At 36.4% G+C, this 230,686-nt stretch carries 218 protein-coding genes, 5 tRNA genes and 2 rRNA genes (2 of these 225 cut by a window edge); 94 read left to right on the plus strand and 131 right to left on the minus strand.

Going from position 1 to position 230,686, the window contains the following annotated elements:
* From FORMA_RS02765 to FORMA_RS02780, 4 genes are all read right to left on the minus strand, one after another.
* A 23S ribosomal RNA gene (locus tag FORMA_RS02765) occupies window positions 1-341 on the minus strand (it extends 2,481 nt beyond the left edge of the window).
* Window positions 342-526: 185 nt separating this feature from the next.
* Window positions 527-600, minus strand: a tRNA-Ala gene (locus tag FORMA_RS02770).
* A gap of 90 nt (window positions 601-690) precedes the next feature.
* A tRNA-Ile gene (locus tag FORMA_RS02775) sits at window positions 691-764 on the minus strand.
* A 94-nt stretch (window positions 765-858) separates the two neighbouring features.
* Window positions 859-2,383, minus strand: a 16S ribosomal RNA gene (locus FORMA_RS02780).
* The 16S and 23S rRNA genes sit together here with 2 tRNA genes alongside, the layout of an rRNA operon.
* Before the next feature lie 429 nt (window positions 2,384-2,812).
* On the opposite strand from FORMA_RS02780, the gene thrS reads away from it, so the two are divergent.
* From thrS to rplT, 4 genes are all read left to right on the plus strand, one after another.
* Complete coding sequence (gene thrS, locus FORMA_RS02785; RefSeq protein WP_069674220.1) at window positions 2,813-4,753, plus strand: threonine--tRNA ligase; 1,941 nt, start codon at window positions 2,813-2,815, stop codon at window positions 4,751-4,753.
* A gap of 54 nt (window positions 4,754-4,807) precedes the next feature.
* Window positions 4,808-5,329, plus strand: a complete 522-nt coding sequence (infC, locus tag FORMA_RS02790; protein WP_083236543.1) for a translation initiation factor IF-3 — start codon at window positions 4,808-4,810, stop codon at window positions 5,327-5,329.
* A gap of 35 nt (window positions 5,330-5,364) precedes the next feature.
* Window positions 5,365-5,562, plus strand: a complete 198-nt coding sequence (gene rpmI, locus FORMA_RS02795; protein ID WP_069674221.1) for a 50S ribosomal protein L35 — start codon at window positions 5,365-5,367, stop codon at window positions 5,560-5,562.
* 100 nt (window positions 5,563-5,662) lie between these two features.
* Window positions 5,663-6,007 carry a 50S ribosomal protein L20 gene (gene rplT, locus FORMA_RS02800; RefSeq protein WP_069674222.1) on the plus strand — a complete coding sequence of 115 codons (345 nt, stop codon included), beginning with the start codon at window positions 5,663-5,665 and terminating at the stop codon, window positions 6,005-6,007.
* A 193-nt stretch (window positions 6,008-6,200) separates the two neighbouring features.
* Here the strand turns inward: rplT and FORMA_RS02805 are convergent, their stop codons facing one another.
* The 6 genes from FORMA_RS02805 to tgt all read right to left on the minus strand — a co-directional run bounded on the left by FORMA_RS02805 (window position 6,201) and on the right by tgt (window position 13,268).
* Window positions 6,201-7,463 (minus strand): asparagine synthetase B, encoded by a 1,263-nt coding sequence (locus tag FORMA_RS02805; protein ID WP_197500775.1) that lies wholly within the window; start codon window positions 7,461-7,463, stop codon window positions 6,201-6,203.
* Window positions 7,464-7,483: 20 nt separating this feature from the next.
* Window positions 7,484-9,022: a replicative DNA helicase gene (gene dnaB / locus FORMA_RS02810; RefSeq protein ID WP_069674224.1), complete on the minus strand. Its 1,539-nt coding sequence runs from the start codon at window positions 9,020-9,022 to the stop codon at window positions 7,484-7,486.
* A gap of 147 nt (window positions 9,023-9,169) precedes the next feature.
* Entirely contained in the window at window positions 9,170-10,123 is a 954-nt protein-coding gene (locus FORMA_RS02815) for an acetyl-CoA carboxylase carboxyltransferase subunit alpha (protein WP_069674225.1), read from the minus strand.
* Window positions 10,124-10,183: 60 nt separating this feature from the next.
* Window positions 10,184-11,074: a DMT family transporter gene (locus FORMA_RS02820; protein ID WP_069674226.1), complete on the minus strand. Its 891-nt coding sequence runs from the start codon at window positions 11,072-11,074 to the stop codon at window positions 10,184-10,186.
* On the minus strand, window positions 11,061-12,134 hold the full coding sequence (locus FORMA_RS02825) for an LptF/LptG family permease (protein WP_069674227.1): 1,074 nt from the start codon (window positions 12,132-12,134) through the stop codon (window positions 11,061-11,063). Before FORMA_RS02825 ends, FORMA_RS02820 begins: the two co-directional genes overlap by 14 nt.
* Window positions 12,135-12,137: 3 nt before the next feature.
* Entirely contained in the window at window positions 12,138-13,268 is a 1,131-nt protein-coding gene (gene tgt, locus FORMA_RS02830; RefSeq protein ID WP_069674228.1) for a tRNA guanosine(34) transglycosylase Tgt, read from the minus strand.
* A gap of 244 nt (window positions 13,269-13,512) precedes the next feature.
* Here tgt and FORMA_RS02835 point away from each other — a divergent pair, with 244 nt between their 5' ends.
* Window positions 13,513-14,355 (plus strand): transketolase, encoded by an 843-nt coding sequence (locus tag FORMA_RS02835; RefSeq protein ID WP_069674229.1) that lies wholly within the window; start codon window positions 13,513-13,515, stop codon window positions 14,353-14,355.
* A gap of 18 nt (window positions 14,356-14,373) precedes the next feature.
* Window positions 14,374-15,327, plus strand: coding sequence for a transketolase family protein (locus FORMA_RS02840; protein WP_069674230.1), 954 nt, complete (start codon window positions 14,374-14,376; stop codon window positions 15,325-15,327).
* A gap of 62 nt (window positions 15,328-15,389) precedes the next feature.
* Here FORMA_RS02840 and FORMA_RS02845 read toward each other — a convergent pair whose 3' ends face one another.
* Window positions 15,390-16,409 carry an FKBP-type peptidyl-prolyl cis-trans isomerase gene (locus FORMA_RS02845; protein WP_069674231.1) on the minus strand — a complete coding sequence of 340 codons (1,020 nt, stop codon included), beginning with the start codon at window positions 16,407-16,409 and terminating at the stop codon, window positions 15,390-15,392.
* A 75-nt stretch (window positions 16,410-16,484) separates the two neighbouring features.
* Between FORMA_RS02845 and FORMA_RS02850 the strand changes: the two genes are divergently transcribed.
* Both FORMA_RS02850 and FORMA_RS02855 read left to right on the plus strand, forming a co-directional pair.
* Complete coding sequence (locus FORMA_RS02850) at window positions 16,485-16,859, plus strand: RNA-binding S4 domain-containing protein (RefSeq protein WP_069674232.1); 375 nt, start codon at window positions 16,485-16,487, stop codon at window positions 16,857-16,859.
* Between the two features lie 47 nt (window positions 16,860-16,906).
* Complete coding sequence (locus FORMA_RS02855; protein WP_069675422.1) at window positions 16,907-17,410, plus strand: phosphoribosyltransferase family protein; 504 nt, start codon at window positions 16,907-16,909, stop codon at window positions 17,408-17,410.
* Here FORMA_RS02855 and FORMA_RS02860 read toward each other — a convergent pair.
* Window positions 17,390-17,920 (minus strand): shikimate kinase, encoded by a 531-nt coding sequence (locus FORMA_RS02860; RefSeq protein ID WP_069674233.1) that lies wholly within the window; start codon window positions 17,918-17,920, stop codon window positions 17,390-17,392. The genes FORMA_RS02855 and FORMA_RS02860 overlap by 21 nt on opposite strands.
* 128 nt (window positions 17,921-18,048) lie before the next feature.
* Between FORMA_RS02860 and FORMA_RS02865 the strand changes: the two genes are divergently transcribed.
* The 7 genes from FORMA_RS02865 (at window position 18,049) to FORMA_RS02895 (ending at window position 22,770) form a co-directional block, all read left to right on the plus strand.
* Window positions 18,049-18,121 (plus strand) — tRNA-Lys (locus tag FORMA_RS02865).
* A 45-nt stretch (window positions 18,122-18,166) separates the two neighbouring features.
* Window positions 18,167-18,251, plus strand: a tRNA-Leu gene (locus FORMA_RS02870).
* Between the two features lie 68 nt (window positions 18,252-18,319).
* Window positions 18,320-19,219, plus strand: a complete 900-nt coding sequence (locus tag FORMA_RS02875) for a MerR family transcriptional regulator (protein WP_069674234.1) — start codon at window positions 18,320-18,322, stop codon at window positions 19,217-19,219.
* Window positions 19,220-19,273: 54 nt separating this feature from the next.
* Complete coding sequence (locus FORMA_RS02880) at window positions 19,274-20,734, plus strand: phytoene desaturase family protein (RefSeq protein WP_069674235.1); 1,461 nt, start codon at window positions 19,274-19,276, stop codon at window positions 20,732-20,734.
* A 34-nt stretch (window positions 20,735-20,768) separates the two neighbouring features.
* Window positions 20,769-21,608, plus strand: a complete 840-nt coding sequence (locus tag FORMA_RS02885) for a phytoene/squalene synthase family protein (protein WP_069674236.1) — start codon at window positions 20,769-20,771, stop codon at window positions 21,606-21,608.
* Between the two features lie 10 nt (window positions 21,609-21,618).
* Window positions 21,619-22,068, plus strand: a complete 450-nt coding sequence (locus tag FORMA_RS02890; protein WP_069674237.1) for a sterol desaturase family protein — start codon at window positions 21,619-21,621, stop codon at window positions 22,066-22,068.
* Between the two features lie 3 nt (window positions 22,069-22,071).
* The gene (locus tag FORMA_RS02895; protein ID WP_069674238.1) at window positions 22,072-22,770 is read left to right on the plus strand and encodes a lycopene cyclase domain-containing protein; all 699 of its coding nucleotides are present in this window, start codon (window positions 22,072-22,074) and stop codon (window positions 22,768-22,770) included.
* A 27-nt stretch (window positions 22,771-22,797) separates the two neighbouring features.
* Here the strand turns inward: FORMA_RS02895 and FORMA_RS02900 are convergent, their stop codons facing one another.
* From FORMA_RS02900 to guaB, 6 genes are all read right to left on the minus strand, one after another.
* On the minus strand, window positions 22,798-25,062 hold the full coding sequence (locus FORMA_RS02900) for an aconitate hydratase (protein ID WP_069674239.1): 2,265 nt from the start codon (window positions 25,060-25,062) through the stop codon (window positions 22,798-22,800).
* Between the two features lie 86 nt (window positions 25,063-25,148).
* Window positions 25,149-26,102 carry an AAA family ATPase gene (locus FORMA_RS02905; protein ID WP_069674240.1) on the minus strand — a complete coding sequence of 318 codons (954 nt, stop codon included), beginning with the start codon at window positions 26,100-26,102 and terminating at the stop codon, window positions 25,149-25,151.
* A 9-nt stretch (window positions 26,103-26,111) separates the two neighbouring features.
* Window positions 26,112-27,521, minus strand: coding sequence for a peptidylprolyl isomerase (locus tag FORMA_RS02910; protein ID WP_231925002.1), 1,410 nt, complete (start codon window positions 27,519-27,521; stop codon window positions 26,112-26,114).
* Complete coding sequence (locus FORMA_RS02915; protein WP_157506017.1) at window positions 27,514-28,323, minus strand: peptidyl-prolyl cis-trans isomerase; 810 nt, start codon at window positions 28,321-28,323, stop codon at window positions 27,514-27,516. Before FORMA_RS02915 ends, FORMA_RS02910 begins: the two co-directional genes overlap by 8 nt.
* 44 nt (window positions 28,324-28,367) lie before the next feature.
* Complete coding sequence (locus FORMA_RS02920) at window positions 28,368-30,296, minus strand: peptidylprolyl isomerase (protein ID WP_069674242.1); 1,929 nt, start codon at window positions 30,294-30,296, stop codon at window positions 28,368-28,370.
* Between the two features lie 55 nt (window positions 30,297-30,351).
* Window positions 30,352-31,824 carry an IMP dehydrogenase gene (gene guaB / locus FORMA_RS02925; RefSeq protein WP_069675424.1) on the minus strand — a complete coding sequence of 491 codons (1,473 nt, stop codon included), beginning with the start codon at window positions 31,822-31,824 and terminating at the stop codon, window positions 30,352-30,354.
* A 200-nt stretch (window positions 31,825-32,024) separates the two neighbouring features.
* Here guaB and FORMA_RS02930 point away from each other — a divergent pair, with 200 nt between their 5' ends.
* Window positions 32,025-34,247 (plus strand): TonB-dependent receptor family protein, encoded by a 2,223-nt coding sequence (locus tag FORMA_RS02930; protein WP_069674243.1) that lies wholly within the window; start codon window positions 32,025-32,027, stop codon window positions 34,245-34,247.
* Here FORMA_RS02930 and FORMA_RS02935 read toward each other — a convergent pair.
* The 5 genes from FORMA_RS02935 to FORMA_RS02955 form a co-directional block, all read right to left on the minus strand.
* Window positions 34,244-35,110, minus strand: coding sequence for a hydroxymethylglutaryl-CoA lyase (locus FORMA_RS02935; RefSeq protein ID WP_069674244.1), 867 nt, complete (start codon window positions 35,108-35,110; stop codon window positions 34,244-34,246). The two genes, FORMA_RS02930 and FORMA_RS02935, sit on opposite strands and share 4 nt — an antisense overlap.
* 37 nt (window positions 35,111-35,147) lie before the next feature.
* Window positions 35,148-36,116, minus strand: coding sequence for a PorP/SprF family type IX secretion system membrane protein (locus FORMA_RS02940; protein ID WP_069674245.1), 969 nt, complete (start codon window positions 36,114-36,116; stop codon window positions 35,148-35,150).
* Between the two features lie 5 nt (window positions 36,117-36,121).
* Window positions 36,122-46,642, minus strand: coding sequence for a PKD-like domain-containing protein (locus FORMA_RS02945; protein ID WP_069674246.1), 10,521 nt, complete (start codon window positions 46,640-46,642; stop codon window positions 36,122-36,124).
* An 81-nt stretch (window positions 46,643-46,723) separates the two neighbouring features.
* The gene (locus FORMA_RS02950) at window positions 46,724-47,065 is read right to left on the minus strand and encodes a DUF6150 family protein (RefSeq protein ID WP_069674247.1); all 342 of its coding nucleotides are present in this window, start codon (window positions 47,063-47,065) and stop codon (window positions 46,724-46,726) included.
* 70 nt (window positions 47,066-47,135) lie between these two features.
* The gene (locus FORMA_RS02955) at window positions 47,136-48,215 is read right to left on the minus strand and encodes an endonuclease (RefSeq protein WP_069674248.1); all 1,080 of its coding nucleotides are present in this window, start codon (window positions 48,213-48,215) and stop codon (window positions 47,136-47,138) included.
* A gap of 87 nt (window positions 48,216-48,302) precedes the next feature.
* Here FORMA_RS02955 and FORMA_RS02960 point away from each other — a divergent pair, with 87 nt between their 5' ends.
* Entirely contained in the window at window positions 48,303-49,193 is an 891-nt protein-coding gene (locus FORMA_RS02960; protein WP_069674249.1) for a nucleotidyltransferase family protein, read from the plus strand.
* Here FORMA_RS02960 and FORMA_RS02965 read toward each other — a convergent pair.
* From FORMA_RS02965 to FORMA_RS02980, 4 genes are read right to left on the minus strand one after another with little or no spacing between them, the layout of a single operon-like run.
* Window positions 49,190-49,585: a rhodanese-like domain-containing protein gene (locus tag FORMA_RS02965; protein WP_069674250.1), complete on the minus strand. Its 396-nt coding sequence runs from the start codon at window positions 49,583-49,585 to the stop codon at window positions 49,190-49,192. The genes FORMA_RS02960 and FORMA_RS02965 overlap by 4 nt on opposite strands.
* A gap of 12 nt (window positions 49,586-49,597) precedes the next feature.
* A complete protein-coding gene (locus FORMA_RS02970; protein ID WP_069674251.1) occupies window positions 49,598-49,909 on the minus strand; it encodes a rhodanese-like domain-containing protein in 312 nt (103 codons plus the stop codon).
* Window positions 49,910-49,965: 56 nt separating this feature from the next.
* The gene (locus FORMA_RS02975; RefSeq protein ID WP_069674252.1) at window positions 49,966-50,562 is read right to left on the minus strand and encodes a thioredoxin family protein; all 597 of its coding nucleotides are present in this window, start codon (window positions 50,560-50,562) and stop codon (window positions 49,966-49,968) included.
* Window positions 50,563-50,573: 11 nt separating this feature from the next.
* Complete coding sequence (locus tag FORMA_RS02980; RefSeq protein ID WP_069674253.1) at window positions 50,574-51,050, minus strand: TlpA family protein disulfide reductase; 477 nt, start codon at window positions 51,048-51,050, stop codon at window positions 50,574-50,576.
* A gap of 87 nt (window positions 51,051-51,137) precedes the next feature.
* Between FORMA_RS02980 and FORMA_RS02985 the strand changes: the two genes are divergently transcribed.
* The 9 genes from FORMA_RS02985 (at window position 51,138) to FORMA_RS03025 (ending at window position 58,609) form a co-directional block, all read left to right on the plus strand.
* Complete coding sequence (locus tag FORMA_RS02985) at window positions 51,138-51,701, plus strand: YceI family protein (protein ID WP_069674254.1); 564 nt, start codon at window positions 51,138-51,140, stop codon at window positions 51,699-51,701.
* A gap of 165 nt (window positions 51,702-51,866) precedes the next feature.
* Window positions 51,867-53,270, plus strand: coding sequence for an anthranilate synthase component I family protein (locus tag FORMA_RS02990; protein ID WP_069674255.1), 1,404 nt, complete (start codon window positions 51,867-51,869; stop codon window positions 53,268-53,270).
* A 1-nt stretch (window position 53,271) separates the two neighbouring features.
* A complete protein-coding gene (locus tag FORMA_RS02995) occupies window positions 53,272-53,838 on the plus strand; it encodes an anthranilate synthase component II (RefSeq protein ID WP_069675425.1) in 567 nt (188 codons plus the stop codon).
* 2 nt (window positions 53,839-53,840) lie between these two features.
* Window positions 53,841-54,827 (plus strand): anthranilate phosphoribosyltransferase, encoded by a 987-nt coding sequence (gene trpD, locus FORMA_RS03000; protein WP_069674256.1) that lies wholly within the window; start codon window positions 53,841-53,843, stop codon window positions 54,825-54,827.
* Window position 54,828: 1 nt separating this feature from the next.
* Complete coding sequence (gene trpC, locus FORMA_RS03005; protein WP_069674257.1) at window positions 54,829-55,614, plus strand: indole-3-glycerol phosphate synthase TrpC; 786 nt, start codon at window positions 54,829-54,831, stop codon at window positions 55,612-55,614.
* Window positions 55,611-56,225 carry a phosphoribosylanthranilate isomerase gene (locus FORMA_RS03010; RefSeq protein ID WP_069674258.1) on the plus strand — a complete coding sequence of 205 codons (615 nt, stop codon included), beginning with the start codon at window positions 55,611-55,613 and terminating at the stop codon, window positions 56,223-56,225. Before trpC ends, FORMA_RS03010 begins: the two co-directional genes overlap by 4 nt.
* Window positions 56,222-57,403 (plus strand): tryptophan synthase subunit beta, encoded by a 1,182-nt coding sequence (trpB, locus tag FORMA_RS03015; RefSeq protein ID WP_069674259.1) that lies wholly within the window; start codon window positions 56,222-56,224, stop codon window positions 57,401-57,403. Before FORMA_RS03010 ends, trpB begins: the two co-directional genes overlap by 4 nt.
* Window positions 57,404-57,408: 5 nt before the next feature.
* Complete coding sequence (gene trpA, locus FORMA_RS03020) at window positions 57,409-58,173, plus strand: tryptophan synthase subunit alpha (protein ID WP_069674260.1); 765 nt, start codon at window positions 57,409-57,411, stop codon at window positions 58,171-58,173.
* Window positions 58,174-58,210: 37 nt separating this feature from the next.
* Window positions 58,211-58,609 (plus strand): hypothetical protein, encoded by a 399-nt coding sequence (locus FORMA_RS03025; protein WP_069674261.1) that lies wholly within the window; start codon window positions 58,211-58,213, stop codon window positions 58,607-58,609.
* Here FORMA_RS03025 and yaaA read toward each other — a convergent pair.
* From yaaA to FORMA_RS03040, 3 genes are all read right to left on the minus strand, one after another.
* Window positions 58,606-59,364: a peroxide stress protein YaaA gene (gene yaaA, locus FORMA_RS03030; RefSeq protein WP_069674262.1), complete on the minus strand. Its 759-nt coding sequence runs from the start codon at window positions 59,362-59,364 to the stop codon at window positions 58,606-58,608. The two genes, FORMA_RS03025 and yaaA, sit on opposite strands and share 4 nt — an antisense overlap.
* A 101-nt stretch (window positions 59,365-59,465) precedes the next feature.
* A complete protein-coding gene (locus FORMA_RS03035; protein WP_069674263.1) occupies window positions 59,466-60,497 on the minus strand; it encodes an RluA family pseudouridine synthase in 1,032 nt (343 codons plus the stop codon).
* Window positions 60,497-61,057, minus strand: a complete 561-nt coding sequence (locus tag FORMA_RS03040) for a PASTA domain-containing protein (protein ID WP_069675426.1) — start codon at window positions 61,055-61,057, stop codon at window positions 60,497-60,499. Before FORMA_RS03040 ends, FORMA_RS03035 begins: the two co-directional genes overlap by 1 nt.
* Before the next feature lie 134 nt (window positions 61,058-61,191).
* Here FORMA_RS03040 and FORMA_RS03045 point away from each other — a divergent pair, with 134 nt between their 5' ends.
* Window positions 61,192-62,175: a D-alanine--D-alanine ligase gene (locus FORMA_RS03045; protein ID WP_069674264.1), complete on the plus strand. Its 984-nt coding sequence runs from the start codon at window positions 61,192-61,194 to the stop codon at window positions 62,173-62,175.
* Window positions 62,176-62,184: 9 nt separating this feature from the next.
* Window positions 62,185-62,640, plus strand: a complete 456-nt coding sequence (gene coaD / locus FORMA_RS03050; protein WP_069674265.1) for a pantetheine-phosphate adenylyltransferase — start codon at window positions 62,185-62,187, stop codon at window positions 62,638-62,640.
* 1 nt (window position 62,641) lies between these two features.
* Here coaD and FORMA_RS03055 read toward each other — a convergent pair whose 3' ends face one another.
* Together FORMA_RS03055 and FORMA_RS03060 are read right to left on the minus strand one after the other, a co-directional pair.
* On the minus strand, window positions 62,642-64,264 hold the full coding sequence (locus tag FORMA_RS03055) for a SulP family inorganic anion transporter (protein ID WP_069674266.1): 1,623 nt from the start codon (window positions 64,262-64,264) through the stop codon (window positions 62,642-62,644).
* A gap of 71 nt (window positions 64,265-64,335) precedes the next feature.
* A complete protein-coding gene (locus FORMA_RS03060; RefSeq protein ID WP_069674267.1) occupies window positions 64,336-64,917 on the minus strand; it encodes an NUDIX hydrolase in 582 nt (193 codons plus the stop codon).
* A gap of 59 nt (window positions 64,918-64,976) precedes the next feature.
* Here FORMA_RS03060 and pyrE point away from each other — a divergent pair, with 59 nt between their 5' ends.
* Both pyrE and FORMA_RS03070 read left to right on the plus strand, forming a co-directional pair.
* The gene (pyrE, locus tag FORMA_RS03065) at window positions 64,977-65,618 is read left to right on the plus strand and encodes an orotate phosphoribosyltransferase (protein WP_069674268.1); all 642 of its coding nucleotides are present in this window, start codon (window positions 64,977-64,979) and stop codon (window positions 65,616-65,618) included.
* Between the two features lie 9 nt (window positions 65,619-65,627).
* Window positions 65,628-66,023: an orotate phosphoribosyltransferase gene (locus tag FORMA_RS03070; RefSeq protein WP_069674269.1), complete on the plus strand. Its 396-nt coding sequence runs from the start codon at window positions 65,628-65,630 to the stop codon at window positions 66,021-66,023.
* Here the strand turns inward: FORMA_RS03070 and FORMA_RS03075 are convergent.
* On the minus strand, window positions 66,020-66,739 hold the full coding sequence (locus tag FORMA_RS03075; RefSeq protein ID WP_069674270.1) for a biotin--[acetyl-CoA-carboxylase] ligase: 720 nt from the start codon (window positions 66,737-66,739) through the stop codon (window positions 66,020-66,022). The two genes, FORMA_RS03070 and FORMA_RS03075, sit on opposite strands and share 4 nt — an antisense overlap.
* 92 nt (window positions 66,740-66,831) lie before the next feature.
* Here FORMA_RS03075 and rsfS point away from each other — a divergent pair, with 92 nt between their 5' ends.
* The 6 genes from rsfS to FORMA_RS03105 all read left to right on the plus strand — a co-directional run bounded on the left by rsfS (window position 66,832) and on the right by FORMA_RS03105 (window position 71,594).
* Complete coding sequence (gene rsfS / locus FORMA_RS03080; protein WP_069674271.1) at window positions 66,832-67,203, plus strand: ribosome silencing factor; 372 nt, start codon at window positions 66,832-66,834, stop codon at window positions 67,201-67,203.
* A 10-nt stretch (window positions 67,204-67,213) separates the two neighbouring features.
* On the plus strand, window positions 67,214-69,163 hold the full coding sequence (gene ftsH / locus FORMA_RS03085) for an ATP-dependent zinc metalloprotease FtsH (RefSeq protein ID WP_069674272.1): 1,950 nt from the start codon (window positions 67,214-67,216) through the stop codon (window positions 69,161-69,163).
* Between the two features lie 84 nt (window positions 69,164-69,247).
* A complete protein-coding gene (locus FORMA_RS03090) occupies window positions 69,248-69,856 on the plus strand; it encodes an LUD domain-containing protein (RefSeq protein WP_069674273.1) in 609 nt (202 codons plus the stop codon).
* A gap of 8 nt (window positions 69,857-69,864) precedes the next feature.
* Window positions 69,865-70,686 (plus strand): phosphatidate cytidylyltransferase, encoded by an 822-nt coding sequence (locus tag FORMA_RS03095; RefSeq protein ID WP_069674274.1) that lies wholly within the window; start codon window positions 69,865-69,867, stop codon window positions 70,684-70,686.
* The gene (locus FORMA_RS03100) at window positions 70,676-71,323 is read left to right on the plus strand and encodes a phosphatidylserine decarboxylase family protein (protein WP_069674275.1); all 648 of its coding nucleotides are present in this window, start codon (window positions 70,676-70,678) and stop codon (window positions 71,321-71,323) included. The genes FORMA_RS03095 and FORMA_RS03100 overlap by 11 nt, the downstream gene beginning before the upstream one ends.
* A 1-nt stretch (window position 71,324) precedes the next feature.
* Window positions 71,325-71,594 (plus strand): acyl-CoA-binding protein, encoded by a 270-nt coding sequence (locus FORMA_RS03105; protein ID WP_069674276.1) that lies wholly within the window; start codon window positions 71,325-71,327, stop codon window positions 71,592-71,594.
* Window positions 71,595-71,599: 5 nt separating this feature from the next.
* On the opposite strand, the gene FORMA_RS03110 is transcribed toward FORMA_RS03105, so the two are convergent.
* Window positions 71,600-74,230 (minus strand): valine--tRNA ligase, encoded by a 2,631-nt coding sequence (locus FORMA_RS03110; RefSeq protein ID WP_069674277.1) that lies wholly within the window; start codon window positions 74,228-74,230, stop codon window positions 71,600-71,602.
* Window positions 74,231-74,377: 147 nt separating this feature from the next.
* Between FORMA_RS03110 and FORMA_RS03115 the strand changes: the two genes are divergently transcribed.
* From FORMA_RS03115 to murB, 3 genes are all read left to right on the plus strand, one after another.
* Complete coding sequence (locus FORMA_RS03115; protein WP_069674278.1) at window positions 74,378-74,803, plus strand: DUF1573 domain-containing protein; 426 nt, start codon at window positions 74,378-74,380, stop codon at window positions 74,801-74,803.
* A 107-nt stretch (window positions 74,804-74,910) separates the two neighbouring features.
* Complete coding sequence (locus tag FORMA_RS03120; RefSeq protein WP_069674279.1) at window positions 74,911-76,107, plus strand: pyridoxal phosphate-dependent aminotransferase; 1,197 nt, start codon at window positions 74,911-74,913, stop codon at window positions 76,105-76,107.
* Window positions 76,104-77,111: a UDP-N-acetylmuramate dehydrogenase gene (gene murB, locus FORMA_RS03125; RefSeq protein WP_069674280.1), complete on the plus strand. Its 1,008-nt coding sequence runs from the start codon at window positions 76,104-76,106 to the stop codon at window positions 77,109-77,111. Before FORMA_RS03120 ends, murB begins: the two co-directional genes overlap by 4 nt.
* A gap of 31 nt (window positions 77,112-77,142) precedes the next feature.
* Here the strand turns inward: murB and aqpZ are convergent, their stop codons facing one another.
* Window positions 77,143-77,829, minus strand: a complete 687-nt coding sequence (gene aqpZ, locus FORMA_RS03130; RefSeq protein ID WP_069675427.1) for an aquaporin Z — start codon at window positions 77,827-77,829, stop codon at window positions 77,143-77,145.
* A 118-nt stretch (window positions 77,830-77,947) separates the two neighbouring features.
* Here aqpZ and FORMA_RS03135 point away from each other — a divergent pair, with 118 nt between their 5' ends.
* Genes FORMA_RS03135 through gap form a run of 6 tightly spaced genes read left to right on the plus strand, consistent with a single transcriptional unit; the run spans window position 77,948 to window position 82,921 of the window.
* Window positions 77,948-78,151, plus strand: coding sequence for a membrane or secreted protein (locus tag FORMA_RS03135; protein WP_069674281.1), 204 nt, complete (start codon window positions 77,948-77,950; stop codon window positions 78,149-78,151).
* 9 nt (window positions 78,152-78,160) lie between these two features.
* The gene (locus FORMA_RS03140; protein WP_083236544.1) at window positions 78,161-79,258 is read left to right on the plus strand and encodes a glycosyltransferase; all 1,098 of its coding nucleotides are present in this window, start codon (window positions 78,161-78,163) and stop codon (window positions 79,256-79,258) included.
* On the plus strand, window positions 79,249-79,803 hold the full coding sequence (locus tag FORMA_RS03145) for an RNA polymerase sigma factor (RefSeq protein WP_069674283.1): 555 nt from the start codon (window positions 79,249-79,251) through the stop codon (window positions 79,801-79,803). Before FORMA_RS03140 ends, FORMA_RS03145 begins: the two co-directional genes overlap by 10 nt.
* Window positions 79,796-81,010: an Nramp family divalent metal transporter gene (locus tag FORMA_RS03150; RefSeq protein ID WP_069674284.1), complete on the plus strand. Its 1,215-nt coding sequence runs from the start codon at window positions 79,796-79,798 to the stop codon at window positions 81,008-81,010. The genes FORMA_RS03145 and FORMA_RS03150 overlap by 8 nt, the downstream gene beginning before the upstream one ends.
* Window positions 81,011-81,055: 45 nt before the next feature.
* Entirely contained in the window at window positions 81,056-81,931 is an 876-nt protein-coding gene (gene lipA / locus FORMA_RS03155; RefSeq protein ID WP_069674285.1) for a lipoyl synthase, read from the plus strand.
* Window positions 81,932-82,921: a type I glyceraldehyde-3-phosphate dehydrogenase gene (gene gap / locus FORMA_RS03160; protein ID WP_069674286.1), complete on the plus strand. Its 990-nt coding sequence runs from the start codon at window positions 81,932-81,934 to the stop codon at window positions 82,919-82,921.
* Here the strand turns inward: gap and lpxK are convergent.
* A complete protein-coding gene (gene lpxK, locus FORMA_RS03165) occupies window positions 82,918-83,922 on the minus strand; it encodes a tetraacyldisaccharide 4'-kinase (RefSeq protein WP_069675428.1) in 1,005 nt (334 codons plus the stop codon). The two genes, gap and lpxK, sit on opposite strands and share 4 nt — an antisense overlap.
* A gap of 45 nt (window positions 83,923-83,967) precedes the next feature.
* Between lpxK and FORMA_RS03170 the strand changes: the two genes are divergently transcribed.
* The 12 genes from FORMA_RS03170 to FORMA_RS03230 all read left to right on the plus strand — a co-directional run bounded on the left by FORMA_RS03170 (window position 83,968) and on the right by FORMA_RS03230 (window position 95,281).
* Complete coding sequence (locus FORMA_RS03170; RefSeq protein ID WP_069674287.1) at window positions 83,968-85,062, plus strand: Nif3-like dinuclear metal center hexameric protein; 1,095 nt, start codon at window positions 83,968-83,970, stop codon at window positions 85,060-85,062.
* 2 nt (window positions 85,063-85,064) lie between these two features.
* The gene (locus FORMA_RS03175; RefSeq protein WP_069674288.1) at window positions 85,065-85,844 is read left to right on the plus strand and encodes a zinc ribbon domain-containing protein; all 780 of its coding nucleotides are present in this window, start codon (window positions 85,065-85,067) and stop codon (window positions 85,842-85,844) included.
* Between the two features lie 417 nt (window positions 85,845-86,261).
* A complete protein-coding gene (locus FORMA_RS03180; protein ID WP_083236600.1) occupies window positions 86,262-86,537 on the plus strand; it encodes a Bor family protein in 276 nt (91 codons plus the stop codon).
* Window positions 86,538-86,942: 405 nt separating this feature from the next.
* Window positions 86,943-87,605: a peptide-methionine (S)-S-oxide reductase MsrA gene (msrA, locus tag FORMA_RS03190; RefSeq protein WP_069674291.1), complete on the plus strand. Its 663-nt coding sequence runs from the start codon at window positions 86,943-86,945 to the stop codon at window positions 87,603-87,605.
* 47 nt (window positions 87,606-87,652) lie between these two features.
* Entirely contained in the window at window positions 87,653-88,945 is a 1,293-nt protein-coding gene (gene kynU, locus FORMA_RS03195) for a kynureninase (protein ID WP_442856322.1), read from the plus strand.
* Complete coding sequence (locus FORMA_RS03200; RefSeq protein WP_069674292.1) at window positions 88,942-90,345, plus strand: FAD-dependent oxidoreductase; 1,404 nt, start codon at window positions 88,942-88,944, stop codon at window positions 90,343-90,345. Before kynU ends, FORMA_RS03200 begins: the two co-directional genes overlap by 4 nt.
* A gap of 14 nt (window positions 90,346-90,359) precedes the next feature.
* Window positions 90,360-90,764, plus strand: a complete 405-nt coding sequence (locus FORMA_RS03205) for a RidA family protein (RefSeq protein ID WP_069674293.1) — start codon at window positions 90,360-90,362, stop codon at window positions 90,762-90,764.
* Complete coding sequence (locus FORMA_RS03210) at window positions 90,764-92,206, plus strand: aldehyde dehydrogenase (RefSeq protein ID WP_069674294.1); 1,443 nt, start codon at window positions 90,764-90,766, stop codon at window positions 92,204-92,206. Before FORMA_RS03205 ends, FORMA_RS03210 begins: the two co-directional genes overlap by 1 nt.
* 6 nt (window positions 92,207-92,212) lie before the next feature.
* Complete coding sequence (locus FORMA_RS03215; RefSeq protein ID WP_069674295.1) at window positions 92,213-92,995, plus strand: SDR family oxidoreductase; 783 nt, start codon at window positions 92,213-92,215, stop codon at window positions 92,993-92,995.
* A 28-nt stretch (window positions 92,996-93,023) separates the two neighbouring features.
* Window positions 93,024-93,548 carry a 3-hydroxyanthranilate 3,4-dioxygenase gene (locus FORMA_RS03220; protein ID WP_069674296.1) on the plus strand — a complete coding sequence of 175 codons (525 nt, stop codon included), beginning with the start codon at window positions 93,024-93,026 and terminating at the stop codon, window positions 93,546-93,548.
* A gap of 9 nt (window positions 93,549-93,557) precedes the next feature.
* Complete coding sequence (locus FORMA_RS03225; protein WP_069674297.1) at window positions 93,558-94,640, plus strand: amidohydrolase family protein; 1,083 nt, start codon at window positions 93,558-93,560, stop codon at window positions 94,638-94,640.
* Complete coding sequence (locus FORMA_RS03230) at window positions 94,640-95,281, plus strand: O-methyltransferase (protein ID WP_069674298.1); 642 nt, start codon at window positions 94,640-94,642, stop codon at window positions 95,279-95,281. Before FORMA_RS03225 ends, FORMA_RS03230 begins: the two co-directional genes overlap by 1 nt.
* A 1-nt stretch (window position 95,282) precedes the next feature.
* Here the strand turns inward: FORMA_RS03230 and FORMA_RS03235 are convergent, their stop codons facing one another.
* Together FORMA_RS03235 and FORMA_RS03240 are read right to left on the minus strand one after the other, a co-directional pair.
* Window positions 95,283-95,567, minus strand: a complete 285-nt coding sequence (locus FORMA_RS03235) for a Sec-independent protein translocase subunit TatA/TatB (RefSeq protein WP_069674299.1) — start codon at window positions 95,565-95,567, stop codon at window positions 95,283-95,285.
* Between the two features lie 24 nt (window positions 95,568-95,591).
* Window positions 95,592-96,386 (minus strand): hypothetical protein, encoded by a 795-nt coding sequence (locus FORMA_RS03240; RefSeq protein ID WP_069674300.1) that lies wholly within the window; start codon window positions 96,384-96,386, stop codon window positions 95,592-95,594.
* Between the two features lie 66 nt (window positions 96,387-96,452).
* Between FORMA_RS03240 and pepE the strand changes: the two genes are divergently transcribed.
* Window positions 96,453-97,160, plus strand: a complete 708-nt coding sequence (gene pepE / locus FORMA_RS03245; RefSeq protein WP_069674301.1) for a dipeptidase PepE — start codon at window positions 96,453-96,455, stop codon at window positions 97,158-97,160.
* Window positions 97,161-97,163: 3 nt separating this feature from the next.
* Here the strand turns inward: pepE and FORMA_RS03250 are convergent, their stop codons facing one another.
* Entirely contained in the window at window positions 97,164-97,583 is a 420-nt protein-coding gene (locus FORMA_RS03250; RefSeq protein ID WP_069674302.1) for a GNAT family N-acetyltransferase, read from the minus strand.
* Between the two features lie 131 nt (window positions 97,584-97,714).
* On the opposite strand from FORMA_RS03250, the gene gpmI reads away from it, so the two are divergent.
* Genes gpmI through FORMA_RS03265 form a run of 3 tightly spaced genes read left to right on the plus strand, consistent with a single transcriptional unit; the run spans window position 97,715 to window position 100,910 of the window.
* Complete coding sequence (gpmI, locus tag FORMA_RS03255; RefSeq protein WP_069674303.1) at window positions 97,715-99,232, plus strand: 2,3-bisphosphoglycerate-independent phosphoglycerate mutase; 1,518 nt, start codon at window positions 97,715-97,717, stop codon at window positions 99,230-99,232.
* 55 nt (window positions 99,233-99,287) lie between these two features.
* A complete protein-coding gene (gene map / locus FORMA_RS03260) occupies window positions 99,288-100,097 on the plus strand; it encodes a type I methionyl aminopeptidase (protein ID WP_069674304.1) in 810 nt (269 codons plus the stop codon).
* Window positions 100,098-100,115: 18 nt separating this feature from the next.
* Window positions 100,116-100,910 (plus strand): DUF3050 domain-containing protein, encoded by a 795-nt coding sequence (locus tag FORMA_RS03265; RefSeq protein ID WP_069674305.1) that lies wholly within the window; start codon window positions 100,116-100,118, stop codon window positions 100,908-100,910.
* Between the two features lie 2 nt (window positions 100,911-100,912).
* Here the strand turns inward: FORMA_RS03265 and FORMA_RS03270 are convergent, their stop codons facing one another.
* The 8 genes from FORMA_RS03270 to FORMA_RS03305 form a co-directional block, all read right to left on the minus strand.
* Window positions 100,913-101,875, minus strand: coding sequence for an FAD:protein FMN transferase (locus tag FORMA_RS03270; protein WP_069674306.1), 963 nt, complete (start codon window positions 101,873-101,875; stop codon window positions 100,913-100,915).
* Window positions 101,876-101,885: 10 nt separating this feature from the next.
* Entirely contained in the window at window positions 101,886-102,263 is a 378-nt protein-coding gene (locus tag FORMA_RS03275) for a Na(+)-translocating NADH-quinone reductase subunit F (RefSeq protein WP_069674307.1), read from the minus strand.
* A gap of 65 nt (window positions 102,264-102,328) precedes the next feature.
* The gene (nqrF, locus tag FORMA_RS03280; RefSeq protein ID WP_069675430.1) at window positions 102,329-103,636 is read right to left on the minus strand and encodes an NADH:ubiquinone reductase (Na(+)-transporting) subunit F; all 1,308 of its coding nucleotides are present in this window, start codon (window positions 103,634-103,636) and stop codon (window positions 102,329-102,331) included.
* A 4-nt stretch (window positions 103,637-103,640) separates the two neighbouring features.
* Entirely contained in the window at window positions 103,641-104,366 is a 726-nt protein-coding gene (gene nqrE, locus FORMA_RS03285; protein ID WP_069674308.1) for an NADH:ubiquinone reductase (Na(+)-transporting) subunit E, read from the minus strand.
* A gap of 28 nt (window positions 104,367-104,394) precedes the next feature.
* Window positions 104,395-105,039, minus strand: coding sequence for an NADH:ubiquinone reductase (Na(+)-transporting) subunit D (locus tag FORMA_RS03290; protein WP_069674309.1), 645 nt, complete (start codon window positions 105,037-105,039; stop codon window positions 104,395-104,397).
* A 3-nt stretch (window positions 105,040-105,042) separates the two neighbouring features.
* Complete coding sequence (locus FORMA_RS03295) at window positions 105,043-105,801, minus strand: Na(+)-translocating NADH-quinone reductase subunit C (RefSeq protein ID WP_069674310.1); 759 nt, start codon at window positions 105,799-105,801, stop codon at window positions 105,043-105,045.
* 2 nt (window positions 105,802-105,803) lie between these two features.
* Window positions 105,804-107,009, minus strand: coding sequence for an NADH:ubiquinone reductase (Na(+)-transporting) subunit B (locus tag FORMA_RS03300; protein ID WP_069674311.1), 1,206 nt, complete (start codon window positions 107,007-107,009; stop codon window positions 105,804-105,806).
* A 37-nt stretch (window positions 107,010-107,046) separates the two neighbouring features.
* Window positions 107,047-108,402: a Na(+)-translocating NADH-quinone reductase subunit A gene (locus FORMA_RS03305; RefSeq protein ID WP_069674312.1), complete on the minus strand. Its 1,356-nt coding sequence runs from the start codon at window positions 108,400-108,402 to the stop codon at window positions 107,047-107,049.
* 152 nt (window positions 108,403-108,554) lie between these two features.
* Here FORMA_RS03305 and FORMA_RS03310 point away from each other — a divergent pair, with 152 nt between their 5' ends.
* The 3 genes from FORMA_RS03310 (at window position 108,555) to pruA (ending at window position 111,908) form a co-directional block, all read left to right on the plus strand.
* Entirely contained in the window at window positions 108,555-109,808 is a 1,254-nt protein-coding gene (locus tag FORMA_RS03310; RefSeq protein ID WP_069675431.1) for a type IX secretion system plug protein, read from the plus strand.
* A gap of 14 nt (window positions 109,809-109,822) precedes the next feature.
* A complete protein-coding gene (gene apaG, locus FORMA_RS03315) occupies window positions 109,823-110,209 on the plus strand; it encodes a Co2+/Mg2+ efflux protein ApaG (RefSeq protein ID WP_069674313.1) in 387 nt (128 codons plus the stop codon).
* A gap of 73 nt (window positions 110,210-110,282) precedes the next feature.
* On the plus strand, window positions 110,283-111,908 hold the full coding sequence (gene pruA / locus FORMA_RS03320) for an L-glutamate gamma-semialdehyde dehydrogenase (RefSeq protein ID WP_069674314.1): 1,626 nt from the start codon (window positions 110,283-110,285) through the stop codon (window positions 111,906-111,908).
* 68 nt (window positions 111,909-111,976) lie between these two features.
* On the opposite strand, the gene FORMA_RS03325 is transcribed toward pruA, so the two are convergent.
* Complete coding sequence (locus tag FORMA_RS03325; RefSeq protein ID WP_069674315.1) at window positions 111,977-113,281, minus strand: Omp28-related outer membrane protein; 1,305 nt, start codon at window positions 113,279-113,281, stop codon at window positions 111,977-111,979.
* A gap of 79 nt (window positions 113,282-113,360) precedes the next feature.
* Here FORMA_RS03325 and FORMA_RS03330 point away from each other — a divergent pair, with 79 nt between their 5' ends.
* Window positions 113,361-113,837: a TlpA family protein disulfide reductase gene (locus tag FORMA_RS03330; protein ID WP_069674316.1), complete on the plus strand. Its 477-nt coding sequence runs from the start codon at window positions 113,361-113,363 to the stop codon at window positions 113,835-113,837.
* Between the two features lie 15 nt (window positions 113,838-113,852).
* On the plus strand, window positions 113,853-115,532 hold the full coding sequence (locus FORMA_RS03335; RefSeq protein ID WP_069674317.1) for a DUF6029 family protein: 1,680 nt from the start codon (window positions 113,853-113,855) through the stop codon (window positions 115,530-115,532).
* Between the two features lie 18 nt (window positions 115,533-115,550).
* Here the strand turns inward: FORMA_RS03335 and rsmG are convergent, their stop codons facing one another.
* Window positions 115,551-116,168 carry a 16S rRNA (guanine(527)-N(7))-methyltransferase RsmG gene (gene rsmG / locus FORMA_RS03340; protein WP_069674318.1) on the minus strand — a complete coding sequence of 206 codons (618 nt, stop codon included), beginning with the start codon at window positions 116,166-116,168 and terminating at the stop codon, window positions 115,551-115,553.
* 106 nt (window positions 116,169-116,274) lie between these two features.
* Between rsmG and FORMA_RS03345 the strand changes: the two genes are divergently transcribed.
* Window positions 116,275-117,375 (plus strand): fatty acid desaturase family protein, encoded by a 1,101-nt coding sequence (locus tag FORMA_RS03345; RefSeq protein WP_069674319.1) that lies wholly within the window; start codon window positions 116,275-116,277, stop codon window positions 117,373-117,375.
* Window positions 117,376-117,384: 9 nt separating this feature from the next.
* On the plus strand, window positions 117,385-118,575 hold the full coding sequence (locus FORMA_RS03350) for a pyridoxal phosphate-dependent aminotransferase (protein WP_069674320.1): 1,191 nt from the start codon (window positions 117,385-117,387) through the stop codon (window positions 118,573-118,575).
* Between the two features lie 16 nt (window positions 118,576-118,591).
* On the opposite strand, the gene FORMA_RS03355 is transcribed toward FORMA_RS03350, so the two are convergent.
* Together FORMA_RS03355 and trkA are read right to left on the minus strand one after the other, a co-directional pair.
* Window positions 118,592-120,088, minus strand: a complete 1,497-nt coding sequence (locus FORMA_RS03355) for a TrkH family potassium uptake protein (protein ID WP_069674321.1) — start codon at window positions 120,086-120,088, stop codon at window positions 118,592-118,594.
* Window positions 120,089-120,096: 8 nt separating this feature from the next.
* Window positions 120,097-121,446 (minus strand): Trk system potassium transporter TrkA, encoded by a 1,350-nt coding sequence (trkA, locus tag FORMA_RS03360; protein ID WP_069674322.1) that lies wholly within the window; start codon window positions 121,444-121,446, stop codon window positions 120,097-120,099.
* Between the two features lie 105 nt (window positions 121,447-121,551).
* On the opposite strand from trkA, the gene ubiE reads away from it, so the two are divergent.
* Together ubiE and porT are read left to right on the plus strand one after the other, a co-directional pair.
* Entirely contained in the window at window positions 121,552-122,283 is a 732-nt protein-coding gene (ubiE, locus tag FORMA_RS03365) for a bifunctional demethylmenaquinone methyltransferase/2-methoxy-6-polyprenyl-1,4-benzoquinol methylase UbiE (protein WP_069674323.1), read from the plus strand.
* A complete protein-coding gene (gene porT, locus FORMA_RS03370; protein ID WP_069674324.1) occupies window positions 122,280-122,999 on the plus strand; it encodes a type IX secretion/gliding motility protein PorT/SprT in 720 nt (239 codons plus the stop codon). The genes ubiE and porT overlap by 4 nt, the downstream gene beginning before the upstream one ends.
* Here the strand turns inward: porT and FORMA_RS03375 are convergent.
* Complete coding sequence (locus tag FORMA_RS03375; protein WP_069674325.1) at window positions 122,986-123,717, minus strand: TrmH family RNA methyltransferase; 732 nt, start codon at window positions 123,715-123,717, stop codon at window positions 122,986-122,988. The genes porT and FORMA_RS03375 overlap by 14 nt on opposite strands.
* Window positions 123,718-123,778: 61 nt before the next feature.
* Here FORMA_RS03375 and tamL point away from each other — a divergent pair, with 61 nt between their 5' ends.
* From tamL to rpe, 7 genes are all read left to right on the plus strand, one after another.
* Complete coding sequence (gene tamL, locus FORMA_RS03380) at window positions 123,779-126,337, plus strand: translocation and assembly module lipoprotein TamL (protein WP_335583343.1); 2,559 nt, start codon at window positions 123,779-123,781, stop codon at window positions 126,335-126,337.
* Between the two features lie 111 nt (window positions 126,338-126,448).
* Window positions 126,449-127,516, plus strand: coding sequence for a class II fructose-bisphosphate aldolase (fbaA, locus tag FORMA_RS03385; protein ID WP_069674327.1), 1,068 nt, complete (start codon window positions 126,449-126,451; stop codon window positions 127,514-127,516).
* Between the two features lie 47 nt (window positions 127,517-127,563).
* A complete protein-coding gene (gene accD, locus FORMA_RS03390; RefSeq protein WP_069674328.1) occupies window positions 127,564-128,421 on the plus strand; it encodes an acetyl-CoA carboxylase, carboxyltransferase subunit beta in 858 nt (285 codons plus the stop codon).
* Window positions 128,422-128,522: 101 nt separating this feature from the next.
* Window positions 128,523-128,792 carry a 30S ribosomal protein S15 gene (gene rpsO, locus FORMA_RS03395; RefSeq protein WP_069674329.1) on the plus strand — a complete coding sequence of 90 codons (270 nt, stop codon included), beginning with the start codon at window positions 128,523-128,525 and terminating at the stop codon, window positions 128,790-128,792.
* Window positions 128,793-128,935: 143 nt separating this feature from the next.
* Window positions 128,936-131,149, plus strand: a complete 2,214-nt coding sequence (locus tag FORMA_RS03400; protein WP_069674330.1) for a polyribonucleotide nucleotidyltransferase — start codon at window positions 128,936-128,938, stop codon at window positions 131,147-131,149.
* 129 nt (window positions 131,150-131,278) lie between these two features.
* Complete coding sequence (locus FORMA_RS03405) at window positions 131,279-132,142, plus strand: sigma-70 family RNA polymerase sigma factor (protein WP_069674331.1); 864 nt, start codon at window positions 131,279-131,281, stop codon at window positions 132,140-132,142.
* A gap of 68 nt (window positions 132,143-132,210) precedes the next feature.
* On the plus strand, window positions 132,211-132,870 hold the full coding sequence (rpe, locus tag FORMA_RS03410; RefSeq protein ID WP_069674332.1) for a ribulose-phosphate 3-epimerase: 660 nt from the start codon (window positions 132,211-132,213) through the stop codon (window positions 132,868-132,870).
* Window positions 132,871-133,015: 145 nt separating this feature from the next.
* Here the strand turns inward: rpe and FORMA_RS03415 are convergent, their stop codons facing one another.
* A complete protein-coding gene (locus FORMA_RS03415) occupies window positions 133,016-133,537 on the minus strand; it encodes a hypothetical protein (RefSeq protein WP_069674333.1) in 522 nt (173 codons plus the stop codon).
* Between the two features lie 127 nt (window positions 133,538-133,664).
* Between FORMA_RS03415 and FORMA_RS03420 the strand changes: the two genes are divergently transcribed.
* Window positions 133,665-134,399, plus strand: a complete 735-nt coding sequence (locus FORMA_RS03420) for a hypothetical protein (RefSeq protein ID WP_069674334.1) — start codon at window positions 133,665-133,667, stop codon at window positions 134,397-134,399.
* 151 nt (window positions 134,400-134,550) lie between these two features.
* Here the strand turns inward: FORMA_RS03420 and FORMA_RS03425 are convergent, their stop codons facing one another.
* From FORMA_RS03425 to FORMA_RS03495, 16 genes are all read right to left on the minus strand, one after another.
* A complete protein-coding gene (locus tag FORMA_RS03425) occupies window positions 134,551-135,615 on the minus strand; it encodes a formylglycine-generating enzyme family protein (protein WP_069674335.1) in 1,065 nt (354 codons plus the stop codon).
* 119 nt (window positions 135,616-135,734) lie between these two features.
* Entirely contained in the window at window positions 135,735-137,138 is a 1,404-nt protein-coding gene (locus FORMA_RS03430; RefSeq protein WP_069674336.1) for a sulfatase, read from the minus strand.
* A gap of 1 nt (window position 137,139) precedes the next feature.
* Window positions 137,140-139,497 carry a glycoside hydrolase family 3 N-terminal domain-containing protein gene (locus FORMA_RS03435; protein ID WP_197500776.1) on the minus strand — a complete coding sequence of 786 codons (2,358 nt, stop codon included), beginning with the start codon at window positions 139,495-139,497 and terminating at the stop codon, window positions 137,140-137,142.
* A 1-nt stretch (window position 139,498) separates the two neighbouring features.
* Window positions 139,499-141,382: a glycosyl hydrolase gene (locus tag FORMA_RS03440; protein ID WP_231925007.1), complete on the minus strand. Its 1,884-nt coding sequence runs from the start codon at window positions 141,380-141,382 to the stop codon at window positions 139,499-139,501.
* Window positions 141,383-141,630: 248 nt separating this feature from the next.
* The gene (locus FORMA_RS09390; protein WP_257784693.1) at window positions 141,631-141,765 is read right to left on the minus strand and encodes a hypothetical protein; all 135 of its coding nucleotides are present in this window, start codon (window positions 141,763-141,765) and stop codon (window positions 141,631-141,633) included.
* 1 nt (window position 141,766) lies between these two features.
* The gene (locus FORMA_RS03445) at window positions 141,767-143,338 is read right to left on the minus strand and encodes a sulfatase family protein (protein WP_231925005.1); all 1,572 of its coding nucleotides are present in this window, start codon (window positions 143,336-143,338) and stop codon (window positions 141,767-141,769) included.
* A gap of 86 nt (window positions 143,339-143,424) precedes the next feature.
* On the minus strand, window positions 143,425-144,405 hold the full coding sequence (locus tag FORMA_RS03450) for a T9SS type A sorting domain-containing protein (RefSeq protein ID WP_069674338.1): 981 nt from the start codon (window positions 144,403-144,405) through the stop codon (window positions 143,425-143,427).
* 11 nt (window positions 144,406-144,416) lie between these two features.
* Window positions 144,417-144,740, minus strand: a complete 324-nt coding sequence (locus FORMA_RS03455) for a hypothetical protein (RefSeq protein ID WP_069674339.1) — start codon at window positions 144,738-144,740, stop codon at window positions 144,417-144,419.
* 129 nt (window positions 144,741-144,869) lie between these two features.
* Complete coding sequence (locus FORMA_RS03460) at window positions 144,870-146,294, minus strand: sulfatase (protein ID WP_083236546.1); 1,425 nt, start codon at window positions 146,292-146,294, stop codon at window positions 144,870-144,872.
* Window positions 146,295-146,299: 5 nt separating this feature from the next.
* On the minus strand, window positions 146,300-147,901 hold the full coding sequence (locus tag FORMA_RS03465) for a RagB/SusD family nutrient uptake outer membrane protein (protein ID WP_069674341.1): 1,602 nt from the start codon (window positions 147,899-147,901) through the stop codon (window positions 146,300-146,302).
* Window positions 147,902-147,912: 11 nt separating this feature from the next.
* Window positions 147,913-151,125: a SusC/RagA family TonB-linked outer membrane protein gene (locus FORMA_RS03470; RefSeq protein WP_069674342.1), complete on the minus strand. Its 3,213-nt coding sequence runs from the start codon at window positions 151,123-151,125 to the stop codon at window positions 147,913-147,915.
* A 141-nt stretch (window positions 151,126-151,266) separates the two neighbouring features.
* On the minus strand, window positions 151,267-155,079 hold the full coding sequence (locus tag FORMA_RS03475; RefSeq protein ID WP_069674343.1) for a hybrid sensor histidine kinase/response regulator transcription factor: 3,813 nt from the start codon (window positions 155,077-155,079) through the stop codon (window positions 151,267-151,269).
* Window positions 155,080-155,175: 96 nt separating this feature from the next.
* A complete protein-coding gene (locus tag FORMA_RS03480; protein WP_069674344.1) occupies window positions 155,176-156,666 on the minus strand; it encodes a sulfatase family protein in 1,491 nt (496 codons plus the stop codon).
* A gap of 259 nt (window positions 156,667-156,925) precedes the next feature.
* On the minus strand, window positions 156,926-159,199 hold the full coding sequence (locus FORMA_RS03485) for a FecR domain-containing protein (RefSeq protein ID WP_069674345.1): 2,274 nt from the start codon (window positions 159,197-159,199) through the stop codon (window positions 156,926-156,928).
* Between the two features lie 29 nt (window positions 159,200-159,228).
* Window positions 159,229-160,152, minus strand: coding sequence for a FecR family protein (locus FORMA_RS03490; protein ID WP_083236548.1), 924 nt, complete (start codon window positions 160,150-160,152; stop codon window positions 159,229-159,231).
* A 56-nt stretch (window positions 160,153-160,208) separates the two neighbouring features.
* A complete protein-coding gene (locus FORMA_RS03495; protein ID WP_069674346.1) occupies window positions 160,209-160,721 on the minus strand; it encodes an RNA polymerase sigma factor in 513 nt (170 codons plus the stop codon).
* A gap of 127 nt (window positions 160,722-160,848) precedes the next feature.
* Between FORMA_RS03495 and FORMA_RS03500 the strand changes: the two genes are divergently transcribed.
* Window positions 160,849-162,327: a hypothetical protein gene (locus FORMA_RS03500; protein WP_157506018.1), complete on the plus strand. Its 1,479-nt coding sequence runs from the start codon at window positions 160,849-160,851 to the stop codon at window positions 162,325-162,327.
* Between the two features lie 303 nt (window positions 162,328-162,630).
* Window positions 162,631-164,139, plus strand: coding sequence for a sulfatase (locus FORMA_RS03505; protein ID WP_069674348.1), 1,509 nt, complete (start codon window positions 162,631-162,633; stop codon window positions 164,137-164,139).
* Window positions 164,140-164,342: 203 nt separating this feature from the next.
* Here FORMA_RS03505 and FORMA_RS03510 read toward each other — a convergent pair.
* From FORMA_RS03510 to mraZ, 15 genes are all read right to left on the minus strand, one after another.
* Window positions 164,343-164,416: transfer RNA gene (locus FORMA_RS03510), tRNA-Arg, on the minus strand.
* Between the two features lie 8 nt (window positions 164,417-164,424).
* Window positions 164,425-164,877: a GatB/YqeY domain-containing protein gene (locus FORMA_RS03515; protein WP_069674349.1), complete on the minus strand. Its 453-nt coding sequence runs from the start codon at window positions 164,875-164,877 to the stop codon at window positions 164,425-164,427.
* Window positions 164,878-164,947: 70 nt separating this feature from the next.
* Window positions 164,948-166,873 (minus strand): cell division protein FtsZ, encoded by a 1,926-nt coding sequence (gene ftsZ, locus FORMA_RS03520; protein ID WP_069674350.1) that lies wholly within the window; start codon window positions 166,871-166,873, stop codon window positions 164,948-164,950.
* A gap of 25 nt (window positions 166,874-166,898) precedes the next feature.
* Window positions 166,899-168,197 (minus strand): cell division protein FtsA, encoded by a 1,299-nt coding sequence (gene ftsA / locus FORMA_RS03525; RefSeq protein WP_069675435.1) that lies wholly within the window; start codon window positions 168,195-168,197, stop codon window positions 166,899-166,901.
* 4 nt (window positions 168,198-168,201) lie between these two features.
* Window positions 168,202-168,921 (minus strand): cell division protein FtsQ/DivIB, encoded by a 720-nt coding sequence (locus tag FORMA_RS03530; RefSeq protein ID WP_069674351.1) that lies wholly within the window; start codon window positions 168,919-168,921, stop codon window positions 168,202-168,204.
* On the minus strand, window positions 168,914-170,263 hold the full coding sequence (gene murC / locus FORMA_RS03535) for a UDP-N-acetylmuramate--L-alanine ligase (RefSeq protein ID WP_069674352.1): 1,350 nt from the start codon (window positions 170,261-170,263) through the stop codon (window positions 168,914-168,916). The genes FORMA_RS03530 and murC overlap by 8 nt, the downstream gene beginning before the upstream one ends.
* A complete protein-coding gene (gene murG, locus FORMA_RS03540) occupies window positions 170,260-171,354 on the minus strand; it encodes an undecaprenyldiphospho-muramoylpentapeptide beta-N-acetylglucosaminyltransferase (protein ID WP_069674353.1) in 1,095 nt (364 codons plus the stop codon). The genes murC and murG overlap by 4 nt, the downstream gene beginning before the upstream one ends.
* Complete coding sequence (locus FORMA_RS03545; RefSeq protein WP_069674354.1) at window positions 171,354-172,541, minus strand: FtsW/RodA/SpoVE family cell cycle protein; 1,188 nt, start codon at window positions 172,539-172,541, stop codon at window positions 171,354-171,356. The genes murG and FORMA_RS03545 overlap by 1 nt, the downstream gene beginning before the upstream one ends.
* Window positions 172,542-173,873: a UDP-N-acetylmuramoyl-L-alanine--D-glutamate ligase gene (gene murD / locus FORMA_RS03550; protein WP_069674355.1), complete on the minus strand. Its 1,332-nt coding sequence runs from the start codon at window positions 173,871-173,873 to the stop codon at window positions 172,542-172,544.
* A complete protein-coding gene (gene mraY / locus FORMA_RS03555) occupies window positions 173,874-175,106 on the minus strand; it encodes a phospho-N-acetylmuramoyl-pentapeptide-transferase (RefSeq protein ID WP_069674356.1) in 1,233 nt (410 codons plus the stop codon).
* 1 nt (window position 175,107) lies between these two features.
* Entirely contained in the window at window positions 175,108-176,571 is a 1,464-nt protein-coding gene (locus FORMA_RS03560; RefSeq protein ID WP_069674357.1) for a UDP-N-acetylmuramoyl-L-alanyl-D-glutamate--2,6-diaminopimelate ligase, read from the minus strand.
* On the minus strand, window positions 176,568-178,577 hold the full coding sequence (locus FORMA_RS03565) for a penicillin-binding protein (protein ID WP_069674358.1): 2,010 nt from the start codon (window positions 178,575-178,577) through the stop codon (window positions 176,568-176,570). Before FORMA_RS03565 ends, FORMA_RS03560 begins: the two co-directional genes overlap by 4 nt.
* Before the next feature lie 3 nt (window positions 178,578-178,580).
* A complete protein-coding gene (locus FORMA_RS03570) occupies window positions 178,581-178,901 on the minus strand; it encodes an FtsL-like putative cell division protein (RefSeq protein ID WP_069674359.1) in 321 nt (106 codons plus the stop codon).
* A gap of 9 nt (window positions 178,902-178,910) precedes the next feature.
* A complete protein-coding gene (gene rsmH, locus FORMA_RS03575) occupies window positions 178,911-179,807 on the minus strand; it encodes a 16S rRNA (cytosine(1402)-N(4))-methyltransferase RsmH (protein WP_069674360.1) in 897 nt (298 codons plus the stop codon).
* Entirely contained in the window at window positions 179,794-180,261 is a 468-nt protein-coding gene (mraZ, locus tag FORMA_RS03580; protein ID WP_083236549.1) for a division/cell wall cluster transcriptional repressor MraZ, read from the minus strand. The genes rsmH and mraZ overlap by 14 nt, the downstream gene beginning before the upstream one ends.
* 338 nt (window positions 180,262-180,599) lie before the next feature.
* Here mraZ and FORMA_RS03585 point away from each other — a divergent pair, with 338 nt between their 5' ends.
* Genes FORMA_RS03585 through FORMA_RS03600 form a run of 4 tightly spaced genes read left to right on the plus strand, consistent with a single transcriptional unit; the run spans window position 180,600 to window position 183,548 of the window.
* Window positions 180,600-181,364: an alpha/beta fold hydrolase gene (locus FORMA_RS03585; protein ID WP_069674361.1), complete on the plus strand. Its 765-nt coding sequence runs from the start codon at window positions 180,600-180,602 to the stop codon at window positions 181,362-181,364.
* A gap of 10 nt (window positions 181,365-181,374) precedes the next feature.
* On the plus strand, window positions 181,375-181,995 hold the full coding sequence (yihA, locus tag FORMA_RS03590; RefSeq protein ID WP_069674362.1) for a ribosome biogenesis GTP-binding protein YihA/YsxC: 621 nt from the start codon (window positions 181,375-181,377) through the stop codon (window positions 181,993-181,995).
* A gap of 54 nt (window positions 181,996-182,049) precedes the next feature.
* Window positions 182,050-182,787, plus strand: a complete 738-nt coding sequence (locus tag FORMA_RS03595) for an MlaE family ABC transporter permease (RefSeq protein ID WP_069674363.1) — start codon at window positions 182,050-182,052, stop codon at window positions 182,785-182,787.
* A complete protein-coding gene (locus FORMA_RS03600; RefSeq protein ID WP_069674364.1) occupies window positions 182,787-183,548 on the plus strand; it encodes an ABC transporter ATP-binding protein in 762 nt (253 codons plus the stop codon). Before FORMA_RS03595 ends, FORMA_RS03600 begins: the two co-directional genes overlap by 1 nt.
* Before the next feature lie 4 nt (window positions 183,549-183,552).
* On the opposite strand, the gene FORMA_RS03605 is transcribed toward FORMA_RS03600, so the two are convergent.
* The 40 genes from FORMA_RS03605 to rpsL form a co-directional block, all read right to left on the minus strand.
* The gene (locus FORMA_RS03605) at window positions 183,553-184,983 is read right to left on the minus strand and encodes a DUF389 domain-containing protein (RefSeq protein WP_069674365.1); all 1,431 of its coding nucleotides are present in this window, start codon (window positions 184,981-184,983) and stop codon (window positions 183,553-183,555) included.
* 172 nt (window positions 184,984-185,155) lie between these two features.
* Window positions 185,156-185,758, minus strand: coding sequence for a SprT-like domain-containing protein (locus FORMA_RS03610; protein ID WP_069674366.1), 603 nt, complete (start codon window positions 185,756-185,758; stop codon window positions 185,156-185,158).
* A gap of 11 nt (window positions 185,759-185,769) precedes the next feature.
* On the minus strand, window positions 185,770-187,545 hold the full coding sequence (gene argS / locus FORMA_RS03615; RefSeq protein ID WP_069674367.1) for an arginine--tRNA ligase: 1,776 nt from the start codon (window positions 187,543-187,545) through the stop codon (window positions 185,770-185,772).
* 44 nt (window positions 187,546-187,589) lie between these two features.
* A complete protein-coding gene (gene ctlX / locus FORMA_RS03620; protein WP_069674368.1) occupies window positions 187,590-188,534 on the minus strand; it encodes a citrulline utilization hydrolase CtlX in 945 nt (314 codons plus the stop codon).
* A complete protein-coding gene (locus FORMA_RS03625; protein WP_069674369.1) occupies window positions 188,535-189,449 on the minus strand; it encodes a dimethylarginine dimethylaminohydrolase family protein in 915 nt (304 codons plus the stop codon). It abuts the gene before it with no gap.
* A 15-nt stretch (window positions 189,450-189,464) separates the two neighbouring features.
* On the minus strand, window positions 189,465-190,748 hold the full coding sequence (locus FORMA_RS03630) for a citrate synthase (RefSeq protein ID WP_069674370.1): 1,284 nt from the start codon (window positions 190,746-190,748) through the stop codon (window positions 189,465-189,467).
* A gap of 143 nt (window positions 190,749-190,891) precedes the next feature.
* Window positions 190,892-192,181, minus strand: coding sequence for a phosphopyruvate hydratase (gene eno, locus FORMA_RS03635; RefSeq protein ID WP_069674371.1), 1,290 nt, complete (start codon window positions 192,179-192,181; stop codon window positions 190,892-190,894).
* Between the two features lie 144 nt (window positions 192,182-192,325).
* Window positions 192,326-193,423 (minus strand): glutamine-hydrolyzing carbamoyl-phosphate synthase small subunit, encoded by a 1,098-nt coding sequence (carA, locus tag FORMA_RS03640; RefSeq protein ID WP_069674372.1) that lies wholly within the window; start codon window positions 193,421-193,423, stop codon window positions 192,326-192,328.
* A 94-nt stretch (window positions 193,424-193,517) separates the two neighbouring features.
* The gene (gene rplQ / locus FORMA_RS03645; protein WP_069674373.1) at window positions 193,518-193,988 is read right to left on the minus strand and encodes a 50S ribosomal protein L17; all 471 of its coding nucleotides are present in this window, start codon (window positions 193,986-193,988) and stop codon (window positions 193,518-193,520) included.
* A 72-nt stretch (window positions 193,989-194,060) separates the two neighbouring features.
* The gene (locus tag FORMA_RS03650) at window positions 194,061-195,053 is read right to left on the minus strand and encodes a DNA-directed RNA polymerase subunit alpha (protein WP_069674374.1); all 993 of its coding nucleotides are present in this window, start codon (window positions 195,051-195,053) and stop codon (window positions 194,061-194,063) included.
* A gap of 21 nt (window positions 195,054-195,074) precedes the next feature.
* A complete protein-coding gene (gene rpsD / locus FORMA_RS03655; protein WP_069674375.1) occupies window positions 195,075-195,680 on the minus strand; it encodes a 30S ribosomal protein S4 in 606 nt (201 codons plus the stop codon).
* A gap of 93 nt (window positions 195,681-195,773) precedes the next feature.
* Window positions 195,774-196,157 (minus strand): 30S ribosomal protein S11, encoded by a 384-nt coding sequence (rpsK, locus tag FORMA_RS03660; protein ID WP_069674376.1) that lies wholly within the window; start codon window positions 196,155-196,157, stop codon window positions 195,774-195,776.
* Between the two features lie 11 nt (window positions 196,158-196,168).
* On the minus strand, window positions 196,169-196,543 hold the full coding sequence (rpsM, locus tag FORMA_RS03665) for a 30S ribosomal protein S13 (RefSeq protein ID WP_069674377.1): 375 nt from the start codon (window positions 196,541-196,543) through the stop codon (window positions 196,169-196,171).
* A 2-nt stretch (window positions 196,544-196,545) separates the two neighbouring features.
* Window positions 196,546-196,662 carry a type B 50S ribosomal protein L36 gene (gene ykgO / locus FORMA_RS09190; RefSeq protein WP_010519235.1) on the minus strand — a complete coding sequence of 39 codons (117 nt, stop codon included), beginning with the start codon at window positions 196,660-196,662 and terminating at the stop codon, window positions 196,546-196,548.
* An 11-nt stretch (window positions 196,663-196,673) separates the two neighbouring features.
* Complete coding sequence (gene infA / locus FORMA_RS03670; RefSeq protein WP_069674378.1) at window positions 196,674-196,889, minus strand: translation initiation factor IF-1; 216 nt, start codon at window positions 196,887-196,889, stop codon at window positions 196,674-196,676.
* A gap of 12 nt (window positions 196,890-196,901) precedes the next feature.
* Window positions 196,902-198,254, minus strand: a complete 1,353-nt coding sequence (gene secY, locus FORMA_RS03675) for a preprotein translocase subunit SecY (protein WP_069674379.1) — start codon at window positions 198,252-198,254, stop codon at window positions 196,902-196,904.
* A 10-nt stretch (window positions 198,255-198,264) separates the two neighbouring features.
* On the minus strand, window positions 198,265-198,717 hold the full coding sequence (rplO, locus tag FORMA_RS03680; RefSeq protein ID WP_069674380.1) for a 50S ribosomal protein L15: 453 nt from the start codon (window positions 198,715-198,717) through the stop codon (window positions 198,265-198,267).
* An 18-nt stretch (window positions 198,718-198,735) separates the two neighbouring features.
* Complete coding sequence (rpmD, locus tag FORMA_RS03685; protein WP_069674381.1) at window positions 198,736-198,915, minus strand: 50S ribosomal protein L30; 180 nt, start codon at window positions 198,913-198,915, stop codon at window positions 198,736-198,738.
* A 13-nt stretch (window positions 198,916-198,928) separates the two neighbouring features.
* On the minus strand, window positions 198,929-199,453 hold the full coding sequence (gene rpsE / locus FORMA_RS03690; protein WP_069674382.1) for a 30S ribosomal protein S5: 525 nt from the start codon (window positions 199,451-199,453) through the stop codon (window positions 198,929-198,931).
* Window positions 199,454-199,459: 6 nt separating this feature from the next.
* Window positions 199,460-199,816, minus strand: a complete 357-nt coding sequence (gene rplR / locus FORMA_RS03695) for a 50S ribosomal protein L18 (protein ID WP_069674383.1) — start codon at window positions 199,814-199,816, stop codon at window positions 199,460-199,462.
* 11 nt (window positions 199,817-199,827) lie between these two features.
* Entirely contained in the window at window positions 199,828-200,370 is a 543-nt protein-coding gene (gene rplF / locus FORMA_RS03700; RefSeq protein ID WP_069674384.1) for a 50S ribosomal protein L6, read from the minus strand.
* 17 nt (window positions 200,371-200,387) lie between these two features.
* Window positions 200,388-200,786, minus strand: coding sequence for a 30S ribosomal protein S8 (rpsH, locus tag FORMA_RS03705; RefSeq protein WP_069674385.1), 399 nt, complete (start codon window positions 200,784-200,786; stop codon window positions 200,388-200,390).
* Window positions 200,787-200,859: 73 nt separating this feature from the next.
* Window positions 200,860-201,129 (minus strand): 30S ribosomal protein S14, encoded by a 270-nt coding sequence (rpsN, locus tag FORMA_RS03710; RefSeq protein WP_069674386.1) that lies wholly within the window; start codon window positions 201,127-201,129, stop codon window positions 200,860-200,862.
* Between the two features lie 3 nt (window positions 201,130-201,132).
* Window positions 201,133-201,684: a 50S ribosomal protein L5 gene (rplE, locus tag FORMA_RS03715; protein WP_069674387.1), complete on the minus strand. Its 552-nt coding sequence runs from the start codon at window positions 201,682-201,684 to the stop codon at window positions 201,133-201,135.
* 5 nt (window positions 201,685-201,689) lie between these two features.
* Window positions 201,690-202,001 carry a 50S ribosomal protein L24 gene (rplX, locus tag FORMA_RS03720; protein WP_069674388.1) on the minus strand — a complete coding sequence of 104 codons (312 nt, stop codon included), beginning with the start codon at window positions 201,999-202,001 and terminating at the stop codon, window positions 201,690-201,692.
* 12 nt (window positions 202,002-202,013) lie between these two features.
* On the minus strand, window positions 202,014-202,382 hold the full coding sequence (rplN, locus tag FORMA_RS03725) for a 50S ribosomal protein L14 (RefSeq protein WP_069674389.1): 369 nt from the start codon (window positions 202,380-202,382) through the stop codon (window positions 202,014-202,016).
* 2 nt (window positions 202,383-202,384) lie between these two features.
* Complete coding sequence (gene rpsQ, locus FORMA_RS03730; protein ID WP_069674390.1) at window positions 202,385-202,642, minus strand: 30S ribosomal protein S17; 258 nt, start codon at window positions 202,640-202,642, stop codon at window positions 202,385-202,387.
* Window positions 202,643-202,658: 16 nt separating this feature from the next.
* Window positions 202,659-202,850, minus strand: a complete 192-nt coding sequence (gene rpmC, locus FORMA_RS03735; RefSeq protein WP_069674391.1) for a 50S ribosomal protein L29 — start codon at window positions 202,848-202,850, stop codon at window positions 202,659-202,661.
* A 12-nt stretch (window positions 202,851-202,862) separates the two neighbouring features.
* Window positions 202,863-203,282: a 50S ribosomal protein L16 gene (rplP, locus tag FORMA_RS03740; protein WP_069674392.1), complete on the minus strand. Its 420-nt coding sequence runs from the start codon at window positions 203,280-203,282 to the stop codon at window positions 202,863-202,865.
* Between the two features lie 18 nt (window positions 203,283-203,300).
* Window positions 203,301-204,011 (minus strand): 30S ribosomal protein S3, encoded by a 711-nt coding sequence (gene rpsC, locus FORMA_RS03745; protein ID WP_069674393.1) that lies wholly within the window; start codon window positions 204,009-204,011, stop codon window positions 203,301-203,303.
* A gap of 3 nt (window positions 204,012-204,014) precedes the next feature.
* The gene (gene rplV, locus FORMA_RS03750) at window positions 204,015-204,428 is read right to left on the minus strand and encodes a 50S ribosomal protein L22 (RefSeq protein WP_069674394.1); all 414 of its coding nucleotides are present in this window, start codon (window positions 204,426-204,428) and stop codon (window positions 204,015-204,017) included.
* Between the two features lie 5 nt (window positions 204,429-204,433).
* The gene (gene rpsS / locus FORMA_RS03755; protein ID WP_069674395.1) at window positions 204,434-204,712 is read right to left on the minus strand and encodes a 30S ribosomal protein S19; all 279 of its coding nucleotides are present in this window, start codon (window positions 204,710-204,712) and stop codon (window positions 204,434-204,436) included.
* 6 nt (window positions 204,713-204,718) lie between these two features.
* Window positions 204,719-205,546: a 50S ribosomal protein L2 gene (gene rplB / locus FORMA_RS03760; protein WP_069674396.1), complete on the minus strand. Its 828-nt coding sequence runs from the start codon at window positions 205,544-205,546 to the stop codon at window positions 204,719-204,721.
* A 6-nt stretch (window positions 205,547-205,552) separates the two neighbouring features.
* Window positions 205,553-205,843: a 50S ribosomal protein L23 gene (gene rplW / locus FORMA_RS03765; RefSeq protein WP_069674397.1), complete on the minus strand. Its 291-nt coding sequence runs from the start codon at window positions 205,841-205,843 to the stop codon at window positions 205,553-205,555.
* 7 nt (window positions 205,844-205,850) lie between these two features.
* Window positions 205,851-206,480 (minus strand): 50S ribosomal protein L4, encoded by a 630-nt coding sequence (gene rplD, locus FORMA_RS03770; protein ID WP_069674398.1) that lies wholly within the window; start codon window positions 206,478-206,480, stop codon window positions 205,851-205,853.
* Window positions 206,480-207,097: a 50S ribosomal protein L3 gene (rplC, locus tag FORMA_RS03775; protein ID WP_069674399.1), complete on the minus strand. Its 618-nt coding sequence runs from the start codon at window positions 207,095-207,097 to the stop codon at window positions 206,480-206,482. The genes rplD and rplC overlap by 1 nt, the downstream gene beginning before the upstream one ends.
* Window positions 207,098-207,244: 147 nt before the next feature.
* Window positions 207,245-207,550 carry a 30S ribosomal protein S10 gene (gene rpsJ, locus FORMA_RS03780; RefSeq protein ID WP_044626940.1) on the minus strand — a complete coding sequence of 102 codons (306 nt, stop codon included), beginning with the start codon at window positions 207,548-207,550 and terminating at the stop codon, window positions 207,245-207,247.
* An 11-nt stretch (window positions 207,551-207,561) separates the two neighbouring features.
* On the minus strand, window positions 207,562-209,688 hold the full coding sequence (fusA, locus tag FORMA_RS03785) for an elongation factor G (protein ID WP_069674400.1): 2,127 nt from the start codon (window positions 209,686-209,688) through the stop codon (window positions 207,562-207,564).
* Window positions 209,689-209,694: 6 nt separating this feature from the next.
* Entirely contained in the window at window positions 209,695-210,171 is a 477-nt protein-coding gene (gene rpsG / locus FORMA_RS03790) for a 30S ribosomal protein S7 (protein ID WP_069674401.1), read from the minus strand.
* Window positions 210,172-210,195: 24 nt separating this feature from the next.
* Window positions 210,196-210,570: a 30S ribosomal protein S12 gene (rpsL, locus tag FORMA_RS03795; RefSeq protein WP_069674402.1), complete on the minus strand. Its 375-nt coding sequence runs from the start codon at window positions 210,568-210,570 to the stop codon at window positions 210,196-210,198.
* Window positions 210,571-210,739: 169 nt separating this feature from the next.
* Between rpsL and FORMA_RS03800 the strand changes: the two genes are divergently transcribed.
* The 9 genes from FORMA_RS03800 (at window position 210,740) to rlmB (ending at window position 223,576) form a co-directional block, all read left to right on the plus strand.
* Window positions 210,740-212,428, plus strand: a complete 1,689-nt coding sequence (locus FORMA_RS03800) for a BamA/TamA family outer membrane protein (protein ID WP_083236550.1) — start codon at window positions 210,740-210,742, stop codon at window positions 212,426-212,428.
* Between the two features lie 84 nt (window positions 212,429-212,512).
* Window positions 212,513-213,727 (plus strand): hypothetical protein, encoded by a 1,215-nt coding sequence (locus FORMA_RS03805; protein WP_069674403.1) that lies wholly within the window; start codon window positions 212,513-212,515, stop codon window positions 213,725-213,727.
* On the plus strand, window positions 213,712-214,209 hold the full coding sequence (locus tag FORMA_RS03810; protein ID WP_157506019.1) for a hypothetical protein: 498 nt from the start codon (window positions 213,712-213,714) through the stop codon (window positions 214,207-214,209). Before FORMA_RS03805 ends, FORMA_RS03810 begins: the two co-directional genes overlap by 16 nt.
* A 279-nt stretch (window positions 214,210-214,488) precedes the next feature.
* Complete coding sequence (locus tag FORMA_RS03815) at window positions 214,489-217,551, plus strand: SusC/RagA family TonB-linked outer membrane protein (protein WP_069674405.1); 3,063 nt, start codon at window positions 214,489-214,491, stop codon at window positions 217,549-217,551.
* A gap of 10 nt (window positions 217,552-217,561) precedes the next feature.
* Entirely contained in the window at window positions 217,562-218,977 is a 1,416-nt protein-coding gene (locus tag FORMA_RS03820) for a RagB/SusD family nutrient uptake outer membrane protein (RefSeq protein ID WP_197500778.1), read from the plus strand.
* A 16-nt stretch (window positions 218,978-218,993) separates the two neighbouring features.
* The gene (locus FORMA_RS03825) at window positions 218,994-219,848 is read left to right on the plus strand and encodes a hypothetical protein (RefSeq protein WP_157506021.1); all 855 of its coding nucleotides are present in this window, start codon (window positions 218,994-218,996) and stop codon (window positions 219,846-219,848) included.
* Between the two features lie 11 nt (window positions 219,849-219,859).
* Complete coding sequence (locus FORMA_RS03830) at window positions 219,860-220,738, plus strand: hypothetical protein (RefSeq protein WP_069674408.1); 879 nt, start codon at window positions 219,860-219,862, stop codon at window positions 220,736-220,738.
* Window positions 220,739-220,807: 69 nt separating this feature from the next.
* Complete coding sequence (locus FORMA_RS03835) at window positions 220,808-222,739, plus strand: S8 family serine peptidase (RefSeq protein WP_069674409.1); 1,932 nt, start codon at window positions 220,808-220,810, stop codon at window positions 222,737-222,739.
* A gap of 84 nt (window positions 222,740-222,823) precedes the next feature.
* Window positions 222,824-223,576 carry a 23S rRNA (guanosine(2251)-2'-O)-methyltransferase RlmB gene (rlmB, locus tag FORMA_RS03840; protein ID WP_069674410.1) on the plus strand — a complete coding sequence of 251 codons (753 nt, stop codon included), beginning with the start codon at window positions 222,824-222,826 and terminating at the stop codon, window positions 223,574-223,576.
* On the opposite strand, the gene FORMA_RS03845 is transcribed toward rlmB, so the two are convergent.
* Complete coding sequence (locus FORMA_RS03845) at window positions 223,552-224,271, minus strand: rhomboid family intramembrane serine protease (protein WP_069674411.1); 720 nt, start codon at window positions 224,269-224,271, stop codon at window positions 223,552-223,554. The two genes, rlmB and FORMA_RS03845, sit on opposite strands and share 25 nt — an antisense overlap.
* A gap of 54 nt (window positions 224,272-224,325) precedes the next feature.
* Here FORMA_RS03845 and FORMA_RS03850 point away from each other — a divergent pair, with 54 nt between their 5' ends.
* Complete coding sequence (locus tag FORMA_RS03850; protein WP_069674412.1) at window positions 224,326-225,603, plus strand: replication-associated recombination protein A; 1,278 nt, start codon at window positions 224,326-224,328, stop codon at window positions 225,601-225,603.
* A gap of 8 nt (window positions 225,604-225,611) precedes the next feature.
* Here the strand turns inward: FORMA_RS03850 and FORMA_RS03855 are convergent, their stop codons facing one another.
* The 6 genes in view from FORMA_RS03855 to FORMA_RS03880 are tightly spaced (at most 42 nt apart) and all read right to left on the minus strand, a layout consistent with a single transcriptional unit that may run on beyond the window.
* Entirely contained in the window at window positions 225,612-226,457 is an 846-nt protein-coding gene (locus FORMA_RS03855) for a hypothetical protein (RefSeq protein WP_157506022.1), read from the minus strand.
* 40 nt (window positions 226,458-226,497) lie between these two features.
* A complete protein-coding gene (locus tag FORMA_RS03860; RefSeq protein ID WP_069674414.1) occupies window positions 226,498-227,184 on the minus strand; it encodes a YjjG family noncanonical pyrimidine nucleotidase in 687 nt (228 codons plus the stop codon).
* Entirely contained in the window at window positions 227,171-228,478 is a 1,308-nt protein-coding gene (locus FORMA_RS03865; RefSeq protein ID WP_069674415.1) for a polysaccharide deacetylase family protein, read from the minus strand. Before FORMA_RS03865 ends, FORMA_RS03860 begins: the two co-directional genes overlap by 14 nt.
* On the minus strand, window positions 228,478-229,170 hold the full coding sequence (radC, locus tag FORMA_RS03870) for a RadC family protein (RefSeq protein WP_069674416.1): 693 nt from the start codon (window positions 229,168-229,170) through the stop codon (window positions 228,478-228,480). Before radC ends, FORMA_RS03865 begins: the two co-directional genes overlap by 1 nt.
* A gap of 28 nt (window positions 229,171-229,198) precedes the next feature.
* Window positions 229,199-230,554 (minus strand): UDP-N-acetylmuramate--L-alanine ligase, encoded by a 1,356-nt coding sequence (locus tag FORMA_RS03875; RefSeq protein WP_069674417.1) that lies wholly within the window; start codon window positions 230,552-230,554, stop codon window positions 229,199-229,201.
* A gap of 42 nt (window positions 230,555-230,596) precedes the next feature.
* On the minus strand, window positions 230,597-230,686 hold the end of the coding sequence (locus tag FORMA_RS03880) for a tetratricopeptide repeat protein (protein WP_069674418.1). 831 nt of this gene lie beyond the right edge of the window; the window shows 90 of its 921 coding nt (coding positions 832-921); the start codon falls outside the window, past its right edge; its stop codon occupies window positions 230,597-230,599.

Consider the following 230,686-nt stretch of genomic DNA (forward strand, 5'->3'; position numbering starts at 1 on the left):
TTGGTCTGTCTTTCCAAACAGTTCTAATTCATGATTCATACAATGACGCAGTCCTACAACCCCAGTATTGCCGTAACAACACTGGTTTGGGCTATTCCGCGTTCGCTCGCCACTACTTACGGAATCACTTTTGTTTTCTTCTCCTCCAGGTACTTAGATGTTTCAGTTCCCTGGGTTTGCCTCCTTGCGGATACTATGTCTTCAACATAGTGGGTTGCCCCATTCGGATATTTGCGGATCAATTTGTATGTGCCAATCCCCGCAACTTTTCGCAGCTTATCACGTCCTTCATCGCCTCTGAGAGCCTAGGCATTCCCCATACGCTCTTATTTAGCTTATTGTACTTTTTGTCTTTTTAATGAGTTACTATTAAGCACCACAATAAAATCCTTAAAAGCTAATAAATTAACCCCTAAATATAATATCATGATACCTTATTATTGCTCGTTACAATAATTATTACTTTTATTAAATATTTCTATCTAATTTCATGTATCTTTTTTCAATATGTCAATGAACGTTTTTGTGGAGAATATCGGAGTCGAACCGATGACCTCCTGCGTGCAAGGCAGGCGCTCTAGCCAGCTGAGCTAATTCCCCATATACTAGTAGTTAGTACATAGTAGTTAGTAGTTAGTGACTCTTAACTACATCCTCAACTTCTAGAATTTCCAATTCAAAAAAAATTAGTAGTCTCAGGCAGACTCGAACTGCCGACCTCTACATTATCAGTGTAGCGCTCTAACCAGCTGAGCTATGAGACTCTACTTTTTTACTTGGTATCTTTTTTAATTAACAGCTGTGAGAATAAACGCACTCTTTTCCTTACTTAATTTACCTCTAGTCGTCTTTCTCTAGAAAGGAGGTGTTCCAGCCGCACCTTCCGGTACGGCTACCTTGTTACGACTTAGCCCTAGTTATCGATTTTACCCTAGGCCGCTCCTTGCGGTAACGGACTTCAGGCACTCCCAACTTCCATGGCTTGACGGGCGGTGTGTACAAGGCCCGGGAACGTATTCACCGGATCATGGCTGATATCCGATTACTAGCGATTCCAGCTTCACGGAGTCGAGTTGCAGACTCCGATCCGAACTGTGATCGGCTTTGAAGATTCGCTCCTACTCGCGTAGTGGCTGCTCTCTGTACCGACCATTGTAGCACGTGTGTAGCCCAGGACGTAAGGGCCGTGATGATTTGACGTCATCCCCACCTTCCTCACGGTTTGCACCGGCAGTCTTGTTAGAGTTCCCGACATGACTCGCTGGCAACTAACAACAGGGGTTGCGCTCGTTATAGGACTTAACCTGACACCTCACGGCACGAGCTGACGACAACCATGCAGCACCTTGTAAGTGGTCCGAAGAAATAGCTATCTCTAACTAATGCAACTTACATTTAAGCCCTGGTAAGGTTCCTCGCGTATCATCGAATTAAACCACATGCTCCACCGCTTGTGCGGGCCCCCGTCAATTCCTTTGAGTTTCATTCTTGCGAACGTACTCCCCAGGTGGGTTACTTATCACTTTCGCTTAGCCACTCAGACACAAGGTCCAAACAGCTAGTAACCATCGTTTACGGCGTGGACTACCAGGGTATCTAATCCTGTTCGCTACCCACGCTTTCGTCCATCAGTGTCAGTTGATTATTAGTAATCTGCCTTCGCAATTGGTATTCTATGTAATATCTATGCATTTCACCGCTACACTACATATTCTAACTACTTCATAATAACTCAAGATAACCAGTATCAAAGGCAATTTTACAGTTGAGCTGCAAGATTTCACCTCTGACTTAATTATCCACCTACGGACCCTTTAAACCCAATGATTCCGGATAACGCTTGGATCCTCCGTATTACCGCGGCTGCTGGCACGGAGTTAGCCGATCCTTATTCTTATAGTACCGTCAGCTACTTACACGTAAGTAGGTTTCTTCCTATATAAAAGCAGTTTACAACCCATAGGGCAGTCTTCCTGCACGCGGCATGGCTGGATCAGAGTTGCCTCCATTGTCCAATATTCCTCACTGCTGCCTCCCGTAGGAGTCTGGTCCGTGTCTCAGTACCAGTGTGGGGGATCCCCCTCTCAGGGCCCCTATCTATCGTAGCCTTGGTGAGCCGTTACCTCACCAACAAACTAATAGAACGCATACTCATCTTATACCGTAACCTTTACTCCTAAAATGATGCCACTCTAAGAGACTATGGGGGATTAATCTTCATTTCTAAAGGCTATACCCCAGTATAAGGCAGATTGTATACGCGTTACGCACCCGTGCGCCGGTCGTCAGCGGAAAAGCAAGCTTCTCCCTGTTACCCCTCGACTTGCATGTGTTAGGCCTGCCGCTAGCGTTCATCCTGAGCCAGGATCAAACTCTTCATCGTTATTTGTTAAGCTATATCTCAAGCTTGTTCTATATAACAACTAAAGGAAATTTAATTTTTCAGTACTCAAAATGGTCTATTCTCTGTCGAGATCAATCGTTTCCAATCAATCCCTACGCTGTCAATCAATATGTTTAATGAACGTGTCTTAAAATCAAAACTTTGCGCACTCAGACGCAAAGCGGGTGCAAATATAAAACCCTTTTTCCGTACACACAATAGTTTTTAAATTAATTTTGAAAAAAAATTAAAGGAAGTTTTTGTGAAATTACTCTGTTAGAACACAAAGTGTCTATAATATACTAAAAATGAGAACTTTAGAATACTTAATGATTTCAAAACTAGAAATAATTTACCGCTAAGTTATGATGTAAGTTATTGTTTAAGAAGAGATATAAACTTATATTTGCCCTCCATATTAATGATTTTATGATACACATTACTTTACCCGATGGAAGTATTCGCTCTTATGAAGAGCAATTAACGGTTATGGATGTTGCCAAGGACATCAGTGAAGGTTTTGCTAGAAATGTTATTTCAGCTAGCTTTAATAATCATGTAGTAGAAACATCAACGATTTTAAATACTGATGGGAAACTTGTTCTGTATACATGGAGAGATAGTGAAGGTAAAAAAGCATTTTGGCATTCTAGCTCACATGTTTTAGCACAAGCTTTAGAAGAATTATATCCTGGTGTAAAGTTATCGATTGGACCAGCTATTGAAAACGGGTTTTACTACGACGTCGATTTGGGTGATGATTCAATTTCTGATAAAGACTTTAAGAGAATCGAGGATAAAATGCTTGAAATTGCTCGAGATAAACACGATTTCACAATGAAATCAGTATCTAAAATGGAGGCTTTAAAAAAGTATAAAGACGAAGGAAACCAGTACAAAGTAGAACTCATCGAAAACCTTACGGATGGAGAAATCACTTTTTGTGATCATTCAACATTCTCGGATTTGTGCCGCGGAGGACATATACCAAACACAGGAATTATCAAAGCGGTTAAGATATTAAGCGTTGCTGGTGCGTATTGGCGAGGAGATGAAAACAACAAACAATTAACTAGAGTCTATGGAACTTCCTTCCCTAAACAAAAAGAACTTAAAGAATATTTAGCCTTGTTGGAAGAAGCTAAAAAGCGTGATCACCGAAAGCTCGGTAAGCAATTGGAGTTATTCACTTTTTCAAAAAAAGTCGGCCAGGGTCTTCCCTTGTGGCTGCCTAATGGTGCGGCGCTGCGTTCACGCTTAGAGGATTTTTTGAAAAAAGCACAAATAAAAGCTGGTTACGAGATGGTTGTTACTCCACACATTGGTCAAAAAGAATTGTATATTACCTCGGGCCATTATGAAAAATATGGCGAAGATAGTTTCCAAGCGATAAATACACCCAAAGAGGATGAAGAGTTTTTATTAAAACCAATGAATTGCCCACATCATTGTGAAATTTACAATGCAAAACCATACAGCTACAGGGAATTACCAAAACGCTATGCTGAATTTGGTACAGTTTACAGGTATGAACAAAGTGGAGAATTACATGGGTTAACACGAGTCAGGGGCTTTACTCAAGATGACGCGCATATTTTTTGCAGACCAAATCAATTAGATCAGGAGTTTAAAAATGTTATTGATCTTGTACTCTACGTTTTCAGATCACTAGGTTTTGAAAATTTTACAGCTCAAGTTTCAGTTCGAGATTCAAACACGCCAGAAAAGTACATAGGCACTATTGAGAACTGGGAAAAAGCGGAGCAAGCCATCATCAATGCTGCAGAATCTAAAGGCTTAGATTTTGTTGTGGAATCTGGAGAAGCTGCCTTTTATGGGCCAAAATTAGATTTTATGGTTAAAGATGCCTTGGGAAGAAGTTGGCAACTGGGAACCATACAAGTAGATTATAATCTACCGGAGCGTTTTGATTTGACCTACAAAGGATCAGACAATGAACTGCACAGACCGATTATGATCCACCGCGCTCCCTTTGGAAGTTTGGAACGATTTGTGGCAATTTTGCTTGAACATACAGGTGGAAATTTCCCACTTTGGCTAATGCCAGAACAAGCTGTAATACTCACCATCAGTGAAAAATATGAGAAATACGCCGAAAAAGTTTTAAATTTGTTAGAAAATAACGAAATTCGCGGCCTCATTGACAATAGAAATGAAACCATGGGTAAGAAAATTCGGGATGCCGAAATGAAAAAAATACCCTTCATGATCATTGTTGGCGAGCAAGAAGAACAAACCGAAACACTCTCTGTCCGCCAGCACGGTGGTGAAAATTTAGGAGCAATTAAAATTGATGAATTTTCAACAATCATAGAGCAAGAGATTAAAAAGACATTAAAAGAATTTTAAGTTTAACTAAAAAATAAAGTCATAGCAATACGTAGACGAAGAAGCAGAGGCCCAATGCGGGTCATAAGAGAAGACAAGCACCGCATCAACAGAAAAATAACTTCTGAAGAATTGCGCTTGGTTGGCGACAATGTTGAAATTGGAGTGTATAAACTCTCCGCAGCACTAGCTCTTGCCAATGAACAAGGATTGGATCTTGTAGAAATATCTCCGAAAGCTGTACCGCCAGTATGTAAAGTAATGGACTATAAAAAGTTTCTTTACGAACAAAAGAAACGCGAAAAAGTATTAAAATCCAAAGCCGCAAAAGTAGTGGTTAAGGAAATCCGTTTTGGACCAAACACTGATGACCATGATTACAACTTCAAGAAAAAACACGCTGAAAAGTTTTTGAAAGAAGGTGCTAAATTGAAAGCTTTTGTGTTTTTTAAGGGACGTTCTATTATTTTTAAAGAACAGGGTCAAATTTTGTTGTTGCGTCTAGCGCAGGACTTAGAAGATCTTGGTAAAGTAGAACAAATGCCAAAACTTGAGGGAAAACGTATGATTATGTTTATCGCCCCAATTAAAAAGTAAAAATAAAAGCGAATAACTAAATAAAAAAGCAGAACATGCCAAAAATGAAAACAAAATCTAGTGCCAAGAAACGCTTTAAGCTTACTGGCTCTGGAAAAATCAAAAGAAAGCATGCGTTTAAAAGTCACATTTTAACAAAGAAGTCCAAAAAACGCAAGCTAGCCCTGACTCACAGTACTTTAGTACACGAGAGTGATGAGGCAAACATCAAACAACAATTACGTTTAAAGTAATCGTAATTTAGGTAACATTAATTTTTAACCATGGAGTTTGGCCAAATTTAGAAAGATCCTGAAATATAACTAGGACGCCAACTACAAAAACAGAAACATTATGCCAAGATCAGTAAATTCAGTGGCCAAAAGAGCCCGCAGAAAAAAAGTCCTAAAACAAGCCAAAGGCTATTTTGGACGACGTAAAAACGTATGGACTGTTGCAAAAAATGCAGTGGATAAAGCCATGCTTTATGCGTATAGAGACCGTAGAAACAAGAAAAGAACTTTTCGTGCCCTTTGGATCATGCGTATTAACGCCGGTGCAAGACTACACGGAATGTCTTATTCTCAATTTATGGGAAAACTTAAAGCTAACAATATCGACCTCAACCGCAAGGTTCTAGCCGATTTAGCTATGAATGACCCTAAGGCTTTTGAAGCCATAGTACAGAAGATAAAATAGGCTACTGCCTGATTAATAACAAATTATTCGCTAAAAAAAACCTGCTTTATGAAAGCAGGTTTTTTTTTGATTTAATTATAACAGCAAATCACTAAAAATTTTTTGTTTTCAAGGACGAGTGGGCATACCAACGGCTGTATTATCGGAATATAATTCAATTGAACATACGTTAGCGAATTAATATCATTTGAAATTAAGTTTTTTGCTTTTTCTTTTTTGCAGCTGGAAAGAGTACATTATTTAGAATGAGTCGGTATCCAGGAGAAGTCGGGTGTAGTTCCAGCTCTGTTTTTGGATCCCCTACTCTATGGGTATAGTCTTCAGGGTCGTGACCTCCATAAAAAGTAAAAAAACCTTTTCCTTTTATTCCGTGAATATAGCGGGCTTCATTATTGAGTTTATTTTCGCCCAAAACCAAAATATCGGACTTAATTTGACTGCGATTGTAGGCTGTTGTTTGCCCCATGAACCCCTTAACAAGTGCTGTATGATTTTGATTAAGCATAGTTGGAACAGGGTCCCATTTAGCAGAGTATTCCATAAGTGAAAAGTAATCCGATTCTTTTGGAATTTGGCGCAGAGCTGTTTGATCAATAGAGGAAAACTCATAGACATTAGGATCACGTTCAATAACAAATTCTTTAAAGGCAAAAGTCGAATTGAAATCGAGCTGTAATTGGTAGTTAGGGGTAGTTCCATCCCCATCAAACATTGGTTCACAAATGTCGAGCTGTTGAGCCGCTAAAGCAATATCAAAACTATCCGTAGCACTACACATGGCAAACATAAACCCTCCACCCAATACATATGCTTTTATCTTTTGAGCTACAGCTAATTTAGCCTCAGATACTTTTTTAAACCCTAGATCATTCGCGAGAGCTTGGGCATTTTTCTGCTGTTCAATATACCAAGCAGCATTACGGTATGCTCTATAGAACTTACCGTATTGTCCAGTAAAATCTTCGTGATGTAAGTGTAACCAATCATACACAAGAAGAGCATCATTAAGCACTTCAGTATCGTAAATAACATCATAAGGAATTTCCGCATAAGTAAGTACTAAAGTCACTGCATCATCCCACGGCTGTTTCCCACTTGGAGAGTATACAGCGATTTTTGGTGCTTTCTCCAATAGTACAGCATCCATATTTTTACTTGGACTTCCAATGTCTTCTAAGATTTCTGCTGTTCGCGAGTCACTGATAAGTTCATAAGAAACGCCTCGAATAAGACACTCATTCTGAATCCGTTTTGAATCAGATACCAAAAATGCACCTCCACGGTAATTCAGCAACCATTTTACTTTTTGATTTTGCTCAAGCAGCCAGTATGTAATACCATAGGCTTTAAGATGGTTTTTCTGTGTTTTGGCATCCATCGGAATGAGGATGTAACTAGCAAATGAATTTGTGAAAAAACAAAGAAAAAAAACCAACAAAAGAGATCTACGCTGCATGGACAATTCCGTATTTAGAATTAGTATGGCGTATCGTCATCCGGGGGGCCAAATGCATCATTCGGATCCATTTGAATCGAGTTGTCTTCAGCAAAGGTATCGTCATTAGCAGCGGCATTCATTTTGGAATGGAACTCAGCATCAAAAGGAGAATCAAAATTATCTAAATTATCAAATTTACCAAGATGACCGATAAATTTTAACCTAATGTTATCGAGTCCTCCATTTCGGTGTTTCGCTATGATGAACTCCGCTTGACCTTCACAAGGCGTGTGTTCTTCGTCATCCCATTCTTCAATTTTATAATATTCTGGCCTGTAAATGAAGGATACAATATCGGCATCTTGCTCTATCGCACCAGATTCTCTCAAATCAGAGAGCAAAGGACGCTTACTTCCACCTCTTGTCTCAACAGCTCTAGAAAGCTGAGAAAGGGCTATAACAGGAACACTAAGTTCCTTAGCCAAAGCTTTTAGATTACGAGAAATCATAGAAATCTCTTGTTCTCGATTACCAGTTTTTTGGCTACCTCCCGCCGTCATTAGTTGGAGATAATCAACAATAATAAGTTTGATTCCATTTTGTGAGGCCAAACGTCTGGCTTTTGCACGTAAATCAAAAATAGATAATGATGGGGTATCGTCTATGTAAAGAGGTGCTTTCTCAAGAGATTTTACTTTTACATTGAGTTGTTCCCATTCGTGTTTTTCAAGTTTTCCAGTTCTCAATTTCTCTGAACTTAGCCCTGTTTCAGATGAAATCAAACGCGTGATCAACTGAACAGAAGACATCTCCAAAGAAAAGAATGCTACAGGAATATTTTGATTTACGGCAATATTACGTGCCATAGAAAGCGTAAGTGCTGTTTTACCCATACCAGGTCGAGCAGCCACAATTATAAGATCACTTTCTTGCCATCCAGACGTGAGTTTGTCTACTTTGTCAAATCCAGATGGTATACCGCTTAAACCCTCTTTATTGGATATTTCTTCAATTTTTCGTTTGGCTTGAAACACCAAATCTTGAGCCGTTTCAGTTGATTTTTTTATGTTGCCTTGCGTGACATCATACAGTTTTGACTCTGCTTTATCAAGCAGGTCAAAAACATCTTTGGTTTCGTCAAATGAATCTTCAATTATTTCATTAGAAATCTTAATTAGACTGCGCTGAATAAATTTTTGTAATATTATACGAGCATGAAACTCAATATGAGCAGAAGATGAAACCTTTTGAGTGAGTCCAATTAAGTAAAAATCACCACCAACAATGTCTAATTTTTGGTTCTTTCGAAGTTGAGAGGAAACCGTTAAAAGGTCAATGGGTTGGCTACTCTCAAAAAGCAAAAGTATTGCTTCAAAAATATGTTGGTGTGCTTGTTTGTAAAAAGATTCAATACTGAGAATGTCGATAACTTCATCCACTCCTTTTTTATCGATCATCATAGCGCCCAAGACAACTTCTTCAAGGTCAATGGCTTGTGGCGGTATTTTACCTTGCTCTAAACTGATAATTTTTGATCGATCAGTAGCAAAGTTTTTATAAGACTCTGGTTGTTTCATGCTTACGAATGTACATAAAAATTAGCAGTGGAGTTCGAATTTTAATCAACGAATACTCAACAAAAAAATTGTTAACAAGTCATAACTATTGTTAATAGCCAATAAAAACGAACTTTCCAAAAAATTTAATAGGGCAATAGTAGTTTATTAGTCTTTGTAAACCCCCATTTGCGCATATTTATCCATGCGTTGTTCTACTAGTTCATTTTGTGAAAGTACTTTGAGTTCATCGAAAGATTTCAAAATAGCATTTTCAATTGCTAAATATGTCTTTTGGGGATCTTTATGGGCTCCTCCTAGTGGTTCTTTGACAATTTGATCAACTAATTTCATTCGCTTCATGTCTTTGGCAGTTAATTTCAAAGCTTCTGCTGCTTGTTCTTTATATTCCCAACTTCTCCAAAGAATAGAAGAACATGACTCAGGAGAAATTACAGAGTACCATGTGTTTTCTAGCATAAGAACCTTATCTCCTACTCCAATACCTAAAGCACCACCACTAGCACCTTCGCCAATGATGGCAACAATGATGGGCACCTTTAGACGAGTCATTTCCAAAATATTTCGAGCAATAGCCTCGCCTTGACCACGCTCTTCAGCTTCAAGCCCAGGGTATGCCCCTGGCGTATCAATTAGCGAAACAACTGGAATACCAAATTTCTCGGCTGATTTCATCAATCGAAGGGCTTTTCTGTAGCCTTCCGGATTGGCCATACCAAAGTTTCGGTATTGACGCGTTTTGGTATTGAATCCTTTTTGTTGTCCAATAAACATAAAACTTTGATCTCCAATTTTACCAAGACCGCCTATCATCGCTTTGTCATCCTTAAAATTACGATCGCCGTGCAGTTCTAAAAAAGTCCCTTTTGTTAATGCATTAATATAGTCCAGTGTGTAGGGTCTATTCGGATGACGAGACAATTGGACACGCTGCCAAGGACTTAAATTCTTATAAATTTCTTTCTTGGCAAGCTCAAGTTTAGTTTGGATTTGCTGACATGTTTCAGTAACATCAACGTCGCTTTCTTTGCCGATAATTTCGCATTTCTGAAGTTGATCTTCCAGTTCCTTTATTGGTAATTCAAATTCTAAATATTCCATAAGAAATTGCTTTTGGTTAGCAAGACAACAAATATATGAACTTTATACTTTAGTCCTCAATTAAGATTTAATTTTGTTGCTTTTTTGTTTAAAAATAGCGTTTAAAACAACAGTACTAATGATCAACGATGCACCTAAGTAAAAAGAAGTACTCATGGTCTCAGACTCTGGAAATAGAAATAGCGCAAGTAGAATTCCATAAATTGGTTCCAAATTATAGGTTAACACTAAGGTGTAAGGTGTGAGGTATTTCATAACGTGGACAGAAGCAATAAAGGCATAAGCCGTACAAATTGAAGCCAAAATAAATATGAACCCCAAATCTGAGAGCGAAAGATTAAAAAATTCTCTATCGAATCCATCTGACGTGAAAAATAAGCAAATAGAAATAAACACAACTCCGCTAATAAATTCATAAAAAGAAATGGTACTGGCATTGTGTTCTGCAACAAATTTTCCATTAAGAACAGCAAATAGCGTAGAGAATAAAGCAGATGATATCCCTAAAAGTATACCTAACAGGAACTTCAACTCGGTTTGCATAATAAGAAAAATTCCAAGCGTTACAATTAAACCAAAAAAGAGTTCATACTTAATGATTTTCCTTTTGTAAAAGATAGGTTCAATGAGTGAAGCAAAAAAAGCACCAGTAGAAAACATAGCTAAGGCTATGGATATATTGGAGGCTTTTATGGATGCAAAAAAAGTAATCCAATGTAAAGCAATAATAATACCTGCTAAAGAAAATTGAACTAGGGCTTTTATTGATACTTTGAGGCTTATCTTTTTTATTTTGATGAAAAAAAACATCAGTAGACCTGCAATAACCATCCGATACCAAACAAGTGGTGTAGCATCAAGTGAAATTAATTCACCTAAAATTGCCGTAAATCCAGCAATAAAGACCAAAAAATGCAGGTGGATTTGATTCTTAAATTTATCGCTTAGCATTGAACAAAAGATAGATTGCTAGTATACCAAAAATAATATTTGGGAACCAAACAGCTACCAGAGGAGAAAAGTCTGACTGTTCAGCCATCACGCTGAAAACTTTATCAAAGAATACATAGGTCATAGCAATTACAATTCCAAAAGCCAAATTAACCCCCATACCACCTCTGCGCTTTATAGAAGATACAGCAACTGCAATAATAGTCAAAATAAAAACTGAAACAGGTAAACTCAATTTTTTGTATTGAACTACCCTGTACCTATTTATATTGGATGAACCCCGAGCTTCTTCTCGATCAATAAAATCGGACAACTCACTAGCAGTTAATGTTTCTGCTACATACATTGGCGGAGTTAGATCTTGAAGATCAAACCCCAAAAGAGTGTCTAAACGACGTTTAAATACTAATGAATCATCATCAATTCCTATTCGGCGTAAATTGTAGTTGGACAAACGGTATGTACTATCCTCTTCAATATAACGAATAGCATTGGCATGAATTTTATACTCTAATCTATTTCCGTCAAAATGTTCAAGAGTGAAATTGTTTCCACGCATCGATTTTGTGTCAAAATTACTTACATAGATATATTCATTTTCATTGATTTGTTGATAAATGTATTGTGTTTCTACAACCTTCTTATTCTTTAAGTACTTGTAAGTGAACTCATTAAACCCTTTACTGGCAACTGGAGCCCAATATAACCCCAAAAGAAGAGCCAAAACAGCAATAATGGTTGCTCCAATGAAATAAGGTCTAAGAAATCTTGAAAAAGAAATACCAGAACTCAAAAAGGCAACTATTTCAGTATTGTTGGCTAATTTTGAGGTAAACCAAATTACCGATAAAAATAAAAATAAAGGAAAAAGTAGGTTTGCAAAATATATAGTAAAATCAACATAATAGGCAACTACTTCTTCAAAGGGGACTTTATTTTCAAGTATTCGATCAATTTTTTCTGCCAAATTAACAGTTATTCCTATAGGGATAAACAGCAACAACATTAAGAAAAATGTAAGCAAGTATCGCTTCAGGATGTACCAATCGAAAATCTTCATAAACTACAAACGCTTATCCATTTGGGCTACCATTTTGGTTTTCCAAGTATCAAAATCTCCAGCTAAAATACGCTTTCTAGCCTCACGAACCAACCACAAATAAAATCCTAGATTATGAATTGTGGCAATTTGTTTGCCTAGCAATTCATTTACACTAAAGAGGTGTTTTAAATATGCTTTAGAATATTCAGTATCAACCCATGTGATGCCCATTTCATCAATCGGAGAAAAATCGTCAGCCCATTTCCTGTTTTTGATATTTATGGTACCGTGTGCAGTAAATAACATCCCATTGCGGGCATTCCTAGTCGGCATAACACAATCAAACATATCAATACCCAAAGCAATATTTTCTAGGATGTTTATTGGTGTACCCACTCCCATAAGGTAACGGGGCTTGTCTTCTGGTAAAACAGCGCAAACAACATCTGTCATGGCGTACATTTCTTCAGCTGGCTCACCAACCGATAATCCGCCAATGGCATTACCAACAGCATCTGCATTAGCAATATACTCTGCAGATTGTTTTCGTAGATCTTTATAAGTGCTTCCTTGAACAATCGGAAAGAACGCTTGACTGTATCCATATTTAAAAGGCAGATTATCAAGATGGTTTATACAACGGTCTAACCATCTGTGGGTCATGTGCATTGATCGTTTGGCATAGTTATAGTCGCATGGATAAGGAGTACATTCGTCAAAAGCCATAATTATATCAGCACCGATACTGCGCTGAATTTCCATAACATTTTCTGGAGTAAAGACATGGTAACTACCATCAATATGACTTCTAAATTTTACACCTTCCTCTTTAATCTTTCTGTTTGCAGACAACGAATAAACCTGATAACCTCCTGAATCAGTAAGAATGTTACGATCCCAATTCATAAACTTATGTAAACCGCCTGCTTTTTCTAAAATCTCAATTTGAGGCCTCAAGTATAGGTGGTATGTATTACCCAAAATAACATCTGGATTAATGTCGTTTTTTAGCTCTCTTTGGTGCACTCCTTTTACTGTGCCTACCGTGCCAACTGGCATAAAAATTGGGGTTTCAATAACCCCGTGATCCGTTGTAAGTGTAGCAGCTCTTGCCTTTGTGTTTTTATCCTTTTTTAATAAATCAAATTTCAAGTTTCAAAAATTGAATGGATTATTATTTATTTATTCAGAGTAAGTAATTCATCAATAAATAGGCTTTTGGCCCGTAAAACCAATAGACTTTTAAAGCTCAAATATACAAATATATGGCGAAGCCAAAACAGGAAATTAGATGTTTAATAAGTTGTTAGTTATTTGTCACAAATAATAAGGAAAAGTGCATTGCCAAATAAAAATTAAATTTAAATTTGGTCTAACTAATTTTAAGAAACCAAATATGTCAATCACACAGCTAAATGAGCTTACAACACAAGTCCGGCGCGACATTTTACGGATGGTCCATAAAGTCAATTCTGGCCACCCTGGAGGCTCTCTAGGATGTGCAGAATTTCTTGTTGCTCTATACAAGGAAATCATGGATAGAAAAGAAGGCTTTCACATGGACGGTCATGATGAAGATTTATTCTTTCTATCAAACGGACATATTTCTCCGGTAATTTACAGTGTACTTGCACGCAGTGGTTATTTTCCAATTGAAGAATTAAATACATTCAGACTTCTAGATTCAAGACTTCAAGGCCACCCTACAACACACGAGGGATTGCCTGGGATACGAATTGCATCGGGTTCACTGGGGCAAGGAATGTCTGTAGCAATTGGAGCTGCACAGGCCAAAAAACTAAACAATGATCCTCATTTAGTTTACACTCTTCATGGTGACGGAGAGCTTCAAGAAGGTCAAAATTGGGAAGCGATCATGTACGCCTCAGCGAAAAAAATTGATAACATTATTGCAACTGTTGACTTGAATGGAAAACAAATTGATGGAGCAACTGACGATGTTTTAAATATGGGGAGTTTAAAGGCTAAATTTGAAGCTTTTGATTGGACTGTTGTGGAAATTAAAGATGGAAATAATTTAGAAGCTATATTGAAAGGAATGGCTAATGCAAAATCGGAAACTGGTAAAGGCAAACCCGTATGTGTGCTTTTAGAAACTATGATGGGGAATGGTGTAGACTTTATGATGCACACCCACGCATGGCACGGAAAAGCTCCAAACGACGAACAACTGGCTTCTGCCCTTGAGCAAAATCCCGAAACACTAGGCGATTATTAATATTCAAAACCAACAACAATGAAAACATACTCATACACAGAAAAAAAAGATACAAGAAGTGGTTTTGGAGCTGGTCTAGCCGAGCTTGGTAGAACTAACCCAAATGTGGTTGCACTTTGTGCAGACCTGATAGGATCGCTCAAAATGGATGCTTTTAAAAATGAAAACCCTGACCGCTTTTTCCAAGTTGGAATAGCAGAAGCAAATATGATAGGTATTGCTGCAGGACTCACAATTGGAGGCAAAATTCCATTTACAGGAACATTTGCAAATTTTTCGACAGGTCGCGTTTACGATCAAATACGTCAATCAATCGCGTACTCTGGTAAAAATGTTAAAATTTGTGCTTCACACGCAGGCTTAACTTTAGGAGAAGATGGTGCAACACACCAAATTCTAGAAGATATAGGATTAATGAAAATGCTTCCAGGAATGGTGGTCATAAATCCATGTGATTACAACCAAACTAAGGCAGCAACTATAGCAATAGCCGAATACAATGGTCCAGTGTACCTAAGGTTTGGTCGCCCCTCTGTGCCAATTTTTACAGCTGAAGATCAAGTTTTTGAAATAGGAAAAGCCGTGCATTTACAAGAAGGTACAGATGTGACTATAGTCGCCACTGGACATCTTGTTTGGGAAGCACTTGAAGCTGCCAAAGAATTAAATGAAAAAGGGATTTCTGCTGATGTTCTCAACTACCACACCATCAAACCACTAGATGAGAAAGCACTTTTAGCATCTGTAGCTAAAACGGGATGCATTGTGACTGCCGAAGAACACAATCACTTGGGCGGGTTAGGTGAAAGTATTGCGCGTGTACTTGCACTCAACGCACCTACTCCTCAAGAATTTGTAGCTACCAACGACACCTTTGGTGAATCGGGAACACCTGCACAATTGATGAAAAAGTATGGTTTAGATTCATCTACAATTGTAGAAAAAGCAAAAAAAGTAATGGCAAGAAAGTAAAAAAATAGTGGCACAAAAAAACCCGCTGTTGCGGGTTTTTTTGTGTTTTATGTTTAAAGATACTAATTTAAAGTTGCTGCATCGTTTGGATCTAAATAATTTGGAATACCATTACCATTTGTATCTTCTAATGTAATTAGTTTTACAGAAAAGCTACCGTTATCGTCCTGATCAATAGCAGAAAAAATTTGATTAGAAGCTAGAGGTTCTTCTGCTAGCATTTGAGCTAGTAAACCTGCGCGAGAAGCTCCTGTTAGGGTAATATATGTGATCTCTCTGTATGTTTTATATCCATCACCGTCATCATCATTATCAGCGAAGTTACTGAATGAATCACTGTCCGTGTTATCATTAAAAATATCCCTATCCTCATCATCATCCTCCAAATAGCTTGGAATAAAATCATTGTCGTGATCCATAACTTTGTGCTGATATAATTCAAATTTAAAGATAAGACATGAATAGGAAGGAATTCCTGAGACTGCATTATTAAAGTATGCAAGACCTGAAGGCAAAAACATAAGTCCAATCCCGTAATTCTCAAAAGTTACAGTTCCATCATTGTTAGTTGCAAATGCACTAGCAGTATTAAACTGTGGCAACACTTTATTCCAACCAGTTATGGTATAAACTAGATCTAAGTCTGTAGGGCTTACTGAACGATCAAATTCATTACCATCAATTGTTGTCCCAATATAGTTCACACGAACTTGATCTGTAAAATGGGGTGATTCACCAAGTCCTTGTTCGATATTTAAAATGTAATATTCATAAGAAACATCGTTGTAAATTGTTGTTTTTTGCACAACAGCATTGGACAACATTGTTGTGTTTGGTGGTTGTAAGTCACCTTCTTCTAATTTGGAAATAACAATATTTTCTAAAGTAGGATAAGTAGTCAATGCATTCAATTCCCCTGAGTTGTAATAATGAGTGTTAAAATAATTTTGAAGTGTATCCAAATCACTCGCTTGCTGTTCAGCTCTATCCCTTGGAGGGATTGATGTTGTTTCATTTTCGTCTTCATTACAGTTGAAAACAAAAAGAGAAAAAATAAATAGGAAAAGAAAATTGTTTCTCATAATAACATTTTAGGAGCTGCAAGATACAATATTATGCTATTTTTGTGTAAAAGAAAATAGAGTTTTAAAAAAAATATGAGAATTGATAAGTTTTTGTGGTGTTTGCGTTATTTCAAAACAAGAACAATAGCTTCTAACGCAACAAAAAAAGGACAGGTTCGAGTTAATGAATCTATAGTCAAACCAAGTAGAGAAGTTTACCCTACTGATGAAATTAACGTTCGTATTAATCAGGTGAATTATCGAATGACTGTTCTTGACTTGCCAAAAAGTCGTGTTGGCGCAAAATTAGTAGACCAGTACAGGCAAGACACTACGCCAAAGTCTGAATTTGAAGCAAAAGAGCTTTTAAAACTCGCTAAAGAGCACTACCGTAAAAAAGGAGAAGGACGACCAACAAAAAAAGACCGTAGAGACATTGAAGGCTACTTAGATTTTGACAAAAATTAAGCAGTTAAGTTTAAATGTCTTTTTTATATTTGAAAAAAAAGAATTGTATGGCATTGACACAAAATTGCATTCTAAACAATAGAGAAATAAATCATAAAATTAGACGTATTGCGTATCAAATATATGAGACTAATGTTAATCAAAAAGAAGTAATTCTGGCAGGAATTCAGTCCAATGGTTATGTTTTAGCTGAAAAAATAAAAAAACAGCTTGAGGATATCTCTGAAATTAAAGTCCTATTGTGTGCCGTTAAAATCAACAAAAAAAAACCAACAGAGCAAATCAGTACTTCGATAGCAGCTGAAGACTATGCTGGTAAATCTTTGATTCTCATCGATGATGTTTTACATTCTGGCACTACGCTTATCTATGGCGTTAAACATTTTTTAGATAGCCCACTTGCACAATTTAAAACTGCAGTTCTTGTAAACAGAAACCATAAAAAATACCCTGTCAAGGCCGACTTCAAAGGAATCTCACTATCCACTTCCCTCAATGAGCATATTGATGTTATTTTTGAAAAAGACAACTCAAAAGTTGTACTCATCTAAATCATTAGCAATCTCTGCTACAATTTGATCAACGCTTTGATCGTCGGCTGAAATACTTAGCTTTGCTTGGTTGTAAAAGTTTGAACGCTCAAACAAATGTTTAGCTATAAACTCAGATAAGTCAGCGTCATTAACATTTGCAATGAGAGGACGCTTAGATTTTTCTAAGATTAAACGATTGGTTAAATTTTTTACTGACAGTTTTAGATATACAGTATTCACATTCGGATGTTGGTTTAGAAACTGCATGGTATTACCATAGCAAGGGGTACCACCCCCTAGACTAAGCACTAAATCAACGTAAATCCTACAAATATTTTGTACAGCTTTGGCTTCAATTTTTCTAAATTCAACATGACCCTTAGTTTGAAATAAATCGGTTACAGATTGTTTTTCTTGTTTTTCAATAAAATCATCCAAATCCAAAAAAGTACAAGCAAGTGTTGTTGCAAGCTCCTTACCCACAGTCGATTTACCTGAACCCATATAACCTAACAACGCAACTATCATAGTAATGACTTTTTAAAACGAAACACACAAAAGGTGATAACACAAAAAAACGAAAAAATATTGAGAAAAAAAGATTGTATTATTAATTAAACCCATTATCTTTGCAGCCGCATAAAGCAAGTCCAACCGACTTGGTAGCTCAGTTGGTAGAGCATCTCCCTTTTAAGGAGAGGGTCCTGGGTTCGAGCCCCAGCCAAGTCACAAAAAGTTAAGCAATGTCTTAACTTTTTTTTCTACAAAGTTTTTGCGCACGTGGCGGAATTGGTAGACGCGCTAGCTTGAGGGGCTAGTGGGAATTATTCCCGTGGAAGTTCGAGTCTTCTCGTGCGCACTTATTTTTCAAACATTTCTTTTATCATTTTTTTTTATTAGTTTAGTAGACCCTAAATCTAAATAATAATGAACTCTACTGAACACGTCTTTAGTATTAAAGACCTTGAAAACCTTTCTGGTGTAAAGGCGCATACCATCCGCATATGGGAAAAGCGTTACAACTTGCTTAAACCCAAGCGCAGCAAAACAAATATTAGGCATTACGACCTAAACAATCTTCAGAAGCTTCTCAATATTAGTTTTTTGAACAGCAATGGTTTTAAAATTTCTAAAATTGCCGCATTAGACGAGACGGAACTTGCACCAAAAACAAGAGAATTAGCATTCATGGGTAAAAACGATAGCCAAGCCATAGTTGCTTTTAAATTGGCAATGCTCAACTTTGATCAAATTCTATTTTACAACACATACAACAGCTTACTTGAAGAAAAAAGCTTCAGGACCATATTCTATGAGGTTTTCATTCCCTTACTTTTTGATTTGGGCATGCTTTGGCAAACAAATACTATCTCTCCATCACATGAACATTTTTTAACTGTTCATATTAAACAAAAGATTTTGGTACACATCGAGCGCCTGCAGAGTACAGACCCTCGGCCTAGCACCAAAACAGTTGTACTTTTCTTGCCTGAAAACGAAACGCATGATTTGGGTTTATTATTTATTAATTATGAGATTTTGAGTTTAGGATATCACACAATTTTTCTAGGCGAAAACATACCTTTGAATAACTTGAAATACATCAATAAACTTTATGATGATATAATATACATATCTTATTTTACAATTAAACCAAGTGACAATGAAATACACAATTACTTGAAAATATTTTCTGAAGAATACTTGAGTGTGAATAAAAATAGTGCGAAACTCATTGGACATAGAATTCGAAATTTAAATCCGGAAAACGTCCCGAAAAATATAATGTTGTATGATAAAATAGAGGATTTAGTTAAAGATTTGTAAAAAACACTTTTACAGTATGAGTCTGTATAGTCTTTTTACTACATTTATACACAAATGAAGAAGACAATACATATAATAGGCTCAGGCTTTTCGTCACTTGCTGCAGCATGCTACCTTGCCCAGGCAGGATACCAAGTGACCGTTTTTGAAAAAAACAAAACTATAGGTGGGCGTGCACGTCAGCTTAAAAAAGAAGGCTTCACTTTCGATATTGGACCCACATGGTACTGGATGCCTGATGTTTTTGAACGTTTTTTTGGTGATTTCCAAAAGCATCCCTCGGAGTATTACTCCCTAGAAAAGCTAAATCCTGCTTATAGTGTCTATTTTGGTAAAAATGATTTTATAAGCATAGAGGATAGTTTAGAAAAAATCTACGCTGCTTTTGAAAATGAGGAACCCGGTAGTTCAAAAAAACTTAAAGAATTTATCGATGTAGCAAAAAGCAATTACGACATTGCAATAAAAGACTTGGTATACAATCCTGGAGTTTCTCCTTTAGAATTGGTTACCCCAAAGACTGTAATGAAACTAAACCAATTTTTGAGTACTATTAAGCGGGATGTTAGAAAGCGGTTCAAAAACAATAGACTTGCACAAATTTTGGAATTTCCAGTATTGTTTTTAGGAGCAAAACCCAGTGATACTCCATCGTTTTACAGCTTCATGAATTACGCCGATTTTGGACTAGGTACCTTCCATCCAAAGCAAGGGATGTATCAGGTTATTTTAGCGATGGAACAGCTCGCAAAAGAATTGGGTGTTTGCATAGAAACTGATGCTAATGTAACTTCAATACTGGTGGATAACGGTAAAGCAAACGGAATCGAAATAGACGGGGAAAAAAACTACTGCGACCTAGTGCTAAGCGGTGCGGATTATCACCACACTGAAACCCTTTTAAAAAAGAAATACCGCCAATATTCTGAAAAATATTGGTCTAAAAAAACCTTTGCTCCATCGTCTTTGTTGTTTTATGTAGGGTTTGATAAAAAACTAAAAAATGTGAATCATCATACACTTTTCTTTGATGTTGACTTTGATGTTCATGCCGAAGCTATTTACGATAATCCTGCTTGGCCAGAAAAACCACTTTTTTACGCCAGTTTCCCTAGTATTACTGATGATTCCTGTGCTCCGAAAGGCAAAGAAGCAGGTATTTTCTTGATTCCCCTAGCACCAGGACTGGAAGATACAGAAGAGTTACGTTCTATCTACTTTGACAAGATTATCCAAAGATTTGAAACGGTTACTGAGCAAAATGTTAAAAATAATATTATCTTTAAAGAGTCGTTTTGTGTGAATGACTTTATAAAAGACTATAACTCATACAAAGGAAATGCTTATGGAATGGCTAACACGCTACTACAAACCGCATTTCTCCGACCAAAATTGAAAAGTAAAAAAGTTGAGAACTTATATTTTACGGGGCAATTAACTGTGCCTGGACCTGGTGTCCCCCCGTCCCTAATCTCCGGAAAGTTGACCGCAGAACTGATTCAAAAAGTTTTGTGATTAATTTTTGTATTGGTATTAAAAGTAAGAGTTTATGAAATCTATTTTCGACACTGTATCCAAAGACTGCAGTAAAATTGTCACCAAAACCTACAGCACATCTTTTTCGATGGCAACCAAAATGCTGGCCAACTCTATTCGTCAAGACATTTACAATATCTATGGATTTGTTCGATTGGCCGACGAAATTGTCGACTCATTTCACGAATACCCAAAGAAAGATCTCTTTATTAAGTTTGAAGCAGATTTAGAAGTTGCACTTAAAAACAAAATCAGCTTAAACCCTATCTTAAATGCATTTCAACACACCTACTACAAATGTAATATTGACAGAGAACTGGTTGAAGCGTTCATGAATTCCATGCGCTTAGATTTGCATAAATCTATTTACAAAACAGAAGAAGAATTCAAGAATTACATCTATGGCTCTGCTGATGTTGTAGGTTTGATGTGCCTAAAAGTGTTTGTAAACGGTGATCAGGAAAAGTACGACGCATTAAAAAAACCTGCAATGGCTTTAGGCTCTGCATTTCAAAAAGTTAATTTTTTGAGAGATTTAAAGGCAGATCACGACGAACTCAACAGAACGTATTTCCCCAACACAGACCTAAATAACCTTGATGAAATTGCCAAACAACATATTATCGATAATATTGAAAATGATTTTGCTGAAGGATTGAACGGAATAAAACTTTTACCAATAGAAGCAAAGTTTGGTGTGTTTATGGCTTATCGTTATTACAGTCAATTACTGAAAAAACTAAAGAAAACACCGGCCTTAGAAATCAAAAATACACGAATTCGCGTCCCTAATTATAAAAAAGTAGAACTGTTGACGCGCAGTTATGTTAAATATCAACTGAATCTATTATAAGCTTAAGATTATGAACGTACTCTTATGGATTGCTGTATTTCTAGCCACTTTTGGCATAATGGAATTCATGGCATGGTTTACACACAAATACATAATGCATGGCTTTTTATGGCACCTACATAGAGACCATCACCACAAGGACCATGACAGTTGGTTCGAACGCAATGATGCCTTTTTTATCTTCTATGCAGTGGTAAGCATGACTTGCTTTTACTTCTGGAGTTATGAAGGCTTTTGGGCTGGACTTCCTATTGGACTAGGGATAATGGCATACGGCGCTACTTATTTTATAGTGCATGACATTTTCATCCATCAACGATTCAAAATGTTTCGAAAAGCCAATAATTGGTATGCCAAGGGGGTGCGCCGGGCGCACAAAATCCACCATAAACATTTAGGAAAAGGCGATGGTGAATGCTTTGGTATGTTGGTGGTGCCCTTCAAATATTTTAAAAAATAAATTGTGAACACTTTATACTTGTGGCTAAATATTGGATCTATTTCGATTCCGTTTATCTACAGTTTTCATCCAAGACTTCAACTGTATAAAAAGTTTCATTGGTTATTCATTTCCCTGATGATAACTATGGCCGTTTTTATTCCGTGGGATGTGATTTTTACAATAAATGGAATTTGGGGTTTCAACCCTGATTACTTTCTAAATACCAAAATTCTAAGTCTCCCACTAGAAGAATGGCTTTTCTTTATATGCATTCCTTTTGCCTGTGTATTTACACACTATGCCCTCCTTTTGTATTTTCCTAAAATGAAACTTGGAGAGAACAGTTCAAAATCAATTGCTGTTGGTTTGATACTTACACTAGTATTCGTATTAATCTTCAACTATGACAAATGGTATACACTCGTTAATTTTAGTTTAGCAATCCCACTAACACTCATTGTTTTAAAATATAATCCAAAACTACTGCAACACTTCTTTCTGACTTTTTTGGTGATGTTAATTCCATTTTTTATTGTGAATGGTGTTCTTACAGGAAGTTGGATCGAAAATCAAGTCGTATGGTATAATAATGCTGAAAATTTAGGCATTCGAATGGGCACTATTCCTATAGAGGACAGTATATATGCTTACTCAATGATTTTGATGAGCTTATTCTTTTTCGAATTATTGTCTTCAAGGCATATAAGTGATCAAAACTGATTAAGGCTTAAAACGAAAAATTAAAATTTAAGCGTTTTGTTTCTTAATCAAGTTTAAAGCAGAGCCTTCGTTAAACCATTCAATCTGTGAATTATTGTAGGTGTGATTTACAGAAATTGTATCGCTTGTACCGTCTGTATGAACAACTTCAATGTTCAAGGGTTTACCAGGTGCAAACTTATCTAAGTCTAAGAAATTGAACGTATCGTCTTCTTGAATCAAATCATAGTCGGCTTCATTTGCAAAGGTAAGTCCTAACATCCCTTGTTTTTTCAGATTAGTTTCGTGGATACGCGCAAAAGATTTTACAATCACAGCAGCAACACCTAGATGACGTGGCTCCATAGCAGCATGTTCTCTTGAGGATCCTTCACCATAGTTGTGGTCACCAACAACAACTGTATAAATTCCAGCATCTTTGTAGGCACGTTGGGTTTTAGGAACGGCATCATACTCACCATTCAATTGACTTTTTACAAAATTTGTCTTCATATTGAACGCATTTACAGCGCCAATCAAACAATTATTCGAAATATTATCTAAATGACCTCTATAGCGTAACCAAGGCCCAGCCATAGAAATATGATCTGTAGTACACTTACCGTGAGCTTTGATCAGTAATTTAGCGCCAATAATACTGTTCCCAATCGGATCAAATGGGGTTAGTAATTCCAATCGCTCTGAATCCCCAGCAACAACTACCTCTACTCCACTACCGTCTTCGACTGGGGCAAGGTACCCTGCGTCTTCAACATCAAAACCATTTTCAGGCAATTCAAAACCAGTAGGTTCATCAAGTTTTACAACATCGCCATGATCATTAACTAAAGTATCGGTCAGCGGATTAAAATCTAATCGCCCAGAAATAGCGATAGCCGCTACAAGCTCTGGGGAAGCCACAAAAGCATGGGTATTTGGATTTCCATCAGCACGTTTTGCAAAGTTTCTATTGAACGAGTGCACAATACTATTTTTTGGAGCGTTTTTTGGGTCTTCGTAACGTGCCCATTGTCCGATACAAGGTCCACATGCATTGGTAAATATCTTTGCATCGAGTTGTTCAAAGACATTTAAAATACCATCACGGTCGGCTGTATAACGTACTTGTTCTGAACCAGGATTAATACCAAACTCTGCCTTAGTACTTAGACCTTTATCTAATGCTTGTTGCGCAATAGAGGCTGCACGAGATAAATCTTCATATGAAGAATTGGTACAAGAGCCAATTAAACCCCACTCTACCTTAAGAGGCCAGTCATTCTCTTTAGCTTTTGCAGTCATTGTACCAACAGGTGTTGCTAAATCTGGTGTGAAAGGACCGTTAAGATGAGGCATGAGTTCAGATAAATTGATTTCTATTAGCTCATCAAAATATTTTTCGGGATTTGCATAGACCTCGGGGTCAGCAGTCAAATAGTCTTTTACTTGGTTAGCGGCATCAGCTACATCACTACGATCAGTCGCGCGCAGATAACGTTCCATTGAAGCATCATATCCAAATGTAGATGTAGTTGCTCCAATTTCAGCACCCATGTTACAAATGGTTCCTTTTCCAGTACAAGACATTGATTCTGCTCCAGGGCCAAAATACTCAACTATAGCACCAGTTCCACCTTTGGCAGTTAAAATACCTGCAACTTTAAGAATTACATCCTTAGGAGCAGTCCAACCAGAAAGTTTCCCTGTAAGTTTAACTCCAATTAGTTTAGGAAATTTTAACTCCCATGGCATTCCTGCCATCACATCAACAGCATCTGCACCACCAACACCAATAGCAACCATTCCAAGACCACCCGCATTTACAGTATGGGAGTCTGTCCCTATCATCATCCCACCAGGAAACGCATAGTTTTCCAATACAACTTGATGAATTATTCCTGCACCTGGCTTCCAAAATCCAATACCATATTTGTTGGATACTGATTCTAAAAAATTAAAAACCTCATTACTGTTATTGAGTGCTGATTGTAAATCTTTTGTTGCGCCTACTTTGGCCTGGATTAGGTGATCGCAATGAACCGTTGTTGGTACAGCTACCTTTTTCTTTCCAGCCTGCATGAATTGTAACAATGCCATTTGTGCTGTAGCATCTTGACATGCGATACGGTCTGGTGCAAAATCTACATAATCTTTACCACGCTCAAATGCTTTTTTGAGATCTGAGTCCCAAAGGTGATTATAAAGTATTTTTTCTGAAAGGGTAAGAGGATGTCCAACTACCTCTCGTGCATTGTCAACTTTTGATGACATTTGCTGGTAAACTTTTTTTATGATATCTATGTCGAAAGCCATAACGGGATGAAATTTAAAATCGGGGATAAATGTACAAATTTATGTGTAATCTTAAGGCAATAAAAAATCAAAATATATCGAAAAATTTAGAACAAGCTTTCAATAATTTGCTCAATACTGACTCCCTCAGCTGCAGCCTTGTAGTTCTTGATGATTCTGTGGCGTAGTACACTTATGGCTACAGCCTGAACATCTTCAATATCTGGCGTGTATTTGCCTTTTAATACAGCGTGAGTTTTAGCGGCTAAAATTAAATTTTGGGATGCTCTTGGTCCTGCACCCCATTCCACAAATTGACCAACAAGTTCAGCAGTATATTTAGTGCCTGGTCTTGACCTGGATATTAGTTTAACGGCATATTCCACAACATTATCCGCCACAGGCGTTTTTCGAATAAGCTGTTGAAATTCAATGAGCTGGCTACTGTCAAATATAACATCTAAATTTGCTTGTTTTTCCGAAGTTGTTTGCTTTACAACTTCTACTTCTTCATCAAATGATGGGTACTCAAGGTTTATGGCAAACATAAAACGATCCAATTGAGCTTCAGGAAGTGGGTATGTTCCTTCCTGTTCAATGGGGTTTTGTGTAGCCAAAACAAAGTAGGGCTGGTCTAATTTATAATGTTGACCAGCAACAGTAACAGAACGTTCCTGCATAGCCTCTAAAAGTGCGGCTTGTGTTTTTGGAGGTGTTCTGTTTATTTCATCGGCCAAAACAATATTTGAAAATATAGGCCCTTTAATGAACTGAAATTTTCGCTCATTATTTAATATTTCACTCCCCAAAATATCACTGGGCATCAAGTCTGGTGTGAATTGAATCCGTTTAAAATCAAGACCAAGAGTTTTGGCAATAGTATCTACCATTAGCGTTTTGGCTAATCCAGGGACACCAATAAGCAGTACATGCCCTCCAGAAAATATTGATATTAAAATATGCTCAATTACTACATCTTGACCGACTATAACTTTGCCGATTTCTTTTTTGAGTTGCTCAAATTTTTTAAGGAAGTTATTTAATGTATTGACGTCCGACATGAAATGTACTTAATTTTTAAACCAGTTGCTCTTAAAATCACAAGCTCTCAATTCACCATTTATTTTTATGTAAGTATCCATAATTTTTTCTTCTTGCCAATCGGCGATTGCATTGAGCTGCTTTTCTTGTAATGCCAGTGCTTTGATTTTCAAATAATCTTTAGCAAAATCTGCCTCATGCTCATCTGTGCGTTGGGTGACTGTCAAAATTTTAAATTTTATAGGATTAATTCGGTCACCATCTTTATAAACAGGACTCACTTCATTATCTCCGATATTTTGAATTTGGGCGTATAATTCAGGATCCATTTTAGTCAGTTCAAAATTATAATCTTGAGTTTCAGGATTACGCAATTGACCACCGTCAAATTTGGTTTCTTTTTCATCACTTACTTCTTTGGCAGCGTCGGCAAAGGAAAGGTCTCCATCCACAATAGATTGACGAACATTTTCTAGCTTTTCTTTTGCAGCTAAGATTGCCTTATCGTTTAGTTTTGGACGGAGTAAAATATGCCTTACGTCGTATTCTTGTCCTCTAACTTTTTCCAGAAATATTATATGATATCCAAAATCTGTTTTAAAGGGTTCCGAAACATCGCCTTCTTGTAAAGAAAATGCAACCTCTCTAAACTCTTTCACCATCATAGGGCGTTTTTTGTTAAGGGTCATCTTTCCTCCAGAACGTTTCGATCCCGGATCTTCAGAATACAGAACGGCTTTGGTTGTAAAACTTGCACCATTATCAATAACATCGGCTCTAAACTCTCTTAGCCTTTTTACAACTTTATCTATTTCATCTTGAGTAGTCTGTGGAATGATAACAATCTGAGCAACACGCAACTCTGTTCCAAAAAGTGGTCGCTCTTCTACTGGAATTTTATTGAAAAATTGTCGAACTTCTTCTGGAGTCACTTCAATTTCATCTATAATTTGTTGCTGCATCATTGATGCCATTTTCCCATTCTTGTTTAACTCATACATCTCGTCTCTTAGTTCCTGTTCGGACGACTTGTTATAATAAGCTATGAGTTTATCCATAGAACCAATTTGCTGCGCAAAGCCTTCAAGCTGTTGATCAACATAAGAACGAATTTCTGCATCATTAACCTCTATACTATCAATTACTGCATGGTGCATGTATAATTTATCTTCAAGAAGTTTACCAAAAAGTTGGCATCTTGTAATCTCTTTAGTTGAAACACCACTGGCCTCAAGTTGAGCAAATTGTTTGTCAATATCTGAATCCAAGACGACAAAATCCCCAATAACCGCAGCAACGCCATCAATTTTTATGAGTTGCGTAGAATCAAGCTGAACTTCTCGAACTTCTTCTATTTTATCTTCAATTATTTCTTGTGCAGATAACTGACTGAAGACCATTAAACTGAGAATTGCTAAAATGGATAGGGACTTAGTCATAAATTTCAAATTTTTTATTATTGATGGCATCATTTACAATTTCTTTTTTCAACTGATTAATTAGTATCAGCTTACGTTTATTGATGATAATTTGACGTAATGTAGGTAATACATATTCCATTGGGGCTTGCATTCCTGGCGCAAGTACTTCATTTATTTTAATCAAATATAACTCTAAAGAGTCGTTGAGCTGAATAAAATTTGGTTTTTTTAGCAACAGCTTATTAAATCCTTTTTGTAGCGGTTTAATTTTCGAAATCACTTGATCAGCTTTAATCCAAATTGAGTCATTTAAAAAGAATGAATTAAATTGTATGGAAATAGTATCTAAAAGCGCTTTGTCTTCTGAACTGTAACGCTTGAAACGACGTTTAATTTCCTGACTATTGGACATATTTAATTCTATGTTGATGTAGCGAAGTTTAATTAAATCTTCCTTCAAAACAAACAGCTCTTTATTTTGATTATAAGTTGTCGTTAATTCTTCTTGGGTTAGGGTAGTATCTAAATTGCGTTTTACTAAGGCTTCTGTATACGCAGATGTATACAAATCAGTTTCGTACTGTTTTACAAGACTTCTGAAGTCTGTTTGCTGTTCTTCTCCAAGGTTTATTCTTGCTCCATCGATGAGCAATTGTTGTGTCGCCCAATTTCTAATGACCGTCTGAATATGGAGTAAGCTGTCTTCAGTTTTAATCCCTTGCATTTCAGAAAAATCAACATCGTCAAGCATCAAATACTCATCATTAACTCTTGCTAAAGGAAAGCCATTTTTAGATGAAGTGGATAATTCACAGGACAAAAAAAGAAAAATTAAAGAAAAAAAAGGAAGTGCATTTCTAAACATTATTGCGAAACTTTTGAAGATAATGCTTCTAGCATTTCATTGTTTACTGAAAAATTATATTTTTTTCTTAAGTTTTGAATCCATTGTTTTTCAAGCGTCTCTTGATAACTTGAGATAACAGCCCCCTTCGAGGCTTCAAAGGATAAGTTTTTTTCGGGAGCTAAAGCTGTAATATTTAAAAGGACATAACCGTCCTCAAGCGAATAAATAGAAGAAATACCAGTTGTAAATTGAGTTTGTTTTGGTAAAAGAGGATCGTCAATATTAAAAGATCCACTAGATAGAATAACTTTTTGCTCTTTAGCATTTAAAGCTGATGTGATGGCTTCGTTCGAACTACCATTTTCCCACAATTTTTTTGTTTTTTTCAGCGTGGCTTTTTTTGAGGATCGAGCAATACTAGCTGTCAATTGGGCTGGAGAACTAAACTTGTTTATATGCTCTTGGTAGTGGGCTAAAAGACCTGTAGAATCGTTTTTAGCACCATCCCATATTTTTTCTTGCATGATGTCAAAAAGAAGTAACCCCTCTTCATATTCTTTAAGAATTTGTGCATACTCTAAATTTTCAAAAGGAAGTTGTTCTTTTTTATATTCCAACAATTGATCTTCTAAGAAAATGCCATATTGTTCAGCTATAAAATTTGATTTCTGTATCCCGTTTAATTTTTTAGGAGATTTTTTATTTAAAAAAACTAAAAAATCGTCATAAGTAAAAATAAGATCTTCTATTTTAATAAACTGAGCTTGTTTCTTACTAGTATCTTTCAAAATCCATTCTTTCGATTCGTTGTCATAAACAAACAAATTAGAAATAGTGGGGAGATCTGCGGCATCAATTTGATATTGCTTTTTAAGAGATTCAATCATTTTTTTCTTAATAATTGAGGATCTACTGTCGCGTTTTACTTTTTGTTCCAAATCGTATTTTATATTTTCAAAATCTTCAACTGGGATTTGAGCATACAACTTTATGATGTGCCATCCAAACTGAGATTGGATCGGAGTTGAAATCTCACCCTCATTCAGATTGAATGCTGTATCGACAAAAATCTCAGAATTAATTTCACCAGAAGCAAAGGGTTTTAATTTTCCGCCATTTGCTGCTGAACTTTTATCATCTGAATACTGTTTAGCCAGGCTCTCAAAAGACTCTCCTTGCAACAATAAACGATGAAGTTCATTGATTCGTTGTTCAGGTGTTTGAGTAGTGTCTTTTGAATTGTTTGCAATCATGATGTGTGCAACCTCAGCCTTTCCTCTCGAGCGCCTTTTGTCAAGGACTTTAACCACATGATAACCAAACTGTGTTTTAAAAGGTTGAGAAATTTCTCCAACAGCTGTATTGTATGCTGCATTTTCAAAATCGTAAACCATTTTGAAGGCCGAAAAATACCCTAAATCTTCAACAAAAATAGATTGGCCGTCGTGTATCTCTTTTCGAAGTGTTTCAAAATCTTCATTTAAGAAACGGTTCCGTAAGGCTTGTATTTGGTTGAGCTTTGAGCGTGTGTCTTGTTGAGAATTAAAACGAACCAAAATATGCTGAGCCTTTACTTCTTCTAATTTTCGACTATACGCTTCTTGAAGTAATTCTTCTGTAATCTTTTTATCCGTAAGATAGTTTTTAATAAGTTGTTCTTTATAGCCTTTGTATTCACTCAAGTAGCTCTCTTTTTTATCGTAGCCCAGAGACCTTGCTTCAGCAAGCTTCAATTTATAGTTAATGTAAAGATCTAAATAATCTTTAATACTTTTTTGTTGTTTATCCTGAACTAGGTTGATGTTTTTCTCATAAACATTCATGAATTCATCAACTGTAATTTCCTCGCTGTCTATCGTCATTAAAACTTCTGAGTTAATTGGTAGATCTTGGCCAAAAATTGGGAATAATAACAGAAAATTTATGAGCAAAAAAAATGCACGCATAGTGAAATATTTTAAAAGAATTTAAAAGTAAAAAAATTGATTAATGTACGCAAGCTTATCGCGAATAGTTGGGTGCTTCTTTGGTAATCATAACATTATGAGGGTGACTTTCACTAATTCCAGAAGATGTAATTTTTACAAACTTACCGTTTTCTTTTAGCGTTTCTATGTCTTTTGCGCCGCAATATCCCATACCCGCGCGAATACCACCAACAAATTGATGAATACTTTCATAAAGGTCTCCTTTATAAGGGACGCGGCCTACAATACCTTCTGGAACTAACTTCTTAATATCATCTTCGACGTCTTGGAAATAACGATCCTTACTTCCTTCTTTCATGGCTTCTACAGAACCCATCCCTCTGTATGATTTAAACTTACGCCCTTCGTAAATAATGGTTTCTCCTGGGGATTCTTTGGTACCCGCCAGTAGTGAACCTAACATCACACAATCGGCTCCTGCGGCTAAGGCTTTTGGAATATCTCCTGTATAACGAATTCCACCATCGGCAATAACAGGAACGCCCGAGCCTTTTAGTGCAGCTGCAACTTCAAGCACAGCAGAGAATTGAGGAAAACCAACCCCTGCAACAACTCTTGTTGTACATATAGAACCGGGACCAATTCCAACTTTAACAGCATCGGCACCAGCGTTAACCAAATACTTGGCTGCCTCAGCTGTAGCGATATTCCCAACAACTACATCTAATTCCGGAAACTCCTTTTTAATGCTTTTAAGTACAGACACCACACCTTTGGTGTGTCCATGCGCAGTATCTATAACAATAGCATCCACACCAGATTGAACAAGTGCGGAAGTACGCTCTACTGCATCATGGGTAACGCCAATAGCCGCAGCTACGCGCAAACGACCATAATGATCTTTATTAGAAATAGGCTTCTGAGTAAGTTTGGTAATATCACGAAAAGTTATTAAGCCAATGAGCTTAAAATCTTTATCAACAACTGGAAGTTTTTCTATTTTGTTTTCCTGAAGAATAACTTCAGCTTGTTGAAGAGAAGTCCCTTCAGAAGTCGTAACTAAATCTTGAGCGGTCATCACCTCAGTGATGGGACGATTATTGTTTTTTTCAAATCTTAAATCTCTGTTGGTTACAATTCCTTTCAATAATCCATTTGAATCGACAATTGGAATCCCGCCAATACTGTGTTCTTGCATACTTTTCTTAGCATCACTCACAATAGCATCTAAATCTAGTGTAACTGGGTCAATGATCATTCCGCTTTCCGCACGTTTAACTTTTCGGACTTCAATAGCTTGTTGACTTATAGACATATTTTTATGCAATACACCAATACCTCCTTCACGCGCTATGGCAATAGCCATTGCACTTTCAGTAACGGTATCCATAGCTGCAGAAACTATAGGAACGTTTAGGCTTATGTTTCGTGTAAAGCTAGTCTTTATACTAACTTCTCGTGGTAATACCTCAGAATAAGCAGGAATTAGGAGTACGTCGTCGTAGGTAAGACCTTCGCCAACAATTTTTGAAAGGTGTGCTTGCATTGCAATTAGGTTTAATTGCATGCAAATTTAGGGCTTTTTTTGGTATTTATAACTACAACAAGAGATAATATCGAAGCTACCAACAGAGATTATTTATTTTATTTATAATTAATCTAAATAAATTTTGTTTAACTAAAAATGGTTTGTATATTTGTCGCAGAAAACTAATATTATTTTTAATAAGTCTAAATAAGAATTAAATGAAATACCGCATATTACTACTAGCTATAATGAGTATAGGAATTATAAATGCTCAACAAACCAAAACAGAATCAAATGATTCAATTCAGGAATTAGATCAAGTCTTTATTAGCACCAAAGTGATTTTTGGGAGTAAATATGAGGCTGAAAACAGATCCGGTTCTTCATACTACCTTTCTCCAAAAGAATTAGAAAAATTTGGATATACTGATATTAACCGTGTTTTGAGAACTGTTCCGGGTGTTTCAATTTACGAGGAAGATGGTTTTGGACTACGTCCAAATATTAGTTTACGAGGAACTTCTCCAGAAAGAAGTGCAAAAATTTCGGTTATGGAAGACGGTGTTTTGATAGCTCCTGCTCCTTACAGTGCACCTGCAGCATATTATTTTCCATCAATTGCGCGCATGCAAGCAGTAGAAATATTAAAAGGAAGTAGTCAAATTCAGTATGGTCCATTCACAACTGGAGGAGCTATTAATTTGGTGAGTAATCAAATTCCGAATGCATTTAAAGGAAGTCTTAAATCAAGTTACGGAAGTTTCAATACACACCAAACACATGTCAGGATTGGCGATTCCAAGTCACAATTTGGATATTCTTTAGAATACCTAAAAAACAACTCTAAAGGATTTAAAGACCTTTTAAATAATCGAAATACAGGATTTGACAAAAATGATGTAGTTGCTAAATTTAAAATCAAAAGTAAAGAGACAGCTAAATACAATCAAGCACTGACCTTTAAGTTTCAATATTCAGATGAAGTTTCAAACGAAACTTACTTAGGCCTTACCGAGTCTGATTTTAATGAATCTCCTTTTGCCCGTTATGCAGCCTCTCAAAAGGATAAAATGACAAATAAACACCAGCAATTTTTATTAACGCACGAGATAAACGTTTCTAACTTTTTAAAAATTACAACCAGTGGATATTACAACGGTTTTTCAAGAAATTGGTATAAATTAAATGATGTGGTTGTTGATGGAGATAAAGTAAAAATTGCATCAATAGTGAACAACCCAACTGCATACACCCCTTATATGGATATCATTAGAGGCACATCAAATTCTGCAGCGGATGCTTTATTAGTAAAAGCTAACAATAGAGCGTATATATCCAAGGGAATTCAAACGAAATTAGATTTTCACTGGAATGGCGAACAAGTATTTCACGATTTAGAGATTGGCCTCCGCTATCATTATGATGAAGAAGATCGTTTTCAATGGAAAGATGGATACAACATAATCAACCAACAGATGAATTTGACCACTGCCGCAGCACGTGGCTCGGATGCAAACCGAATTAGCAGCGCTAAAGCATTTGCAGCTTCGATTTTATATAAATTAAAATATAAAAATTTAACGGTCACTCCCGGTATCAGATACGAAGACATTAAGCTTCAAAGAGAAAACTTTGGTAGTGATGACCCAAATAGAAGCGGTAATGATCTTTCGACTAGAGATAATAATGTAGCGATTTTCATTCCTGGTATTGGAATAAACTATAAGTTAAATAATTTAACCTCAATTTTTGCTGGCATCCACAAAGGATTTTCACCACCAGGAAATCAATCGGGACAAAAGGCAGAAGAAAGTATTAATTACGAATTAGGAACACGATTTAACTATAGAGGAATTAGAGGTGAAGCCGTTGCATTTTACAACGATTACAGCAATCTTTTGGGCAGCGATTTAGCGGCTAGCGGCGGAACAGGCTCATTAGATCAATTTAATGCAGGTGAGGTAAGTGTCAAAGGACTTGAACTTCTATTGAATTATGATTTGATGGAAAAAAACTCAAACTTTTCGATGCCGCTCACATTTGGCTATACACTAACTGATGCAACATTTCAAAATAATTTCGGAAGTGATGAAGACTTGTGGGGGGAAGTGGAATCTGGGGATGAATTGCCTTACATTGCAAAACATCAATTCAACACTTCAATCTCGTTAGAGCACAACAAATTCGAACTCCATCTCAATGGGCGACAAAACGGGGCTTTTAGAACATCTGCTGGAACAGAGTCAATTAACAGAAATAATGGTATCACTTCTAATTTTATAGTTGATTTCTCTGGTAAATACCACATTAAAAACAACTTGAGCATAACCGGAATGGTGATTAATGTTTTTGACAACACATATGCTGTTTCAAAAGTTCCTGCTGGATTTAGACCCGGTCATCCTTTCGGAATTTATGCAGGCATTGAATTTCAATTTTAGGAGTATTTAGAAAACAATTTAGATGCCTCATTGTGCGCGCTTTCATAGGCGAGTACATCGAGGCTGTTTTCTGCTTTTTGAGCTGTGCAATACGAAATAAGTTTTTCTGTAGGCATATTTCCTGTCAATTCGTCCTTAGCCATAGGACAACCTCCAAAACCTTGAATTGCACCATCAAAACGCAAACAACCAGCTGTGTAAGCAGCATCTACCTTGTCATACCATGTTGATGTGTGGGTGTGTAAATGAGCTCCAAATTCCACCGATGGATAAGCAGGGATAAGTTGAGAAAATAAATATGATATTGTTGATCTAGAGGATGAGCCAATTGTGTCACTTAAAGACAATATTTTAACCCCCATTTTCTGTAATTTATAAGTCCACTCCCCTACTATATCAACATTCCATGGGTCACCATAAGGATTTCCAAAGGCCATTGACAAATAAACTACAAGTTCTTTATCATTTTGATGGGCGGTGTCTAAAATCTCTTTTAAGACTTCTACCGACTGAGCAATAGTTTTATGTGTATTCCGCATTTGAAAATTTTCAGAAATCGAAAATGGAAAGCCTAAATAGTCTATCTCTTTAAACGCTACTGCCGACTTAGCCCCACGAACATTTGCGACAATAGCAAGGAGTTTACTCGTTGTTAAACTTAAATCTAATTGAGCAAGAACAGCTGAGGTATCTTGCATCTGCGGTATTGCTTTAGGCGAAACAAAACTACCAAAATCAATAGTATCAAAGCCAACACGTAAAAGGGATTGAATGTACTGAACTTTATGCGCAGTAGGAATAAAGGTTTTTATACCTTGCATGGCATCTCTAGGACATTCAATAATTTTTACACGACTAGGCATGGGTAGGCTTTAGAGTATAAAAATAATATTTATTTAATTAATAGTCAGGACAACCGAAACAATTGTCATTATTTAAGAAATCATAGCTTACTGATAGCTCGTATACCCCACCTGTTCGTCCAATTTCTGTGACATTAAAATCATAGGAATACCCAAAACGGAACCCCTCCCAATCCATACCAACAAAGGCATTGATGGAAGTCAGAAAATGACTGTTTGAATCTGTTTTTACTGGATTTGTAGCAGCTAAAAGTCCAAATGCAAAACGATCCATTTCATATTTTGCCCCCAAATCGAACCGGTTGTAAGCACCTTGCATCATACCATTGGCCAAAACAAATAATTTATTATCACTTCTGTAGTCTCCAAAAGGGATATAAAGAGAACCGTGTAAGGACATAAACATTTCTAAATTATCCTGACCTTCCATCTCCATTGAAATATTAGGCTGATTCAAATGCTTCAAAGTAAAGCCTACCCATGAGTTATCTGAATTAAATAAAACAGAAGCGCTAAAATCTAAAAATCTAATTGTTTCGTTAAGATTTATTGGATCGATACTATTGACATTTATTATACCACTAAAAATATTGATTTGATCTTCCAAAACTAGATTTTGAAAACCGAAGTCTTTAGCTCCATATCCAACAGAAATACTTGGACGTACATTCCACTCTTCAGATATTGGGAATTGATATGCATAATTTAAGTTTACTTGAGTAAAATTATAGCGAGTAGTTGTTTCTTTATGATTTAAAACACTAATCCCAACACCACTGTTTATTTCCTCGAACCAGTTATCTACAAAGGCAAATTGAGTATTTATGCTAAAGTTTAATCCTGGCCACTGAGTACGATGAATTATACCCGCTCGTGTAGATTGTTTAGCTCCAGTAAAACTCGAACTTAAGGTTTCAGGAACCATAAAAAATTGGGTGTGGATCGGGTCTTGAGAAAAGGCCTTAGAAAATGTTAGTATTAAAAATATATAAAGTGCTTTTTTCATACTGATTATTTGATAAGGGTTACAGGTCCATTAAGATCAATCACAGCTCCGTTGAATGTTGTTGCCTCGACGACCATTATGTAATTTCCGTTTTCAGCAGGATTACCATCAATAGTTCCGTCCCAACCATAAATATCTTGATTTTCAGCTACCTCAACATAAATTAAGGAGCCCCAGGTGTCATAAATACTCATTTTAATTTTTGTCATACAATTTGAAACTGGCCTTATGGTTTCGTTTATTCCATCTCCATTTGGCGTAAACGCATTTGGTAAAATAATTTCATAACCTTTTGTGATATCAATAGTCTGAAAATAGGTGTCAAAGCATCCGTACAAATCCTCGACCGTCAAGCTAATGGTGTAAGTCCCAAGAGCGTCGTATACATGTACAGGAGTATCAACTCCAGTAAGTGTAGGTGAACCATCGCCAAAATTCCATGAAAAACTAGTGATATCTCCCGTTGAAATATTTGTAAAGTATATTGGATCTGATACAACAAAAACATCACAAAAATCACTATTCGCAGAACTCATTGTAAAGTCAGCAAGTCCAAATTCAAAAAATGCAATAGGATCTAAAGGAAATTCAATTGGCGGGCAACCATTTATGATTCCATATTGATCATTTACAAAAGCTGAATAATTTCCAGGAACAGAGGTTTGCATAACAAAAGGGTTAGCGGCATCAACAATACCACCAGACCATGTTACTTGGTATGGAGGCACACCTCCATTGACAATAATAGTATTGATTTGCGTTGCTGTATCTGTATCACAATCAATATCAATTGTATTGGTTATGACTGCTGTAATCTCAGGAGGTCTGACTAGTGTAATATCAGGAAATGGATTTTGTAATGAACAATTATTAATATCTGTGACATCAATAGGATAGGTGCCAGCACTCAAATTATTCAAACACCACTGTCCACCACCATTGTCTACCCAAGCCGTTCCTACAGGAAATGGGTTTGTTCCACCTGTGATTGTAATACAAATAGACCCATTGTCAAATTCCCACGCTGGCGTTGTATTACAGTCGGGTTGAATAACTTCAAAGTCTATAATATTAATGGGGTCAGGTTCGTCAATTGTGATTGCTTGTGGACCAAAGCGACACGTATTTTCGTCAATAACCTCATAAAAATATGTATTTGCCAGTTGATTAAAAGTAACGGGCACTCCAGTGGTGGTATTTAAATTTGTGATGAAAATATTATTTTCATCATAGAGGTTTACTGTTAGAATTCCTGTTCCACCTGTTGGTAATACATTGACTTGTCCAAAATCGCCAAAACAAGGCGCATCGTCAATGGTGTAGGTAGCTAGAAGTTCTGCTGGCTCGGCGACAACAGTCGAAAAATCATCCTCACATCCATTAGCATCCGAAACAACAAATGTAAAAGGACCACTCAAAACGTCTTGAAGACCAGTACCAGTATACGGAGGTACTCCACCCGTTGCTGTTATATCGTAAGTAGCAAGGCCACCGAAACAATCAATTGGGTCAACCAAAGTGGCTGTAATGACCAATTCGTCTGGTTGTGTGAGCGTATAATTTCTTGTGATTAGACTCGAACAATTCGGATCTTCTATTGTGAGAGTGTAATCACCTGCAATCAAAAAGTCAAATTCTAATGTTGTAGACACTGAATTGACCGTATCTGTCTCTAAAACATCTCCAGTTGCATCCTCTACAAAACTGTATTCAAAAACTCCAGACCCACCGGATAAATCTATTGTTATTGTACCACTATTTGCAGCATTACAGTCAATATTAAATCCATTGTAATTTGAAATTATTTCTGTTAAAATTATAGGATCAACGATTTGGTTTATGGTATAGACGGGCGATATGAATTCACACCCACTATCATCTAAAACTTTTAAAATATAATTTCCTTCACAAGCATTGACAAGTTGATTTGGATCATTAACATTAATTAGAGGACCAAAATCAAAAACACCTGAATCAGGTATAGTTTCAGTATACCATTCTACCAAATTGTAAGGGGTTATACCACCTACGGTCTCTACCTCTATACTTCCATCGCAGGGTTGAACACCCACATTGTTACAAGAAATATCGGTGAGTGTTATTAGTGTAAATTCTACAGGATCTGGTGGTGGAACTTCATATTGATATACATAAGTACAATTGGAAGAATCTGTGATCGCTAATTCATATACACCAGGACATAAATCAAATTGATCCCTATCAGTTGGATTAACTATAGGATTACCATCCAAAGAGACCCAATTGTATGTAAACGGTGCTAAACCTACAGGGCTAATCTCTATACTTGAAGTACATAAATCATCTGTGTAACTACAGCCAATTGTTGTGATAACTTCGTTGATTTCTGGTGATGGAAAAAGATTTATCGTAACAGTAAACACATCTCCAGTACAAAGCAATGTTGTAGGATCGGATGAGGCATAATAATTTGGCGTAACCGAAAACACTGCCGTCTGAGTATTGACTGTTGGATTTTCTAAAATACCTGAATCAAAAAATGCTTCCTCAACACCAATTGAAGCACCTGTAATACCACCAGTAATAGTGGGTAAACCCCAAGAATAGGTAGTCAAATCTGGAACAATTGTATTGGCATCTGGCAAAGTACCATGCAAAGGAGTCAATATATAGGAACTTGCATCACATAGGTCTTCAACCACGTCAGGGATAAAAGGTTTAGGCTCAATTGTTATTACAGCATCAAAAGTTGGCCCAATACAACCATCAACTTCAGGTGTAATGGAGTAAGTAATTTGTTGTATTTCATTTGTGGTATTCACAAGGGTTTGTGAGATTAAATCTACAGCAGAAGTTTGATCTGACGAACCTGTTAAATTAGCGTTAGGTACAGAAACAACCCATGTATATTGTGTTCCAACAGGCACAATCGTTGTGGCCGAAGGTACACCATCTTGAGGTGAAATTGTAAAAGGACTTCCACTACACTGTGTGTCTTGTGTTTCTGGACCTGACAAAATAAAAGGCCCTGGTTTTACATCCACGGAGACAGTAAAAGGTAAGCCATCACAACTTGTCAAACTAGGTACCACAGTGTACACAACGGTTTGAACAACAGAGCTCGTATTGATTAATGTTTGACTGATTTCATTTTGTGCAATGGGTTGATCAATATCCCCAGTCACATCTGGGTTATCAACAACAGTCCAAGTATAAGTTGTACCCAATGGAACAATATTGTTTGGATTAGGAATTCCTGTTTCTGGCGCTACTGTAAGAGTATCATTGCTACAAATAGGGGCAACAATAATATCCTCGACAAATGGACTAGGACTAACGACAACTTCTACCTCGAATGGTAAACCATCACAAGTGCCATTAACAGGGTTAACTTGATATATGATGGTTTTGGATTCATCTGAAAGATTGGTTAGGTTTTGATTTATTGTCGGAACTCCTGTGGTTTGATCACTATAACCAGTAAGGTCTGCCAAATCTGCACCAGGAAGCACGGTCCAAGTATAAAGTGTATTCAATGGAACAATCTCCGTCGGAGCGTTATCAAAAGGGGTCAATTCGTATGGTACACCACTACAAGCTCCTAAATTTTTATTTCCGATTGATGGGCGAGCAGATACAGTTACGGTCAGTTCAAAAGGCACACCATCACATCCATCTTGAGATGAAGGGGTAACAACGTAGACAAGGTCTTGATCGGTATTAGAAAGATTTTCTAAGGTTTGACTAATTTCATTTTGGGGTGAAGATTCGTCACTTTGTCCAATAACATCTAGATTAGGCAGTACAGTCCAAGTATAAGTAGTGTTTACAGGGACAATAGTTGTAGATGTTGATCCATTTGATGGAATAACATTAAAAGTATCTTCGCTACAAATGACTTCATCCATTGCAAAAATTTCAGGGGTCGGCAATACTGTTATAGTGAAAGTCTGTGTAGTTCCAGCGCAACCATCGAAATACGGAGTTAAAGTATAAACCAAATCCTCTGCAAGATTCGATGCATTTGTAATTGTTTCACCAAAAATTGGATCTGAAACCCCAATTGGACCAGCATTAGTTGTGTATCCACTCAAATTTGAACCTGCAGAAGTTACCGTCCATTCATATGTAATTGAAGTTGAGGGAAGTGTGGGTGAGTTGACAAAAACATCATTAAAATTCGATTGACTACATATTGTTTGGTTGGGAATCGCATCAAGACGCGCTGTTGGATTGATAGTCAAAACATACAAAGATGTACCGCCAGAACATGCTGTAGTGTCATTGGTAGTTGCAGTAGCCGTGAAAATTACATCAATAGGTTCATCTGTTGTGTTCTCTAAGTTATACGAAGGAATAATCGTTGTTCCTTGATCATCACCAGCAACAAAACCTATCAAGCCAACAGGGCTGTTTCGTGTCCATGAAACATCAGTATCTGGGCTTGGTGAAGACAGCGCCACAGGAACACTAACCGTTTCATTGCATAAATTTTGGTCTAATTGATCAAAATTAACTTGCGGACTAGGATTAATCGTAATAGTAAATTGTACTGGATTACCTGCACAACCATTAGCAGTAGGAGCTACCTCATAAATAAGCTCATATGCCGTTGTAAGTCCGTTGGTAAGCGTAAGTGCTGGCAAAGTACCCACACCATTGAGATGTGCTTCGTAACCAGTAACCTCGGCAGGGATACTGGTATTTGTAAGGGTGTATTCAAAAGTCGAACCTGTTACCGTAGCATCAAATGTCACTTCAACAGAATCCTCACCGCTACACAATACCTGAGCTATTGGTGTAATAGAAGAAATTTCCGGCACGGGTAAGACATTCACGACGACTTCAAAAGTAGCACCTGAACAGGATCCACTTTGTGGTGTCACCACATAAGTAATTGATTCAGCAATATTGGTTGTGTTAGTTAGTGCCTGCGTGATTGTCGTTTGACCCACGCTTTCATCAGACCATCCTGTTAGGTTTGGATTGCCAATAGTTGTCCAAGTGTATGTTGTGCCAGATGGTACAATTTCTGTTGGCAGGTTGTCTAATGGATCAATTTCAAAGGAAGTCCCACTGCATATTTCATCAGTTTTGTTTAAAACAAATGGGACAGGATCAACAATTATAGTGACTATAAAAGGTTGGCCAATACAACCCAAATCTGAAATTGGAGTAACTTGGTAATCAACGGCTTGAGGTGAACTGTCATTATTTACTAAAGTTTGTGAAAAGAAAGCTTCACCAGAAGAAGTACTTGTACTTTCACCACTAACACTTAAATTATCTACAAAAGTCCATGTATACGTCGTATTTACGGGAACAATATCGGTCCCACCTAAACCATCTCCAGAAGGAATAAAAGTTACCGTATTTGATGAACATGTGGTTAAAGTTTCATCTGCAATTGTAGGCGTTGGGTTTACTGTCACAGTAATATCAAAAGTGTCGCCGACACAATTTCCTACGCCGTCTGAAATTGGTGTTACCGTATAAATTATTTGTTTGGGAACATTTGTTGTATTTTCCAAAGTTTGAGCAATTGACCCTTGTGGAATTGAATTATTTGAAGCTCCTAAAATAAATGGATCTGAATTTACTGTCCATGTATAAAGCGTGGGGTTTGGCACCACATCACTGCTGTTGATACCCCCTCCATTTGTGGGAGTTACAGAAAATGATGATGATGAACAAACGGTTTGAGTAACATCATCTATTGAGGGGATTTCGCCTACATTAACGAGTGCACAATCCGATACAATTGAACTACATCCCCCTTCAGTAAACGCCAAAACAACGAAATAATACACAGAACCTACAACATCTGTTGGTGGAGTGAAACTCGCTGAATTAGCGCTAACAATAGGAGTAGCCAAATCTGTATTATCACATACAGTACTTTGATACCATTGATAACTAGAAACACCCACACCGTCGATGTAGTTTACAGAGAGAGTACTTGGGGCGCTATCCCTACAAACAGATTGTTCTATCAATGGTTGCTGAATAATTGTTGGCTCTGGGTTAATAATTATTTCTGAAACATTACTCACTGTTTCACAACCTGATGTTAGGGTTGTCACCAAGCAATAGTAAAAAAACTGTCCAGAAATACTCGTGTCTGGGGTATATGAAGGGTTATTTGCTCCAGTTAAAGCGGTTCCTCCTGTATTCGTATTTGTAGTATTGCTGTACCATTGGTATTGGTATAACCCATCGCCACCAGAAGCAGTAACTTCTAAGTCTATGGGAGTAGTGTTTTCACAAAGAGTTTGAGATGGTTCAGGGATGGTGAGCATTGGATCACCTACAACTTTAACCTCAATAGGATCAGAAAATGTACCGCCACAACCATCTCCAGAAAAAGAAATAGACACCCAGTAATAATAGTTTCCGGGAGTATCCAAAATTCCTAAATCAAGAACAGGAGTGTTCGAATCTGGAATAGGGTTTCCTCCTGTCATGTTGACTGTATTGACAAACCATTGATATGTTGGGGTACCACTTCCTCCATCATAAGATACCGTTAAAAAATCCGGTGATAAGCTACCTCCAACACAAACTGTTTGAGGAGTGTTTGGAAAACTGGAAATGCTTGGGGTGTCTTGTACTATAACTTCAACCGTAGCCGAGGGCACAGCATTACAGCCATCGTCTAAGTCCACAACACAGAAATAATAGCGAGCTCCTTCAATATTGTTAGGAGGTGTAAACTGAGGATCATTTGTACCCACAAGCGTAGCTCCTACAATATCATTACTATCAGATGTATTGTAATACCATTGATAAGTTGGTGTAGCTGAGGCTAACCCACCTGTGTACGAAACTGTCAGAGGGTCAACTGCACCTCCAACACATAATAACTGAGGAGTAGATGGACTTATTGAAACTTCATGCGTTGGAATCACAGATATTTGAAAAGTTTGAATTGCTCCTTCACAAACCACAGAAGCATCAATGGGGTTGACATATGAAGGCGTCACTGAAACTGTAGCTATTTGTAAATTGTTCGTAATATTAGTTGCGTTAAATGGCACTATATCGCCTGTTCCCGTAAGAGGTGCGCCAATATTGGTATCAATCTCCCATGCGTAGTTGATTACTCCAGTCGTTTGAGGTGAAGTAAATTCTATAGGTAAAGTTAACTCACCATTACAATAAGTCAAATTTCCAACAGGATTCATTTCAGCTTCAGGGTTTACGGTTATAGTATATTGCACGTTTATCCCCTCACATCCTGCCGATGAAGAGGTACTTGCTTGAGCTGTAAAAATCAAGTCTATAGGTACGGAAGCAGTACTAGTCAAATTCAACTGAGGAATTGTAGTTGTTCCTAAATTTTGTGTGATGCCGGTAATATCTGGATATAAACTTGCATCTATGGACCATGAGATGTTGACTGCTGGAGTTAGTGAACTTAAATTGACTATTTCTGATACTTGGCCGCTGCAAATCACTTGATTTGGGCGATCAAACTCTACAGACGGAGCGGGATCAACAGTGATAGAAAATGAAACCGTATTTCCAGGACATCCTTCAAATTCAACACTTAAATCATAATTCAAAGTAAATGAACTCGTCCCTGTGTTTTGGATTACTGTTCCCGTCAGTTGGCCACTACCATTAGGTTGTGGATACCCTGAAATGGTTGCTGGTATTGAAGTCGAAGTTAATACCCACGAGTAATCTACGCCAACAACATCAGAATTATAGATGGGCGTAGTAAATGCCGTTCCGCCACATATGACTTGGTCTACAACTGAATCCATTGTAGGCGCTGGCTTTATGTTTACAGTAATCAAAAAATCATCGCCAACACAGTCACCACTATCTCCAGACGTAGGGGTTACCGTGTACACCACTGTTTGTGTACTATTTGAATTGTTTGTGAGCAATTGACCAATTGTACTTTGTCCTGTACTTTGATCTGAATCACCAGCTATTTGCGCATTTTCGTCAATTACAGTCCAAGTGTATGTTGTATTTGTAGGTACAGTATTTCCCGCTATAGTAGTTGGGTCAATATTGAAACTTTCTCCGGAACAAATTTCAACTGTTTCATCTTGAATTTGAGGTTTAGAGGCCACAGTATAAACAAAATCTACGGGTGTTCCAGAACAGCTATCTACAATCGGTGTCACAGTATAGACTACACTTGCCGCAGCATCAGTGTTGTTGATTAACGTCATGGCAGGAATAGTGGATTCATTTGTAAGATTTAAATAATCCTGAACAGCAGAATCTGCGGTAGTAACAATTGAATATGTAGTCCCTAGCATGTCTGAATTAAATACCACTTCATCAGAAGTTTGACCTGAACAAATCACTTGCAAAACGTCTGTATTTGTGAGTACTGGTGTTTGGTCATAAACAAAAGAAAATACATCTGAATTAGCGCCTCCACATACTCCATTGACTTCGACAGTTATAAGATACTCTCCAAAAGTTAAAAAATTAAGGACAGGATTTGCACTAGAAGGACCTGTTCCGCTAATAAAAGCATAATCTGAAGAAGTAACGCCTACACCTGAGACAGTCCAGTTGTATGAATCTGGAGCGTATGGTGAAACACTGTACGTTGGCGCAATAGAAGGATCGCTAAAGTCAAGAGTGTAACCATCTGAAACTAGTGCATCATTTGTTTCACAGATTGCCAGTGAAGCGTCGCTAAAATTGACGGTTGGATCGCCAAGAACGGTAATGGGTTTGGTTACTGAGTTTACTCCACATAAATTAGAAATCGTCTGTGTAACTTGATAAACTCCCGGTGTATCGAAAACGACCTCAGGGCTTTGTGAGTTGCTAGAAGAGGGAGCTTGAAATGTATATCCAGAACTTGGTGAAATAGTCCAATTATAATTGATTGATTGACAATCGAATTGATCTATATTTGACAGGTCATTCAGAGTAACTGATTGATCAAAACAAATCTCTGTTATTGCTTGACCAGAGTCATCTAAAAATTGGAAATCAGGATCTGTTATTGCTTGTATTTCAATAGTTTGTGTAGGTGTGGTCGATTCTAATTGACAAAGGTCTTGATTATAAGCGACTAAATAAATTTCCCAACACCCAGGTATGACTTGATTTGCAGGAATAATCAAATCATCCCCAACCAACCATGACTGAAGAACTTCAATTCCATTTACGTAAACAAAGCTAGTGTTTTCTGGTCCTTTTACATACCAATCAAAATTTGCTCCATCCAAACATGTCCCTTCTAGCCCCCATTGACCAAGAATAGATGTATTAGTTGCTGTGATAGGCTGCGCCTCACACTGTTGTTCAATTAGAGTAAAACTAGCTTCGGGTGCTTCACTGACATTGACCGCTTTTTCTGTTCCAAGACCATTCACTGAGTATGTATTACAGGTCTCAGTATCACTAGTTCTAAATTTATTGTATAAACTTTTCTGAATAATGAAATTTGATCCCGATTCGCCCTGACCACTTTCACAAGAAACTGTATTGTAGATATGCTTGATCTCAGTTCCATCAAACATAATTTCTGCATGTGTATAATACTCTACAGCAGATCCATCACCATAATCAAAACTGTAGTATGAACCAGTGTAGTTACGAGCTATCCCTGAAGTACTATTGTCTATTGCAAAAATAACCTCCTCGTTCAAGCAAATAGTTTCAGATGTAGTATTTCCTAAATTTGTATTGTTGCTATGCCATAAAAAAACAACAGAGTAAATAGATGATACTCCCTGTGAGTTTATTTCATGAATTTCTATGTTGTAAGTTCCAATTGGTAGCCCTGTAGGATTAGTTGGATCAGTATCATCAATAGGTAAATTGATAGAGGCTACCCCAAAAACATCGTCAATTATTAAATTTTGCGAATATGCGCCAGCATTGAAAACATCATGCAGATATGCGGTATAACTACTTCCTGAATTTTTGGAAAAATTAAAATTGACAACACCAGAGTTAACTCCGCTATCGTTAGTTTGTGCACCAAGACCACGATTCAAACTTCCTGCAACGGGGAATGCAGTTACGTCTAAAGCAGAATATCCATTATCAGGGTCATCATAACAATAGAAAAAATTATTATTTATTGAAGGAATTCCAGAACTAATACTTAAATAATTTGAAACAGAATCTGAAGAAACATCAAAAAAATCGGTTTCTGTCAAAATCTCTGAATATGTACCGCCAGTTGCAGTCAATCCCTGGGTCGCTCGAACTCTCAACTTATAAGTTCCAGAAATCAAAGAGCTTGGTAAAACACCATTTATCAAAGATGTATAAAAATCAAAAACTTCATTCAACTCCGTAGGGGCTGAAAAATCTCCTAATTCGTCGCTTAACTCTAAAACAAACTTATTATTGTCTGGGTTGTCAGTCCCAAGAGCAGAGGGATTATCCATTCTAAAAATACCTTTGGGATTGATATGGACTGACACACTAGATCCACTGCCGTAGGTCGCGGAAGTATTAAAATCGATTAATTCTATTTCTGCAAATTCTTGCTGTGCGAAGCTGAAAAAACATGTCAGGGTAAGGACTAATATTTTTAAGAATTTAATAATCATAGAGGTTAATTTATTTAATACAATCTAAGAAAAAATTAAACAAAACACACAATCAAAAAAAGAAAAATTTTCAACGTCTAGTTAGTAAAAAAGATACCTTTTTGGATTCTTACGCCATCCAGCTTGACTTTCATACTCCACAAAATAAACAAGAACATCTGCTTGACTTTGATAGTCTACAAAATAAATTGTTTTATCTGACTGGCTTTTGTAGTCAACAAAATACCATAATCCATCATTTCCTTTTGCTTGACTCTTATAGTTAACTTTGTAGACATTTAAATCAGCTTGACTCTCATAGTCAACCACAAAGACTTTGATATCAGCCTGACTCGCATAATCAACACTAAATACTTTTTGAGCAAAAAGTAGAGATGAACTAAAAATTAAAATTGCACTAAACTGAATTTTCAACACACTCATTTTTATGGTTGTTATTTAAATAATACACCTTCCTTCGTTTCAAATGATGAACTTTTTTAGTTTTAAGAATTTATCGAACCATAAATTTCACTTGTGACGTCCCTTTTGGATGCACCACATGAACTATATATAAGCCTGACGAAAAACTTGACACATCTATAGTTTTGGAACGGCGAAAACTTGCTAATTCGTGACCTAAGTGACTGTATATTGTGACATTAAAATCACTTTCTCCAAGTCCACTAATTTCTATATGGCGGTTTGTAATTGTAGGAGATATCGAAACTAAAACCTCATCAAATACTGCTAATGATAGTGTTCCCCATGAATCATTTGCTGCAGGTCCATTCCAAATTAAAGTGGCTAAATAGGGATTATCAATAAATGGGTTTCGGTTGCCCTGATAAGACGAAATTACATCATTTCTTGTAAGCTCTAAAGCTGAAACAGGATCTTCCTCATTCCATTCCAAAAAGACATCCGGCATGTCACCATTAGGAGAATAATTGGCACTTCCTGTTGCAGAGTTCATGGCTTCGCATTGCGAAGGGTAACGCAAATACATATACATAATAATACGTGCTACATCCCCTTTCCATTCATCACCAGGATAAAAATAACCGTCATTTGTAACTTTGGATTCAACCCCCGAATCGTCAATAAACAAGCGATTGCTGCGCTGTGTGTTTTTCTGAGAATCTGCAGCACGGAGGTTGTGCACATCGGTGCCAGGACTAGGATAATCCGTCACTAAACTTGGGTTTGCAAGTGACTTTGCAAATACATGCTCCCTATTCCATAAGCCTGCGGTGCCTGTACAGCCTGAAAAATTACATTTTTCAAAGACGCCTCTCAAACGATCTGAAATAAACATACCATCGTTGTTATCATATCCATACACAAGAAGTACATTGTCTGAGGTCGAAAACTCTAAATCACTTGTACTCAAAATATCCCAAGTGTCTGTACTCTGTGCGGTGTAAGGAATAAATGCAGTATGCGTATTAATAATAAGTTCCGATAGCTGAGCTTTCAAATCATCACCTGTTTGAGAAAAATCAATTGATGAGTAATATGTAGGTTGACCGTGTAATAAAGTTGAACAAAATACAAACAGAAAATAAATAGTGGTAAATAGGGTTTTGATCATTTCAAGCTAAAAGGGTTAACAAAACAAATTTACAAAATAAATAAAGGAGTTGATTAAAAAAGCTATTTTTGCTGCAAAAAACAAACAATGACTTTACTTCTTATGGCAGCAGGTAGCGGCAGTCGCTACGGAAAACTAAAACAATTTGATGATCTCGGACCTGCTGGGGAATTTTTGATGGAATTCAGTATTTTCGACGCACTTAAAAACGGATTTGACCACATTGTTGTCATTACAAAAGAAGAAAATCAAACATTCTTAAAAGAACACCTAGCAAAGCGAATTGGAACGGCGGTAAAACTTGATGTTTTAGTTCAAAAAATTGAAGATATCCCAAGTGGAATAACAATCGGTGAGGAACGCAAAAAACCATGGGGAACAGCACATGCTGTATGGACTGCAAGAGATGTCATAAAAACTCCTTTTGTCATTATCAACGCAGATGATTATTACGGAGAAAAAGCTTTTGAAAGCGCCGCTAATTTCATTAAAAACCAAAAAGACTTTGCTGCTTTTGCACTAGTCGCCTACCGCTTGAAAGACACTCTTTCTGATTATGGATCAGTATCCAGAGGAGTTTGTTCCGTAAAAAATAAAACACTTAAATCGATTAAAGAACGTACAAAAATCGTAAAGAATGATGGGAAAATAATCGACGAAGAGTCCGGATTAGAGTTAAGTGAAGATGCTTCAGTATCTATGAATTTCTGGATTTGTACACCTCTTATTTTTGATTATACAAAAGACTATTTTTCTCAATTTTTAGCAGATAAAAATAACCACGAAAAAAAAGAGATTTACTTGCCTTTTGTAGCACAAGAAATGATGGAAAATGGACATATCTCAGTCGAAGTTTTAACCACCAACAGTCATTGGTTTGGCGTCACTTATTACGATGACAAAAAAACAGCAGTAAACACCTTGCTGAATCTCACTGAAGAAGGCACATACCCCGCGCCATTGTGGCCAAAAGTCTAGTCTTCAATGCTTAGGGCTTTGAATTTCCACTGAGAAAAACCACCCTCCAAATCATATATTTTTTCAAAGCCTTTTTCAACCAATTTTGAGGCACACTTGGCACTTCTGCCTCCAGATTTACAATACACAATGATTGGTTTGGATTTGTCCAGAGTTTCAATTTGCTGGTCAAAATTTTCATCATAAAAATTTATATTTTGTGCATCAGGCACATGGCCCTCATTGTACTCTGAAGGTGTACGAACATCGACCAACTGAATCTCTTCTGTATCCATTAACTCAATCATTTCGTCTGTTGATATCAGTTTCAAGCTCTGGGCTTTTGGGGTTTGTTTGCAACTGTGAAATACACAAGTAAGCAGTAGAGAAATAAGTAAATAATAGCGTTTCATAAATCGCTGATTTTAAAGTTCAACATCGCCTGACCATTTACTAAATCCGCCCTCTAGGTTATAGGTGTATTCAAAACCCATTTGATGCATCACAGCACAAGCTTGGGCACTACGTGATCCCGCTTTACAGTAGACAAAATAAGGTAAGTTTTTATCAAGTTTTTCGAGAGCATCTATAAACTCCTGAGCTTTGAAAATATCGATATTTGTGGCTCCAGGAATCTTACCGTCTTCAACTTCTATTGCAGTACGGACATCCAATATTACTCCATTGGTGGATTTTGACAATTCGTCTGACCATTCTTGTTGTACTAGGTTCTTCATATTTTAGATAAAATTATTTATGTAAATAAGACGATTGTGAAAGCAATTTGTTACACTTAAATTTTAATTGAACATCCTATGGCACGAGTTTTTGACACAGGTACTTGCCTATTCATCAATAAAGCATCAACGGCATCTTCAACATATTTAAGTACAACCTTATCGGCGTCTTTATAGTTGTCGTCTATTGCGCCTATGTAGCGTACAATAAGCATTTCATTATTCTTTTGGAGCACATAAACATGTGGTGTTTTAGTAGCGCCATATTGTGGAAAGACCGCTTGTTCTCTATCGATTAAATAAGGAAAGGTAAAACCTTTTTTATTAGCGCGTTTCTTCATGGCATCCAAAGAATCACCAGGCTTAATTTCGGTATTATTAGGCATAATAGCAATCACCGGATATCCTTTCTTTGCATACTTTTTATTGAGTGCTTCTATGCGGTCTTCATAAGCAACAGCATAAGGACATGTGTTACAAGTAAAAACGACAATAAAGCCTTTAGATTCATTAAAATCGGAAAGTGAAACAAATGAACCATCAATGTTCTCAAGATTGAAATCGGCAGCTAAAGCACCAATATCATAACCATTTTGAGCTGAAATTGCTGTAGCTAACAACACAGTAAATAAAAGTAGTTTTAATTTGTTCATGATTAAGCGTTTTAGTTCATAAATTTTCGAACTTCAGAGCTCAACTCATCATAGGTAAATGATTGAGGATAAAATTGTCGTTGATCTTTATTATAAATTAGGGTGACTGGAATTGCGCCATCCCATTCGGAATCAATTTTTGGAATCCAAGAATTCATATCGGTGTCATCCAAAACGATAACTTTAGATGTTAATTGTTTTTTCTCTAAAAAAGGGATTAATTTTGATTCGTATTGACTTGGAAAATCCAAACTTATGAGCACAACCTCTACATTTTCTTTAAAATCTTGCTGTATTTGATCAAAATAAGGTAATTCTTTGACGCAAGGTGCACACCATGTGGCCCAAAAATTGACAACATAAACTTTATCATCGTTTTGTTTTAAATAATGCTCAATACCATCAAAATCATAAACTTCTAATTTCTCCACATTTGACGTACAGCAAATTGAAAACGACACTAAAAAAAAGACTTTAATAAAATTCATATCAAAATTTAACAAAAATTTATTCACTAAACTACAGTTTTTGAAATTAAATTTAGAACTTTGTTGTACAATTTAAACACAAAAATTATGAAATCTTTTAAAATAACTCTATTAGCATTTGTTACACTAACCCTATTGGCGTTCACCTCTGATACAGTAAAAAATGTTAACATTGAAGACAGCGTCGTGAAATGGACGGGGTATAAAGTTACCGGGCAACATGAAGGAACGATCTCCTTGAAAAAAGGAACGCTAATGTTTGATGGTAAAACCCTCACCGGAGGTAAGTTTGTAATGGATATGACAACAATAAACACTACAGACATTGAAGGAGATTACAAAGCAAAATTAGATGGTCATCTTAAAAGCAATGATTTTTTTGGAGTTAAAAAGCACAATACTGCCTCTCTAGAATTCATTTCCGTAAAGGGCAATGGAACTAACTACAACGTAAAGGGAGTACTGATCATCAAAGGTATAAAAGATCAAATTGAGTTCAAGATGCAAGTTTCTGAAGATTCTGCAACTGCAAAATTGAAAATTGATCGTACCAAATTTGACATAAAATACGGCTCAGCTAGCTTTTTTGATGGACTTAAAGACCGAGCTATCTACGATGAATTTGACTTAAATGTAAATTTAAAGTTTTAAATCTTAAAAAAATATTTGCCTAATTAAAAAAGCTGCTTATATTTGAAAACATTATGAATAACAAAAAACAAATTACTTGGTGGTGGGCATCTCGATTTAATTAGTCGTGAACACCCCTAGTATGTAAAAATATCAAGGCTTGTCATCACGACAAGCCTTTTTTTTATGAAAAAAACGTACAAACTACAAACACATTATAAGAAAATATTGGCAGACACACTTTCGCCAGTAAGCATCTATCTCAAAATTAGGGACAAATTTCCCAATAGTATGCTGCTGGAAAGCAGTGACTATCATGGAAACGACAATAGCTTCTCATACATCTGCTGTAATCCGATTGCCACAATAAAAATTGAAGGTAATACGCTAACAAAAACATATCCTGACCAATCCAAAGAAACCTCAATTATTGAAAATAATGAGGTAACTAATGAAATCCATCAGTTTACAAAACAATTTAAAACGCAAACGAAAGAGAAGTTTAAATTTATAAACAATGGTCTTTTTGGCTATACTTCATACGATGCTGTAAAATATTTCGAAACTATTGAACTTTCGGAAAAAGAAGATTCAATCACTATACCAGAACTACAGTATGCTGTTTATCAAAACATCATTGCAATTAATCACTTTAAAAATGAAGCGTATATTTTTGCGCATTGTTATGAAAGTCTAAGCAATATTGATGAGCTGCACCACATCATCTGCATGGACCGGTTTGCCGTTTATGGATTCGAAACCACAAATGCTATTGCATCAAATTTAACAGATGGTGAGTTCAAAGAACATGTAAATATTGCCAAAAAACATTGTCAACGTGGTGACGTCTTTCAACTGGTCCTTTCACGAAAGTTTCAACAAGATTTTAAAGGGGATGAATTTAATGTTTATCGAGCCTTGCGCAGCATCAACCCATCGCCCTATCTTTTTTATTTTGATTATGGGGCATTTAAAATCTTTGGAAGTTCTCCTGAAGCTCAACTCGTAGTTAAAAACAAAAGTGCAGAAATTCACCCAATAGCTGGAACTTTTGCACGATCTGGTGACGACATGAAAGATACTGCACTAGCACAAAAATTGGTCGATGACGAAAAAGAAAATAGCGAACATGTTATGTTAGTCGATTTGGCAAGAAATGACCTCAGCCGCCATTGCTCTAAAGTCACTGTAGAAAACTACAGAGAAATACAATTCTTTTCGCATGTAATTCATCTAGTAAGCAAGGTTATTGGAACAATTCGAGACCACACCTCTACTATGCAAATCGTTGCAGACACCTTTCCTGCAGGGACGCTTTCTGGTGCGCCAAAATATAAAGCAATGGAATTGATAGAAACCTATGAAAAAACAAGCCGAGGGTTCTATGGAGGAGCCATAGGCTTTATGGATTTTGAAGGGAATTATAACCACGCCATTATGATCAGAACTTTCCTGAGTAAAAATCAACAGTTGCATTGGCAAGCAGGTGCAGGGATTGTTTCAAAATCAAATCCTGAAAATGAATTGCAAGAGGTCTTTAACAAACTTGGAGCCCTAACCAATGCCATTAAACGCGCTGAAAAAATTTAACATGAAAGATATTTTAGTAATAGATAATTACGATAGTTTTACTTACAACTTGGTGCACTATTTAGAAGATTTAGAATGCAGTGTCACAGTCAAAAGAAATGATCAACTTGAACTAAAAGAAGTAGATAATTTCGACAAAATAGTACTCTCTCCTGGTCCAGGTATTCCTGACGAAGCTGGGCTATTAAAACCCATCATAAAAACCTTCGCAGCAACGAAAAGTATTTTAGGTGTTTGTTTGGGAATGCAAGCAATCGGCGAAGTATTTGGTGCCGAACTTCATAATCTTGATACTGTGTATCATGGTATTCAAACAAAAGTGAAGATTACCTCAAAAAATGAAAAACTTTTCAAAGGTTTAGGCCAAACAATTGATGTTGGCCGCTACCACTCATGGGTTGTCAAAGGGCAAATACCGGATTGCCTTGAAATAACTTCTGTTGACGAAAACGATCAGATAATGGCACTACGACACAAAGATTATGATGTCAAAGGCGTTCAGTTTCATCCTGAATCAGTATTGACTCCGGACGGAAAAATCATATTAAAAAACTGGATTAATTCATAAAAATGAAAGCACTTTTAAATCGACTTATAAACCACGAAAGCATCAGTGCTGAGGAAGCCAAGCAAATTCTAATCAGTATCTCTAAAGGAGATTATAATCAGGCTCAAATCGCATCATTCCTTACTGTTTATATGATGCGCAGTATAACTGTAAATGAACTTCAAGGCTTTAGAGACGCCTTGCTCGAACTGTGCTTAGCAGTTGATTTACAAACTTACGACCCAATTGATTTATGTGGAACTGGTGGGGATGGTAAAGATACATTCAATATTTCTACACTGTCGTCATTTATTACTGCCGGAGCGGGGGTTGCCGTTGCCAAACATGGAAATTACGGAGTGTCATCGGCCTGCGGGTCATCAAATGTTTTGGAGGCATTAGGAGTCAAATTCTCTAATGATAAAGACCATTTGAAGCGCGCCATGGAAACTGCCAATATATGCGTATTACATGCGCCTTTGTTCCACCCTGCAATGAAAAATGTAGCACCAATAAGAAAAGCCCTAGGAATTAAGACTTTTTTTAATATGTTAGGTCCAATGGTTAACCCCTCGTTTCCTAAACATCAAATGGTTGGTGTATTTAATTTAGAATTACTTAGGTTATACAACTATCTATACCAAAAAACCGATAAAAACTATAGTATTGTTCATGATTTAGGGGGGTATGATGAACTTTCATTGACGAACAACGCTAAAATTGCTACCAACCAATCAGAGTTGCTATTTTCGCCTGATGATTTAGACCTAAAATCCATAACAGCCGAGTCGATTTTTGGCGGAAATACAGTCAAAGAGGCTACAGAAATTTTCGAGTCCATCATTTCAGGCAAAGGAAGTAAAGCACAAAATGCGGTGGTATGCGCAAATGCTGGTTTAGCCATAGCTACAGCTAAAGAAATTACACACAAAGAAGGTTTTGAGTATGCAAAAGAAAGTCTGCTAAGTGGCAAAGCCAAAACCTGTCTTACAAAATTAACCGCTCTCTAACATGACTATTTTAGATAAAATCATAAAAGACAAATACAAAGAGGTAGAACTTCGAAAGGCTCTAATTCCTGTGAAGCAACTGGAACAATCTGTTCTTTGTGATCGTCCAATAAACTCCCTCAAAGCAAAATTGGAGCAAAGTGCGTCAGGTATTATTGCCGAACACAAGCGACGTTCTCCATCCAAAGCCACTATCAATCAAAATTTGAATGTTGATGATGTAGCTAAAGGATATCAAAAAGCAGGAGTATGCGGCATGTCTGTCCTTACGGATATGAAGTATTTTGGAGGAGGATTAGAGGATTTACTCACGGCACGGGCCAGTTGCGAATTACCTCTTTTGCGAAAAGAATTTATAATAGATCCCTATCAAATATTGGAAGCTAAAGCCTATGGAGCCGATGTAATTCTGCTTATTGCAGCAGTTCTTAGCAGAGATGAAATCAAATCTTTGTCAAGATTTGCGCAACAACTAAATATTGAAGTACTGCTTGAAATACACAACGAAAACGAATTGAACAAATCAATGATGCCTAGTTTGGATATGATAGGGGTTAACAACAGAAATTTAAAAACATTTGAGGTCGATTTAAACCACAGTATAAATTTAAGTTCCATTATTCCAAAAGAATTTTTAAAAGTGTCTGAAAGCGGAATCAGTTCAGTTGAAGCTATAAAAATGTTGCAACCCTTTGGCTATAAAGGCTTTTTGATTGGAGAAAATTTTATGAAAACAAACCAACCGGGGACTAGTGCTGCAAACTTCATAAAACAACTTGAGTCATGAAGCTGAAAATTTGTGGGATGAAATATCAAGAAAATATTTTGGATGTAGCAGCGCTCAGCCCAGACTACATGGGCTTTATTTTTTATGAAAACTCACCACGCTCCATTGACACTTACATTCCAGTCATACCAAAATCAATAAAAAAAGTAGGGGTTTTTGTCAATGAATCCCTAGAAAACGTAAAGAAAAAGGCCGCTCAATACAATTTGAATACAGTTCAACTACACGGCCATGAAGCCCCTGAATTCTGTAGGAAATTAAAAAGTGAGGGACTGGAAATTATCAAAGTTTTTTCGATAAGAAATGAATTTGATTTTTCGCGACTGAGTGCTTACGAGCCTTTCATCGATTTTTTTCTTTTCGACACTAAAGGCAAAAATCCTGGTGGTAATGGATTTTGCTTTGATTGGAACGTGTTGCAAGATTACGATGCAAACAAACCTTATTTTTTAAGTGGTGGAATTGGAGTAGAACAACTTGAATCCCTAAAAAAATTCAAGAATAGTACAGCTGCAAAACAGTGTTATGCAATAGACATCAACAGTAAATTTGAACTAAAACCAGGACTTAAAGACGATATTAAACTTAAAAACTTTATTAAACAATTATGAGTTATCACGTAAATGAAAAAGGGTATTACGGTCAATTTGGTGGTGCATTTATTCCAGAAATGCTTTACCCAAATATTGAAGAATTACGTCAAAAATATTTAAGTATTATGGCAGAGCCTGATTTTAAGGCCGAGTTTGACCAATTATTAAAAAACTATGTTGGGCGCCCGACCCCTTTGTATTATGCAAAGCGCTTTTCGGAAAAATACAACACTAAAATTTACTTCAAAAGAGAAGATTTGTGCCACACAGGAGCGCATAAAGTTAATAATACCATAGGCCAAATTTTAATGGCCAAACGTTTGGGTAAATCGCGCATTATTGCAGAGACTGGAGCTGGACAACACGGTGTAGCAACGGCTACGGTTTGTGCATTAGCAGGCATACAATGCATCGTTTATATGGGTGAAATTGATATTGCTCGTCAAGCACCAAACGTTGCGCGTATGAAAATGTTAGGCGCCGAAGTTCGTCCAGCTAAATCTGGAAGCCGAACATTAAAAGATGCTACAAATGAAGCCATCCGCGATTGGATCAACAATCCAGAAGATACACACTATATTATTGGAAGCGCAGTCGGCCCACACCCTTATCCAGATATGGTATCCCGATTTCAATCTGTTGTTTCAGAAGAAATCAAATGGCAACTCAATGCAGCGGAGGGTAATGAAAACCCCAATTATGTAGTAGCTTGCGTCGGAGGTGGAAGTAATGCAGCTGGAGCATATTATCATTTTTTGGATGATGAACGGGTAGGTCTTATTGCTGTAGAGGCTGCCGGAAAAGGGGTTGACACCGGTGAAAGTGCTGCCACTTCAATTCTCGGAAAAGAGGGAATTATCCATGGGAGTAAAACACTACTAATGCAAACTCAGGACGGTCAAATTACAGAACCTTACTCCATCTCTGCAGGCTTAGATTACCCCGGAGTTGGCCCCATGCATGCACATTTGCATACCACCAAACGAGCAGAATTTATTCCGGTAACAGATGATGAGGCAATGACAGCTGGGCTAATGCTTTCGCAATTAGAAGGTATTATTCCTGCTATAGAAACAGCACATGCTTTTGCCATTTTTGAAACTAAAAAATTTAAACCGAATGATATTGTCGTAGTCTGTCTGTCTGGTCGGGGCGATAAAGACCTCAACACATACATTGATTATTTTAAATTATAATTCTAATGAACAGAATTCAAGCAAAACTAAAAGAAGATAAAAAGCTGCTCTCAATTTATTTTTCATCAGGTTTCCCTGAGGTTAATGATACTGTTGAAATTATAAAACGTCTTGAAAAAAGCGGAGTGGACATGATTGAAATCGGATTGCCTTTCAGTGACCCGCTAGCCGATGGACCAACTATACAAGCAAGTTCAACAAAAGCCCTACAAAATGGCATGAATACGGCCTTGCTTTTTAAGCAACTCAAAGACATCAGAAAAGAGGTCTCTATTCCATTGATCCTTATGGGTTATTTTAATCCAATGCTACAATATGGTGTCGAAGCTTTTTGTAAAAAATGCCATGAAGTTGGAATCGATGGCTTTATTATTCCAGACTTACCAGCACAAGTGTACCATGAGGAGTACAAAGCGATTTTTGATCGCTATGGATTACTCAATATTTTCTTAATTACACCACAAACCTCTGATGAACGTATTCGTTATATGGACTCGATTTCAGAAGGATTTATTTATATGGTGAGTAGTGCCAGCACAACTGGAACTCAAAGCGGTTTTGGACAAACACAACAAGATTATTTCAAGCGCATTGAAAATTTGAACCTAAAGAATCCACAAATTGTTGGGTTTGGAATTTCGAATAAAGAAACATTTGTACAAGCTACAACACATGCCAAAGGAGCCATCATCGGCAGTGCCTTTATCAAATATATTGATACTCAAGGGGTCGATAAAATTCACGAATTTGTTGGGAATATTTTAAATTAATTTGATTAATTTCGAGCACACCCAAATTTAATAAACAATGAATCTTAATGCATTAAAACTACTAACACTCTGTGTGTTTTTATCTTGTAAAACCACAAATCCACTACGTCCAACAGTGAGTATCAACCCTCATGAAGTTGTAAAATCGCCTTTACACCTCAGCGTAAATTCTATGGGGGTTTGGCATGCTCATGAAGGAGAGTTGGACCATGTACAACTGATAGATCAACAGGGGAATGAATTGGCAATAGGAATTTTGAGTACCTCCGAGGATTGGATGAAATCGGGTTCAATTCTATTTCAAACGGTATTGGAGTTTAATTCAAAAGAAAACAAAAGGGGATATCTAACCATTCACAACTATTCAGGAGTTGGGGATGGTAGTGAAGCAGGAGAAAAACTATCTTTTAAAATCCCTGTTCGCTTTGAACCTTAACGTGTAAAGACCAATTTATGATCTGAGGAAAGGTTAGCGTCATAAGCATAGCGGTCAATATTAAAGCTTTTTAGCTCTTCAGCAGTTTGTGCATTCGAGTCGATAATGTAACGCGTCATTAGTCCACGAGCGCGTTTAGAAAAAATGGCAATGGTTTTGAATTGACCATTTTTAAACTCCTTAAAATCAACATGAATTAAAGGCGTTTTAAGAGCTTTCGCATCAATGGCTTTAAAATATTCTTGACTGGCTAAATTGACTAAAAGCTCATCCTCATACAGCTCATCATTCAGGGCTGTTGTGATTTTCTTTCGCCAAAACTCATAAAGGTTTTTATTTTTTCCAAAAGGAAATTTTGTGCCCATTTCCAAACGGTAAGGTTGAATCAAATCCAAAGGTTTAAGCAGTCCATAGAGCCCAGAAATTATCCGAACCGTATCTTGTAAAATATCTAATTTTTCTTCAGAAATGGAATACGCATCCAAACCGCGATAAACATCGCCATCAAACGCATAAATGGCCTGACGTGCATTTTCAGAACTAAAAGGCAGTGACCAATTTTGGTTGCGTTCATAGTTAAGCGCTCCAAGTTTAGGTGAAATATGCATAAGTTCTGATAGAGCTTTTGGAGATTTTTTTTTGAGGAGTGTGTTCAGCTCTTTAGCTTCATTCAAAAAACAACTCTCCGAACTAAAGCCCGTAGGCAATTTACTATCGTAATTGAGTGACTTGGCGGGTGAGATGACGAGTTTCATAACATTTGATATTTACACTCAAAAATACTTACAAAAACTTAAAGATAAAAAAGTTTAACTTTAATCTTTTTGATATTGCAATCAATAAAATCAATGAAAAACTACTGTGCGTGTTTGGCATAAGCACGCCATTTTTCTATACAGTCTCCTATATCTGATGGGAGATTGCAAGAGAAAGACATCTGTTCATTGGTCTTTGGATGAATAAAACCAAGTGTTTCGGCATGTAGCGCTTGACGGGGAAGCACTTTAAAACAATTATCTACAAATTGCTTGTATTTGGTAAAGGTCGTGCCTTTCAATATTTTTTCGCCCCCATAGCGCTCATCATTAAAAAGGGTGTGACCAATATGCTTCATATGAACACGAATTTGATGGGTACGTCCTGTTTCGAGTGTACAGCGTACAAGGGTCACATACCCCAAACGCTCAATAACTTCAAAATGTGTAATGGCGGGCTTTCCTTTATCGGCCTCATCGCCCAAAAAAACAGTATTTTGAAGTCTGTTTTTAGGATGACGCCCTATATGGCCTTCTATAGTTCCCTTGTCTTCTTCCATATTTCCCCAGACCAAGGCCGTATATGATCGTTTACTCGTTTTGGCTTTGAATTGAGCAGAAAGGTGGGTCATGGCCTGTTCTGTTTTGGCCACCACAAGTAGTCCACTTGTGTCTTTATCGATACGGTGAACTAATCCTGGACGGTTGCTGCTATTGTTGGGTAAATGCTCAAAATGAAAAAGCAAAGCATTGATGAGTGTGCCTGAATAATTACCATGGCCAGGATGAACGACCATCCCCGCAGGTTTGTTGACAACCAAGAGTTCATTATCTTCATAAACAATATCCAAAGGAATATCTTCTGGAACCAATAAATGTTCGTGTGGAGGATGTTCAAATAATACCCGTATGAGGTCATGAGGCTTGACCTTGTAGTTAGATTTCACAACCGCATCATTGACAAATATATGTCCCGATTTTGCAGCAGCCTGAATTTTATTTCTTGTCGCATTTTCGACAAAATTCATCAAATATTTATCTATGCGCAACGGTTGTTGCCCTTTGTCGACGGTAAAAGCATAATGCTCGTGCAATTCTTCATTTTGCTCTGATTGATCTAGCGGGTAGTCCATTAATTTAACTTTCGATTTCCATTTCCTAATACAAGGTCAATAGCTGAAGTTTTCTTAATCAAGTCCCCAGCATTAATTTTTTGACCTCTAAAACGCAGTTCAAGGACTTCATCTCTACCGAGATCATCAACATAAATCAATTTTCCAATTCTAAAACCAAGTGCTTCTAAAGTAGGGCGTGTTTGACGTAATGTACTGCGAATAACGTCAGGAATAATAACTTTTCTATAATCTGATGGGTTTAAAATCAAATATATTTTTCTATTTTCTTTGACTTTTTCGCCGGCCAATGGCTCTTGTTCTATTACAGCTCCCGAAGGGTATTTTGGATTGTAATTTGAAGAATCTTGAACTTGTGTTCTAAGGTCAAAATTTTGTAGAGTTGTTTCGGCATCATCCAATGATAAGCCAACCAAATTTGGGACTTCTACAAATGTGCCATGGTTGGTGTAGGATTTTAACCATTTGAGGGTCAAAAATGAAAAAATAATACAGGCCACAATAGCCAAACAAAGTTGTTTGATTATCGATGTACTGAATAAAAATCTGAAAAAATTCATGGGTCTAATTTTAGCAAAGCTAAACATTTTTTTGAGAGAAATTGGAACCATCGTTAGTGATCCTAATGGTTTATTTTAAAAAATAAAAATTCATATCCACAAAAAATGATATTTTTACACTACAAATTAAAAGGATGAAACACAACATTGCCATCATCATGGGTGGATTTTCCAGCGAAGCCGCCATTTCACTTAAAAGTGGACAGGTAGTTTTTCAGCATCTTCCAAAAGAAATCTATGCCGCATATTGCATTCATATTTCTAAAGAAAAATGGGTATATATGGCTCCCAACGGAGAAGAATTCCCCATAAATATGAGTGATTTTTCTGTTGCCATTAATGGCGAAATTATTCATTTCGATTGTGTGTTTAATGCCATTCATGGTGCGCCGGGTGAAGATGGATTTATGCAAGCGTATTTTGAATTGTTGGACATTCCACACAGCAGTTGTGGGATGTATCAAGCCGCACTTACGTTCAATAAACGTGATTGCCTCAATGTTTTGAAAGCATATGATGTTCCTACAGCGATTTCCTATGCCCTGAACAAGGGTGATAGCGTTAATGCTAAAGAAATTATTGATCGTGTTGGACTCCCCTGTTTTGTAAAAGCTAATCGTGCTGGAAGTAGTTTTGGGGTCACTAAAGTGCATCAAATAGAAGATCTTCAATCGGCAATAGATATTGCTTTTGAACATGACGATGAATTGATTATTGAGTCGTTTTTGGACGGAACGGAAGTTTCTGTGGGTGTGCTTCGTTATAAGGGCGAATTGATAGTTTTGCCCATCACCGAAATTGTTTCAGAAAATGATTTTTTTGATTACGAAGCCAAATATTTAGGAAAATCAGAAGAAATCACACCAGCACGTATTTCCAAAAAACAAGAGGAGAATGTACGAACGATGGCCAAATCCATTTATGAAATTCTAAAAATGGATGGTTTTACTAGAAGTGAATTTATTTTTAAAGACGATACGCCCTATTTTTTAGAAATGAATACCGTCCCGGGATTGACTGAAGAAAGTATTCTACCTCAGCAAGCGGCTTGTGCCGGAATTAGCTTATCAGAATTGTTTACAAATGCTATTGAAGAAGCACTAGCTAAAAATGTTTAACTTTGCCGTATGAAACGTGCAATTTTTCCAGGATCATTTGACCCTATTACGCTAGGGCATTGTGATATTATCCATCGTGGGGTAACGCTTTTTGATGAAGTGATTGTTGCTATTGGCGAAAATTCTGCAAAAGATTATATGTTTTCATTAGAAGAACGCAAATCCTTTATTGAAAATACATTTGAAGGGAATTCAAAAATAAGAGTCATGACCTATTCGGGTTTGACTACTGATTTTTGTAAAAAAATTAACGCCGATTTTATTCTAAGAGGCCTTCGAAATCCTGCCGATTTTGAATTTGAAAAAGCCATCGCCCATACCAATAGAAACATTGGTGATATTGAAACTGTTTTCCTGCTGACTTCTGTAGAAACCTCCTTTATATCCTCTTCAATTGTACGTGAAATCATTCACTACCAGGGCGATTATAAAAAAATGGTGCCTGCTGCGGTTTACTCTAAATAATTTACAGCGAATACTCTGAAAGTCCTTTGGTAAATGCTTCTGGATTTTCGACCAAATGATAACGTGGATCATCAATCGCCTCAATAATAACGTCTTTGAACAGAGGACTGGATTTGTACAAAAGTACTTTGCAATCTTGACTTAAATGCTTCAATTTGATTGTTTTCCCAGCACTATTGTACTTATTCACCAAATTGAAAATTGCTTCAATGGCAGAATGATCACTGACTCTAGATTCGACAAAATCAATCTCTATAGCATCGGGGTCGTTTTTGACATCAAATTTTTGATTAAAAGCTGAAATACTTCCAAAAAATAATGGCCCCCATATTTCATAAGTTTTGGTGCCGTCAGGTTTGATCCGCTTTCGCGCTCGAATACGTTTTGCATTTTCCCAAGAAAAAACCAACGCACTAACGATAACACCAGAAACTACAGCAATAGCTAAATCGAAAAATACAGTTACCGTTGAAACCAAAATAAGTACGACAACATCAGCGAATGGAATCTTATTCATAATTCTAAAACTAGACCAGGCAAATGTTCCAATAACAACCATGAACATAACGCCAACTAGCGCTGCTATTGGTACTTGCTCTATCAGATTGGACGCAAATAAAATAAACGCCAAAAGTGCTAATGCAGCAACAATTCCTGAGAGTCGACCTCTTCCACCCCCTTTAATGTTGATAATCGATTGTCCAATCATGGCGCAACCTCCCATACCGCCAAAAAGTCCAGTAATTACGTTGGCACTGCCCTGAGCTATACACTCTTTATTGGAGTTTCCTCGGCTTTCTGTAAGTTCATCAATAAGATTTAGCGTCATCAAAGATTCGATAAGGCCAATGGCTGCTAAAATTACAGCATAAGGACCAATGAAGCGTAGAGTTTCAAAATTAAACGGAATAACTTCAAAAATAGCCCATTGCAATTCAGGAAGGCCACCTTTCAACCCTTCACCTCCTCCATCTCTAATGAAACTTCCGACTGTAGCAACATCTAAATTTCCAAAAATAACAAGACTAGAAACTACGAGAATAGCAACTAGGGCTTCAGGAAGTTTTTTGGTGAGTTTTGGCAATCCAAACATGATACCCATTGTAAGAATAACTAGCCCTATCATGGTCCAAAGTTCTTGTCCTTGCATCCAAACAAGTCCATCATTACCAGATGTTTTGAACATTCCTAATTGAGAAAGGAAAATCACAATGGCCAATCCATTAACAAAACCCATCATAACAGGATGAGGAATTAATCGAACAAACTTCCCCAGTTTCAATACACCAGCAAAAATTTGAATAAAACCCATCAATATGACGGTGATAAATAAATAATATAAGCCTAAATTTTCCGCAGGTTCGCCCATAGCATTGCCTTGAGCCACCAAGCTCACCATAACTACGGCCAATGCGCCTGTTGCACCACTAATCATTCCTGGTCGACCACCAAAAATTGAGGTAATCAAACCAATCATGAAAGCTGCATACAAGCCCACCAAAGGATCTACCCCAGCAACAAATGCAAAAGCAACAGCCTCGGGAACCAAAGCCAGCGCAACCGTTAAACCACTTAAAATATCATTTTTTGCATTTGCCGAACGCTTACGAATAAATTCTCTCATCTTGTTACAAAATTAAGCGGCAAAAATAAGGGATTAAATAAGATTAAAAGAACTAATGAAGATTTTCTTTACTAAATGAGCGCTTCGATGTTGGCATAAATATTTTTTCTAACTTTTATTAGTTTTTTTGGACTTACCCATTTAACTTTTGTGATACCTTCATTTTTTTGAGGTTTTAAATCGCCAGTATAAGTTGAAAACATTTCAAACCAGTAGGTTTTTTTTATAAAATATTTATCGTTTCTTTTAAAAATATGATACGTAATTTCAAGTGGCTTTGTGATTTTTAAATCTTCAACACCTGTTTCTTCTTCAACTTCTCTTAAAGCCGTTTGATCGATAGTTTCTTTGTTTTCGGCTTTACCTTTTGGTAAATCCCATTTTCCATTACGAAAAATAAATAAAATACGACCCTCAGAATTAAGAACCTTACCCCCTCCAGCTACAACATTTGGTAACAATTCCAAAAACTTCTTAAGTAAAAGCTTTTCATTATCGCCTACAAGACGAATAGACTTGTATTTTTCTTTTTTTAAGTTGTGAAGTATTTTATGAATATCGACAGAATCGATCAGATAATTTTTGAAATCTGTCTCAGCTTCTACCTTTGTAGTGAGAATTATGGGCTTATTGCCAACAAAAATTTTTTGCATTGTTAATTAAAAACAAATTAAACTGGAGTAAATGTAGTATTTTTTAATAATTTTGACTCATGATTTTTAACAAAAATACTGCAAAGAAAACCGCTGAGGTTTTACTTCAGATCAATGCCATTAAACTAAATCCAAAAGATCCTTTCAACTGGGCATCGGGATGGAAATCTCCAATTTATTGCGACAACAGAATGGTCCTATCGTACCCTGTAATGCGAAATTATATTAAAAATGAGATGGCCAAAAATTTAGAAAGTATTTATGGAAAACCCGACGTCATTGCTGGCGTAGCAACAGGTGCCATAGGAATTGGCGCATTGGTTGCAGAAGCGCTAGGATTGCCTTTTGTATATGTGCGGCCAGAAGCCAAGAAACATGGTCGTAAAAACCAAATAGAAGGCCATTTGGATAAGGGACAGAATGTAGTTGTGATTGAAGACCTTATAAGTACAGGTAAGAGCAGTCTAGCCGCCGTAGATGCTCTTGAAAGCGCAGGCGCTAACGTAAAGGGTATGATTGCTATATTTAGCTATGGCTTTCAGGTGTCTAAAGACAATTTTTCAGAAAAAAAGGTAGATTTGTACACCTTAAGTAATTATGAAAGCCTTCTAGAGCAAGCCCTCGATACAGGGTTTATCAACGATAAGGAAGTAGAAGTTCTATCCAAGTGGAATGCAAATCCTGCCCAATGGGCAATATAATATTTTGATATGAATTTAGAATCTCCAAAAATCAATATTTCAAAATCAGCTGAAAAGGTTTTTAATTTCCTTTCAGATGTAAAAAACTTCCAGGCTTTAATGCCCGAAAACATCACTAAATTTGAGTTGATGGATAATGATAAATTTATTTTCGCCTTAAGCGGTATGCCTGAAATTATTTTACAAAAAAAAGAAGAAAACCCGCCTAATACTATAAAACTTGGCGCTGCTGGCGGTAAATTGGATTTCTCTCTGAGTGCAAATATTACAGCATTGGCTGAAAATGAAAGTACTGTTCAGCTACAATTCACTGGAAATTTCAACCCCATGATGGGCATGATGATTAAAGGCCCAATCACAAAATTTATTGAAACTCTTGCTCTAAATATTCCACTATCAGTCTAGTACATCAATTGTATTGACTTTAAATCAAATTCTTGTAGTCCCTTTTCGGTATTAATTATCAATTTGCCATGTGTGGAGACCCCTTCAATTATGCCTGAAAATGACTCGTTTTGTGGATTCAAAAAAGTAGAGGGCTTCCCTTTTCTGAATAATAGAGTCGAATATAATTCTCGTTGTAAATTGTGGTCTTGTTGGTTGAAATAATACTTCAAATTATCAACTAAATAATGTAACAACTCATTAAGGTCGTAATTTATCCCTGTTATTTTTTTCAAAGAAGCTGCTTTGGGCAGTTGCTCAAATTCAATTTGATTTACATTGAGGCCAATTCCGATGATGGCATGGTCAATTTTATTTTTTTTGGTCACTAAATCAATAAGAATCCCGCCAATTTTGTTTTGACGTGACAAAATGTCGTTTGGCCATTTGATGGAAAGATTGGGAATTTGAAGTGCTTTTAAGGTTTTGTGAACAGCAAGTGAAACAATAATATTAAGCATAAACTGATTTTCAAGTTTTAGCCTAATGTCTTTTTTTAAAATACTGATTATCAGGTTTTTACTCTTTTCCGATTCCCATTTAGTCGCTCTTTGCCCTCGCCCATTTGATTGATATTCAGCAGTAACCACAGCGAAGTCCTCCAAAGGTATTTCGGACACCAAGCCACGTAAATATACATTTGTTGAATCAATGGCATTGAGTTTGATTATCTGCATGTGTAAATTTAAAATTAAATTATAATATTATTAAGATAATATAACGCAATTAGACCTAAAAAAACAATAAATTTGCATTGTAATACGAATTTATGACAAAACACATTTCTGACCCTGATGAACTCATCACCTTAATTATAGCTGGGATTGAGGATATCAAAGGCCAAAACATAAGCATATTAGATTTAAGATCAATAGAAAATTCTGTTTGCGATTATTTTGTGATTTGCGACGGAAACTCTAATACTCAAGTAAATGCAATTGTCAATTCTATACAAAAAAAAGTCAGTAAAAGCGCTCATGAAAAGCCCTATCAGATTGAGGGAGAAGATAATGCAGAATGGGTATTGATGGACTACATTAACATCGTGGTTCATGTATTTCAAAAACACAAAAGAGAATACTATGCCATTGAGAATCTATGGGGAGATGCAAAAATTACTGAAATAGAAACAAGTTACTAAAACATATTTTATGTCAAAAGATAAAAATCCTAAACCTTTTAAATTTAATGCCTATTGGGTCTATGGAATCGTTATTGGTTTATTTATAGTCTTTAATTTTTTCTCAGGTGGTATAGGAGCCTCAAATGGCCAAATTACAACGCCTTCAAAATTTTTCAAGTTCTTGAAAGATGGGGATGTCGAAAAAGTTGAAATCGTAAACAAACGTGAAGCTTTGGTGTATCTTACAAATAACGCTTCCAAAAAAGAGATACACAGCAAAACACAAGGGCAACAATTTATTCCTCTAGGAACCTCACCTAACTATAGATTTGAATTTGGTGATGTTCAATTATTCCAAAAACAACTAGAAGACACTATAGACGAACGCGATTTGAGCACAGAGCTCAATTTTAGAACTGAAACTAATGCGTTTGGAGATATTTTATTATCCATCATCCCATTTGTTCTAATCATTGGAGTTTGGATATTCATAATGCGGAGAATGTCTGGCGGAGGCGGCCCAGGTGGTGGTGGCCAAATTTTTAATATTGGAAAATCAAAAGCAAAACTTTTTGATGAAAAACTTGAAACCAAAACTACTTTTGAGGACGTTGCAGGACTAGAGGGAGCTAAAGAAGAAGTACAAGAGATTGTTGATTTCTTAAAAAATCCTGAAAAATATACTGCCCTTGGAGGTAAAATTCCTAAAGGTGCATTACTTGTTGGCCCTCCTGGCACTGGAAAAACCTTATTGGCAAAGGCCGTAGCAGGTGAAGCAAAAGCGCCATTCTTCTCATTATCGGGTTCAGATTTTGTTGAAATGTTTGTTGGGGTTGGTGCGTCAAGGGTACGGGACCTATTTAAACAAGCAAAAGAAAAATCTCCTTCAATAATCTTTATTGATGAAATTGATGCCATTGGGCGCGCCCGTGGGAAAAGTAATTTCTCTGGATCTAATGACGAGCGCGAAAATACACTAAACCAACTTTTGACAGAGATGGATGGGTTTGGATCTAATACTAATGTCATAGTTCTAGCTGCTACCAATAGGGCTGATGTTCTTGACAAGGCACTAATGCGTGCAGGGCGTTTTGATCGTCAGATTTACGTAGACTTACCCGATATAAGAGAGCGAAAAGAAATTTTTGATGTTCATTTAAAACCATTGAAAAAAGCAAAGGATTTAGATACCGATTTTCTTTCAAAACAAACCCCTGGATTTTCAGGTGCTGATATTGCAAATGTTTGTAACGAAGCAGCATTAATTGCAGCTAGAAATGACAAAAAAGCAGTTGATAAACAAGACTTCCTAGATGCCGTAGACCGAATCATTGGAGGACTTGAGAAGAAAAATAAAATCATTACTCCTGAGGAGAAAAAAGCAGTTGCCTTTCACGAAGCAGGGCATGCCACAGTAAGTTGGATGTTGGAACACGCAGCGCCATTAGTAAAGGTGACCATCGTCCCAAGAGGGCGCTCATTAGGGGCAGCCTGGTATTTACCTGAAGAACGCCTCATTGTCCGCCCAGAACAAATGCTAGACGAAATGTGTGCGGCACTTGGTGGGAGAGCAGCAGAGAAGGTAATTTTCGATAAAATATCAACCGGAGCACTTAGTGATCTAGAAAAAGTGACCAAACAAGCAAGAGCCATGGTTACAGTTTATGGATTAAGCGATAAAATTGGAAACCTTACTTATTACGACTCCTCAGGTCAAAATGAATACGGTTTCACAAAACCATACAGCGAACAAACCGCAGAACTTATCGATAAAGAGATTTCTGATATTGTTGAGGAACAGTACCAACGCGCAATTGCGTTGCTGGAAACTCATAAAGATAAACTGGTAGAGCTGGCTGAAGTACTACTTAAAGACGAAGTCATCTTCAAGGATAATTTGGAGGCTATTTTCGGAAGCCGCCCTTTTGATTCTAAGAACGAAGAGCAATCAACTACAGCTAAGGAAGAAGAGGAGTAAAAAAATCATGAGATTTTAAACAAACCGCGGGTTTAATTTTTTATATTTGGTAGGCTGTTAATCAACATCATTTGGCTTGAAAAAATGAGTGTGTTTCGTAAAATATTTGGTTCCATTTCAAAATCTGACAAGGGACAACCAGAAAAAAAGGTTGACAACAAATTCCTACCCAAAAAAGACCTCCCAATCGATGAGTCTTTTACGGTAAAATTCAACGAAAATGGCGGTAAATTTCTGTACAGTGAAAACTTAAATGAAGCCCATCAATATCTTCAGCAGATTTTAAAAGAAAACAACTGGACCGACAAAATGGCCTTGATTTTAAACAAAAAACTCAAGGAAAAGTTTAAAGATTTTGATTGGAAAACTACAAGTAAAGTTGAAGATGGTCATTATTTATTTACAACGTGTGAATATCTAATAGCAAATGATGGCTCCCTTTTGATTTCATCAAACCAAATCGCTGAAAAAAAATTAAATGAGTTACCAAAGAATTTTGTTGTCTTTGCAACCACAAGCCAAATCGTTCAAACCATTGGAGAAGGGCTTCATGGTATAAAAGCCAAAAACAAAAAAAATATTCCTACAAATATCACAACAATAAAGCATTTTAAGGTTATTGAAGACGATAATTTTTTAAGCTATGGAAGCAGCTCAAAAAACTTATACCTGCTGCTTTTAGAAGATTTATAACACTTATTTTGAAGGAACTTAGTAAAAGATTAATATTCGGGGCATTATTTGTTATCATTCTGGTGGTGTCTGCACAACACCAATACGCACTTACAGCGCTCTTTTTTGTTTTTGGAATAATCTGTCTGAAAGAATTCAATCTACTTATAGAGCAACGCAACAATATATCTTATGCAATGTTTTCCATATTGTATGGTGTTTTGGCTTTTTGGGACATCCTCACCGAAAATAACAATAGTTTAGATGAAGCTACACAAATTCTTCATGTGGTCAGTGTTTTTGTATTACTTTTTTTAATTCGTGATTTATTTTCGAAGAAAAGCTTACCAAAACTTCTTACGAATCGATATATTAATACTACATTTTATATAAGTACAGGGATTTTATTTTTACTACTCATCGCCATTAATTTTGGTCAATATAGCCCTGAAAATATAATTGGAATATTTGCACTTATATGGATCAATGACAGTTTTGCATATTTGATTGGAAAAAACTTTGGAAGACAAAAATTATTTGAAAGTGTTTCGCCAAAAAAAACAGTTGAAGGATTTTTAGCTGGGGTATTCTTTTCCGCCATTGGTAGCTATATTATTTTCAAACTCACTGATAATCTCCTTTTTTCAAAATGGTTGATTCTAAGTGTAATCGTAAGTGTGTTTGGAACTATTGGAGATTTGATTGAATCAAAATACAAACGTCAAGCAGAAGTTAAAGACAGCGGAACACTAATACCCGGACATGGCGGTTTGTTAGACCGCCTTGACAGCGCTATATTTGTAGCACCATTTATCTATTTATTTTTAAGAATTTTAAATTATGTTTCATAAAGAAGGTCAAAAAATTATTTTTATAAGCCTGATACTTGTAGGTGGGTTATTTTTATTAATTGATTTTATAGAAATACCCTGGTTAATCAAAACTCTACAGATTGGCTTACTGGTTTTCTTTATATTGATTCTTCAATTTTTCAGAAATCCGAAGCGGCATACACAGCACAACGATATACATGTTGTATCACCTGTTGATGGCAAAGTTGTGGTTATCGAAGAGGTCGAAGAGCCTGAATACTTCAAAGATAAAAGACTGCAAGTGAGCATTTTTATGTCCCCTATAAATGTTCACGTAACCCGTTACCCGGTAGGCGGAAAAGTAGTGTTTAGCAAATATCATCCAGGCAAATATCTAGTCGCTTGGCACCCAAAGTCTAGTGAAGAAAATGAGCGCACCACAGTTGTGGTAGAGAACCAAAAGATTGGTAAAGTTCTTTACCGACAAATTGCTGGAGCACTGGCTCGAAGAATTGTGAATTACGCTAAAAAAGACATGAATGTAGTCCAGGGAAGTGATGCTGGGTTCATTAAATTTGGTTCGAGAGTAGATTTATTTTTACCTTTGGACACCAAACTAAAAGTAAAACTAGATCAAAAAGTAAGAGGCGGTGAGACTATCATTGCAGAACTTTAAGATGAATAAAAAAGACGCATTAGATAAAGAATTCAAAACCGCTGTGGAGAGTATAAGCAACCACAAGGAACCCTTTCCTGCTGACACACTTTTAAAACTATATGCATTTTACAAGAGGGCAACTAACGATTATTCGCGTCCTAATAGCAGTAAGGCCATCATCAATGCCTTCAAGACTAACGCCCTTTTTCAAGTTGAAGACATAACTCAGGACGAAGCCAAAAAACGCTATATAGAATTGGCTAAAGAATATTTAATTTACAGGAAGTAAAACCCCTACCTTAGATTGCTTAAACTCGTTTCTAAAGTATCAATTTTGGCTAGAGCATCAGCCTCTTTTTTCTTTTCGCTTGCTACTACTTGTGAAGGTGCATTATTTACAAATCGCTCGTTAGATAATTTTTTCTGAACAGAAAGTAAAAATCCTTTGGTGTACATTAACTCCTCTTCAAGTTTGGCTAACTCAGCATCAATATCAATCAGCATATCAGCTAGCATATAATATTCATTAGATTTTACACGGAAAGAAAAGGCTTTATCTACAGCAGATGATGTATAATAAATGTTGGATATATTTCCGAGTTTTGAAATTAAGCCATCAAAAGTTTTTGAGAAAGATGCCTTGTTAATGACGTGAAGCTCAACAGCTGTTTTAAAGGGAATTTGCTTTTGTTTGCGCAAATTTCTTATACCACTAACAACTTCTGCAGCAAAGTCAAAACTTTCTAAAATAGTAGAATCATAAGAAACTTTTTCTGGCCAAGTCGAGACAATTAAAGCTTCATTAGGGCTACGGTCTTTTAAAAAATGCCAGATTTCCTCTGTCAGGAAAGGCATAAATGGATGCAACACTTTTAGATTATGCTCCAATAAATCAACTATACGTTGATGCGTTTGTTTATCAATTGGTGCTCCATAAGATGGCTTGATCATCTCCAATAACCAAGAACAAAAATCGTCCCACACCAACTTATAAATAGCCATAAGAGCATCACTTAGACGGTATTTACTGAAATGATCTTCAATTTCCGCCAATACTTTTTGAAATTTTGACGTGTACCAATCTAAAGCAATTGAAGCATACTCAGGTTGTTCAATATCGGCAACTTCCCATCCGTTGATAAGTCGGAACGCGTTCCAAATTTTATTGCCAAAGCCTTTGCCTTGTTGACATAGAGCTTCATCAAACAGCAAATCATTCCCAGCTGCTGAACTCAACAACAGTCCAACGCGTACTCCATCGGCTCCAAATTGCTCAATAAGCCCAAGCGCATCAGGTGAATTACCTAAAGACTTACTCATTTTTCGGCGTTGTTTATCGCGAACTAACCCTGTCAAATATACATTTTCAAACGGTTTTTCTTCTTTAAACTCAAAGCCTGCAACTATCATTCGTGCGACCCAAAAAAATAAAATATCTGGCCCAGTAACAAGATCATTAGTAGGGTAGTAATAATTGAATTCAGCATTATCTGGATTTCTAATACCATCAAAAACTGAAATTGGCCAAAGCCATGACGAAAACCAAGTATCTAAAACATCTGCATCTTGTCTTAAGTCTTTGACGCTAAGTGATGAGTTCTTTGATTTTTTTTGTGCCAATTTTAAAGCCTCCACTGCAGTAGAAGCAACTACAAAATCGTCTTTTCCATCGCCATAATAGTAGGCTGGAATTTGTTGACCCCAAAACAATTGGCGGGATATATTCCAATCACGGATGTTTTCCATCCAATGGCGATAGGTATTATTGAATTTTTTTGGAAATAATTTTACCGTACTCTCCTTTAATACGGCGTCTAAGGCAGGTTTTGCCAAATCTTCCATTTTGAGAAACCATTGGTCAGAAAGACGAGGTTCAATAACAACTTTGGTACGTTCTGAAGTACCAACTTTGTGCATATGTGGTTCTATTTTTACTAAAAACCCTTTGTCTTTTAATTCTTCAACAATTTCTTTACGAACTACAAACCGATCTTTCCCTTCGTAGTGCAGTCCATAACTATTGAGTGTTGCATCTGCATTGAAAATATCAATAACCTCCAATTGGTGCTTGTCCCCCAATACCTTGTCATTTTCATCATGTGCAGGGGTAACTTTTAAACAACCTGTTCCAAACTCCATATCAACATATTCATCCTCGATAATTGGAATGACTCTATTACACAAAGGAACAATTGCTTTTTTACCTTTTAAATGAGAAAAACGCTCATCGTTTGGATTGATACAAATTGCTGAATCACCCAAAATAGTTTCTGGTCTTGTTGTGGCTATAGTGAGGCGTTCATTGCTTCCTTCGATTGCATATTCCACGTAATATAAACTGCCTTGACGTTCTTCGTATATAACTTCCTCATCAGAAAGTGTTGTCTGTGCTTGAGGATCCCAATTCACCATTCTATAACCTCTGTAAATCAACCCTTTATTGAACAAATCAATAAACACAGAAATGACCGATTCGCTCATTTCATCATCCAAGGTGAATTTTGTACGGTCCCAATCGCATGAACAACCCAATTTCTTAAGCTGATTTAAAATTACACCACCATACTCATTGGTCCAGTCCCAAGCATGGCTCATAAATTCTTCTCGTGTCAAATCGTTCTTATCAATACCTTTTTCCTTTAGCTTGGCCACCACTTTAGCCTCAGTTGCTATTGAGGCATGGTCAGTACCAGGGACCCAACAAGCGTTTTTTCCCTGAAGGCGTGCACGTCTAATCAAAACATCCTGAATAGTATTGTTGAGCATATGCCCCATATGCAAAATACCAGTTACATTTGGCGGAGGAATTACAATGGTATAAGGAGTTCTATTATCAGGCTTTGAATGAAAATATTGGTGCTTCATCCAATAGTCATACCACTTTTGCTCTACCTTTGTTGCATCATATTTTGATGGAATACTCATATTCTTGGAACGATTTTTGTCATAAAGTATACAAAAGTACTCATATTTTGGGTTCTTTAAAATTAAATAAACCAGAATTATAGGTGTACAATTTTTGATTTTCTAAAAAAGTCGCTAAATTTACATATAAACTTAAATTACTCTGCCATGAAAAAAATATTAACACTAATGCTCCTTAGTTTATTTCTTCTAAATACTAACGCGCAAGAGCGTACTGCAAAAATTGAATTTGAATCTACTGTAATTGATTACGGGACTATTGAAAAAGGATCTGATGGAGTTCGCGTTTTCAAATTTACTAATACTGGAAACGCACCACTTATTGTATCAAAGGTTAAATCTAGCTGTGGCTGTACAGTTCCAAAAAAGCCAGAAAAGCCTATTTTGCCTGGTGAAGAGGGTGAAATTCAAGTAAAGTATGACACCAACAGAGTCAATCCGATCCGAAAAACAATTACCGTTACTTCTAATGCTGACACTCCTACTGTGGCACTTAAAATAAAAGGTACTGTTATCGACCCGGCCAAAACTAGCCCATTACAACCGACAAACAAAAGCGTTGTTGAAAAATAATACGATATTAAGCCAAAAAAAAGCATCTTTATAAGATGCTTTTTTTTTGATTCATTTACTAAAGATATAGAATTATATTTGTACTTTGAATTATAATATGAATTGATATGCCAAAAATTTCAATCAAAGGAATACAAATGCCGGAGTCACCAATACGCAAATTGGTCCCCTATGCAGAGCAGGCAAAAACTAAGGGCACATTGGTGTATCACCTAAACATAGGACAACCTGATATTAACACCCCGCAAATAGCACTTGATGCTGTAAAAAATAACTGTCTTGAAGTAGTAGCGTACAGCCGCTCAGAAGGCTCAGAACAATACCGAGAAAAATTAGCGGGTTACTACAAAAAACACAACATTCAAGTTGAAGCCAAAGAGATTACAGTAACCACTGGTGGAAGTGAAGCACTGCTTTTTACCATGGGAAGTATTATGGATCCTGGTGACGAAGTGATTATCCCTGAACCCTTTTATGCTAATTATAACGGCTTTTCAGTAGCTCAAGGAGTTAATGTAATACCTGTTGTCTCTGATATTGATGCAAATTTTGCGCTCCCTGCTATTAAAGATTTTGAAAGCTTAATTACGCCTAAAACCAAAGCTATTCTTATTTGTAATCCTGGAAATCCAACAGGCTATTTGTACAGCAGAGAAGAAATTAGTCAACTCAAGGAGTTAGTTATAAAACACGATTTGTTTTTGATCGCTGATGAAGTGTACAGAGAATTCACCTACGACGGCCTTCACCACCATTCTATTATGGAAATTGATGGGTTACAAGACCACGCCATAATGATCGATTCTGTCTCTAAACGATACAGCATGTGCGGGGCTAGGATAGGATGTATTGTTACAAGAAACAAAAGAGTTACCGATGCAGCACTAAAGTTTGCTCAAGCACGCTTATCGCCTCCTACATTTGCGCTTTTGGCGAGCGAAGCAGCACTTGATACTCCCGATTCATATTTTGAAGAAGTCAAAAAAGAATATGCAGAACGACGCAATATATTAATTCAAGAGCTCAAAAAAATTAATGGTGTAAAAGTAGCTAATCCCAAAGGAGCTTTTTACTGCATTGTAGAGCTTCCTGTAAAGGATTCGGACAAATTTGCACAATGGTTGTTAGAAGAATTTCGTGTTAATAATGAAACGATTATGATTGCACCTGCGGCAGGCTTTTACGCCACAGAAGGACTGGGGCATAATCAGGTGCGCATAGCTTATGTCCTGAAAAAAGAAGATTTAATAGCCTCGGTAAATATTCTTAAAAAAGGACTAGAAGCTTATAAAACTACAGAATGATTCAACAGAACGTTTCTTTAAAACCTTATAATACTTTTGGCATCAATGTCAACGCTGAAGCTTTTGCTTCTGTAAAAACGCTAGAAGATTTAAAGACCACACTAAAGAACAGACCCTCAAAAATATTAATCATCGGAGGGGGAAGTAATATTCTATTAACCGAAGATTTTGAAGGGCTAGTGCTTCATATAGATCTTAAAGGCATAGAAGTTTGCAAAAAACAAAACGAAACCACTATCGTAAAAGTCTCTGCTGGCGAAAACTGGCACGACTTTGTCTTGTGGTCCTTAAAACAAAACTTAGGTGGAATAGAGAATTTATCTCTAATTCCAGGAAATGTTGGTACAGCTCCGATTCAAAATATTGGAGCCTATGGAGTAGAACTGAAAGACACTTTCGTTTGCTGCGAGGCATTAAATCTTAAGACTCTAGAGCTAGAAATATTTTCAAAAGAAGAATGTAATTTTGGGTACAGAAATTCTGTTTTTAAATCAGAACATAAAGGAAAATACATTATCACCTCAGTAACTTTTGAATTGACCCACACCAAGCACCAACTAAAAACAACTTATGGTGCTATTTCGAATGAATTGTTAGCAAATGGAGTAACTAGCCCAAGTATCCAAGACATTTCAAAAGCAGTGATTACTATTCGAAAATCTAAACTCCCAGATCCAAAAAAACTTGGAAATTGCGGTAGTTTTTTTAAAAATCCAATTGTACCAAAAGAACATTTTGAGCAATTATTAACACAGTTCCCAAATATGCCTCACTATCCTGTTTCATCAAATGAAGTAAAAATACCAGCAGCTTGGCTCATTGAAACTGCAGGTTTTAAAGGAAAAACCTTCAAAAATTATGGTGTTCACAAGCATCAGGCTCTAGTACTTGTCAATTATGGTGGCGCTTCTGGTCGAGATATCTTGAGTTTATCACAACTCATTCAAAAAACCATCAATTCTATTTTTGGGATAGCACTCGAAGCAGAGGTCAATGTATTGTGAGGAGTAAAGATTATAATTGAAAAATAGCTCACTAATCGCAGTTTTGACTGGCTTTACTCACTATACCTGCTGCAATAGCTCCAGCTATGGGTGCTAACCAAAATAGCCAAAGTTGTGCAGAAAAGTCAGCACCTGCAAAAATAGCTTGACCTGTAGAGCGCGCTGGATTAACCGAAGTGTTTGAGATCGGAATACTTATCAAGTGAATAAGGGTAAGAGCAAAACCAATGGCCATTGGCGCAAACTTCTGGTGAGCTTTTTCAGTTGTACTGCCTAAAATTATGATTAGAAAAAATGCTGTTAAAACAAATTCTGAAATTAAAACAGAACTCAAAGAGTAGCCCCCAGGAGACAAATCACCATAGCCATTAGCAGCAAAAGTCCCTATAGATTCAAAGTCAGATTTGCCCGTAAGTATTAAGAAGAGAACTGAAGCTGCAACAAGAGCGCCTAAGGTTTGGGATACAATATATCCAAAAAGGTTTTTAGGGTTAAAACGACCTGCAGCCCAAAGACCAAAAGAAACAGCAGGATTGAAATGTGCGCCTGAGATATGCCCCAGAGCGTATGCCATGGTAAGGACGGTCATTCCGAAGGCAAATGAAACTCCTATAAAGCCAATACCCGATTCAGGGAATTTGGCCGCAAAAATAGCACTCCCACAACCACCAAAAACCAACCAAAATGTACCAAAAAATTCTGCATAAAGCTTTTTCATAAATATTGTGTTCAAGCACTCCACTGATTTAGACACAGATTTATACAAAAAGTCACCTTTTATTTTAAAATTTTAATTTTATTTTAATTGTATCTTTGTAAAAATCTATTGCTTTAAAATGAAACTACTTTTAATTACACTATCACTTTTAGGCCTTGGGATTGCAGGGATTTCCATTAAATTATGGGCCAAAAAAGACGGTAAATTTGCCGGTACTTGTGCTAGCCAAAATCCAATGCTAAACAACGAAGGTGAGGCTTGTGGGTTTTGTGGTAAAACCCCTGATGAATTTGGCGACTGCGATAACAGCGGAAAAAAATAACCCCAATAAATGCCCTTGACCGTTCTTTTTTACATCTTCATGACGGTAACTATTTTAGAAATTTCCTATTTCTGCTTTGCAGTATATAGCATACGCAATATGCCCTTGCAGCTAAAAAAATCAAATACTGCAATTTCCTTAATACTATATACAAAGAATCAAGCTGAATTAATAAAAACACAACTGCCTGTTTTTCTAAAACAAAAACATAAAAATTTTGAAATTGTATTAATTAACGATGCCTCTTCAGATGATACACTAGAAATCATGAAACGTTTTCAAAACGAAAACTCAAAAATAAAGGTGATCGATGTCAAAAATATTGAAGCATTTTGGGGCAGTAAAAAATACGCACTGACTTTAGCCATAAAAGCTGCCTCACACGAACGCTTAGTTATAAGCTCCATTGATCATAAACCCAACTCTACGGCATGGCTTCAGCATATAGCTTCAGCGCTTAAAGAAAAATCTTTCATAATCGGATTGAGAAAATATACTTCTAAAAATACCTTATTTTACCGATTTTTTAATTTTAGGGAACTTGTTAAAAGCTGCACTCTGAGTAAAATGGGGATAGTTTACGGAGGAACTTCAGCAAATGTGAGTTATACTAAAACACTTTTTTACAGTGCTAGTGGATTTGCAAAACACATGCAACTTCCCTTTGGAGAAACCAAATTATTTGCCAATGAAGTCTCAAAATTATCGAATACCGCAATTTGTTTGCAACACGACAGCGGAGTGACGCAATTACACAAACCCAAGTTTGGGACATGGTTGAAAGAACAAGTTGAAGAGGACTTAATTTTAAGGCAAAGCAGGAAACTTGTACTGCTAAGCAATAGGTTTCTTTTTTTATGTCGTCTAGTATTTTACATCCTAGCTGTAGTTTTGATGATTATTAGTGAGCCTGAGACAAAACCCTTAATTATAATATTGCTCAGTGGCCGTTTTGCAATTCAATACATTTGCTACGGAATCATAGCCAACAAATTAAAAGAATTAAAGTTAATCATAGCACTACCATTTCTTGATCTTTGGTCTCTTATTTTACAATTTGTTATATTTATAACAGGATTTAAGTCAAAACAACCGCATTGGAATTAAACGAAGCGATTACAAAAGCCAAAGAAAATAATCAAATTGCTTTCAACTTTTTGTTGGAAACTTTTTGGAATGATGTTTTCGGCTTTTTAGTAAAGCGCACCCAAAACGAGAACGATGCAGAGGACATTACAATTGAAACATTTTTTAAAGCTTTCGATAAAATCAATTCTTTTGACTCTAAATTTAAATTCAAAACTTGGCTAATAACAATAGCTAAAAACACCCATTTAGATAGCATCCGAAAACAAAAAAACACGCTCAGTAACCAAACAACTGAGGAGGATGAAAAGCGCGTCTATTGGATTCGCGATCAAGCTCCATCTGTAGAGGATAAACTTATAAATGAACAAAATTTGGCTGAACTGCTAAAGGACATCAAGAAATTAAAGCCTCATCACCAAGAAATTATTCAACTGCGGTATTTTCAAGAATTATCTTATCTAGAAATCGCAAAGAAAATTGATGCCCCTATAAATAATGTCAAAATAAAGCTTCTAAGAGCTAAAAAACTATTGGCTTGGATTATTCGCACAAAACATGACTAAATTTTTACAAAATCTTGGCCCTGGATTATTGTTTGCTGGGGCTGCAATTGGAGTGTCACATCTTGTTCAGTCGACTAAAGCAGGTGCAAATTTTGGCTTCGGACTGTTGTGGGCGCTTTTGCTAATTAACCTCATCAAATATCCTTTTTTTCAGTTTGGCCCTCGTTATGCTGCAGCTACTGGAGAAAGTTTGCTCGAGGGCTATAATAAGCTGGGAAAAGGGGTGTTAAAGGCCTATGCCTTGTTGACCATTGCTACCATGTTTACCATACAAACAGCAGTGACTATTGTTACTGCTGGGATAGCTTCTACTCTATTTGGTTCTGAAATTAGTATGGAAATATGGTCTGTTATTATATTATCCGTTTGTTTTCTTCTTTTGCTAGTTGGTAAATATTCCTTACTAGATAAAATGATGAAAGTCATCATTATCGTTTTGAGTTTGAGTACCCTATTTGCGGTAGCCGCAGCATTTATTAATTCCACAAATGAACCCGAATGGACACAAATAGTCCCATCAACAGATGTGGAACTAATTTTTCTTATAGCTTTCATGGGCTGGATGCCTGCGCCATTGGATGTTTCAATTTGGCACTCTATATGGGCGATTCAAAAGAAAAAACAAGAGCAAAACTTTAATTCAAAAACAGCAGCATTAGATTTCAATATAGGCTATCTCGGAACTATTGTATTGGGAATAGGCTTTCTAATGCTTGGGGGGCTAGTAATGCACGGATCAGGAAAATCATTTAGTGCAAATGGGGGAGAATTTTCGCTACAACTGATTGAAATGTATACACAAAATCTTGGAGAATGGTCTTATATTATCATAGTTGTCGCAGCACTAACCACCATGTTCAGCACCACACTAACAACTCTTGATGCTTCGCCTCGTGCCATGAACAAAACACTCGAACTAATCTTAGATAAACCACTAAACAATGGCTACAAAGTTTGGTTGATTGTTTTGATAATAGGTACCATTTCTATTTTCTTCTTCTTTTTATCGGAAATGGGCAGCTTGATAAAAATAGCCACAATATTATCGTTTTTAACAGCACCTTTTTATGCACTTATGAATTATATTCTCATATGCAGTAAGCATACACCTCAGTCGTTTCGACCGTCAAAAATGATGCATTTTTTAAGTATTTCAGGAATTCTCTTTTTAATTGGATTTAACATTTGGTATATCAGTATTTTGTGATTTTTTTAGGGAATACTTTGTATCTTTGCAGCACAAATCATACGGATGTCTACAGACGCACTTATAAAACCACAAGAACGACAAGCCAAACCTAAATGGTTGCGTGTAAAATTACCAACAGGCAAAAAGTATACAGAACTTCGAGGGCTTGTTGATAAATACAATCTCAACACAATTTGTACGTCTGGGAGTTGCCCTAATATGGGCGAATGTTGGGGTGAAGGTACAGCTACATTTATGATCCTTGGTAACATATGTACGCGTTCCTGCGGCTTTTGCGGGGTGAAAACCGGACGACCTGAATCAGTGGATTGGGATGAACCCGAAAAAGTAGCGCGGTCTATCAAAATCATGGGAATCAAACACGCCGTTCTGACTAGCGTTGACCGCGATGATTTAAAAGACATGGGCAGTATCATGTGGGCCGAAACGGTAAAAGCCGTTCGTCGTATGAACCCAAACACCACACTTGAGACACTAATACCTGACTTTCAAGGAATTGAAAAACATATCGACCGCATTATTAACGTAGCTCCCGAAGTTGTCTCGCACAATATGGAAACAGTAAGACGACTCACAAGAGCGGTACGCATACAAGCAAAATACGATCAAAGCTTAGAAGTTTTGAATTACCTAAAAAAGCAAGGGCAACGTCGTACCAAGACCGGTATCATGCTTGGACTAGGAGAAACTCGCGAAGAAGTTATTGAAACGCTTCACGACCTTAAAAAGGCAAATGTTGATGTCGTTACCATTGGTCAATACCTACAACCAAGTAAAAAGCACCTCCCTGTGAAAGAGTTCATCACGCCAGATCAATTCAAAGAATATGAAGAAATTGGCTTGGATTTAGGATTCAGACACGTAGAAAGTAGCGCACTGGTCCGCTCTTCGTATAAAGCACAAAAACATATAAATTAAATGGTTCGCGTTGGTATCAACGGGTTTGGACGCATCGGTAGGCGCGTCTTTCGCTTGATCCTCGAGCAAGAGGACATTCAAGTGGTTGCTGTAAATGATTTGGCAGACACCAAAACACTGACACATTTACTAAAATACGATAGTGTCCATGGAAAACTTAATGCTCGAATTGACAAAAATGAAACCCATATTGAGGTCAATAACGCGTCTATACCTCTGACAAATCACAACCATCCAAAATACATCGACTGGGCAGCACATAAAGTAGATGTTGTGGTCGAAGCTACTGGAAAATTTAAAACCAAAGACATCTTACAGTACCATATTAAAAATGGTGCTCGAAAAGTAATTTTGAGTGTTCCTCCTTTAGATAGTGACATTAAAACCATTGTGCTGGGCGTGAATGAACACACCATTACCAAAGAAGACCAGATACTATCTAATGCCTCTTGTACCACAAATAATGCTGCACCAATGCTCGCAATCATTAATGATTTATGTGGAATCGACCAAGCCTACATAACCACAGTGCATTCCTACACCACCGATCAAAGTCTGCACGATCAACCTCATCAAGATTTGAGAAGAGCTCGTGCAGCAGGTCAATCCATAGTCCCAACTACTACTGGAGCTGCCAAAGCATTAACTAAAATATTTCCTGAACTTGCTCATACCATAGGAGGTTGTGGAATTCGTGTCCCCGTCATCAATGGGTCTTTAACTGATATTACCTTTAATGTCAAAAAAGAAACTTCTGTTGAAGCAATTAATGAGGCCTTCAAAAACGCAGCTCAAACAAAATTCAAAGGCTTTTTGGAATACACCACTGACCCTATTGTTTCGATTGACGTTATTGGCAATACACATTCTTGTGTTTTTGATGCACAAATGACTTCGGTATTGGGAAAAATGGTGAAAATCATCGGTTGGTACGACAACGAAACGGGATATTCCTCACGAATCATTGACCTGATTAAAGCATTAAATTAGGGCATGTCTATATACGCCTTTACCAAGTCTTCGAATCTGTCTTGGTCGTCAATTTTTGTAGTTATGGGTAAATAATACAAAGCATCATGATTGAGTATTTTTAATCTTGAAAAATCCTTTTCAGTTGTTAAAACCAAAGACTTAGAACTAATTTTATTCAGCTCTTGCGTTGAAAACTCATGGTGATCCGCATATTCAAGATGTTCAAACTTATGACCTAAACTTTCCAAATATTGCACCAAAGGTACCGAATTGGCAATTCCAGTGACTAAAGTGTATTTTTTATTTTTAATTGTCTGAAGAGCTAATTTCTCTGTTGAAGAGTATATATGTTCATCATAATCAATAGAACTAAAAAACAATTGTTGTCCACTTTGTAATGCCAAACGCTTTTTGATGGTTTGCTTTTCTAAATGGCCCAAATTAGTGGGACTTTTGGTGACTATTACAATTTGTGCTCGCTGCGCCCCTGAACGCAATTCACGAAGGTTTCCTGCAGGCAAAACAATATCGTCGCAATACAAATGATCGTAAGCGGTTAGTAAAATGGATAAGCCAGGAGAAACCTTTCGGTGCTGAAAAGCATCGTCGAGCAAAACCACTTCGGGCGGATTGTTGAGCGCTAATAAAGTTTCTATTCCACGCTGGCGGTTGGCATCGACAGCAACAGTGATTTTTGGAAATTTATGAGCAATTTGAAAGGGCTCGTCCCCTATAGATTTCGCTGATGATAAAGCATCTGCCAAAACAAACCCTTTTGATTGACGCCCATAACCACGGCTCAAAACAGCAACTTTATAATTGGACTGAAGTAGTGATATCAATAATTCTATGGTAGGGGTTTTTCCCGTGCCCCCCACAGACAAATTTCCTACACAGATGATTGGCAACGGAAACGACTTGGATTTCAAAATACCTAAATCGTATCCCCTATTACGAAGATAAACAACGCTATAATAGAGTACATTGAATGGAAATAATATTTTTCTTAAAAGCTTCATCACAACGAAAGTAATTATTTTATCTTTGAAGTTAAACAAAATCTTATGATAGTTAAAGACATCATCAAGCAACTCGAGGACCTTGCCCCTTTGGCCTATGCCGAAGAATTTGACAATGTTGGTCTTTTGGTCGGACACAAGGATATGGAAATCTCAGGGGTTTTGATTACTCTAGATACCCTTCCTGAAGTCGTGGATGAAGCCATTGCTACAAACTGCAATCTTATTGTGAGCTTTCATCCCATTATATTCAAAGGGTTAAAATCCATCACTGGAAAAACCTATGTAGAACGCGTGGTGCAAAAAGCCATAAAACACGATATTGCCATATTTGCTATACACACTGCATTGGATAATGCTTTTGAAGGGGTAAATGCTGAAATTTGCAACCGATTGAACTTAATAAATAAATCCATTTTGATGCCCCAATCGGGAACCGTCAAAAAGCTTACAACATTTGTACCACACACAGATGCCGAGATGGTACGAACTGCACTTTTTGAAGCTGGCGGTGGCGCTCTTGGAAATTACGAAAATTGCAGCTTTAACAGTCAAGGTATTGGGACTTTCGAAGGAAATTCAGAGGCACAACCTGCCATCGGAAAACCAAATGAATTGAAAAGTGTAGAAGAAACAAGAATAGACATCGTATATGCAAAACATTTGGAATCTGGTATTTTGAATGCTTTGTTTCAAGCCCACCCCTACGAAGAAGTGGCCCATGAACTATTTACATTAGAAAACAAAAATCATCACATTGGGATGGGAATGATTGGAGAGCTAGAAGATCCCATGAGCGAAACCGATTTTCTGACTTTTGTAAAACAAACAATGAAATGTGAAATCATAAGACACTCCAAACAGCTTGAACATCCTATAAAAAAAGTAGCCGTTTTGGGCGGATCTGGTAGTTTTGCTATTAGTGCAGCAAAAGCGGCAGGTGCAGATGCTTTTGTGACTTCAGATCTGAAATACCACGACTTTTTTAGGGCTGAAAATCAAATCTTACTGATGGATATTGGGCATTATGAAAGCGAACAGTACACAAAAAACCTTTTAGCGAGCTATCTTAAGAAAAAAATTCCTAATTTTGCAGTCCTTTTATCAAAGATAAATACAAACCCGGTAAAGTATAAATAAACATGGCTAAAAAGAAAGAGCTAACTGTTGAAGAACGATTAAGAGCATTGTACGATTTGCAACTTATTGACTCTAGAGTGGATGAAATACGTAATGTACGAGGAGAACTCCCTCTAGAAGTACGTGACTTGGAGGATGAAGTTGAAGGTTTCAAATTGAGACTTCAAAAACTAGAAGACAGCCTAACCGATATAGACAATCAAATCAAGGCGAAGAAAAACTTAATTGAAGAAGCAAAAGCACTCATCAAAAAATACAACGAACAACAAAAAAATGTTCGTAACAATAGAGAATTTAACTCCTTGGCAAAAGAAGTTGAGTTCCAAGAATTAGAAATTCAATTGGCCGAAAAACACATCAATGAATTCAAAGCACAAATTGAACAAAAAAAGGAAGTGATTGACGGCACCAAAGAACGCTTGAAAGAACGCGAAGACCACCTCAAGCACAAAAAAGGTGATTTAGATGATATTCTTGCTGAAACCGAAAAAGAAGAAAAAGTTCTTCTTGGAAAATCGGAGGAATACAAAACCAAAATTGAGGAGCGTTTGGCCAAGGCCTACACCAAAATTCGCACCAATGTAAAGAATGGATTAGCCGTTGTACCAATCGAAAGAGGTGCTTCTGGAGGATCGTATTTTACCATCCCACCACAAGTGCAAGTCGAGATTGCTTCGCGCAAAAAAATAATTACAGACGAGCACAGCGGTCGTATATTGGTTGATGCCGAACTGGCCGAAGAGCAAAAAGTAAAAATGGAAAAGTTATTTTCTACTATGTAACAAATAACCCTACACATACCAAAAACCCTCACCATGCGTGAGGGTTTTTTTTTGATGTACTTCTTTTTTTGTATTAAAAAAATTTTAAATTTGAAGTGAATAGTACCCAAATCTATTCTACAACCATGAAAAACCTGAAACACGTGCCTAATCTATATGCAATTCAGAACAAAGTAAAAACAGGCTTTGTGCTTGAGCATGCTGATTATTCAAAAAAATCTCTAGCAAAATAAAGAGACCATTAGATGCTATTATTGATAGATAAAGTATTGATAATAAAAGTGTTAAGAGAAAACAAATAAACGGAACAGTGCGTCTATGAACAAATTGTAAACAATACCCAAACGAGACTCAAAATGAGTATTATAAATAAATGTTTAATTAAAATTAAAAAGAATGATTAAAAAATCAATGAAAATGATGTCAGTTGTATTTGCTGCATCAATGTTATTAACTTCTTGCTATTCATACACAAGTGTTGTGGGAAGCGGAGCTCAAGGAAGCAATGAATCTACTAGTTGGAATCATTATGTAATTTTTGGTTTAGCACCTGTTGGTGTTTCTAGTTCAAAACAAATGGCTGGTGAAGCAGAAAATTATACTGTACAGACAAGACTGACTTTTGTTAATGGATTAGTTTCTGCGATAACTTTTGGTATTTATACGCCAACAACGACAACGGTAACTAAATAACCAAAAAAAAGAAAGGTTTGGTATAAACACCTAACCTTTCTTTAATTATTTCAGACTATATGAAAAAAATAATATTTTATTTTTCAATTATTATTTCAATTATTTTACTGAAAGATATTGCAAAAATTTTGAGAACCGATTTTGCAAGATTATCTGTATATGGTTTTGGTTATTTGTCAGGGAAAATAATCTTATTTATAGTCTTTGTTTTAATTAGTTTTATGACAAGAAAAGCCATTTTCACTAAAAAGATTGAATAATAGAAAAGTACTGTTTACAACAACCTAATTAAAAAATAGATTTCTATGCGAACACGAATAATTTATCCTAGGAGTATTCCATTTTAACCAAAATTTCACAGAATACCACAAATGGTTGCTTAATTTTACACCAAATATACGCACCATGAAAAATACCTTAATCTTCCTACCCCTATTGTTTTGCGCCTCCATAAGTTGCCAAAATACCAATACACAAAACGCCAAACAACAAGCGGTCATCAACGCTACACCTATTGAAGTCTTACAAGAAAATGGCATTGCAAAGGCGTATTTTGCAAGTGGATGTTTTTGGTGTGTCGAGGCCGTTTATGAAAGCGTACACGGCGTAGAAGAAGCCATTAGTGGTTATTCTGGTGGATTTACAAACAACCCCACCTACGAACTCAGCAACACTGGCCGCACCGGCCATGCCGAAGCTGTGGAAGTACTGTACGATCCGACTGTGGTCTCGTTTTCAACTTTGGTAGATGTGTATTTTGGTTCTCAAAATGTAGCGCAAGTCAACGGTCAAGGTCCGGATAGAGGAGTGCAATACCGCTCTATTATTTTTTATCAAAACGAGGAACAAAAAACTGTAATAAAGAAAAAGATAGCCGCCATCGCAAAAACTCAAAAAGTGACTGTTGCCGCAGAAGTGTATCCCTTTCAAAAATTTTGGAAAGCAGAAGACTACCACCAAAATTATGAACGGTTACACCCCAACAATCCTTATGTACGTAATGTATCCATCCCTAGACTAAAGCGTTTTCAAGCTAAATTCCCTCAGCTTTTAAAACAAAACCACTAGTATTCACAAGAGGAGTGAATTTTATAATCGGCGAAAAATAGCTACATTTGAGTACATCCAAAAAGATACACTTGATTGCATTTGAACCACATCTTGAATTTGCGTTAAACTTAGACCGGAACGATCCACTCGCTAAGTACAGAACTGCATTCCACATCCCAAAAGATGAGCAAGGCAACGACTGGTTGTATTTTACAGGGAATTCTCTGGGACTTCAACCCAAGACCACCAAATCGGCCATTGAGCAAGAGCTGAATGATTGGGCCAATTTGGGTGTCGAAGGCCATTTTGAAGCCAAAAATCCATGGATGCCCTACCACGAATTTCTCACCGAAAGTATGGCCAAAATCATGGGCGCAAAACCCATTGAAATTGTGGTCATGAATACCCTCACTACAAACCTCCATCTTTTGATGGTTTCTTTCTATAATCCTACAAAAAAAAGACATAAAATTCTTATAGAAAGTGATGCTTTCCCATCGGATCGCTATGCGGTACAAACACAATTGGAATTTCATGGATATGATACCAATGAATGCCTAATAGAGTGGACACCTCGCACAGATGAAAAATTATTACGCACAGAAGATCTCGAACAAATTCTTGAAACTCAAGGCGAAGAAATTGCACTTTTGCTTATTGGCGGAGTAAATTATTACACAGGGCAATATTTGGATTTAAAAAAAATTGCAGCTCTCGGTCATGCCAAAGGATGTAAAGTAGGTATTGATTTGGCGCATGGTGCCGGTAATATCCAACCCGAATTGCATGATTCTGGTATCGATTTTGCGGCTTGGTGCACCTACAAATATTTAAATGCTGGTCCGGGTAGTCTGGGTGGTGTATTTGTTCATGAACGCTATGCCCACGACAAGACTTTAAAACGTTTTGCAGGGTGGTGGAGTCAAAATAAAGCCACGCGCTTCAATATGCGTCAGCCACTCGATATTACCCCTGGTGCAGAAGGATGGCAACTTAGCAATCCACCCATTTTATCGATGGCCGCCATCAAAGCTGCCTTGGATTTATTCAATGAAGTGGGGATGAACAAATTGAGGGAAAAATCAATCAAACTTACGGGTTATTTGGAATTCCTTATCAAAGGATTGAATCATGCACAAATAGAAATCATAACGCCTAGCGACTCCAACCAACGTGGGTGTCAATTGTCGATTCAAGTGAAAAATGCTAATAAAGATTTACACAAAAAACTAACTGAACAGCACGTCATTACCGATTGGAGAGAACCAGATGTGATCCGCTGCGCACCAGTCCCATTTTACAACTCTTTTGAAGATGTGTTTCGGATGGTAAAAATTTTAAAAACTCTTTTGCCATGAACAACAAAGAAAATATACTCATCATAGGAGCTGGTCTTTGCGGTTCGCTTTTGGCCTTACGACTGGGGCAACGGGGCTACAATGTCCGTGTGATGGAATTGCGCCCAGACCTTCGAAAAGTAGACCTCAGCGCTGGACGTTCGATAAATTTAGCATTTTCAAATCGTGGGCTAAAAGCCATAAAAATGGTGGGGTTGGAAGACAAAGTGAATAAACTCTGTATACCCATGCACGGCCGTATGCTACACGATAAAAAAGGTAGTACAAAACTTTCTCATTACAGTGGTCGAAAAGATGAATATATCAATTCAATTTCTAGAGAATTACTCACCGCTTTACTTATTGATGAAGCAGAAGCATTGGATAATGTCAGCATTGAATTTGATGTCAAATGCAATGAAGTTAATTTTGAGCAAAATGTAGCTAATTTCACAAACACAATCAACAAGAGGACCTTTGAGTGTAGCGCTGACCTCATATTTGGAACAGATGGTGCAGGTTCAGCGCTTAGAAAAAGTTACTTCTCAGAACGTAAATTTTTATTCAGCTTTTCTCAAAATTATCTCACCCACGGATATAAAGAACTGACAATACCATCAACTAAAGATGGCGGATTCAAAACGTTTGAAAATGCACTTCACATTTGGCCAAGAGGTGAATTTATGATCATTGCTCTACCAAATTTAGATGGGAGTTTTACAGTCACTTTATTTTTGGCTTACGATACGGGAACTTATAATTTCAATAATTTAACGACTAAAGAAAAAGTTGTTGAGTTTTTTAATAAAGAATTTCCTGATGCCGTAGAACTAATGCCCAATTTGGCTACAGAATTTTTTGAGAACCCAACAGCGCCGCTAGGAACAATCAAATGTTACCCATGGCAATACAAAGGAAAAAATATGCTGTTAGGTGATGCCGCACACGCCATTGTGCCCTTTTATGGCCAAGGCATGAACGCGTCTTTTGAAGATGTTGTAGAGTTTGATGCATTTTTGGACGCACACACTGGAGATTGGGAAAAAACCTTCAATGCATTTCAACAAAAAAGAAAAACCGATACAGATGGTATAGCCGATTTGGCTATTGATAATTTTCACGAAATGAAAGACCATGTAGCCAATCCTCTTTTTCAGAAAAAACGAGCATTAGAAATGGCTTTAGAAACAGAATTACCAAATGATTATTTTTCAAAATATTCGTTAGTAACATTTTGCGAACACATTGGTTATCATGAAGCTATGACTCGTGGCCGTGCACAAGATAAAGCCATTTTAAACATGTTAGATGACAAAGAAATTGATCAAAACATCCCAATTGATGAACTTCATAAGAAAATAAAAAAAGAAACCAATTCCATTTTGGAAGACGATAAAGTTGCAAAAACTTTACACCATTAAATACAACTTTGATTATGAGTAAAACAGTCACACCAAGAGGCGCATACCCACACACAAAACGTGTAGGTGATTTTATTTTTGTTTCGGGAACAAGTTCAAGACGAGCAGACAACTCGATTGCAGGAGTAGAAATCATAGACGCCATGGGAACCAAAAAATTAGATGCTAAAGTACAAACACAAGAAGTGCTTCAAAACATAGATAAAAATTTAGCAAAGGAAGGCGCTTCATTGGCCGATGTGGTTGATGTCACCTCATTTTTGGTCAATATGAATGATTTTGCAGATTACAACAAAGCCTATGCAGAATTTTTTAATCCTGAAAATGGCCCTACACGTACTACGGTAGCGGTACACCAACTTCCCCACCCCGATTTGGTGGTAGAGATAAAAGTAGTAGCGTATAAAAAACAAGAATAATGACCATAAAAAATTACATCAATGGAGCTTATTGCATGCCGTCAAGTCAAGATTGGCTCGATGTAATTAACCCCAGTGTAGGTGAAATTTATGGTAAACTTCCAAACTCTAACCGTGAAGATGTTCAACTTGCATATGAAGCGGCCAAAAAAGCATTTCCAGAGTGGTCCAAAACAAGTGTGGAAAAACGAAGTGCGATTTTAGCCAAAATTGCAGATTTAATTGAAGACAATTTAGAGGTTCTTGCCAAAGCTGAAAGCATGGATAATGGTAAGCCACTTTCGCTAGCTAAAGCTGTAGATATTCCCAGAGCTGCAACTAATTTTAGATTTTTTAGTCAAGCAATTACTCAATTTTATAGTGAAAGCCATGAACAAATTGCAGCAAAATCAATCAATTTCACGCTTAGGCAACCAATTGGGGTTGTGGGTTGTATATCCCCTTGGAATTTACCTCTCTATTTATTCACTTGGAAAATAGCACCTGCCTTGGCTGCTGGAAATTGTGTACTAGCCAAACCTAGTGAAGTTACACCCTACACAGCATTTTTATTAGCAGAACTCTGTAGTAAAGCTGGACTCCCAAAGGGTGTACTAAACATCGTAAATGGACTAGGTTCAAGTACCGGACAAGCAATTGTGGAACATCCCAATATCAAAGCTATTTCGTTTACGGGTGGAACCAAAACCGGAGCACATATAGCACGAACGGCCGCACCATTATTTAAAAAATTATCTTTAGAATTAGGGGGGAAAAACCCTAACATTATTTTCGCTGATTGTGACTACGATAAGATGCTCACCACAACTGTAAAATCAGCTTTTGCCAACCAAGGACAAATCTGTCTCTGTGGAAGTCGAATATTTGTAGAAGCAAGTATGTATGAGCAATTCAAAACCGATTTCGTTAAAAAAGTTAAACAACTAAAAGTTGGCCTACCTTCCAAAAAAGATAGTGATTTAGGCGCTTTAGTTTCCGAAGATCATCTTGAAAAAGTATTGAGTTACGTTGAAAAAGCAAAACAGGAAAAAATGAATATTTTGTGTGGAGGCGAAAAGCTTACTACAGAAAATGGCAAAAACGGTTATTATATGCAACCCACCATAATAGAGGTATCTTCCAACGATTGCATATTGAATCAAGAAGAAATTTTTGGTCCGATAGTTACACTAATGGCCTTTGAAAATGATAAAGAAGCATTGGCGCTAGCTAACACTACCTCTTATGGGCTATCGGCAACAGTATGGACCAATAATTTGAAGCGAAGCTTGCACTTTTCTGAGCATTTAGAAACTGGTATTGTTTGGGTCAATACATGGATGCAACGCGATTTGCGCACTCCATTTGGTGGTCAAAAAAATTCTGGTGTAGGTCGTGAAGGCGGTTTTGAGGTGTTGCGCTTTTTTACCGAAGCCAAAAATATATGTATTAACTATGAATAAGGTTTTATGGAATTAAATTTAAAAAATAAATCAGCACTTGTATGTGGAAGCACCCAAGGTATAGGACGAGCTGCGGCTATGGCCTTAGCGAGTGAAGGAACAAGAATTACACTTGTGGCTAGAAATGAAGAAAGACTTAAAAAAGTACTATCTGAGTTGCCAAAATCTGCTAAGCATGATTATATAGTAGCTGATTTTTCGAACCCCCAACAACTTAAATCAAAGGTATTGGAATATTTAGCTTCAAATTCAGGATTCCACATCTTGATAAATAACACTGGAGGGCCGAGAAGTGGCGCTATCATAGAAGCTAATTTAGAGGAATTTGAATCGGCTTTTACTCAACACCTCAAATGCAATCACGTCTTGGCGCAACTGCTGGTGCCTTTTATGAAATCTGAGCAATACGGCCGTATCATCAATATAATTTCAACTTCTGTAAAAGAACCCATTGAAGGCCTTGGCGTGAGCAATACAATCAGAAATGCCGTTGGGAACTGGAGTAAAACTTTGTCTTTTGAATTGGGTGCATTTGGTATAACTGTGAATAATGTTTTGCCTGGATTTACGGAAACGGAACGTTTGAACGAAATTATTAATATCAAGGCCAATAAAGCAGGGGTTTCATTTGAAGAAATGGAAGAAGTCATGAAAACATACACGCCAGCAAAACGCTTTGCAAAACCGGAAGAAACAGCCAATACCGTAGTGTTTTTGGCTAGTGAGGCTGCAAGCTATGTTAATGGTGTTAATATTCCTGTTGATGGTGGACGAACAAAATCTTTGTAACTTTAGAAAAATAAAACACCACATAATAATGAGTAAAATTGTATCACCACTTAATTTTAAAGCTTGGATTGAAGAAAACCGAGCTCTACTAGAACCACCTGTCGGCAATAAATGTATCTGGAAAGATGGCGAATTTATTGTCATGGTTGTTGGAGGTCCAAACAACAGAAAAGATTATCATTACAACGAAACACCTGAGTTTTTCTATCAAGTTGAAGGCGACATAATTTTAAAAATAATAGATAAAGGTATAGCTAAAGATGTACATATTAAGGAAGGGGATATTTATTTGTTACCTGCAAAAGTTCCGCACTCTCCACAACGCGGAGCCAATACTGTTGGTCTTGTGATTGAATACCCCAGAGCCAAAGACATGGAAGACGCTTTGGAATGGTACTGCACGTCTTGTCATCATCAATTGTATAGAGAACCTTTTACACTAAAAAATATTGAAACTGATATGCCAGCTATTTTTAAGCGGTTTTATTCGGATGAAGAAAAATGTACTTGTGAAAAGTGCGGTACAAAAATGGAAGCACCAAATAACGTATAAACTATAAACATGAAACGAAAACTGCGCATCAACGGCCATTCACATCTTCTTCCTTATCCGGAAGAAATCCCTCAGTTTATGAAAGACAAGGAGATATTTTGGGTAGATGATGAACGTAGATATATGCTTCAAAAAGGATGGAGCCGACCTGTAACACATTCTAGTTTTTTTCTTGACGAAAAACTAGAATGGATGGAAGACAATAAAATTGATCATGCCGTAGTGTTGAATCTTTCTCAGTTGTATGGCAATGGTTTGCGTCTTGAAATGATGAAAAAAGCCTTGCGGTTTCAAAATGATTTTAATGCGAAAATTCAACAAAATCACGCCTCAAAATTCACTTGTGGCTTTGTTATTCACCCTGGATTTATTCAAGGTGCGCTATGGGAAATCGAACGCTGTGTTGAAGAGCTGGGCCTTAATGTTTTGTGTTTACCCACTCACTTCATGGATAGTATTGGGCAATGGCGAAGTGTTTTTGATCGAGAAAACGATGCTATTTTTGAATTGGCAAATAAATACAATTTAGCCATTGAAATTCATCCCTATGACGGAGACAAAATGATCAAACTCGAAAATACCTCCTGGCGGTTTCATTTGATTTGGATGTTGGCACAATGTGGAGATGCCTATCATTTCTACACCCTCAATGGTATGCAAGAACGCTTTCCAAACATAAGAACATGTTTTGCTCACGGTGGTCAAATGGCGCAAATGAATCTTGGGAGACGTATTCAAGGGTTTGATGGACGCCCTGACTTGTTTGACGGAAAGACGCATCCTCGTAAAGCTGTTGGTCATCCAAATATATATTTTGACACCCTTGTACACGATACCGATTCTTTTAATTTGATGTTGAAACGACAGGGCAGCAATCAAATTATTATGGGACTGGATGATCCATATCCACTTGGCGAAATGGAAAGCGAGGCACAGTCATCGTACCCAGGAAAACTATTAGATTTAGCCAAAGAACGCGATATTATTGATCAAAATCAATATGACGATATATGGGAGGATAATGTATTGCGCTGGCTATTTGGAAATGACCAAAAGAAAATAAACGATTTAACACAAAAAATTTTAGGCTAATGCACTTCATTCCCGAAGCGCTGGACCAGTATGTTGTTCAGCATTCTGAAGACGAACCAAAACTTCTTCAAGCACTCACTAGAGAAACCTATCAAAAGATCTTGCAACCACGTATGCTCAGCGGGCATTATCAAGGACGTGTATTAAGTACGCTTTCTAAGTTAATCAAACCCAAAACAATTTTAGAATTAGGAACGTTTACCGGATATTCTGCATTGTGTCTGGCTGAAGGATTGCAGAAAAATGGAGTATTGCATACAATTGATGTCAATGAAGAATTAGTAAACTTCCAAAGAAAATATTTTGATTTGTCTAAATATGGAAGTCAAATCCATCAACACCTAGGCCCTGCTTTAGAAATAATTCCAAATTTAAACACTAAGTTTGATTTGGTCTTTTTAGATGCGGATAAACCAAATTACATCAACTATTTTCATGAAATCATAGAAAAATTAAATCCAGGAGGAGTGCTCCTTTCGGACAATGTGCTGTGGAGTGGAAAAGTTATCGAGCCTTTAAATGAAAATGATCAGTCTACAAAAATTGTTCTCGAATACAACCAGCTTCTTAAGGACGATGATCGCTTAGAAACAGTACTGCTGCCTATCCGCGATGGGCTCACTGTGAGCATAAAAAAATAAATTATAACTTTCGACGGACAGAGCCTGTCAAGTCTTCAATCTCGTCTTTTACCTTATTGATTTCGTCATTGACTTCTTTAGTAAGGCTGGCATCCAAGCCTTGCTTTTCAGCACTGCGTTGTATTTCACCCTTAATGTCGTTAGTAGCGTTTTTTAACGTACGCATCCCCTTACCCATACCCTTTGCTACATCGGGAATTTTATCAGCACCAAAAACCATAATCACTATAAAAAGGATGAAAACAATTTCGGTACTGCTTATAAAAAGTGGTAAAGAATAAATCATACGACAAATATATAAAGTATTCCTCTAATTATCAGCTAAATTATTGGCCTTAAATTCGATTAACTTTTCTTGTAAATACTGAAGAATTTCTACATCACTTCTGTTAGTACAACGCAATTGGAAGTTCTCGTCATCTGAGCAAAAGAAATAAAATTCTGCGTGTAATTCTTCTGCTAGATCTTCTTGTTTAAAAAGTTTGGGGCCCACAACTTCTTTTATGTAGGTCAAAATATTCTTTTCCTTTTCGAACTTTGCAACGCGTTTGAGTTTTTTGGTACGCCCAGTGACTTTGTTCAAAAATTTATTAAAATTAAACATGACAAATGGAAAGCCCAAATACACCATTTTACCGTTATCAGCTTCATAAACACGGCTTTCTGCTTGTGTTTTTCTAACACCTGTATAACCTGGGATTCCCAAATCATAGAAATCCAAAGGGCGTTCTGCGTCAGAGTTCCCTATATCAGAGTTTAAATCACCTGTAAGAATTTTTCCAATGGTAACCTCATCGAGCTCCGTTACAGAATCATCTAAATAAACTTTTATAAAATTTTGATCGATCATTGATGCACTTACGACTATGAATTTTGGGGTATATTGTATGGACGAAAAATACAATGAATCTGAAGCTTTAGCCTCAATGACAAACTCCCCTTTCGTATTGGTTGTGGCATAACGATAGGCCGATTTGTTAATTACATGAATCCCTTCAACGTTACCGTCAGCAACAACAATGCCTGATAAATCATGCGTTTGCCCCCAATTTAGAATTGAAAAAAATAAAAATGATATTATAATTACTATGCGGTAAAATGTCAAACCAATTCTTATTATTTTGTATAAATTTACAAAAGATAAAAATGTTGAGCCAATAAAATCATTTAAATGAAAAAACTTCTCATTGCCAGTACATCCACAGTCCATGGAAGTGGGTATTTAGACTATCTTTTAGATGAGTTGATTCATTTCTTTAAATCTACAAAGACTATCGTTTTTATTCCTTATGCCCGCCCAGGTGGATTAAGTCACGAAGAGTACACTAAAATTGTTCAAAAAGCATTCCGGAAAATACAAAAAAATGTAATTGGTCTTCACGAATTTGAAGATCCGAAACAGGCTATTAACCAAGCTGAGGGTATTTTTGTCGGAGGTGGAAATAGTTATGTGTTGGTTGATCAACTCTATAAAAATGATCTGCTCGTTTCTCTAAAAGTGGCCTTAGATTCCGGAACTCCGTATCTGGGAACAAGCGCGGGAAGTAATATTTGCGGTATCTCCATGGGCACTTCCAACGATATGCCTATTGTTCATCCACAAAGCTTCGAAACTTTGGGCGTGCTTCCTTTTAATATTAATCCACACTACTTAGATCCAAATCCCGATAGTAAACATATGGGCGAAACAAGAGAAACTAGGATTAAAGAATTTCATTGCTACAATAAACAAGCTGTGATTGGGCTAAGAGAAGGAAGCTTTTTAAGTGTTCAAGGAAAGCAAATTACTCTGAAAGGTGCTTTAAATGCTCGTATTTTTGAACAAAACAAAACTCCATACGAAATTGAACCCGATTCTGATCTTAGCGATTTACGATAAGCATTAAATAGATTTTAAATAGTGGAACCCCAACTTTTTGAAACCTTGTCTTGAATAAAAATCCTGTGATAAACTATTTTCAATATAGGTATTAAGCTCAATTGTTTCGCACCCCTTTTTCTTTACATAGGTTTGAATCCACTCCATCAGCTTTGTTCCAATTCCTTGATTTCTTATTGCGTTATCAACACAGACATGATCCACTTCAACACTCCTGCCAGAATAATGACGGGTGCAAAACCACATTCCTGCTACAGCAATCAGCTGCTGATCAACATAAACCCCTACACACTCATAATTTTGAGTAGTCATTTCTTTAAAGCGCTGCAAAAGTACCGCGTCTGAAAAAATGTCTTTAGCCATTATTTTGACCAAAGGAATAACTGTAGCTATTTGATCGGCAGGTATAATTTTAAATTCCATTTTTAATATTTTACAGCTCTAAAATACAACATAATTATTTGAATTATGAAGCTAAATAAAGGACGATATAATCCAAAAAACAGCTTTTTAAAAAATGAAATCTTCTTATCTTTGCGGCATAACCAACAGACATGAATAAAAAAGTAATTTTAATGATTTTGGATGGTTGGGGAACTTCACCCGACCCAAAAGTATCCGCTATTGATCACGCAAAAACACCATTTATTGATGGGCTATACACTAATTATGCACATGCTAGTCTTAGAACTGACGGCCTTCATGTTGGACTCCCAGAAGGACAAATGGGCAATAGTGAAGTTGGGCATATGAATCTTGGAGCAGGTCGTATCGTATATCAAGATTTAGCTAAAATCAATTTAGCTGTATCCAACAAAACTTTAGGCGAGGAAAGTGTACTAAAGCAAGCCATCGCTTATGCAAAAACCAAAAACAAACCCATTCATTTGCTCGGACTCTTGAGCGATGGGGGTGTGCATTCGCATATAAATCACTTATTTGGACTACTTGACACTTTAGAGGAAAATGATATTGACAAAGCGTACGTACATGCTTTTACAGATGGAAGAGATGTAGATCCAAAATCAGGATTTGGTTTTGTTACCGAATTAGAATCACGACTGGAAGGTTCTCCTATTCAACTTGCCTCAGTAACGGGACGATACTACGCGATGGATCGAGACAAGCGTTGGGAGCGTACAAAATTGGCTTTCGATGCTTTGGTCCATGGTAATGGAGAATTCTCAAAAGATTTGACAAAAAGCATTAAGAACAGTTATGAAGAAGATATTACTGATGAGTTTCTAAAACCAATAATCGCAACAAACCAGAACAATGAAGCAGTTGCGAAAATAGAAGAGGGTGATGTTGTATTGTTTTTTAATTTTAGAACAGATCGAGGACGGCAGCTGACAGAGGCGTTGAGCCAGAAAGACTTCCATGAATATAATATGCATGCTTTAGATTTGAAGTATGTTACCATGACAAATTATGATGATAACTTCAAAAATATTGATGTTATTTTTAATAAAGAAAATCTAAATAACACTTTAGGTGAAGTCCTTGAGGCTCATGGAAAAACACAATTACGTATAGCCGAAACAGAAAAATATCCACATGTTACTTTTTTCTTCTCTGGGGGAAGAGAAACACCTTTTAATGGCGAGCAGCGCATATTAAAAAACTCACCAAAAGTACCTACTTACGACCTCAAACCAGAAATGAGTGCCTTTGAATTACGCGATGCACTCATACCTGTCTTAGAAAAAGAAGAAACAGATTTTATCTGCCTTAACTTTGCCAATGGAGATATGGTTGGACACACCGGTGTGATGGACGCTGCTGTAAAGGCTTGTGAAGCGGTAGATCAATGCGTAAAAGATGTTGTAAATAGCGCTTTGGAACACAATTATACAACACTTTTAATTGCTGATCACGGTAATTGTGAAACCATGATAAATCCCGATGGCTCTCCTAATACAGCACATACAACAAACCCAGTCCCTATCATCCTTATTGATAAAGATTTAAAACAAATTGAGGATGGAATTCTGGGGGATATGGCCCCAACAATATTAAAGCTAATTGGCATTAGCCCTCCCGCTGTAATGACTCAAAAATCTCTGGTTTAAATCTAGCTAAATTTAAGAATCAAACTAAAGTTTTTGAGTATCTTTGTGCTTTGAAATGAAGACGCTTAATTTAAAAACTGCTGAAGAAATTGAACTCATTCGCGAGAGTGCGCTTATCGTGTCAAAAACCCTCGGGATGCTTGCTAAAGAAGTTCAACCTGGTGTTACTACACTTCAACTCGATAGTCTAGCAGAAACATTTATAAGAGACCATGGAGCCACCCCTGGTTTTTTAGGTCTTTATGATTTTCCAAATACATTATGTGTAAGCCCTAACGAACAAGTAGTCCACGGAATTCCAAATGACACACCTCTAAAAGAAGGTGACATTATTTCTATAGATTGTGGCGCCCTAAAAAATGATTTTTATGGTGATCATGCCTACACTTTTCCCGTTGGTGAAATAGCAGCAGAAACACAAAAACTTTTAGAAGTCACAAAAGCATCACTTTATGAAGGCATTAAGGCCTTCAAAAAAAATAACCGCGTTGGTGATGTGGGTTACGCGATCCAAAATTATTGTGAGTCATACGGATATGGAGTTGTCAGAGAATTGGTAGGCCATGGATTGGGGCGCGTAATGCACGAGGAGCCTGAAATGCCTAATTACGGTAAACGTGGGCGCGGAAAAAAATTTGCTAACGGAATGGTTGTTGCTATCGAACCAATGATCAATATGGGGACTCAACGCATCAAACACCACAGCGACGGTTGGACCATCACTACTCGAGACAATAGACCTAGCGCACATTTCGAACACAATATAGCCATGGTAGATGGAAAACCAGAACTACTGTCCACATTTGCTTATATTAATGAAGCCCTTGGAATAGAAACTGATGAAGAACTGGAATATACAAGATAATTTTTAATTAAATATTTTATGACACCTATTCAAAAAATAGAACATGAACTTATAGATTTGAAAACACAGATTAATAAGCACCCACTCTACAAAACGCTCGAAACTATTGAGGATGTAAAAATATTTATGGGAATTCATGTATTTGCTGTTTGGGATTTTATGTCTTTGTTAAAAGCACTTCAAAATTTATTGACCAACAGTAATATACCATGGACACCAAAGGGCCACGGGGAAGCAGCGCGATTTATCAATGAAATTGTAATGGGGGAAGAAAGTGATGTAAATGAATCAGGTGAGGTAAAAAGCCATTACGAAATGTACATCGATGCTATGGATCAGATTCAGGTTAATACTTCAAAAATAAAAGCCTTTATAACCTCCATAGAAAATGGCGATTCAATTGAAATAGCACTAGAAAAGCACAAAATTGATAGAGCAATAGCTGACTTTATAAAATTTACTTTTGAAGTTATTAATAGCGGAAAAGCACACCGTATAGCTTCGGCCTTTACTTTTGGTCGTGAGGATGTAATTCCTGATATGTTTTTTGAAATTATTCAACAATCAAAAACAGATAAAGAGGATAATCGCTACAGTAAGTTGTTGTATTATTTGAATCGTCATATAGAAATCGACGGAGATGAACATGGTCCTATTTCACTAAAAATGGTTGAAACTCTTTGTGGAAATGATGAGCAAAAATGGAGTGAAGCACTTGAAGTGGCAAAGACGGCCCTTCAACAACGCATATCGCTTTGGGACTTCATCCAGAAAACTATTTTGCCTACAAAACAAATGGCGGTAATGCAATAGTTTTAAAATCCATTAAAAGATTTAAAAGCTAATTCTTTGTTTTCATCCTCGAAGATTATATAAACTCTTAATTCGGGATGCACACTCAAAAATCCTGAAAAGTCTTCAACTTTCATGGTTTGAAGAGCAGTAGCATACGCATCGGCAATAATACAGCTTTTGGCTACAACAGAGACACTCAGGATATTGGTTCGGCTTGGATAACCTGATTCTGTATCAATTATATGCGTGTACTTCCGTCCATTTTCATCAATTTTATATTTGCGGTATGTACCCGATGTTGCCATGGCCTCATTGTTAAGGACAACAGTATCAATATAGGGAACCTCACTTTCTAAATTTGGATTTTGAACACCTATTTTCCATGGTGCTGTTTTGATGGAATTTATACCACCACATATGATTTCGCCTCCAATTTCCACCAAAAAATTATCAACACCACTGCGTTTTAAAAAATTGGCTATTCGATCTACCCCGTACCCCTTAGCAATAGCATTAAAATCAATTTTAGTAGCTTCGGGCTTATTGATATTTAAACCATTAATTGACACTTTATCTAAACCAACAGATTGCATCAATGCTTTTATTTTCAAACTATCGAGTTGTTCTACTTTACCTTCAGGACCAAAATCCCATGCATTTACTACGGCTCCAATAGTGGGGTCAAATCGGCCGTTTGTTGTCTTATGAATAAGCTTAGAGGTTTGGAATACGGTTTTAAACTGAGAATCAATTTTTGTCGTTTCATTACTATTAACTTTTGAAATAATTGAATTCGGAATATAGGTTGACATTGATTGATTGATGTCCCTAAAAATTAAATCAAACTCAGATTGATAATTACGTGTACTGTCATAAATAATACTGTATGTAGTGCCAAAGATAGCACCAGAGTTACGCTGCTGTTTGACTTTGTCTTGGCAAGAGACTAAAACTATTAGAAATAAAAAAACTGCGTTTCTCATTGATTTAAAATTAATTCATATGCGCCTCTATAACCTGAATCCCGTTGTACTCAATCAAGTATTCTTTGTCTAAATAGACAGGTAAATCTTCGCCTTCAGGATTACCAACAGCTACCCCGGCATACAAAACTTTCGCATCTTTATCAAAAGCATGCTTTTTAAAGGTCTCCATCCAAACTACGTCGTAATTATTTGGATTTTGCGGCAATTTAACAACCCGAACAATGACAAAGAAATACTGATTATTTTTATCAATACAGACAAACTGTGGATGCTTTTTTAGTTTACTATTAATCGCAACAAATTCAAAACCTCTAGATTCTAAATCTTTGCCAACATGGTTCATACCCAAGTTGTGTAATTCTTGCTTAGAAAGTGCTTTTGACATGGTACAAAAATACAAAAAGCTCAACATAAGTGTTGAGCTTTTTTAGTTAATAGAACGATAAAATTTTATCCTCCAAAATCATCAAATCGGATGTGCTCATCTGGAATTCCGAAATCTTCACCCATTTTTTGAACAGCTTTATTCATTAATGGGGGACCACAGAAGTAGAGTTCGATATCTTCTGGAGTTTCATGATGATTCAAGTAGTTATCAATTACACAGTTGTGAATAAATCCAACAAAACCGTCACCAGGTGCATCGATATTTTCTTTTACTTTCCAATTGTCCTCTTCCATCGGTTCAGAAAGAGCAAGGTAGAATTTGAAATTAGAAAATTCGTTTTCTAATTGTTGGAAATGATCTAAGTAAAACAATTCTCTTTTAGATCTACCACCATACCAATATGTTACTTTACGACCGGTTTTTAACGTTTTGAATAAGTGGTAAAGGTGAGAGCGCATTGGTGCCATTCCTGCTCCACCACCAACATACAGCATTTCTGACTCACTCTCATTGATGAAGAATTCACCATAAGGTCCGGAGATGGTAACTTTATCACCAGGTTTTTGAGCAAAAATATAAGACGATGCAACTCCAGGATTAACATCCATCCATCCATTTTTAGAACGATCCCATGGCGGGGTAGCAATACGAACATTCAGCATTATTTCTCGACCTTCTGCTGGGTAAGAAGCCATAGAATATGCACGCTCTACAGTTTCGCTATTTTTCATTTTTAGGGGCCATAATCCGAACTTATCCCATTCGGTTTGGAATTTTTTGGGATCGTCGTGTTCTTCTGGATGCGCAGTTATATCCATTCCTTCAAAATCGATCTCGCATGGTGGAATTTCAATTTGAATATACCCTCCAGCCTTGTACCCCATATCTTCTGGGATTTCAACAACAAACTCCTTAATAAAAGAGGCTACATTGTAGTTTCGTACTACAGTGGCTTCCCATTTCTTTATTCCAAAAACCTCTTCTGGTATGGTGATTTCCATATCTTGCTTCACCTTAACCTGACAAGACAAACGTGCGCCGTGTTTCAACTCTTTTCTAGAAAAGTGAGGCGTTTCTGTAGGTAATGCTTCTCCACCACCAGACAAAACATGGCATTCGCACTGTATACAAGTACCACCACCTCCACAAGCAGATGGTAAAAATATTTTTTGGTTTCCGAGTGTAGACAATAAAGTCCCCCCTGAAGATACTTCAATTTCTCTTTCACCATTAATTAGAATCTTAACAGGTCCCGAGGGAGATAGCTTTTGTTTTACAAAAAGAAGCACACTAATGAGAAGTAAAGAAATCACTAAGAATGCTACGACAGTAGCGATAACGGTTCCGGATGTTCCAGCAGCTAAAATAATCATTTTAATTTTCGGATTTAGTATTGTTAACAATTTCATTTTCCTGTTCTAAAATAGGTTTTACTTCGACTTTCTCTACCTTTTCGGCTGACTCAGCTGGAGCTTCATCACCACCAGTCAACATGCCGCCAAAACTAAGAAAACCAATACCCATCAAACCAGTTACAATAAAGGTAATTCCCAAACCTCTCAAAGGGGCAGGAACATTTGAATATCTAATTTTTTCACGTATTGAAGCTATGGCCAAAATAGCTAAAAACCAACCAATACCTGATGATATACCATAATTGACAGCTAACCCAAATGTTTCGATTTCACGCGATTGCATAAATAGTGATCCGCCCAAAATAGCACAGTTTACTGCAATAAGTGGTAAAAATATTCCTAAAGAGTTATACAATGAAGGTGAAAATTTCTCAACAATAATCTCAACCAATTGAACCATTGTAGCAATAGTAGCAATAAACATAATGAAGGATAAGAACCCTAAATCGTAGTCTGCGAATTCTTCCCCTAACCAAGATAGTGCTCCAGGCTGCAATAAATACTGATCAAGCAACCAGTTTAGTGGAACAGTTATAGCGAGTACAAAAATAACTGCAGCTCCTAATCCCACAGCTGTAGCTACCTTTTTTGAAACAGCTAAATAAGAGCACATGCCCAAGAAAACTGCAAACACCATATTATCAATAAAAATTGATTTAAAAAATAATTCGATGTGTTCTATCATTGTAGTTTAGTTTAAATTCTATTAAAAATTAATCTTCAATTAATGCTTCATTTCTACTGCGCTGTACCCAAATTATAAGGCCGACGATGATAAGGGCCATCGGAGGCATCAGCATAAAACCATTATTTTCATATCCTGTAGAATATAGTCCTGTTTTTTCAATAGGATCACCCAAAACTGGAACTCCAAATAAAGTTCCGGAGCCTAAAAGCTCTCTAAAAAACCCAACAATCAAAAGAATAACAGCATATCCAAAAGCATTACCGATGCCATCTAAAAAAGCTTTCCAGGGACCATTTCCCAGTGCAAAAGCCTCAAATCGACCCATGATAATACAATTAGTGATGATTAACCCTACAAATACAGATAATGTTTTGCTAAGCTCATATGCAAACGCTTTAAGAACCTGGTCCACAATAATTACCAATGAAGCTACAACAATAAGTTGAACAATAATTCTGATTTTAGAAGGGATAATATTTCGAATTAATGAGATTACAACATTACCAATACCTAACACAAACAAAACGGCTATTCCCATCACTAATGATGCTTTTAGCTCTGCGGTAATAGCTAAAGCTGAGCAAATACCTAATACTTGAATAGTAATCGGGTTGTTGTCCGTTAAAGGATCCGTGATCAACTTAGCATCTTTTTTAGAAAGTAGTCCCATGGTTTAGTTGTATTGATTTTTTAAGTTCTTGAAAAAAGGTAAATATAATTTCAAATCTGACTTGATCATTGCTGAAACACCGTCCCCTGTAATGGTTGCTCCAGCGAGTGCATCAACCTCGTAATCGTCTTTGATAAGATTTTTGGGGTCATTATTGCCTTTAGCAACTGTAATTCCTTTGAATTCTCCAGATGCAGTAAGTAATTTCTCCCCATTAAAATCATCCATAAAATAGCGTTGCTTAATGTTTGCTCCAAGTCCAGGAGTTTCCCCCTTGTGGTCAAAATAAGCACCTTGGATAACCATGTTCTCATCCATAGCCACATACCCCCATATTGCGTCCCAAAGGCCTTTCCCTCGGATTGGTGCTATGTAATATGTTTGTCCTGCTTTTTGTCCAACAAATAAAGGTAAATCTCTTTTTTGCCCATTTTTTGCTTTTGCTTGTTCTTTTTTTACATCGATAAGATAAGCCTCATTGTTTTCTACAGCGTTTCCGCTTGCATCGACAATAAGTTGTTTTGCAATGTATTTAGAAAATTCATCGGCAACTTTATCAGTTCCAACAAAAACAATATCGGTCGCACCATTTTCATTGACACCCATTGCATAGAGTATGTTTTGCTGCTTTTCCATGCGCTCATTCTCTACAATATTAGGTTTCAACGACGATGCTGTAAAAGCGAGCAGAGATCCAACAACAACTACCATTCCAATGGCAAAAAGGATCGTATATTTATTACTATCTGTATTATTACTCATAATTATGCTGTTTTGACTTTAACTCGTTTCAAACGTTTCTTGACATTTCCTTGGACTACATAATGGTCAATTGTAGGCGCAAAAACATTCATTAATAAAATGGCTAAAAATACGCCTTCAGGATAAGCTGGATTGAAAACACGGATCATAATCGATATAAAACCGATTAAAAAACCATAAATCCATTTCCCTTTGTTGGTTTGTGCCGCGGTTACGGGGTCCGTAGCCATGTAAACGGCACCAAAAAGGATACTTCCAATGATAAGATGCTGCCAAAAAGGAACACTCATTAATCCATAGAATTTGCTAGTTGAAGTTATGATTCCAGCATCAACTACACCATTGAAAATTAGACCCATAACAAGAGCACCAATAATAGTACTTAGAATAATTCGCCAACTTCCTACTTTGGTAAAAATTAGAAAAAGAGCACCAAAAATGATTAATAATTTTGAAGTTTCTCCAATAGAACCAGGTATAAGACCAAAAAACATATCAGCGTAATTGTATACTACATCCTGGCTTTGAGCATAACTCCCTAAAATTGTTTCACCAGAAATAGCGTCGGCAGTGCCAGCACGTTCAACAGCACCATGAACCCAAACTTTATCCCCACTCATCCAGGTCGGATAAGCAAAAAATAAGAAAGCACGAATGGTTAGGGCAGGATTCAAAATGTTCATCCCTGTACCACCAAAAACTTCCTTTCCTATAACAACGCCAAATGCTACAGCTACAGCCAACATCCACAGTGGGAGATCAACCGGAACGATCAGTGGTACAAGCATACCTGTTACCAAATAACCCTCTTCAACTTCGTGTCCTTTGATGACAGCAAATATGAATTCTATGAGCAGACCGACGCCGTAAGAAACAACTACCAATGGCAATACTTTCCAAATCCCAATGACCAAATTGTCCCAAGTCCAAAAGGTTGAGCCTAAAAACCCATGCGCAGCATCTATAGCTCCCAAGGCCAGATAATGTTGATAGCCAGCGTTGAACATACCAAAGATGAGGCAAGGCACCATGGCCATGATCACCGTATTCATTGTACGCTTCAAATCATCGGCAGCTTTAATATGTGTACCGTTGTGCGTGGTTTCATTGGGGAGATACAAAAACGTATGAATGGCATTAAAAGCGGGTGCCATTTTTGTCCCTTTATATTTTTCTTTAAGATTGTGTAAGTTTGATTTTAAACCCATTTAATTTGTGTTTTTCATTTTACTTTGAAATGAATAGTTATCCAATTTCTTTAATCATTAAATCTAATCCTTCTCTTATTATCTTTTGGTGTGGTTGCTTAGATACACAAACAAACTCAGTAAGTGCAAAATCTTCAGGTGCAACTTCATACATTCCTAAGGCCTCCATCTCATCAAGATCTTTGTACATACATGCTTTTAGAATTTGCATTGGAAATATGTCCAAAGGAAACACCTCTTCATAAGAACCTGTCAATACAAAAGCTCTATGTTCACCATTAGTGTTAGTGGTGAGGTCGTATTTTTTATTGGGAGTTAACCATGAAAAAGTCAACGCGCGAGAGGTAGAAACTTTATCAAATACTGGTTTGTTCCATCCAAAAAATTCATAGTCATCTCCTTCCGGTATTACCGAAATTACATCACTGTAGTAATCTAAATAACCATCGGGTTTAATCTCTTTCCCAGACAATACATTCCCAGAAATAATTCGTGCGTGTGCATCTTTTGGTATTCCTCGATCATAAATCATAGTTGCTATCTCACTTCCTATTCTAGTTGTCAAATAGCGTGGCTGTTCAATTTGTGAGCCTACCAAAGCCACTAGGCGTTCGGCGTTAAATTTACCTGTCAATAAAAGCTCACCAATAATAACTAAATCTTGCGGGGTAACGGTCCAAACCGTTTCGCCCTTGTTTATTGGATCAATTTTATTGATAAGCGTTCCGACATTTCCTGAGGGATGCGGTCCAGAAATTCTATGTATTGCTATGTCCTCTAAATTGGTGAAAGGTGAGTGTGCATCTTTTGAAACCCCTACGTGTACTTTCCCTTTTGTCAATTTTGACAAGGCAGTTACCGCAACCTGCAATTCAGCTTCCTTACCTTTAAGCGTAAAATTATAATCTGCAGCTAGTGGTGCTGTTGCGTGAGCGGAAACAAAAATGGCTTTTGGTTCTCGGTTAGGGTCTGCAATTATAGCGTATGGACGCTGTTTGATAAATGGCCAACAGCCCGAGGCGAGCAAAGTAGCCTTAATTTGTTCGGCTTTAACACTGCTTAACTTTAATTTATCGTGTTCTTGAAAAACCAATGTTTTGTCAGCTTTGATTTTAACTTCCAAAATACGGCGTTTTTCACCACGTGAAATTTCAATAATCTCACCAGAAACAGGAGAGACGAATTTGATATCTTCGTTGGATTTATCAAAAAATAAAGCTTCACCAGCTTTAATCTTTTGTCCCATTTTGACTAATAATTTTGGTGTTACACCGTGGAAGTCTTCAGGTCGAATCGTGTAGAAGTTGCTTTTGATAGCGCTCGTTTTACTTAGCGCCGCTGCTCCCACTAATTTGATATCGAGACCTTTTTTAATTCGAATGTCGTTTGACATATGTTTTTGGTATTGAAATTTGTATCTAAAAATCGAGCAAATTTACAAATTAAAACTGCATTTGTCACAACAATTAAATGGATTTTTTTGTTAAAATTAGTATTTTATATAAGCGGCAATTTTTACTTATATTTACTATCAAAATTTTGTTTATGCTCAAATCACATCAAACACTTTTACTTTGTAGTTTTTTGATAAATTTATCGACTTTGTCTTTTGGGCAAATCAAAGAAGTAGATCCGCCACAAGACATTAAAACCATAACATTTGGCGGACAAAAAGATTATGCGATGCTTCCAATCATAAATCTAAATGAACGCATCTTTTTGGAGTTTGATGTACTCAACAATTTGGAGGAAGATTTTTATTATGTCATTGAACACTTCGATTACGATTGGACACCATCACCTTTGATGAAGGCTGAATACCTCAGCGGAATGGACAATCTCAGAATAATTGATTACGAAAATTCTTTTAATACCTATCAAATTTATTCGCATTACAGACTACAAATTCCAAACCCACAAACGCGTCTAAAAGTTTCAGGCAATTACCTAATAAAAATTTTTGACGAAAATGATACTTTAGTTTTTAATCGAAAATTTATGGTTAAAGAAGAACAAGTTGGTGTTGGGGTTCAAGTCAAAAGATCCAGAAATGTAGCGATGATAAATGAAGCTCAATCAATAGATTTTAGCATAAAAGCAAATACAATAAACTTAAATAACCCTGCGCAAACCGTTAAGACTGTTGTTGTGCAAAACAATAATCTAAAAACTGCTATTTACGACTTAAAACCCCAATACGTACTAGGTAACGAATTGGTCTACAGGTATAACGAGGCCTCTTTATTTTGGGGTGGCAATGAGTATCTTTTTTTTGAAAACAAAGAGGTTCGAAGTGCTAACTTAGGGGTGCAATATATTGATTTGCAAGATCTGTACCACAGTTATCTCTACACAGATATTGACAGAAGCAGACGAAAATACACCTTCAATCCGGACATCAATGGAGGATTTAAAATCACTGTATTAGATCGTGACGACCCAAGTATTGAAGCCGATTACACTTATGTACATTTCTCTTTGTTAACTAACGAATTCACCAATGAGTCAGTGTATGTTTATGGAGGCTTCAACAACTTCAGCATTAGCGATGAAAACAAAATGGTTTACAATACCAAAAAAAATGTTTACGAACTGTCCATGCTCATGAAACAAGGCTTTTACAATTACAAATATGTTGTTGTAGACCAAAACGACACTCTTAGCGAGGGGAGGATTAGTGGCAATTTTGATGAAACAGAAAACAATTATAAAGTGATCGTTTATTACAGAGATTTAGGCGCACGCTACGACAAAATTATAGGGCTAGGCGAAGCCAACTCTGTTCAAATCACAAATTAAAAACAACCCCTGATATGGTACAACAAATCTCCAATGGTATAAAAATTTCGGTTCGAACACAATTTGAAGGCACTTTTTACAAAGAAGAGATTATTCATTTTGCTTTTAGCTACGAAGTGAGCATTAGTAATGAACGTCAAAGCCCAGTACAATTGCTATCACGTGTTTGGTACATAAACGATGCCCTAAATTTCAGAGAAAGTATTGAAGGAGATGGAGTGGTTGGAGAACAACCAATCATTCAACCCAGCGAATCTTACAACTACAGTTCGGGTTGTACTCTAAAATCGCCTTTTGGGTCAATGAAAGGACTGTATTCTATGATCGACCTCATGGATCAAAAAAAATTCAAAGCAAAGATTCCAACCTTTAAACTTTGTACGGAATTCGCGCAAAATTAATTAATAATTGTACGTAAAATTCAACCATTAATTGTAATTTTAATGTCTAATTTTTTTACAAAAACACAATACCATGGGAAAAGGATTTTTTAAGGTACCTGTTGCCAAAAACGAAGCTGTTTTATCATATGCACCCGGCTCCACAGAACGCAAAAACGTTTTGAGCGCATATAAGACAATGTACCAATCAAAGATTGAAGTACCGCTATATATTAATGGCAAACACATAAAGACAGGGGCAACGCAAACGATGAGTCCGCCGCACGACCACCAGCATATTGTTGGCTCATACCACACGGCAAATCAAACTCATGTCGAGCAAGCCATTGCTACAGCTTTAGAAGCACGGAAAACATGGGCTAATTTGCCTTGGGAGCACCGCGCTGGAATTTTTCTTCGCGCTGCTGAACTCATTGCTGGACCGTACAGAGCAAAGATCAATGCTGCGACTATGATGGCGCAATCCAAAACAGCACACCAAGCTGAAATTGATGCTGCTTGTGAATTTATAGATTTTTTAAGGTTCAATGTGCAGTTTATGACAGAAATTTATGCAGATCAACCCCAAAGTACAAACGATGCTTGGAACCGTATAGAATACCGCCCTTTGGAAGGGTTCACATATGCTGTAACACCATTTAACTTTACTGCCATAGCCGGAAACCTTCCAGCTTGCATGGCACTCATGGGCAATGTAGTGGTTTGGAAACCTAGCGATAGTCAAGTCTATTCAGCCAAGGTTATCATGGATGTTTTCAATGAAGCTGGTGTGCCTCCAGGAGTCATCAATGTTGTTTTTGGCGACCCTGTGATGATTACAAATACAGTTTTGTCCAGTCCAGATTTTTCAGGCTTACACTTTACGGGATCTACATTTGTATTTAAAGAGCTGTGGAAACAAATTGGAACCAATATTCACAATTACAAAACTTACCCAAGAATTGTAGGTGAGACTGGGGGTAAAGATTTTATTATCGCCCACCAATCCGCCAATCCAAAACAAGTTGCAACAGGAATTGTTAGAGGAGCATTTGAATTTCAAGGTCAGAAATGCAGTGCAGCATCTCGGGCATACATTCCTGAAAGTATTTGGGCTAAAGTAAAATCTCATCTTTTAGAAGACATCGCTTCAATTCAAATGGGTAGTCCAGAAGATTTATCCAACTTTGTTACGGCAGTTATTCATGAGGGCTCTTTTGATAAAATCGCCAGTTATATTGATGCCGCAAAAGAGAGTTCCGAGGCAGACATAATTGCCGGTGGTGGATACGATAAAAGCAAAGGATATTTTATTGAACCAACAGTCATTTTGACAACCAACCCAGATTATGAAACGATGAGTTTGGAACTATTCGGCCCAGTTATTACAATTTATATTTATAAAGACGAAAACTATAGTCAAACGCTAAAACTTATTGATAACACAAGCGAATACGCCCTAACTGGTGCTATTTTTTCAACTGATCGCTATGCTGCAAACCATGCTACCGAAGCTTTAGTAAATGCTGCAGGAAATTTTTATATCAATGATAAACCTACCGGTGCTGTAGTTGGTCAGCAACCTTTTGGTGGTGCCAGAGCGTCTGGAACCAATGACAAAGCGGGCTCTGCGCAAAACCTATTGCGCTGGGTTTCTCCACGGATGATAAAAGAAACTTTTGTCTCCCCAAAAGATTACAGATATCCTTTTTTGGACTAAAAAACTTTACTACAAAAAAAACCACTCTTTTCAGAGTGGTTTTTTATTACTAATATTAATAAGTATCTCTATAGCTCTTCGAATGTTTGGGTATCACCAAAGTCAGCTCCTCTGACGTTGATAGCTGCATTGCTACTGCCATTAATCACAACGGCTACAACAGACATTTTATCAGTACTTGAGACATTTGAAGGAACTGCAACATTAAAATTCACTTGATAAACATTATCTGCAGAATACTCTGATGATGGGATTTGATCGCCTAACAAGCTAGTTAGCGAAGCTCTCAAAACATGATTGTGTTCAAAGTTGGCGATAACATTTCCACCGCCATAATAGCTGGTATAATTTGTTTGATTAAATTCTAAACCATCTTCCAAAACATAAACAACAAGTTTTGCGTTAGAAGCTGAAAATTGCCCTCCAAATTTAACGCTTACATCTATGTTCATTGTGTTAGCATTCAAAGTGGGATTAAGCGCTAAGCCAACATCCGACTGACTAGTAGTTAAATTTAAAACCTGTGAAATATAATTTGGCTCAGGAGAATTCCACTCTGTTGTACGGTTTAGCATGCCTGTGGGATAACCTCCAAGCCCAATTAAATTCTCTAAAGTACCAGCCGAAAAATTGTAAGGGTCATAGGAAGAATTTCCAGGGTCTGTACTTCCTCTGTGGATAGCTACCACTACTGCATTTGAGGTTTGTTCTTTTACCAAATCAATGGCATACGAAATACGAGGACAATATCCACACCACGTTCCTGTGTAATCCTCAATTAAAACATTTTGTTCAAATTTTGTTGGTGCTGGTAAAACAGTAATTTCATATTCAGGAGATGTAAAACTATCATAAGTGGCAGTAAAACTGAATACCCCTTCAGCTGTAGTTGTGTATTGATTTCCTGATAAATCGCTACTTCCGATCATAGAAATTGTAGCTTGGTTCGTTAGATTTTCGCCATTGTTTCCAGTTACCTGAAACTCAACTATATCTCCAAGAAAATAGGAATTAGAGTTTGAACTTAAAGTGATACTCGAAAGCGGTACTGACACATTTATTGTTATTGTATTGCTAATTATGTTTTCATAAGAAGCAGTAATGCTAAAAAGTCCTTCTTCTTGAAATGTATGAGAATTTCCTGAGATAGGGTTACCATCAACAGAAAATGTAACATCATTTGTAATATCAACACCTGAGTTAGATACTGCGGAAAAAGTGGTTGTATCTGCTATCTCTATTTGAGATAAATCTGCACTTATAAAAATAGAGGCAATATTTGTTACATTGCTTGATGAGCCAGTTGATTCATCACCACCACAAGAAGCTAAAGCAAATAGAGTAAAGAAAGAAAAAAACAAATAATTTTTCATTTGATATAATTTTAAACTGGAAGCAAAAATAGTATATTAGTGACTAAATTTTTTAAAAAAACTAAATATTTTCTAAATTATGCTTAACAAACTTATAATTTTTCTAGTTACAATTGGCTTTTTTTCAGGCGCTCAAGAACTTCCATCTGCAAGCCTAAGAGATTTAGATGGGTCTGTAGTTAAACTAAATAAAATTAGCGAAAAGAATATAACCGTTCTTAGTTTTTGGGCAACATGGTGTGTTCCATGCATCAACGAACTTGATGCTATTGCTGAAGTATACGACGAATGGAAGGACGAAACCGGAGTCAACTTGATAGCAATTGCAACGGATGACACAAGAACAAAAAAACGAATTCGCCCTCTAGTAAATGGAAAAGGTTGGGAATATTTAGTACTTTATGATGATAATCAAAACTTAAAACGTGCGCTCAACATTACAACACTACCCCACACTTTGGTCCTAAAAAACAATAAAATCATTCATCGTCGAACAGGGTATACCCCGGGGATTGAAGATGAACTTTTTGAAATTATTAAAGAAAATTCCAATTAACTTAAATTATTCCTTTTGAAAAAAATTATACTATTTTTTATTCTAGCATTAACCTCATCAACAATTCACAGTCAAATCTTCGATGGTCTGAGCATCGGACTTGAAAGCAATTCTGCCTGGTACAATGATGATAAAAAAACTGGAGCATTCAATGACGAAATCAACAATGATAAAGACAAGCATTTAAGGCTAAACAATTACCTTAAATTTGATTACAATTTTCTTTCAAAATTTACAGCTTCAGTCCAAATTGAGTCATATGAACCTTTTGCATTATTAAACTACTCCCCAAACTTAAAGGGTACAAATTTAGGTACATACTCGCTAACATATAGAACCGCAAAACTAAACGCTACTGTTGGCCATTTTTATGAACAGTTTGGAAGTGGGATGATTTTACGAAATTGGGAAGATCGACAACTGGGTATAAATAACGCTTTGTTTGGTGGCAAAATAAACTACAGACTCTTAGATGTTGCTGATTTGACTGCTCTTTACGGGAAACAACGCGTCGGTTTTGAAACTTCCGATGGTGTAATATTTGGTTTTAATTCTGAATTTGAATTAGAATCTATTTTTGAATGGAATAATACAGCATTGAGCATAGGACTTAGTTATGTAGGGAGAGAACAAAAAGTAAATTTGGATGCACCCAATTTCAAAGCTTTAACAAATGCTTATTCTGGAAGATTGGATTTTAGCTACAGAAAATTTTACTCTAGTGCGGAGTATGTTTCAAAAAGTAATGACGCAATTGTACAAGCAAATCAAATATCTAACCAATTCATTAAGCCGGGAAGTGGTTTTTTATTTAATGCTGGTTATTCTCAAAAAGGACTTGGGATAGATGCAACGTTCAGGCGTTTGGAAAACATGAGTTTTTATTCAGATAGAGAAACCTCAGGAAATGTTTTCTTTGAAAATGTCATCAACTACACACCAGGACTTACAAAACAACACGATTATCTTTTGACAAATATTTTTGTTTATCAAGCGCAGTCATCTGTATCCTTTTTAGACCCAGGATTGTTGAAGGCAGGTGAGATTGGAGGTCAACTAGACTTGTTTTACAATATTGCAAAAGAAACCGTATTAGGTGGGAAATATGGTGCTAAAATTGCTTTTAATGCTTCATATTGGGCTGGTTTAAAAGGAGATTTTGATTATGCAAATCAAGATTATAATACAGAAGCGTTCGGATTTGGCGATAAATATTTTTCAGATATAAGTTTAGAGGTCAGAAAAAAATGGAGTTCAAAATGGCGGTCAATCTTTTACTTTGTGAATCAATATTATAATAAAAAATACATTGAAGGTAATTTTGGGGCAAAACCCATCGTGACAAACATTGGTGTTATTGAGTCAACGCACAAACTAAGGAATGGAAAATCTATTAGAATAGAAGCACAGAAATTATGGTCAGACTCAAAAGATCATAATTGGGTTGGAGGAACATTTGAGTTTAATTTTAATTCAAAATTCTCTTTATACATCAACGACATATACAACGGTGGAGATGATTCCTCAACAGACAAAACCCATTATTACAATGCGGGCGGAAGTTTCACCAAGGGAGCTACAAGGGTCGGTCTAAACTATGGAAGACAGCGTGCAGGTTTGCTATGTGTTGGTGGGGTGTGTCGATTTGTGCCAGAAGCTACTGGGCTAACTGCAAGTGTAACCATGGCGTTTTAAGTTAATGTGAATTGTAAACTAAAGGGGTAAATAAACCACCTTTTTAGTATCAAAAAATTCTTCTTCAAAAAATGAACTAATCGGATGAATTGTAGCCTTGGGATAAGTGGACAGCTCTTCAATAAGATCCCCGCCCTTCAAATATAAAATACCGTTTGGAAGCGGATGGTTGTACTTCTTTTTTAGCTTATTTTTCACCCATGGCACAAAACTGGGCATTGTAGTTACAGCACGGCTTACAACAAAATCAAAACGACCATTTACCTGCTCAGCCCGAAGATGCTCAGCCATGATATTTTTTAATTTAAGTGTTTCAGTGACAGCCTTAACAACTTTTATTTTCTTTTGAATACTATCGACCAAATGAAACTGTACTTTAGGGAATAAAATAGCCAAAGGTATACCTGGAAAACCACCGCCTGTACCCACATCAAGAATTTTTGCATTAGGCTTAAATTTTACCACATTTGCTATGGCTAATGAATGCAAAACATGCTTTAAATAAAGTGATTCAATATCTTTTCTAGAAATAACATTTATTTTTGAGTTCCAATCTTCATATATTTCTTGTAATGCTTCAAATTGTTGCATTTGAACATCCGATAATTGGGGAAAATATTTGATAATTAAATCCATAAAAAAATAAATTTGGGCTAAAATAGTTATAAATCTCTTAAATGTTCAAATCTCATCTTTTGAAATTAATTTATTAGCTATCTTTGATTTATTTTAAATAACTAATATGAAAAGTACTGTTTTAAAGTTTTCAAGAAAAGATCCCAAAAAATTTTTCAAAACACTCAACTCTAGAGTGAACTCTTACTTCAAGGAGAATAATTTAAAACGTACGGGCAACTGGCAATTGTGGCTTAAAACCATTGTTATGTTTTGCATCTTTTTAGTGCCCTATTTCCTTATTTTAACTATCCACATGCCAGGCTGGCTTCAAATCCTTTTTACGGTTATTATGGGCGTAGGTATGGCTGGGGTTGGTATGAATGTAATGCACGATGGAAATCATGGCTCATTCTCAAATAAGTCTTGGATAAACAACCTGATGGGGAGTAGTATTTATATTCTTGCTGGAAATGTTTACAACTGGAAAGTACAACACAACGTACTGCACCACACCTATACCAACGTTCACGGTCATGATGAAGACCTAGATGCTGGACGCATCCTTAGGTTCACCAAACACGATGAATGGAAATGGCATCACAAGTTTCAACAATATTACTCTATTTTGTTGTACGGCCTTTTAACAATTAATTGGGCTATCACTACTGACTTCATTCAAATGAAACGGTATATGAAAAGAAAACTTGCCTACGGGAAATTGCCAAATCCGTTTGTAAATTGGGGAACATTGGTTGTTTCAAAATTCATCTATTTGACGATGTGGATTATTTTACCCATGGTAATTTTAGATTTGGCTTGGTGGAAAATTTTGATTGGTTTTTTTGTAATGCACTATACCGCTGGACTAATTCTTAGTGTTGTCTTTCAACTAGCCCACGTGATGGAGGATGCTGAAATGCCTCTACCAGAAAAAGACGGAAGCATGAAAAATACTTGGGCTATTCACCAGCTAAAAACTACGGTCAATTTCTCCCCTAAAAATAGAATAATAAACTGGTTTACTGGGGGGTTGAATCACCAAGTTGAACATCATATATTTCCGAATATCTCACACATACATTACGGCAAAATAGCAGAGATTGTCAAAAAAACAGCTCAAGAATTTAATTTACCATACAACGAATACAAAACAACTAGAAAAGCAATTATTGCACATTTCAATTACTTAAGGTTGATGGGCAAAAATCCAGAATTACAAGCATAAATAAACACAATGAACCAATTACTTTCAGAAAGAATTTTGAATATGGCCACTTCAGCTACTCTCGCCATGGCCGCCAAAGCACGGGAACTAAAGAGTGAAGGAAAAGACATCATCGGTCTCAGTTTAGGAGAACCGGACTTTAACACACCTGATTTTATAAAAGATGCTGCAAAGCAAGCAATTGATGATAACTTTAATTCGTACACACCAGTGGATGGGTATGCAGAGTTAAAACAAGCCATCATTACAAAGTTCAAACGCGATAACAATTTATCGTACACACCAAGTCAAATTGTAGTATCAACGGGAGCAAAACAGTGCCTTGCTAATGTAGCTTTAGTTTTACTGAACAAAGGGGACGAAGTTATTTTACCATGCCCGTACTGGGTCAGTTATTCAGATATAGTGAAGCTATCTGAAGGCATTCCTGTTGAAGTAAAGACTTCAATTGAAACTGATTTCAAAATGACAGCTGCTCAACTTGAAGCTGCAATTACGCCCAAAACAAAAATGATTTGGTTCAGTTCGCCATGCAACCCAAGCGGTTCCTTGTACAGTAGAGAGGAATTGAGAGCACTAGCAGATGTACTGAAAAAATATCCTGAAATTTACATTGTCTCAGATGAAATTTACGAGCATATTAATTTTGGAAGTGGTCACGCTAGTATAGCTGAATTTGAAGACATGTACGATAGAACGATTACCGTTAATGGAGTGTCAAAAGCATTTGCGATGACTGGGTGGCGGATTGGTTTCTTAGGAGCCCCAGAAAAAATTGCACGTGCATGCAACAAAATGCAAGGCCAGATTACTAGTGGGGCAAATTGTATTGCACAAAGAGCCGTCATTACTGCTTTGGAAGCTTCGCCATCTAAAGTACAGTATATGATCGACGAATTCAAGGTGCGTCGAGATCTTATACTGAATTTACTTAAGGACATCAATGGTTTTTCATGTAATACTCCCGAAGGTGCATTTTATGTGTTCCCGGATGTTTCGGCATTATTTGGGAAGACCTTCAAAGGCAAGCAAATAAACAACGCAACCGATTTATCTCTTTTCTTACTTGAAGAGGCTCTTGTAGCTACCGTAACCGGAGATGCTTTTGGAAACCCAAATTGTATTAGAATATCTTACGCGGCCTCACAAGAACAAATTGTTGAAGCAATAGAACGAATCAAAAAAGCATTAACAAACTAAACATTCTTGGTATTGCTTAAGACTTTCTCCAGAAAAAAGGAGTCAGTAATATAAGAACCGTAAAAAGTTCCAATCGGCCAATCAACATCAGAAATGAACCCCACCATTTGCCCATTAAAGGCATCTGATGAAAATTCTGTGCTGGACCAAATTCGCCTAGCGCTGGACCAACGTTGCCCAAGCTAGAAGCTGCTACACCTATTGCAGATTCAAAATCTAACCCTATGAAGGAAAATCCCAGTGCTCCTACAATAAAAGAAAGCATGTAGAGCATAAAAAAACCAAGTACATTGAAAACAATCTCACCAGAAATAGACTTTGCGTTGTATCGAACAGGTAATACCGCATTGGGGTGAAGCGCTCTTTTAAATTCCAAAAATCCATTTCGAATAAGCACAAGGTGACGTACAACTTTCACACCACCAGATGTACTTCCTGAAGATCCCCCAAGAAACATCAAGCCAAAGAAAAAGACAACTAAAAAATGAGGCCAAATTGTAAAATCGGCACTAACAAACCCCGTTGTAGTTACTATGGCGACCACTTGAAAAAGCCCATGTCTAAAAGCAGCTTCAACAGCTCCAAAAACCATGGGATGATCAAATGAAGAAGACATTGAAAATGCTGAATTATAATAGACTACAAATGCAGAAATTACGCTAAAAACAATTATGAATTTGGCATAAAGTTTAAATTCTTCATCTTTAAAAATTTTAGAAAAATTACCCTTAAATCCAAAATAACTGAGAACGAAATTTGTCCCAGCTAGAAACATAAAAAACACAACAATATATTGTATCATTGGCGAATCGTTCCAATGAGCTAAACTGTCATTTTTTGTTGAAAACCCACCTGTTGAAAGCGTACTCATAGAATGATTTAGCGCATCAAAAAAGGACATTCCAGCAAGCTTCAAAAATAGCGTTTCTGCAGCAGTGTAACCGACATAGATAAGCCATAACCGCTTTGCCGTATCTGTGATTCTAGGATGTAGTTTATCTGTACTCGGGCCAGGGGCTTCAGCAGCAAACAACTGCATACCTCCAATGCCTAATAATGGTAAGATAGCAATCGCCAAAACAATAATCCCCATACCCCCTATCCAATGGGTCAGACTTCGCCAAAACAGAACACCTTTTGGAAGTACTTCAATATCGGTGAGTATACTTGCGCCAGTAGTTGTATAGCCTGAAATAGTCTCAAAAAAAGCATTTGTAAAATTCGTAATAGAACCTGTCAAAATATAAGGCAGCGTACCGGAAAGAGCCATTACTACCCAACCAAAAGCAACTACTATATACCCTTGTCTTTTGGTCATTTCCTTAGAATGGTTTTTAGTAAAAATCATAGCTAAAAATCCAATTACTAAAACAGATATTCCGGAGAGCACTAATTGATTTGTAGCTCCATCGCTATACATAAAACTCAACAATGCCGCCAATAGCATAAACCCGCCATTAAACAGCAACAAGAGCCCAAAAAAATGAATTATAATTTTATTGTTTTGTTTCATTACAATACTTAGAAGAAAAGACGCTCGACCTTGCTAATTGCCTCAGGCAGACAACAGACTACGACACGGTCTCCAGGTTCAATTTTAAAATCTCCTAAAGCAATGATCCCTGATTCATTCCTTATTACCCCGCCAATGATTGCTGCTCTAGGAAAGTCAACTTCTTTGATGAATTGATAACATATTCTTGATGTTGGCTTCACAACGAATTCCAATAATTCGGCTTTCATATTAGCAAGCTTAGTCATTGCTACTACCTCACCTTTTCGTACATATCTAAAAATGCTGTTGGCTGCAAGCAATTTTTTATTTATTAGAGTATCTACTCCAATGGAATGCGAAAGCGCAAAATAATCCATATTTTCGACCAAAGCTATAGTCTTTTTGACTCCTTTTGATTTCGCTACTAAACAAGACATGATATTTGTCTCTGAATTTCCAGTAACTGAAATAAAGGCATCCATTGCATTAATATTTTCTTCCTCTAAGAGTTCAACGTTTCTTCCATCTCCATTGATTACGAGTGCATTACTGAGTTGATCGGCCAATTCAAGGGCACGTTCTTTAGATTTTTCAACAATTTTTATATTGAAATCAGTTTTTGAGAGTTCTTTGGCGGTGATAGCCCCAATTTGCCCACCTCCCAAAATCATTATATCTTTAATTTGAGTTTTTCGTTTACCTGTGAGTTTGCATAATTCCTCATCTCCTCCTTCAGATGTAATAAAAACAACACGGTCTCCTTCCTTAAAAACAGTATCTCCTCTTGGGATAAGCGTGAGATGAGAACCGTATCTTTGGATTGCTATGGGGATAAAATGAATATCCGAAAGTAATTGAGCCGCTACTTTTACTTGTTTGTCAATGATTTTTGCATCCGCGGAAAGGGTTAAGCCCAGCATTGTAAGGGCTCCATCTTCAAAGGCATATGTGTCATTAAAAACAGATTGATTGAGAAGCAATTCTATTTCTGAAGAAGCCAAGGATTCAGGCGAAATAAGCTCATCAATACCTAAAGTCTCAAAGCCAACTTCGTCTTTATGCTCAATGAACTCGGTATTGGAAATCCGGGCAATAGTGCGCTTGGCGCCTAATTGTTTGGCCAAGACGCAAGAGGTGATATTTGCTGTTTGAGATGAAGTTACTGAAACAAATAAATCTGCATTTGCTATATTCGATTCTTTCAATACAGATACTGAAGTGATATCGCCTTTAACAACTTTTATATCCAAATGTGTTTCTGCATAGGCTAGCCGTTCTTTGTCCAAATCAATAAGTATGATTTCCTGAGATTCGTAGGACAAAAGCTTTGCCAAGTGAAATCCGACTTCTCCAGCGCCGGCAATAATAATTTTCATCAATTATCAGTTAAAGAGATGCGCAAATATACGTTATTTTTAGGGATTTGTCTGCGAATTGTATTTCTTTGCACTGCAAAAATATTTCAATTTCAATTTGACTATATGTCCAAAAAGATAACGCCCTACAAAGACAGTTCACTCTCCAAAAAGGAACAAATTGCTAAAATGTTTGATACTATTTCAAACGAGTATGATGGTTTGAATCGTGTTATATCATTTGGAATAGATATAAAATGGCGTAAAAAAGTCGTTAAAATTGTAGCTAATAAAAATCCCGAATCCGTTCTAGATATTGCCACTGGAACAGGAGATTTGGCTATTAATCTAACCCAAACCAATGCCAAAAAAATAATTGGCTTGGACATCAGTGAAGGGATGTTAGAAGTTGGACGAAAAAAAATAGATCAAAAAAAATTAAATGATACTATTAATATGGTTGTGGGAGATTCGGAAAATTTACCTTTCGACGACAATAGCTTTGATGCTATAACCGTAGCCTTTGGGGTTCGTAATTTTGAGCACTTGGAGGTTGGTCTATCAGAAATATTAAGGGTACTAAAACCCAATGGAGTATTTGTGGTTCTGGAAACTTCAGTACCGACAAAATTTCCATTTAGACAAGGCTATTTTTTGTACACAAAAATCTTACTGCCCATCATTGGAAAATTGTTCTCTAAGGACAAAGATGCTTACAGTTATTTAAGCTCATCTGCGGCAAAATTTCCCTATGGTAAAGCCTTCAACAATATTTTGACAAAAACAGGGTTTATATCAACACAATCCTTTGCACAAACATTTGGCGTGGCAACAATTTATACTGCATCGAAACAATGAGAACAAAAATTCTAATTAGTTTTCTTTTTTTTAGCATATCAATATTTGAGAGTGAAGCTCAGCTCTTTACAAAAGAACGCTTGTTGAATAATGAAAATTTTGACAAAGCTCCACTATCTTACGGATATTATTTAGGTTTTAATAGTTATGATTTTAATATCGACTACAAAACTAATGTTAAAGATATACAGGTCTTAAAAGCTGTAGGTTTTAATGTTGGGCTAATTGGTAATGTTAGAATCAACGATTATTTTGATATTCGTTTGGAACCAGGACTCGTGATGTCAAACAGGACCTTAAGCTACAGCAATACTTACTTTGATGGTCTTACTTATGAGGAAAAAGACCTAGAACGTGAAATACGATCTACTTACATTCATATTCCACTACTAATTAAAATTTCAACAAAGCGAATCAACAACATCAAACCATTTATCGTTGGTGGAATATCTACTGCACTAAACCTGTCCAGCAATCAAGACAATCCGGATGATAACAGCAATGGTAATTTTAGAATGATAAAAAATAATGTATTCTACGAATTAGGAGTTGGCATAGATATTTATCTTACTTGGTTTAAATTTACCCCATCGCTGAGAGGGGTATTTTCGTTGAATGATGAGCATGTTCCGGATTTTGATGCCAACAGCCCTTGGACCAGCAACATCGATCAAATGCAAACCCGTGGCCTTTTTATAAATTTCACGTTTCAGTAGAACGTCTTCTATATTCGCTTAAAAAAATTGACACAGCATTGGCAACGTTAAGACTTTCTGTTTTTTTGAAAGCACCAAACCTAGGAATAGAAAGTTTTTCCGTAAGCAAGGAAGATATATTTTCCGAAATACCATTGGCTTCATTTCCAAACACCAATATACCTGAGTTCGGAAAATTTGAAGCATAAACAGAAGTTCCTTCCATAAAAGTTCCCATGGCATTATCGGCAGATTTAATAAGAGGCGCCAAAGCGGTGTAATTAATATTTACTCTTGTATGTGAACCCATTGCGGCTTGGATAACTTTTGAGTTATAACAATCAACAGTTGCTGGACTACATACCAAATCGCGTATACCAAACCAATCGCAAAGTCGAATAATTGTTCCTAAATTTCCAGGATTATTTAAATCATCAAGAGCTAAGATCAGAGCAGAATCGTCAATAGGTTTGGGTTTGGGAATGCAAAAAATAGCTAAAACTTTATTGGGTGTTTTTAGGCTACTTATCTTGGAAAGCTCTTGAGTACTGATATGAACAAAAGCATTGGAATACTGCGCATAAAACGAATCTGTTGAAAAAATCTCAATAGGTTCATACTGGGCATCTAAAAACTCTTGGGTAACCTTAACTCCTTCAGAAACAAACATTTGCTCTTGAGAACGCTGCTTTTTTTTACTTAAACTAAGTATTCGCTTTGTTTGGTTTTTAGTTAACATCTAAAAAATGTACATTTGATTTAAATTTATTTAGACTATAAATCTAAATTTTATTTATGTCTTGTTGAAGGATTCGCTAAAAAAAATATTTTTTATTTATTCAGTTGCTTACATCTGCACCGCTTGCGACGCCGTCAAAAGAGTTGGAAGCGAGGACCGTTTGTTAGTAAAAAACTCCTTCACAGTCAATGGAAAAAACACAAAATCTGAAACACTATCCAAACTTTCATTTCAACAAGTTAATAGTACAATACTAGGAATACCTGTTCGACTTCATATATACAATCTGGCACGCCCCAATAAAGATTCAATATTTGAAAAATGGCTGAATAAACACCCCAAACGAAAGCAACGCCTAATTAATAAATTTTCTAAAAAACAGCTGGATCAACTCAAAAAATCATCTTTGGGCTTCAACAGTTGGTTGAAAAAAACTGGTGAAGTACCAAGTATTTTAGATAGTTTAAAAATCAAAAAAACAAAACTAAATCTCGAACGTTATTATTTTTCAAAAGGTTGGTTTGATAGAAAAATTGAATATGAAATCGACACTTTAGGTAATAAACGAGCAACATTAGCTTATAAAATTCAAACAGGTACAGCTTACAACATTGGAGCTATTAAAACTAATATAGAAACGCCAGTTTTAGAATTATTATTCGAGAAAAGTAAAGAAAATTCATTCATTAAAAAAGGGAAACAATTTGATATATCAGATTTTGAAAATGAACGAAACCGATTAACAACACACTTTAGGAACTCTGGAGTTTATCACTTTTCACAAGACTATATAAGTTTTGAAAACGATACGATCGGAACCAAACATAATGTAGACCTTGAAATCAATATTCCTAATAGAATATTGAGAACCCAAGACAGTACAATTCAGGAACCCTTTAAAACATACCGCATCAAAGAGGTGAATATTTTTACAGATGCATCTTTCAAAAACAGGAATGAGTCTGAGCCTAAAAAAACCGCAACACACGATGGCTTTAACTTTTATAATTATGGCGCATTAAAATACAAACCAAAAGCCATAACGAATGCTGTTTTAGTAAATAAAGGTGACTTATATAGTGATTTGGATAGGAAGCGAACTTATGGATATTTAAGTCAGTTAAACTCGTTTAAATACCCCAATATTGAATATATCGAAAATAGCATTGATTCAACATTAACCGCAAACATTTACCTTAACCCAAGAAAAAAATATGGTTTGGGATTTGACTTTGACATTTCTCAAAGTAATATTCAAAAAATTGGATTTTCGTTCAGTTCTGGGGTTTTGATACGAAATATTTTAAGGGGTGCTGAAACCTTAGAAATCTCTGCTTTGGGAGCTATTGGGGCCTCAAAAGACGGAGCTAAATCTGAAGATCAGTTTTTTGATATTAATGAGCTTGGCGCAGATATAAAACTTAATATTCCTAGACTATTTTTCCCATTCAATACTGAGAAAATCATTCCAAAATATATGTCCCCAACATCACAGCTAAGCATGGGCTTCACTAGTCAAAAAAATATAGGTTTGGATAAACGTACACTAAACGGGCGATTGAGCTACAATTGGAATCCCAAACAAAGCAAGACAAACAACCTAGATCTAATTAATTTACAATATGTTAGAAATCTAAACCCTGGAAATTACTTTAGTGTATACCAAAACTCTTTCAATAGACTTGAAAACATTGCATTAAACAGCTACCCAACTCCAAATGATTATTTAGTTTCAAATCCAGATGGATCAAATGCATTAGACTTATCGAGAGCTGATGATTTCATAGGGCTTGTAAGTTCAGATGCAACTTTCCAAAACACAAATCCTAATGATTTTCGAAGTGTTAGGAACATCAAGGAACGTAAAAATAGATTAACCCAAAACAACTTTATCCTTGCAAGTAATTTCAGCCTAATAAATGACAATAGGGAAAATAATTACGATACAGATTTTTCAATCTTTCGTTTTAAGCTAGAGCTGGCCGGAAATATTCTAAACGGAGCAGCAGATTTATTGAATTTGAAAAAAAATGACAATGGGGAGTTCGAAATAAATAATGTGGCTTTTTCCCAATATGCCAAAACAGAAATCGATTACATCAAGCTCTGGGATTTGGGTCGAAATAATGTTCTTGCACTTAGAACTTTTTTAGGTATTGCTGTTCCGCTTGGAAACTCTAATAACATTCCTTTTTCCAAAAGTTTTTTCGCTGGAGGATCAAATGACAACCGCGCTTGGACAGCCTACAACCTAGGACCAGGTCGTTCCGATAATAATAATGAATTCAACGAAGCGAATATGAAAATTGCATTTAGTCTTGAACACAGGTATAATTTATTTGGTCAACTTGATGGTGCTTTTTTTGTAGATGCAGGAAATATATGGAATGTTCTTGATGAAGTTGAAGACCCCAAAGCAACTTTTGACAGCTTCAAATCATTAAAAGATATTGCTTTAGGTGCCGGAATTGGACTTCGATATGATTTTGATTTTTTTATTCTACGCCTTGACACAGGATTCAAAACATACAACCCCGCCCTTTCCAAAGATCAACGTTGGCTACGTGATTTTAATTTCGGAAACGCAGTGTACAACATTGGAATCAATTATCCATTTTAGACTAAACTCACCTCAAACGTTTTCGTATAAATTTAATGATATGTCGTGTTAAAATTTTAACATTAAGGGATTTATTTTAGTACTTTTGACGCAAATTTAAAACCATCACAAATGAGTCATTCAATACAACCTGGTGTAGCCACAGGACGCGAAGTTCAAAAGATTTTCAAACTTGCAAAAGAAAAAGGATTTGCACTACCTGCTGTTAATGTAATCGGATCAAATACGATCAATAGTGTTCTTGAAACTGCAAAAGCACTTAATGCGCCTGTCATCATTCAGTTTTCAAATGGTGGTGGTCAATTCAATGCTGGAAAAGGTCTTTCCAACGACAATCAAAAAGCGGCTATTGCAGGCTCAATTGCTGGCGCTAAACACGTTCATGAAATGGCGGAGGCTTATGGCGTTCCAGTAATTCTTCATACCGACCACTGTGCAAAAAAATTGTTGCCATGGATCGATGGTTTATTAGATGCTTCTGAAAAACATTTTGAAGAAACAGGAAAATCACTTTACAGCTCACACATGATTGATCTTTCGGAAGAGCCCCTTGAAGAAAATATTGAAATCTGTAAAGCATACTTAAAAAGAATGTCTAAAATGGGAATGACACTCGAAATTGAATTAGGCATCACAGGTGGCGAAGAGGATGGTGTTGACAATAGCGATGTAGACGTTTCAAAATTGTACACACAACCTGAAGAGGTGGCTTATGCTTATGAAGAATTGAGTAAAGTAAGCGACCAGTTTACCATCGCAGCGGCATTTGGAAATGTTCATGGGGTATACAAACCTGGGAACGTGAAGCTAACTCCAAAAATTCTCAAGAACTCCCAAGAATATATTACTGAAAAATATGGCGTTTCTGAAAACCATATTGATTTTGTTTTCCATGGGGGATCTGGCTCAACTGTTGAAGAAATTCGTGAAGCAATTGGATATGGTGTAATTAAAATGAATATTGATACCGATCTTCAATATGCATTCATGACAGGAGTTCGTGATGATTTTAAGAAAAATCAAGATTATTTGGCGGCACAAATTGGAAATCCAGAAGGCGAAGATGTACCAAATAAAAAATACTACGACCCGAGACGTTGGTTAAGACAAGGAGAACAAACATTTGTTGCGCGTCTAAAAAAGGCCTTCGAGGATTTGAACAATGTAGATACATTGTAAAAAAATATCATTAAATTTGTTTTTCATTCTAAATCAATCAGAACAAAATGGCGTGGTTTAAAAGAACAGACAAAGGAATTCAGACTCCTACAGAAGCGAAGCGTGACACCCCAAAAGGCTTGTGGTACAAATCGCCAACCGGAAAAATCATTGAAACAGAAGAATTAGAACGTAATTTCTTTGTCAGCCCAGAAGACGGATACCACGTACGTATAGGTAGTAATGAATATTTTAATCTTTTATTTGATGACAACAAATTTAAAGAGCTTGATAAGAAAGTAACTTCCAAAGATCCTCTAAAATTTACTGACAAAAAAAAATATATTGACCGCCTAAAAGCTGCACAAGAAAAAACAAAACTCAATGATGCTGTACGAACAGCTGTTGGGAAGTCCAAAGGCAAAGACTTAGTCGTGGCTTGTATGGATTTTAGTTTTATTGGAGGTTCGATGGGAAGTGTTGTAGGAGAAAAAATTGCTCGTGCTGCAGATTACTCGCTAAAGAAAAAGCTTCCATTCATGATCATTTCAAAATCAGGGGGAGCACGAATGATGGAAGCCGCGTTATCGTTGATGCAACTGGCGAAAACCTCAGCAAAACTAGCACAATTGGCCGATGCAGGTATTCCTTACATTTCATTGTGTACCGATCCCACAACAGGCGGTACAACAGCATCTTTTGCAATGCTAGGTGATATTAACATCAGTGAACCTGGAGCACTTATAGGCTTTGCAGGGCCACGTGTTGTTCGTGATACGACTGGAAAAGAATTACCAGAAGGGTTTCAAACTGCTGAATTTGTCTTAGAACATGGCTTTTTGGATTTTATTACACACCGTGAATATTTAAAAGACAAAGTCAATCAATACATCGATTTGATCTTGAATCAACCGATCAGAGCATAATTTCTTTAAAATTATGTTTATATCACACGATTTTCATATATTTGCCGCCTGATTATGATCGCCGTAATCAATGCATAAAAATTATTTAAATAAATATTGGAATGTACTTAACAAAAGAAACAAAAGAAGAAATCTTTAAAAAATACGGAAAAGATGCTAAAAATACCGGTTCTGCTGAAGGCCAAATTGCATTATTTACACACCGTATCAATCACCTCACCGACCACTTAAAGCAAAACCGAAAAGACTTTAATACAGAGCGTTCATTGGTAAAGCTTGTAGGAAAGCGTCGATCTCTATTGGATTATTTAATTAAAAAAGATATCCTTAGGTACCGTGCGATTGTTAAAGAGTTAGGATTAAGAAAATAAATATACCAAAAAGAGGCCAATAGCCTCTTTTTTGTTTTTATGTGTATCTTTACACAAACTATAGAAGAAGCTAATTAAAGTTTTTCATTGGTCACACCACACAACAACAACACAACACCAATGTTTAATTAGAAAAAAATAAAATGATTCCAAAAGTATTTAAAGAGGTCATCGACCTCGGCGATGGAAGAGAAATCTCTATCGAAACAGGGAAACTTGCCAAGCAAGCCCATGGCTCTGTGGTAGTACAATCTGGCAAATGTATGTTGCTTTGTACTGTAGTTTCCAATTACAAACAATCGGATGTAGATTTTCTACCTCTTACAGTAGACTACCGCGAAAAATTCGCTGCAGCAGGACGCTATCCAGGCGGATTCTTCAAAAGAGAAGCGCGCCCAAGTGATGGTGAAGTTCTAACCATGCGTCTTGTTGATCGTGTATTACGTCCATTGTTTCCAAAAGATTATCATTCAGAGACTCAAGTAATGATTCAGTTGATGTCTCATGACGAAGATGTAATGCCTGATGCTATGGCTGGGTTAGCCGCATCTGCTGCAATTCAACTTTCTGATTTTCCTTTTGAATGTGCCATTTCTGAAGCTAGAGTGGGGCGTATCAATGGAGAATTTATTATTAATCCTACTCGCGCACAGCTAGAAGAATCTGATATCGATATGATGATTGGCGCTTCTGCTGACTCTGTCATGATGGTAGAAGGGGAAATGGATGAAATATCTGAAGAAGAAATGACTGAAGCCATTAAGTTCGCACATGAAGCCATTAAGGCACAATGTGCAGCACAGGAACGATTGGCTGAAGCATTTGGCAAAAAAGAAGTTCGAGAGTATGAACCAGAGCGTGCAGACGAAGATTTAGCACAAAAAGTTCATGATATGGCCTACGATAAAGTCTACGCAGTGGCTAAAGCTGGTTCCGCTAAACACGAAAGAAGTGCAGCGTTTTCAGAAATAAAAGACGAGATTGTAGATTCATTTACAGAAGAGGAACAAGAAGAGTACGGAGGATTAATTTCTAAGTATTATAGAAAAGCAGAAAAAGCTGCTGTACGTGATTTAACGCTTAACGAAGGATTGCGCTTGGACGGTAGAAAAACAGACGAAATCAGACCTATTTGGTGTGAAGTAGACTATTTACCATCTACGCATGGTTCGTCAATTTTTACTAGAGGTGAAACACAAGCCTTGGCAACCGTAACCCTAGGAACTTCAAGAGATGCAAATCAGATTGACATGCCATCTCATGAAGGCGAAGAGCGTTTTTATTTACATTACAACTTCCCTCCTTTCTCGACTGGTGAGGCTCGCCCAATTCGCGGAACATCGCGTCGTGAAGTAGGACATGGAAACTTAGCACAACGCGCACTTAAGGGAATGGTACCAGAAGATTGCCCATATACTGTACGTGTTGTTAGTGAAGTTTTAGAAAGCAACGGATCATCATCTATGGCCACCGTTTGTTCTGGAACTATGGCACTTATGGATGCTGGGGTTCAACTGAAAAAACCAGTTTCTGGAATTGCAATGGGACTTATATCTGATGCTGATTCAGGAAAATACGCTGTATTATCTGATATTTTAGGGGATGAAGATCATCTAGGAGATATGGATTTTAAAGTCACTGGAACAGCAGACGGGATTACGGCTTGTCAAATGGACATCAAAGTCAAAGGCTTATCGTACGAAATTTTAGTCAATGCACTAAATCAAGCACGTGAAGGTCGACTGCATATTTTAGAAAAACTAACAGATACTATTGAAGCACCTGCTGCAGATGTGAAAGCGCATGCACCAAAAATGGTGACCCGAATAATTCCAAATGAATTTATTGGCGCACTAATTGGTCCTGGTGGTAAAGTGATTCAAGAACTTCAAAAAGAGACAGGAACAACAATTGTGATCAACGAAGATCCAGTCACTGAAGAAGGAATTGTTGAAATATTAGGCACAGACCAAGATGGTATTGATGCTGTTTTAGCAAAAATAGATTCTATTATGTTTAAGCCAGAAGTTGGAAGTGCTTATGAGGTGAAAGTCATAAAAATGCTAGATTTCGGTGCTGTAGTAGAATATATTGAAGCTCCTGGAAACGAAGTGTTACTCCATGTGAGTGAACTGGCATGGGAACGTACAGAAAATGTATCTGATGTTGTAAATATGGGTGACGTTTTTGACGTGAAGTATTTTGGTATCGATTCGCGAACACGAAAAGAAAAAGTTTCGCGTAAAGCACTTCTACCTAAACCAGAAGGTTATGTAGAACGTCCGCCAAGAGACAGAAAGCCTAATAACAGAGGTCGTGACAACCGACGTAATGACAGAAAACCAAGACGCGACTAAAATAATTCTAGTTGTTAATAATTTAAAAAAGCCATTTTCAAATAAAATGGCTTTTTTTTGTAACATTCATCAAGCTTTTGACGTATAACCTAATGAGACCAAAATAATTTTTAATAAGAAGCCTTCAAAATGAGACAACTCAAAATCACAAAACAAGTTACAAACAGAGAAACTGCTTCTCTAGATAAGTATCTTCAGGAAATTGGAAAAGTAGATTTAATTACCGCCGATGAGGAAGTAGAATTGGCACAACGTATCAAAGCTGGTGATCAAATCGCATTGGAAAAATTAACTAAAGCCAATCTCCGTTTTGTTGTTTCCGTTGCCAAACAATATCAAAATCAGGGTTTAACACTTCCAGATTTAATTAATGAAGGGAACTTAGGTCTCATCAAAGCAGCTCAACGTTTTGATGAAACCCGTGGTTTCAAGTTTATTTCTTATGCGGTTTGGTGGATTCGCCAGTCGATATTGCAAGCTCTTGCAGAGCAATCCCGAATTGTCCGTTTACCGCTAAACAAAATTGGATCGATTAATAAGATCAATAAAACTTATGCTTTTCTTGAGCAATCGCATGAACGCCCACCAAGTGCTGAAGAAATTGCTAAAGAGTTAGACATGACTATAAATGACGTCAAAGAGTCCATGAAAAATTCTGGCCGTCACGTCTCCATGGATGCCCCCCTAGTCGAAGGAGAAGACTCCAATTTATATGATGTATTACGTTCTGGGGAATCCCCTAATCCAGACAAAGAATTGCTTCATGAATCTCTAAGAACTGAAATTGAGCGTGCTTTAGAAACACTAACCCCTCGTGAAGCCGATGTAATCCGCTTGTATTTTGGTCTTGGTAATCAACACCCTATGACTTTAGAAGAAATTGGCGAAACATTTGACCTTACAAGAGAACGTGTTCGACAAATAAAAGAAAAAGCGATACGCCGATTAAAACACACCTCAAGAAGTAAAATACTAAAAACCTACCTTGGTTAATAACAAAACCCCCGCTCATTGGCAGGGGTTTATTTTTTGTCCTATTTTTGTTGTATTAAAATTAAATTATGAGTTCATCTTTAATTGCACCTTCCATTCTAGCTGCCGATTTTGCTAACCTTCAACGGGACATAGAGATGGTTAATTCCAGCCAAGCGGATTGGTTTCATATCGACATCATGGACGGAGTGTTTGTTCCCAATATTTCTTTTGGTATGCCCGTGTTAAAAGCAATCACTAGATACGCTAAAAAAACAGTAGATGTACACTTGATGATTGTAGATCCCGATCGCTACATCAAAACATTTGCTGATTTAGGCAGCGACATTCTTACAGTGCATTACGAAGCATGCACACATTTGCACCGCACTATTCAAGCCATCAAAAGTGAAGGCATGAAAGCTGGAGTCGCCTTGAATCCTCATACGAATGTTAATGTTTTACAAGACACCATTCAAGACATCGATTTGGTGTGTATAATGAGTGTAAACCCTGGCTTTGGAGGGCAAAGTTTTATCGAGAATACTTATGAAAAAGTAAAACAGTTAAAGGCTCTAATAGACAAGAAAAATGCGTCTACTAAAATCGAAATCGATGGGGGTGTCACTTCAGCTAATGCTAAAAAACTCAAATCTGCTGGTGCTGATATACTGGTAGCTGGTAGCTTTGTGTTTAAAAGTGAGAATCCTTCAAAAACTATTGAAGAACTGAAGCATATGACTATTTAAAGATTTTTTGAAGGAGCCCTATTATTTAACTGGAGAACCAATTCCAGTGCATCAATTCTCCGATTTAGTGACCAAACTTACGAGAGTTCTAATTTCAAGTAGAACTTGAACCTAATTTTTAGAGCTTGACTTTTATAGATAATGATTATTCCTCTTGACTCCACTTTCTAACTCCTGTGATTTTTCCATTTCTGATGTAGTGTCGTTCATAGAATCTAAATTTTTCAACAGTACCGTCCTTCTTATAACGCTTTTCTGTAAATGGGAACATAACAATTGTTAGTTCTTTATCATAGGACGGAACGACAGGCATGACATCATAGACCCAACGCGTTATTGAGTCATAGGGCTCGTGCATGGCCTGAATTAATTTTTTCCCTGTTTCTAAATCCATTACTACTTTTTCTAAACCTTTCTCAGGATAGAAAAAAATTGAATCTGTAAAATGATCAGTCGACAGGAAATCCATATCTTTTCGCACAAAAGCATCTGAAAAATTGAGCGCTAATTGTCCAACTTCGTCACTAGCAAATGTGTAAGTGGCGCCAGTATTTGGGCCATTTAGAATTTTCCCACCATTTATTAATGTATTTACATCATTTGAGACAGTTGTTGTGCATCCAATAAAGAATATTGAAAGAATGACTAAAAAATTAATTTTTTTCATATAATTTTAAATTGATTTTATCTTGCAAGTTAAAAATAAAACCAATTTTTACAAAACAAAATGAAATTTTTCAAAAATATGACAAAGAATAATTACTAAATTTGATAAAAATTAAAAAGACCAAACAATGAGAAAATTTATTTTATTAGCGTTACTAACAATCTCTTTTACAGCTGCAACTCAAGAATCCGTTTTATTACGTTTAAATTACAATCAAGGTGATAACTATATTACATCTATTGAGTTAGAGCAAAATATGGGTGAACAAGGCGGAATGAGTATGACGATGAAAATGAACTCAAATGTTAACAGTGTAGACGATGAATTAATTATGTTAGAATCGAAAATAAAATCGATTGCTATGAATATGAACCAAGGTGGTATGGTTATGGATTATGATTCAAATAAGTCTAGTGAAGAATTAGATCAAATGGGGCAAATGATGAAGTCACAATTTGACCCAATTTTAAAAGCAACTATATATAACTCTGTAGACCGTTATGGGAACGTTTTAGAATTAAAAGTTGAACCAACTCTGCCCGGTATGGAGCAATTTACAGGAAGTCAAAATGCGATTAATTTTCCAGATGAAGCTGTGTCTGTTGGCTCCTCATGGGTGTCTGAAGCTGACAATCAAGGAATGAAAATTGTTACAAAGTATACGGTCACTAGCATTTCTGACGGAATGATTTATTTAGATGTATCGGGAGATGTATCGGGAATCGGAGTAGGTACCATAATCGGGAAATCGACTGTAGAAATTAGCAGTGGGATTCAAACTAATGCGACCATTGAAATGACTATTTCTGCTCAAGGAATAGAAATGAATATGGTGACTTCATCTACTATGAAAAAAGTCTAAGTTTATATTCTTAAAATTTAAGGCTGGCAAACTGAAATATAGTTAATTAAATAAAAAAAGGAGAACCAATTCCTTTACATCAATTCTTCGATTTAGTGACCCAAACTTACGAATGTTCGAACTTTATCGAAGTTATTGAACTAATTTATAACTATTCCTTTTTTAAGTCCATCACTGTTCTAAAACCCAAATGTTCTAAAGACGTATTTGGATCAGTGGCCATTCTTGAAGATACTCTGTAACTGGCACAATAGGAGGCATTGCATAAAAAAGAGCCACCTCTAATTATACGCTCATCTATATACGGATTATTGGGATTAAAGGCCTCATTAGGTCCTTTCGGATTATTAGTTATTGAATTTTCTTTACAGTATTGATAGTACTGACTGCTATACCAATCACTAGTCCATTCCCATACGTTGCCAGAAATTTCATAAAGCCCATAACCGTTTGGAGGATAGGTTTTTACAGGTGCACTTTTTTCAAAGCCATCGGCTTGGGTGTTATCCACAGGGAACTCCCCTTCCCAGCTGTTGACATAGGATGATAATTTATCCGTTAAATCGCCCCAAAAATAAATCTTATCTCGTTTACCGCCACGTGCCGCAAACTCCCACTCTGCTTCAGTGGGTAATCGCCTACCAGCCCAATGACAATAAGCCATAGCATCTTCATAGGATACATGAACAACAGGGTGATTATCTTTTCCGTCTATACTGCTCCCCTTCCCCTCTGGTTGTTTCCAATTGGCCCCATTGGTCCAACGCCACCACTGCGAAAAGTCATAGAGATTAGGCACCGATTCTTTTGTTTTTTTAAACAAAAGAGATCCTGGTAATAAAAGTGAATCGTGAGGCTTTGGGGTGCCTGGAGGCAATTGTTGTTTGATTAATTCCCAATCCACTGGTCGCTCTGCAGTTGTTATATAATTTGTGGCTTGAATGAATCTAGAAAACTGTGCATTGGTGACTTCGGTCTCGTCCATATAAAATCCATCCACCTTTACTGTGTGTTTGGGCTTTTCGTGGGATAGTGCCATACGATCGCTATCTGAGGCCCCCATGTCATAAATGCCGCCAGGAATCCAAACCATACCGGGGATTTGTGAAATTTGCTCCTCTTTTTTTATTTGTGTATGATTTTTACACGATTGATTAAGAAGTATAATGAATAAAATAAATATTATTTGACCTTTCGTACTACTGCTAAATTTCATTTCATTATAAATTTATCAACCAAAATTAAAAAAACACACGTCACAATTTGTAATTTATATCTCAAAAATAAAACATATTAGTTAATAAGCTGAGATATAATAATTGAATACGATTTTTTTTATTTAATTAATTTTAATCTGTTATTTAAAATTACACTCAAACTGTCTACAGTCCCTGCGAATGACGCCTCGATTGCCAAATTTCTATTTTCGTCTGGATCGGTAGAATGATCGTATAGCATTTTGGCGATTGTTTTATCTTTTCTTTGCCATTCTGTATAAAATAAATGATCTGCAATTAGAGTTTCTCCCTTTTGATAGCGCGCCAAAGCTGTATTCTTGAATATTTTTGAAGGTCTTTGAAGCGCTTCAACTAAAGACTCACCATCTAAATGAGGTGGAATAGGAATATTTGCCAATTCGCATATCGTTGGATATAAATCAACCAATTCAGCAATAGAATTACTGCGTTTATTGCTTGGGGTATTGGGTGCACTTATAATTAAAGGAACTTGAAGTGCAACCTCAAAATTACTGTGTTTTACCCATAGGCCATGTTCCATTAAGCTCCAACCATGATCTCCTACTAAAACAACAACAGTGTTTTCATATAAGCCTAAGTTTTTGAGGGCTCTTAAAACTTTACCAACTTGGGCATCCACATAACTTACAGAAGCATAATAGCCATGAATAAGTTTTTTTGCAACGGCATCAGAAACTTGTCCTTTTTTTGGAATACCGTTGTAATAGCGTAATTCTCCCCACTTATGATTTGCAATCTCAGGAGCTGATTTTGGAAAAATCAAATTTTCTGGAAGTTCAATGCTTTTGGGATCATATAAATCCCAATATTTTTTTGGGGCATTAAAAGGTAAATGGGGTTTTACAAAACCAACAGCTAAGAAAAATGGATTCCCATCTGCTTTTAATTGCTTAAGGTCTTCAATAGACTTATTCGCTGTTTTTCCATCGTTATAGGCATCATCTTTAACATCAATATTTTCATACGGATACCCATGTTTTCCATTCTTTTCTAGACCAATATTTTCTTCAGAAATATAATTTCTCCAGCCATTTTTGTAGGGATACCATTCTTCATCCCATTCGTCAATATCATTTTTTAAATGTGTGATTTTGTTATTACTGATAGTTGTATACCCTTGATTTTTTAGGTGCTGTACTAGGTTTAATACATTTGGCGTTTCCTTTTTTATACTTGAAAAATATGTTAAAAAACGATTTGAAGTAGGCCTTATTCCGGTCAATAAACTTGCTCTTGATGCTCCACATACCGGCACATTGCAATAGGCTCTATTAAAAGTAACACCTGAGTTAGCCAAGGCATCAATATTTGGACTGATTATTTGATTGTGCCCATAAATATTTAATTCTGGTCGTAAATCATCTACCATTAAAAATAATATATTTTTTTTGGGAGTTGTCAAGGTCTTGTTTCCCTTAGTTGATTTACAACCAAAAAAAACTAAAAGACAAGCTATAATAGTAAATTTAAAATGTTTCATTTTATAATTCAATTCTGTTAGTGACTTCTAAAGTAGTTAATTTTAAATCTTCATCGTTTGACGAAGATCCTGTCATTATAGTAAACTCACCAGGCTCAACACAATAGGCCATATTGATATCATAAAACGCTAAACTTTCGGCATCTATATCGAAACTTACGGTTTTTGTTTCCCCTGCTTTTAACGCCACACGCTGATAGCCTTTGAGTTCTTTTACGGGTCTTGTAGCGCTACTAACTTTATCCCGTATGTACATTTGAACGATTTCCTCGCCATCAATTTCCCCAGTATTCGTAACATCAAATGTAACGGATAGAGTTTCATCCTTTTTGAATGTACCGCTTGATAATTTTGGTGCGCTGTAACTGTATGTCGTATAACTTAAACCAAATCCAAAAGGATATAAAGGCGTGTTTTTCTCGTCTGCATATTTATGAAAATAAGCAGAGGGTTTGTGGTTGTATATCATTCTTAACTGTCCAACACTCCTTGCTACAGTTAAAGGCAATTTTCCACTTGGATTCACATCTCCAAATAAAATTTCAGCCACCGCTTGACCTCCTAAATTTCCAGGTTCCCATGATTCTAAAAGAGCAGGAATATTTTTTTGAAGCCAAGGTTCAGAAATAGGTTTACCATTTACCAAAACAACAATAACGGGAGTGCCTGTTTCTCTAATAGCTTTTACTAAATCTAATTGCTTACCAAATAAATTCAAAGATGCTCTGGCCATATTTTCGCCTGCCGTTTTATCTTTCCATTTGTAGCGCATAGAATTATCTCCTACAACAACAATTGCATAATCAGCACTCTTTGCTATTTCTGAGGCTTCTTTAATTTTAGAGCTTTTAATATTTCTAATATTTTCTCCTGAATTAAAAAAGCTTACATCATAGCCTTTGGATTCTCCTAAGGTTTTAATACCTTCATATATAGTAATAACGTTTTCATCAGGTTGAACCGCATGCCAATCGCCCAAAATAGATTGGTTGTTTGCATTGGGTCCTGTTACAAATATTTTCTTTTTTGAAGTTGTTTTTTGCAAAGGTAATATTCCATTGTTTTTTAGCAATACGATCCCTTTCCTTGCAGATTCTAATGCAGTCTCTTTATGTTCATCTGTGAAAAGTAATTCTCCTTTTTTCTCTAGATCTACAAATCGATTTTCAAATAACCCTAATTTAAATTTCGCTGTCAAAATTTTACGACATGCATCATTTACACGATTTATTGAAAGTTTTCCTTCTTTTACCGAAGCTATAACTGCATCTGTAAAGAATGGCCCATGCATGTGCATATCCATACCAGCATCAACGGATAAATAAGAGGCTTGTTTCATATCATTTGCAGTATGGTGCAATGTGTTAATTCGTTCAATATCTAGCCAATCACTTACATAAAAACCTTGAAACTCCCATTCATTACGTAAAACATCGGTCATTAACCACTTACTCATGTGAGATGGAATACCATTAATCTCATTATGAGCTGCCATAATGGAATATACACCAGCATCAATGGCTTTTTTATAGGGTGGTAAATGAACTTCTCTTAGAGTACGAACGGAGATATCGGCTGGGGCTGAATTTAACCCATTAATTGATTCTCCCCCACCAATCATATGTTTTGCACAAGCGATTACTTTTTCTGTTCCAGTAAAATCATCTTGCTGAAATCCTTGAATCATAGCTGCCCCCATATTACCAACCATAAATGGGTCTTCTCCAAATGTTTCTCCAACACGTCCCCACCGCGGATCTCTAAGTATATCTATGTTTGGGGTAAAAGTCCAATGACTACCTGTAGCACGCATTTCTTTAGCAGTTTGTTTTCCAATGGTATATAAAAAATCATCACTCCAAGTCGATGCTAATCCTATTGGTGATGGGTATACCGATGTGCCTGAAACCAAAGCATTTCCGTGTATGGCATCAATTCCAATTAAAACAGGAATTTTTAGCGGTGATTTTAATGCTAATTCTTGCAAGTAATTAGCTTCTTTAGCTGTTAAAACATGTAAAAAAGAACCTATTTTTCCTTCTTCGCACATCTTGGAAACATCATTTACAGAAAGTGTTTTATAAAAGCCCTGTGCATCATTATTTTCTTTGTCATCGTCTGGATTTCCTTTTTTCATATGTTCCAATCCGACAAATTGGTTCATTTGATACACCTTGTCTTCTAAAGTCATTCTGTTCATTAAATCAGCTACACGAGCTTCTACTGACTTAGAAGGATCTAAGTATATAGGATCATCATCATTAGCGGTTTTAAAAGAAAAAAACAGCATCAGTACGGCACTTAAAACGACCATTTTTATGATATTAGTTTGTGTGAGGGTGTTCTTTAGAATATTCATTTTAATGTTTTAAAAATTTTATATTATGTTGGTTTAAAGATAAAAAATATAGCCCTTTTGCTAAATCAGAAATGTCAATGTAGCCATTTACGACCTTTTTTTTAATGAATATCCCATTAACAGTATATAATTTGATCGATTTTATAGTCTCTGAAAAAAGGATTTTCAATTTATCGGTTGCTGGGTTAGGAAAAACTTTTAAAGTTGGATTTTTAGCTTGGGCTTCATTTTCAATTGACAATGAGTTAGCAGGTATACAAATAGGACTATAATGATTTACATCCTCTTGAGCAGTTAAATTATTAACTCCAGTGTGATAAGGTAATGGAACAGATGCTGTTGACGGGTAATTTTTATAATATACTCCAAGGTCTGTTAGGTTCATGTCTTCATCAAAAAACTCTGCATTTCCAGGATCATCAGCTATGATGGTATTTTGTGGTTCAAACCATGCATAGCGTTCTACAAAACTAACACTCTCGAGATAGGGAACTGCGAGCTCCATAAATTGCCGATTTGTTTCCGTAGATCTGTATTTATTACCATTAAATTCTGTAATCCATACCGGTAAGCCATAAAGGTCATAAACGTCTTCTAAATAGGTCTTAAAACGGTTGAAAATAGTATTTGGGTTAGCATTGGGTGTGCTTTGAGGATTTGACCCCCAATCATACCAATGAACAGCGATAACATCGATTCTGATATCATTTTCAACAGCAGCTTGATAGAAATTATTTAGCCAATTGAACACTGCGCCTTGTCTACAAGCTGGAGAAGCTAAACGAAATCCTGTTTTCAATAAGTTTTCATAGACTGAAATAGCAACAGACACATCGCATAAATCGTTGTACTGTCCGGATTGCCCGTCACAATCGTCGGGCTCATTGAAACCTAAAACATGGGTACTTTTATATTTTGAGATGTATAATTCTATATCACTATCATCGTTGGCAGCGCCGTAACCCCAAGCCATAGGCGTGTATTCGCGTTGTAAATCAGAAAAACCTTGATTATTCCATCTATAAAACCAAGTGTTATTTAAACCTGATATGTCTCCTGCTGTACCTTTTTTTGACACCCAGTTCCATGGAACGACTCTTAAAAAAGAAACACCATCTTGTTGAAGAAAATTAGGTAAAATATGAATTTCTAAGTCTGTTTCTGAAGCAATAAAAACTTTACTCTTTCCTGTTCCGTCCTCATTAACCGCCAAGGTAAGCATGTATCCTCTCTTTAAATAAAAAGATTGAATATTATTGTTCAATTGATTTGGAATAGAAGAACCATTATATATTTGACCAACTTTAATATTAGCTGATAAGCCTATGATATTTTGATCAGAATAAATGGTTAACGGTGAAAAATCCGAGTTGTATGATCTAACAACAGTGCCAGTGTCATAATAATTGTCCATTCGTAAATTTATTTGGTATTGAGCACTTTCATCATTAATGAAAAAAGATGATAAATAAACATCATAAGCAAGATTAGGGGTGACATTTTGTAAACGCAACCAGCTCGATGGGGAATTGAAGTGAACAATAGCATTGTTAATTAGCGGTTCATAAGCGTGTAGATGCACATAGGAATCTTCATTTATAACTAATGTACCACCAGAAAAACTATTTGCATTAAGGACACCACTTGAGATGTATAATGTTTTATTAGTTTCAAAAACTATACCATCAATAGGAGACGAAAGCGCACTTGCGTCACAGGACAATAAAAGGTCGTAAGCAATGGGTTGATTAGGATCTATAGTACCGCTTTGAGGAGATTGCCCTAAACCAGCATTATACCAGTTTAATTCATTAAAAAAATCATGATCTCCTTCACTACCAGTCCAGTAATAATCTTGAGCATGTAAAAAGTGGGGTGAAAACATCACAATTAAATAAATGTGATTAAAAAAATTACTTCGTTGTTTTATACAACTGCTAAATAATGACATCTTTTTTGTTCATTATTGATATCACAAATGTAGTTTGGCAGATTGAAATTAAATAAAACAATTGGGTAAAACAATGTAAAATTTGAGGACAAAAATATAATTTATAGATTAAATTTTTGAGAATTAAAATATTCTGTTTCATTTATTATTTATTGGATTTATATTAACAAAATCGGTAAGAATTATTCTCCCTTCTTTTTCGCTTCATTAGCTTCTTTTTGACACTTTAAATTAACATCTTGGATCATTTTGCTGCTGTTAATTTTAATCTGTTTTGTGATTTTATTAAATAATTCTCTTTCTTCGAAATGTTTCATTTTATTTTTTTTTAGAGGATTCTAAACCCCCAAAATCAGAATCAGAGATAATCCTTAACTCTTCTAATGTAAGCGTATTACCATAGCCTTTTTTTAAATCATAGAGTTCTTTTTTTAAATGTTCTATCAACGTATAATATGACTTATTATTTATTAAATTATTCATTTCCGATGGATCTTTTTGAAGATCATAAAACTCCCAAATATCGACATCATAATAAAAATGAATTAACTTATACCTTTGGTTTCTTATACCATAATGCGGCTGAACACGGTGGTAGTAAGGGTATTCGTAATAGTGATAGTACATAGATTTTTGCCAATCTTTGGGAGTTTCCCCTTTTAAATTGTTAAAAAAACTTTTTCCCTGTACCTCATCAGGAATTGGAATGCCCGCCATATCCAGTAAAGTGGGTGCAAAATCAATATTTAAAACAATATCATCTATAACTGTACCTGGTTGTATTTTTTCTGGATAACGAATAACAAATGGCATATGCAATGACTCCTCATACATAAAACGCTTGTCAAAAAATCCGTGTTCGCCTAAGAAAAACCCTTGATCTGAACTATAAATAACAATTGTATTTTCCTCTAAACCATTTTCGGTCAAATAGGACAATACCCGTCCAATATTGTCATCCACAGATTTAATGGTTGCCAGATAATCTTTGATGTATTTTTGATATTTCCATTGCCGTATTTCTTGGCTGTTTAATCCTTTAATTGGGGTAACAACTTGACCGGGTTTGAAGCCAAATTGAAACCATTTGTTGCGTTCTTTTTTCGTCAGAGAATCTGGGGGAATCATTTTCATATCCCGCCTGCTGAAATAATCCATTGTCATTTCGGTATTGCCTGCAGTACGTTCCCTTCCTTGGTAGTTGTCATCAAAATTAGAAGGATAAGGCATTTCCTGATTTTTCCACAAATTCTCATATTTAGTATCAGGAGCCCATTGTCTATGTGGAGCTTTGTATTGCAACAACAAACAAAATGGTTGATTTTGGTCTCTTTTTTCTAACCAATCCAATGCAAAATCAGTTGTTAAATTAGTAGCATAACCTTTTTCTTTGATTTTTTTGCCATTGTCATTGTAAATAGGGTTCCAGTACAAGCCTTGTTGTCCTTTAGAAATGTGGTATTTATAATAGTCAAATCCAACAGGCTCTGATGCTAAATGCCATTTACCAACTAAAGCTGTTTGGTACCCCGACTCTTTTAGCGCCTGCGGATACGTCCATTGTTTGCTGTCAAAAACACCGCCTTTATAATTTTTGTAATATCCATTTACATGGCTGTATTTTCCCGTCAGAATTGATGCCCTACTTGGCCCACAAATAGCATTAGTGCACAACGCATTTTCGAGCAGCGCTCCTTCATTTGCAATGCGGTCTATATTTGGTGTGGGTGCAAGGTCCTTAAAAAGCCCCCCATACGCAGATATGGCATTGGTTGCGTGATCATCAGAAAAAATGAATACAATATTTGGCTTTGAAGATGATGATGTGTTTTTTTGACTAAACCCTAGAAAGGTAGTTGTAGAAAAAATAACAAGTAAAACTTTATTCAAATACACAGTTGCAATTTAATAGATATTAAAAAAGCTGATAAATTCAAGTTGTATATGAATTTATCAGCTTTTTTTGATGTTATAATTTATTGTTTTATGATCTTTTTAGTGAAGACAGTTCCATTATCTACTTTAATCAAATGAATTCCAGTGGATAGATCAGAAATATCAACTTGATTCGTATTGAAAACTTCTTTTTCTAAACTCCCTAAAATTGAATATACTTTAATAGACTTGATGTTTTGAGCACCCTCAATATAGATGTTATCTGTTGCAGGATTAGGATAAATCATAATATCTGAAAAGCTTAAATCGTCTAGGCCTAGTAATTCCGTACCATTCAAAACCAATGATGAGTAACAAATTTCTGCACTGTCAAATTGAAATTTAACTGTACGATCGAAAGATACTGCTGCAACCGTTTTTGTGTTTAGTCCAAGACTTAAAGAAAAAGCGTTGCTATTATTCCAGTTTCCATTAGCTACTGTTTTAGCCACTCGATAGTTTGCACCACCTTCAGGAAGGCTTGTTATATTAATTTGTAATGTTTGGGCAGCTTGACTGGAGGCACCAGCACTAGCTAAAGTAGAGGTTAAAACATATGGGTAAGCAACATTACCAGATGTAAATAAAGCTGATGTTCCAACACAGTCATCAGTACCTCCGCTTTGTCCTGGGTGTAGGTTTTCTTCATTTACGGAAAGTGAATCAAACTCAATTGTATCATTATTAAACTGAATTTTGACAGCACGATTAAAAGTGACTGCTCCAACAGTGATTGTGTTATTACCCATAGCTAGGTCTTGCGCAACTCCAAAGAAATCACCACCATTTGCAGTAGTTTTATAAACTCGATATTTAGCTCCAGCAGGTAAATTTGTAATGTTAATTTCTAATGTTTGCGCAGCTTGACTTTCAGCTCCATCATCTGCGACAGTAAGAGTTGTGACGTGTGTCCATGTTGGATTGTTCGTTGTAGAAAACAAACCTGAATTTCCAATAGCTACGGATTGAGCGGTAATAATGGTCGTGAAAATTGTAAAAATAAATAGTGTAATTTTTTTCATGTTTTTTTGTTTTAGTTGTACTGTTTATATTCAGCCCATTGTTGCATTTTTTCTTTACCAAGAGCTTTGGTTAATTTTCCATACAATCGATTGAATGCTTTTCTTAATTCTTCTTTTCTTGTTTGTATATCATCATTGTACTCGTTTCGAATAGAAGCAACTTCTTGAAAACGATTAAGTTGAATTTTATAGACTTTCATTTTCTGTTTTTCATCCAAAGAAAGTGCTTCAGTCATTAATTTTGTGATTTCTAATGCTTTACTAACTGAATCTTCCTGAGCAAATGAGATGGTAGCTAATAGTGAGAATAGTAATATTAAAATATTTTTTTTCATGCTTATATTAATAGTTTTATTATTGTAAAACTATAAACCCAACAATATTGTGTGGTTGATAATTTGTTCAGATTATTAAATTAATTAACCAAAGCCAGTAGTTAGTAGCGTTTTGCTGAACTGTAGGGGCTAATGGAAGGAATTTATTTTTTCTATAGTTCCCTGTTTCCAAGAAATTCCTGGTTTCCATTTTGGGGCCTTTACCTTATGCAAATAAGCATCCAAAGTATTTTCAAGGAGCTGAAGTTTTTGAGGTTGTGAATTAACTAAATTTACTTGCTCCTCAAAATCGGTTTTAAGATTAAATAACATAACCTCATTGTTGTCATGAAATTTAATCAACTTAAAATCGTCAATTATGATGGCTGAATGTGCTCTTTTAAGTGCTATTCCATTTTCATAAGGAACATGAAATATTAATCCTCTGGAGAAACGAGAAACATCTCCATGCCCATTTTGCTCAAGAACTGATTTAAAACTCCCCCCATCAATAAGTTCTTGAGAAGGTAATCTATTTCCTGCTAAATCAATAATTGTTGGTAATAAATCTGAGTGCGTTATAGGAGTGTCTGACTCTATCCCAGCTGTAATCTTAGGGCCTGATATGACAAATGGAACTCGAATACCACCTTCCATAGCATCCCACTTTCCACGACTTAAGGGAAAGTTAGATCCCCTATTATATTTAGGTTTTGGGGGCATGACTGGAACAGCACCATTATCAGAAGTGTATATAACATAAGTGTTTTTGTCTAACCCTAAAGCCTTCAATCGATCGAGCAACAAACCAACTCCATGGTCTAAATCTTCTGTCATAGCAGCAAAACCAGCGTGTTTTTGGTACTTTCCTCTAGGCTTTTCCATATATTTATCAATTGTTTTTTGACGCATCATTATATCAGAGTGAACAGCATAATGCGAAACCTGCATAAAAAATGGTTGTTTTGAAATTGCTTGGCGTTCTAAAAAATCGATCGCTCTATCAGTTGTACTGAATATTTTTTTAGGATCCTCGTCAACATTATTTTGCCACTGCTTACGGTTTGATTTATGGTTGAAGACCCCATCTCTATTTCCTGTTATCCCATCACTTTCATCATATCCAAGAACGGAGGGGTGGACATCAATACCCCACTTGCCAAAATGAGCTGATTTATAATTCTTATTGATTTCTTTTAATAGTTTAGGTATGGTATTAGAAGCTTGATGATTGATGTGGTTGGTATTCATTCCCACGCGAATCATTTTCAGGCGCGCTGGTGTTTGACCAAATTGAATACTGTACCGTGATGGAGAACAGACAGGGGCACTTGCATAGGCCGATGAGAATCGCATGCCTCGATTAGCAAGGCGTTCTAAATTTGGTGTTTCGTGATAATCACTTTTTGATTGTGGTACATCATCCATCATTTGAACAGAAGTGCCGTTCCATCCTTGATCGTCTGAAAGGATCAAAATAAAATTAGGAGCTATAGAATTATTATTAGACTTAGTACTTGAGCATGCTGTACTAAAAATAAAAGTAAATATGATTAGTAAAGTAGAAAAACGCATATAATTTAGTTTATATTAGAATTAGCGGCTGTTTCAGAAATTGGAATTGGCCAAGTATAGTCTTCTGGCTGTCTTTGACCAATTGCACCTTGAACATATTGCCCTGAAGTAGTACCCAAAACATTCGAACAGTATTCATCATAGACTCCAAATCGTGTAAGATCAAAAAAACGATGACCTTCCATGTATAACTCAACAGCTCTTTCTTCTAATAAAGCAGTTCTAAAAGCATCCATTGTCATTCCTGCACCATTGAAATTGACCATTCCTACTCTAGACCTCAGGCTATTGATGTCTTGAGATGCCAAATCTGGGTTCTGACTTAGTTCTGCCAAAGCCTCCGCACGCATTAAATAAACATCTGCCAGCCTTATGATGTGCCAATTTTGACGACTTGTATATGCTGTTGTTGCTCCCGTATCGAGATATTTTGCCGTCCACACTTGCCATAACCTCCAATTGGCAGCAACACCAGTACTCAAAGATGAAGGCACATAAGCTGTGCTTGCATTATTTATTGAAAACGACCAGTTAGTATTTTGGTATTCTCTCAAAATTGAATTTTGAAATCTAGGATCATCCTTGTTAAGATGAAAATTTACAAATCGGGGTTTCAATTTATTACTCCCGCCAAAACCTGTGCCACTTAATCCAGAATTTCGGGGAGTGAAAAGATTAGAAACAGCTGTACCTTGTCCGATTTCATCAGATCCTTGAACATCAAATAGCATTTCAGAGTTATTTCCATTATCAGCATCAAAAATAGACACCCAATTTTCTAAATTACTACTGAGGCCAAATCCGGTATCGATCAAAGCAGCGTCGCAATGTTCTTTAGCTGATTGATAATAGGTAGATACTGATTCGGATAATTCTAAATATTTATTATTTCCTTCAATACCTTCAAGTGCTGTACGTTTGCATGAAGCCATTCGAAGATATACTTTAGCCAACAAAGCATTGGCCGAAGCTTTAGTGGCTCGTCCTAGGTTATTAACTTCACCATTCCTTGATTCGTTTCGATCCCAACAATTATCAGCTGCATATTGTAAATCCCCAATAATACTAGTATAAATGTCTGAAATTGAAGATAAAGGAAGACCTTGCTGAGCTTCACTTGCATCTACTGGTGTAATTCTTAAAGGAACTTCCCCAAAACAACGCACTAAGTTAAAATAATGGAGACCTCGTAAAAATTTTGCTTCACCAATAATTCTTTCTTTAAATTCTTCGTCCATGGCAATTGCTGGAACTTTAGCAATCACATTATTGGCATCACGAATAGCCAAATAGATATCTTTCCAAATAGGTATGGTGTTTGGGTCTGTTGAGGTAACTGTTCCATTTTTAAAATTATTAAGTAAAAATGTAGATAAACCTTGGTCAGATGCAGCAAAAAGAGTGGACAAAAATTTTTGTTTATAATAGCCATTTCCACTTTTCAAACGTGCATATGCACTGGTTAAACCATCCAAGGCATCATTTTCATTTTGGTAGTAATTTTCCGTATCGGTTTGAACAAAGGGATTTTCTTCGAGAACATCACAAGAATATATACAGAAACATAGCAGCAATACTATTGTTTCAAACGATGTGTTAATTTTCATAATTAATGGTATTAATAATTAAATTTCAACCCGAAAATATAGGACTTTGTTCCAGGATAGGTTCCAAAATCAACTCCTCTTCTTTGTGGGTTTTTAGTATAGGTTTTAACTTCAGGATCGTAACCAGGATACTTTGTCCAGGTCAATAAATTTTGTCCTGAAACGTAAAGCCTAAGCGATTTTCCAGTTTTAAAATTAAAGTTGTATCCTAAATTAATATTTTTAAGTCTTACAAAGGAGCCATCAAAAACTTGTCTATCTGACGGCGTGTTTCGATTTCCATTTTCAATAATGGCTCCGGGATGAGTTGCACCAACAGTATTACCAACCGTTGGATCATATATAATGGATCCGTTGGAATAAGACAAGGGAGCTTTCCAGGAGTTTTCAAAAGAGTCTGACAACTGATTCCTTGTTCTAAAAAGCCCACTTAATTGCCAAGAGTCTACCCAAAACAAATCGCCGCCTTCCTGGCCAGTAAACAAAATACTTAGATCCCAATTTTTGTAATTAAATTCACTTCCAAAGGAGTACGTGAAATCTGGGTTTGGATCACCTATTTTTACATAGTCATCAAAATCGATGAGTTGGTTTTCTGAAGGATTACCAAATTCGTCATACGCAACACTGTGATTAACATAATTAATTTCGCCTGGTGCTGCATTAGGAATTCCGCTGGCATTTGCTTGTTCCCAATTTTCAAAAATCCCGTTGGTTTCAGCTCCCCAAAAAATTCCTAGAGGTTGACCAACCATAAACATAATAGGGCGGGCTTCTGTAAACCCTATTGATGGTCCTAATTGATAGTCCAAATTGGAATTTAGACTCATAAGCATATTTCTGTTAAGACTAAAATTTGAATATAAATTCCATGAAAAATTATTGTTTTTAATTAAATCCGCTTGAAGACCAATCTCGAACCCTTTATTTTCAATTTCACCAAAATTATCTACTCTGCTAGAATACCCATTAGATAGTGGTAAATTTACATTTTGAAGTAAATCATATGTTAATTTATGATAGGCATCAAGAGTAAGATTAAGTCTAGATTTAAACAAACCAATATCTAAACCAATATTGAATTGATCTGTTGTTTCCCAAGTCAAATCATCATTTTCGAGATTCTGTTCATAAAATCCAATCACCAATTCATCATCAAAATTATAGCGAATTGGACTCATTAGTGCCAAGGATTGATATGGAGAAATTGGATTACTCCCTGTTTTACCATAAGAAAAGCGAAGCTTTAAATTATTGATTTGCTTAATTTTTCTTAAAAAGCGTTCTTTAGAGATTAACCAAGATACTGCCAGTGAAGGAAATACAACACTTTTTTTGTTTTCTGCAAACTTTGAAGAGGCGTCAATTCTAGCATTTAAGTCAATAAAATACTTTCTATTGTAGTTATAGCCCACCCTTGTCAAGGCAGATAATAAGCCAAGCTCTCTGTATTGAGAAATGGGTACAAATATTTCATCAGCTGCAGTAAAATTGTAGAAAGTGGTATTATCGTTGGCAAAACCAGTTGCTTTATTGAATAGAGAACGAATTGAATTTTGCTCATAGGTCGCAACCATTGTTGCATCAATTCTATGAAGGTTAAAACGGGTTCGATAGCGAAGATTTCCCTCGGCATAAATTTTTTGATTTTCTAAAGAAGATTGTGAAGCTTCACCATTATTGATGAAACCACGAGTTGTGTTTGATGGATAATAATTATCACGTGTATTTTTTTGGTAATCAAACGCCGCTTTAAAGGTTGCTGTTAGTTGTGGGCTTAACTTTCCAACTATAGACAATGCTTGTCTGAGGCGAATGGATTTCTTTTCGTCCACAACAAACTTGGCCAAAGTATAAGGGTTTGAAATTACATCACCTTCGTTTAGTCCTGAATAAATATCATCATTTTCTCCTGTTTCAAGCAATGAGTAAATGGGTTGGAATTGCAACACTTGAGAGACCACGCTTTTTTGCATAAAAATCTGCCCGTTCCCAACGGAAGATGCATTCCCTTTTTTGTATGAAAGATTTGTAATAGAGAACACGTCAATCTTATCATTGAATACTTTTCTTTTAATTCTTGTGTTTAAAAACAAGCGCTTATTGGTAGAATTAACAATTACACCTTCCTGGTCAAATAGACCTAAATTCAAGGATAGATTTTTCTTAAAGTCACCGCCTCTATAACTTAAATTAACAGAGTTGGTGTTTGCCAATTGATATGTTTCGTCTTGCCAATCTGTACTGACCCCCGTAGATTCATTGAATGGAATGGAATAATCTTCAAGCTCTGGATAATTTTCTAGTGTGAGTTCTTGAGAACCATCAAATGCACCGCCATCCCTGTCTGGATTAGTAATTTGCTGATAAACTTGATTCAAAGCACGTTGATTCATATAGGCTTCAAATCCAGGGCCGTCTAAAAGATTTATTTTTTTTCTTACTGAGGTTAAATAGCTATCTACTGTTAATGTAATTTTATCCTTGCCATTATTCCTGTTTGCAGACTTCGAAGTGATGAGGATTACTCCGTTCGCACCTCTTGCGCCATAGACGGCAGTGGCAGCTGCGTCTTTCAGAACTTCAATTTTTTCAATATCATTTGGATTGATAAAGCTCATTGAGCTTTGTGTTCCTCCAGAATTTCCATTACCTTGGGCATCGGAAATTGGACTGATCGGAATACCATCCAATACATAAAGGGGTTGTGTTCCTCCAAGAATCGAATTTGTTCCCCGAATAGATACACCTACTCCACCACCAGGTTCTGCGCTTTCTGTAACAACTATACCAGCAACTTGTCCTTGTAAAAGATTCTCTAGAGAAGCTCCTCGGTTTTGCTCTAATTGTTCCGCTTTAATTTGCGTGATAGACCCCGAAAGGTCTTTTTTGCTGACATCAAAATAGCCAACGCTTACAAGGACTTCATCCAATTGATCTATATCGTCCTCTAGTCTTATAGTAATAGGAGAAGACAAAACGAGAACTTCTTGAGTTTTCATACCCAAAAACGAGGCAACTATAGTGTCGCCAATTTTAGTGTTAATTTCGAAATTACCATCAAAATCACTTGTTACTCCTTTCGCAGTTCCCTTGATTAATATAGTTGCTCCAGGAAGCGGCTCTTGAGATTTTGCCTCAACTATATTTCCCTTAAGTGAAATATTTTGTGCAATAATTATTGATGGCAAAAAAATTAGTATTAAAAGTGTTTTTGATTTCATATTAGTTAGTTAATGTATTGGCAATTTTTTAAAAAAATTAAACCCTGAAGTTTAAATATTATTCAATAAGGTTAATTAATTGATAATATTAGAGTGCTTTGCTCAATCTCCCTAAACTATGTTTTACTTTGTTTTATAAAACTAAGCCTCCTCACTGTATTGTTTCGGAGTTTTACCATAGAACTTTTTGAATTGTGTGCTAAAGTACTTTGGGTCGTTAAACCCAGACTCGTAAGCAATTTCATTGACCCGTTTAGACTTATTCTTTTTAAGTAATTCTGAAGCATGGTTTAATTTAATTCTAATAACTAAATCTACCGGAGACATGTTAGTTAATCCTTTTAATTTTCGAAACAGATTGGACCTACTAAGCCCTGTTTCTTCAGAGATTATATCAATAGAAAAATTACTATTTGTTATATTATTTTTTATGATTTCAACAACATTAGATAAGAAATTTTCATCTGGAGATTTATCCTTGGAATTTAGTTTTGAGCTTGATGTTGAAGTTGAAATCTTATAAAGTTCTTTTCTTGATTTAATAAGATTCTCAACCATGACACTTAATATTTTCATATTAAATGGTTTTTCCAAATAAGCATCAGCTCCTATTTCAATTCCTTGAATTTTGTTATCAATATCGCCCAAAGCAGATATCATTATAACGGGTATGTGACTCGTTTGAAAATTTGTTTTAATAATTTTACAAAATTCCTTGCCCCCCATAACAGGCATCATTACATCTGTTATGATTAAATCTAGGTTTTTAGCTAAACATATCAACAATGCCTCTTTCCCGTTTGGTGCATCTATTACCTCATATTTTTTTTCTAACCTCCTTTTAATAGTCAGCCTTAAATCTTTATTGTCTTCAACGAGCAAAATTCGATAATTTGAATTGGTATTAGTCTTAATAACGGAATCAAAATCGACTACCTCTGACTCATCTATTAATAATTGCTGTTCTTTATAATGTTCACTTCCTTTTAGAAGAGTTACCGTAAAAGTTGAACCTACATTTACTTTGCTTTTTAATTGAATTTGACCTCCATGCAATTCAACAATTTTTTTAGAGATCATCAAACCAACACCAGAACCTAAAATATCTTTTTTATTAATATTAGTTCCTCTTGTGAATCGTGAAAAAATGAGTTTTTGTTCCTTTTCAGGAATTCCAAATCCATTATCTATAAAGTCTATAATAACATTTTTTTGATGGACCGAGGCTCTAATTTCAATTTCTCCTCCTTGATCGGTGTATTTAATTGAATTTGATATTAAGTTGTAGAAAATTCGAGACATTTTATTCTCATCAAACCATAAATAGGTTGTTGGAATAGAAATTGAAATATCGATTGATTTATCCAGGATTAATGGTTCTACTTCAGCTACAATTCTATGTATTATCTTTTTTAAATCAACTTTACTTACGGATAATTTAAGCATTCCATGATCAGCCTTTTGAAAATCTAGAAGCTGTGTAACGTATTCATTTAAATTTTGTGTATTTCTGTGGATAAGTTCAATAGTGTTTTTGTACTTATTTTTATCAGAAAGCTGAGAAACCAATAACTGAATCAAAGTTACTGGGGTTCTAATGTCATGAGCGACTTCGGTAAAAAATTTGATTTTATTGTCATTAAACTTTTTTTCAGCTCTAGATTTTCGTATGAGAATAAAAAGGTAAATAAATATAAAACCTAAAATTGTATACACTAAAAATGCCCAATGGCTAAGCCAGAATGGCTTTTTAATAATAATTTCAAGGGAAAAAATCTCTGGAGATAGCACACCCTCCACATTAGTAACTTTTGTTTCAAGAAAATAAGTGCCTGGCGGTAATTTTGAGTAGACCGCCATTTCAGCAGTTTTGGATATAATCGGGCGATCGTCATAGCCCTTGAGCTGCCAAGAAAACTCTTGTTTCTTAGACCCATGCATTGTTGGAGTTTCAAAATCAAAACTGAGTGAATTTTGGTCATAATTTAGTTCAATTTTGTCTAAATAATTTATGTTTTTAGCAATCATTGTAGAGTCTGGCTCCACACCATTGACAAGAAAATCGGAGACATAAATTTTAAGATTTTCTTTCTCGAACACTAATTTTTTTGGATCGAAAAGAGTTGCTCCCTTAGGGCCGCCAAATGCTAACTTACCATCGATAGAGTTTGAAGAAGCACCAAAGCCAAAAGTTCCTATGTTCAATCCATCAGCATTATCATATTTCCTGATTACTCCTTTCGCAATATCCAACTTCCACAAGCCTGAATAAGTTCCTAACCACAAATCATTTTGTGAAACTTTTTGAATTGAAAATACAGTTCCAGTTTCAAAATTTAACTCCTCGTTGATTAAATTGAACTTTTCTGAGTCAAGATTGTACTTGAAAAGCCCCCTTTTGTTTCCAATCCAAATACATTTGTTATAATTGTCATAAAGCAGAGAAAATATCTTATCAATATTTTTAAACGTTTCGCTTTTAAGTTTTCTTGAACGATTTGAAATTTTATTGATTTCGGTAAGCCCATTTACAGAACCTACATAAATTAAACCTTCATTATTGGAAATTATTGACCTTGCATTACCGGTATTATATGAATTGATTAAGGCTCCGTTTTTATAATGTTTAACAGGGCCATCTATTCCACCTATCCAAACATCACTGTTCTCAAAGTGGGTAGCAAAAATCGATTTAGATGTGTTGTCGTTTCCCATTAATGGAAAGCTTTGTGTTTTTCCTGAAAAGGGGTCAAACTGAAGCAAACCCTTCCCATAAACCCCTAAAATTAAATTTTCGCCATACTGGTTTATTGTTAATACTGCCTTATTTTTTAGGCTAGTATTGTCGCTGTAGTTAGTCCAGATTCCGTCAGAGGAAAGTTTACTTACTCCACTTTCTGTCCCAAACCATACACCTCCATTATCATGGAAGTGTATAGATCGAATATTATTATCATTGATACTGTTTTTTTTAAAGGGGATATAAGAAATATTTGTAAAAGGATTGTCATTGGGGTAAATCAAATCAATACCAACCTCTCTCAACCCTAACCAATAAACATTAGATTCATCTACATAAATCTCGTATATACTTTTTTGAGTAATTGAATTAAAGTTATTGGGATTGTATCTAAATTTATTGATAAATTCAAACTCGGGATTAACTACAAACAAGCCCAATCCTTCTGGGGCGATTAATGCATTATTATTTTTATCAAAAGTTACGACCCTAACAGTTGAATTTTTGAAAATATGGGTGTGGATTAAGTTGGGTTTACTATTGTTTTCAACTACAAAAAGACCTTTCTTATTTGTTCCGGCCCAAATGCGGTTTTGACTATCAAAATCAAAATCAAAAATCTGACACTTTTCAAGTAATGAATTTTGCTTTTCTAAATGATTGCTTTGTTTATCAAATCTAAAAACATTGATTCCCTTAGTCGAAGCAACATAAACTTGATCGTTGTTAACCTTGATTTTTCTATTGAACGTAATTTTTGGATATAATACCTTGCTTAACTTATTAGATTTAAAATCATACAACAATAGGCCGCGTTGAAGTCCAATCAGTAAAGTGTCTTCATTTATCAACTCGAAACATAAAAAGTTTTGACCTTTGAGGTTGAGTATATTTTTGAACCTATCTTGTTCATATTGATACTGAAACAATTCACCTTTCGAACTCAACACCAAAAGTATTCCTCTCTTGCTTATAATATCTACAACACCATTGCTTAAAAATTGATTGTAATTTTTAAATTTCTGTCCAGAATATCTATTTAGTCCTTGAGATGTACCTATCCACACATAACCCAAAGTGTCTTTTTTTATGGTACGGACGACCCCACTTTGATTTCCACCGTTAACGTCTAGGTGTTTTATTTGTTGACCCAAAACAAGTTTGGGAAAGAACAGCAACACAAAACAAACTATAATAGAAAAATAGTTTTTCATATAATTGGCTTACAAGTGTTAAGTTACAGTTTTTTGATTAAATGTGCTGACATAGTATTCAAATAAAAAAACAGACATAAAAAAAGCTTAAAAATTTTAAATCTTTCTTTTTGCTTTTAGGACTTCTCTTAGCCACCAATCTCTATTTGGATTGTATCTGTATTGTACTTTCAATTTTGTTGCCTCATCACGTAGCCACTGTTCAATTGTATCATAATCCGGCTCATTAATAAGATTTATCATTTCACCTGGGTCATTTTTGAGGTCATACAATTCATCGATATCATTAGCGAGGAATGCATCTACTAATTTATAGCGTTCAGTCCTAACTGCTATTTGACTTGGCCCTGCATACGGCCAATAGCTATCTTGAAAATATTCAAATAAAATGGATTCTCTCCAATTTTGATCATTTTCCCCTTTAAGTAACCCCAACATAGACTCACCCTGCATGTATGCTGGTTTTTCTACTCCAGCTAAATCAAGAATTGTTGGCGCAAGATCTATATTCAAGCATTGCTCTTTTATTTTTGTTTTTTTCTTTATTAAATCAGGATAACGAATAAGCATTGGAACACGCATAGAATTTTCATAGGCTAACCGTTTATCCAAAAATGTGTGCTCACCCATAAAATAACCATTATCACTGCTGTATATAATTACTGTATTATCAAGCTCACCCATTTCTTCCAAAACTTTTATGACCTTGCCAAGAGATTCATCAATAGCTGACAAACAACGTAGAAGATCCATATTTCTGTCATAATTTATTGGCCATTCCATCTGAGGCAGTTCTAATGGTATAGGCAGATTCTTTCTCCAATCAAATCCAAAAGTCTTTTTTCGCTGCCATTCAGGCTTGCCTTTGAACGTCTCTTTATGGGTATCATGAGGAGGAGTTGGTAATTGCTCCTCGAGGTACAAATCAGAATGTCTAGGAGCGGGCAAGTGAGGTTGATGAACAGCTTTATGCCATAAATTTAAACTAAACGGTTTGTTTTCATCCCTTTGTTCCTTTAACCAACTGATCGCCTTTTCAGTAAGAATATCAGTAATATACCCTTGTTCTTTATACTCTTTCCCATTTTCATTAACCTGTGGATCAAAATATTCTCCTTGCCCAATAAAACTAAACCAATAATCAAACCCTGGCCTGATGTGGTCTTCACCTTTTAAATGAGCCATATGTATTTTGCCAACATGAGCCGTTTCGTATCCCGCGTTTTGCAAATGACTCGAGTAAGGTTCGAATTCATCCCATTTTGGGTCAACATGGCGATTGTTTTGATTGACTCCATGGATGTGAGGATAAGTTCCTGTCAAGAAGCTAGCCCTAGATGGAGAACATATAGACTGAGTGACGAAAAAATTCTCAAGATTGGCACCCTCTTCGTTGAGCCAATCTATATTTGGCGTTTTAAGAAATGGATAACGTCCAGAATACCCTACTGCATCAAATGGCTGGTCATCTACTAAAACAAACAAGAAATTAGGTTTTTTTGTTTTAGAAGTTTGATTTTTTTGAGCATTCGATATTGTATAAAAAAACAGAACTGAAATTAAAATAATTAATCGTTTTGATCTCATTTATTAGCAAATTTATGACTTGCAAATTTGTATTGAAGAATATACTAAAGAGTTTTCTTTTAGGTCAAAACAATTGAAAAATTGGTCACAACCTTTTGTGGCATTAAAACAAAATAGATGAATGTTATTATTGGCTCAATTCCGATTTTATTGAAGGAAATCTCAAACATAAAAAAAGGAGAACCAATTCCAGTGCATCAATTCTCCGATTTAGTGACCCAAACTTACAAAAGTTCGACCTTCATTAAAAGTTTCTATTTTACCAATATATTCTAAACATTAGATTTGGTGTAATTCCGATAGACAACTTCTCTATTAACTCAATTGGATCGCCTATACTGTTATTTCCTCTATATTCTTTACTAATTAAGTTTTTTCTATTGTAAATATTTCTAATTGATAGTCCAATTTTACCTCGTAGTTTATTGTACTTAGACATTTTAAAATTATAGGTTGAAGACAAGTCAAGACGATGATAAATAGGTAATTCGCCTGTATTAATACCATCAATAAATTCTAACCCATCGCTGCTATCATTTGCAATAGTATAAGGTTTTCCAGTTTGCCATTTCCAACCTAATGCAAATTGAAAACCGTCAAATTTATAACTCAAAGCCGCTGACACAGAATGCGTAACATTAGATTTTGAAGTAAAATCTTTATTGTTATTTAAATTTTCGAATCTACTTTGTGATTGATTCAAAGAATAACTTAGCCATGAGTTAAAGCCATTAAATTGTTTTTGCGCAAAAACATCTAATCCAATAATATTCCGCTGACCAATATTAAAACTACTATTAACAGGGTTTAAAAATCCAAGCGATAAGGCGGTGATATTATTTAACTTTTTATAATATGTATCTATATCAATACTTAATCCTTTTTTGATGTAGATAAATCCTGCAGAAACTTGCCGACTATTAATAATGGGAAACGCATTACCATCTGCTAATCTCCACAATCTATTTTCTAATGAAAGATCGCTTAATATGGTTTCATCAATCTCACTAATAATTTGGTTCTTAATTTCGGCAGATCCCTGGAGTTTTAAGTTTTTAGTAAGGGGTTTATAAATCACTAACCTTGGCTCTAGCCTTACAGCATCTAGTTCATTAAAATAAGTACTTCGCAAGCCAAAGCTAAGATTAAAAAGTTTTGGGTTTTTATAATCGTACTGACCATACAAACTATGCGTTTGTATAACGTTGTGTTCTGTATCTAAAATAAATGAAAGGTTTGTTGTATTTAAAAACGCATAAGCAACATCTTTGAGTGCGTATTGATATCCAAAAGTAAACTTATTGGCTTTTGATCTATCAATAATAACTTCTGATGATACTCCTGAATCAAAAATGGTATTTCGTTTTTCAAAATCTGAAATCTGAACATCTCCTTCTCTAGTAATAAAATTATAGTTAAGCTTGTAATCAGAGAAAAAGGCTGTTGTGTTTTGAGTTGTATTTTTATTCCACTTCACCTTCCAACCTAAACCATATCCCATGTTACTAGAGACTAATTTGTCATTAAATCTTTTATTATTTTCAGCATCATTAAGGACATAATCTAATTGATTATCAATGGAGATCATACTTGCATACAGACTGTTATTTTTATTGGGCTTAAAATTCAGTTTAAGATTGTAATCTACAAATGAAAACTCATTATTTTCATTCTCAGAATTTTTGATTTTAGTGCTTTCAAAAACTTTATCTGCGAGTTGATTAAAGGTAAATGTTTCAAATACGTCTGTATAGCTTCGTCTAAGTGATCCTTGAATATTCAATTTATCTTTTATAATTGGGACTTCTATTAATGCATCTCCATTGATCCCGTTAAAACCCAACTGAGCCTTTATAGTTTGAGATATGCTAGAGTTAGAAGACATATCTATAACACTCGACAAACGTTCACCATATCTCGCATGAGAACCTTTGTTTATAAACTTAATTTTTGAAGTAACATTTGGGTTAAATGGAGAAATCATCCCAAAAAGATGTCCTTTGTGATAGATATTTATACCATCCCATATAACACGATTTTGATCTGAGGCTCCTCCTCTTACAAAAAAACCTGAGGTGGTTTCATTGGGACTTAATACTCCTGGTAACAACTGAATACTTTCTAAAACATCTGGCTCAACAAGCCCTGGTAAAACACCAAGTTCAGATGGTGACAGTGTATAAGAGCCATTATTAATTTTTAGAATACCTTTTGTTAAGTAACTGCGAACAACCACTATATCGAGTTCATTTACCTCTGTGTTTTCTTCTGAAAATTTGTTGACAACAATATAGCGGTTATCTATTGTTTTATAATAGAGTTTAGTTTGCAGTTTTAAAGCTTCTAAAACTTCTGCTAATGTTCTTTTTTGTCTTTTTAGCGATATACGTTTTTTGCTTATATCATAGTCATTATAAGAAAATAGCACATCATAAGTATGCTCTATTTTAGTAAATGCTTCTGCAACAGACTCGTTTTTAAACTCTACATAAAAAGCCTCTTCTTGCGAAGAGGCTGCTAATGGGAGTAACATTAAAACAAAAATACAGATCAACCTCATCTTTAGTATCTAAGTTTAATGTTACGATTGTCTTTTTTATTGTATTTCATATTTAGTGCGTCAAAAACAGTAATCAAAGCAATATTGAGATTATGATGTGGAAAACTACCAGAAAAAACTGTTGAATCATCAATGGATTCTGAATCAATTTTTATGTTATATTGATCTTCTAGAGCAGTTATTACATATCTAATTGGTACGCTCTTGAATGTACTTTCTCCATCAATCCATGTTGGCTTAGAGAGCTGAGTAGCGGAAGATTCAGATGGATTATCATTTAGTTTTCTAATGCGTTGGGTTGGTAGTAAAATATGTTCCGAAGACTCTGAACTAACGCTTACTTTTCCTTCATAACAAACGACATCAAAAAAATCGTTTTTAGAATTTACATTAAACTGAGTTCCTAAAACTGTGACTGAACCATTGTTTGTATTAACAGTAAATGTGTTTCCCTTTTCTACCTTGAAATAAGCTTCACCATCTAAGGTTAGTTGCCTGCTCTTTTTCCAATCATTTTCATTGAAAACAATGGTAGATTTAGAGTTTAAAATTACTTGAGAATCATCAAGAAGAGTAATAGTTTTTATTTCGCCAAAATTAGTTTCATAAATAATATCATTGTTCCCTAAAACTGAAAACAACCCAAACAGAAAAACAATCGAAGCTGCAATACCAATCGACCAACGTACAGGATACAACTTAAAAATTGGAGTTTTTTTATTTGCAATCTTTTGTTGAATCTTATTAAACGAATGTTGAGTTGATGCATTTAACTTATCCGAAGTATTTAGACCTTTTCGCAACTTTAGATAAACATTGTAATCAGCCTCACTAATACGATTTTTTAATTCTGTATCTGAGAGGTTTCCCTCTAGCCACTGGGCTAAAAACGTTTCTTCATTTATATGTGAATTCTGGTTTTTCATTTTATTTCTATATTTAGGACAACTAACTAGATAAATACCCTACTTAACAATTTTAGTTAAACATCACCAATTTCTTTTCTCATGACAACCAAGGCTTGATGCATACGTTTTTCTACAGCTTTTACGCTAATATCTAAAAGTAGAGCAATCTCCTTATATTTCTTTTTTTCAATTCTATTCATTAGAAATACTTCGCGCTGTTTTTCTGGCAAGTTATCAATTGTCGATTCTAACTTTTCCATGAACTCCTTTTCAAGCATAATAAATTCAGGGGACTCATTAGTGCTTTTATTCTCATTATGTTTCCGATGATTTTGTACTACTTTTTGATGCTTTATATCATTTAGAAACATATTATTAGCAATACTATAAATATAACTCTTCACTTTGTTAGAATCTACTTTGTTGCAATTCTCCCAAAGTTTTATAAACACATCCTGTAAAATATCTTCAGATTTATCTATATCTTGAGTTTTATAAAAAAGAAACCGTCTAATTTCTTTAGCATAGGTATTATATATAGCCTCAAAAGAATTTGAATCACATATATTGTGATTGTGTCTGGACATTAAATTGGTTTTAATTTTAAACCAAAACTATGAAAAAAATAATTTAAGAAAAAAGTAGGGTTTTTATATTTGAAATTGTCTTAAATAGGATTAACCTCAATAATTTTTAAAATAAAAAATGAAAAAAATGAATAAATTTAAACTTTTAATTTTTAGTATTTTAACGATACTTACAGTTTTGACGTCTTGTACTAATGAAGAAGTAATTATTGATAATCTACAAAATACCGAGGAAAGTGAATCTATTGTAACAACTTTAAGTAGACTTAACCAACAGTATGATGACAATGGAAATGTAGACGAAGCGGAAAATCCTGCTGGCAATATTGTCTTTGATTTTTGTTTCGATTTTGTATACCCAATCAATCTTTCATTTAATACGGGTACTACAGTAACAGTAAATAGTTTAGATGAACTAATAGACATTTATTTTGCTTCAACAGAAAATTTATTTATAAATGGGATTGCGTTTCCTTTCCAAGTGGAGACCTACAATGAAAATAGTAATGCTCTAGAAATAGAAACTATAAATAGCGAAGATGAATTTTTAAGTTTATTAGAAGACTGTGATTTTGAGGACGAGGTAGAGGATTGTATTTGTACTGAAGAATATGACCCTGTTTGTATTGATATTACAGATTTAGATGGAGAACTATTTACAATTTCATATCCAAATGCCTGCTATGCGATATGTGATGGTTTCACTGAGGACGATTTTAGTGAAGAATGCCAAATAGACTACGAATCTAGTGACGGAGAATGTTTTGAATTTGTGTATCCTATTTCCATAATATTAGATGAAGGAGATCCTGTAACTGTAAATTCTCGCGAAGAACTATTTAATGCCACATACGGTGCCTATCACATTGATTTAGTACTTCCATTAGATATTATAATTGAAAATGATTCGATAGTAACAATTAATGACTATGATGAGCTAGAAGCTATAATAGAAGATTGCATTGGCGATGATAATGTTGGAGTTGTCGATTGCCTCCCGGAAGACATTTTAAGTGCTTTAATAAATTGTTTTTGGCAAATTGATTTTGTTGACGATGACCAATATCTCTATAACTTTTTCAGTGATGGTACATACCAAGTGCAGTCCGACGATAGTCTTCTTACATCTGGGGAATTTATTATAAATACTGGAAACGAGACCTTTTACATAACCCTAGCAGCAAACTCACCTATCTACAATGACGAATGGGTGGTTACTGTATGTGATGAAAGTTTAGAAATGCAAAGTATAGTATCTCCTCAAGCTGAGCTTTACTCAATAGATTGTGTCGAAGAAGGTTTAGAAGATTGTTCAATTGAAGAGGTTGAAGTTCTATTATCAAATTGCTCATGGGTAAATGTTAATAATGATATTTACACCTACATTATTAATCCAGATTACACATTTGAAGTGGTTGAAGGAAACACCATCACTACCACAGGGGTTTGGGATTTAAATGTCACAGTCAATGGATATTTAATGAGTCTGAATTCGAATTCTACACAATTTCAGGACACATGGTTAATTGCTGATTGTCATGAAGGAGATCTATTTATTTTAAGCTTAGTATCCGATACTACAATTATTTCTGATAATTGTGACTAAGAAAAAACTAATATAAATCACCTACCTTAAATTATTATAAGCCTTCAGTTATTATACTGGAGGCTTATTTATGTTTTGTATAAAATTATCATAGTTGTTCTCAACACGGTGTATGAATTTTAACGAAGGAAATCTCAAACATAAAAAAAGGAGAACCAATTCCTGTGCATCAATTCTCCGATTTACCAGCAGGGATAAATATTATTGTAGTGGATAATCAACATTGTAAATTTTTAAAAAAATAAAGTCTGAGATATTGAATTAGTTTTTCTATCTTGAAATGAATAATTTAATTTGATTAATATGCGATTTATAAAGTTTGGATGTTTGGTTTTATTGGCCCTTTCAATCACAGGATCAAAACCGTCTAAATCCAGTTCAAAACTAAATGTATTGTTTATTGTTGCTGATGATCTTAATTGTGCATTGGGGGCTTATGGCGACCCGCTGGCCATTACGCCTAATCTGGATAAATTAGCCCAAAAGGGTCTTGTATTTAACAATGCCCATGTTCAATATCCGCTTTGTGGTCCCTCTAGGGTTTCTTTTATGACCGGAATGTATCCCGACCAAACAAAATCTAAGGTTTTGAGGTTGTATGTACGTCAGACCATTCCCGATGTTGTTACCCTAGGGCAAAAGTTTAGAATGGAAAATTACCATTCCATAAGAGTGGGTAAAATTTACCATTACCACAATCCTAGAGATATTGGAACCGCTGGCCATGACGATTCTTTTACTTGGGATCAGACGGTCAATCCTTATGGACGTGATAAGGTTGAAGAATATAAACTTAATAAGGTAAAGCCAGATTTTGATGGGGCAACTTTAAGTTGGCTGGAGTCTGATGGTGCAGATGAAGAACAAACAGACGGTATCGGAGCTTCCGCAACCATCGATTTTTTAGATACCTTTGCAAAAAGTAAAGAAAATTTCTTTTTGGCCTTCGGATTGTACCGTCCACATGTGCCATTTGTAGCCCCTAAAAAGTATTTTGATCTTTATGATATCAATGATTTTAGTGTTACAGAAACATCAGATGAGTACCTTAAAACGATCCCCAAGCCTGCCGCAGCTTCACTCAGAGCCAGAAAAGAACAAATAGACTTAGACCCAGCTTTATCAGTGACAATTAAACATGCCTATTACGCAACAACAAGTTTTATGGATGCACAAATTGGTCGGGTTTTGGATAAACTTAAGGAAACAGGGCTTGACAAAAACACCATTGTTGTATTTACATCTGATCACGGCTATCATTTAGGCGAACATGGGCATTGGCAAAAACAAACCCTCTTTCAAGATGCTACTCGTGTTCCTTTAATATTTGCTGGACCTGGCGTTAAAAAAACAAAAAAATCTGTTGGTGCACCAGTTGAGCTTGTAGATATTTATCCAACGCTTATGGATATGGTCGAGATGAAAACACCATCATTTGTCAGTGGTTTAAGTTTGACACCATTTTTTGATAATCCAGACAGCTCCATTCGCTCATCTGCTTTTACTGAGCTACAAGTAGATAGAGGGAATATTAAAGCTCAAGGTTATGGGATTCAAACGACTCGTTATCGCCTCAACCAATGGGAATTTAATGGACGTACTGAGTATGAATTGTACGATCATAAAAACGATCCTGAAGAATTAAAAAATTTAGCTGATTTAAGTTCTTACAATGCTATTAAAGACTCTCTTTCCATTATTTTGAATCAAAGAATTGTAGCCGCTAAAATACGTCCTATAGGTTTAGGCCGACAAATTAACAATGCACGCCCATGGAATGAGCCCAAAAGATTTTTCCCAAAACCCAAATAATGCCACACTTAAAATAATATTAAAACAAAAACAAAATCTTCAAAATTTAGTGTTTCCATCCGGATTGGGTTACGACAAGTCAAATGACCGAGTTCGAACCCCAAAAGTGAATGCTGTTTTTGGCTCAATTCCGATTTTATTGAAGGAAATTTCAAATATTAAAAAAGGAGAACCAATTCCAGTGCATCAATTCTCCGGTTTAGTGACTGCGACAGGAGTCGAACCTACAACCGCTGGAGCCGAAATCCAGTGCTCTATCCAATTGAGCTACGCAGCCAATTTATATTAAGGCATTAATTTTTTCTTAACCAAAGTTGAGATCGTTTTTCCATCTGTTTTTCCAGCCAATTCCTTACTGACAATACCCATTACTTTGCCCATATCCTTCATACTCGTAGCCCCTAATTTTGAAATGGCAATTTGCACATACTTTTCTACCTCATCCTCAGTTAACATCTCTGGTAAAAACTGGCTGATAATTTTGGCCTCTGCCAATTCTGGCTCTGCTAAATCTGGCCTATTTTGTTCTGAAAAAATAGCCGCACTATCGTGACGTTGTTTTACCAATTTTTGCAGAAGTTTCACTTCTTCAGCTTCGGTCATCTTTTCTTTCGAGCCGCTTTCAGTCTGTGCTAGAAGCACAGCGGACTTGATAGACCTCAAAGCCGTTAATCCTAAGGTGTCTTTAGATTTCATAGCCGCTTTCATGGCGGTCATGAGCTGTTCATTTAAACTCATTTTAAAAAATTTTGGATCACGAATATAAGTATTTCTCTGTAAAAGATGAGGGCATAGTACATAAAAAAGCTTAATCTACATTATCGTGTAAAAACGAATTGTTTGAACGCAGCTGTACATCTTCGTTTTCATCTAAACTCACAGTTGCTCTAGAGGGTAATTGTTCTGAACTTGGAGTGTCATTCAATTCTACGCCTTTTCGTTTGTAAGCCGGTTCTTTTTCAAATTCATCAACCTTAGATGTGTTGAACTTATAGTTAAACGCTTTCATTTTCTTTCGTCGTTCATCAGCGCGATCGCGTAAGGTTTTTGAAATTGGATTATTGAAGGGGTCTTCGTCTTCAACAGGTGCTTTGGTGACTTTCCGCTCCTTGACCGTGACTTTTGAAAACATTAACTCTGTATCCACCTGAGTTTCCTTTGTGGCACTTTCCTTAGAGCTATCGTATTCCTCATTGGTATTTTCTAAAATAATATGATCGTCCAAGGAATAAAGTTGTTCATCCTCAGAACTTGATTCATTAACAGCAATAAGTTCTATATAATCATCTACTTCTATATCATTAACGTTGTCTTCCAATTCAAAGATTTCGACATCATCATTAATTTCAGATAAGCTTGTGCTTTGATGTAGTGGCAAGTCAAAGGTAAGCATGGTTTGCTCCTCAACTTCAGCTATTTCATCTTGTTTAGGCTCAGAAAATACTTCGTTAATAATAAATTCGTCTTCACTAACATCAGCAACTACTTCAGCAGCAACTACATCTATAGATTTTATGAGTTCTGTAGTGGGAATTAAATCCATATAATTTGCTTCAGCCTCTTCAAAATCGTGCAAATCAGAATCATCCTCTAACGAATAAACAATGGTTTCTTCTGTCGCAAATTCATCTCCTTTAGTATTCTGTAATGAGTCAATGGCTTGAGGCGCAGTTAAATCGTGCTCCATAATTTGCTCGTCCTCAAGAGCATGAACGACTTTTTTAGGTTCAACATTTGTTATATCGTTTTGTTGATCAACATCAAATCCAGTAGCAATAACAGTAACAGAAATAGCTTCTCCCAATTTCTCATCTTCACCTACCCCCATAATAATGTTGGCACCATATCCAGCTTCAGCTTGAATATGATCATTAATTTCTCCAATTTCATCAATTGTAATTTCCTGATTGCCAGAAACAATAAGCAGAAGAACATTTTTAGCCCCTGTGATCTTATTGTCATTAAGCAAAGGTGAATCTAGTGCTGTAGTAATTGCTTTTTTAGCACGGTTTTCTCCAACAGCAGTAGAAGCGCCCATTATGGCAGTTCCGCTGTTAGTCAATACAGTTTTGGCATCCCGTAAATCGATGTTTTGAGTGTAATGATGTGTGATGACCTCAGCAATTCCACGAGCAGCTGTGGAAAGTACTTCATCTGCCTTTGAAAAGCCAGCTTTAAAGCCAAGGTTACCATATACCTCACGAAGTTTATTATTGTTAATGATCACCAACGAATCAACAACATTTCTCAATTTCTCAATCCCTTTATGCGCTTGAGTATTTCTGATTTTTCCTTCAAATTGAAAAGGCATAGTAACTATCCCAACCGTAAGAATATCAAGTTCCCTGGCCATTTTTGCAATGATGGGTGCTGCACCTGTTCCTGTACCACCACCCATTCCAGCAGTAATGAATACCATTTTAGTATTGGTATCTAGCATGGTTCTGATGTCCTCCAAACTTTCAATGGCTGCTTTTTCACCAATTTCAGGATTTGCACCAGCGCCCAAACCTTCTGTGATATGAAGCCCTAATTGAATTTTATTAGGTACAGCACTGCTATTCAGGGCTTGTGCATCAGTATTACAGATGACAAAGTCAACCCCTTTTATGCCTTGTGTAAACATATGGTTGATGGCGTTGCTTCCACCGCCACCAACACCAATGACTTTGATTACATTTGATTGATTTTTTGGTAAATCAAATCTGATTCCGAGTTCGTTATTACTGCTCATAAATATTTATTTTTTGTATTGTTGGTTATTCAGCATTTTCTAAAAAGTCCTTTACGCGTTCGGTTAGTTTCTCCAAAAAGCCTTTGGAGCGCACGGGGGGCTGTTCTGTTGGTGGCTTTGGAGGTTCGTCGTCTTCGGGCAACTCAACACTGACTTGCTTTTCTTGACGCTCAAGACCATCTAAAACTAAACCTACGGCAGTGGCATACAATGGACTGGTAATATCACCATCGCTATCACCCGCTAGATGTTCGTTAGGATAACCTACGCGAGTGTCCATTCCTGTTATATATTCGACGAGTTGCTTCAAGTGATTCAACTGACTACCGCCCCCAGTGAGGACAATTCCTGCAATCAGCTTTTTCTTCTGTTCCTCATGTCCATAATTTTTAATTTCCACATAAACTTGTTCTATAATTTCCACTACTCGAGCATGAATAATTTTAGATAGATTTTTTAATGAGATTTCCTTGGGGTCTCTTCCTCTCAGTCCTGGAATTGAAACAATTTCATTGTCTTTATTTTCACCTGGCCAAGCCGATCCAAATTTGATTTTTAATAGTTCGGCCTGTTTCTCAATAATTGAACATCCTTCTTTGATGTCTTCTGTGATAACGTTACCCCCAAAAGGGATAACAGCAGTATGTCTAATGATTCCATCTTTGAAAACTGCTAAATCTGTAGTCCCGCCTCCAATATCTATTAAAGCAACTCCAGCTTCCTTTTCTTCTTGACTCAATACAGCTTTAGCTGAAGCAAGCGGCTCTAAAGTTATTCCCTCCAAACTCAAACCAGCAGTTTGAATGCATCGCCCTATATTTCGAATAGATGAAACTTGACCAACTACAACATGAAAATTAGCTTCCAAACGCTCTCCATACATACCGATTGGTTCTTTGATTTCTGCCTGCCCGTCCACTTTAAAATCTTGTGGTAAAACATGAATAATCTCCTCGCCGGGAAGCATGACAAGCTTGTGAACTTGGTTGATTAGGCGGTCGATATCTTCCTCATTAATCACTTGTTCTGCATTGGGTCTAGTGATGTAATCACTATGCTGTAAGCTTCTGATGTGTTGGCCAGCAATTCCTACTGTCACGCCACCAATCTTAATTTCGGATGTTGCCTCAGCTTCAATTACTGCATTTTGAATAGACTGAATGGTTTGCGTTATGTTATTGACAACACCCCGATGAACGCCCATACTTTTTGACTTACCTACGCCAATGGTTTCTAATTTTCCATACTGATTTTTTTGGCCAATCATCGCAACGATTTTGGTTGTTCCAATATCCAGCCCTACTGCAATATTTTGAGTCTCCATAGAATTAAAATTTTGTACAAACAACCTGACGGTCGAAATGTAAATTCACTGTTTTATATGTCTGAAGCAGCTTATCTTTTTTTGCTTTTTGATAAAATGCTTTAAAATTATTCATTTTCTTATCTAAATCTTTTGTTGTACCAACAACTACTTCAAAATCGTAGGTCCGCATGGCTAGTGAAAATTGTTGCTCCTCATTGACAATAATCTCGGTCACATAAAGCTTCAAAAAGTCATCCTGAGCTATATACTGTAAGAGCTCATTAACAGCCTCAAGATTTGATGCATCAACATCTCCATAAACCAAAATCACACGTGCACTATGTTCCGGAGAAAGCGGCATCATTTCCCCCCGACTGTCAATGTAAAACGAAGGCTCGGAAATCACTCGCGCCAGAGGCTTTCGTTGTGCTACTTCTACTCTAACTTCCCCATTTACAGTAAGATACACTTCTGCTTTTTCAATCATCGGATGGGATGATATTTTGGACTCCAATTCATTCAAATCTAAAATATCTTTAGGCATACATTCCACAGCTTGTTGATTTTGTATTAACAATTTATCAACGATATTTTTACTGATCAACAAATGATCTTCACCAACAAATTCAATGTTTGTTTTTGCTATGGGTAAATCAGTATTTCTTTTGGCTGAAAATGCATATAGAAATACCACTAATGTGAACAACAAAACTCCTTTCGCTATATTTTTATATTTATGCATACATCAAGTTTTTTGAAAGCGGTTCAACAAGAGTTCCAATATCACCTGCACCCATGGTTACTAACACAGGGTAATCAATCGATTTAATAGCCTCACATAATGTTTCTTTGGATACCAATTTTTTGATTGGCGCCGTGATCTTACCCAACAACCAAGCAGAGTTAACACCCTTTATCGGCAGTTCACGTGCAGGGTATATTTCCAATAATAAAACTGCATCAAAGACAGAAAGAGAACGCGCAAAATCTTCTACGAAATCTTGTGTTCTACTGAACAAGTGTGGTTGAAAAACAGCAGTAATTGACTGTGCAGGATGCATTTCAGATATTGCCTGGTAAACAGCATCAATTTCTTTGGGGTGGTGTGCATAATCGTCAATAAACACAAAGGAATCATTTTTTTGCTTATAAGTAAAGCGTCGTTTAACTCCGCGGTATGAATCTAAACCGCTGTATAATTTTTCAACAGGACAACCAAAAGACAAAGCCATGGCAAGCGCAGCTACAGCATTGCTCAAATTGTGTTGCCCGGGCAAATTAAATTTAAAATCCTTATAAAGTGCTGAAGGGGTTTTTAAATCGAATTGATAGATTCCATTAGAAATACGAATATTAATTGCTGCATAATCCGAATCGGATTCAACACCATAAGTGGTGCCCTGCATCGAAAGTGAATCGTGGACAAAAAGCTGCCCATCAGCGGTTATATTATTTGAAAAATCTAAGAACGACTGTTTTAGAGATTCCTTATTACCGTAAATATCCAAATGGTCTGCATCTGTGGATGTGATACATGCGAAATTAGGAGAAAGGGTCATAAATGAGCGATCAAACTCATCGGCTTCAACAACTGTAACTTGATGTCCGTTTTGTATTAAATTTGAATTGTAATTTTCAGATATTCCCCCTAAAAACGCAGTCATGTTTTGATCGGCGACCTTCATCAAGTGTCCTAAAATACTTGTAGTCGTAGTTTTACCATGAGTTCCAGCGACTGCCATACAGAAGGTGTCTTTAGTAATCAAACCTAAAACTTCTGAACGTTTTAAAACGGTAAAATTATTTGCCTTAAAATAAGTTAAAAGCGAATTTGAATGTGGTATAGCAGGCGTGTACACAACTAGTGTTTTTGATGCGTCTAAAAATTCAGAAGTTATATTTTTTACATGGTCAACGTAATTGACACCAATTCCAGAAAGCTCCAATATTTTTGTAATATCGCTTGGGGTTTTATCATATCCTGAAACAGCTTTTTGAGCGGCATAAAAATAAGACGCCAAAGCACTCATCCCGATACCACCGATACCAATAAAATAAATGTTATGGAATGCTTTTAGATTCATGCGTTAATCAATTTTTCAATTTCAATGACAATCTCATCAGTAGCTGAAGGTTTGGCCAATTTTTTAATATTCGTACTCAATTGTTGCTGTAATTCTTTATTGCTCAATAGATTAGAAAAATGAGCCTCGAATTCTTGATTTAAATCTTTCTCTGGAATTAGAAGGGCTGCATTTTGACTAGAAACAGCTAAGGCATTTTTAGTTTGATGATCTTCTGCAACATTTGGCGATGGAATAAAAACCACAGGCTTGCCTACGATGCAAAGTTCCGAAACGGAGCTCGCTCCTGCCCTGGAAATGATAATGTCTGCTGCTGCATAAGCTAAATCCATTCGTTTTATAAACGACAAAACCTGAACATCAATTTTATCATTATAAATCTTATAATCATCAAAATATAATTTACCACACTGCCACACTAGTTGAATATTATTTTTCTTAAAAAATGGCAGATGCCCCTCAACCATTTGATTGATTCTGCGCGCACCCAAGCTTCCGCCCAAGACAAGAAGTGTTTTTTTAGAGGGATCCAAAGCAAAAGACGATTGCGCCTCCTGCTGTTTAGCGTTTAAATCTAAAAGATCTTGCCGTACAGGATTGCCAGTAACCACAATTTTATCTTTAGGAAAAAATGATTCCAAATTTTCATAGGCAACACATATCTTTTGCGCCTTAGTTGCCAGTAATTTATTTGTTACACCAGGGTAGGAGTTTTGCTCTTGTATCAGCGTAGGTTTACCCAAAAGAGAAGCAATAAATAACAATGGACCACTTGCATAACCACCAGTACCAATTACAACATTTGGTCTAAATCGAAGCATAATAAATACAGATTTAAACAAACTAATAAACAGCTTTAATGGAAATAAAATATTTTTTAACAACTGCTTTCTTTGAAATCCAGAGATCCAAAGTCCAGTAATTTTAAAGCCTGCATTTGGCACTTTTTCCATTTCCATTTTACCTAAAGCCCCAACAAAAAGAAAAACAGTATTTGGATGTTTTACTTTTAGCCCTTGTGCAATTGATAAAGCAGGAAAAATATGTCCCCCTGTACCACCTCCAGATAATATGACTTTAAATTTATTCATTATAAAGCTTCACTTAAAATTTCTAAAGGATGCTCCTCCTCAGATTGATTTCTAATTTCTTCTCTTTTTGCACTGACGCTCAGTATGATCCCAATCCCCAAACAAGTAACCCATATAGAAGTGCCGCCGCTGCTTATCAATGGTAATGTTTGTCCTGTAACAGGAAATAACTCTACAGCTACGCCCATATTGATAAGCGCCTGAAAAATAATTGGAAGCCCAACGCCAATGGTCAGAAGTTTTCCAAAAACAGTACCTGCCTTTTGCGCCACTACTACAATCCTAAACAACAGCAAGAGGTACAGTACCAATAAAAATAAACCCCCTATCAAACCATACTCTTCAATAATGATGGCGAAAATGAAATCAGATGAAGATTGTGGTAAAAAGTTTTTTTGCACACTTTTTCCAGGACCTAACCCATAAACACTCCCTGTGGCTATAGCGATTTTAGCTTTTTCAATTTGATAATCTTCCTCAGAATCATGATCATCCATGAAATTCACAATCCTACTAGTCCAAGTATCAACCCTATTTGGCATAGAATCTGGAAATGCTTTGGCAATGAGCACAAAAAAGGCGAGTACTAAAAGACCTGAACCGACAATTGCTGCTAAATATCGTAAGGGATAGCCTCCTAAAAAAGCCAATACCAAAATCATGGTGAATATGATTGCTGTAGTAGAAAAATTAGCTGGAAGAATCAAAATAAGCACCACAAAAACAGGAAACCACAATGGCATTATGGACGATTTGAATGAGATGTTTTCTTCAAAAATCTTAGAGAGATAACGTGCCACAAAAACCATCAATACTAGGGCTGCTAGGGTAGATGGCTGAAAAGTGAAGCCAACAAAAGGAACACGAATCCAACGGCTGGCATTTGCACCATCAATAGTTGTTCCTTGGAGCAAAGTGACCAACAAAAGAATCAAAACAACAGGGAACATCACCATAGAAAGCCCTTTGAAATAACGATAAGGAATTTTGTGTATGGCATAAATAATTGAAAAACCGAGAAATAAATGCACAAAATGTTTAATAAAATAAGTGAAGGTTTGGCCGTCACCATAAGTATAGGCCAAATTACTTGCAGCACTATAAACAGGTAAAAATGAAAATATGGCCAACAGCGCGACTATGGCCCATATCATTCGATCTCCTTTTATGTTTGCAAACTTTATCATTTATAAGGCGCGTACTGCTGATTTAAATTGATGTCCTCTGTCTTCATAATTTTTGAACAAATCGAAGCTTGCACAGGCTGGAGAAAGTAAAACATTCTCCCCAGCAGTTGCTATATTATAAGCAATCTTAACGGCTTCAGACATATATTGCGTCTCCACAATGATATCGACCATTTGTTCGAAATTTTGAAATAAAGCTTCGTTGTCTTTTCCAAGACAAATAATCGCTTTTACTTTTTCATTTATAAATGGAAACAAAGCACTATAGTCGTTTCCTTTATCAACACCACCAACAATCCATACGGTCGGAGCAGACATACTCTCCAAAGCAAAATAAGTGGCATTTACATTCGTAGCCTTAGAATCATTGATGTATTGAACTTTATTTATTTTCAATACATGTTCTAACCGATGCTCAGCGCCTTGAAAACATTCTAAACTCTCACGAATAGTTTCTTTTCTTATTTTGAGAAGGTGGGCAACTGTAGCAGCAGCCATCGCGTTTTTGATGTTATGCTTTCCTTCCAAAGCTAAATTTGTTGTTGGCATTATGTTTTCTTCTTTAATTAGTTTAATTATAATTTCTTTTTCATTTAAATAGGTGCCTTGTGCTAAAGTTTTAGTTAGCGAAAAAGGCACTAAAGTCGACTGAATAGGATGAGTCTGAAGATATGTGCTGATGACCTCATCATCAGCATCATAAATCAAATAATCTTGTTTTGTTTGATTTAAGATTATTCTGAATTTGGAGGCAATATAATTTTCAAATTTATTCGCATATCGATCCAAGTGATCTGGAGTAATATTAGTTAGTACTGCTATATGGGGTCTGAAATTTTTGATTCCATCGAGTTGAAAACTACTCAACTCTAGTACAAAATAATCTGGATCTTTATGAATAAGTCCTGCAAAACTATCACCAATATTTCCACCCATAACTACATCAAATTTTGCTTGATTAAGTATGTGGTTGGCCATCATTGTTGTGGTGGTTTTTCCATTACTTCCCGTTATACCAATAATATCAGCAGATGTGAATTGTGCAGCAAATTCAATTTCAGAAATCACAGGAATACCAGTTTCAAGCAAAGCCTTTACAATAGGCACTTGTTCAGAAATCCCTGGACTTTTCATGACAACATCAGCATTTAAAATTTTGTATGCAGTATGCTTACCTTCCTCCCATTCAATCTCATTATGTTTAAGAACGTCCTTGTACACTTTTTTAAGGGCTCCGAAATCTGAAACAAATACATCAAACCCTTTTTCTTTTCCCAATAGTGCTGTACCTACACCACTTTCACCACCACCAAGTACAACCAGTCTTTTCATTTATCTAATTTTAAGAGTAACTATAGTTAGGATGGCTAAAAGAATTCCAACAATCCAGAAACGAGTTACAATTTTACTTTCGTGATATCCTGATTTTTGATAATGATGATGTAGAGGCGACATTTTAAAAATCCGTCGTCCTTCACCAAATTTTTTCTTTGTGTATTTGAAATACCCAACTTGTAACATGACTGAAACATTTTCAGCCAAGAAAATTCCACACAACAGAGGAATTAGCCATTCCTTTCGAACAGCTATAGCAATAACAGCGATGATGCCGCCGATTGTCAAACTTCCCGTGTCACCCATAAAAACTTGTGCCGGAAATGTATTGTACCATAAAAACCCAACAAGCGCACCGACAAAAGCAGCAATGTAAATTGTGATTTCCTCTACTCGGGGGATGTACATTATATTTAAGTAATCTGAGAAAATTATATTGCCTGAAACCCAAGCAAAAATCCCTAGCGTTAATACAATAATTGCGGACGTCCCAGCTGCTAGTCCGTCAATGCCATCCGTTAAATTTGCACCATTAGAAACAGCTGTTATGATAAAAATCACAACCAACACAAATACAATCCAAGCGTGTTTCTCTAGATTTGGATGAATCCATGTGATTAAGTCTGCGTAATCGAACTCATTGGCTTTAACAAAGGGTATTGTTGTTTTTGTAGATTTGGATTCTGGATAAAATTGCTGCGACACACCCTGTACTGATGAGACAACTGTACGCTGCTGTATAGGTATTTGTTCTTTAATTGTGACATCTGAATGAAAAAATAATGTTAGTCCAACAATAACACCTAGACCTATTTGACCTAAAATCTTAAACCTCCCTTTCAGTCCTTCTTTGTCATTTTTGAATTTTTTGATATAATCATCTATAAATCCAATGACACCCATCCAAATTGTAGTAATTAGAAGTAAAATGATGTAGATATTATCCAATTTTGCTAACAACAAAACAGGCACTAAAGTCGCTAGGATGATGATCAAGCCACCCATTGTTGGGGTTCCTGCTTTTTCTTTTTGTCCTTCCAAACCTAAATCTCTTATGGTTTCCCCAACTTGTTTAGCACTAAGAATGTTGATAATTTTCTTGCCAAATATTGTTGAAATCAAAAGCGATAAAATAATAGCTAAAGCAGCTCTAAAAGTCAAGAACCCAAAAAGTGAAGCGCCAGGAAACTGAAACTCTTTTTCTAAATATTCAAACAAATAGTACAGCATATTATTTTTGTAATTGATTTAAACATTCTTGGGCGACGATATAATCATTAAATTCAGACCGCACTCCGTTAATTTCCTGGTATGATTCATGACCTTTCCCTGCGACAAGAATTATATCTTTAGGTTTAGCCATCTGACATGCGGTTTTTATGGCTTGTTTTCGATTGGTTATGGCTATGATTTTCTTAAAATTTTGAGGCTCTACTCCTTCTTCCATTTGAGAAATAATCGTTTCAGGATTTTCTGATCTCGGATTATCACTTGTGAATATGACCTTGGAACTTAAAACTGAAGCAATATGCCCCATCCTCGGGCGTTTTGTCTTATCACGATCACCACCACAACCCACAACAGCGATTAAATCTTCATTTTTTGTACGAATTTCGTTGATTGTTTGCAATACATTTTTAAGAGCATCAGGTGTATGGGCGTAATCTACAATTACAGTTATATTGCTAGGGGTAACGAAATAATCAAAACGACCACTAACGTTATCAAGGGTGCTCATAAAACGTAAAAGCTCGTCCTTTTCTAATCCTAATATATCAGCACATGCGAACACTGCGGTAAGATTATAAGCATTGAAGTGGCCAATAAGTTTGACCCATATATCACTATCGTTAATCTTCAAAAGCAAACCTTTAAAATGATTTTCAAGAATTTGAGTGCGGTAATCTGCATAGCTTTTTAAGGCATAAGTATAGGTTTTGGCCTTGGTGTTTTGCAGCATGATTTTACCATTTTTATCGTCCGCATTAGTGAGAGCAAAAGCTGATTTAGGCAAAAGGTCAAAGAAAGATTTTTTGACATCACGATAATTCGCAAAGGATGAATGGTAGTCTAGATGATCGTGTGAGAGATTGCTGAAAATCCCTCCTTTAAAATCAAGACCTTCTGTTCTTTTTTGATCAATTCCATGTGAGCTTACTTCCATAAAACAAAACTCTACTCCAGCTTCATTCATTTGCTTTAGATAAGCATTGATTACAAGAGAGTCTGGTGTTGTATGCGTTGTGGAATAACTAATTTCATCTACCATTATCTTGACTGTAGAAATAAGACCTACCTTATAACCAGCGGCCTTAAACAAATTGAATAATAGCGATGTAATTGTTGTTTTGCCATTTGTCCCAGTAACCCCAATTAATTTCAAGTTTTTCGAAGGGTGGCCATAAAAATTAGCAGCCATAAACGCTAAAGCCGATGCTGATGATTGAACTTCGACATAGGTTACATGTTCTGCTTTTTCTTGTGGAATTGTTTCAGCGACTATAACACATGCGCCGTTTTCTATAGCCTTATCTATGAAAGAATGCCCATCAGACTGAGCTCCTTTGATCGCCACAAAAACATCATTCACTGAAATCTTTCGCGAATCGTATTGTAACGAATTAATGCTTTTGTCTGTTGAGCCCTGAACCGATTTTAGAGCGACGTGATACAATATGTCTTTTAATATATTCACGTTAATTCTAGTATTACAGTGGCTTTTGGTGTCACTTTTTCACCCTTTCTTATCGATTGCTTGTGGACTGTACCACGGCCAATGAGTTTCACATTCAATCCCATATTTTCTAAAATTGCAATGGCGTCCATAGCAGGTAGCCCTTTTAGATTTGGCATTATAGTTTTGTATTTTTCCGCTGTTGTATAATAATTATTATAGTGCTCCTCAACATCAGGGGTCTTATGCTCTATTTGATCGATAACATCCTCTACTGGCGCGCTAGTGTATATCTTTTGTGCAATTTTTTTAAATACTGGACCAGAAACGTCAGCCCCATAGTAACCCACACTTTTCTCGGGTTCATGTACAACAACAATGCATGAGTATTCTGGATTTTCTGCAGGAAAATATCCAGAAAATGTTGATATATAATTCAACTGTTCTTTGTTCTTATAATCTTTCTGACAAGTCCCTGTCTTACCTGCCATCGAAAAATTTTCAGTGTATAAACCATGGCCTGTTCCATGATCTTTATCAACTACATTTTGAAGTAGTTTTTGAAGTTTCTGTATTGTTTCGCTCGAGCATATTTGGGGGTTGATCACCTCAGTATCATACACTTCAATTGTTTTATCTATAGTTTTTATTCTATCTATAAATCGTGGTTTCACCATTTTTCCATCATTGGCAATTGCGTTATAAAATGTAAGCGTTTGAAGTGGCGTAAAAGAGACACCGTATCCGTAGGCCATCCACTGCAGAGCAATACCGCTCCATCTGTTATTTTTAATCCTAGGGTCTGGAATAATAGCTTTTCCTTCTCCAACCAAAGGGAGTTGAAGTGAATCATTAAGATTCATTTTATACAAACCATCAACAAATTGCGAAGGATTATCTTTGTAGGCTTGATCAATAACACTTACAATTCCTGTATTGGATGAAACCTCAAAAGCTTCAGCTACAGAAATTTTACCATAACCTCCTTTTTTTGAGTCTCTAACCTTTTTACCATAAAAAGAAAGGATCCCCTTCTTTGTATCGACAATTGTTGTTGTATCAATTTTTTTATCTTCTAATGCTACCGCCAGCGCCATAAGCTTAAATGTAGAACCCGGCTCATGAGACTCACCAATGGCGTAATTGAGACGTTCATAGTACCTGCCCTCTTTGTTTCGACCGAGATTAGAAATGGCTCTAATTGCCCCTGTTTTTGTTTCCATAACGACTACAGAACCGTGATCGGCTTTATACGTTTCTAATTGCTCTAAAAGTGCATGATGAGCAATATCCTGAATATTAACATCAATAGTAGTGTAAACATCAAATCCATCTTTTGGCTCCGTCTGATTAAAGTCATCAATAGGTTTCCATTGGCCTTTTCCAATACTCTGCTTAAGGCGATTTCCATCTACACCTCGTAAATATTTTTCGCCAAATGCACCATCAATTCCGACTCGAGTAATAAATCCATTTTCATCTGTTCGTTCATATCCAATGGACCGTTGTGCAATAGCGCCAAGAGGATAATCCCTTTTTGTGCTTTGCTCAACAATCAATCCACCTTTGAATGCCCCTAAATCCAGTAATGGGAAAGCTCTAAAACGCAAATAATCCGAGTAATCAATTTGACGCGCCAACAAGAAATACCTGTTTTTATTTTGTCTTGCCTCACGTATGCGCTTTTGTAGATTGAGCGAAGAACTGCCATTAAAGCTTGAAACAGAATCACAAAGTGCTTCAATATGAGCTTGAAAGTTCCGTTCTGATGAAGTTACCAAATCTATTCTGATATCATATTTAGGCACTGATGTAGCCAACAAACTTCCATCTACAGAATACACATTGCCTCGGTTGGCAGGAATTACCACATCTTTTAGGCTTCGCTTTTCAGCCAAAGCCCTGTAGGACTCTCCTTGAACGAACTGAATTTTTGTTAATTTAAACACAACCAACAAAGCAAAAATGAACATACATCCGGAAATGAAATATAGCTTATTTAATATGTTGTTTTCCTTTTCGGACATTTATCAGTTTGTGTTTGAAGCGATTAAAATTTTCACAGGCGGAGTTTTGGAAGGAACAATCCCTTTGTCCTTAAGACGACTTCGTACAACAGACTCCAACCTTAGTTCCATTAAATCTGATCTCTTTTGCACATACAAAGAGCGTAATGCTTTCACGTCCTCATTCAATTTTGCAATGTGGTGTACTTTCCGGTCAGCACTGTGTGAACTTGCAATTGTCATTATGGCTAGAGCAGAAAAAAACAAAATCAAACGCCATTTTTTAAAAGCACCATCGCTGACCAAAAAAGTACCTTTTAAAATGTTGTACATTATGTTTTTCATTTTTTTCCTCTATATTTTTTTGGCGATTCTTAGCTTAGCACTTCTCGCTCTATTGTTAATTTTAATTTCTTCATCTGTCGGAACAATCAACTTACCCACTTTCTCAAGTGGTACCGAATAATTTCCAAATACATCACGCTCAGGTTCTCCTTGAAACATACCATTTCGTATAAAGCGCTTCACCAAACGGTCTTCAAGCGAGTGGTACGAAATTACACTCAACCTACCCTCTGTTTTTAACAGCTCTTTACTTGCAATCAAAAACAACTTTAGAACCTCAAGCTCATTGTTAACTTCGATGCGAATCGCCTGATAAATTTGGGCTAAAATTTTATTGTTCTTTCCTCGAGGTAAAAACTTATGTAATAACTTTTTTAACTCAAAAGTGGTTTCAATAGGCCGTTCGCTTCGAGCCTCAACAATTGTTCTCGCTATAGCTGGTGCTGACCTTAATTCACCGAAGTCCCAAAATATTCGTCTCAATTCTTCCTCAGAATAAGAATCCACAATTGTTTTAGCTGAAAGCTTATCTTCCTGGTTCATACGCATATCTAGTGGCGCATCAAAACGAATTGAAAACCCTCGCTCTGGCGCATCAAACTGATAAGAAGAAACACCAAAATCGGCCAATATTCCATCTACGGCTTTTACGCCGTGAAAACGCAAAAAACGCTTCATGAACTTGAAGTTTTCATTGATCAGCACAAACCGATCATCCTTTATTGTATTTGAAAGAGCGTCTTTGTCCTGATCAAAAGCAAAAAGCCTACCCTCTGGACCTAGGTGTTGTAAGATTTTTCGACTGTGACCACCACCTCCGAAAGTAACATCCACATACACCCCATTTTTTTTTATAGCCAAGCCATTTACAGATTCATTTAGTAAAACAGGACTATGATATTCCATCGGCATCATCTTGACCCATCACTTCTTCTGCTAATTCTGCAAAATCATCAGCAGCATCATCTATGGCTTTTTCATATAATTTTTTATCCCAGATCTCAATAATATTGACTGCTGAGGAAACAACAACTTCTTTAGTAATATTGGCGAATCCAACTAAGTCTTTAGGAACAAGAAGACGACCCGACGCATCCAATTCGATAGGCTTAACCCCTGCAGTAAATCTTCTTATAAAGTCGTTGTTCTTCTTTTTAAATCGATTGAGCTTATTAACCTTTTGCATTAGCTCCTCCCACTCTTTCATTGGATACAACTCTAAGCAGGGCTGAAAAACAGCACGCTTTAATACAAAACCAGTTTGCATTGAAGAAGACAATTGCTTTTTTAATGCTACAGGAAGCATCAAACGGCCTTTTGCGTCTGCTTTACATTCATATGTGCCAATAAGAGTGTTCACTAATTATTGTAATTAACTGTTTTGTGTATTCCAAAATTATAAAATTATTACCACTTTTTACCACTTTTTACCACTTTGTTAATAAAATTCTACCAAACGCAAAATAGTTCGATAAAATGCATGGTAATTATATTTTAAATAATTGATTATCAGTAATTTATAAAAAATGTAGTGAAATTAACATTTGTGTGTTAATAAAGCATTTTGAAGAAAAATATGGTCTTACGAAATGAAAAATAAGGTCAATTTTAGCAAAACATTAAGAATTAGTATTGGGTGCCTTTATTGAATAAAATTGCTTAGCTTTGCCTTTGATACCAATTTATCAATTCACGACAATGAAGTATGCGTTAAAGAAGGAAGGGAAATTCAGCTACACCGAAATTGGAGAGGGGCGTCCCATCATTATTTTACATGGTTTAATGGGTGGGCTCAGTAATTTTGATGGGCCTATTAATTACTTCAGTAAAAACGGTTATAAATTGGTATTGCCAAAACTCCCTGTTTACGATCTAGCTTTACTCAATACGAATGTGAAAAATTTCGCTTTCTTCCTTAGAGATTTTATTGATTTTAAAGGCTATGAAGATGTGATTTTACTAGGCAATTCATTAGGAGGTCATATTGGACTCTATTACACAAATCTCTACCCAACTAAGGTTGCTGGACTTGTGATCACAGGAAGTTCAGGGCTTTATGAAAGCGCCATGGGAAGTGGGTATACAAAAAGAAGCGACTATAACGTTATTAAAGCCAAGGCTGAGGAGGTTTTTTATGACCCTGCTGTGGCCACTAAAGAAATTGTTGACGATGTCTTTGAAACGGTAAATGACAGAAATAAGCTCGTGAAAACACTTGCCATCGCAAAGAGTGCTATTCGACACAATATGGCGAAAGATTTACCTAAAATGACTACTCCTACCTGTATCATTTGGGGTAAAAATGATATTGTTACTCCTCCAAACGTGGCCGATGAATTTCATAAATTACTGCCAGACTCAAACCTATACTGGATTGACAAATGTGGTCATGCAGCCATGATGGAGCACCCCGAAACATTTAATGAAATCCTCTTAGAATGGCTCAAAATGAGAGGGCTATAAGATTTTTGACATGCACATCAAGACCGCAACATTTGTCGTAAGCAATCAAGATGTTTCCAAATGCCCAGAAAATAACCTTGCAGAATATGCTTTTATCGGGCGCAGTAATGTTGGTAAATCTTCATTAATTAACATGTTGACCAACAAAAAAAAGTTAGCAAAAACATCTGGTAGACCTGGAAAAACTCAACTAATCAATCATTTCCTTATTAACGAACAATGGTATTTAGTAGATTTACCTGGCTATGGCTATGCACGTGTATCAAAGTCAAGCAAAAAAACCTTTCAAAAATTTATTACAGCATATTTTCGCAAACGCAAACAATTAGTCTCTGCGTTTGTACTTGTCGACATACGCCATGAACCCCAACAAATAGATTTGAATTTTATGCAATGGTTAGGTGAGCATCAAATTCCCTTTAGCATTATTTTCACTAAATCGGATAAACTCAAGCCAAAAGCTATCGAGCGAAATGTGGCACATTACCAGAGCACCCTAAATAAGAGCTGGGAAGAGCTTCCTAAGCATTTCATCACCTCTTCTTCAAGTTATGAGGGCAAAGAGCAGCTTCTCAACTATATTGACTCTATAAATCTATCTTTAAAAAATACAAAACCTCAATTTGATTAAATTATAATCCCTACTGCCTAGATTTTTTTTACTTTAGCAGGAAGATTAAACCACATGAGCTATCTTCATAATATTGGCACTTATTTTTTAATGATCGCTGAAATGTTTCGTAAACCCACGAAACGATCGGTTATGAAAAATTTAATCTTGAAAGAGGTCGACGATTTGGTGATTGGTTCTCTTGGAATTGTTGCATTCATCTCCTTTTTTGTTGGTGGTGTCATCACAATACAAACTGCGCTAAATATCACCAGCCCTTTGATTCCTAAATACCTAGTTGGTTTTGCTACTCGTCAATCTATAATTTTAGAATTTGCTCCTACCTTCATATCTATAATTATGGCTGGTAAAGTTGGATCGTTTATCACTTCAAGTATTGGTTCTATGCGAGTTACAGAACAAATCGATGCCCTTGAGGTTATGGGGGTCAATTCGATAAATTATCTTGTTTTCCCAAAAATGATTGCGCTTACGCTATATCCTTTTGTTATTTCTATTGCTATGTTCTTAGGGATAATTGGAGGAATGGCCGCCTGTGTTTATGGGGGATTCTCAACTTTAGAAGACTACATTACGGGTATACAATTAGACTTTATACCGTTTCATATGGTTTATGCTTTCATTAAAACTCTGGTGTTTGCTTTTATTTTGGCAACTATTCCATCTTTTCATGGTTATTACATGAAAGGCGGCGCTCTAGAAGTTGGTAAAGCTAGTACTGTTGCCTTTGTCTGGACTAGTGTAGTTATCATTTTATTGAATTATATCCTAACACAAATGTTACTCAGCTGATGATTAAAGTTACTGACCTTCATAAATCGTTTGGGGATGTTGAAGTCCTTAAAGGAATTTCCACCACTTTTGAACAAGGAAAAACCAATCTCATCATTGGGCAGAGTGGATCAGGAAAGACCGTTTTTCTAAAGTGCTTATTGGGTCTTTTTGACTACACCGAAGGCAGTATTGATTATGATGATCAGAAGTTTACTAAACTTTCTGATGATCAAAAAAGAAATTTACGTTCAAAAATAGGTATGGTCTTCCAAGGAAGCGCCTTGTTTGATTCAATGACCATTGCTGAAAATGTGATGTTTCCACTCCGAATGTTCGCCAATTTAAGTGAAAGCGAAATGCAAGACCGTGCAAACATAGTTCTTAAGCGTGTAAACCTAGACAATGCACAACACAAAATGCCAAGTGAAGCTTCTGGCGGAATGCAAAAAAGAGTTGCAATTGCACGTGCAATTGTAAACAACCCGAAGTATTTGTTTTGTGATGAGCCAAATTCAGGACTTGATCCCAAGACTGCAATTGTGATTGACAACTTAATTCAAGAAATCACTAAAGAATATAATATGGTAACTGTGATCAATTCTCATGACATGAATTCTGTTATGGAAATTGGGGAAAAGATTGTCTTTTTGAAAAATGGAGAAAAAGCATGGGAAGGGAGTAATGACAGTATTTTTAAAACTGATAACGAAGCGGTATCAAGCTTTGTGTATTCCTCAAATTTATTCAAAAAAGTACGGGAAATGTACTTGAGAGACTAATGCTTCAGTACGTTAAGATCTCTATATCATCATCAAACTCTTGCTCCAGCCATATTTTTAAGTTAGCATTTTTTTGACTCAGTAAACTATCACTTACAGATGAATTCCAACGAGTTGTAGCTACTAAAACTGTATCTACTGTTTTAAAATTTGGTGAACGTAAAGTTTGTGCAAAACTAAAGGATTCCAATTCAGAGAATTGGATTTTAGCATCTTTAGCCAAATCGATGAAGTTAAAACCATAAATAGAGTTATGCTTAGAAGATGCCGCAAGTTTTAAGCTGTCTATGGTGAACGTTAAACGCTCGATCTTTTTATCGCGTTCATCAATCTTATCAAGAGCAATATCATACAACTCTAATATTTTATCAGTGCTTCGGTTGCTATTCCCATTGATTATAAGCTTAAAATCTTTAAGATATTCATAGCCCTGAATTTCATTGAGTAAATCCGATTTTGTGGCATCATTGATATCGCCATTAAAATTCAAAGTAATAGTTTTTGACTTTGTATCTAGTTGTTCGCGTTGCAGCCACAAACTCGTATTATTTTCAATTTCTTTCTTTAAATAATTTTTATAATCAGATTTATATTGGGATTCTTTAATCACATCATAAAATGTCCATCCTGCTGGTAACATCATTGCAAAAGCAATTAAAGCAGCTATACGCGCAATAGTCTTTCGGCGTTTTGAATTTGCATAATTGAGCATAGGGAATCTAAGAACTTTTAAAACCACAAAAGTGGCCAAAGCAATAAAAATTGTATTGATTGCAAACAAAAACATGGCACCTTTAAAATAACCCCAGTTACCTTGAGACAATCCATAGCCTGCAGTACAAAGTGGTGGCATTAAAGCGGTAGCAATAGCTACTCCAAAAATTACGGTGGCAATGGTCCCTTTTTTTGTCCTTGCAATAATTAATGCCAAACCACCAAAAAACGCAATCAATACATCCCTAATGTCTGGTTTTACTCTGCCAAGAAGCTCAGAATTATCCTCATATAAAGGGAGAAAATAAAAACAAAAAAAAGCTGTTAACAAACTCAAAAAAACCATAGTGAGCAAGCTAATCAAGGACTTTCGTAGTGTATCAATATCGTTTATAGCAATGGAAAGTCCTACTCCAAGAATCGGGCCCATAAGTGGCGAAATAAGCATCGCCCCAATAACTACTGCTGTAGAATCAGCATTCAACCCAATAGAAGCTACAAAAATCGAGCATATAAGTATCCAAGCGGTTGCCCCTTTAAAAGGAACATCGGCTTTGATGGCAGAAATAGTGGCTTCCCGGTCGGTATCTTCTCTAAAATCGAGCAGCTCAATCAAGAAAACTTTGATCGATGCAACTAGGCCTTTAGCATCAGCTTTTACCGCGGCTGTAGAATCAATAGAGGTGTTATTATCTTCTTGTTGCTCTGGATTATAAATCATAATTAAATAAAATTTCCAACTAAAGTATCGATCTCCATTTTGGGTAGTTTTTCAGTATCTGTATGTTTTCTTTTGGAAATATAAGCAAAATTTTATTCTCTTCAACAATGATGGTTGAATTCAAAACTAGCTATTCAATAATTTTATTTCATTTACTTTCAGCCGTACACACTTATGAATCCAAAAGAACTTCAACTTCTGCATTAGGATTGAATGCATAAGAACGTCCGGATTGAAGTTCAATAGCCTCAAAGCGTGTACGCCTTATTTTTCCCATGCAAAATATTTTACCATTGGATGTTTTAAAGCGGGTTCCTTCAGCAATCTCATAGATATAAGTTTTTTCATTAGGAGGGTCAAATTGTTTAAGGGATCGAGAGAGTAAAATATCAGAATCACTGCTCGCTTTAGGGTTTTTAAAATAATGAGCTAAAAAAGGAAGTGTCTGCGCAGGGAAAATTTCGGGATTAAGAAATGGCAAGGCAAGACGTTGAAAGGTGAGTTTCCACTCATTCCCATGGGGTCTAATATGAGCGCCGAAACTTTTATAAGCCTCGTAATGGGCAATTTCGTGAAGCAAAGTAACCAAAAACCGGTAAGGATTTAGATTTGAGTTTACTGTAATCTGATGATGTACATTACTGCGTTTTATATAGTCTCCGTGACGCGTTTTTCGGGCTTTTTTTACAACCACTTGTAAATGGTCATCATTGAGCAACTGCAAAACCTGATCGCGAGCAGCTTTAGGAATGTAGGATGTTACGTCTTGATTCATATGTACTCATACTACATGCGCTCTGGGACTTGAATGCCGAGCAGACTAAATGCATTTTTTATGGTTTCTCCAACAGCAGCACACAATTGAACTCTAAAACTCATTAGTCCAGAACTCTCGGCACCAAGGATAGAAATGTTCTGATAAAAAGAATTAAATTCTTTGACTAAATCGTACGTATAATTGGCAATAAGCGCAGGACTATAATTAGCCGCGGCTTGTTGAATCACAACTGGGAACACTTCTAATTGCTTCAGCACATTTCGCTCTTTAACACTTAGTGATAGTTTAGAAAAATCTATTTGTCCATCAGTAGGGGCTTTTCTTAAAATGGCCTGAATTCGAGCATATGTGTATTGAATAAAAGGCCCAGTATTTCCTTGAAAATCTACAGATGCTTCAGGATCAAAAAGTATTGATTTTTTAGGATCAACTTTGAGAATAAAATACTTCAAAGCCCCCAAACCTATAATACTATACGTATTGTTTTTTTCAGCCTCTGAGTATCCGTCGAGCTTACCGAGGTCTTGCGATATTAGCTGAGCTGTATTGGTCATTTCTAAAACCAAATCATCTGCGTCAACCACAGTACCTTCGCGGCTTTTCATTTTACCACTTGGTAAATCTACCATACCATAACTTAAATGAAAAAGATTTTGAGCCCATTCAAATCCTAATTTTTTAAGAATATGAAAAAGAACTTTAAAATGATAATCTTGTTCATTACCTACAGTATACACCATTGCAGAGATATCAGGACAATCCTTAACGCGTTGTACCGCTGTTCCAATGTCTTGAGTCATATAAACCGCTGTACCATCTGAACGAAGTACAATTTTTTCATCCAATCCTTCTTCTGCTAAATCACACCATACCGAACCATCGTCTTTTTTGAAAAACACCCCTTTTTTGAGTCCTTCTTCAATAAAAGATTTCCCTAAAAGATAGGTCTCACTTTCATAGTAATAAGAATCAAAATTAACACCTAAATTATTGTAGGTCAATTCGAATCCGTCATATACCCACTGATTCATGGTTTTCCAAAGCTTAACTACCTCAGCATCACCAGCCTCCCATTGACGAAGCATTTCTTGTGCAGCCAAAAGTATAGGCGCTTTAACTTTAGCTTCATCTAATGCCAAACCGTCTTGCTCAAGTTTAGCAATTTCCTTTTTATATTCTTGATCAAATTTTACGTAGAAATTCCCTACAAATTTATCTCCTTTAATTCCGGTAGATTCGGGCGTTTGACCCTGTGCAAAACGTTGCCAAGCCAACATACTTTTACAAATGTGAATCCCTCGGTCATTGATGATTTGTGTTTTGTAGACTTTTTTGCCCGAAGCTTTTAAAATTTCTGCGATACTAAAACCTAAAAGGTTGTTTCTGATGTGCCCTAAATGCAAGGGCTTATTTGTATTCGGAGAGGAGTACTCCACCATTACAGCATCGCTTTGAGCAGCTGAAATAAAACCAAATTTTTCAACTGATTGAATTCGACGAAATAATTGAAAAAAATAAGTATCTGAAAGTACTAAATTTAAAAAGCCCTTCACTACATTAAATGAAACCACTTCGTCTGAACACGCTACTAAATAGGCTCCTAATTGTTCGCCTAGCTGTACTGGATTCATTTTTACCATCCGCAACATTGGAAATGTAACGACAGTAATATCGCCTTCAAAATCTTTTCGAGTAGCCTGAAATTCAATGTGGTCTATCTCCGTCTGAAACTGAGATTTAAATGCTGATTTTATGTGTTGAGAAAGAATTTTTTGAAGACTCATCGACTACTTTTTTTCACAAGCAAAGATACATTTTTTTACCTCTATTAATTAGTCACTTTAGGCAAAAATATCTCAGCCATCATGCAGCGTGCGCTTCCGCCACCGCAAACTTCAATAGTATCAAGAGGGCTTGATATTAGGGTGGTGTGCTTTTCGAGTTGAGTGCGTTGATCAGCGCGAAGAGAATCGAACGAAGACTGGCTCATAACTAGATAGGATTTCTGATCTGCGCCACTAAGCTGAAGCATATTCCCCGCAAATTGATTGATCTGATTTTCTGTGAGGTCGACAATATCTTTGTTAGTTTGTTTTAAATGATTGACTAAGTTTTTACGTTCTTTCTTATCGTCAATAGAATTCAAACATACGAGTGCGAAGGTGGTGCCGACACACATCATGACATTAGTATGGTATATTTTCTTTCGTTTTAGACCAACAGGTTGATAGGCCGAAAACACAACAGGGAAAAAATCAAAATCCTCACAAAATTCAATAAAGAGTGCTTCGTCTGCACGAGGTGATAATGCACAATATGCCTTTCTGTTCTCACGATCTAAAATAATACTCCCTGTGCCTTCTAAAAAAACTTCTTCTTGCTCTGCAGCACTGTAATCAATAATGTGTTCAATAAAAAATCCGTTTTGTTCCACTGCTTCCAAAATAGACTCCTTGCGCTCGTGACGTCTATTTTCTGCAAACATAGGGTATAAAGCGGCGGTGCCATTATGATGAAATGAAATCCAATTATTCGGAAATATTGAATCGGGGGTATCAAATTCCTTAGTGTCATTAACAACAATAACGTGGACACCAACAGAGCGTAATTTGTCTACAAGTGCATCAAATTCTTGGGCAGCTAATCTGTTGACTTCAACGGGTTTTAGGTCCTTTATTTTCTTCTGGTAGTAGTTGTTGACCGCTGTTTGTTCATTCATTCGAAATTGAACAGGACGGATCATCAAAACGGAATTTGTAATTTGTTTATTCATCTATAAGCGAATTAAAGGCAGAGTTGAGCACCTCAAAAGACCTCCTTGCTTGGATATTTCTGAGTAGCTTACCTTTTCTACCTTGAATTTATGAAGTTCTAACCATTTATTTAACCTTGTAAAACCTGCCTCGGAGATAACAACATCATTGGAAATTGAAAAGACATTACAATTCATATTTGCCATTTCTTGTTTAGTTGTTAAATAAATATGCTCTTTGCCAAATAGTTTTTCCAAAAAAATAAAATCCTCTTGATTTGTAAATCCTTCTCTATGCAATAGTGCTTTGCCTCTTCCGAGTGGCTGAAAACAACAATCTAAATGAAGTGCGCCTTCCAATGGATTAGTATTTGACTTTTTCAATTCAAGTGCTTTAACTTTTTTATTGGGGAAAAGTGACCGAAGTGCTTCTACCGCTTGAATATTAGTTCGTGCAGTGATAAAACTTGAGTAATCATCCCCTAAATAAACACCTACAAAAATATAATCATTGTGGACAATCACATCGCCGCCCTCTACATGACATTCTTCTGGAAGTTCGATGCATTTTTGGGAATCAATTTGACGCACAATTTGATCTAAGGCTGAAAATTCCTCTGCACGATCTGGCAATATATTGGATTTGATTAGTTTATCCTCGATTACGAAAGCTATATCTCTAGCGAAAATTTGATTACAATTTTCAATAATATTTGGGCGATACACCTTGACGCCATGCGATTCAAAAATTTGAACTAAGGCGCTCATTTCTTCTACCATATCCTTTTCTGATGGATAGGTGCCTTGAAGAACATGTTTCAGGCTACTAGGGTCGTAGCAAGCTTCTGGAGTTGGGGTAGGGCCGTTACTTTTAGCCACACCGAGAACAACTGCTTTTAATGTACTGAATTCATTTAAAACGTTTAAGTTCAGCATATATGTAGGTATTGATTAGCGCTTTGAAGAAGAGAAAGATCGAGCAGTTTCTCCACTGTATATCTGTCTCGGACGCCCAATTGGTTCTTTACGCAAACGCATTTCGCGCCACTGCCCTATCCACCCTGGTAAACGCCCTAGAGCAAACATAACGGTAAACATATCTACAGGAATTCCCATAGCCCTGTAGATTATACCAGAATAAAAGTCCACATTAGGGTACAGTTTTCTTTGTACAAAATAAGGATCGGCAAGAGCTTCTCTTTCTAAACCTTTGGCAATATCTAAAATAGGGTCTTCTACTCCCAAATCATTTAAAACTTCGTCGGCTGCTACTTTGATAATTTTAGCTCGTGGATCAAAGTTTTTGTACACACGATGACCAAAGCCCATAAGGCGAAACGGATCGCTTTTGTCTTTTGCTTTTGCCATGTATTTCTTGGTGTCTCCTCCATCTTCTTTAATTGCCTCTAACATTTCTAATACTGCTTGGTTTGCTCCTCCGTGAAGTGGACCCCATAAAGCAGAAATACCAGATGAAATTGAAGCAAATAAACCTGCATGTGATGACCCAACAATACGAACAGTAGAAGTCGAGCAGTTTTGCTCGTGATCAGCATGAAGGATGAGTAACTTGTTTAAAGCATTGACAATAATTGGATTTTGCACATAGGCTTTATTTGGTTGCTTAAACATCATTTTCAATACGTTTTCAACAAAACCTAAATCTTCGTCTCCATAATCCAAAGGTAAGCCTTGCTTTTTACGCATTGTCCATGCTACTAAAACAGGAAGTTTTCCGAGAAGCTTAACTACGGAATTATACATGTCTTCTTCTGATTCTACATTTACAGACCCTGGATTAAAAGCTGTGAGTGCTGAAGTGAGCGAAGACAACACACCCATGGGGTGTGCGGATTTTGGGAATGCATCTAATATTTTTCTGATGTCATCATCTACAATAGAATTCTCTTTGATGTCTTCATGAAATTTAGAAAGTTGCTCGTCTGTTGGCAACTCTCCAAAAATTAACAAAAAGGCAACTTCTAAAAAATCAGCTTTTGCTGCAAGTTCTTCAATGGAATACCCTCTGTACCTTAAAATTCCTTTTTCTCCGTCTAAAAAAGTAATTGCACTCTCACAAGAACCTGTATTTTTAAATCCAGGGTCGATAGTAGTTACTCCACCAGTGACTGCACGAAGACTACTGATGTTGATGGCTATTTCTTTTTCAGTTCCGTGGACAATTGGAAAGTCATATTTTTGTCCGTTGAATTCGAGGGTAGCTTTTTCTGACATTATTCAGTAGGAAATTTAAATTATTAGAATCGCAATTTACAAAATCGCCACCTTATTTTCAATAAAAACCTCATATTATTGACGGCCTAAAACAACAAAGCCTCTCAAAAATGAAAGGCTTTGTTAAAACACTAATAAAATGTTTATTTTATTTTAAATGCTTTCTCTTGCGGGTAGTAAGCCATTTGTCCCAATTCTTCTTCAATTCTGAGAAGCTGATTGTACTTGGCCATACGATCGCTTCGAGAGGCAGACCCTGTTTTGATTTGTCCTGTATTGAGCGCTACGGCAAGATCAGCGATAGTGTTGTCCTCTGTTTCTCCTGATCTGTGTGACATTACTGATGTGTACCCTGCGTTGTGTGCCATATTAACGGCTGCAATTGTTTCTGTAAGTGTACCAATTTGATTGACTTTAATAAGAATTGAATTTGCAATGTTATTTTCAATTCCTCTAGACAAACGCTCTACATTTGTCACAAATAAATCGTCCCCAACAAGTTGAACTTTATCCCCTATTTTTTCGGTAAGGTATTTCCAACCTTCCCAATCATTTTCATCCATACCGTCTTCGATTGAAACGATTGGATAATTAGCAGATAATTCAGCTAAGTAATCAGCCTGTTCTTTGCTGCTGCGAACTTTACCATTCGCACCTTCAAACATTGAGTAATCGTATTTTCCATCGACATAAAATTCAGCTGAAGCACAATCTAGAGCAATCATCACTTCGTCACCCAATTTGTACCCTGCCTTTGCTACTGCTTTTGCAATTGTATCAAGCGCATCTTCCGTACCATCTAATGTAGGTGCAAAACCCCCTTCGTCACCAACAGCTGTACTCAAGCCTCTGTCGTGTAATACCTTTTTTAGATTATGAAAAATCTCAGTTCCAATCTGCATTGCATGTGTAAAGTTTTTGGCTTTTACTGGCATTATCATAAATTCTTGAAATGCAATTGGAGCATCACTGTGCGATCCGCCATTGATGATATTCATCATTGGCACTGGAAGTGTATTGGCACTGACTCCTCCAACATAACGGTAAAGCGGAATACCAAGTTCTGCTGCTGCCGCTTTTGCTACAGCTAAAGAAACTCCAAGTATGGCATTTGCGCCAAGCTTAGATTTGTTTGGAGTTCCATCAAGATCTATCATGGTTTGGTCTATGAGGTTTTGTTCAAAAATAGAAGCTCCAATAAGCGCCTCAGAAATAACTGTATTTACGTTACTTACAGCTTTTGCAACCCCTTTTCCCATATACGTGTCTCCACCATCGCGTAGTTCTACAGCTTCATGTTCTCCAGTTGAAGCGCCAGAGGGCACTGCAGCTCTCCCTACGAAACCATTCTCTGTAGTTACGTCTACTTCAACCGTTGGATTCCCTCGAGAATCTAAAATCTGTCGCGCATGAATGTCTAGTATTATACTCATAATATTTTCTTTGGTTTGTTTAGTTTGTAAATTTACAAAAATGTTGTATTGCAGCCTCTTTTTCTGAAAAGAAAAGCAATAAAATTAAACTACAACGATATAGTAAAATTTAGAACAAAAATTGATTCATGAGCGCTAGAAACTCTATTTGAGAAGGTCGATAAATTGATCGAAAAGATATGACGAATCGTGCGGCCCTGGACTAGCTTCAGGATGATACTGCACAGAAAAGCATTTTTTATTTTTCATAGATATTCCCGCAACAGTATGATCGTTAAGGTGTAAATGACTGATTTCTAATTCAGGATTAGCTTCAGCTTCCTCTCTGTTAACTGCAAATCCGTGGTTTTGTGAAGTGATTTCTCCTTTACCGGTTTTTAAATTTTTCACGGGATGATTAATTCCACGATGACCGTTATGCATTTTATACGTGGAAACTCCATTGGCTAAAGCAATAACTTGATGACCGAGACAAATACCAAAAAGAGGAAGATTTTTTTCTATGATTTTTTTTGCTAAAGCTTGAGCCTCCACTAGTGGTTGAGGATCTCCTGGGCCATTAGACAAGAAATAACCGTCGGGGTTCCATGCACTTAGTTCTTCAAAGCTTGCATCGTAAGGAAAAACTTTAATATAAGCATCGCGCTTTGCAAAATTTCTCAGTATATTTTTTTTGATTCCGATATCAAGGGCGGCAATTTTATAAGTTGAATTTTCATCACCAAAATAGTAAGGCTCTTTGGTCGATACTTTAGAGGCCAATTCTAAGCCTTCCATATGTGGCACTTCAGATAGTTGTTTTTTTAGCGCTTCAATGTTTTCAATATCTGTTGAAATAACGGCATTCATAGCGCCATTTTCTCTAATGTAACTAACCAAGGCCCTAGTATCCACATCTGAAATAGCAAAAAGATCATTGGCTTCAAAGAAATTCTCTAGACTACCATGCGCATCAACTCGTGAATATTCATAGCTAAAATTTTTACAAATTAAGCCAGCAATTTTGATGTCACTTGATTCCATCTCATTGTCATTTACTCCATAGTTCCCTATGTGTGCGTTGGTAGTCACCATAAGCTGACCAAAATAGGATGGATCTGTAAATACTTCTTGATAGCCAGTCATTCCAGTATTAAAACATACTTCACCAAACGCAGTTCCTTCTTTCCCAATGGCCTTTCCATGAAAAATGGTGCCGTCTGCGAGTAATAATATTGCCTTTTTTCTTGATTTATACCTCATAGTTACGTGTTGGTTATAGCGTATAACAAAATTGCATAAAAAAAAGGATAAACTAAAAAAGTTTATCCTTAATATTTTAAATGATTATTAACATTTATTCTTCTTCTTGAGTTGCTTCTGCAGTGACGGCTGCAGCTACTGCTTTTGCTTTACCTCTTCGGCTTCTTCGCGTTGTTTTCTTCTTCGGTTTGTCGGCGTTATAAATTTCATTGAAATCAACAAATTCTATCATCGCCATGTCTGCGTTATCGCCAAGACGATTTCCCAACTTTATGATTCTGGTGTATCCACCAGGACGATCTCCGATTTTGACAGCAACGTCTCTAAAAAGTTCAGCAACAGCAGCTTTCTGACGCAATCTACTGAAAACGATTCTGCGGTTGTGTGTCGTGTCTTCTTTAGATTTAGTGACAAGTGGCTCAATAAATTGTTTGAGTGCTTTTGCTTTAGCAACGGTTGTATTGATTCGCTTGTGTTCAATCAACGAGCAAGCCATGTTTGCAAGCATCGCCTTTCTGTGTGCTGTTTTTCTTCCTAAATGATTAGTTTTCTTTCCGTGTCTCATTTTGTTATATATTAACCATCATCTTGCTTCGACCCAAAACTTGTTTTGCATTGGGGCGCAAAATATGATGTGTTACTCTTTGTCTAATTTATATTTACTAAGGTCCATTCCAAAACTTAAACCTTTAATATTCACAAGCTCCTCTAATTCAGTAAGTGATTTTTTTCCAAAGTTTCTAAACTTCATTAAATCATTTTTATTAAAAGACACTAAGTCTCCTAATGTATCTACCTCGGCTGCTTTAAGGCAGTTAAGGGCACGAACTGAAAGATCCATGTCGATAAGTTTTGTTTTCAATAATTGACGCATGTGTAGCGACTCTTCATCGTAAGTCTCAGTTTGCGCAATCTCATCCGCCTCTAATGTAATACGCTCATCAGAGAATAACATAAAGTGGTGGATTAGAATTTTTGCAGCTTGAGTGAGTGCATCCTGCGGATTTATCGATCCGTCAGTAATAATTTCAAATACTAGTTTTTCGTAGTCTGTTTTCTGCTCTACACGGAAATTTTCTACGCTGTACTTTACATTTTTGATTGGTGTGTAAATAGAATCTGTAAAAATTGTACTTACAGCTGCTGAGGATTTTTTGTTTTCTTCAGCAGGTACATAACCTCTACCCTTTTCTATAGTAAGCTCCATAGAAATATTAACCTTTGGATCTAAATTACAAAGGACTAGATCAGTATTCAAAATTTGAAATCCTGAGATAAATTTCTGGAAATCTCCGGCAGTGATTTTATCTTGTCCTGAAATTGAAATTGAGACAGATTCGTTATCTACTTCGTCGATTTGACGCTTGAATCTTATCTGTTTAAGGTTCAAAATGATTTCTGTAACGTCTTCAACGACACCAGAAATTGTAGAAAATTCGTGATCTACGCCTTCAATCTTAACTGAAGTAATTGCAAATCCTTCAAGAGATGATAGTAAAACTCGTCTCAAAGCATTTCCTACGGTCAATCCGTAACCAGGTTCTAGGGGTCTGAATTCGAATTTACCTTCGTAATCCGTAGAATCTATCATGATGACTTTGTCGGGCTTCTGAAAATTTAAAATTGCCATATTGCTGTGTGTTTCAGTTAATTATTTAGAATACAATTCGACGATGAATTGCTCATTGATGTTTTCTGGAATTTGGATTCTTGCTGGTACAGATACAAAAGTTCCAGATTTTGTATCGTTGTTGAATGTAATCCATTCATATACTGCAGAAGACCCTTCAAGAGATGTATTGATTGCCTCAAGTGATTTAGACTTTTCGCGAACCGCTATAACATCTCCAGCTTTTAGGCTGTATGATGGGATGTTTACAACACCTCCGTTTACTGTAATGTGTCTGTGAGAAACAAGTTGTCTAGCACCTCTTCTTGAACGGGATAAGCCCATTCTATACACTACGTTATCCAATCGTGATTCACAAAGTTGAAGCAGAACTTCACCAGTAATACCTTGTGCAGCTGTTGCTTTTTTGAATAAGTTTCTGAATTGTCTTTCAAGAATACCATAGGTATACTTCGCTTTTTGCTTCTCCATTAATTGAATAGCATATTCAGATTTTTTGCCACGGCGTCTGTTATTTCCGTGTTGTCCTGGAGGATAATTTCTTTTTTCAAAAGACTTATCTTCTCCGAAGATCGCTTCGCCAAATTTTCGGGCGATTTTTGTTTTAGGACCAGTATATCTTGCCATTTTGTTTTGTGTTTGAAGAGGTCTTGGGAATTAAGGTCTTTATCTTATCCTTCGCCAATTGTTAATCCTCTCGATTATACTTATTTATTAATATTAAACTCGACGTCTTTTAGGAGGTCTACATCCATTGTGCGGAGTTGGTGTCACATCGATAATTTCTGTAACTTCAATGCCGCCGTTATGGATGCTTCGGATAGCAGATTCTCTACCATTCCCAGGACCTTTAACATAGACTTTTACTTTTTTAAGGCCTGCTTCTTTAGCAACACCAACAGCATCTTCAGCTGCCAATTGAGCAGCATAGGGCGTGTTTTTCTTTGACCCACGGAAACCCATTTTCCCAGCGGAAGACCATGAAATCACGTCTCCTTTTTTATTGGTCAACGAAATGATGATGTTGTTGAATGAAGCCGTGATATGGGCTTCTCCAGTTGATTCTACGATTACCTTTCTTTTTTTAGTACTTGACTTTGCCATATTACTAATTATTATTTAGTTACTTTTTTCTTGTTAGCAACTGTTTTTCTTTTACCTTTTCTTGTTCTGGAGTTGTTTTTGGTACGTTGACCGCGAAGTGGTAATCCAGATCTGTGGCGGATTCCTCTATAGCAACCAATGTCCATAAGGCGCTTGATATTCAGTTGTGTTTCTGAACGCAATTCACCTTCAATTGTGTAGCTTCCAACAGCATCACGGATTTTCCCAATTTCTTCATCGGTCCAATCGGATACTTTTGTACTCTCATCTACTTTAGCTGTTGCTAAAATCTCTTTAGCACGGCTTCTACCAATTCCATAGATATATGTCAATGAAATTACTCCTCTTTTTTGTTTTGGGATGTCTACCCCTGCAATTCTAGCCATAATTAACCTTGTCTTTGTTTGAATCTAGGATTCTTTTTGTTGATTACGTAAAGTCTTCCTTTTCTTCGTACGATTTTGCAATCTGCACTTCGTTTTTTAATTGATGCTCTTACTTTCATCTTACTTATTTTTAGTATCTATAAGTTATTCTCGCCTTAGATAAATCGTAAGGACTCATTTCTAATTTAACTTTATCTCCAGGCAATAACTTAATGTAATGCATGCGCATTTTCCCTGAGATGTGTGCGGTCACGATGTGACCATTTTCCAATTCAACACGAAACATCGCATTTGATAATGCTTCGATGATTGATCCGTCTTGTTCTATTGCTGGTTGTTTTGCCATAGTATATAAATTTTAAGCGGATTTTCTGTTTTTACCTGTTTTCATAAGACCGTCATAATGTTTATTCAACAGATAAGAATTTACTTGTTGCATTGTATCAATAGCAACTCCCACCATAATAAGAAGGGATGTCCCTCCAAAGAATAAGGCCCAACCAGCTTGAATATTCATAATCTGAACAATAATTGCAGGAAAAACAGCAATCAAAGCCAAGAATATGGAACCAGGCAAAGTAATTTGGGACATAATTTTATCCAAATATTCTGATGTTTCTGACCCTGGTCTAATACCAGGAATGAAACCACCACTTCTCTTCAAATCGTCGGCCATTTTATTGGTTGGTACTGTAATCGCTGTATAGAAGTAAGTAAATACAATAATCAACAGTCCAAATACAATATTATACCAAAGACCAAACATACTGTTCCCTGCAAAGTTAGCGACAAGCCATTGCCCTACCGTTGAATCTTTTAAGATATCTAATCCACCAACAAGCCCAGGAACAAACATAATTGCTTGAGCAAATATGATAGGCATCACGCCAGAAGCGTTGAGTTTTAATGGAATATATTGTCTAGATCCCATGATGCTCTTTTCATAACTGCCAGAAGCTGTACGTCGTGCATACTGAACTGCAATTTTTCTAACTGCCATAACCAGCATCACAGATGCTAGTATAATAGCAAACCAGATCACCAACTCAATTAATATTTTGATTAAACCGCCTTGAGATTGATTTACTGCTGAATCAAATTCTTGAGCAAAAGACAAAGGCATATTTGCTATGATTCCAACCATAATTAGGATAGATATTCCATTTCCAACTCCTTTATCTGTAATTTTTTCCCCTAGCCACATTGCAAAAATACAGCCTGTAACTAAAATAATCACTGAAGAGAAATAGAATACTCCACTCTGGCCAAGTGTAAATGCCTGAGTCCCACCCATCAGACTAGGTAAACTAGCTAAGTATGCAGGCGCTTGTACCAAACAAATACCAATGGTTAGCCAACGAGTAATTTGTGTAATTTTTTTCTGTCCACTCGCTCCTTCTTTTTGTAATTTTTGCAGATAAGGAATCGCAATTCCCATCAACTGAACAACAATAGATGCAGAAATGTACGGCATAATTCCTAAGGCAAATACGGATGCTTTTGCAAAAGCACCTCCGGTGAACGCGTTAAGAAGTCCCAAAAGACCAGAATCTGTATTGGAAGCTAGTGAACCAAGTTGAGTAGCGTCGATACCAGGAAGAACGACTTGAGCTCCAAAACGATACACCAACAACAGGCCAAGAGTCAGAATGATTCTGTCTTTCAGTTCTGTGATTTTCCATACATTTTTTAGTGTCTCTATAAATTTCATTCGTCGGACTTTATAACGTTACTGCTTCTCCACCTGCAGCTTCAATTGCAGCTTTTGCTGTTGCTGTGAATTTATGTGCAGATACTTTTAATTTTGCTTTTAATTCGCCTCTTCCTAAGATTTTTACCAATTCATTTTTGCGCGCAAGGCGTAGTTCTACAATTGTAGTAAAATCCAATTCCGATTTTATTTTCTTTTCGTCAACCAATTTCTGAAGCGTATCAAGGTTGATTCCTTGGTAGTCTTTTCTATTGATATTTGTAAACCCAAACTTAGGAACACGTCTTTGAAGCGGCATTTGCCCACCTTCAAAACCAATTTTTCTAGAATATCCAGAACGAGATTTAGCGCCTTTGTGGCCTCGTGTGGCGGTACCGCCTTTACCAGAACCTTGTCCTCTACCAACGCGTTTTCCTTGATTTTTAACTGACCCTTCAGCAGGTTTTAAATTACTTAAATTCATTTTCAGTATATTGTTTGATTAAGCTTCTTGAACAGAAACTAAATGTTTTACTTTATTGATCATCCCCAAAATGTTTGGCGTGTCTTCGTGCTCAACTGTTTGACCAATCTTTTTTAGCCCAAGAGCTTCTAACGTAAGCTTTTGTCTTTTGGTGCGGTTGATTGCACTTTTTTGTTTTGTTACTTTTATCTTAGCCATGCTGTCTAATATATTAACCGTTAAACACTTTTTCAAGAGAAACTCCACGATCACGTGCAATTTTCTTGGCATCTCTTAGTTGTAAAAGGGCATCGAATGTAGCCTTTACAACATTGTGTGGGTTCGATGAACCTTGTGATTTAGAAAGCACATCGTGGACGCCTACTGCTTCCAGTACGATGCGTACAGCACCCCCTGCAATAACTCCTGTACCAGGTGCTGCTGGGATGATGTTAACACGTGCACCGCCATATTTACCTTTTTGTTCGTGAGGTAAAGTTCCTTTTAAAAGCGGTATACGAACTAAGTTTTTCTTAGCATCTTCTACAGCTTTTGCAATTGCACTTGCTACGTCTTTTGATTTTCCTAATCCATGACCAACTACGCCTGCTTCGTCTCCTACAACAACAATAGCTGAAAATCCGAATGCTCGACCCCCTTTGGTCACCTTTGTAACTCTTTGTACACCTACCAATCGGTCTTTAAGCTCTAAGCCGCTTGGTTTTACTAGTTCTGCACTTTTGTATTTTTGATACATATCTCTTTAAAATTTAAGTCCGGCTTCTCTAGCGCCTTCTGCTAATGATTTTACTCTACCGTGGTATAAATAGCCACCTCTATCAAAAGTGATGTTTGAAACACCAGCTTTAAGGGCTTTTTCACCAATTGATTTACCCACTAAAGTAGCGACTTCAGTTTTGGTACCTTTTGCAGTACTTAAATCTTTGTCTCTAGATGAAGCTGCTGCGATTGTCTCGCCAGTTACATCATTAACCAATTGAGCGTAAATTTCTTTATTACTTCTAAAAACAGCTAAACGAGGCTGGGCGTTTGACCCAGTAACCGTTTTTCTAATTCTGTTTTTTATACGTTGTCTTCTTTCGTTCTTTGTTAGTCCCATAATCTTAGTTATTACGCTGATTTACCTGCTTTTCTTCTTATTTCTTCACCAACGAATTTAATTCCTTTTCCTTTGTATGGCTCAGGTTTTCTGAACCCACGAATTTTGGCGGCAACCTGTCCAACAAGTTGCTTGTCAAAAGAAGAGAGTTTGATGATTGGGTTTTTCCCTTTCTCAGATATTGTTTCAACTTTCACTTCAGGAGCAATATTCAAAACAATATTATGTGAGAATCCTAGTGCCAAATCAAGTTTGTTTCCTTGGTTTGATGCTCTGTATCCTACACCAACAAGTTCTAATTCTTTAGCCCAACCAGTGGTTACACCATGAATCATATTATTCACCAAAGCTCTGTATAAACCATGCTTGGCTTTGTGTTCTTTCTTTTCAGAGTTTCGTTCAACTTTAAGCGTGTTTTCTTCTATCTTAAAGCTAACTCCAGAATACTCTTGTGTCAACTCCCCTAATTTACCTTTGACCGTAATGGTGCTTTCGGCAATATCGATAGTGACTCCTTCTGGTACTGAAATTGGATTATTTCCTATTCTTGACATTTCTTAATACTTTAAAATTAGTAAACGTAACATAAAACTTCCCCACCTACATTTTCGCGCTGAGCTTGCTTACCGGTCATTACCCCACGAGAGGTAGAAACGATTGCAATTCCAAGACCGTTTAGGATACGAGGCAGTTCCTTGGAACTAGCGTATTTACGTAAACCAGGCTTACTGATGCGTTGAATTTTTTTGATAACTGATTCTTTGGTGTCTTTGGTGTACTTTAAAGCAATTTTAATTACACCTTGACTAGTTGTATCATCAAATTTGTAACTTAAAATATATCCTTGATCGAATAATATTTTAGTCATTTCTTTCTTTAAGTTAGAGGCAGGTATCTCCACCACTCTGTGGTTGGCTAAAACTGCGTTTCTAATTCTTGTTAGATAATCCGCTATTGGATCTGTATTCATAGTTATTAATTTGCGGTTTTGGTTTTCTATACTTAAGAACCTGAAACCAATTTATAATTCTAATTTGTTGTTTTTACCAGCTTGCTTTCCTCACACCTGGGATAAGCCCTTTGTTAGCCATTTCTCGAAACATTACTCTTGAGACACCAAATTGACGCATATAGCCTTTTGGACGTCCAGTAAGTTTACAACGGTTGTGCATACGAATTGGTGAAGCATTTGCAGGAAGTTTTTGTAATCCTTCATAGTCACCAGCTTCTTTTAGCGCTTTACGTTTTGCAGCGTATTTGGCTACTGTTTTTGCACGTTTCACCTCACGGGCTTTCATTGATTCTTTTGCCATAGATTAGTTCTTTTTAAAAGGTAACCCTAGTTCTGTTAATAATGATTTTGCTTCTTTGTCTGTCTCGGCAGAGGTGACAAAGGAAATGTCCATCCCTGAAATCTTGTTGACTTTGTCAATATTAATTTCTGGAAAAATAATTTGCTCTGTGATCCCTAGAGTGTAGTTTCCACGTCCATCAAAGCCATTTGCTTTGATGCCGTTGAAATCACGTACACGTGGCAGCGCTGAAGTAACCAATCGGTCCAAAAATTCATACATGCGCTCTCCTCTAAGTGTAACCTTAACACCGATAGGCATCCCTTTACGGAGCTTAAAAGATGCAACGTCTTTTTTCGATATTGTAGCCACAGCTTTCTGTCCTGAAATTTTTGTGATTTCTTCAACAGCGTGGTCTATTAGTTTTTTATCAGCAACTGCAGCACCTACCCCTTTGGAGATTACGATCTTTTGGAGTTTAGGAACTTGCATTACATTTTTGTAACCGAATTCTTCTGTAAGAGCAGACATTACTTTGTCTTTATACTCTTGTTTCAATCTTGGAATATACGTCATAACGTTTATATTACTTCGTTAGATTTTTTTGCATAGCGCACCTTCTTACCATCTTCCATTCTATATCCAACTCGTGTAGCTTCGCCTTTTGAGTTGATTAAGGATAGGTTAGAAATTTGAAGTGCTGCTTCTTTTTCTACTATGCCACCTTGAGGGTTTTGTGCGTTAGGTTTCATATGCTTTTTGATCATATTCACACCCTCTACTATGGCTTTATTTTTGTCGATGAGCACAGTAAGGACTTTACCTTCAGAGCCTTTGTGGTCTCCTGCGATCACGCGTACTGTATCTCCTGTTTTTATCTTTAGCTTTCCCATGGTTGTTTTATATTAAAGCACTTCAGGTGCTAATGAAACAATTTTCATGAATTTTTTATCACGAAGTTCTCTTGCTACTGGTCCAAATACACGTGTTCCTTTCATTTCACCATTAGCGTCTAAAAGCACACAAGCATTGTCATCAAAGCGGATGTATGAGCCGTCTGGTCGACGTACCTCTTTTACAGTACGTACAACAACTGCTGTAGATACTGCACCTTTTTTGACATTGCCATTTGGTGTAGCGTCTTTAACAGAAACAACTATTTTATCTCCCAATGAAGCATATCTACGTTTTGTACCCCCTAAAACACGAATGGTCAATACTTCTTTTGCTCCAGTATTGTCAGCTACTTTTAATCTTGATTCTTGTTGTACCATAATTACTTAGCTCTTTCAATAATTTCTACTAATCTCCAACACTTTGACTTACTTAAGGGTCTAGTTTCCATAATCCTTACAGTATCGCCTTCGTTGCAGTCATTTTGCTCGTCGTGCGCTACGTACTTTTTTGTCTTTAGTACGAACTTTCCATACATAGGGTGTTTAACTTTCTTCACTTCAGAAACCACAATAGATTTCATCATTTTGTTACTTGTAACAATTCCTATACGTTCTTTTCTTAAATTTCTTTTTTCCATCTTTCAACAAATACAATTATTGTACGTCTCTTTTAGTTAGCTCTGTTGCCAATCGTGCTACACTACGTCTTACATTACGCAGTTGGATTGGATTTTCTAGCGGTGATATTGCATGTGTCATTTTTAAATCGACATATGCTTTTTTCGTGTCACTAAGTTTTTCTTGCAACTCAGCCGTTGATAATTCTTTAATTTCAGATTGTTTCATAATTTCAATAAATTAAGCCTCGTAATCTCTGGCAATTACAAATTTGGTTTTAACTGGTAATTTTTGAGCTGCTAATCGGAGAGCTTCTTTAGCAACTTCGATTGGCACACCACCAACTTCAAAAATGATTCTTCCCGGCTTGACAACAGCTGCCCAATACTCTACGGCACCTTTACCTTTACCCATACGTACTTCAAGAGGTTTTTTGGTGATTGGCTTGTCTGGAAATATTTTTATCCAAAGCTGACCTTCCCTTTTCATATAACGAGTAGCTGCAATACGAGCGGCTTCAATTTGACGTGAAGTCAAAAAATTTGAATCTAATGATTTTATACCAAACATTCCACTAGAAAGACGGTGTCCTCGTCCGGAATTTCCTTTCATGCGTCCTTTCTGGACTTTACGGAATTTTGTTCTTTTTGGTTGTAACATTTTCTTTTATTTAAAAAATTACTTTCTACGACGATTTTTGGAATTTGAGCGTCCTCCACGATCTTGTTTTTTGGATAAACCAACAAGTGGAGACAATTCTCTTTTTCCATAAACTTCACCTTTCATAATCCACACTTTTATACCCAAACGACCATAAGTTGTGTGTGCCTCTACAAGAGCATAATCAATATCAGCTCTGAACGTAGACAATGGAATTCTACCTTCTTTATAGTGTTCGTTTCGTGCCATTTCAGCTCCGTTCAATCGTCCACTAATTTGAATTTTGATTCCCTCTGCATTCATACGCATAGTTGCTGCTATAGCCATTTTGATAGCACGCTTGTAAGAAATACGGTTTTCAATCTGACGTGCTACGCTTGAAGCAACAAGAAAAGCATCAAGCTCTGGACGCTTGATTTCAAAGATGTTCAATTGGATATCTTTTCCTGTTAGTTTTCTAAGCTCTTCTTTTAACTTATCTACTTCTTGTCCACCTTTACCAATGATGATCCCCGGACGAGCCGTGGTGATGGTAATGGTTACAAGTTTGAGAGTACGTTCTATAATAACTCTGGAAACACTAGCTTTTGCTAAACGTACAAAAATGTATTTTCTGATTTTATCATCTTCAGCAAGTTTATCTCCATAATCGTTTCCTCCATACCAGTTCGATTCCCATCCTCTGATAATTCCAAGGCGATTCCCTATTGGATTTGTCTTCTGTCCCATCTATTATTTACTTTCTGTGTTATTATTATTTGCTCCAAGTACAACAGTAACGTGGTTGGAACGTTTTCGAATTCGGTGAGCACGTCCTTGCGGTGCTGGTCTTAATCTTTTGAGCATTGACCCTCCATCAACTCTAATTTCTTTGATGAATAAATCAGCAGCTTCAATATCAGCATCTTCGTTTTTGGCTTGCCAGTTGGCAACAGCCGAAAGTACTAGCTTTTCTAGCCTACGGGAGGCTTCTTTTTGACTGAATCTCAAAATATTAAGAGCTCTCTCTACTTTTTCTCCACGAATAAGGTCTGCGACTAAGCGCATCTTTCTTGGTGAGGTAGGACAATTATTAAGCTTTGCAAAAGCAACTTGCTTTTTATCGGCTTTGATTGTGTCTGCCATTTGTTTTTTACGACTTCCCATAGCGCTTATTTTTTACCTTTATTTTTTGCACCAACATGACCTCGGAAAGAACGAGTTGGTGAAAATTCTCCTAACTTATGTCCTACCATGTTTTCTGTAACATATACAGGTACAAATTGGCGGCCATTGTGTACTGCAATAGTTTGTCCAACAAAATCTGGTGTAATCATACTGGCTCTAGACCAAGTTTTGATAACTGTCTTTTTGTTTGCTTCAACGTTTGCAGCAACTTTCTTTTCTAACTTATAATGAACGTAAGGTCCTTTTTTTAGTGATCTTGCCATGTCTTATTATTTCTTTCTACGTTCTACAATATATTTATTACTTGCTTTGGTTTTAGAACGAGTTCTGAAACCTTTTGCAGGAATACCATTTCTTGATCTTGGATGTCCTCCGGAAGATTTCCCTTCACCACCACCCATAGGGTGATCGACTGGGTTCATCACAACTGGTCTAGTTCTTGGACGTCTTCCTAACCATCGGCTACGTCCTGCTTTACCAGATACCAGTAGTTGATGATCAGAATTTGATACAACTCCAATAGTAGCGTAACAATCCAATAAAAGGAGGCGTGTTTCGCCAGATGGAAGTTTTACGGAAGCAAATTTTCCGTCTCTTGCCATTAATTGAGCAAATGCTCCAGCACTACGCGCCATAACTGCGCCTTGTCCTGGACGAAGCTCAATACATGAGATTATAGTTCCTAATGGAATTTGACTCAATGGCATCGCGTTCCCAACTTCGGGAGCTATGTTTTCGTTACCAGAAACTACAGTCTGCCCTACTTTAAGGCCGTTCTGAGCAATGATGTAGCGCTTTTCGCCATCTTGGAAATTAAGAAGTGCAATGAATGCAGTTCTGTTTGGATCGTACTCAATAGATTTCACCTCCGCTGGAATTCCAGTTTTGTTTCTTTTGAAATCGATAATTCGGTACTTTTTCTTGTGACCACCACCAATGTAGCGCATGGTCATCTTTCCTTGACTGTTTCTACCACCTGAGCGTTTTTTCGGAGCCAAAAGGCTTTTTTCCGGCTTGTCAGTAGTAATGGCGTCAAATCCATTAACTACTCTAAATCGCTGGCCCGGTGTAATCGGTTTTAATTTTCTTACTGACATTTCTAATTAGATATTAGCGTATAAATCAATTGTTTCACCTTCCTCCAGTTGTACAATTGCCTTTTTAGTTGCATTTGTTTTACCATGTTGAATCCCCGTTTTTGTGTATTTGGTTTTTCGATCTGGACGGACATTTATTGTTCGAACTTTGGCTACAGAAACACCGTAAGCAGCTTCAACTGCTTTTTTGATTTCTACCTTGTTCGCCTTTGTATTCACCAAAAAGCTAAAACAGTTTCTTAACTCGCTGTCTAAGGTCGCTTTTTCTGTGATGATGGGTTTAATTAAGATACTCATGGTGTTCTTATTTACTTAAATTCGATTCAATTCCTTCTACTGCACTTTCTAATAGCACAACTTGGTTGGCGTTTAGAATTTTATAAGTGCTTAATTCTGAGTTAGTTATAACTTCAGAGCCTTTTAAATTGCGCGACGACAAATATACATTATTATTCGGCGCTCCCAAGACAAACAAAGACTTTTTGCTCTCTAGGTTTAATGCTTTTAAAACAGCTGTGAACTCTTTCGTTTTTGGAGCCTCAAAATTGAAGTCCTCCAAAACCGTGATGGCTTTTTCTTGAGCCTTAATGGTAAGCGCTGACTTTCTAGCTAAACGCTTTACATTTTTATTCAATTTAAAACCGTAGTTTCTTGGTCTAGGACCAAAAATACGACCACCACCTTTAAAAACTCCAGACTTGATGCTACCAGCACGGGCAGTACCTGTTCCTTTTTGTTTTTTAATTTTTCTTGTACTACCAACAATTTCGGCACGTTCTTTGGCCTTGTGCGTTCCTTGGCGTTGATTGGCCAAGTATTGCTTCACGTCCAAATAAACGGCGTGATTGTTTGGTTCTATAGCAAACACATCGTTAGAAAGGTCTGCCTTTCTTCCTGTGTCTTTTCCGTTGATGTCTAAAACTGCTACTTTCATTATTTCTCGATCTTTACGTAAGCGTTTTTGTGACCAGGAACGCATCCCTTAACAACAATTAAGTTTTGATCCGCTACTACTTTTAAAACTCTTAAATTTTGAACTTTCACTGTATCAGTACCCATACGCCCGGCCATTCTCATGCCTTTAAAGACACGTGCAGGGTAAGATGCTGCTCCAATAGACCCAGGTGCTCTAAGTCGGTTGTGCTGACCGTGCGTCGCTTGACCTACACCACCAAATCCATGGCGTTTTACAACCCCTTGAAAGCCTTTACCTTTACTTGTTCCAGTGACATCTACAAATTCACCTGCTTCGAAGTGCTCGACCGTGATGGTGTCACCTAATTTGTACTCCTCATCAAAACCTTGAAATTCCGCGACTTTTCTCTTAACAGATGTACCAGCTTTTTTGGCATGACCAAGTTCAGCTTTTGTAGCACTTTTTTCTGTCTTGTCATCGAAACCTAATTGAACCGCTTCATAGCCGTCCTTTTCTTCAGTTCTGACTTGGGTAACAACGCATGGCCCAGCTTGAATGACGGTACATGGCATGTTCTTGCCATTCTCGTCAAAAATGCTGGTCATTCCGATTTTCTTTCCTATTAACCCAGACATAATTATTAATTTATTATTTAACTTTAATTTATTTTACTTCAAAAAATAAGGGTCAAAATACGCTTCAACCCTTGAATTGTATTTTTTCCGTTTTTCCTTTGCACGCAGCGCAGGACATGTTTTGCTGAATCATGTTCAGCGCATTCATTAGACTTTAATTTCAACTTCAACACCACTTGGCAACTCTAGTTTCATCAGCGCATCAATTGTCTTTGAAGATGAACTATATATATCAAGTAGTCTTTTGTATGAACTTAACTGAAATTGCTCTCTCGACTTTTTATTAACGTGAGGAGATCGCAATACAGTAAATAATTTTTTGTGCGTTGGTAAAGGAATTGGACCTGTAACGACAGCACCGGTACTTTTTACGGTTTTAACAATCTTGTCAGCAGATTTATCTACTAAGTTATGATCGTAAGACTTTAATTTTATTCTAATTTTTTGACTCATGTTCTAAACTTTTAAGATTGAACTCCTTTTGCTTCTTTAATTACTTCTTCGGAGATGTTGGACGGTGTTTCAGCGTAGTGTGAAAACTCCATCGTTGATGTTGCACGACCAGAAGAAAGTGTTCTTAGGGTAGTAACATAACCAAACATTTCAGAAAGTGGAACTGTAGCTTTTACAGTTTTCGCTCCTGCTCTATCGCCCATGTCACTTACTTGACCACGGCGACGGTTAAGGTCACCAACAATATCACCCATATTTTCTTCAGGTGTAATAACCTCAAGCTTCATAATAGGTTCCATGATAACCGCTTTGGCAGCTTTTGCTGAATTTTTAAATCCAAGTTTAGCAGCCAACTCAAAAGAAAGCTGATCAGAATCCACATCGTGGTAAGATCCGTCAGTAAGCGTCACTTTCATAGCGTCTACTTCATATCCAGCTAATGGTCCATTTTGCATGGCCATTTTGAATCCTTTTTCTACAGAAGGAACAAACTCTTTAGGTACATTACCTCCTTTGATTTCGGAAACAAATTCTAATCCTTCTTTTCCTTCCTCTGCAGGCTCCAAAGTAAATACAATATCTGCAAATTTACCTCGTCCACCAGATTGTTTCTTGTACACCTCTCTGTGTTGTGCACGTTGAGTAATTGCTTCTTTGTACTCTACTTGTGGTTGACCTTGACTGACCTCAACTTTGAACTCACGTCTCAATCGGTCTACAATAATATCTAAGTGCAACTCGCCCATACCAGAGATTATGGTTTGGCCAGATGCTTCGTCAGTACGAACAGTAAAGGTTGGATCTTCTTCCGCAAGTTTTCCAAGTGCCATACCTAACTTATCGACGTCTGCCTTTGTTTTAGGTTCAACAGCAATACCAATTACTGGATCTGGGAAATCCATAGATTCCAAAACAATTGGATGCTTTTCGTCTGTCATGGTGTCCCCCGTTTTGATGTCTTTGAATCCGACGGCTGCGCCAATATCTCCTGCTTCAATAAAATCAATAGCATTTTGCTTATTGGAGTGCATTTGATAGATACGAGAAATACGTTCTTTTTTACCTGAGCGGTTGTTCAAAATATAAGAACCAGCATCTAAACGACCAGAGTAAGCTCTAAAGAAAGCTAAGCGACCAACGAATGGATCTGTAGCAATTTTAAATGCTAGTGCCGCAAACGGCTCTTTTACGTCTGGCTTACGCACTTCTTCTTGTTCAGTATCAGGATTTACACCAACAATTCCTTCTTTATCAGTTGGAGAAGGAAGGTAACGGCATACGGCATCTAATAAGAATTGAACCCCTTTGTTTTTGAAGGCTGAGCCACATACCATTGGAATGATGGCCATATCCATGACGGCAGCTCTAAGTGCAGCATGCACTTCATCTTCCGTAATAGAATCTTCATCTTCCATAAATTTTTCAAGAAGGTTTTCGTCATAAGTCGCCACTTCCTCGATAAGGAGTGCACGGTACTTACGCGCTTCTTCTTTCATGTCTTCAGGAATATCGACGATATCAAAAGTAGAACCTTGTGTTTCGTCGTGCCATACAATAGCACGATTTTTGACGAGGTCAATTACTCCTTTAAAGTCTGCTTCATCACCAATGTTAAGAACAATTGGAACTGCATTAGACTTCAGCATGTCTTTTACTTGTTGACAAACACCAAGGAAATTAGAGCCTTGACGGTCCATTTTGTTTACAAATCCAATACGTGGCACCTTGTAGTTGTCTGCAAGTCTCCAGTTTGTTTCTGATTGAGGCTCAACACCGTCAACTGCGCTAAACAGGAATACAAGCCCATCCAATACACGTAAAGATCTGTTTACCTCAACGGTAAAATCAACGTGACCAGGTGTGTCTATAATATTGAAGTGATATCCTTTTGTTTCGTTTGTTGGCTGACCGTTTTCTGTGGGAAACTTCCAAGTACAAGTTGTTGCAGCAGAGGTAATGGTAATTCCACGCTCTTGCTCTTGTTCCATCCAATCCATTGTTGCAGCACCGTCATGCACTTCACCAATTTTGTGTGAAACTCCTGTATAATAAAGAATACGCTCAGTTGTAGTGGTTTTTCCTGCATCAATGTGCGCAGCAATACCTATATTTCTAGTGAATTTTAAATCTCTTGCCATTTCTGATTAGAATCTAAAGTGTGAAAATGCTTTATTCGCTTCGGCCATTTTGTGGGTGTCTACGCGTTTCTTAACGGCAGCACCTTCTTCTTTAGAAGCCGCTAAAATTTCTGAAGCTAGCTTTAAGGCCATCGATTTTTCGTTTCTTTTTCTAGAATAACTAATCAACCACTTCATGGCTGTAGAAATTTTTCTGTCTGGACGAATTTGCATAGGGATTTGAAAAGTAGCTCCCCCAACACGACGGCTACGCACTTCGACGTGCGGCATTACGTTGGATAAAGCATCTTTCCATATTTGTAAAGCAGTTTTTTCTTCGTCAGTATTTTTTTCTTCTACAATGTCAATCGCATCGTAAAATACTTTGAACGCTACAGATTTCTTACCATCCCACATCATCATGTTGACGAAACGCGTCACGAGCTGATCGTTGAATCTTGGATCTGGTAAAAGCGGTCTTTTTTTCGCCTGTCTTTTTCTCATGTCTTCTCTTTAAAGTGTTTTAAATTACTTTTTTGGGCGTTTTGCACCATACTTAGAACGACGTTGTGTTCGGCCCTCTACACCTGCTGTGTCGAGTGCGCCACGTACAATGTGGTATCTAACTCCTGGCAAATCTTTTACCCTTCCACCTCTAACTAATACTATCGAGTGCTCCTGGAGGTTATGTCCTTCACCGGGGATGTAAGCATTTACTTCATTACCATTGGTTAACCTTACCCTTGCAACTTTACGCATTGCAGAGTTTGGTTTCTTTGGCGTTGTTGTGTAAACACGCGTACATACACCACGACGTTGTGGACAAGAATCCAAAGCAGCCGATTTACTCTTCTTAGTTAATTTGGCTCTTCCTTTTCTTACTAATTGTGATATTGTTGGCATAAATTATAACTATAATTTTTTCAATCCTCTTCTTAGAGGGCTGCAAAGGTAAGCATTAAAATCAATTATTCAAATACTAGAACCTATATTTTTAGAATAATATCGCTTTTTTTTTGTCCATATATATTTTGACACTTTTTTGCGTTAGTTTTACATCAAACTTTTATTCTTGAAATCCAATCATTTAATTCCATTAATTATTTTGCTGTGCTGTGCCTGTTTTTGGACAGCTCATGCCCAAGAATTAACGCTCAAAATTAATACTGAAATTGAAGCCAATCAACATGTCATTGATGAATTGGGATACAGCAAAATTTTTGAGGACATGGCTATGGCTGAATTAGAAATTGAACGCGTTCAAAAAAAACTTACTGAAATTGGCTACATAAATATTCAAATCGTCTATCAAAAAGTCGGAAAAAGCAGCATCAACGCAAAACTAAGCCTTGGGCAAAAATACAATACCGTTGATATTTTTGGGCCACTAAAATATTTTGAAGAATTGGGCTACAACCCACTTAAGGAAGCAGAAAAAGAAATCTCTTTTGTGCGCATTCCAATCGAAAATCTAGCCTATGTATTAAGCGAAGTTTCTAAGTTGTTAGCGGATGAAAGCTATGCATTTGCTGCGGTTCGACTCGACAACCTAAAACCGAATGGAGGTAAATCATTACGTGCGGATTTAATTATTGATAAAGGAAACAAACGCAGTATTCAAGGAATTAAAGTTTTGGGGTATGAAAAATTCCCGAAAAGCTACATTTCTCATTTTTTGGGTATAAAAACCCAAAAACCTTTTAGCTTAGAGCGTGTAAAATCAAAAATGGAACTTCTACAGCAGCTTCCTTTTGTACGCCAAAAACGAGCTGCAGAAGTACTGTTCACTCCAGACACCACGCGTGTTTACCTGTACTTAGAAAAAATTAAAAGCAATCGCTTCGATGGATTTTTAGGTTTTGGGTCGAACGAAGAGACCGGAGCGATTGAATTTGATGGTTACTTAGATTTGACCCTTATCAATAACCTCAATTTTGGCGAGTCTTTTAAACTCAATTACAAAAGCGACGAAAACGAACAAAAAACCTTTAATGCAACATTAGAGATGCCCTATATTTTTGGCAGTCCAATAGGCAGTTCTCTCGATCTAAATATATTTAAAAAAGACACCACTTTTACGACAACACAACAGCGTATAAAACTATTTTATCCGTTTGGAGACAAACAACAAATAGGGATTGAATTGCGCAACCTACAGTCCAATGTACTAACTGAAAACACCTCCAATGAAATCGAAGATTATGACAGTCAATTTTATGGACTAAATTACCAGTACATCAAGCGTCAAAAAAACAACGCATTATTTCCAATAAAAAGCCAACTCAAATTTACTGCTGGTTTGGGTCAAAGATCAACAACTGAAACGAATGAACAGCGGCACCTCCAACTCAAAGCCCATCACATCGTACAGCTCAATCCCAAAAACAGTATTTTCCTAAAACTTCATTTGGAAGAACTTGACTCAGACCAGTACCTATTCAATGAACTCATTAGGTTTGGAGGGATTAATTCTGTTCGAGGATTTGAAGAAAATAGCTTATTTGCCACGCGTGTTGGAGTCCTTTGTACAGAGTACCGTTATCAGCTAAGCCCTTCTTTATTTGTTCACAGTATTATTGATGCGGGGTACATGCAGGACGCCCAACTGAGCAACCAACAGCTTTACGGCTTCGGATTTGGATTTGGCCTGCGCACCAATGCCGGACTCTTACGCTTTAACTATGCCAACGGCAAACCCAAAAATCAAAGGTTTAATTTTTCGAATTCTAAAATTCATTTGAGCCTAACTACTACTTTTTAGGCGTGAACAAGATTAAAGGATCAAACCACTACAACAAATGCCTATAGAGATTTCTGGGCCTTTGGAGATCAGCCAAGGCGTGAGATGAACAACGCCTCGACCAATGGTAATTTACCCACAATATCTTCTAATTGGAGTGACTTTAACAGTCAAATTTATAATGCCAATACCTTGTTAGACTTAGTCAACAATAAAGGTCGCGTCATTTTAAATGATAATGATGAGGACGTTACAGACCATTTGGTAATTACCTCAAAATTCATTCGTGGTATGAGTCAGGGATATATTGGCTTGTTGTATGACAAAGGGTATATTGTTGACGAAAATACAGACCCAGCAATACTTGAGTTTTCAACTTATGAAGAAATGATTAACTCTGGGCTAGAAGACTTGCAAGATGTTTTGAACAATACACCAAGTAACTATGAATTAAGATTGTACGAAGGTTACAACATAAACAGAGATGATTTTATCAAATTGGTAAATACATATATGGCAAAATTCATCATGGGGAAAGCACGAACTTCAGCAGAAACTGTAGATTATAACAAAGCATTGACACACATTAATAATGGTATAACAGCAGATTTTAATCCTCCTGCAAAACAAAATATACTATTTAATGATGGGCAAGATTGGATGTGTTATACGCTTTCTGGCGGAGCGGGCTATATTCCAGTTGATCAAAAAATCCCATACTTGTCCGCCAATGATCCTGTTACACAACCAGCAGACTACCCAACGGACACTACTGTTTTGGGGCAGGCAACGTCTAGCGATCCTAGATTTGCTCAGTATTTTGGATATACCACAAATTTTGGTTATTTAAATGCAGCTAGAGGCAGAGAATTGTTTTCTAATTACTTTCACAAACGTTTTAAAACAGCAAACAACAGAAATGTAGATGGATATTCAACCAATATTTTTAGTCTTGCAGAGTTGCAGTATTTAAAAGCAGAGGCACAATACAAATCAGGAGATTTTGCTGGAGCTGCAACTACATTAAATAGTTCTCCAAGATATACAGTAGGAAATATTACAACTTTAGCAAATGATGCTGAAATTAAAAAAGCACTACTTTATGAGTATGCAATTGAACTGCATTTAAATGGAAGTTTGGGTAATAATTATTTCTTTATGAGAAGAAATGATCTTTTGCAAAAAGGAACACCAACAAATTTCCCTGTTCCAGCTAGTGAACTAGAAATAACAGGAGATATGACTTACACCTTTGGTGGTGAAGCTAATGCTGGTCAGGATGGAACAGCAAGTGGCACAAACTCATGGAAAACACTATAAAAAAATCTAGATTTTTTAATTTCAAAAGAGTATGTCTTTATTTTGGCATGCTCTTTCTAGGTGCTATTTTATTAGTAACTTATTTAGGATGTGAAAAAGACATTCAGCATACAGAATCAGAATACTCTATCGAATATGACCCAATACATCTGGATAAAATAACCCCTGATTCTTGGTTAGAAATTGATGGTGTAAAAATTTGTCACGACTATAAATTTCAATTAAATAAAGAATGCTGTAATTTTACTGTTCCTTCTTTTAAATTCATAGAATTTGAAATTGAGGGAAAACAACAAATTTCATACATGAACAAGATTGATTTTAGTATGCAATTGTATGAAAAAATTTTTAAAAATAGTAAATACTATGTTGTAACGAATGCAAACCTTATCTACAATGTTGGGATAATTAATTTTAAAAGAAAAGACAAGAAAGCTATCAACATAAGATTCAGTCAAGATTATCCATTAATAATTAGGTAGATGAAAAAATCACAAAAAACCACCCACGGGTGGTTTTTTTATTTATCACAAGATAAAGGAATACCTAAATCATTGGTTTTTAGTGTTTAAAAATAGATTTTAACTGAAAATATCATTTAAGGATTTATAATTAAATCGGCACATTAGTTATCAATACTAGTGTTCGAGTAAAAATAATAAATTAAATGTTTAAATAAACTTCTTTTTTTTTGAACAAAAGTTGGTTTTTTGAGTTTTTATCATCACATTTGTGAGGACTAATTCAAATAATTAACAAAAATGAAAACAAAGTTTAGTGTAATGCTGACGCTATTGTTAGCGTTGGTGGTGCAAATATCTTTTGCACAAAACAAAAATGTTTCAGGGACTGTTTCAGATGACAATGGGCTACCTCTTCCAGGTGCTACTGTTGTTATAAAAGGAACATCAACTGGAGTTTCAACTGATTTTGATGGAAATTATTCTATAACTGCAAGTGTAGGCGACGTTCTTGTCTTTAGCTACGTAGGATACTCCAATCAATCTATAACTGTTGGAGCTAGTAATACGGTTAATGCATCAATGGTGCCAGATAATGCTCTTGAAGAGGTTATTATCGAAGCATATTCAAACAATGCTATTAGCAAGGAAAAATCAGTTTCAGCCATTACAACTCTAACAGCTGAGTCCGTTGAGTCTAGACCAAATGCTTCTGTTGTTCAAATGCTTCAGGGACAAGTACCGGGTTTAAATATCGGTACAGGTTCTGGTCAGCCAGGGGCTAATAGTTTGATAATATTAAGAGGTGTAGGGTCAATTAATGGTAACATAGAGCCTTTATTCATAGTTGATGGTGTTCCAGTTGACGAAGATAACTTCAGGAGTATTAACAACGCTGATGTTGCAACTATTTCTATATTGAAAGATGCTTCTGCCTCTTCTCTTTATGGTAGTAGAGGAGCAAATGGAGCGATTGTAATAACTACCAAAAAAGGAAAGTACAATTCAAATCTTACTGTTAACTACAAATCTCAATTTGGTTTTTCACAGCTTCCAGAGCAAAATTTTGATGTGATGAATTCCCGTCAAAAATTAGAACTTGACCGTTCTAGAAACCAAGGTCTTGGAAATGGTCTCTCAGACCAGGCAATAGCTGCTATAGCCGACCAAGTAAACACAGATTGGTCAGATGTATTCTTTAGAAATGGTACAACTAATTCTCATAACATAAGTATTTCTTCTGGATCTGAAAAAACCAACTCATACTCTTCCTTTAATTATTTCGAGCAAGAAGGGGTAACTAGAAGAAGTAGCTTACAAAGGTTCTCATTCAGAAACAATTTTAATGGTAAGAGTGAAAATGATAAATTTAATTATTCATCATCGATAACTGCAAATTATAGCACTAGTGATTTTATTCAAAACGAAGGTACTGGTAACTTATCGAATCCATTTTTGGTTCCTTACGTAGCTTTACCATACTATTCACAATACAATCCAGATGGAACATTGAATATTACTGGTTCTGGTGAAGATAGTTTTGCAAACACTCCTTACACTTCTTTAAACAATACTATCCTTAATACAAATTTACAAGAAGAAGTTAAATTTATTGGGAATGTTAGAGCTAATTATGAGTTTGCTGAAAATCTCACAGCTGGCATGTCTTTTGGTTTGGATTATACCCAAATCACAGGTAAGTTTATTGAAGACCCTCAAAGTATATATGGTCAATCAGCTGTTGCCTCAGGTGATGCAGAATATCAAGGAAATCATTTTGAGCAATTTTTTAGAGACATTCGATTCAATAACATTGTCAGCTTAAATTACAACAATGTGATTGATGACAAACACACTATAGACGTAACTGCATACTTAGAATACAGTAAATCTCACTCTAACTCATTCTCTCTAGACCAATATGGTTTGAACCCTAAACTTGTTGGTAACGGTGCTTCATTTATTCCTGGAGACACTTATGAAGACTTGAACGAGGATGGTGTTATTGACGGTGCAGCAGAATTTCCATACATTCCTTCAGTAGCTTCTAGTGAAGTTGAAGTTGGATTGTTCTCATATTTTGGAGTTTTAAAATATGACTACGATGGCCGATATGGTCTTCAAGCGTCATGGAGACGTGATGCGTCTTCAAGGTTTTCTAACTCTAATAAATGGGCGACTTTTTACTCAGTATCGGGTAGATGGAATATTCACAAAGAAGACTTCATGCAAAACAACACTTTCTTTGACAACCTTAAGCTAAGAGCCTCTTATGGTACATCCGGTAATGATCGTATCACAGGTGGTTACTATGGTGGAACAACGAATACTTACAACTTATATGGTCAAGGAACAGGATACAACAATACTGTAGCCTATTATGCCTCTTCAATTGCAAATGATGATTTGAAGTGGGAAACAAACAAACAAACAAATATTGGTATTGACTTCTCAATTCTAAACCGCAAACTAAGTGGTAGTATTGATGTTTATGATAAAACTACGGAAGATTTATTTCAATCATTCCCTGTTTCTAGTATCAATGGAACAAATTCTATTCAAGCCAACATAGGTTCATTGAACAATAGGGGAGCTGAACTTTCATTAAACTGGCAAGCAATTAATAGTGGAGATTTTTCTGTCTCTATTTTTGCAAATGGATCATACAACAAAAACGAAATCACAAAATTACCAAATGGAGAAAATGTTGATAATGGCGGTAGAACCATTTTAGCTGAGGGGCAGCCAATTGGGTCCTTCTTCGCTGTAAGATGGGCTGGTGTAAACCCTGCTAATGGTCAAAACCTATATTATGACGTTGATGGGAATGTTACAGATGTTTACTCAGAAGATGATAGAGTTTTTATTGACAAAGCAATATATCCTACCTATCAAGGTGGTTTTGGTTTCAATAGTACTTGGAAGAATTTCACATTAGACACTCAGTTTTCTTTTGTTGCTGATATATACAGAAACAACGGAAGTTTAGGGGTAATTGAAGATCCTACTCTAACAAGTCTATCAAACTCATCTACAAGCCTTCTTGATGCTTGGCAACAACCTGGTGATGTAACATACATACCTGCTTTATCTACCGAGTCAATAAGAAACAGATTAACTGATAGATATATTGAAGATGCATCCTTTTTAAGATTGAGAAATATTACTCTTGGATACAACCTAGGCAATCTCCTCAAAGAAGGATCACCGATAAGTAAAATGAAAGTTTTTGTACAAGCAGAAAATCTTATAACGTGGAGTAAATGGAGAGGCTGGGATCCTGAATCAAGTTTTAGATCAGGCGATTTTTTCGACTATCCAACTTCAAAAATATTCACAATAGGACTTGATGTTAATTTTTAAAAAAATGACGATGAAAAAAATAAATAATTTAATATTAGTATGTGGTTTAATCTTCATTGGATTTTCTTGTGAAGATGCTACAGACATATTTCCAGAAGGAAATTTAACAAGTGATGTTACTTTCGAAACTCTAGATGATTTACAGTTGGGTTTGAATGGAGCATACGCTAGATACAGTCCTGAAGACGATATATTAATCAATTCAGTTTTTACAGACAATTGTAAACCAGGTTATGACAACGGTGGTCAGGAAATTAATTTTTATAACTGGGCACTTACTGCTGGTGATGGAAATACAACTAGCCTCTGGAATAGTAATTATAGATTAATAAACCAGTGTAATAGAGTTTTAGAAGCTTCTGATTTAATTACAGCAAGCGGAGAAGCAGAACAAACTGAACTCAACAATATTAAGGGTCAGTTACTTACACTCCGCGCTATTGGACATTTAACTTTAGCTTCCTATTTCACTACTGATTACTTAGACGGAGATGCTCTATCTATTATTATCTCAGATCGTGTTCCTGGAACTTCAGAAACACTTCCAAGAAATACAAACTCAGAAGTATACAGTTTTATCGCTAATGATTTAAATACAGCTAGCACTTTACTTTCTGATCAGTCTGATAATAAGTATGTTTCCCAAGATTTAGTTACTGGATTAAAAGCAAGATTAGCATTACTACAAAACGATTCTAGTGCTTTAACTCATGCTCAAACATTAATTGATGCTTATCCTCTTGCAGGTCAATTGCAATATTTAAGTATGTTTCTTGACACAGATAACACTGAGGTTATTTTCAAGGCCGCAAGAACATCTGGATTAGTTGGTGGTTTATGGTATTTTACAAACTCTGCAGGCCCGTTTATTGAGGCTTCCAACAGTCTTCATGATGCTCATAATCCAGCTGATATCAGGTTGTTTGCTAACATTAACTTCAACACGAACAACGGAGGACCGAGTGAACCTGAAAATAACATTCACCTAATCAATAAATACCCAGGAAATGCATCTCCATTCTTGAGTGATATAAAGGCTATGAGAGTTTCTGAAATGTATCTAATTAAAGCAGAGGCTCAAGTCAATGCTAATAATTTAGACGGAGCGGCAGCAACCTTGAAAGTGTTAAGAGATGCTCGTTTAGGAACTAGTACAAGTCTTGATTCTTATATTTCTCAAACTCAGGCATACGATGCAGTGTTAAAAGAAAGAAGGCTCGAATTAGCTTTTGAAGGTCATAGATATTTGGACATTAAAAGATTTAAAGATAGATTGAATACTGGAATTAACAGAGATGATTTGGATTGTGTTTCTGGTGGAAACTGTGTAATGCTTCCTAGTGACCACAGACTTACTCTTCCAATTCCACAAGTTGAATTAAATGCAAATCCTTCAATTGTTCAAAATCCGGGATATGCCAACTAATAGAAAAACTAATATTATGAAAAAGATAACTTTATTATTATTGACTATAATAGCGTTTTCCTGTGGTGAACATGAAAATGTTATTTATGATCCAAATACAAGTACAACATTTGCAACTTTCGATGCTACTTCAACAGCAATGGAAGTGTATTTAGGTGATGAACCATTATCAGATACTATTGATGTAAGTGTTAGTACACTATCTAGTGAAGATAGAACAGTTGTATTAGCTGTTAACGAAGAATTATCAACAGCAGCAGTTGAATCTTATAATGTTGACTTGCAGGTTATAATTCCTGCTAATGAATATTTTGGAACTGCTAATATAACAGCGCTGACTGATGAACTAACCCTATGTTCAACTGCAACAGTTGTACTGAATATTGTATCTGTTAGTGATGGTGGAGACTTTAGTGCTGCAGCACACTCAGTTGGTATGACCAAAAACGAAAACCCTCTTCCAGACGATTTTGCAATAGGTGATTACACACTTACCTTCAATGGTGGTGGTATAGGAGCTACAGCAAATGCCGGTGTATGGGGCGATGGTACCGTAGTTGAAGTTACAGCAGGTTCATCAAACTCAGAAAGAGTATTTAGTGTTAAATGCTACCCTTCATTTGGATTTAGTAATCCAAATGCAGACTTCTCAATTGACTTAGTTTGTGGTAATTCTATATTCAATGGAGCTATCAACAATACTTTTACAGGTGTAGGGTGTGGTTCTTCAATTGTACTTGGTCCAACTTCGGTAAATGGGTCATATAACGGAACAGATGATTCAACCTTTACTTTAGTATTTGCTGAGGACGTCGGTGGCGCATCTTGTGGAGGTGAAGGAATTACATCGTATACATTTACTAAAAATTAAAACTCAAGGAAATGAAAAAAATAAATAAATATCTAGTATTGTTTTTATCTGTGGCTTTTTTAGTTGCATGTAATGACGATGACAACAACGGTCTGGGTGAGGAAAATCCAGAAAATGGTTGGTTACAGTTTGACGGAACAGATCCATCAGTAACATTGCTGAGCAACGATTTATTGACAGAAGAGACTTCCACTATAAAGATCCCTTTTAGATTTACTGCACCAATAAACAAATCAGAAATTGTTTTGGATTTCACTACTGCAGATGTACAAGGAAGTTCAAGTGATGTTATTTTAAATGGCTCAGGAAGCTCAATCATAGCTGCCAATACTTTGGATGGAATTATAACGCTTAACATTGATTTGGCCAGTCTGGAACTAAACATAGCTAATACATACATTTTTGATGTGGTAATGCAATCAAATAATAGAAATGTAGGTATGGGTATTGCTCCAGATTTTTCATCCACATATAGAGTAACTATCAAGACATGTGACCTTATAGACATGTCAGGTACATACAGCGTGACTACGACCTATGGATACCATGATTTTTTACCTGATAACAATCCCATAACAAAAGAGGTTGATATCACAGCCCTTGGTGACGGAAGTTTTTCGGTAGCTGATTTTTCAGGTGGATTATGGCCAGATGTCTACTCCCTTGTATATTCAATGGGGGATGGATATTTTCCTTTAATTTTTACTGAAGTCTGTGGTGAAGTCATGTGGTCTGGTCAAACTGAAATCTATGGTGATGTTTTGATGCAATCAGAAACTCTTGGAGACAATAGCCCAAATAATGTTGACCCAGATACTGGTGTCATTACAATATCTTGGTATTGTAATGGCTATGGTGAATATGGTACATCAATTTATACACCGTTATAAAATATCAAATCAAATAAGAAAGTTGGGGCTGTTTTATAGACAGCCCTAACTATTTAAATAGATCCCAATATGAAAAACACAGCTCTTTTTATATTCGTGTTTAGCTTTCTCGTAGCGACTTCTCAAACCTTAGAAGAACAAAAGGAAATTACTAAAAATTATAATCTTGAGGCTTTAGATAAATTAGAAACGAGATTGATTACAGAAAACGAAGAGATTAAAGAAGAAATAAATACGTTTCTTAAAAAAAACAAAACAGTTAAAAAAATAATAAAATCAGGAAATAAGAACTACTACATAGCTAAAATTATTGATGGTAAGCCAATGTACATTACGACTGACAATGTAAATAGCGCCAAAGCTACGAGAACAAATTTCCTACACAATGGTGGGGGGCTGGGTTTAAACTTAGAAGGTCAGAACATGAATATTGGAATATGGGACAAGGGAATTGCACGAGTCACACATTTTGAATTTAGAGAAAGTGACACCTCATCTACTTCAAGGGTACAAAATGGGGATGGTGCTGCTGGTTATGATAGCCACGGTACACATGTTGCTGGCACTATGATTGGTAGAGGGTACCAGAGTGGAAGAAAAGGAATGGCACCTCAAGCTGGTTTAATTTCATATGATTGGAATAATGACAATACAGAAGTACTAAATCAAGCAAGATTTGGAGGTTTGTTAATTTCTAACCACTCTTATGGATTTCCTGTAAGAGACCCTGATAATAATGCCCAAAATGCTCCATCATGGCTTATGGGTTGTTACGATACAGATGCTGCTAATTGGGATGGTATTGCCTATTTAGCACCCTACTATCTCCAAGTCGTGTCAGCTGGGAATGATGGAGAGTCAACATACTCAGGAGGATTAGCAGGCGGTTTTGATAAATTAACAGCTGAAAAAAATGCGAAAAATAATTTAGTTGTGGCAAATGCTAATAACCCATTTATAATTAATGGTAATGTACTTAGTCTTGCAATTAATCAAAGTAGTAGCCAAGGACCGTCTGACGATGGAAGGATAAAACCAGATATTACAGGTGATGGAACAGATGTAACTTCAGCTGAGAGTGGTAACGATTTGGCTTATGGAGTGAAAACAGGCACTTCGATGGCTGCTCCAAATGTTTCCGGATCATTGTTATTACTGCAACAATACTACAACGAAATTAATAATGAATTTATGAAATCGGCGACCCTCAAAGGTCTTGTTTGTCATACCGCTAGTGACGATGGTTCAAGAGTTGGGCCAGATCCAATTTTTGGATGGGGTTTATTGAATTCAAAGTTTGCAGCAGAGACTATTTTGGCCGCTTCACAAGGCGGTGCACATATTTCTGAGCGTACACTTTCAGATGGCGGAACTTTTTCAACAACAATGGAGGTTGTATCAGGTGAACCTCTGAGTGCAACTATATGTTGGACAGACCCTGCAGGAACAGCTCGTGACGGGTCAAGCAATAGCCCATTAGCTGCTTTAGTCAACGATTTAGATTTAAGATTAACAGGGCCAAGTGGTGGTACAACTTATTTTCCATGGAAACTAGATCTAAATAATATTTCTGGTTCTGCAATTACAGGTGATAACTTAGTGGATAATGTTGAAAAAATTGATATTGAAGATCCGACACCGGGCATCTATACACTAACGGTGTCACACAAAGGAACTCTTACTGACGATGCTCAAGATTTTTCACTTATAGTTACAGGATCAAATTTAACTCTAGGAACAGCTGATATAGAAATATCTACGGTTCATATATGGCCAAATCCAGCGCTAACAGAAATTAATTTTAAATTTCCAGCTTCGGAAAAAACTACACAATTAATGCTCTACGATTTAAGAGGAAGAGTAGTTTACGAAGATGAGATTTCTAAAAGTAATGGTACCATTAGAGGTCAAATTGATACGTCGGCCTTCGCCAGAGGTGTTTATATTTTGAAAATAAACCAAGGAAACACATCAACACAGAAAAAAGTAGTACTGAAATAAAACTTCAGGTTGAAATAAAAAAAGCGGGCAATGCCCGCTTTTTTATTATAGAATAACAACTGAATTAAATTGTATTTTTACAGCATGCAAAAAGAAACAAGTCTGTACGGGTTACGCGCTATTTTAGAAGCCATTGAAGCCAACAAATCTATTGATAAAGTGTTTTTACAAAAAGGGCTTAGAGGTGAGTTGTTTTCTCAATTAGAACATAGTGTTAGAAAAAGAGGGATCAATTGCAGCTATGTGCCTATAGAAAAACTCAACAGGCTTACACCAAACAACCACCAAGGTGCTGTGGCACATATTGCCCCTATTGCGTTTTATGAATTAGATGCGTTAGTTTCCGCAGTAAAAGAAACAAAAGAAAATCCTTTATTTTTAATTCTCGATCAGTTGAGTGACGTACGCAACTTTGGCGCCATTATTCGTACTGCAGAATGTACTGGAGTCGATGGTATCATTGTACAAAAAAGTGGAAGCGCCCCAATCAATGGCGATACCATAAAAACAAGTGCTGGAGCGGTATTTAACATACCTATATGTAAAGTAGATCATATCAAAGATGCTATTTTTTACTTTCAAGCCTCTGAAATTAAAGTAATTGCAGCCACAGAAAAAACAGATCAAACACTTTATGAAGTAGATTTTAAAGCAGCAACCGCCATCGTTATGGGCTCTGAAGGTAAAGGGGTCTCCCCTTCTGTTCTTAAGCTAGTTGATAACAAAGCCAAATTACCAATGTATGGCAGTATCGCCTCATTGAATGTGTCTGTAGCTTGTGGCGCTTTTCTTTACGAAGTGGTGCGCCAACGTCACTCCTCCTCTTTGAAAGAATAGTGTATTTGAGGATTTGAATCCTTCTCAAATTTTGATGATTCAATAAAATTACCATCTTCATCAAATTGCTGTAAAAAAGGATCCTCAGAAGCATCAAAATCGGCTTCTTCCCAAGCATATTTAATGGGTTTAGCAATGGAAGATTTAAATCTAAGAGAAAACAAAATACCAACTACAAATCCCGAAAAATGACCTTCCCAAGACATTTTTTCCTTGACAGGAAAAATGTACCATATCATTCCACCATAAAGAAAAACAACAACTAACGAAAGGGCAATCAATCGGTAATGCTTTGAAAGTAATCCTTTAAACAAAAGAAAACTCAACAATACATAAATAAGTCCACTCGCACCAATGTGGTAAGCTGAGCTACCAATACACCAAGTCATAAATCCAGAAAGCAGAATCCCTCCTACTACAATTTTCCAGGCAACGGGCCTGTAGAAATAAAACAAAGCCATAGAAAGAACTAATAAAGGAATACTATTGTGGTATACATGGTCCAAAGAACCATGAACAAAAGGGCTAAAAATAACGCCAATTAACCCCTCTAATTTACGAGGATAAATTCCCAACTCGCTGAGATGAAGACCAAATCGAAAATCGGCCCAAAAAACGAGCCAAACAAGCAGGACAAAAAAAAGCGGGTAACCCAGAACGCCAGTCGTAAATCGAAAAGATGAAGCTGTTTTCATAGACATAAAAATACGAAACTTGAAATTACTTAAAAAAAAGGTTTAATTTGTGGTATGAATACGCCACTTGCCGAACGTTTACGTCCAACTACATTATCAGACTATATAAGTCAGCAACATTTGGTAGGACCACAAGGTGCGCTTACACAAGGGTTGAAACAGGGTTTGATCCCTTCCATGATATTATGGGGACCACCAGGCATAGGGAAAACTACACTAGCTACCATTATAGCCAAGACATCTGATCGGCCGTTTTACACCTTGAGTGCTATAAATTCTGGTGTTAAAGACGTGCGTGAAGTTATTGAAAAAGCCAAACAAAGCGGTGGCCTTTTCACTACTAAAAACCCTATTCTTTTTATTGATGAAATTCACCGCTTCAGTAAATCACAACAAGATTCGCTGCTGCAAGCTGTGGAAAAAGGGTGGGTAACACTCATTGGAGCAACCACAGAAAACCCAAGCTTTGAAGTCATCTCTGCCCTATTGTCTCGCTGTCAAGTGTATACTTTAAACCCTTTTGAGAAAAAAGATTTAGAAGACTTATTACAACGTGCAATTACCACCGACGAAGTTTTGCAGTCAATACAAATAAAGCTAAAAGAAACCGAGGCGCTCATTCGCCTTTCTGGTGGAGACGCTCGAAAATTACTCAATATTTTTGAACTTATTATCAATTCGGAGTCATCGGAAAAAATTATAATCACCAATAAACTTGTAACTGAGAAGGTACAAAACGATGTTGCCTTGTACGACAAGAGTGGAGATCAGCACTACGATATTATTTCGGCCTTCATAAAATCCATTCGAGGTAGCGATCCCAATGCAGCGGTATATTGGCTTGCTCGAATGTTATCTGGTGGCGAGGATGTGAAATTTATTGCAAGACGGTTATTGATTTTGGCCAGCGAGGATATTGGAAATGCTAACCCCACAGCATTGGTTATGGCCAATTCTACAATGCAAGCAGTCGCTAGTATTGGTATGCCTGAAGCCAGAATCGTAATCAGTCAATGTGCAACCTATCTGGCTTGTTCTCCAAAAAGTAATGCGGCCTACCAGGCCATAAATTCCGCTATGGAAACCGTAAAAAATACGGGGGACCTAAGTGTGCCTTTGGACCTTCGAAATGCACCCACAAAGCTTATGAAAACGCTAGGCTACGGTGAGGAATACAAATACGCTCATAACTATGATGAAAATTTTGTTGCTCAAGAATTTTTACCCCAAACCATAAAGAATACCACATTTTATACCCCTGGTGATAATGCTAGAGAACAAGCCCAAAAAGACTTTCTAAAACAACGCTGGAAGGATAAATACAATTATTAATACACCAACTAAAAAAGAGGTTCAATAACTATTTTTGAGTCAGAAACATACTCGCGAACCCAACGATTCCCTCGCTGGTATGCAATACCAGATTTATTATCTATAATAAAAACTCCATCATATATTGTAGCATGAAGTGTGTATAAAACCTTATTAGAAACAACATCTAGAACCTTAAAGCCATAGTTAGTAGCCTTAACTAGAATCGTATTTTTTTCGTCTTGTGAAACAACAACTTTCGGAGTTTGAGGAGCTTTTGGCGCTGGTGGTGGTACGGATGTTACTACAGCAGCAGAGGATACAACAGGAGCTTCGGGCACAGGGGGCACTTTGTTGGGTGCTGACACTTCCACAGAAGCAGGTGCCTTGGCAGATAATGTTGGACTTGTATCTTTAGCAACAACTGAAGATTGACGGGCTTCATAGCGGTATTCCAGAGCAGCTACAGATTCAAAGGCAGAGCGTAAAGCTTCGTGATAGGCTTTCTGAAAATCTTTTTGTTTGGAAGTTCCTATTTCCGACTTGTAAATAATTTCACTTCGGCAGTTTCTAAACTGAACCTCAAGTTTTGTTTTTAAAAATCCTTTTAGTTTTTCAACTGAGACATCCAGCAATAAACAGCGGTCTTCTGAAAGATCTTTCGGATAACTATTTAACCTGTCCAGTACCGTAAAACCGCTTTTATTAAGTAAGAATTTTGTTAAAGAGTTAAGCTGATACTGATCTGCTGTTTTTAAAAAATCAAAACGATCTGAAACCGAAACATACTTGTAATTATTGATGTCACTTTGCGCAAAGGTGAAGTTTTGAAAAGCAATCAATAAGCAAAAAACTATGAGTGAGTTATTTTTCATGGGTATTTATTTTATGTTGAAGATACTTATTTTTTTAAAATTACAGAAAATGCTTGAGCTCCAAAAGCTGATCGATAGACTGTATAGCTTTTGGAATAATCTCCTTATGGTAATTAAAACACAAGGCATCTATACCGAAATCTATAGCCCCTAAAATATCTGCCTCCAAGTTATCGCCAATCATAAGGCTATGTTCAGGCAAGGCCTTAGCCTGTTTAAGTGCATGCTTAAAAATTTTAGGATTAGGTTTTTTTACTCCGACCATTTCTGAATTGGTAACAGTCTCAAAATAATGTGCAATTCCAGATTTATTTAATTTTCCGTTTTGTACCTCTTTAAAACCATTGGTTATGATATGCAAGCTGTATTTTGGATATAAATAATCTAAAACAGCGATGGCCCCATCAAACAAATGATTGTACCTAGATAGGTGAATTATATAATCATCAGAAAGTTTATAGATTATTCGGGTGCTGATTTGAGTATTAAGTGCGTCAAATGTATCTTTAAGTCGTGCATACCGCAGACGATCTTTATCAATTTTATCCTCCCTATATAACTTCCAATACGCCAAGTTTATTGGCATATAAACCTCTAAAAAAGTATTTAAATTCACTTCAATACTGTTGATTTTAAAAATGTATTCAAAAGTCAATGCAGAGTTTTTATCAAAATCCCAAAGAGTGTGGTCGAGATCAAAAAATAAGTGTTTTTTATGCTGATACATCTTTATTTGAATCTAAAATAATGTTAAACAAGGTTTTAAAATCGGACCATCTATCCCACCCGCTGAAGGTATAGTTATGAAACACAGGAGTAAAAACTCCATTCACATTTTTTACCTGCTGGATAATTTTAAGAAGGGTTTCTTTCTTGTCTAAAAAAGAGTTGTATTTAAGCAGTGAGAAATCCATCAATTGATAAGGGTGAATCATCAGGGGGGTCTGAACTTCAAAATCCAAGTCGTAGAACAAAAATGGGGTACACGTTCCCGCTCTAAATCCTATAGTACCTGGATAACCCATTGAAAAATCTGTTTCTATTTCCAAATCCACATAGTTTCGATAGGTAGTCGGTAGATTGACCTTAGAAAATGAGGCTCTAGCCTTACGCGAATTTGAGTTTATAACTGCATCTAGTCGACGTTTTTCTTGTTTTAATTTATCAAAATCATCAAGAGCTAAAAAAGAAGTTTTGAGCCCAACATGACAGTAATCTCTGATAGATTTTATCTGTGCAACAAATTCTTTTTTATTTAGATTGATGCCCTTATCGTAAGTAGAATAATCGCCTACAAGAAAGAAAACATCAAACTTTTGCTTGGATTTCTTTTGTCGATTTATGATCCAATTGAACGTATTGAAAGGGTCTTTTTTAAGCCCAAATAACACCAAAAAGCGCTCATAAAAAAGTTTAAATCTAAAATGATATAGGTCAGAAAGAAATCCTCCTACAGAACGCAAAAGTCCTTTGTTTTTAAAAAAATAGGCCATTGGCACGTCTATAATTGGATGAATTCTATACGCTTTAGCTTTAAAAGTGAAATCCGGAAAATGAACTTCTAGTTCAGATTTAAATTTGTAGGCCCAAATATCAACAACTGGCTGGTCTAAAAATTGATGTTGGTATGCTAAACTATAGGCTTTAGTAAACCGCCCAAATTCGTCTTTGACATGTGGTAAATACTCCTCATAGCGACTCAGTAGATAAAATGAAGCCGAGAAAATATCGAATGGTAAATGACTTTTTTCTCCGACATAAAAAAAACATTTAGAGTCCCCCCAATTTTGAACATTAATTTCAATATCTGACAGACCTTGCTCAAAAAGTAATCCATTACTTTTAATAAAAAATTCAGAGCCCAATGGCTGTGGCCCATAGGACATTTTTAACCCAGAATGTGCAATAAAAACCTCGATTGTTGTTGTAAAATCGATTGGAATACCTAAAATACGTGTGCATATTTGTTTAAATACAAACTTTAGTCTACTGGTTATTTTTGGTGTATAAATGAGTAGCATTAGAGCAAATTTTCATCGGCAAAACTAAAATAGGTTTTTTCTGTGACAATAAGGTGGTCTAATACTTTAATATCTAAAGTTTTAGCTGCAGTTTTTAGTGTATTTGTAAGCCTTAGGTCAAAAGTACTAGGTTCTATTTTTCCGGAAGGATGATTATGGATTAAAATCAGCGCTACAGCGCCAACTTCAAGTGCTCTTTTAAACAGTAAACGTTTGTCGACTAGTGCCGCTGTAATTCCACCCTTACTCAATTGACTTTTAGAAATTAGCCTGTGGGCATTATTGAGATAAAGCACCCAAAATTCTTCGTGGTCTAAAGTACCCAAGATAGGCTGCATAAGCTCAAAAACAGACGTACTCGAAGCCATTTCTGCTTGGTCCTCGACTGACGTAGATTTGTATCTACGGCCAAGTTCCATTGTTGCCATTATCTTAATGGCCTTAGCCTCTCCTATTCCTTTGTAATTGGTAAGTTGAGCTAATGTACATTTACCTAACTTATTTAAGTTATTTCGAACACCAGATAATAGAATTTTAGATAAACCAACAGCACTAATCTGTTGTGTCCCAGATCCAATGACAATCGCTAATAGCTCTGCATCGCTTAAAAAACGAGCGCCTTTGTCTCTTAATTTTTCTCGTGGTTGATCGGCTTGTGACCATTGATTAATGGGTAATGAATATTGGGGCATAGTATTAAATGTGTTGTAGGTAAATAAATTAGATAATCATTTGGCCCAATGTATCAAAGTTCAAACCCCCATAATTTCCCGAACTCATCAGCAATAGGGCTGTGTCTGTGTAATTTTGAGCCTTTAAAAATTCCTGGAATTGCCTAGGATCTGTATAGACAGTCAAATTATTGTGTTGAAAAGCATGTGCTATTTGCTCCTCACTTATGGGTTTCATTTTTTTGATTTTTAATGCGCTTGGCGAAAAAAACACCACAGCCTCATCAGCCATAGCTAAAGTTTGATCATATTCAGATAGAAAACTCTCATTCAGACTGCTGAAGGTATGCAATTCTAGACAAGCAAGAAGACGCCGTTTTGGGTATTGATTTTTAACAGCACTTGTAGTGGCTTTTACTTTACTCGGTGCGTGAGCAAAATCTTTATAAACAACACAAGACGATTGCTCAGCTATTTTTTCTAATCGTTTATTAGCGCCTTTAAATGAAGCAATAGCCTCATAAAAATCATCCTCGTCAACACCCATATGCTGACAAATCCATTTGGCACCAGCTAAATTATTAAGATTATGCTTTCCGAAAATCTCTAAAGGCATAGGCCCCTCAGGGGTTTCCAAGTAGGTTACCCCATTTTCTATAGTGTAATGAGGTGTTTTGTAGGGAAATTTCCGAATGGGGTTAGGGCTTTTTTCAACAACCTCTTTAACATAACAATCTTCTGAATTATAAGAAATACTACCCCCCTCGACTATGCTGTCTGTGAAAATAGAAAACTGCTCTTTATAATCTTCAAAAGTCGGAAATACATTAATATGGTCCCAAGCAATCCCACTTAATAAAGCTATATTAGGTTTATAATGGTGGAATTTTGGTTTCAAATCGATAGGTGAACTTAAATACTCATCGCCCTCCAAGACAATAAAGTCATTGTGATGCGTTAGCTTAACCATGACGTCAAAGCCTTCTAATTGTGCTCCAACCATATAATCGACCTCCTTACCATGGTAGTCCAATACGTGAAGAATCATTGCTGTAATTGTAGTTTTACCATGGCTTCCGCCTATTACTACACGTGTTTTTTGTTGGGCTTGTTCAAAAATAAATTCAGGATAAGAATAAATATTTAACGCCAACTCTTGGGCTCTCAACAACTCCGGATTATCGGCTTTTGCATGCATGCCCAAAATAATTGCGTCTAGGGAAGAATTTATTCGATCTGGATCCCACCCGATTTCTTGGGGCAATAAACCATAGCGGTCTAACCTAGATTTTGAAGGTTCAAAGATAACATCATCACTGCCCGTGACATGTATGCCTTTCAAATGTAGGGCAAGTGCTAAATTGTGCATTGCTGCGCCGCCAATGGCGATAAAATGAACATTCATAAAAAATTATTTAACGTAAATATACGCAGAGTAACTAAAATTTTAATCAGGCAAAGTCATTAAAATACGCTTTTTTGCATTTTTGGCTAAATCAAAATCTGAATTCAATTCTAAGGCGTGGTTTAAATGAGT

The organism is Formosa sp. Hel3_A1_48 (assembly GCF_001735715.1).
GTDB lineage: Bacteria > Bacteroidota > Bacteroidia > Flavobacteriales > Flavobacteriaceae > UBA3537.

Bases quoted from the DNA above. Each gene is read 5' to 3' on its own strand.
- rsfS (WP_069674271.1), top strand. From the start codon at position 66,832: ATGACAAAACACATTTCTGACCCTGATGAACTCATCACCTTAATTATA.
- FORMA_RS03170 (WP_069674287.1), top strand. From the start codon at position 83,968: ATGATAGTTAAAGACATCATCAAGCAACTCGAGGACCTTGCCCCTTTG.
- FORMA_RS03325 (WP_069674315.1), bottom strand. From the start codon at position 113,281: ATGAAAAATTATTTGTTTTTTTCTTTCTTTACTCTATTTGCTTTAGCT.
- yihA (WP_069674362.1), top strand. From the start codon at position 181,375: ATGCACATCAAGACCGCAACATTTGTCGTAAGCAATCAAGATGTTTCC.
- rplN (WP_069674389.1), bottom strand. From the start codon at position 202,382: ATGGTACAACAAGAATCAAGATTAAAAGTAGCTGACAATACTGGAGCA.
- FORMA_RS02910 (WP_231925002.1), bottom strand. From the start codon at position 27,521: ATGACTAAGTCCCTATCCATTTTAGCAATTCTCAGTTTAATGGTCTTC.
- rpsE (WP_069674382.1), bottom strand. From the start codon at position 199,453: ATGTATCAAAAATACAAAAGTGCAGAACTAGTAAAACCAAGCGGCTTA.
- trkA (WP_069674322.1), bottom strand. From the start codon at position 121,446: ATGAAAATTATTATTGCCGGCGCTGGAGAAGTCGGATTTCACTTGGCA.
- FORMA_RS03225 (WP_069674297.1), top strand. From the start codon at position 93,558: ATGAAACGAAAACTGCGCATCAACGGCCATTCACATCTTCTTCCTTAT.
- FORMA_RS03490 (WP_083236548.1), bottom strand. From the start codon at position 160,152: ATGAAAAACCAGAATTCACATATAAATGAAGAAACGTTTTTAGCCCAG.
- FORMA_RS03120 (WP_069674279.1), top strand. From the start codon at position 74,911: ATGCCAAAAATTTCAATCAAAGGAATACAAATGCCGGAGTCACCAATA.
- rplX (WP_069674388.1), bottom strand. From the start codon at position 202,001: ATGGGAAAGCTAAAGATAAAAACAGGAGATACAGTACGCGTGATCGCA.
- FORMA_RS03025 (WP_069674261.1), top strand. From the start codon at position 58,211: ATGAATCTTAATGCATTAAAACTACTAACACTCTGTGTGTTTTTATCT.
- FORMA_RS03345 (WP_069674319.1), top strand. From the start codon at position 116,275: ATGAAAAGTACTGTTTTAAAGTTTTCAAGAAAAGATCCCAAAAAATTT.
- rplD (WP_069674398.1), bottom strand. From the start codon at position 206,480: ATGAAAGTAGCAGTTTTAGACATCAACGGAAAAGACACAGGAAGAAAG.
- FORMA_RS03515 (WP_069674349.1), bottom strand. From the start codon at position 164,877: ATGAGTTTAAATGAACAGCTCATGACCGCCATGAAAGCGGCTATGAAA.
- FORMA_RS03355 (WP_069674321.1), bottom strand. From the start codon at position 120,088: ATGAAACAAAACAATAAAATTATAATTCATTTTTTTGGGCTCTTGTTG.
- rplC (WP_069674399.1), bottom strand. From the start codon at position 207,097: ATGTCTGGGTTAATAGGAAAGAAAATCGGAATGACCAGCATTTTTGAC.
- FORMA_RS03465 (WP_069674341.1), bottom strand. From the start codon at position 147,901: ATGAAAATTAACACATCGTTTGAAACAATAGTATTGCTGCTATGTTTC.
- FORMA_RS03625 (WP_069674369.1), bottom strand. From the start codon at position 189,449: ATGCTGAACTTAAACGTTTTAAATGAATTCAGTACATTAAAAGCAGTT.
- trpB (WP_069674259.1), top strand. From the start codon at position 56,222: ATGAGTTATCACGTAAATGAAAAAGGGTATTACGGTCAATTTGGTGGT.
- rpsJ (WP_044626940.1), bottom strand. From the start codon at position 207,550: ATGAGTCAAAAAATTAGAATAAAATTAAAGTCTTACGATCATAACTTA.
- FORMA_RS03850 (WP_069674412.1), top strand. From the start codon at position 224,326: ATGAATACGCCACTTGCCGAACGTTTACGTCCAACTACATTATCAGAC.
- rplT (WP_069674222.1), top strand. From the start codon at position 5,663: ATGCCAAGATCAGTAAATTCAGTGGCCAAAAGAGCCCGCAGAAAAAAA.
- rpsM (WP_069674377.1), bottom strand. From the start codon at position 196,543: ATGGCTAGAATTGCAGGGGTAGACATCCCAAAACAAAAAAGAGGAGTA.
- fbaA (WP_069674327.1), top strand. From the start codon at position 126,449: ATGAGTCATTCAATACAACCTGGTGTAGCCACAGGACGCGAAGTTCAA.
- FORMA_RS03115 (WP_069674278.1), top strand. From the start codon at position 74,378: ATGAAAAAAATATTAACACTAATGCTCCTTAGTTTATTTCTTCTAAAT.
- FORMA_RS03480 (WP_069674344.1), bottom strand. From the start codon at position 156,666: ATGAGATCAAAACGATTAATTATTTTAATTTCAGTTCTGTTTTTTTAT.
- FORMA_RS03845 (WP_069674411.1), bottom strand. From the start codon at position 224,271: ATGAAAACAGCTTCATCTTTTCGATTTACGACTGGCGTTCTGGGTTAC.
- FORMA_RS02880 (WP_069674235.1), top strand. From the start codon at position 19,274: ATGAAGAAGACAATACATATAATAGGCTCAGGCTTTTCGTCACTTGCT.
- rpmD (WP_069674381.1), bottom strand. From the start codon at position 198,915: ATGGCTAAGATAAAAGTAACAAAACAAAAAAGTGCAATCAACCGCACC.
- FORMA_RS03610 (WP_069674366.1), bottom strand. From the start codon at position 185,758: ATGAATCAAGACGTAACATCCTACATTCCTAAAGCTGCTCGCGATCAG.
- FORMA_RS02995 (WP_069675425.1), top strand. From the start codon at position 53,272: ATGAAAGATATTTTAGTAATAGATAATTACGATAGTTTTACTTACAAC.
- FORMA_RS03090 (WP_069674273.1), top strand. From the start codon at position 69,248: ATGAGTGTGTTTCGTAAAATATTTGGTTCCATTTCAAAATCTGACAAG.
- FORMA_RS03035 (WP_069674263.1), bottom strand. From the start codon at position 60,497: ATGGACTACCCGCTAGATCAATCAGAGCAAAATGAAGAATTGCACGAG.
- rplO (WP_069674380.1), bottom strand. From the start codon at position 198,717: ATGAATTTAAGTAATTTAAAACCTGCTGAAGGGTCAGTTAAAAATCAA.
- murB (WP_069674280.1), top strand. From the start codon at position 76,104: ATGATTCAACAGAACGTTTCTTTAAAACCTTATAATACTTTTGGCATC.
- FORMA_RS02890 (WP_069674237.1), top strand. From the start codon at position 21,619: ATGAACGTACTCTTATGGATTGCTGTATTTCTAGCCACTTTTGGCATA.
- FORMA_RS03235 (WP_069674299.1), bottom strand. From the start codon at position 95,567: ATGATTTATTCTTTACCACTTTTTATAAGCAGTACCGAAATTGTTTTC.
- rplF (WP_069674384.1), bottom strand. From the start codon at position 200,370: ATGTCAAGAATAGGAAATAATCCAATTTCAGTACCAGAAGGAGTCACT.
- FORMA_RS03495 (WP_069674346.1), bottom strand. From the start codon at position 160,721: ATGTCCAGACACAATCACAATATATGTGATTCAAATTCTTTTGAGGCT.
- FORMA_RS03435 (WP_197500776.1), bottom strand. From the start codon at position 139,497: ATGAATATTCTAAAGAACACCCTCACACAAACTAATATCATAAAAATG.
- accD (WP_069674328.1), top strand. From the start codon at position 127,564: ATGGCGTGGTTTAAAAGAACAGACAAAGGAATTCAGACTCCTACAGAA.
- FORMA_RS03105 (WP_069674276.1), top strand. From the start codon at position 71,325: ATGAATAAAAAAGACGCATTAGATAAAGAATTCAAAACCGCTGTGGAG.
- FORMA_RS02975 (WP_069674252.1), bottom strand. From the start codon at position 50,562: ATGAACAAATTAAAACTACTTTTATTTACTGTGTTGTTAGCTACAGCA.
- FORMA_RS03270 (WP_069674306.1), bottom strand. From the start codon at position 101,875: ATGAGAAACGCAGTTTTTTTATTTCTAATAGTTTTAGTCTCTTGCCAA.
- FORMA_RS02835 (WP_069674229.1), top strand. From the start codon at position 13,513: ATGTCAATCACACAGCTAAATGAGCTTACAACACAAGTCCGGCGCGAC.
- ubiE (WP_069674323.1), top strand. From the start codon at position 121,552: ATGTCCAAAAAGATAACGCCCTACAAAGACAGTTCACTCTCCAAAAAG.
- FORMA_RS03230 (WP_069674298.1), top strand. From the start codon at position 94,640: ATGCACTTCATTCCCGAAGCGCTGGACCAGTATGTTGTTCAGCATTCT.
- FORMA_RS02940 (WP_069674245.1), bottom strand. From the start codon at position 36,116: ATGAAAAAAGCACTTTATATATTTTTAATACTAACATTTTCTAAGGCC.
- FORMA_RS03205 (WP_069674293.1), top strand. From the start codon at position 90,360: ATGAGTAAAACAGTCACACCAAGAGGCGCATACCCACACACAAAACGT.
- FORMA_RS02845 (WP_069674231.1), bottom strand. From the start codon at position 16,409: ATGAGAAACAATTTTCTTTTCCTATTTATTTTTTCTCTTTTTGTTTTC.
- FORMA_RS03250 (WP_069674302.1), bottom strand. From the start codon at position 97,583: ATGGAATTTAAAATTATACCTGCCGATCAAATAGCTACAGTTATTCCT.
- FORMA_RS02825 (WP_069674227.1), bottom strand. From the start codon at position 12,134: ATGAAGATTTTCGATTGGTACATCCTGAAGCGATACTTGCTTACATTT.
- ftsA (WP_069675435.1), bottom strand. From the start codon at position 168,197: ATGGAGACTCAAAATATTGCAGTAGGGCTGGATATTGGAACAACCAAA.
- FORMA_RS03505 (WP_069674348.1), top strand. From the start codon at position 162,631: ATGCGATTTATAAAGTTTGGATGTTTGGTTTTATTGGCCCTTTCAATC.
- FORMA_RS03265 (WP_069674305.1), top strand. From the start codon at position 100,116: ATGACACCTATTCAAAAAATAGAACATGAACTTATAGATTTGAAAACA.
- FORMA_RS02960 (WP_069674249.1), top strand. From the start codon at position 48,303: ATGACTTTACTTCTTATGGCAGCAGGTAGCGGCAGTCGCTACGGAAAA.
- rplQ (WP_069674373.1), bottom strand. From the start codon at position 193,988: ATGAGACACGGAAAGAAAACTAATCATTTAGGAAGAAAAACAGCACAC.
- infA (WP_069674378.1), bottom strand. From the start codon at position 196,889: ATGGCAAAACAACCAGCAATAGAACAAGACGGATCAATCATCGAAGCA.
- FORMA_RS03060 (WP_069674267.1), bottom strand. From the start codon at position 64,917: ATGCAAAAAATTTTTGTTGGCAATAAGCCCATAATTCTCACTACAAAG.
- FORMA_RS03100 (WP_069674275.1), top strand. From the start codon at position 70,676: ATGTTTCATAAAGAAGGTCAAAAAATTATTTTTATAAGCCTGATACTT.
- FORMA_RS03440 (WP_231925007.1), bottom strand. From the start codon at position 141,382: ATGTTTTCACCCCACTTTTTACATGCTCAAGATTATTACTGGACTGGT.
- gap (WP_069674286.1), top strand. From the start codon at position 81,932: ATGGTTCGCGTTGGTATCAACGGGTTTGGACGCATCGGTAGGCGCGTC.
- FORMA_RS03500 (WP_157506018.1), top strand. From the start codon at position 160,849: ATGAATAAATTTAAACTTTTAATTTTTAGTATTTTAACGATACTTACA.
- murG (WP_069674353.1), bottom strand. From the start codon at position 171,354: ATGAATAAATTTAAAGTCATATTATCTGGAGGTGGTACAGGGGGACAT.
- ctlX (WP_069674368.1), bottom strand. From the start codon at position 188,534: ATGAATAAACAAATTACAAATTCCGTTTTGATGATCCGTCCTGTTCAA.
- murD (WP_069674355.1), bottom strand. From the start codon at position 173,873: ATGAAAAGACTGGTTGTACTTGGTGGTGGTGAAAGTGGTGTAGGTACA.
- map (WP_069674304.1), top strand. From the start codon at position 99,288: ATGAAGACGCTTAATTTAAAAACTGCTGAAGAAATTGAACTCATTCGC.
- FORMA_RS02945 (WP_069674246.1), bottom strand. From the start codon at position 46,642: ATGATTATTAAATTCTTAAAAATATTAGTCCTTACCCTGACATGTTTT.
- ykgO (WP_010519235.1), bottom strand. From the start codon at position 196,662: ATGAAAGTAAGAGCATCAATTAAAAAACGAAGTGCAGATTGCAAAATC.
- FORMA_RS03835 (WP_069674409.1), top strand. From the start codon at position 220,808: ATGAAAAACACAGCTCTTTTTATATTCGTGTTTAGCTTTCTCGTAGCG.
- rpmC (WP_069674391.1), bottom strand. From the start codon at position 202,850: ATGAAACAATCTGAAATTAAAGAATTATCAACGGCTGAGTTGCAAGAA.
- FORMA_RS03430 (WP_069674336.1), bottom strand. From the start codon at position 137,138: ATGAAACATTTTAAATTTACTATTATAGCTTGTCTTTTAGTTTTTTTT.
- FORMA_RS03820 (WP_197500778.1), top strand. From the start codon at position 217,562: ATGAAAAAAATAAATAATTTAATATTAGTATGTGGTTTAATCTTCATT.
- FORMA_RS02920 (WP_069674242.1), bottom strand. From the start codon at position 30,296: ATGCGTGCATTTTTTTTGCTCATAAATTTTCTGTTATTATTCCCAATT.
- aqpZ (WP_069675427.1), bottom strand. From the start codon at position 77,829: ATGAAAAAGCTTTATGCAGAATTTTTTGGTACATTTTGGTTGGTTTTT.
- FORMA_RS03110 (WP_069674277.1), bottom strand. From the start codon at position 74,230: ATGAGTATTCCATCAAAATATGATGCAACAAAGGTAGAGCAAAAGTGG.
- secY (WP_069674379.1), bottom strand. From the start codon at position 198,254: ATGAAATTTATAGAGACACTAAAAAATGTATGGAAAATCACAGAACTG.
- FORMA_RS09390 (WP_257784693.1), bottom strand. From the start codon at position 141,765: ATGAAACATTTCGAAGAAAGAGAATTATTTAATAAAATCACAAAACAG.
- FORMA_RS03630 (WP_069674370.1), bottom strand. From the start codon at position 190,748: ATGTCAGAAAAAGCTACCCTCGAATTCAACGGACAAAAATATGACTTT.
- rlmB (WP_069674410.1), top strand. From the start codon at position 222,824: ATGCAAAAAGAAACAAGTCTGTACGGGTTACGCGCTATTTTAGAAGCC.
- rplR (WP_069674383.1), bottom strand. From the start codon at position 199,816: ATGGGACTAACAAAGAACGAAAGAAGACAACGTATAAAAAACAGAATT.
- rpe (WP_069674332.1), top strand. From the start codon at position 132,211: ATGAGTTCATCTTTAATTGCACCTTCCATTCTAGCTGCCGATTTTGCT.
- FORMA_RS03530 (WP_069674351.1), bottom strand. From the start codon at position 168,921: ATGCATAAATATAAAAATATAGCGAAAGGAGTTTTGTTGTTCACATTA.
- FORMA_RS02935 (WP_069674244.1), bottom strand. From the start codon at position 35,110: ATGCCTAGTCGTGTAAAAATTATTGAATGTCCTAGAGATGCCATGCAA.
- murC (WP_069674352.1), bottom strand. From the start codon at position 170,263: ATGAATCTAAAAGCATTCCATAACATTTATTTTATTGGTATCGGTGGT.
- FORMA_RS02905 (WP_069674240.1), bottom strand. From the start codon at position 26,102: ATGTCGGACGTCAATACATTAAATAACTTCCTTAAAAAATTTGAGCAA.
- FORMA_RS03830 (WP_069674408.1), top strand. From the start codon at position 219,860: ATGAAAAAAATAAATAAATATCTAGTATTGTTTTTATCTGTGGCTTTT.
- FORMA_RS03825 (WP_157506021.1), top strand. From the start codon at position 218,994: ATGAAAAAGATAACTTTATTATTATTGACTATAATAGCGTTTTCCTGT.
- FORMA_RS02955 (WP_069674248.1), bottom strand. From the start codon at position 48,215: ATGATCAAAACCCTATTTACCACTATTTATTTTCTGTTTGTATTTTGT.
- FORMA_RS02985 (WP_069674254.1), top strand. From the start codon at position 51,138: ATGAAATCTTTTAAAATAACTCTATTAGCATTTGTTACACTAACCCTA.
- trpD (WP_069674256.1), top strand. From the start codon at position 53,841: ATGAAAGCACTTTTAAATCGACTTATAAACCACGAAAGCATCAGTGCT.
- FORMA_RS03415 (WP_069674333.1), bottom strand. From the start codon at position 133,537: ATGAAAAAAATTAATTTTTTAGTCATTCTTTCAATATTCTTTATTGGA.
- FORMA_RS03375 (WP_069674325.1), bottom strand. From the start codon at position 123,717: ATGTTAACTAAAAACCAAACAAAGCGAATACTTAGTTTAAGTAAAAAA.
- radC (WP_069674416.1), bottom strand. From the start codon at position 229,170: ATGCCCCAATATTCATTACCCATTAATCAATGGTCACAAGCCGATCAA.
- FORMA_RS03305 (WP_069674312.1), bottom strand. From the start codon at position 108,402: ATGTCAAACGACATTCGAATTAAAAAAGGTCTCGATATCAAATTAGTG.
- FORMA_RS03570 (WP_069674359.1), bottom strand. From the start codon at position 178,901: ATGAAAAACATAATGTACAACATTTTAAAAGGTACTTTTTTGGTCAGC.
- FORMA_RS03040 (WP_069675426.1), bottom strand. From the start codon at position 61,057: ATGAATTTTTTCAGATTTTTATTCAGTACATCGATAATCAAACAACTT.
- rsmG (WP_069674318.1), bottom strand. From the start codon at position 116,168: ATGGATTTAATTATCAAATATTTTCCCCAATTATCGGATGTTCAAATG.
- carA (WP_069674372.1), bottom strand. From the start codon at position 193,423: ATGAGGTATAAATCAAGAAAAAAGGCAATATTATTACTCGCAGACGGC.
- FORMA_RS03875 (WP_069674417.1), bottom strand. From the start codon at position 230,554: ATGAATGTTCATTTTATCGCCATTGGCGGCGCAGCAATGCACAATTTA.
- FORMA_RS03010 (WP_069674258.1), top strand. From the start codon at position 55,611: ATGAAGCTGAAAATTTGTGGGATGAAATATCAAGAAAATATTTTGGAT.
- FORMA_RS02950 (WP_069674247.1), bottom strand. From the start codon at position 47,065: ATGAGTGTGTTGAAAATTCAGTTTAGTGCAATTTTAATTTTTAGTTCA.
- FORMA_RS03810 (WP_157506019.1), top strand. From the start codon at position 213,712: ATGGAAAACACTATAAAAAAATCTAGATTTTTTAATTTCAAAAGAGTA.
- FORMA_RS03650 (WP_069674374.1), bottom strand. From the start codon at position 195,053: ATGGCAATTTTAAATTTTCAGAAGCCCGACAAAGTCATCATGATAGAT.
- rpsQ (WP_069674390.1), bottom strand. From the start codon at position 202,642: ATGGAAAAAAGAAATTTAAGAAAAGAACGTATAGGAATTGTTACAAGT.
- porT (WP_069674324.1), top strand. From the start codon at position 122,280: ATGAGAACAAAAATTCTAATTAGTTTTCTTTTTTTTAGCATATCAATA.
- rpsS (WP_069674395.1), bottom strand. From the start codon at position 204,712: ATGGCAAGATCACTAAAAAAAGGACCTTACGTTCATTATAAGTTAGAA.
- FORMA_RS03425 (WP_069674335.1), bottom strand. From the start codon at position 135,615: ATGAAATTTAGCAGTAGTACGAAAGGTCAAATAATATTTATTTTATTC.
- rpmI (WP_069674221.1), top strand. From the start codon at position 5,365: ATGCCAAAAATGAAAACAAAATCTAGTGCCAAGAAACGCTTTAAGCTT.
- FORMA_RS02965 (WP_069674250.1), bottom strand. From the start codon at position 49,585: ATGAAACGCTATTATTTACTTATTTCTCTACTGCTTACTTGTGTATTT.
- FORMA_RS02980 (WP_069674253.1), bottom strand. From the start codon at position 51,050: ATGAATTTTATTAAAGTCTTTTTTTTAGTGTCGTTTTCAATTTGCTGT.
- argS (WP_069674367.1), bottom strand. From the start codon at position 187,545: ATGAGTCTTCAAAAAATTCTTTCTCAACACATAAAATCAGCATTTAAA.
- rplW (WP_069674397.1), bottom strand. From the start codon at position 205,843: ATGAGTATCTTAATTAAACCCATCATCACAGAAAAAGCGACCTTAGAC.
- FORMA_RS03055 (WP_069674266.1), bottom strand. From the start codon at position 64,264: ATGAGAGAATTTATTCGTAAGCGTTCGGCAAATGCAAAAAATGATATT.
- rsmH (WP_069674360.1), bottom strand. From the start codon at position 179,807: ATGGAATATCATAGTCCTGTTTTACTAAATGAATCTGTAAATGGCTTG.
- coaD (WP_069674265.1), top strand. From the start codon at position 62,185: ATGAAACGTGCAATTTTTCCAGGATCATTTGACCCTATTACGCTAGGG.
- FORMA_RS03275 (WP_069674307.1), bottom strand. From the start codon at position 102,263: ATGTCAAAAGCACTTTCTAAGCAAGAATTACACAACTTGGGTATGAAC.
- FORMA_RS03350 (WP_069674320.1), top strand. From the start codon at position 117,385: ATGAACCAATTACTTTCAGAAAGAATTTTGAATATGGCCACTTCAGCT.
- FORMA_RS03460 (WP_083236546.1), bottom strand. From the start codon at position 146,294: ATGCGTTTTTCTACTTTACTAATCATATTTACTTTTATTTTTAGTACA.
- ftsH (WP_069674272.1), top strand. From the start codon at position 67,214: ATGTCAAAAGATAAAAATCCTAAACCTTTTAAATTTAATGCCTATTGG.
- FORMA_RS03545 (WP_069674354.1), bottom strand. From the start codon at position 172,541: ATGATAAAGTTTGCAAACATAAAAGGAGATCGAATGATATGGGCCATA.
- infC (WP_083236543.1), top strand. From the start codon at position 4,808: ATGCGGGTCATAAGAGAAGACAAGCACCGCATCAACAGAAAAATAACT.
- FORMA_RS03855 (WP_157506022.1), bottom strand. From the start codon at position 226,457: ATGAAAAATAACTCACTCATAGTTTTTTGCTTATTGATTGCTTTTCAA.
- FORMA_RS02805 (WP_197500775.1), bottom strand. From the start codon at position 7,463: ATGCAGCGTAGATCTCTTTTGTTGGTTTTTTTTCTTTGTTTTTTCACA.
- pruA (WP_069674314.1), top strand. From the start codon at position 110,283: ATGGGAAAAGGATTTTTTAAGGTACCTGTTGCCAAAAACGAAGCTGTT.
- rplP (WP_069674392.1), bottom strand. From the start codon at position 203,282: ATGTTACAACCAAAAAGAACAAAATTCCGTAAAGTCCAGAAAGGACGC.
- fusA (WP_069674400.1), bottom strand. From the start codon at position 209,688: ATGGCAAGAGATTTAAAATTCACTAGAAATATAGGTATTGCTGCGCAC.
- lpxK (WP_069675428.1), bottom strand. From the start codon at position 83,922: ATGAAGCTTTTAAGAAAAATATTATTTCCATTCAATGTACTCTATTAT.
- trpA (WP_069674260.1), top strand. From the start codon at position 57,409: ATGAACAGAATTCAAGCAAAACTAAAAGAAGATAAAAAGCTGCTCTCA.
- FORMA_RS03200 (WP_069674292.1), top strand. From the start codon at position 88,942: ATGAACAACAAAGAAAATATACTCATCATAGGAGCTGGTCTTTGCGGT.
- FORMA_RS03175 (WP_069674288.1), top strand. From the start codon at position 85,065: ATGGCTAAAAAGAAAGAGCTAACTGTTGAAGAACGATTAAGAGCATTG.
- FORMA_RS03135 (WP_069674281.1), top strand. From the start codon at position 77,948: ATGAAACTACTTTTAATTACACTATCACTTTTAGGCCTTGGGATTGCA.
- FORMA_RS02885 (WP_069674236.1), top strand. From the start codon at position 20,769: ATGAAATCTATTTTCGACACTGTATCCAAAGACTGCAGTAAAATTGTC.
- FORMA_RS03180 (WP_083236600.1), top strand. From the start codon at position 86,262: ATGATGTCAGTTGTATTTGCTGCATCAATGTTATTAACTTCTTGCTAT.
- rpsG (WP_069674401.1), bottom strand. From the start codon at position 210,171: ATGAGAAAAAGACAGGCGAAAAAAAGACCGCTTTTACCAGATCCAAGA.
- FORMA_RS02820 (WP_069674226.1), bottom strand. From the start codon at position 11,074: ATGCTAAGCGATAAATTTAAGAATCAAATCCACCTGCATTTTTTGGTC.
- FORMA_RS03045 (WP_069674264.1), top strand. From the start codon at position 61,192: ATGAAACACAACATTGCCATCATCATGGGTGGATTTTCCAGCGAAGCC.
- rpsO (WP_069674329.1), top strand. From the start codon at position 128,523: ATGTACTTAACAAAAGAAACAAAAGAAGAAATCTTTAAAAAATACGGA.
- FORMA_RS03330 (WP_069674316.1), top strand. From the start codon at position 113,361: ATGCTTAACAAACTTATAATTTTTCTAGTTACAATTGGCTTTTTTTCA.
- FORMA_RS02875 (WP_069674234.1), top strand. From the start codon at position 18,320: ATGAACTCTACTGAACACGTCTTTAGTATTAAAGACCTTGAAAACCTT.
- FORMA_RS02860 (WP_069674233.1), bottom strand. From the start codon at position 17,920: ATGATAGTTGCGTTGTTAGGTTATATGGGTTCAGGTAAATCGACTGTG.
- FORMA_RS02970 (WP_069674251.1), bottom strand. From the start codon at position 49,909: ATGAAGAACCTAGTACAACAAGAATGGTCAGACGAATTGTCAAAATCC.
- rplV (WP_069674394.1), bottom strand. From the start codon at position 204,428: ATGGGAAGTCGTAAAAAACAAATGGCAGACACAATCAAAGCCGATAAA.
- FORMA_RS02990 (WP_069674255.1), top strand. From the start codon at position 51,867: ATGAAAAAAACGTACAAACTACAAACACATTATAAGAAAATATTGGCA.
- rpsL (WP_069674402.1), bottom strand. From the start codon at position 210,570: ATGCCAACAATATCACAATTAGTAAGAAAAGGAAGAGCCAAATTAACT.
- FORMA_RS03070 (WP_069674269.1), top strand. From the start codon at position 65,628: ATGAATTTAGAATCTCCAAAAATCAATATTTCAAAATCAGCTGAAAAG.
- guaB (WP_069675424.1), bottom strand. From the start codon at position 31,824: ATGCAAGCACACCTTTCAAAAATTGTTGGCGAAGGTCTTACCTACGAC.
- rpsD (WP_069674375.1), bottom strand. From the start codon at position 195,680: ATGGCAAGATATACTGGTCCTAAAACAAAAATCGCCCGAAAATTTGGC.
- FORMA_RS02840 (WP_069674230.1), top strand. From the start codon at position 14,374: ATGAAAACATACTCATACACAGAAAAAAAAGATACAAGAAGTGGTTTT.
- eno (WP_069674371.1), bottom strand. From the start codon at position 192,181: ATGAGTATAATACTAGACATTCATGCGCGACAGATTTTAGATTCTCGA.
- FORMA_RS03220 (WP_069674296.1), top strand. From the start codon at position 93,024: ATGAGTAAAATTGTATCACCACTTAATTTTAAAGCTTGGATTGAAGAA.
- dnaB (WP_069674224.1), bottom strand. From the start codon at position 9,022: ATGAAACAACCAGAGTCTTATAAAAACTTTGCTACTGATCGATCAAAA.
- FORMA_RS03815 (WP_069674405.1), top strand. From the start codon at position 214,489: ATGAAAACAAAGTTTAGTGTAATGCTGACGCTATTGTTAGCGTTGGTG.
- yaaA (WP_069674262.1), bottom strand. From the start codon at position 59,364: ATGAAACTCGTCATCTCACCCGCCAAGTCACTCAATTACGATAGTAAA.
- rpsN (WP_069674386.1), bottom strand. From the start codon at position 201,129: ATGGCAAAAGAATCAATGAAAGCCCGTGAGGTGAAACGTGCAAAAACA.
- gpmI (WP_069674303.1), top strand. From the start codon at position 97,715: ATGAATAAAAAAGTAATTTTAATGATTTTGGATGGTTGGGGAACTTCA.
- FORMA_RS03310 (WP_069675431.1), top strand. From the start codon at position 108,555: ATGCTCAAATCACATCAAACACTTTTACTTTGTAGTTTTTTGATAAAT.
- FORMA_RS03075 (WP_069674270.1), bottom strand. From the start codon at position 66,739: ATGCAGATAATCAAACTCAATGCCATTGATTCAACAAATGTATATTTA.
- FORMA_RS03420 (WP_069674334.1), top strand. From the start codon at position 133,665: ATGAGAAAATTTATTTTATTAGCGTTACTAACAATCTCTTTTACAGCT.
- ftsZ (WP_069674350.1), bottom strand. From the start codon at position 166,873: ATGAGCAGTAATAACGAACTCGGAATCAGATTTGATTTACCAAAAAAT.
- trpC (WP_069674257.1), top strand. From the start codon at position 54,829: ATGACTATTTTAGATAAAATCATAAAAGACAAATACAAAGAGGTAGAA.
- FORMA_RS02855 (WP_069675422.1), top strand. From the start codon at position 16,907: ATGGCATTGACACAAAATTGCATTCTAAACAATAGAGAAATAAATCAT.
- FORMA_RS03605 (WP_069674365.1), bottom strand. From the start codon at position 184,983: ATGATTTATAATCCAGAGCAACAAGAAGATAATAACACCTCTATTGAT.
- FORMA_RS03450 (WP_069674338.1), bottom strand. From the start codon at position 144,405: ATGAAAAAAATTACACTATTTATTTTTACAATTTTCACGACCATTATT.
- FORMA_RS03295 (WP_069674310.1), bottom strand. From the start codon at position 105,801: ATGAGTAATAATACAGATAGTAATAAATATACGATCCTTTTTGCCATT.
- pyrE (WP_069674268.1), top strand. From the start codon at position 64,977: ATGATTTTTAACAAAAATACTGCAAAGAAAACCGCTGAGGTTTTACTT.
- FORMA_RS03405 (WP_069674331.1), top strand. From the start codon at position 131,279: ATGAGACAACTCAAAATCACAAAACAAGTTACAAACAGAGAAACTGCT.
- FORMA_RS03470 (WP_069674342.1), bottom strand. From the start codon at position 151,125: ATGAAATCAAAAACACTTTTAATACTAATTTTTTTGCCATCAATAATT.
- FORMA_RS03140 (WP_083236544.1), top strand. From the start codon at position 78,161: ATGCCCTTGACCGTTCTTTTTTACATCTTCATGACGGTAACTATTTTA.
- FORMA_RS02900 (WP_069674239.1), bottom strand. From the start codon at position 25,062: ATGGCTTTCGACATAGATATCATAAAAAAAGTTTACCAGCAAATGTCA.
- rplB (WP_069674396.1), bottom strand. From the start codon at position 205,546: ATGTCAGTAAGAAAATTAAAACCGATTACACCGGGCCAGCGATTTAGA.
- FORMA_RS02930 (WP_069674243.1), top strand. From the start codon at position 32,025: ATGAAATACCGCATATTACTACTAGCTATAATGAGTATAGGAATTATA.
- apaG (WP_069674313.1), top strand. From the start codon at position 109,823: ATGGTACAACAAATCTCCAATGGTATAAAAATTTCGGTTCGAACACAA.
- pepE (WP_069674301.1), top strand. From the start codon at position 96,453: ATGAAAAAACTTCTCATTGCCAGTACATCCACAGTCCATGGAAGTGGG.
- FORMA_RS03565 (WP_069674358.1), bottom strand. From the start codon at position 178,577: ATGTCCGAAAAGGAAAACAACATATTAAATAAGCTATATTTCATTTCC.
- FORMA_RS03805 (WP_069674403.1), top strand. From the start codon at position 212,513: ATGAACAACGCCTCGACCAATGGTAATTTACCCACAATATCTTCTAAT.
- rpsH (WP_069674385.1), bottom strand. From the start codon at position 200,786: ATGAATACAGATCCAATAGCGGATTATCTAACAAGAATTAGAAACGCA.
- FORMA_RS03210 (WP_069674294.1), top strand. From the start codon at position 90,764: ATGACCATAAAAAATTACATCAATGGAGCTTATTGCATGCCGTCAAGT.
- FORMA_RS03300 (WP_069674311.1), bottom strand. From the start codon at position 107,009: ATGGGTTTAAAATCAAACTTACACAATCTTAAAGAAAAATATAAAGGG.
- FORMA_RS03290 (WP_069674309.1), bottom strand. From the start codon at position 105,039: ATGGGACTACTTTCTAAAAAAGATGCTAAGTTGATCACGGATCCTTTA.
- mraY (WP_069674356.1), bottom strand. From the start codon at position 175,106: ATGCTGTACTATTTGTTTGAATATTTAGAAAAAGAGTTTCAGTTTCCT.
- msrA (WP_069674291.1), top strand. From the start codon at position 86,943: ATGAAAAATACCTTAATCTTCCTACCCCTATTGTTTTGCGCCTCCATA.
- rpsK (WP_069674376.1), bottom strand. From the start codon at position 196,157: ATGGCAAAGTCAAGTACTAAAAAAAGAAAGGTAATCGTAGAATCAACT.
- rplE (WP_069674387.1), bottom strand. From the start codon at position 201,684: ATGACGTATATTCCAAGATTGAAACAAGAGTATAAAGACAAAGTAATG.
- FORMA_RS03485 (WP_069674345.1), bottom strand. From the start codon at position 159,199: ATGTTACTCCCATTAGCAGCCTCTTCGCAAGAAGAGGCTTTTTATGTA.
- FORMA_RS03475 (WP_069674343.1), bottom strand. From the start codon at position 155,079: ATGAAAAACTATTTTTCTATTATAGTTTGTTTTGTGTTGCTGTTCTTT.
- thrS (WP_069674220.1), top strand. From the start codon at position 2,813: ATGATACACATTACTTTACCCGATGGAAGTATTCGCTCTTATGAAGAG.
- FORMA_RS03600 (WP_069674364.1), top strand. From the start codon at position 182,787: ATGATTAAAGTTACTGACCTTCATAAATCGTTTGGGGATGTTGAAGTC.
- FORMA_RS03150 (WP_069674284.1), top strand. From the start codon at position 79,796: ATGACTAAATTTTTACAAAATCTTGGCCCTGGATTATTGTTTGCTGGG.
- FORMA_RS03865 (WP_069674415.1), bottom strand. From the start codon at position 228,478: ATGCTACTCATTTATACACCAAAAATAACCAGTAGACTAAAGTTTGTA.
- rpsC (WP_069674393.1), bottom strand. From the start codon at position 204,011: ATGGGACAGAAGACAAATCCAATAGGGAATCGCCTTGGAATTATCAGA.
- FORMA_RS03455 (WP_069674339.1), bottom strand. From the start codon at position 144,740: ATGAAAAAAAATATTTTAATATTACTATTCTCACTATTAGCTACCATC.
- FORMA_RS02815 (WP_069674225.1), bottom strand. From the start codon at position 10,123: ATGGAATATTTAGAATTTGAATTACCAATAAAGGAACTGGAAGATCAA.
- FORMA_RS03860 (WP_069674414.1), bottom strand. From the start codon at position 227,184: ATGTATCAGCATAAAAAACACTTATTTTTTGATCTCGACCACACTCTT.
- FORMA_RS03585 (WP_069674361.1), top strand. From the start codon at position 180,600: ATGAAGTATGCGTTAAAGAAGGAAGGGAAATTCAGCTACACCGAAATT.
- FORMA_RS03215 (WP_069674295.1), top strand. From the start codon at position 92,213: ATGGAATTAAATTTAAAAAATAAATCAGCACTTGTATGTGGAAGCACC.
- lipA (WP_069674285.1), top strand. From the start codon at position 81,056: ATGTCTACAGACGCACTTATAAAACCACAAGAACGACAAGCCAAACCT.
- FORMA_RS03595 (WP_069674363.1), top strand. From the start codon at position 182,050: ATGAGCTATCTTCATAATATTGGCACTTATTTTTTAATGATCGCTGAA.
- FORMA_RS03400 (WP_069674330.1), top strand. From the start codon at position 128,936: ATGATTCCAAAAGTATTTAAAGAGGTCATCGACCTCGGCGATGGAAGA.
- nqrE (WP_069674308.1), bottom strand. From the start codon at position 104,366: ATGATAGAACACATCGAATTATTTTTTAAATCAATTTTTATTGATAAT.
- FORMA_RS02850 (WP_069674232.1), top strand. From the start codon at position 16,485: ATGAGAATTGATAAGTTTTTGTGGTGTTTGCGTTATTTCAAAACAAGA.